This window comes from Thiocapsa rosea (assembly GCF_003634315.1).
Lineage (GTDB): Bacteria > Pseudomonadota > Gammaproteobacteria > Chromatiales > Chromatiaceae > Thiocapsa > Thiocapsa rosea.
The window spans coordinates 1,861,583-2,092,268 of the sequence record NZ_RBXL01000001.1 but is presented as its reverse complement, the minus strand read 5'-3'; the positions used below and the strand labels follow the sequence as shown (position 1 = coordinate 2,092,268).

Genomic DNA, 230,686 nt, shown 5'->3' with positions numbered 1-230,686 from the left:
CCGCCCGAGCGGCCGATTCAGGTCTGCTTCGAGGGCCGCGCGCACGACCCGGCCCGTCCGGTCCAGACGTATGCGAACTGTTTCGTCAAACGCGATCGTCCCTCGCGCACCTTGGCCGTGGACGGACCGGTCCCCGAGCCCGCACCCTCGGCGCTGCGCCTGCGCGAACTGCCCGAGGCGGATGCCGACACCCTGGAGGGCCGCTGATGTACCGCAAACACTTCGCCCTCACGGCCTTTCCCTTCGATCTGACCCCGCCGCCGGATGCGCTGTTCGCCGCCGCCAGCCTCACCGAGGCCGCCGCACGTCTGAAGCATCTGCTGGAGCTGCGTGCCATCGGCCTGATCACCGGCGAGGCCGGCTCGGGCAAGACCACGGTCTGCCGCAAGGTCGCCGCCGATCTGCATCCGGGACTCTATCGGGTGTTCTACATTCCGCTGTCCACCGGCAACGTGATGGACATGTACAAGACCATCGGCTGGGAGCTCGGCCTGCCGGTGGAGCGCAACCGCGCGGCGGCCTTCCGCACCATCCGCACCGAGATCACCCGCTTGAGTCTGGAGGCCAAGCAACGCCCCGTCCTGATCATCGACGAGGCCCATCATCTGCGCAACGAGGTGCTCGAGGATCTGCGTCTGCTCACCAACTATCAGATGGATTCGGAGAATCGCCTGTGTCTGCTGTTGGTGGGACTCACGGAGCTGCGCCGGCGCTTGAGCATGGCGGTGCACGAGTCGCTCGCCCAGCGCATCGTGGTACGCCATCACGTGACCGGGCTGACCCGCGAGGAGCTGCCCGACTACCTCGTCCACCGTCTGCGCCTGGCCGGCTGCGAGCTGCCGCTGTTCGAACCACCCGCCGTGGAGGCGCTGTTCCAGGCCACCCGCGGCATGCCCCGCAAGGTCAATCGTCTGGCCCACTACGCGCTCACCGGTGCGGCCCTGGAACAGGCCCGCCAGGTCACCGCCGAGCACGTGCAGACTGCCCGCGAGGAGGTCGCCCCATGAGCCGGCTCCCCGAACCCTTCACCATCCTCCTGCCCGAGGACTGGACGCCCGAGCAGGCTTGGGCCGTCCAGGATTGCTTGGATGAACTGCTCGTGCAGATCCAGGCGCGCTACGGAGCGGCCGTGCAGCAGTGGCTCTACGGCGAGGACACCGATCCGGATCCGGACCCGCCGCCCGACGCCGTCACCCAACTGGACCTCTTCGAGAACGACTTCGACGATCCGCTGCCCTTCTGAGCGACCCTTGCCCGGCGGGTCGCCACCCGCCGGGCACCCTCCCTACAGGCGCCCGACCCGGGCGCGTCGAACACCGCCGCGACGCACTCCACACACCGCCTTCGCGCTCCTCGGGCTCCTCGCACTCCTCCACCTGCCGACACTGCGCCACCGGGGTGATCAGTGCGGGAAAACCGCGAGCATTCCGCGCGAAACAATTCGGGAATCGGCCGGTGAAATAAAGCGAGCGACAACACCAGCCGCCCGGCTCGACCGGGCGCGCCCTCCCCACACCCGGTCCAGCCCGGACCATCAATGACTAACCTCGCTTATTCGAGGCGCCCTCCGCCTCCCCCTAGGATGTCGTTTAACGGCGGTTTTAATCCGCCGTGACACCAATCGACACCTTCAGGGGACCCCGATGAGCAAGCGATCCACACCAAGCCAATCTGCACACCAGCCCGTGGTCGAGCAGGTCGAGCGGCGCGCCAGCGCGCTCGCCGCTTTGACGGCGGCCCGAAGCGAGCGCGCCGAGGCGTCGATGCGGCTGACCACGCACCAGCGGCGACTGGCCGACGTGCGCAACGAGATCCGCGGCAAGGAGGCCCGTCCGGACTACGCCAACGACCTGACCCGGTTGCGCCGCGAGCAGGAGACATTGGCGCACGACGATACCGCCCTGCGGGAAGCCGTTGCGCGCTGTGACGCGGCGATTGCGTCGGCGGAGGAAACCATCCGCGAGGTCGATGCCGACTGCGGGGACGCCGAAGCGGCGGCCGCAGCCGAGCAGCGCACGCTCGAGGCCGCTCGGACGGAGGTCGCCCGCTTGTCGGGGATGATCGCGGAATCGCAGGACGCGCTCGGTGCGGATGATGCGCCCGATGCGGAGCTCGCCGGCTTGCGTCGTGAGCGTGAGGACGCCATGGCCGCAATCGCGGCCGGGTCCGGAGAGGCGACTGTTCTAGAGGAATTGAACCGGCGGATCGCGGAGCGCGAGGGGGTGATTGCCGACGCGCTCGCCGCCGCCGAGACCGACCTGGACGAGCGCTCGCAGACCCTGCGGGGACTTCGCCGCCGACTGGCGGAGGTTGAGAGCGTGGTTTCAGCCAGTGAAACACGGCTGCGGCTCCTGCTCGACCAGGTGTGGTGGCGTCGGGTGGCTGCAGCGCGTGAAGAGTACGCCGCCTCGGTCGCTGCGCTCGGCTCGGCGCTGGCGCGCCTGATGATCTATGACGGGCTGTTGTTTGCTCAGGGTCAACGACCCGCGCCGGTGGCTACGCCGCAGTTGCTCGGGCGGCTCCTGGTGCCGGGTCTGCGGGATCCGTCGCGGGTGTATACGGGCCTTGAGGCCGATCCTCATGCACTGGATCGCGCTGGGCTTGACGTGCTGCTCGAGCAGGCGCGCGAGGAGGTCCGCCGCGAGCTGGCCGAGGTCGGGCTGACGCTCTAACGATTGAAAGCCGTCGGACCCGTCGGGGGGTTCGGCGGCAGGGATCCCGCCGACGGTCCCCGGCCTTGTCGAGGGTCGCCCCCCGCCGGCACACCAATGAAAGCGCCTCCTTCGTCTCCGGAAGGTGGCGCAGGGATCCGCCGACGGTCCCCGGCCCTTTGAAGTGGGGGCAGCCCCCCGCCGGCACACGAATTCCAGAGAGGCGACGATGACCGACCCGCATGCGCGCCACGCACCGACCCCCGCCGAGTACGGAGCAGCGATGGATGAGTGGGGCTGGCCTCGTCAGTTTCACGGCCTCGTGGGCTATCTCGCCGACGAGTTGAGTCGGCCACCCGCCGCGTGCGCGCCGGAGGCGGCGCGGAGCTGGGCCTGTCGGCTGGCTGCGCGCCTGGCCTGCGAGTACAGAGGCGACCACCTGTATATCCCGAAGGGGGACGCACTCGACCGGTTGATCCGCGACGCTCGGGTCCACGCGGATTACCAGGTGGCGCCGTCGGCCGACACTGTAAAGGCCATTGCTCTTCGCGAGGGGCTGACCCCGATCCACACCTACCGAATCATTGCCGCGCAACGCAAGCTGGCGCGCCGGGGCGGGCCTGCCGTCGCAGGCGCCGGGGAGGCGAACGCATGAAGACGCCCAAGGAGGCCATCGCCGAGTTGTTGCGGCGCCCGGCTCGGGCCGCGGCGCTCGTCGAGACCCAGACCGAGGCCGACGAGGGCGATCGCGCGATGGTCGGCAACCTCAAGCGCGAGCTCGCCGAGCACCCGAGCCGCGGACTGACCCCGGCACGGCTGTATCAGGTCCTCGAGGCCGCGGAAGCCGGCGACCTGCGCCAACAGCACGCCCTGTTCGCGGATATGGAGGAAAAGGACATCGTCCTAGCGGCGGCGCTCATGCGCCGGAAGAACGCGACGGCCGGTCTGGAGTGGCAGATCGTGCCGCCGGACAACGCCACCCTCCATGAGCGCAAAGCGGCAGACCATGCGGCGGAGGTGTTTTCCGGGCTGGATGTCCAGAGTCTGGTCATGGACCTCGGCGATGCGATCGGGCATGGCTGGGTCCAGCTTGAGCTGCCGTGGACTCGGGACGGCGCGCATCGCGTGCCCGAACAGCCGACATGGCGAGAGCACGGCTGGTTTATGACCGCGCCGGAGCGGCCCCGCGAGATTCGTCTGCGCGACGGCACGGCCGAGGGCGAAGCGCTGTGGCCGCTTGGTTGGGTGAGTCACCGGCACCGGGCGCGCTCGGGCTACCCGGCGCGCGTCGGGCTGCACCGTGCATTGGTGTGGCCGTACCTCTTTCGGAACTACGCGCTCGGGGATCTGGCGGAGCTGCTCGAAATTCTCGGGATCCCGGCCCGGCTGGGCAAGTACCCGCGCGGGGCGACCGAGAAGGAAAAGGCCACGCTGCTGCGGGCGGTCACGTCGATTGGGCATTCGGCCGCGGGCATCATTCCCGAGTCGATGGCGATCGAGTACCTCGAGGCCGCCAAAGCGGACGGGGATGCACACATGGTGATGATCGACTGGTGCGATCGCTCCACGACCAAGGCGATCCTCGGTGGCACGCTGACAATCGGGACGGACGGCAGCGGCACCTATGCGCTCGGCCGGATCCATCAGGAAAGCCTGGATAGCCTGATCGCGAGCGATGCGCGTCAGTACGCCGAGACGATCCGCCGGGATGTGCTGTGGCCGATGGTGGCCCTGAACTTCGGCATCACGGATCCGCGCCGGGCGCCGAGGTGGTACCTGGATCTCGACCAGGTCGGAGATTTCAAGGCGCTCGCCGAGACCCTGCCGACCTTTGTCGAGACGGGGATGAAGATCCCGATGTGGTGGTTTTACGAGAAATCCGGGATCCCGCGCGCGGCGCCGGGTGAACCGATCTGCCAACCGGTGCGGTCGCGTGCACCGCAAGCGGTGCGCCAGGCGCCCGCGCCGGCACGGGCGGCGGCTTCGCGGTCGCCTGCTCCCGTCGTGGAGCGTGTCGCCGACCCGATGTCTGCGCACGCCTTCGGGTTGAGTCTGCTGCCCTACCCAATCGCGGTGCCCGCCGATGACGGCGCGCCGCAGCCATACAAAGGAAAACCATCATGAGCGTCGGGCAACTGAGTGTCGGCGTTGTTCTGAGCCTGATCGACCGATTTTCGCCGGGTATGCATCAGGTCGAGTCGCGCCTCTCGTCGATGTCGACCGGGCTGGCGAAGATCGGCACGGTTGCGACCGGCGCCGGGATGGCGCTCGGTGCCGTCGGCGATCGCGTGCTGGACCCGCTGAAGAAGGTGGCGGGGGCTGCGATGGCGTTCGAGTCGGCGATGGCCGACGTCAACAAGGTCGTGGATTTCGACGCCCCCGACGGGCTGGCGACGATGTCCGCACAGCTCGACCGCATGACGCATACGATCCCGCTGGCGGCGACGGGGCTGGCCTCGATCGCCGCCGAGGGTGGGCAGCTCGGGATCGCGGCCCCCGATCTGACGGGGTATGTCGAGGTTGTTGCGAAGATGGCGACGGCGTTCGACATGCTGCCGCAGCGGGCCGGCGAGTCGATGGCCAAACTCGCCAACGTCTACGATCTGCCGATTGCGCGGATCGGAAGCCTGGGCGATGCGATCAATCACCTCTCGAACAACAGCGCGGCCAAGGCGTCGGAGATCGTCAATGTGCTCGCCCGGGTCGGTGGCGTGGCAAAGGGTTTCGGGTTGACGGCCGTGCAGGCGTCCGCGCTCGGGAGCGCATTCATCGCGCTCGGGAAAACTCCGGAGGTGGCCGCGACGGGCATCAATGCGTTGCTGCTTAAGCTGCAGACCGCAACGCGGCAGAATAAGGAGTTCAAAGACGGCATTGTGGCGCTCGGCTTGACGCAGGAGGGGGTCGAGAGCGCGATCGCGCGCGACGCTCAGGGCACGTTGAGCGACTTTTTGTCGCGGCTCGCGGCCGTAAAGAGCGAGGCGCGTGCCGGCATCATGGTCGATCTATTCGGTTTGGAATACAGCGACGACATGTCCGCATTGGTCGGCGGCCTCGATCAGTACCATAAGGCCCTTAGCCTGGTCGGCGACGAGAGCGCCTATGCCGGGTCGATGCAAGCGGAGTTCGCGGCCCGCGCGGCGACGACCGAGAACGGCATGATTCTGTTGAGCAACCGGATGGCATCGGTCGGGCGCACGCTGGGGGCGGTTATGCTGCCGCCGCTTAGCGAGGCGGCGGACCGGATCGGGCTGGTTGTCACTCGGGTCGGGGACTGGCTCCAGGCGCACCCGCGGTTTACCGGAGGGCTCGTCATGGGCGCGGCCGGACTGGGAGTGTTTGCCGCGGCGCTGAGTCCGGTGCTGATGGGCGTGGGAGCGCTCGCGATCGGCGGGGCCGCGGCGCTGCGCGGGCTCACGATGCTGGGGCCGGCCGCGATGGCCGCGGGGCGAGGCCTGCAGGCGGGCCTGATGGGCGCGGTCGGAGCGGTTCGGGCGTTGTCGTTGGCTCTGTTCGCCAACCCGATCGGCCTCGCCGTGTTGGGTATCGCCGGGGCGGCGCTGGTAATCCGTAAGTACTGGGAGCCGCTGTCCGGCTTCTTCAGCGGGTTGTGGTCCGGCCTGAGTGACGGGTTGGCGCCCGTGGGTGCGGCGATCGGCTCCGCGCTCGCCCCGCTCGCGGAGATGACCCAGCGCTGGCTCGCGCCGCTGTCGGGCCTGTTGGCGCCGGTCGGCGCCTGGTTTACCGGCGCCTTCGCGCCCGTAGCCGGGGCGTTGGCGGCGCCGATTACGGCGCTGCAGAATCTGTGGACGTGGGTGACCAACATCCTCGCGCCGGTCCAGGGTGTTGGTGGAGCCGCCGAGTCGATGGGGCACCGCTGGGGGATGGCGATTGCAGGGATGATCGGCAAAGCCGCCGAGCTCGTCGGCGCGTTTGCTGGGCTGGCCGGACGGTTCGCCCAGATCGGCGCGGAGATTGTGCAGGGGTTGATTAACGGGTTCGTCGCGCGATGGGGCGCCTTGAAGGCGAAGGTCAGCGAGCTGGCGGGCGGGATGGTGGGGGCGGTGCAGGGCGTGCTGAAGATGCACTCACCGTCACGAGTGTTTGCCGAGATCGGGCGCTATGCCGTGCAGGGCATCGAGGTCGGCCTGGGCGAGCGCGAGCCGGCGCTGCTGGGCCGAATGCGTGAGACAGCCGCGCGCTTTGCTGCGGTGCCGCTGCTGGCGGGCGCTCTGGGTGCGGCGGCGATGCCGGCGCAGCCCCCGATGGCGTCCGCGGCGCTGCCTGCTGTTTCCGGCGCCAACCCCGCGCTGCGCATCGACGATCCGGCATCCGCCGCCCGCGATGCGCGCCGCGCTGCGTGGCTCGGCGATGCGCGGGCGCGGACGGCTCCGCAGGTGCCGCAATTCGGCCCGCTGTCGCTGTTGGCGCCGCAGATGCCGCAGCTTGGCCCTTTGGCGGCTCCGCAGATGCCGCAGCTACCACAGTTCGGTCCGCTGTTGGCGCCGCAGATGCCGCAGCTTGGCCCTTTGGCGGCTCCGCAGATGCCGCAGCTACCACAGTTCGGTCCGCTGTTGGCGCCGCAGATGCCGCAGCTTGGCCCTTTGGCGGCTCCGCAGATGCCGCAGCTACCGCAATTCGGCCCGCTGTCGCTACCGCAGCTACCACAGTTCGGTCCGCTGTTGGCGCCGCAGATGCCGCAGCTTGGCCCTTTGGCGGCTCCGCAGATGCCGCAGCTTGGCCCTTTGGCGGCTCCGCAGATGCCGCAGCTACCGCAATTCGGCCCGCTGTCGCTGCCGCAGCTACCACAGTTCGGTCCGCTGTTGGCGCCGCAGATGCCGCAGCTTGGCCCTTTGGCGGCTCCGCAGATGCCGCAGCTACCGCAATTCGGGCCGCTGTCGCTGTTGGCGCCGCAGATGCCGCAGCTTGGCCCTTTGGCGGCTCCGCAGATGCCGCAGCTACCGCAATTCGGCCCGCTGTCGCTGTTGCTGCCGCAGATGCCGCAGCTTGGCCCTTTGGCGGCTCCGCAGATGCCGCAGCTACCGCAATTCGGGCCGCTGTCGCTGTTGCTGCCGCAGATGCCGCAGCTTGGCCCTTTGGCGGCTCCGCAGATGCCGCAGCTACCGCAATTCGGCCCGCTGTCGCGCTCCTCGGCTGGGGCGGCTACGGATCGGCGGCCAGCCTCAGATGGTGGGGCGGCCGATCGCGGCCGAGCCGGAGCCGCCGCTGCTTCTGGAGGGGGTGGGGGTATCACGGTCAATATCGGCCCGATCACGGTCAACGGCGACGCGGACGGCGCGGAGGTTGCGCAGCGGATTCGCCGAGAGGTGGAGTTGGCCCTGCGTCAGCATCGCGAGCGTGACGAGCTGGCGCGGCGCGGGCGGATGTTTGACTGATGACAAAGTTCAAGCGCGAAGTCTGCCGAAACCTAGAGCTCGACGGGCCACCGACCGCCGAGAGCTGCGCCGCTGTCGGTAGCGCGCTGCTCAAGCTGGCCCGCGACACCGCCGGTGCGGTCGCCCTGTGCCGGAGCAACCCGGATCCGAGCCGCCCTTCATGGGCCCAAGTCATCGGCGCCGGTGCGGCGTTGGCCACTTTGCTCTCCGCCGCCAAGACCTGTAGCGCGGCCGGCATCCCGATCGGAGAGCCTTGGGTGGTGCAGTCGATCCAGGATCAATCCGGGAGGCTCGCAGTGGAGATGGAAACCCTCGCCGTCGCCTTCGAGACCGCCCGCGAAGACCTCCGCGCCGCCGGTACACCCCGCCCCGAATAACGTCATTGCGTGTTCGTGACGCGCCGCCTAGCGGTTCGGAGGTGGGGCGTTTCGCGCGGAGAGTGTCGGAGAGTGAAAGGCTGGTATCGCGGAGTGAGAAACTGGAAAATCAGTTTTCTCGCGTCGAGGGCAAAAGTTTTCTCGCGTCGCTACAGGACAGAACCAGATGTCGGAAATCACCCCACAACGCATCGTTTCGGAGCTCGACAAGCACATCGTCGGTCAGGACGAGGCGAAGCGCGCCGTCGCCATCGCCTTGCGCAACCGGTGGCGTCGCTCCCAGATCCCGGAGCCGATGCGCTCGGAGATCACACCGAAGAACATCTTAATGATCGGTCCGACCGGCGTGGGCAAGACCGAGATCGCGCGGCGACTGGCCCGCCTGGCCAATGCGCCGTTTCTAAAGGTGGAGGCGACCAAGTTCACCGAGGTCGGCTATGTCGGGCGCGACGTCGAGTCGATCATTCGCGATCTGGCCGACATCGGGATCAAGCTCGCGCGCGAGCAGGAGATGGCGAAGCTCGCGGGACAGGCCGAGGCCGCCGCCGAGGAGCGCATCCTCGACGCGCTCCTCCCGCCGCCGTCGAATTTCGAGGAAGAGAGCCGCTCGACCACCAGCTCGGCGACCCGCGAAAAATTTCGCGATCGTCTGCGCGCCGGCGAGCTCGACGAGCGCGAGATCGAGATCCAGGTCTCCGCCTCGCCGATGGGGGTCGAGATCATGGCCCCGCCCGGCATGGAGGAGATGACCAATCAGCTTCAAGGGCTTTTCCAGAACCTCGGCCAGGGTCGCATGAAGCGTCGCAAGCTGCGCATCCGCGACGCCCGGCAGCTGCTCAAAGACGAAGAGGCGGCCAAGCGGGTCAACGACGAGGAGCTGAAGCTGCGTGCGATCGAAAACGTCGAGCAGAACGGCATCGTGTTCCTCGACGAGCTCGACAAGGTCACCAAGCGCGGCGAAGGCATGGCGGGGGCCGATGTCTCGCGCGAGGGCGTGCAGCGCGACCTACTGCCGCTGGTGGAGGGCAGCACGGTGTCGACCAAGCACGGCTCGGTACGCACGGATCACATCCTCTTCATCGCCTCCGGTGCCTTCCACCTCTCCAAACCCTCGGATCTGATCCCGGAGCTGCAGGGCCGCCTGCCGATTCGCGTCGAGCTCAAGGCCCTGACCACGGAGGATTTCGTGCGAATTCTCACCGAGCCGGACGCATCTTTGACAGATCAGTACCGTGCACTGCTCGCCACGGAGGGCGTCGGCCTGGAGTTCACCGAGGACGGCATCCGTCGACTCGCCGAGATCGCCTGGCAGGTCAACGAGCGCACCGAGAACATCGGGGCGCGTCGTCTGCATACTGTTCTGGAGCGGCTGCTGGAGGACGTGTCCTACAACGCGTCTGATCTGGATCGCGTGACGGTGACCATCAACGCGGCCTATGTCGATCAAAACCTCGCGGGGCTCGCGGCTGACGAGGATCTCTCGCGTTATATCCTGTAAACCGCACCCGGTGCCGTATGCGCCGTTTGTTGGACTGGCTTGGCCCGCGCCGGCTCCGACGACTGTCGGAGTCGGCGCGGTTTAAAGCAACATCGTTCTTGATCCAATCAATCCTATTCAAAAACCTCCGCGGCAGCATCGCGGACGCCGGAGAACCCCATGCCGACACCCACCGAGCTGAACCTGCACCAACAATCACGGATCCTCGAGATCACCTTCGACGACGGCTCGCACTTCAACCTGCCGTGCGAGTACCTGCGCGTCTACTCCCCATCGGCCGAGGTCCAGGGTCACGGTCCGGGGCAGCGCGTCCTGCAGCTCGGCAAGGAAGATGTCGGGGTCGACAAGATCGAGCCCGTCGGCAACTACGCCATCTGTCTGCACTTCGACGACGAGCACAACACCGGCATCTACTCCTGGGAGTACCTCTACACCCTCGGGGTCGAGCAGGAGCACCGTTGGAAGGCGTATCTCGACGAGTTGGAAAAAGCCGGACAGAAACGAAAGGTCCTTGCCTCCTGATCCGCGACGCCGATCTTGTAGAGCCGATGTTGTAAACTGACGCCCGCACGGCACGACGCACGCCTTATGTTCGCGTCGACCGACCCGGATCACATGGTCGTCGCCGCACAACGGCCTCGACCTTCGAAACCATCATCGATCTGAACCGCGCCGCCGACGGCCCTTGTTCGCGTCAAGGCCGAGCAAACCCCGAAGCGGTGCAGATCCAATCAAGCGCGGTTCAGCAGAGACACAGCATGTCCGAAGACAAGACGACACATTTCGGTTATCAGCAGGTTCCGGTCGAGGAGAAGGCGTCGCGCGTGCGCGCGGTGTTCGACTCGGTCGCCTCGCGATACGACCTCATGAACGACCTCATGTCCTTGGGCATCCATCGGCTCTGGAAGCGTCACACCATCGAGCTTTCGGGCGTGCGGCGCGGACAACGTGTGCTGGATCTCGCTTCAGGGACGGGCGATCTCGCCGAGCGCTTCTCCGGCATCGTCGGCGCACAGGGACTGGTGGTCATGTCCGACATCAACGCCTCCATGCTCACCGAGGGGCGCGAGCGCATGCTCGACCGCGGACGCGTCGGCAACCTGCATTACGCCCTGATCAATGCAGAGAAACTGCCGTTCCCGTCGGATTACTTCGACTGCGTCACCATCGGTTTCGGTCTGCGCAACGTCACCGACAAGCAGGCCGCACTCGTGGAGATGCAGCGTGTGCTGCGGCCCGGCGGACGGGCACTGATCTTGGAGTTCTCGCACCCGGTCAGCCGCCCCTTGAGCAAGGCGTACGACCTCTACTCCTTCTCGGTCCTTCCCACACTCGGCCGCTTGGTCGTGAACGACCCCGAGAGCTATCGCTATCTGGCCGAATCCATCCGCATGCACCCGGACCAAGAGACGCTGCGCGCCATGATGGAGGCGGCCGGGTTCGAGCGTTGCGACTACTTCAACCACAGCGGCGGCATCGTCGCCATCCACCGAGGGTACAAGCTGTGACCGAAGGCATCCAGATCCCGGACGCGGCGCTGGCCGTCGTCGAGCAGGCACTGAACCGCTACATCGCACTGGACCCGGAGGGTGCGGCCGCATTCGCCGCACTCGAGGGGCGGATCATCGGCATCGAGCTCAAGGGGTTCGGCACGCGCGTGACCATCATCCCGAGTGAGCGGCGTCTCCAGCTCTTCGGCGGTTACGACGCCGAGCCGGACTGCCTGATCCGCGGCACGCCGCTCGCCCTCGCCCGCATGGGCATGGCCGAGCGCAAGGAAACACAGATCATCCAAGGCGAGGTCGAGATCCTCGGCGATACGTTACTGGCACAAGCCTTCAACCGTGCGATCGCCGGCCTCGACGTGGATTGGGAGGAGCAGCTCGCTCGCATCATCGGCGATCCCTTCGCCCACCAGGTCGGCAATCAGGCGCGCGCGGCGGCGCAATGGGCACGCAAGAGCTCCGATTCCCTGACCGCGAATCTTCAGGAATACCTTCAGGAAGAGGCCCGCCTGACGCCGACACGCTACGAGGTCGAGGCGTACCTGGCGCAGGTCGACATCCTGCGCGACGACGTCGAGCGCGCAGAGGCGCGTATCGAGCGCCTCGCTCGCACACATGCGGGGTCCGGCACTCCGTCATGATCGGACCCCGCGAGGCCCTGCGGCTCTTCCGCATCAATCGAATCCTACTGCGCCACGGACTCGACGAGGTCATCCTCGCGACCCACCTGTTTCGGCCGCTGCGTTGGATCACCTACATCTCGCCCTGGCACTGGTTTCGGCGCAACCTGCCCAGTTCCTACCCGGTCCGCGTGCGCCTCGCGCTGGAAGACCTGGGGCCGATCTTCGTCAAATTCGGGCAGATCCTCTCGACCCGGCGCGATCTGCTGCCCGACGAACTGGCCGTCGAGCTGGCCAAGCTTCAGGATCGGGTGCCGCCCTTCGACGGCGCGGAGGCACGCGCCATCATCGAAAAAGCCTGGGACTGCTCGGTCGACGACGTGCTCGACGAGTTCAACCCCATCCCGCTCGCCTCCGCCTCCATCGCGCAAGTCCACACCGGACGGCTGAAGAACGGGACCGAGATCGTGGTCAAGGTGCTGCGACCCGGCATCGAGCGGACCATCCGCGGCGATCTCGGGCTGATGTACACCGTCGCCCATCTCGCCGAGCGCTACTGGAAGGACGGGCGTCGGCTGCGCCCGGTCGACGTGGTCCGCGAGTACGAGAAGACCATCTACGACGAGCTGGATCTGCAACGCGAGGCCGCCAACGCATCCCTGCTGCGTCGCAACTGGATCCACAGCGAGATGCTCTACATCCCGGAGGTCTACTGGGACTGGACCCGCCCGGGCGTCATGGTGATGGAGCGCATCTACGGCACCCCGGTGAGCGATGTCGCGCGCCTGAAAGCCCAAGGCGTGAGCATGAAACAGCTCGGCGAGCGCGGGGTCGAGATCTTCTTCACCCAGGTCTTCCGCGACAACTTTTTTCACGCGGACATGCACCCGGGCAACATCTTCGTCGAGCCGTCAGGGCGTTATATCTCCATCGACTTCGGCATCGTCGGCACACTCACGACCGAGGACCAGCGCTATCTCGCCGAGAACCTGCTCGCCTTCTTCGAGCGTGACTATCGGCGCGTCGCCGAGCTGCACGTGGAATCGGGCTGGGTCCCGTCCGGGACGCGCGTCGACGAGTTCGAATCCGCCATCCGCACCGTCAGCGAGCCCATCTTCGAGAAGCCGCTGGCCGAGATCTCCTTCGGACACTTCCTGGTGCGGCTGTTTCAGACCGCGCGGCGCTTCGACATGGAGATCCAGCCGCAGTTGGTGCTACTGGAGAAGACGCTGCTCAACATCGAAGGCCTCGGCCGTCAGCTCTACCCGGAACTCGACCTCTGGACCACGGCAAAGCCTTACATGGAACGTTGGATGCAGGAGCAGATCGGGGTCGTTGGGCTGCTTGAACGGACCAAACGCAACTTCATCTCCGTCGCCGATCAGACACCCGAGATCCCCTTGATGGCCTACCGGATCCTCAGCACGTACGACAAGCGTCTACGCGCAGCCGAGGCCGGGGCGTTCGGCGACCACGGCCGCAACTCAGGGCACGACAAGGCCGCATCGACATCCCAGTCGGTCCGCGCACTCGGCGGCGCCACCGTCATCGTCTGCGGCACCCTCATCCTGCTGCTCGGACCCGGTCCTTGGTTGCCGGCGACGACCGGGGTTGCGCTCGTCGCAGGCTGTTACATGGTCGGTGCGTTGTTGTTTTTCTCTGCGGGTCGGCAGGTTTAGGTTGTTTTTGAGATTTGTTGAACCGCCGAAACCTTGGATGTAACCCCTGGAAACCAAGAATCGTCCAACAATGTTTCCAGAGAAATGCTGCATTCTTCCGGAATTTGGCTTGGCTCGATCTTTAGATGGCGCGCAGCGCCGGCGCGTGCCCTTCGGTAGGCAGGCCCGAGATAGCTCTCTGACGCCTCGACGAGTGTCGGGTCTGCCTCAATCATGAGCGCAATTTGGCGCCTGACCTGACCGATGAGATCGCGGCGAAGCTCCGACCTTTCGGACTCTCGGAGATGCCAAGTTAAAACCTGGAGTGATAGGTACGACAGTTGACTCTCGATCACCTCATGACTCTGATCGGCGATAGATTCCACCTCACGCACGAGTCGATCCAGATCGACAGCCTCCCAGCGGCCCGCCCGGAGCAGACAAGCCGTTTGATGCGCCCACTCGCGCAGGTCACTTGGAACCTCAGCGTCGGTTCCCAGTGATGACTGCGCTTCAGCGACGTCCTTCTCCTCATGTTTTTCAGCAAGGGTCATTATCGTATGCGCTAACGTGGATTGAGCAGCCGCCTCGCCACGCAATTCTCGATACTGCATCAAGACATTTTCTGTGGTGCCCGCGCCGATTACCCTGCCGTGCTCCATCAGTAACGCCTTGTTGCACATCCGCCTGATCAGGTCTTCGGAATGGGAAGACAGTACGATGATGGAAACCTGCTCCGTAAACAACTTCAGACGCTCGCTAGCCTTCTCCAGAAATGCAGCATCACCAGCACCGATTCCCTCGTCGATCAACAAAATATCCGGGGCCACGGATGTCGAAACCGCAAAGGCAAGGCGCATCTGCATTCCCGCCGAATAGGTACGAATTGGCAGATTGAGGAAATCACCAAGCTCCGTGAAATCAGCGATCTCGTCCATACGGGAACGAATCTGAGAACGCTTCAGCCCCAAGTAAAGACCGCGGAGTAGAATATTCTCATAGCCGGTACTTTCCGGATCCATTCCAAGACTGATATCGAACAAGGGCACTGTCGACCCCTTAACGTCCACGCAGCCCTCATTTGGCTCGTAAATCCCGGCGAGCACGCGCAACAACGTCGTTTTGCCTGCACCATTGTGCCCCACAAGTCCGATTCGATCTCCACTCTCAAGCTTGAGATTGATGTCTTGCAGGGCCTGTACAACCGAGATTCGGTCGGAGCCTGACTCGGAACGAATCTGTCCACCGGTCGCACTCTGCATCAAGCGATTCTTGATGGATCTTGTCGCCGAGCTGTAAACCGGAAAGGACACGGACACATTCTTGAGAATAACAGATGCCATCGTCCCTGCCCTCATACCCAATAGGCGATCCGCCAACGATAGGCGGAATAAAAGAAGAGCGTTATCGCCCACCCGAACACTGCTATAGCGATTACGGCAAGCCAGTTTTCCAACAGAGGGGCTTGTCCAAGCATGGGCGCACGGAGGATCTCGACCATGTGATAGAAAGGATTGAGCTGCAGGAACAAGGCCCGATCGGGCAACATCTCGGGTCGCCAGATCACAGGCGTGAGGAAGAATAGAACTTGAACCACGCTACCGACGATCAGAGGCACATCTCGAAACCGCGCACTAAGGAGCCCGAAAAAAAGCGCCATCCAGAAACCGTTGATCACAAGAATCAGGACAGCGGGGAGCACCCAGAGCACCTGCCAACTCAGACCCACGTCGTACCACCAAGCCACCGCCAGGAAAATCCAAATATTGTGGGCGAAAGCAATCAGTGCAGACCAAACCTCTCGGTAACCATAAATCGATACAGGCGCATTGAGTTGTTTTATCATTCCCTCTGCGGCTATAAAAGCCTGGCACCCGCCCAAAATCATGCTGGATACAAGTCCCCAGATCACAAAACCTGCGGCGAGAAATGGGAGGTATTCGTGTAGGTCTTGGCCGAAGATCTGCCCATAGAGAAGGCCCAGCGCGAAGACCATGACACCCATGGAGATGGTGATCCAAAAGGGTCCGAGCGTCGACCGCCGATAGCGTTGGCGTATATCATGCAGACCCAGCGTCGCCCAGAGCTCCCGACGCCGCCAACCGTCCAGGATGTCGTTCAAGGCACGGCGTAATTGCTCTGGCTTCAAACCGAAGCGAAACTGCTCAATCAAAGGTGACCGGACTTGTTCGGCGTTAGCAGACATCACAACAGATTTCCGCAGCAGCGATTCCAAACAATATTTTACATCGCAAAATCGAATTCATAAGGATCCAGAAAAGTTAAGCTGTGCGCATCAAGCCCACAAACCCCAAGCGACCGTAACGACAAGTGTAGCCGTGACCAAGATGCCAGACAATGCGTGCCATGCGCGCGTTGGCGCACGAATCTCAACCGACGCCGTCCTCGAACGACGCTTCGGTCCACTTAGCGAGCCGGCGCACTCAAGCTCGCGGGCATTCGCTTAGGTACGCACGGATTTCGAACGTCGCAGAAACAAAGGTAAGCTCTGCTGTCCGCGGATCATGATGACGCCGGAAGCGAGAGCCTGAGAGGTCAAGAGCGGTCATTTTGCCGCCGGTGACCTCCAAGCCTAGAGAGATCTTTCGCTGCCCCGCTGACTGCTGTAGCATCTTCGCTGGGCTCTCTTTAGCCTTATTTGTGGTCGAACACGAATCGCCCGCAAAGCTCTGCTGAGATCAAGCCCAACTGTACCCGCGATCGCTAATGTTGCGCGGCGAACGGTCACCGCCCCTCGGGTCACTGGTGATCAAGAAAGCGCGGGCTCCTTAAGTTTAGCTGTATCGGAGGCTCAGGATGAACTTCGCTTACCCGCTAACGCGTTTTATTTACAATGCTTTATCCATATGCTGCTTGACACTTGCGACCTTGACGGGAACAGCAAGCGCTGCAATATGGATTCCGGTGCATGGGGAGGTTCGCCTCGCCGACGGAACGCCTGTCTGCGCTATGGTCCTGGCAAATGGTCAATACGTGTTCTCATGTGGCGGTGATGGTTCGTTCCGATTGGCCGTCCCGCTAGATGATAACGGACACATAACCTTGTTTGCTTTTGCTGACGGATTCGCCCCGTTCAGCATGACTGCTCACCCCAGCAACCTTACCTCACGTGTGCAGCTAGATCGCGCGCGCCTTGATAGTCCGACGATCGACGTTGGATTAAGCTGTTCGCAGCAAGACTCGGGCTGGGTTCGGATGACCGGCCAAGTGACATCTGTCCAGGGTAGTCGATTGTGTAGCATGGTCTTAGCTAACGGACAACACACATTCTCATGTGACGGAAGTCTTGGGTTATATGATGTCACTGTACCTGTTGATGTCCAGGGCAATGTTACGCTGCTCGCTTTCGCTGACGGTTTCCAGCCTTTTCGCAATACTTTCAGCGGTGCCAACTGCCAATCTGATGCTAGGGCGCTCGTCGAACGCCTCGTCGGGACCTGGGATTTCAAATACCAGATCATCAGCGTCTGGGTAGATCGATATGCCCTGTCGGGTCCTGCTGTCGAGTCGCCTGAGGGCTCTGGAAAATACTTTCTGCTAGGTGAAGACGTGTGGGGGGATCCCGTAGCCGCCACTTGGGATGCAACCATGAAGACTTATGCACTTCTCGATCCCGGCATTTCTATCGACCAATTTTTTACGTTTGACCTCACCTCCCCGACGAATGTACAGGGATGCTACTACCAGATCTCGAAAAGTACTGGCACGTGGAGTCGGTGTTATGTGATGACGGGAGAGCAGATTTCACAATCCACTGGCTTCGTAGTTTCCGAAACGGTCGAGCCTGTGCGGAAAGACGAACAGATGCAGTACTATGCTGAGTGGGCGATGATCGAGGAAAGCAGCTTGATCGAATCCTGGTCCAGCATGGCTCTGACCAATAACCCCTACACCTCATTTTGGTCGTCTGACCCTTTGATCGAAAAGGAGTCTTACGAAACGCTCCTAGATGGCCTGGAGAGGGTGATTCAGCTTGGTCCTGACTGAGCAGCAGATTGAGAGTATAAGAAGCGCCAAGTCGATGACTTGGCGCACGAATACCTGAGGTTTCAAGCCAGCAAACGATTACTGGACTTGATCTACCATCACGTCTTCGGAAGCCTCGTGAATATTTGCTCCTCCTAAACATGAAGTTATTCACCTGGAGAGGCTCGCGATTTCGAGCCCTTCCCGCGTCATCTATAAATAGCAAACACTTGTCTCACTGATTAGGCTCCAAATGGTTGAGGTTGATACACGTTACGGCAAGCTCACGGTTCCGGACAAGGCGACGGATCTTATAGTGCGTTTCCTTGATCGGTACGGAGAATGGGCATGGGAAGAAGCCCGTTTCGTTGCCAATACGTTACCGGGAGATTCCGTCCGCGTTCTCGACGCAGGTGCATTCATTGGTACCTTTGGTCTCGGTATCGCGCTCCAAAGGTCGGTCGATTTTCTCTGCTTAATCGAGGCAAACAGCGCACTGATCCCGCTTCTCGAGGAGAATGTCGCACGCAACCATAGAGGCTCCTTCTGTGTCACCGAGGGAATTCTAGGTTGGCCCGCCTTCGCTTTCCACAATGGGCATTGTGACCCGCACAACCTTGGTGCGACGTCCTTCGTTGCTAGCGCTGATGAAACTCCGCCTTCTCCGGCGGCGCAAACCGTCTTTCAGCAACGTCTTGTCACTCTCGCGGAGCTTCGTGCGGAGCACGGAAACTTCGATCTCATAAAGCTCGACTTGGAAGGAATGGAGCTCGGCGTTCTCAAGAGTGACGCAGAGCACCTCGCACATGGCGAAACCAGCATTTGGGTCGAGTGCAGAGAAGATCCGATCTCACTTGACATAGCAGCTCTACTTTTATCCTGGGGATTGGATCTCTATTACTTTGCCTTTCCCGCTTACAACCCGGACAACTTTCGAGGCGACCCCACCCCAATTTTGCCGCTGGCTTACGAAGCTGGGTTACTTGCTGCACCCAAGGCGCCGCCTGAGCTGGATAAAGAGATGCTGCGTCATGGCTGTATTCTCCGGCGGGTTAGCCACTTGGACGATCTCAAGGACGCACTTTGGCGTACGCCCCGTTGGGGGGAAACTGCATGGATAAGGTCCGGCACTGCCGAGGTTGTGGCACTCGCCGTGCATAAGCTGCGGGGAGAGAACTATGAAACGTATCTCGGCCCCGACTGGAAGCCGAAGCCATTGCCGGACAAAGGCGTTTGGGCCCGCTTAGAAGAGACCGAGGCTGGACTCCGACGAGCCGAGGCGCTGGCCTACGAGCGCCTCGATTTGCTCGAAACCGAACAAGAGCGCGCGCGGAACGCCGAAGCCCGTATGGCTCGCGCGTGTGTCGAAGCACTTGACCGCCTTTCAGAACTTGGAGTGGAGCGAGACCGTGCATACGATTTCGAGAAACGCGCCTTAGCCGCAGAACGTCGAGCCATCGAGATTGAAACAAGCACGACATGGCGATTAACCTCTCCAATCCGTCGGATTCTCGACAATTGTCCCCGTCTACGCGCCGTTTTGCTCCGGACTCGTGGTGTGGCATCAAATCTGATCAGGCGTTGGCGTTAGCCGAGTCATGAACCAAAAGGCGATTGCTTGTGGTTAACTTAGATGCGAGATCTTCCGCCGTGTCTCACCGCCAAAGCGAAGACGAACGCCGGGCGATCGCTGCACATTTCGACTGCGGCTACTACCTTGCGACCAATAGTGACGTGCGCGACGCAGGCATCGATGCGCTTTCGCATTTCCTCGACTTTGGCTGGCGCGAGGGTCGTAACCCGAGCCGGTTCTTCGACACAAGCTACTACCTTGCAAAAAATCCCGACGTCGCCGCAGCTGGCATCAATCCACTCCTCCATTTCATCTGGGCAGGTTCTCAAGAAGGCCGACAACGTCGCCGGCCACTCGATGCGTTCCGGCGGCAGCTTGAGGACAGCGTATCGCTGCGAGTCAAGGCGAAGAGATGGGCAGAAGGCGCCGAGCACGCGCCAACGATCTCGACAAGCGCCCTCTCGGACGCCATTGCTATCACAGCTGGCCGGGGTTTGATCCTATCCCTTAGCCATGACGACTATGCCCGCAATTACGGGGGTGTTCAGTTGGTTATCGGCGACGAGCAGGCTGCGTTCAGCCGAGCCGGTTGGCGTTACCTCCATATCTCGCCCGCGATACCGCTTCCGATGCTTGCAAACCCCCAGCCCACCGATGATTTTGTTGTCAGCCTTCGCTTAGATTCCGAATGGATTGGGGTAGCCAGCTTCGTAGATTTGATTGCAGTGATTGCAGAGCAGCGTAGGCAGGGCATCGACGTGCGCTCCGTTATTCACCACCTGATGGGCTTTGCTCCTGAGCTCGTGTTTGAGCTTCTCTATGCGAGCCCTGATTCGCGCCCGATCGTATGGATACACGACTTTTTTACGATCTGCCCTAGTTACGCGCTCATGCGAAACGATGTCGACTACTGCGGCGCTCCACAACCGATGTCCGCTGCCTGCAGCATCTGCTCATACGGGGAAGAGCGTAAGCCTCATCTCAAGCGGGTCAGAGAGTTCTTCGAGGCAATGCAACCCTCGGTGCTGGCACCGTCCGAAATTGCTCTAACCCTTTGGCGCAGTAGCGGTTGTCTGCCTCATGCGCAGGGCTGCGTGCGTCCTATTGCTCGCATCGTCACCGCACCTTCCCAGCGACCCACCGAGACCAGCCCGTCGGGCAAGCCGCTTCGTGTAGCCCACCTTGGTGCTAGGGCATTTCTCAAAGGATGGTCGATTTTCGAGGACCTCGCATTGCGCCTGGCCAACGACGGTCGATACGAATTCCTGCAACTCGGCTCGCCGGACTCCGGCTCTCCTCTACCGAGCTTCATTCGCAACATTCCGGTCATTGTCGACACCAAACAACGCAATGCGATGATCGACGCGATCGCCGAGGCGCGCATCGACATCGTTGTGAGTTGGCAACTTTGGCCGGAGACCTTCTCGCTTTCTGTCCATGAAGCGTTAGCGGGCGGTGCATTCGTCGTTGCCAGAACCAGTGCTGGCAACGTCTGGCCAGCAGTCGAAGCGAACGCTCCCGATCAAGGCTGCGCTGTCCCTGACGAAACAGCGCTGTTCGATCTGTTCGAGGGCGATCGGCTGCGGGTACTCGTCGATTCCTCTCCAAAACTCCGAGGCGCGCTGCTCCCGGTAGAGGTCACCGCCAACTGGCTACGGACGCAGTCAACGAGGCGTCCGCAGCCGTCGCTCACGATTGCAGAAGACAACCAGACAGACTCATGAGCATCTATGTCTGAGACCCATTGTTTCACCAGTGCATCTTTTGCGTACCTCGACCGCGTGCGCGTGCTCGGCGAGACGCTGCGCCGCCATCACCCGGAATGGACGTTTTGGCTGTGCCTGTCCGACCGTGAGCCAGCGGGCTTCATTTTCGACATAGCGCGCGAGCCGATCGATCACGTGGTGCGTTTAGAGGACCTCGGCATTGCCGACATGAAGCGTTGGATTTTCGATCACGATGTCGTCGAATTGTGCACAGCCGTGAAGGGACCGATGCTCTGTCGACTACTTGAATTGGGCGCGGACAAGGTCGTCTATCTCGACCCCGACATCGCGCTCTTTGGAGATCTTCACGACGTTGAAGCGCTTCTCGACCGCCACGATGTCCTTCTTACGCCGCATCAGCTTGAGCCCGATAGCGAGCATCAAACCATTGTCGACAATGAAATCGGGTCGCTAAAACACGGTATCTACAACCTGGGATTCCTTGCTGTGGTCAACACCGCCGAAGGCTGTCGCTTCGCGGAGTGGTGGCGTGACCGACTTCTTGAGTTCTGTTTCGACGATATCCCGAATGGTGTATTTACCGACCAGCGCTGGTGTGATCTCGCACCGGCCTTCTTTGCGGGTACCTACGTGCTCCGCGACCCCGGTTACAATGTCGCAAGCTGGAACTTGAGTCGACGACCGATATCGATCGGAGAGGACGGAAAAATATACGCAGCAGACCAGCCGTTGCGTTTTTTTCATTTCACGAAGATCAACGGGGCTGGAGAAACCATGTTGGAACGCTACGCAGGCGGTCGAGTAGCGGTCTTCGAGTTGATGCATTGGTATCGATCCCGCTTGGCCGCCAACGCGCCTACTGGACTACCGTTGGGTTGGTGGGCTTACGGTTCTTATTCGGACGGCTCGCCAATCCAGCGCAAGCATCGACTCGCCTACCGTGCTAGGCCGGATCTTCGCGACCGCTACCCGGACCCCTTTACCGCTGGACCCAACTCGCTTGCCGCACATTTTGCGGCTGCTGAACCCTGACCAAGTTCTGCAGAGGGGTGGCGCGATATTAAAATATGTTTTGGATAGTAGACCCCTCCCCAACCTCGGAACACAGCGTTCACGATCAGACGGCATGCATAAACATAGGACCCCTGCCTTGCTTACTGCATCCAGGGGCTTGCTCATAAACTCGGCCACGTCGCTGATCGCAGGCGTAGGGTGGACAAACGCAGCGCAGTCCACCAGCGCCGGCGCCAGACTCGGGGGACTTCACTTTCGCTCGTCCACCCTACGGCACCGGGTGGCCGCGGGTGGTTTCCCACCCGCGGCTCCTACAGATCCGGACGTGCGGGACTACCGCATCCGGCTCCTCGATTGAGCAAACGCTACGCGACGTAGTTGCTGTGAACGACACGTGCGGGCGGCAGGGGATAGCGTTGGAGCAAGCGGTTGAAGGCATCCCAGTTGAGCGAAGGCCGATAAGAGCGGCGATTGAGCCACTTCAGCCAGACACGGCGGACAGCCTGACGAAACCGCACCAACGCACGCGCGTTGCCGGTGATTCCGTAGTAGGCGTCATGACCGCGAAGCTTGCGCCCGAGTGCCTCCCATTGCTCCGCCACCGAGAGATGGCGATGGCGGCGGCACCAGTGCCCGATCTGCCGCACCGCGCGGCTGAACCGGGTTTTAGCCGTCTTGCGTTGCACCACCCAGTGTCCGTTCCGGGAGCGTCCCCAATAATGCGTGAAGCCGAGCAGGTCGAAGCTGCGCCCGCGCTGCGAGCGCCGCGTTCCCCGCCGCCAGGGCGGACGGCGAAAGTCCACCAGGCGAGTCTTCTCGGGGTGAAGTGTCAGCCCGAAGCGCGCCAAGCGCTTGGCCAGCACCTCGAGCACCCGCCGTGCGTCCTCTTCCCGCTCGAAGGCCAGCAGCGCATCATCGGCAAATCGGACCATGAGGGCCCGTCCGTGCAGACGCGGTTTGACCTCCTGCTCGAACCACCGGTCGAGCACCTCGTGCAGGTAGACATTCGACACCAGCGGGCTGATCACACCCCCTTGCGGGCTGCCCCGCTCGGGATGGTGGATCACCCCCTCCTCCATGACCCCGGCTTGCATCCATTTGCCCAGCATGCGACGGATCACCCCGTCACGCACCCGTTGGTCGAGAAAGGCATGAAGATGGGTTCGTTCCATGCTGTCGAAGAAGGCTTGGATGTCGAGGTCGATCACCCAAGCACCCCGCAGGTCCATGATCCCGTCCCACAGCGCTTGCAGCGCCTGGTGGGGGCCACGGCCCGGGCGAAAGCCGTACGAGCAGTCCAGGAAGTCCTGCTCGTAGACCGGCTCCAGTACCATCAGCACCGCGCGCTGAAGGATTTTGTCCTCCAGCGTCGGAATACCGATCGGGCGGGTCTTCTTCGTTCCATCCTTGGGGATGTGCACGCGCCGCACCGGCGGCGCCCGGTAACGACCGCTCTTGAACCGATCGAGCAGATCGCTCAGGTTCTCCTGCAGCCGCTCTTCGTACGCCTCGGCAGTCACACCATCCACACCCACCGCGCCATCCTTGCGCGTGCGCCGGTACGCCTCTTCCAGCCACATCAGGTCGATGTGGTGCGCCAGCGTGGTCAGCACCATCTCCGGCGCCTGTCTCGCCAAATTCGCGATCGTCTCTTGTTTCGTTGTGATGGTCTCGCAACTCGATGTTTGCGCCATCTGTCCCTCCAGACGTTGTCTCAACCGGTCGGCCGCTTCCCTCCCGCGGGTCCTCCGGGTCGAGTTCCCCGCGCTCCTCGGTACTATCAGCCGACTCTGACTGCTCAGCCGTCATCACGCCGCACTTCGTTGCCTTCGCTTGGCGCTACCTTGCCGTCGGTCCTGTTCGCTCCCGTCGGCCGGACCAACGCCGACAGGCCGGGGCGGCTTCTTACGCGGTGCCCGCGCCGCGTCTCGGGCAAGGAACGATTGAGCGCTCCCAGGTTCCTGGACGACCCGTGCGTACATGCCCTGCTCTCAGACCCCGGCGGAGTCTCGACATCAGGCCGTTACGATGCCGAAACTGTTGCCTTCCGGTCTTCCGAATACGTCGGCTCCGCTGGATTCAGTGACGGGGCTCCATCACACGGCCTGCACGCCCCCTGTGTACGCTTCGCAGGCGGGATCGCTCCTGCACCACGCAACACTCGGTTCCGGTGGATGGCCACTCCTTACCGGCTCGGGACTTGCACCCGGTGGGTCGCAAAAAGGAGTTTCCGATTGGCTTATCCGTTCGCTATCTTCCTCTCCTTCCAGGCTTTGCCTGGCGCAACGGGATTATGAAAAACGCCGCATCCCGGTCAATGCGTGGGGAGTAAAGCTCAAGCGGGCAATCCCAACTCCGTCAACAGGTTTCTGACCAGATGCCTATTCGCCGCGACCGAAAAACGCTCAGTGACCGCTCGCAAACCAGCCAACGAAGAACGCTCCCACTCATCCGCAACCTCGTAGAGCCGCACAATCGCCGCAGCAAACGCCTCAGGCTCTGCGGCCACAAGAATGCCCTGGCCGTCATCCAACTCAAGCCCCTCGGCTGCCGTCGGAGTCACGACGCAGGGCACTCCGTACCCAAGACTCGTCACCACTTTGCCTTTAAGGCCAGCCCCGTAAAGCAGCGGCGCGACCGTTATCCGCACCCGAGCGAAGAGCGGCTCGATGTCCTCGACATAACCCAAAACCTCCACGCCGTTCCCCTCGAGTCCGAGAACCTCCGGAGTCGGATAGCTCCCCACAATCGAAAGCTCGATATCGGGCAATCGACGATGCACGATGGGCCAGACGCGCTCGCAGAACCACAGGATGCCATCCGCGTTTGGCGGATGCCGAAAGCCGCCAATAAATAGAATGCCTCGTCGCCCGTCGTAGCCCGCGCCGCGTCCGGGGATCTCGCGAAGCAGCGGGATGACACGCAGACGGGCCGCCGGCACCTCCTTGGCGACCAACTCGCGCTCGATCGGACTGATGACGATAGTCGTGTCGGCCCCGCGAACAACCTCGAGCTCCTGGTGTTTCATGCGGCGGACCACGGACTCGCTGGGAGCTCCGGTTTGCGTCGACGTCCGACGCTCTTCACGCAGATAGTGCAGATCGACCGTATTGAAAATGACCTTGGCGTGCGGACACAGCGCGCGAACGCGCTTTAGGTACCTTGAACCTTGCGCCAAGCGCATGAGCATGACGACATCGAATTCTTCGCCGCGAGCGCGGAGTAACTTCTCGACGGAATGCGAAAAAGGCAAATAGAGACACTCGACCCCCATATCCTGTAGATCATGGGTATAGGGTCCGGCATACAAGAGATCCGCCGGTATGAAGGTGACACGATAGTCGAGCGAGTCGAGGACCCGCAGATAATTAAGCAGATCGATCGAGCCCGAATCTCGGTCAGGCGTCGGAGTGCAGGCATCGATGATCAGCATTCGCGCCGCGGGGCGGCGATCGGCCTCGAGACGCTCGCTACGTGCGGCACTCCGGACGTGCGCCATGATCATCTCACGCCACTTTGCAGCAAAGTGATGATGATCCAGATCCTGACCTGCATTTGCTCTAACTGATACTTCGGAATCTGCGTGGCCCTCCGCGTGTTGAATGACCTGCGAGCGCGGCTGATAAATGACGCGATAGCCGCTCGCCCGCACGGCGAAACACAGATCCATTGCCGCAAAGTCGAGGCAGGTGTAACTCGGATCGAAACCGCCGACGTCTTCCATGAGCACGCGGCGAACCAGGATTGCAGCAAAGGAGAAGGCATCGGCATCGCGCATGAAACCGAGCTCTGGGGATCTGGAATCCTGCTGATGACCGTAGCGTCGAGTCCAACCGTCGTCACCGATGATACGGCCGGCTTCCTTTACGCGGCCATTCGGAAACAGGAGCTGACTCCCGACGAGCCCGGCCTCGGGGATTCGCGATGCGCTCGCCATCGACGCGTCCAACCACCCGTCGAGAACCCGGGTGTCTTGACTTAGAAAAAACATCAGATCACCGTGAGCCAGCGCGGCGCCCCGATTCGCGGCAGCCACAACGCCGAGATCGTGGGTCATCCGCAGATACCGAATGTCACTGCGCTCGGCTAAGGACGAGTCGACGTCGTTGCCTGGACGAACGTCGATCACGATGACCTCGATCGGAACGGCGGGCGGATGCGTTGCAATGGAATCGAGGCATGCAATGGGGTTACTGAGTCGCTGAAAGACCGGAACGATCACGGATACCACCGGGATATCCGATACCTCGGAGGCAATTCGCAAACGTACGGGACACGTACGACCGAAAGAGGTAGGTATACCCTCAATAGTGTTCTTCACACCGACGTCCATCCACTGCCGCTGCTCGACCCAATCGCGGTACGCGGAAGTGCCGCTGAACCATGGCCCGAGGGCGCGAAATGCAATGGATTTGGCGGCGAACCTGAGCCTCCCGCTCAGCGGCAGCCGATGCCAGAGGGTCTGCAGCACCCGATCGATCCCGAAGAGACGAGGCTTCATCTTGATTCTCTGCGAGATGCGCCGGTGCCGATCACGCTCGCGGCAATCCAAACAACATCCTGCGGATTCCCTCGGTCAGCGCGACCTGCGGACTCCACCCGAGCCGCTCGCGCGCAAGAGTAATATCGAGCACATTGCGGCTGGGCAACCAGACGGCATTCGGGTGCGCCTCCACGACACGCTCGATGGGCTTACCCCACGCCGCTTCGATCAAGTCGATGACCTCCCGAACACTGACGCCGAGACCATCGCCAATATTGAAGGTGCTGCAAGCCGTATCGAGCGAGAGCGCGCGGTAAACGGCATCGCTGATGTCGTCGATATGAACGTAATCCCTCACGTTCTCGGGGTTCCCGATCATGCGCACCGGCAGTCCCTCCAGCACGCGCGAGACGGCAGTGCCGATCAAGCCCTGCAATCGGGCGGGCGGCAAGGGAATCCCGTAAGCGTTGGCAATTCGCAGATTCACCACGGATAATTGCGAATGCTCCGACGCAAGCCTCAGATAGTGCTCGACTGTCAGCTTGAGCAGACCGTAAGAGTTGGCCGGCTCGCAGCGGTCGTCCTCCCTGAAAGGGCGCTCCTGGCCTCTGCCGTAGACGGCTCCGCCGCTGGACGGAAAAACGAACCTCGGACAGGTTCCGGCGATACGGATCGCGGCGATCAGATTCAGAGCGGGAACCAGGTTCGAATGAACCTCGCTGGCAAGATCGCCGTCGGAGGTCAGAGGTACCGCTGGCTGGGCGAGATGCACGATCGCATCCTGACCCTCCACAAGTTGCACGCATTCCTCCAGGCGTGTCAGGTCGGCCTGGACCCATCGGACCTGATCCTCTCCGTGAACCGGCTCGCGACTTGTAGCCGTCACCTCGATTTCGCGGCGCCGCTCGAGATCCTCGATGAGCCCGCGACCGATCAAGCCGCGCGCTCCTGTGACAAGGACCTTCACCGAGCGCGCTCTAGAGCCAGTTCAATCGCAGCGACCATGTTCGAGAACTCATGCTGCCCCGCGCGTGCCGCACCGCCTTCGGCAATCCTTGCCCGCGTCTCAGGTTCCGCGACGAGGCGCCGAACGCATTCGGCGAGTGCCGCAGCGTCGCCGCGCGGAAACTGCAATCCGGTTTGGCTGTCGGCGACAATTTCGATATTACCGCCTGCATCGGATGCGACCGTCGGTATGCCGGCATGAAGGCCTGAGATCAGGGTGAGCGAAAAAGGCTCGTACAGTGACGGAAAGAGGTAGATATCGTGCGCATCGAAAAGGGCCGACAGATCCGCAGCCGGAACGGGCGGGAGAAACTCGATCGCATCACGGCAACCTCCGTCTTCAGCCAACTCGCACAGCCGCTTGAGATAAGCATCATCCTGGCTGTCGCCGATAATACTGAGGCGGACCTCGAGATTCGGCAGGGCTGCTCGAATCGCCGGCAAGGCTTCGACAGCCGTATGCACCCCCTTGATCTCGACGACTCGCCCCGCGACCAATAGCCGCAACTGACCGGCCTGCCGCAGCCGATCACGTGCTCGAGCAACTCCCCCATGCGGGTGGAGGTGAACGCCATGATAGACGATGTCGCTGCCCTCGAACCCGAACCCAGCTTCCCGATAGAGCCGTTGCATAAAGCGGCTGGCAAAGATGGCATGCCCGGGCAAACGGAACGGGATTCGACCGAACGCGATGCGGAGCCGTTCAAGCAGCGCCGGAGACCCGTGCTGCGAATCTTTACCGAACACGCGATCCCGCATGTACTCTTCGATGAATTTCGGATTGAGAAACGCAATCAACCAGTTGTCGGTCAGAAGATACACTGGAACGATCCCGCTGGCCTTAATGGCATCAAGCAACGACGGATCGAAAAAATAGAGGTTCCACACGAAGATTCGTTCCGGACGAAATTCGGAGACGACCCGATGGAACTCCGCGACGTTCTGTGCCGACCACTCTGCACGTTGTTCAGCGGTGCAGGAAAACGGCCGATAGATATTTCGATCGTCCGCAAACAACTTGAGCGAGCGGTCGATCTGCTGCCCCGGGTACTCGGCCGTTTCTTCGCCGTAATTGCTCGTAAGTATACGAACCTCATGTCCACGCGCCACGAGCGCCTCCGCTATTTCGTAGCAAAGGCGCTCGTAACCGCCCACGACGTTCGGCGGATAGAGGTTACTGACGAAAAGGAGCTTCATCTGGAGGTGCCCCTGAAGAAGCGAGCAAAGTCATCGTGGCCGTACAAAGCGTTGCACGTTTGTTTCTCCCCCGGAAGCGATGAGAGAAATGCCATGGCAGGGATCAGCATTCGGGTCAGACCGTGTTTATCGCAGATCTCGGTGAGCTTTGCATACCAACTCCAATCAATCTTGCGACGCTGCATTAGACGCCAGACATAGGCAGCAGTCACCATCGCCCATTCCGCTTTCATGCTCAGCACATCCTCCGAAATCGTATTGGCATCGTGCCTTCGATAACGCAGCAATGGTGCGTCGTGAAGCTTCAACTCACCATCGTTTACCAACAAACTCAAAAACAGGTCGAGATCGTGCGCGTAGCGAAGGTTCGAAAATCCGCCGACATCCATTATCGCCGCCCGACGCGCAAACAGATTGGATGTCGTCATAATGAAATTACCGTTGATCAGGGCCAACGGAAGATCATGGCAAACATCGAAGAAACCTCGCGCTTCTCGATACCAGGCATCTGTAACGGAAGCACCGGTGCCATCGAAGAACTCGATAGCGGTTGCCACTGCGGCAGCGTCCCCGATCGCGTCGCTGCACTGGCGCAAACGATCAGGATGCCAAGCGTCGTCGGAATTCAGAATCGCGATGTATTCGCCGCGTGCGCGAGCGATTCCTGCGTTGAGGGCCGAGTGCGCACCTTGGTTGGGCTGAGACCATACCAAGATGGAATCCGGATACCTGCGTGCCATCGCTTCCGCCAAACTCGCGGAGTCATCGGTCGATCCGTCGTCGACAACAATGATCTCAAGGGCTGGTCTGGTTTGAGCCAAGGCCGATTCCAGCGCCTCTTCAATATAACGCCTGTGATTGTAGAGCGGGATAACAACGGAAACAGCATCGGGGATACAGTTCATGATAATCCGAGAAGTGGCTTTCGAGCGAGCAAGAGCATCTGCTCACCGCCAAGATAACCAAATTCACGACTCCAAAAGAGCCGTGCAGAAGCGTCGGTGAATCCGATGGCACGAAGATCGTCGAGCAGATTCCAACCGAAATGGTAGAAACACAGACAGCCGGCGTCGCTGAGTGGATCACCATGATACTCAGGCTCCATCAGGTGCTCGATCTCTCCGCTGCCCTTGATTCTTGCGCGAACGACATGGCCATCCTGATGTGTCGCGAAGGGGACACTGAAAAATAACCATCCGCCGGGCTTGAGCACGCGAAACAACTCGCTCAGGGCCGCTTGATAGTCCGGTACATGCTCCAGCACATCGAACGACAGGATGTGGTGAACCGACTCGTTGCCAAGGGTCAGGCGCGTGACATCTTCATTGCGAATACCACGCGAATCGGCTTCGCCGAGCGGGAGGGAGTTTCCGAGATGCTCGCTTCCGATAACGTTTTGGTAGTGACCGTCGAACCATGCGAAGAGGGGCGTCGTTTGTTCCGTCAGGTAGAGAATATCGTCATGTGCCGGCCTGCAAAGGTCGCCAAAGAGGTGGATTGCCGCTCTCATTCGGTTATTCAGTTGACAGCTTGGGCAAACCAAGCGCTCTCGCCAATTGACAAACCGATTGCCGGCACCGTCGGAGTGGCAATAGCTGTAATCACAAGCAAGATCCACATCCTGATCACAGACGATGCAATTTCCGCGCACCGTGAATACCTCGGCGGTGTAGCCAAGCGCCAACTCGATCGCCTCCCTCCTTCGCATCTCGCCTTGAATCCGATCTCTGTACTCTCGGTAGGCATGACCCGAAGTCACCTCGGCGCATTCAAGTCCTTGAGACGGAGGCACCTGCTCAAGCAGTCCGGCGAAGATGCGGCGACCCGCGGAATAGCTGTAGCGCTCCTCGAAGAAGGCCAGGCTGGCCGCCGACAATTTGGTCCACAGCGCTTCGTCTTCGTAGAGACGAACCACTCCGTCGGCAAACTCTCGATCGTTTACAGCAACGAGGATTTCCTCGCCGTGGGAGAGTCCGGATCCCTCGGCAGCCATCGGCGTCGCCACCACCGGCAGGCCGTAGCCAAGGCTTCGCCCGACCTTGCCTTTAAGCCCCGCACCGAAACGAAGTGGCGCCACCGACAGGCGGCAGTGATTGAAGTACCCCGACACGTCCGGTACGAAGCCGTGGACCAGCACATCATCCCCGGCAAGGTCAAGCACGGCCGGCGTTGGATTCGAGCCGACAACGTGCAGTCTTGCGCCGGGTATTCGCGCCTTTACCTGCGGCCAAATGCTGGTCACGAACCAAGAGACTGCGTCGACGTTGGGTAGATGACGAAAGCCCCCTATGAACAGCACATCGCGACGCTCCTCGAACGGCGTCGGAGAGCGATCCGATATCTCCATGATCAGGGGAACCTGGTACGTGCGGACGTCGGGTAACTCGCGCGCGATCAAATCCTGCTCGGTCGCACTGATCAGAATCGTGATATCGGCCTTGCGCATGACACCGAGCTCCCGCTCGCGGACCGCCATGGCAGTCTCTAGATCGGTGCCGTTGCCGCTGTGCTCGGCCTGACGCTGCTCGCGCAGGAAGTGCAGATCGACCGTATTGAAGATGATTCTGGCGCGCGGACAGGTCCGAAGGACAAGGTCAATGTAGCTCGCCGCCGTCGGCTCCCTGGAGATCATGACGTAGCGATATCGGCCGCCGTGCGTTCGCAGGTGATCTTCGAGCGAGGTGATCCAGGGTCGATGCCAACATTCGACCCCGATTCGCTCGAGATCACCAGTGTAGTGCCCCTCGCGCTTCAAGGTGAGCGACGGCAAGAAGCTCGGTTGATATCCCAGCTCATGCAGGATCTTCAGCTGACTATAAGCATCGACCGAGCCTGAATCCTGGTCGGGGGTCGGCGTGACCAGATCAATGACGAGAAAAGGGATCCGTTTGCGAGTCTGCGGCGGATCCGCCGCCCATATGTCGCTTAAGCTGACGGCATCGGCTGCCTCCGAGAGCGGGCGGGGCTCTAGGGCGGCGGTCATGCGAGCCAACGGCTGGCAGACGATGGCTCGCTCCTGGTCTCGGGCTACGATAGTGGATAGCTCCAATAGAGCACAGGGTCCGCCACACAACTCGGGCCAGCGAATACCTTTTAGCAAGGCTCGGTCAAGCAACAGAACAGAGCCCCCGACAACCTCAGTGCGGAACCCATATTCGACGTGTCCAGATGGTTCACCGGCGCCGCGTTGCCTCAGAACTCCATTTTCGTTGCTGACACAGCCGGCCTCGTAAATAGTATCGTCTGCGTTGAGCAGCATCGGAACGACACCTGCCAGAGCCGGATCCATGGCCGTGCGGAGAAGCTCGCCGACGCTTCCAGGGGCGGGCCGCCAGTAAGACGGTAAGAAGAGAATCCGGTCCGCTCGAGCGATTTCGGTCCCGGATTGCCAGACTTGGCGAAGGCCGGCTCGCGGCGGAAGCGGCATACGACGTGCTCCTTGAACCTGTAGTTCCAGATACGGTCGGATCCATCGTCGCCCTCGATCGGCCACAATCAGATCGATGCGGAGATCGGAGTCGGATTGACGCAACGCGACCAGCGTCGAGACCAAGGTGTCGGGTTCGGCATCGGTCACTACCACGCTGAGCTGCGGCTCGTCGCTCGCGAAATCCAACTCCAGGGCGCGAAGCCGACGATGCTCGGCTTGCCCCTCGGACCAGGCTCGCCAAACATTCGTACTACTCAAGAGCGGAGCGAACGCCCGAAAGAAGACGCTTTTGATCAAGATGCGCTGTCGAATCGTGATCGGCAGCCGGCGCCATCCGGCCTGTAAGTTGCGATCGAAAACCACCCGAGCAGCCCTGACGCGCAAGACCAACGCCCGAATAGGGGCCGTGACCCCCCAGGAGGTTGATTTATAGACCTCGGCGAGCTGAGCCTCCGTCTCGGCGAGCTGAGCCTCCGTGGTCGCCGCTTGAGCGGAAACGTGGCCGATTTCCCCATTCAACCCTGCGTTTTCCTCCCGCATTCGATGGACCTCCCCCTCCAACTCCAGAACCTGCTCGCGCCGAAGCGCAACTTCGGCTACAAGATCTTCGTGATCTTGTTCGATACGCTGCAGTTCGTTAACCAAGCTCGCGACATTCTGCTGGGAGAGCATCCACTGCCGTCTAGCTTCGACGAGCTCTTCTCTAGTGACGACCAAGTCAGCCGTGCTTCGCTCAAGTTCTACGGCTATACGCCTTAGCTCATCCTGCGCCCTCTCCCAATGATTGCGCGCCTGCACTAACTCTCGGGTCGTAGATTCCGCCGAGCGATAGGAAGCAGCAAGCTCTTCGTCCAGCGTCGTCGCCCAGTCACCGCGCCGGAACGCTTCGGACTCCCAATGCGCGACCTTCGCACGCAGATCTTTGAAGTCTTCGGCCATCTGCAAGCGATCGCTATCCAACTGGCGCAGACGATCCGCAAAGTCCACAAGCTCGTCATCGCTCCAGCGTGTCTGCCATTTGCGCAAGACAGTAGCGGTGACTTGCCTCGCTTCGATCTTGTCGAACCGAACCCCCCACCCTGACCCATGATGGATACGATAAGCCGCAGAAAGTCGATCAGTATGCCGGAATGAGCCGAAACGGGCGACTTGCAGCCAGAAATCCCAGTCCTCGAAAATATCGAGGGTCTCGTCGAAACGGCAACCCAGCTCCACCGCGCGCCGAGAGAACAGAACGGAATGAATCGGCAAGTAGTTGCCGGCGCGAAGTAGAATCGGATCCCATGCGTGATCGTATCGTTGAACCAGAACCTCGCGGTTGTTGTCGACGCATCGAACCGACGCATAGGCAGCGACATCATCGAGAGTCAACGCATCCCACACCGATGCAATGTGATCCGGATCCAACCAGTCGTCGTCGTCGAGAAACTGTAACCACTCTCCACGAGCCGCCAGAAGCAGATGATTCGCGACCACGGATCGCTGCAGGGGTTTCTCGCTATCCAAAAATTTGAGCGGAAAGCGCCCGCATAACTCCGAGAGTGGGCGGTGCCCAACACCACGGGCATTCGCAACGATGACCTCAATATTCGGGTAGGTTTGCAGAGCAATTGAATCAAGCGCCTCCATGATAGTATCTCGATCCATCGAGCGCATGAGCACCGACACCAGCGGCGAGTTATCCGGGGCGATCCCGAGGCTCATGCGATGACGGTTACGGTGCTCGGATGCATAGATGTCAAGGTAATCCTTCGCGATATAAGACGCGTCGAGTACCCGTTGTGCCTCGGCGTGGATCGCATGCGGTAGGGGCGTTTCGGCGTGCACACGATTCACCGAACCCACGTCCTCCGAAGTGTACGAAACTCGGGAAAGCTCCGAAAAACATGCCATCGCACGCTGCTTGTTCTGCTTCACCGCAGTGATGTCCACCATCCGATCGGGACGTTCGATTACAACATCGACCTCATACATGACGAGCCTCCCGCGACCCGAGCGCCGGATGGCTTCGACCGCAGCCATACCGAACTCCCGCCGAGCAGGATCCGACTCCTCCACCGATGGCGCATAGAGCACATCGGCACCGAAACGATGCAGCGCCGCCACGATTCGGCCGACCAGGGTTTCGCCGTAGAGCACAGCGTCGCGCGAAAGATCCCAGGTTTCGAGAACCTCGCAGCCCAAGACCGCGGCGGCCTGTTCGCCCGCGCGCTTTCGGGCAGCGGATTCGTCGCGGCAGGATCTTGGATCCGAGCTGCTGCAAAATGCAACAATGATACCGATCGGCGTCCCGCACGCAGCGTGACGGAGGATGGCTCCTCCGCAAGCAAACGCCACGTCAGCCGGATCGTTCGTCAACACCAAGATCCGAGAGGCATCGAGGCAATCCTTGTTTCCGTCGTGAATAACCTGGTTTTGAGACACGAAATCCTCGATACCTGAGCCAAGAGCGGGCGGTGACCAAAGCGGCGGCCCTCTTCCTTCGGGCCGCTAGCCGATATGATATACGACTCTAGGCTGCTCCACTTCCTCGCGCCTACTTCCTCGCGCGTTCCGGTCTGGTGCCTCTCCGTTCTCGATAAGCCTTTTCCGACGCCTAAGCCGCTTTTTGCCCCGCAGGATCATACCTAGCCGAGCCGAAGCAACCCCGCGACAGATGTAGCAGAGGACGCTCCACCCATCGATAGGCCATTAGGCCGACGCCGAGGCTCAGCGTGAAGACGATGCCTGCCACCAAAGCCGCGGGCAAGACGCTAAGCGTAGCCAGGCGTCCGTAGAGCAGATCGAACAGTAGGAAATGCGAAAGATAGATGGAATAGGAGGCGTTGCCGATGACGACCACCCATGCCGGAACCCGAAGCCCCTGCTGCCGTTCCAATTCGACGCATCCGTAAAGCAAAAGAGCAGAAGGGAAACCGAAGAGCAGGACTCGATACCAACTATTGTCGTCCAAGTTTACACCGCTGCGGATATAGATGACGAAGCTGCCGACAAGAAGGCATGATCCCAGTATGAAGATAAAGCGTGGGTGAAGACTGCGGCGATACAGATAAATCCCGGCTACCACCGCGCCGAAAAGAAACTCGAACGCAAGCGGATGCATAGTGAGAAACAGACTCTTGTGGCAGAGTACGTCCGGAGCATCGTAGCAAAACTGCTGTCCGATCAACATATATCCGGCCCAGACGAGAAGCAGCAGGATACGCCGACGGGCAGGCACTAAAATGACGAGTGAGAAGATCAGATAAAAATAGAGTTCATACTTTAGAGTCCAGGAGACCGGCACCAACTGCGGCGTCCACGTCGGGATCAGAAAGAAGGATTCGACAAGATGGGTGACCTGTCCCGCCTCGAATCTCAGCCATGCCGGCGCCGATAGATAAAAGGCGAGTGTCAACAGAAACCAGAACCAATAGGTTGGATAGATCCGCGCCCACCGATGGTAAAGAAAGCGTCCTGCGGCGCCCCTTGTAGCGGGATAAGCATGGCCGATCAGCACCATGATAAAGCCACTGATCACGAAGAAGAGATCGACGCCCGAGTGACCGATATCGGCCCAGCCCGGCAGAACGGCGTCAGCACGATAGACGCGCTCCAGGTCACGCAGATGCAGGAACATGACCAATAGAACCGCCAAGGCTCGCAGGCCCTGTACGTTGACGACCCGAGTCGGGTCATCCCGGCTATCCGGTATCGCTCGTTCACACACGTATTGGCTCAAGAGGAGTGATTGGTCCCTTAGCGGCGTGCCGAATACCTACTGCGCTCAGGCTTTGCCTGCAGATCGAGGATGCCGACGGCGCAGCATGTCCAGGAAGGCGTTTTGATAGCCTTCCGCCATTCGCGCAAGGGAAAGATCTTCGGCTCGCTCCATCCCCAGCGTACTCAGGCGTTCGCGACGCCCCGGGTCGGCAAGTAGACCCGCTATCCCGCTTGATAAAGCACCGGCATCGCTCGGTGCAACCAAGACGCCGAAACGGCCGGCACCGAGCACCTCGCGCGGCCCGGACGGGCAGTCCGTCGCCAGCACTGGAGTACCGCAGGCCATCGCCTCGAGCATCGTGTATCCAAATCCCTCGAACTGACAGGTGTGGACATAGATATCCGCCTTCCGCATATAGGGGAAAACGTTCTCGCGATGGCCGACAAACGCCACTCGATCGCCGAGATCCCAGTCCCGAATCCGCTGCTCGAGAATCGAGCGCTCAGGGCCGTCTCCGACGACCGCAAGTGTACAGGGGTGGGTGGGCTGCAAACGGCGAAATGCCTCGATCAGGAGATCGACGTCTTTCTCCCTAGAGAGCCTTGCCGCGACGCAGAGCATCGGCAGGTCCGGCGGAAGATGCTCCAATCCCACCACTGGCTCACGCGAGGCAACCTGTACCTCAACACCATCGATTCCGTTGGGGATCACAAGAGTTCGAGCTCGCGGACCTAAAAAGTGCCGACAGGTATCATCGGCCGTACCCTGCGATGGAACCAGAATGCGGTCGGCCGCGCGCGCGGCTAGGCCGATCACGAGGCGTAAGAACAGGAGCCGACCAAAGCCGCGCTCGTAGCGGCGGATGTACTCGGATATCGGACCGCGGAAACTCGCGGCCGTCCGAGGCCGATGATGCGCGCGCCTTGCGCCCAAGGCGATGACGGCACCGGAGTAGTGCATCATGCCGAGCGCTATGTCGGGGCGCACCTCGTCAATTAACATCGTGCCGGCCTCAATATCCGGCTTAAAGCTCTCCCGGGACCCGAACCAACCGTGCCGAATCAAAGGTGCGGTATCGACAAAGTCGTCGTAGACTTCCGGCATGAAGGCGCGCAGGGCCGCCGGCGCCGCCAGCGTGATATGGGTCACGATGCTGCGATTCAGATGGCTCAGAAGGTTAAGCGTCGTGCGCTCGGCACCGCCGAAGACGGTCGCTTGGTGCAGGATCAAAAGACGCATGTCTTGGTCTCGTTGAAGAACTCGAAGACTTGAGGGCGAGTTGCTGTGAAGAGACAAACAAAAGCACGAGCAGGCGGGAGATCACCCTGAGAGCCATCGCCCCAGCAGCGAGCCCTTCGATCTGTTGAAGCCTTAGCCGAAGCCCTAAGAACGATGCCGCGACTGCGGACGCCCAGAGTGGGCGCCGACAGTCGTCGGATCGGAGTTGATTGACCCTCAATACTCCGTGAACTTCAACTCTTGGGCCTCGCTCCGAAACTCACGGTACCAGCCATCGTCCACCCAAAGCCACACCTCGTCGACGGTGATTTCCTCCTCAGGCCGCGAGATCATCTCGCCGGTTTGAGCACGGAATGGCGGAATAGATGCACGAATAGTGGTCTTGACCTCGGCTTTTGGGCCATCGATCTTCACCTCGGCGACGTTGAAGCTTGAGTAGAGGATCTTTCCCATATTGCGTTCGTAGCTCAGCCAACTGTTGCGGGCACGGAAGAACGGATCCTGCATGGAGTAGGTGACTTCGAAGTTTTTGTCCACCAAAGCCTGCCAGAATCCGTTAATACGTGCACGCAATCCCGCCTCTGAGCGGACATCGGCCTCAGGGGCAGCTCCGGCACTATCCGGCTCGGCAGGCTCCCCTTTCTTATCTGCTGTTGCCAACGAAGCGAACTCATCCGCGGTGAAACCTAGCTGCACCAGGTGCTTGGAAGCTAACGCATCGTCCAATGCCTGCTCCGCGATCACATTGAAACGATCACCCTGATGATAGGCTGTGTTGCGCTTCGACGTCAGCCGCAAATTTGTCCCAGGACTGAATGGCAAACGCACATTGTCGACTTTCCAAGTCTCGCCGTAATCCGTAGACAAACTGGCATAAAGCCGAGAGCGAATCTCCCGCCAATCCTCCCAAACCACAAAGACTTGACCCGGTTTGTCACCGAAGGCGACCGAAGGATTCCGCGCCCGATACTCGTCCAGCGCACCCGGTGGACGGAGGGGTTGGACTGCGCTCCATGTGGTGCCCCGATCCGCAGATCGGAGGATATACACATTATGCTTCTTATCGTCTTCATCCGCGCGGGTGCGCGCCGTCACCGAAATGAGGATATGCCCTGAAGCATCGGCAACGGCCTCAAGGCTTCCCAGGTCAAAACCACGCAAGTCTTCGAATGCAAATGCAGTCCATGTCTTGCCTTCATCATCGGATCGGGCCCCTTCGAGTAAGAAATCGGTGCGATCCTCGCCGTACTGGGAGAGCCAGACGACAATCCATCGATTGCCACTGCGAAACGCCTGAAAGATTGGCGTGATGCCCGGAACCTCTGCAATCGTTACGGTATCCCCGAAGACATCGGCACCATCTGCCCGAAAACGCGACACGATCCGCTGAGGGGTGTCGGCCGCCAACCAGCTAAAGACCATCACGCCGCCGCGCTCATCTGTCGCCCACACCGGGTATACACCGGGCAGTACGCGCTCGACCGGCGAAGAAGTCCCATTGCTCGGATCGACCTGGCGATAAAAAAGGTGATAACGGTCGGAGCTACCTTCGATGGGCTGCTCGCCGTACCAAAGCACGTTTAGCCGGTCCCCGGCCATTGCAGCGTGAAACCGCACTAGGGGCTGACTCTCTCCGGCCAGCTCAAGCGGCACCTGATCGAGCCGTGCGGTATTGGCGAAGTAAAGGCCCTTTTGCGGCACCTTATCGCGCCACAGCAAGGCGGCCCCATCCTCCATAACCGCCATCGCTAACCCGGACGGCGCCTGCTCGCGCCCCTCCGGAACAACCGGCTGCTCTTCACCGTTCGGCTGGCGCACCCTGAGTATCCGCGATTCATCGTAGTAAGCGAGCCAAAGCCGGCCTTCGGCGTCCAGCCGATAATCCCAATCGCCCGACGCCTTCATCGGGACCTTGGTCAAAGGTTCGGGCACCGTCGCCGCACCGACCGTAAGGGTCATTGCGGCCAGGGCTGCGGCAAGCCCGGCGCGACTCGACCGCGTCCGCCGGCCTGCTCGGACATCAATCGTCATCAGGAAGCCCTCGCAATGCGTTGAAAAAGCAACTTCGAAAATTCAGTGCTGACTGAATCTCAACGAAAAAGAAAAGCCGCCCAAGGGCGGCTTCATCTGCACCCCGAGAGGGGTGCAGAGCATCATGAATCAAATCGATTAGGGACGGATCATGATGGCATTGTTGAAGACACCGATCATAGGATCGTCGTCGAAGACATCGACGCCGTATTCCAGCTTGATAACCACTGCGGCCGGCTCGGTGCCGGGGCGATAGTTGCGGAGGTAGCCCCAGCCGCCATCCGGAACTTCTTCGAGCGCGCCGTCGGTCAAGAGGGTATCCGCGTCGACGCGGCCGACACAGGTGACGGTACGTGGCACGGTACCGGAGACGATCGACTCGTCGCGATCAAACAGCACATAGCTGGTGCCCCCGAAGGAGTCGCCGAGCTGTACGGTGGCGAAGTAGTTGCCCAGAGTCATATCGGGGCCCACCGGGGTGACCATGAAGGCAGTCGCGAGCTGATCAAAGGGCATGATCGCGACCTGAGCCGGACTGCGGGAGGCCGAGTAGAGGTAGTCGAACTCAGGTGCTCCAACCGACTCTCCTGTCTGCGAATAGGCCTCGTACCCCCAAGCCGCGCCGTTGGCGAACTCGAACACGAATGCCTCGCCGGTAACGCTTGCCGCGCCGACTGAATTCGCGTTGTCAACAAGCAGGTATCCACGCATCGGGCTACGGTTCTCGCCGAGCGCGAAGCTCTGATTCGGCGCCATCCAGTTATTGTAAAAGCTGGGATCGTTGAAGAGGACGCCGAGGGTATCGCCGCCGAAGACTCCGCCCAAGTCGATGGTCTGGATGTCGTTGACGGAGGTCGAGCGGTAGACGTTGACCTCGTCGCATGCACCAGCCAGCGAAGACGGGTTTTTGTAGAAGAGCCGATAGTGCAGGCTAGCAGGCGTCCCAGTCACGACACCGCCGAACTGGTTGTAGTTCACGTCAGAGGTGTTGATGACACTGACGATCGTCGTGACCGTGGGACTTACCACCACATGGGGGAAGAAGACGCTGTCGGCACTGGCGGTCTGGATCGAGGCCATGCTCGCGACCGAGGCACCGAGAGCGATCGCGATCGCAGACGAGAGTTGTTTCTTTGCAAACATTGATGGAGTTCTCCTGTTGTTCACACGTTGGAACGGCTTTGCTGTGAGTTGCCCGAACTTTAAGAAATTGACCACCCGCGGAAAATCGAGGTCGTGGCACGTTAGCTGCTTTAACTTAACGATGCCATCAATCACCCGCATGCTAGCGGCTCAACACGGAGTCTACACTGCGAATTGTTGTTGTCAACCTACAGACCGCACTTGATTGCGATTCGGACCACCGACAATCGGCACCGAGAAACCCTCTCAGACCCTTGCGCCTACAGGACACGACCGAGTGCGCACCCCACTTGTTGCTATTCGGCAACAGGTGGCCAAAACGCAAATTCCGCCTGACCCACCTGAGATGCTGACACCCCTCTGCCGCAATCCCCGAAGGATATCTCATCTTGTCTCAGACCTGTATCCGCGATCCACCGCAGCAAACCCACCCATATGCCCACCGCACTCCGGTCAGCCCGTCTCGAAGGCCAGAAGCTCCGGGCGAAGGCCTTCCGCATGCCGCGCCCACATGCGCCCGTAAAGGTCCTCCAGCGAGTTGGTAAAACGCGCGGGATCGAACAAAGCCGCGACGGCTCGGGCAGCACTTAGGCGCATCCGGAACCCAGCGAGGATCTCCGGGGACCGGGCCAGACGAAGGGCGAGCGCCCGGTATTCGCCCGGGTCGGCAGTAATCAACTCCTTGACGCCTGCAGCCGAGAGAACGCTTGCCGCCACACGAGAGGGAAAGGTACCGCCCATGCAGGTTAGAACGGGTACCCCGGCCCAAAGAGCATCCGATGCCGTAGTGTGTGCGTTGTAGGGCCAGGTGTCCAAAAAGAGGTCCGCAAGGGCAACTCGGGCCATGTGCTCCGCTTGCGGCATTTTCCCTGCAAAGATCAGACGCTCGACGGACAAGCCTCGTGCCGCGACCTCCCGCGACAGATTTGCGCGCACGTCATCGTCGTCGGCGTAGAGCCACAGGACCGAGTTCGGCACATCACGGAGAAGCCCGCACCAAACGCCGAACACCTCGGGGTTAAGCTTGAACGGATTGTTGAAGCAACAGAAAACGAAACAATCGTCCGGCAGGCATGCCTCAGATCGGCTCACCGCAGGCGCGACCTTGCGACGCGGATCGGTCGGCTGGTACGAGTCCGGCAGATACGCCAACGCCTCCTCGTAGCATAACGCCTCCTCGGGCGGAACCACCACCGGGTCGACGATCAAGTAATCGACAAAGGGCACACCCATACTGCCCGGAAACCCGAGCCAGTTGACTTGAATCGGCGCCGGGCGCAACGCCAGTATCTCCGGCCGAGCGTCTCGCGTGTACCCCTTCAAGTCGACAAGGATGTCGATACCGTCCGCGGCAATCCGGCGTGCAGCGTCGAGATGACCGAGATTGCGGATGTCCTCGAAATGCTCGAAGGCGGCCATGAGGCGAAGACGCATTGCGCTTCGGTCGGCCGGACCGATGGAGTAGGCGAAGACTTCGAAACGATCTCGATCGTGCATCTCGAACACCGATGCCGTCAGGTATGCGGTCGCATGCTCGTGAAAGTCGCCCGAGAGATAGCCAATGCGCAAACGCCGGCCCCCGAGATCACGACCGGCCGTTGCTGAAGACAACGGTCCACGTTCCATCCATGACCGGAACCGCTCGCCATAGGCTCGGGCCACGGCGAGCAGATCGGCTGGGGCGAGACCCGGCAACGACAACGACTCGAAAGAACCAACCGCATCGGGGTCGGAGCCTCGTAAACGCTGCACCAAAGCCGGCACCCGATCCTCCCAACCGCGCCAATCGCAGAGTTGGCGCTGATTCTTCAGCATGGCTCCAGACCATTGGCGGGGACGCTCGCCAAAGCGCGCCCGGCTGCGCTCCAGCACATCCATCGCCTCGCGGCGTCGCCCGATCTCATGGAGCATCTCGGCAACGAGCAAGTAATGGACGGGCGTCTCGCCCCCGGCGGCAATCGACGCCATCGCCGCCTCCAGCGCGGCGGCATTATCGCCTTGACGCATCCGCAGCGCACACAAGGCAGCCAGCACCTCGTGGGACGTGGTATCGCCGGCGCGCTGAACCTGCATGATCAGATGCTCGGCACCCTCGAGATCCCGCTCCGCCAGAAGAACAAGCGCACGCGACAACTCTGCCCGCGAATGCCCGGGCTGGACACTCAGCAAGGCTTCGTACTGCTCGCGGGCCCGGTCGAGCTGTCCAGTCAGGCGATAAAGGTTGCCGAGATTCAGGCGAACCTCGTGCAGCTCCGGGTGATGCGCAAGAAGATCCGAGTAGAGTGACTCCGCCTCGGCATAAAACCCCTGCTCACGCAGGACATTGCCCAAATTGACACGCGCATCGACATAGTCCGGAGCAAGGGCTAGCGCCTTCCGGTACGCATCCTCCGCGCCTGAGAAACGGCCTTGTTCACGCAAGCAATTACCCAAATTGAAGTGCGGCATTGGGTTATTCGGCGCGAGTCGCGCAGCGTCGGCATAGCAGACTTGGGCATCGGCGTACCGGCGGCGTGCCATCAAGACATTACCCAGGTTGTTGTAGGCATGCATGTAACCGGGCGCAGCGGCAACACATCGCCGGAGCAACACCTCTGCCTCGTCGAATCGTTGCTCGCCAGCAGCTAAAAGACCGAGGATCAGCAAGGCATCCGGTGCATCAGGATCACTCTCGAGGACCTTGCGCATCAGCCGTTCCGCCTCATGCCTTCGCCCGGCCTGGAAAGCGGCAATGCCTCCGCGCAGCGCGGCGGAGGGAGCGACGGTCGGCGTCGCGGGCTTTGATCTGCGCGCGCCATGACGACTCACGATACCCCCTCCGCGATCGGGCGACTCGCGCTGCGCTGCTGGCCGAGCAGACCGCAAGGAACCCTTAGCAAGCCAGCGGGCGAGGCGCAACAACGAGATCGTACGCCTCGCACGCACGCCTCTAGGTCTTCAGCGAGACGCGGTTCGTCCAGCGGAAACCTGGCGTCGAGCCTTGAGCACCCGCAGATACGCAAGGCTGTCGGAGAAGGCATTGCATCGGCATGGGAGGCCGATTTGTCCAAGCAAACCCTATCCGGCTCACCTTTGCCCCGCACCTGGGTTACCCTATCGCCCATCACCAAACCCTCGCCGGACCTCGAAAACCATAGTGGATTGTACACTATAGGCACGTTTAGGAACGGGGATCGACCTGACTGAGATGGTCAAGCGAAGCAGAAAGGGCCTCGTATGCGGCCGAAACCGGACGTCGTGCTCGGCAATTAAGGCTGTGCATTCAATGGCTCGGTTGGCTTGCGCCGAGCTAGCGACCGCGACCTTGCGTGGTGCAAATGACGGGGTCGACGGGGAAATCGGAAACATCGGCTGGGATCGAGGACGGGCGTGATCACGGGAAAACACTCTGTCCAAGCAGTGCTCGCCGGACTCGGCGGGCTGCTCGTTCTGCTCGGCGGCCTTGTGCTCTACGAACAGATCACGGGGTCTCCAAGATGGCCGCCAATCGACTTGGCGGGCAACGAGTTCAGGCTAATGAATCGGTACGCGAAGACGTCCGAAGACGGCCTGGAGCCTCGCGATCCGGGGCAGGAGCACATCGTATTGGCGTCGCTACGCGGCGTGCCGGCGGAGCGTTACGGGCGCATCGGATTGGACATCAGTGGCCTCCTCGATCCCGAGCAATCCGTTACCTTGATCTGGAGTTCGACCGCACTGCCGGGAAAAGATCAGACGCGACCGTTGAGTGCCGCCGAGCGCAAGGCCGGTCTGGTTGATCTACGCGAGGATCAGGCATGGGTTGGAGGAATCCAGGCCCTCGGCCTTTCAATCGACGGTCCGTCGCACGAGACGCTAGCGGTAAAGCGCCTAACGCTGCGACCGGAGCCGCCGACCTGGCGCGAGACGCTGGAGTCAAGGTTTGCCCAGTGGCGGCAGCTCGGGCCTTGGCAAGACAGCTCGATCAATCTGTATCGCAGCAGCAGGGAATTTGCCGCCCCGTCCCCTGCAGCCACCGCCGCAATCTGGGTCACGCTGAGCGGCCTACTCTACCTGCTCATCTCACGCCGCTTTGCCATGCCTGCGTCGGCGAGCGCCTTGGCTGCGTTTGTGTTGCTCGGCTGGCTTGCTCTGGACGTACGTTGGCAACTCGAGCTCGGCGCGCGACTCGGTGCGACCTATGCACGTTTCGCGATTCTGGAGCCCAGCGAGCGTCTCGGAGTCGCTCCCGACAAGGATCTCAGAGACGCGGCAGACGGCTTTCGCGCGCAACTTCCCCCTGAGCCTGCGCGGATCTTCTTGATCAGCGCAGACCCTCAAGGCTATCGCGCCGCTCGACTCGGATATCACTTGATCCCGCACCGAGTCTACAGAGGCATGACAGAACTGCCATCGTCCGCCCAGGCGCGACCAGGCGACTTCATCCTGCTTCTGGGGCCGACGCAAGAGATGCGCTACGACCGGGAGCGCGCAATGCTCAGTGACCCAAGCCATACCCTCCCTGCGGAGTTGATCGCCGTCGCTCCGGGCGTCGGAGGTCTGTTCCGCGTGCAAGGAGAGACCGCATCATGACTCAGGGATTAAGCTGGTTGTCGGTCTGGGCCGCGCTCCTCCTCCCTTCGCTGGCTGCCATCCTGTGGCTGCGCGTATTCTGGCCCGAGCCGACCCCCGGACGTTGGCCGCTCATTTTGGGTTACGGTTATGTTTTGGGGCTAATCGGGGTCACCCTGCTCCTGCAACTTCAGGCATTCCTGCTCGGTTCGCTTGCCTTTGCACCTTCCGCCCTCGTTCTGACGCTGTTGGTCATGATCGCAATACGCGTGATCCGTCACCAAAGCCCCGTCGCACCATCGCACCGAGACGCCATCCCCGCATCGTTCTGGACCCGCCTCGCCTTCGGTATGCTCGCCCTTTGGCTCGCCGTGCGTTTCATCGGGCTAGCGCTCGAGGTCTGGTGGCAACCACTTTTTCCCTGGGATGCCTGGACAACCTGGGCCGCACGCGCACGGGTCTGGTCGGAGCTCCGCGCGCTGGTCCCGTTCGTCTCGCCGCAGGACTGGCTGAGCGACACCTCGGGCAACGCCTACACCGTCGACGCTTGGAACTACCCGGCCACGGTCTCGCTCATCGCCGCCTGGCCGGCATTGGCCCTGGGTAGCTGGAACGAAACCGCCGCCAATCTTCCCTGGCTGGGCTGCGCGCTTGCGCTCGCGCTCGGCTTCTATGGGCAGGCACGCCTTTGGGGCGTATCGGCACTGACCGCCCTGGTCTTTATGTGGCTTCTCATGTCCATGCCCTTGCTGAACACGCACATCGCCTTGGCGGGGTATGCCGATCTGTGGATGGCAACAGCGCTCGGGTTCGCCTTCATGGCGTTCTTGCAATGGACGCGGTCCGAGGATCGACGTCAGCTGGGCCTTGCACTCGCACTCATCCTCTGCAGTGCGCTGATCAAACAGGAGGGCGTCATGTGGGCGCTGCTGTTCATCCCCGCATGGACCGCCGCACGACTCCGCGGGGGTTGGCTGCTCGTCCTGCCTGGATTATTGCTGGGATTCGGCCTGCTGCTTTGGACCACCGGCGGAGTCAGCGTCGACCTGCCGGGGCTCGGACAGATTTGGTTAGGGCTCGAGCGGATCGAGCTGCCGTACCTAGGTCGGTTCGATCTGGCGTACCACGGAGTCTGGGCACCAGTGCTCAAACACTTCTTCCTGTACGACAACTGGCATCTTCTCGGATACCTTACAGTCCTCGCGGTGCTTTGGACACTGCCACGCGCTACACGGCAAGATACACAGCCGTGGGAACGCGCAGGGATCGTATGGGCACTTGCGAGTCTTATCGGTCTATACATTCTCTTTTTCTGGACCGATGCCTATCTCTGGGCTGTTCAAGGCACAAGCATCAACCGCGTTTTCATGCATTTCATGCCTGCGCTGGTCTTTTGGATGATGACGGTCTGGGTGGCGACCCGACAGACTTCCGCAGCTAACGCATCCACCGCCCGGCCAGCGGGAGCCAAGCCGACGGCGCCGGGCCAAACTGAAAACTGACGTCTGCCGTCCCGCCCGAAAGGCTGTTACGCAACCAGAATCGACCCGTCATCGGATCATAGAGCCCAACCGTGCTACGCCCGTCTCCATTCCAATCACCGCTGAGCGGCAGCAAACCTGATGACTGCGGTCCGAAGCGGAAGCTGTGATCGGCCATTCCACCCGCATGATCGTCGCGCAGAAAAAAGGTCCCGGTCGACGGATCGAATAACCCGACCGTGGTCCGACCGTCACCGCTCCAATCTCCGCTCAGCGGCAACCAGCGCGACTTACTCGGGCCGAAGCGAAAACTGTGATCGGCCATTCCTCCGGCATGGCTGTTGCGCAGGAAAAAGATTCCGGTCGACGGGCTATAGAGTCCAACCGTTGACTGACCATCCCCGTCCCAGTCACCGCTTAGCGGGAGCCAGTTCTGGGCAGCACTCGGACCAAAGCGAAAGCGCCGGTCAGCCTGGCCTCCTGAATGACTGTCCCGCAAATAGAAGGTCCCTGTAGATCGGTTGTATAGACCTGCCGTCGACTGCCCATTGCCGTTCCAATCGCCAGCCAACGGGCGCCATCCGGAATCCCTGGGACCGAAATCGTAGCGTAAATCGGCCGGCCCGCTGCTGTTCGTATCGCGCAGGAAAAAAGTACTGCCGACGGGGTTGTAGAGGCCGACAGTAGCGACCGAATCATCTGGTATGAATCCGGCGTAGCGGCCGAGCCAAAAGGCCAACAGATAATCGACCCCGGCATAGGCCATATTCAAGCCGCCCGCATCGACAAGCTTCCAGGGGTGCCGCTCCCAGATGAAGGTCGCCCCGGCCCGATCATTCACATCGGTAGCGACCGCCGAAAGCCCGGGACAGTTCGGATCAGCCGGATACTTGCCGCGCACGTCGAGCGGAAGCGCACGCTGCGGCGCATCGGGAAACAGCGCGAGCTGCGCCAAGCTCGCGGCGATCAGCTCCTCGGTAGAATCTCCCGGAGGCGCCAGCGAAGCATAGATATACGCAAAGAAAACATTTTTGTGCGACGCAACAGCGGACCAGAGTCGATTCCGAAGAACCTCGCGCTGGAGCCGCCCCTTTCGCAGTGGATCCGTTTCGAGGCTAACCCAGTTGAACAAGGGCATAAACGCAATGTTCAGACCATGGTAGCTATCACCACATTCATTGGTATTCTCCCAGCCTTTGGCGATATCGAACCATTTACCGAAGTTCGCATCGTAATGAGCACGCAACGCCTGATGGCGTGCTTCAAAGCCGGGAACCCCCTCCGTGACCTGCATCGCCACACGAAAAGTCGCCGCGAGTTGAATGGCTTGACTGGGTAGAAAGACATCCGGCAATGATCCAAGACCCGGGATCTGCCGCACGAATTCGCTCGGATTGGGCCAAAAAACGAGCATCCCCGACCCCTCCGCCGCAAAGGGGCTCGTCGAAACCCGGAGAATCGGCACCCCATCCGGAGTTTCGTCGTCCGTGTAGACAACATGCTGCAGCGTCAGCGTTGTCGAGAAATTACTGGAGTCGTTAATAATCACCTTGACCCGCTTGCGTTCACTGCGCATCAGCTGTTCGGCAAAACCAGTCACGTTTTCACGGATGATCCGACGGATCGCGGGATCCTGGGTCGCCTCATAGGCGAGCGACATTCCGAGCATCACGCCCTGATATTGATCCCGACTGACGCGGCCGCGCCAATGCCATGTCTGCCCCTCGAAGGAAACGTTGCGAATCACCTCGGGATCATCGGCCGACAAGGTCGCCAAGATTGCGGCCGCACTATCGGTCGGCGCCGCAAACCGCGCGAGATAACCCGGATCACCCGAGATCCGCCACCAACGATCGAGGACACGAACTGACTCCGCGAGCCGGCGCGCGGCTTCCTCGGATTCGGTATCCATGAGCCGCAGCGCCTGAGCGGCCAGATAGGCGCCCGTCCAAATTGCGGGGTCGCGGCGGCCACCATAGCTCTGAACCCTACTGTACGTCTGATCCGTGAACTGGGCGGACATCACTCCGCCCGCGGGCATCAAACTCTGTCGCATCCAGGAATCATGCCGCACTGCGCGATCGTGAAGTGACTCGGATCGCTCGCGAATATCGGCCGTGCGGGCAAAAGCGACCTCGTTACGGGTCTCGAGCGAGATCTCCGCGGAGTTGCCTTCCGCGCCCGCCAGACCTGAAGCACTCCCGCCCGGGGACGTTTGCCCACCGGCGAGCATGGAAATCATCACAAACGCCAGGCCAAGGGCTATTTTCGCTTTCATCGTGACATCCCATCAAACTGTTGAAGTCCGTCGCCAGGCCGTCCGGAGCGACCACATTCCTCCCGATTGCGACTTCATCGGAGTGTCTCGGTTCCGCTGCTCGACGAGCGCCAACATCAGTCTTACGAATGTTACTTCAGCCGGCGGAGTCACCGCACAACCGCAAGGCCGCTTTTCCCGTCACATCGGCGAACCCGCTCGCCGCCGTGACCTATCGCTCCAAAGCATCCGCGTTCAAGAAGATCGGGCGCACTTGCCGCTGTCCCGGGCGATCCGGAGGCTGGATATCCCAATTGAAGCGTCGGCCTCAATGTCAAAAAGTGCGGAAATCGCCTATGCTCAGCATTGATCCACAACAGGGCTTCGCGCACGCGCGGATTCATCCGTTCCGATAAGGAGGCAGCATGGCATCGCCAATGGCAGGTTTCGTCAGCCGTTTTATCGTTTTGTCGCTCTTTTGTCTTGTACCCGCAATCATCCAGGCCGGCCAGGAACCCACTGACCCGAGGTCGGACCTCGACACGCCCCCATCGGTCCTGACCGACCGCCTTGCGAGTAACGCCAAGCTGCTCGACTCATCGGCCGTGTTGGCCGACTTTCGGGCAGGCTTGCCCGAAACCCAGGTGATCGTGTCACTTCGCCCGACGGCGGCAGCCGAGGTCTTGGCCGCTCAGTCGTTGTTGTCCGCCGAGGTACCCGAGGGTCTAGACGGGGAGAGCGACGCCGTCTTCTACGACCTTCAGAACGAGTCCATCCGGGTTGATCTCTCGAATGCCGTGACCGAGGAGGTCGAGCGGGTGCTCGGCGAGATCGCGGGTCCGGGCGTTCAGGTGACCCAGCGCTTCTCGTACCAGTTCGGCTTCGCTGCGCGGGTTACTCCGGACGCTTTAGACGCGATTGCACGCCACCCCGATGTCGTCCGGATCGAGCATGACTGGCAGTTGGAGCCGCAGCTCCGACAGGGCTTGCCGCTGATGAATGCGGTCACGCCGCGCAGCACCTACAACGGCAGCGGGATCAGCATCGCCGTGACCGACACCGGCATCGACACCAGCCATCCCATGCTGGGCGGGGGCGGCCAACCGATCTTCAACGCCAAGGTCATCGGCGGGCGAGACACCGGAGACAACGACAACGATCCACGGCCGCACCCTACGCTCGGCAACGCACATGGAACCGCCGCCGCCGGTATTGCAGCCGGCAACCTGGGTACCGTCGGCGATTACATCGGGGGGGTCGCACCCGGGGCCAAGCTTTACGCGATCAAGATCTCTTCCGGGAACACCGGCTCCGCAACGACGTCGGCGATGATTGCCGGTTGGGAGTGGGCCATCACCAACAAGAACAGCGATCCCGCAAACCCGATCCTGGTGATCAATACCAGCTTCGGGGGAGGCTTTTTCTCCGGTCAGACCGCCTGCAACAGCGCCGTTCCGGCCATGACGACCGCTGCCGCAAACGCCGTCGCTGCAGGAATCACGATCTTCGTTTCCTCCGGAAACGATGGATTCTGCAATGGTACCGGTTGGCCGGCATGTATCTCCCATGTCAATTCGGTCGGTGCCGTCTATGACGCCAATGTCGGCTCTAAAGGCTGGTGTGTCGCGTCGACCTCTTGCGCCACGAAAGAGCAGAATCCCGGCTGTCCCACGGGCTGGGCAGCCTTCGAGAACGCCTTGTCCAATCGGGTGACGGCATACTCCAACTCGGCCTCTTTCTTGACCATGTTCGCCCCATCGAACGATGCCTACAGCCCGGATATCAGGGGAGCGGGCGGATACACTTCCGGAGACTACACACCCACCTTCGGCGGTACCTCGGCGGCTGCGCCTTACGCCGCGGGAGCGGCAGCGGTCCTGCAGAGTGCCGCCAAGGCGAGAACGGGCGCCTTTCTCACCCCGTCACAGGTCCGCCAGTATCTGACCACCAACGGCGATCCCGTGACCGACGGCAAGGTTGCCATCACCAAACCGCGCGTCAACCTGGCCCGAGCCGTGGACGCCTTGCCGTCCCCGCCCACGCTGCGCACCGTCACCGCGACGGCCGGGACGGGCGGGAGCGTAACGCCTTCCTTGCGAATCGTGAACCAGGGCTCGACGGCAAGCTTCACAGTTACCGCCAATACCGGGTACACGCGAAACAACGCGGTGGTTGGAACTTGCCCTCCAGGGGGCTGGAGCGGCAACGTCTATACGACCGGAGCGATCGCCAGCAACTGTGCCGTCAGCTTTAGTTTCACGCCGATCATCATCGTCACTCGCACCGTCACCGCAACCGCCGGACCCGGCGGTAGCGTCACACCAACCTCACGGCTCGTGCTGCTGGGCGCGACTGCCAGTTTCACAGTCACGGCCAATACCGGCTTCACGCGCAACACTGCAGTCGGCGGCACCTGCCCGGCAGGCGGCTGGAGCGGTAGCACCTATACGACAGGAGCCGTGACGGCAAACTGCGCGGTGAGCTTCAGCTTCACCGCCATCGCCGGATCGGGAATGAGCAACGGGCTCTTCAATCCCGCGACAAGTACATTCTATCTGCGCAATGCCAATAGTGCGGGACCGGCCAACACCGTCTTCGGCTTTGGTCCTCCCGGGCGGGGCTGGAGGCCGCTGACGGGGGACTGGAACGGGAACGGCCAGACGACGGTCGGCCTGTACAACCCGGTGACAAGCTCGTTTTACCTCCGCAACGCCAACAGCGGGGGAGCTGCGGAGGTGAGCTTCGGCTTCGGGCCTGCGGGGCGCGGGTGGACGCCCTTGACCGGTGATTGGAACGGCAATGGCCGGACCACGGTCGGTCTTTACAATCCGGCGGCGAGCACTTTCTATCTCCGCAATGCCAACAGCGGTGGAGCTGCGGACGTCAGCTTCAGCTTCGGACCTGGCGGGCGCGGCTGGCTGCCGTTGACCGGTGATTGGAATGGCAACGGTCTGACGACGATCGGTCTGTACAATCCGGGCACGAGCACCTTCTATCTCCGCAATGCCAACAGCGGGGGAGCTGCGGATATCAGCTTCGGCTTCGGGCCTGCCGGACGCGGTTGGTTGCCGTTGACCGGTGACTGGAACGGCAACGGCCAGACGACAGTCGGGCTTTTTAATCCTTCGACCAGTGCCTTCTATCTCCGCAATGCAAACAGTGGAGGTGCTGCCGATGTGGTCTTCGGCTTCGGCCCCGGAGGCGCGGGTTGGACACCCATCTCGGGAAAATGGACGCCTTAGAATCGCGCGGTCGAGCCTGAGGCATCGAGATCCCGCCGACCCTCAGGAACGTGCGTGACACAACGAGCCGGGCATCATGCCCGGCTCGCAAAGCTCGAACGCTTTTGTTACGAATCGCCCGGATCGACTATGGATCCGGGCGGCTCGCACGCGGCGGCGCAAGACCATGGCGCAGGGCATCCTGCCCGCCCGGCACGCCGCACCGGCGGGCGCTTCGGACCTCTCACGACACTGCTAAGCGCCGCCCGAGACCGGCTGCGATCGCCCGATCTCGAACCGGTGCCGCCCCCGACACCCACGAATCACAAGCACGAACAAGCGTTGCATGTCGCCCCCCTTGCTCCGAGAAGGGTCAATTCGTGCTGAACGGCGATCCTGCATCGCCGCCTGCCCTGGCCGACCCAATCAGGGCGGAATCCGTGGCGAGTGGTCATGGAACACGCAAATTGACTACAGCAACGGAACGAGACAGTGGTGTAGAATTCGCGCTTCGTACACGGGATACCCTCCCTGGCTGTATTCTGATGAATAGACAGAGAGTTATCCGGCATCTGCCTAAGTTACGCCAAACCGAAATTTCGCCATCTAGGCGGCCTTCTGAAATCAATTGATGGTTGACATTTTTCAGCAATCGCTCGTGCTTCGGTCTTAGCCTCGAACCAGGAGTCACCCTCAACATGAACGCGCTTCGCAGCAGACGTCCCAACACGCTCGGATCTCGGCTCGTCAACATCGCCGCTGTTCTCGCCATCTCGGCAGCCAGCCTTACGCTCTTGCCGACGACGGCACATGCGGCCACCTTTACGGTCACCAACCTAAACGACAGCGGTCTCGGCTCGCTCCGACAAGCCATCCGCGATGCCAACGCGAATGTTCAGACAGGGGCCGATACGATCCGATTTCAGGCCGGCCTCAGGGGCGACATCGTGCTCCTGACGCAGCTCCCATCGATTTCGCGCGATCTGAACATCGTCGGCCCGGGTGCCGACACGCTCACGATATTTCCCAATCGTCAGTCCGATGGCTTAGTGATCAGGTCGGATCGGACCGTCACGATATCGGGACTGCGAATCACGAACGCACGCATTGGCGTCAATAATGACGGCATCTTGACGGTCAACAACTGCGAGATTTCGGGGAATTTCAGTTCCGGCCTATCCAATCGCGGCTACAACGCCAGGCTCACCCTCAATCGCAGCCTAGTGTCCGAGAACCGGGGCAGGGGCATCAACAACGAGGTCGGCGGCAGCTTGATCGTCAACGAAAGCACCCTGGTCGACAATATAACGACAAGCAGCTTCGGCGGTGGCGGCATCTACAGCAGCAACTCTGCAACCATGCTGACCGTCATCAACAGCACACTTAACGGGAACTCGGCCCCCAATGGTCCCGGAGGTGGCGTGACGATGGGCTCGGCGAACAACGTCACTTTCTACAACAACACCTTGTCCGGAAATACCGCGGAGCGAGGCGGCGCCTTGTCCGTCTCCGGCGGACTGGCTGTTGCCAACTCGACCATCACCGGCAACCTCGCAACACGCGAGGGAGGAGGAATTTACGTAGACGGGGTCTTGTTCATCTCCAACTCCATCGTGGCCGGCAATCGCACCACGGCCATGGGCAACACGGGCATCGAGATCATCCGACCCTCGACGCGTGGTACCTTCACCTCCCGCGGGTACAACCTTTTCGGTCAGAACGGCGTCTCCGGGCTCACGAACGTCACGCCCAGCGCCGGCGATCTGATCCTCTCCGGCTCGATCGCGACCGCAGTAGTCGCCCTGAGCAACAACGGCGGCCCGACCAGAACGCATCTCCCGGTTTCCGGCGGCCCTGCCGTCAACGGCGGCAGCAACAGCCTAATTCCAGCCGGAGTCGGGAGAGACCAGCGGGGTGCGCCTCGAGTGACCGGGGGTAACGTCGATATCGGCTCGGTCGAGCTCGGCGTGCCCCCCCGAGCAGACCATGTCGGTCTGCACAATCCCGGCGCGGGGGCCTTCTTCCTACGCTACAGCCACAGTGGCGGCGCGGCGGACGCAAGCTTCAGATTCGGCCCGTCAGGATCGGATTGGCGCCCGCTGACGGGGGATTGGAACGGCAACGGACAGGATACCGTCGGGCTCTACGATCCGGCGCGGGGGGTGTTTTATCTCCGGAATACTATCGGGGGCGGCGTAGCCGATCTCAGCTTTGGGTTCGGTCCGTCGGGGCGCGCCTGGCGACCCTTGAGCGGTGACTGGAACGGCAACGGGCGAGCCGGCGTCGGTCTCTACGACCCGGCAACCGGGAGCTTTTTTCTCCGAAACACGCTTGGCGGCGGGGCAGCCGATTACGGCTTCAGGTTCGGTCCGGCGGGGCGCAACTGGATTCCCTTGAGCGGGGACTGGGACGGCGACGGACGAACCACCATCGGCCTGTACGATCCGCTTGACGGAACCTTCCATCTTCGCAACAGCCTCAGCGGCGGGGTTGCGTCCGTGAGCTTCCGGTTTGGTCCGGCCGGGCGCAACTGGGTCCCCTTGAGCGGAGATTGGAACGGCGACGGACAAACCACCATCGGGCTGTACGACCCGGTTTCAGGCAGCTACTACCTGCGCAACAGATTAAGCGGCGGGACCGCCGACCTGAGCTTCCGATTTGGCCCGGCACCATCGAGCTGGACACCGCTGAGCGGGACATGGCAGCTCCCGGGCACGGCGGGCAACGATATCGATTCGGCTTTGCTCGAGGCAGCCGACGCCTTGAACGAGGATGCGGCCCTGCCATTCTCCCGCGCGCTCGATCCTTCCGAGCTGCCGACCTCCTTGCAGACGCGATTGACCGAGGCACAAGCGGAAGCTCGGGACGCCTACTCCGGCGCCGACGGCGGTTGGATCGTCTTCGTGACCGACACGGCTCTGGTGGCGGAGGATACGAACGGCACGACGGATGTGTACGGATATGACCCGCTCGCCGACACCCTCGCCTTGGTCAGCCGCGGCACGGACGGGCGCGCCGGCAACGGAGCAAGCTTCGGGGCGCACCTCGACGGTGCCGGTATGCGGATGGTATTCGTCTCCGAGGCGAGCAACCTGGTAGCAGACGACATCAACGGTGCGGCCGATGTGTTCCTTTACGAGGCGGCGTTCGACCACATCCATCGCATCAGCCGGAACAGCTTCGGCGAGGCTGCCGACGGTGCCAGCCGTGCTGCGCGATTGAGTGCCGACGGCCGCCATGTCGCCTTCGTCTCTGCGGCGACCAACCTGGCGGAGGACAGCCTCGATGGAGGGGAGGCCCTGTTCGCGCACGAGCTGGCTAGCGGCTTGACCCAACGGATCGAGCTCGACTGACACGCCCAAGCAAAGGCCGCCGCCGGTCGGTGCGGAGTCGATCGCTCCGTTTACCGCCATGATCGGAACGCGCCGACCGGGGCGCGGCCAAACCATCGATCGGGCTGTACACGCTTGCACGAGCTGTAGGGGCGACTTAAGTCGCCCCTACATTGGTCGATGCTTTCACGCAAATCACCTTCAGACGAACCTCACTCCGGTGGCCCGCAGTCAACCACCAGGTCGCTCGAACCTGACTCCAGCACACTTGGCTCGGTTCCGAGCCGACGCATTGATTCCCGAGTAATTCATTGAGGAAGCTATCCTTCGACGGAGTTCAGCGCACTCGCCGCGGGCTACAGCTATGTCGAGCGATCGGTCGTCGTAGTGGCGCGAAGTTAGGCGAGCGCCAGTACAACCGTTCGTCGCTTTGCTGTTACGAATCAGGCCGAAGCCGTCCACTTTGGGTTGAAGAATAACTGTACGCGTCTTAGGCTAATTCTGCTCGGCGTCATACACGCCGAAGCCAAAGACGTGTCGGCCGTCCCCTGACGAGGTGTCGGCGTGACGACGAGAACGCTACCGGCACATCGGCCCGCGATCCTCATCCGACACAACAATAATCAGGTTAGGGAACGAGAGGATCGCTTGATGTCGACGCGCCCCCCCTTGCACCGAAGAACGCTTGGCCTGCTATTCCGATCGGCACCTGCCGGGCAATGCTACGCCGTATCCAATACGTGTCCCGCCCTCGCGGCCGCACGCGAGACCGCCGCACGGCGCAGCGCGCGCGCTTGGCTTGTGTCCAATCTGCTGCTGATGCTTGGACTTGTGTTAGCGGCGGTCCCGGTCGGCGCGGCCACGACTATATTCCAAGATGGCTTCGAGCTTGGATGGGGTGGTTGGTCCGCCGACAACGGTGTCTGGGAGTTGGGTACGCCCACGGCTGGGCCCGGGGGCTGTTATGAAGGCACCAAATGTGTCGGAACCGTGTTGAACGGCGACTATCCGAATACGAGCAGCCGGCTGATCTCGACCACCATCAATCTACCGCAGGTCTCGGGGAGCGAAGAGATACAGTTACGGGCTCGACATTGGTTTAGTTGGGGTCGCGGCGGCAGCAGTCGGATTCAAGTCTCCGCCTTCGATACCGGTACATCGACCTGGTCGCCCTGGCAGAACGCGAGCGAGAACTATACCGGACTCAGCGGAGTCTGGTCGCCGCTTCAGATCGACCTCACCGCCTATAGTGGCAAGCGCGTAAGACTCGGGCTGTTACTCGCCGTAGATTCGTTCTGGTACGTATCCGGCAATCCTGGCTGGTATGTCGACGACATCCGTGTCATTCGGACGGTGCCCGTGTTCTCCGGCGATTTCGAGGGCGGATGGGGCGACTGGTCTAGCGACAACGGCGTTTGGGAGATCGGAAGTCCGACCGCAGGACCGGGGAACTGTTACGAAGGGACACGCTGCGCTGCGACCATCCTGCACGGCGATTATCCGAACAACAGTAGCCGCCTCGTATCTCCGACCATTGCCTTGCCCGGGATCGCCGGCACCGAAGAGTTGACCCTTCGTGCCTGGCATTGGTTCAGTTGGGGTCGCGGCGGAAGCAGTCGAATCCAAGTCTCCGCCTTCGATACCGGCACCTCGACCTGGTCAGCCTGGCAAAACGCAAGCGGAAACTACACCGGATCTAGCGCGATATGGTCGCCGATTCAGATCGACCTCACGGCCTATAGTGGTAAGCGGATAAGACTCGGGCTCTTACTCGCCGTAGATTCGTTCTGGTATTTATCGGGCAGTCCTGGCTGGTACATCGACGACATCCGCATCACCGGACTGGAGCGGGCGACCCACATCGGTCTCTACAACCCCACGGCCAGTGGTTTCTATCTGCGTGACCGCCATCAAGGTGGCGCGGCAGACGCCAGCTTCTCGTTCGGTCCAGCCGGCGTGGGCTGGAAAGCGCTGACAGGGAATTGGAACGGCACGGGGCAGAGCACAGTCGCGCTCTATAACCAGGCGCGTGGTGCCTTCTTCCTCCGCTACGGACACGGCAGGGGCACCGCGGACAACACTTTCATCTTCGGTCCATCGGGTCGGAACTTGACCGCCTTGAGCGGTGATTGGAACGCCAACGGACGCAGCACCATCGGTCTGTACGACCCGGGCAGCGGCAGCTTCTATCTGCGCAACAGTCTCGCCGGTGGTCCGGCGGACGCGATCTTCCGCTTTGGTCCGGGGGGCCGCAACTTTGTACCTCTCACCGGTGACTGGAACAACAACGGACAAACCACCATCGGGCTCTACGACCCGGCTACCGGCACCTTTTATCTGCGCAACAGCCTCGGTGGCGGCGCGGCCGACGCCACCTTCCGCTTCGGTCCTGCCGGGCGCAGCTGGGTGCCCTTGAGCGGCGACTGGGACAGCGACGGTCGCACCACCGTCGGGCTCTACGACCCCGCCACCGGCACCTTCTATCTGCGCAACAGCCTGTCCGGCGGGGCTGCGGACCATGTCTTCCGCTTCGGCCCCAGCTCCGAAGGTTGGGCGCCCTTGACCGGCAAATGGCTCCTCTCGACCGGGACCAATGGCCTGATGACCGCGGAGCAGGCGATGCGCGAGATGACAGACGCGACAGCCGAGGCCGTGCCGGCCTCGCGTGCCACGGACTGGTCGGAGTTGCCGACGGGGCTGCGCAAGCTGATGGGCGAGGCGGAGGCCCGCAACCTGTCAGTGAGTGCCGACGGCGGGCGTATCGTCTTTGCAACTGCCGCAGCCTTGGTGGCGGAGGACACCAACGGCCTGATGGACGTCTACGGCTACGACGTCTTGACCGATGCGCTCTCTTTGATTAGCCACGGCCTGGGCGGACACCCCGCGGATGGATCAAGCAAAGGTCCGCATCTCGACGGAGCAGGCATGCGGGTGGTGTTCATCTCCGAGGCAAGCAACCTGGTGGCGGACGACACGAACGGTGTGGCCGACGTCTTCGTACACGACATGGCGAGCGGAAAAACCGCAAGGATCAGCGTGAGCAGCTTCGGCGAACCGGGAGATGCGGCGAGTCGCAGCGCACGCTTGAGTGCCGAGGGGGATTGGGCTGTCTTCGTCTCCGAGGCGAGCAACCTCGCGGCGGATGGCCTCGAGGAGGAGTTCGGGGTCTACAGGCACGAGATGGCCACCGGTCTAACCGAGCGCATCCGGCTGGACTGATTGCGCTGGTCCGGGCAAACGCTGACTGAATCAGCGGTTCCGTGGCACAAGGATGTGCCGACGTCCGTCAGTCCGCTAATGCGATTTCCGGGAATTGGCATCCCGTTTGCGCATGCCAGGAAGACCTGTAGGGACTGTAGGGGCGAATTCATTCGCCCCTACACGCCGGTAGATCCTTTCCCGGAAATCACCTAAGCCGCTGAAGATAGAGCCACTTCGCGCGTTGGTGACGGAACACGCGCGAGCCGATCTGGCGAAAACGACTCGTTCGACTAAGCTTAAGCTGATGCCGGATCTCCCAAGGCCATCCGACAGCGCGATGAGAAGGATTTCCAGTGGCGTTGTGACATGCTCAGGCTACGCGATCGCAGTCCCGCGCGGACTCTGCCTCAAGGATCTTACGAGCAGCTCCCGGTCTGCTTCCACGCCCTGTTGCTCCATCGCGAGACCAAATGCCCCGGCAATCCGCCGATTGCGGCAGTCTGCGTGGTCACTCGCACACACACGAGCGGCCCATCGGATAGCCGTCCCACCGCGCCGGTCAGCGCAGCGACCAGACTCGCGACCCATGTCGTGGAAAGCGGACGAGGCCAGCCCATTTCTGCACCGCGACACGCATCGATGCCCTCCCGCGCCGGCATAACGATGGGCCGTCGTCTCCACTGATGCGTATGGAGGCATCTAGACATCATGTCGATCATCAGCGTACGTGCCGGTCAATCAATACCGGCGCAGTTGGAGTCCGCTCCGGAGAAGTTCAGGCGATCTCTCGGCGTCCTGCTGACGTCGGCCTTCTTGGCCGGCGCATCTACCGCGAGCTCGGCGGACTTCCCTTACGTGCTTGGGGATATTCCACTCAGTCCAGAGGAGTATCGGAGCTATCTTCGCGCCGATCCGCCCGCCGCGCTGGAACAGATCGAGCAGGATCTGCCGAAAGATGATGATGCTCGGCGCGGCCTTGATCATCGTCTGGTCCAACTGCTTGCGGTTCCTGCGAAGTCAGGGCTTCCAGCCCTGATTCTGTCAGGCCAGGATGGCCTGACGACGCATTTGGTGGCCGATGTGGGCGAAGGGATGATCGAGGCCCTCGGCGCGACAAGACCCGATCGGAGCTGAACGTGAAGGAATCCATTCCTGTCATAGAGGTCCCTGCCGACAGCAAAATGTGACCGAAACGCATGCGTGGCGATGCTTTTTCAGTGATGCGGTATATCAAGGAGGCCAATACGATGTTCATTCTTAGTTCGACAAACCCTCATTCGCGATATTCGCGAATACGCTCGATATCGCCTTTCGCTCGGCAGCTGACCTGGTCATTTTTCTTCCGGGCCATACTGACCATCGCACTGACCGGGGTGCTGATCACAAGCCCGCTCGCCCAAGGAGCGCCTTATCCGTTAGGCGACATCCCGCTTGAGCCGGAAGAATATCGGGAGCTCCTCAAAGTCCTGCCGCAGGACGTTCTGGAGCGACTCGAGGAGACCCTTCCGAGCGCATACGATGCCCGGAGCTCCGGAATCGTGACAACGCCCAAGCACCAAGGCAATTGTGGTTCATGCTGGGCCTTCGCGGCAGCCGGCTCGATTGAGTCGCGGTTGCTCAAGATGGGCCGAGGTACCAGCGACTTATCCGAGCAACAACAGGTCTCCTGCAATACGGCAATGTCCGGATGCCGCGGCGGAAGCGCGACCTCATTACGTTATTGGGAAAATAAAGGCCCGCTCCCGGAAAGCGTGTTTCCATATACAGCCTCGGATACGACGGCTTGCCATGAGCCAAGCGCGTCTCAGATGAATTACCGTGTCACAGCTTTCCATACTGTTCAGCAAACGCCGACGGCCTTCAAGGCGTCGCTCTACAATGACGGTCCGAGCTACTGGCGCTATGTGGTTTATAGCGATTTCACCTCATATTGGTCGAATGCGAGCGCGGGATCCGTTTATCGGAATACAGGGGGGTCATTCGAAGGGGGGCACGCCGTCCTACTGATCGGTTGGGACGACTCCAAAGGCGCTTTTCTTTGTAAGAACAGCTGGGGCGCCACCAACGGACCCAACGGCGACGGCACCTTTTGGATCGCCTATAGCGGACACCAGAATGATCTTGGTTTCGGGATGGCAAATTTCAGCCTTGTCCCGGTCGGCGGCACCAATCCAACCTTGTCCGGTCGTGTGACGCGTTCGGATACGGGTGCGGGCTTGGCCGGTGTCACGGTGAGCTGTAACAACAGCGGCGGAACCGGCACGACAAATTCCTCGGGCGATTACAGTATCTCGGTCACTCAAGGCTGGAGCGGTACCTGTACGCCCGCCACAACAAGCGGCGGTACCTTCAGTCCTGCGAGCCGCAGTTACACGAACGTGACGGCAACCCAAAGCGGGCAAAATTACACTTGGGCCGGGACATCCGGCTGTCAGGTCATCGGCAACGGACAAGTGGTCTCGGCATTGAGCGGGGCGAGCGGGTCTGAACGACTCTACTGCATCGATGTACCGAGCGCTCAAAACAGCCTTAGCGTGCGGACCTGGGGCGGTACCGGCGACATGGATCTCTATGTTCGGCGAGGCACTGCACCGACAACCTCGACGTTTGATTGTCGCTCATGGGCGACCGGAAACGCGGAGACCTGTCAAATCCCCAGCCCTGTGGGCGGTCGCTTCCACATCCTGTTGCAGGGTTATAGTGCTTACTCGGGCGCAAGCCTACAAGCAAACTTCGCGGGCACAGCCAGCAACGGCTCGGGCCCCGGGCTCTATAACCCGGCTGTAGGTGCCTTCTTCCTGCGCAACAGCAACAGCGCCGGCAGTGCCGATGTGAGCTTCGGTTTCGGCCCGGCCGGTCGAGGGTGGCGAGCCTTGAGCGGGGATTGGAACAGCAACGGACAGAGTACGGTAGGGCTCTACGATCCGGGCGCAGGACGCTTCTACCTGCGCAACAGTCACGGCGGCGGCGCGGCGGACGTCAGCTTCGGTTTTGGCCCGGGCGGGCGCAATTGGCGTGCGCTGAGCGGTGACTGGGACGGCAACGGGAGCGACACGGTGGGTTTGTACGATCCCGCGACCGGAGGCTTCTACCTACGCAACAGCTTGAGTGGAGGCACCGCGCATCACAGCTTCCGGTTCGGCCCGGCGGGGCGCAACTGGCTGCCCTTGGCCGGAGATTGGAGCGGCGACGGGATAAGCACTGTTGGACTTTATGACCCCGCGACCGGCGCCTTCTATTTGCGCAACAGCCACGGGGGCGGCGCCGCGGACGCGAGCTTCCGCTTTGGCCCTGCTGGACGCGCATGGGTCCCGTTGGCCGGAGACTGGAATGGCAACGGACGCCACACGATTGGCCTATATGACCCGGCAACCGGCAGCTTCCATCTGCGCAACGGCCTATCCGGCGGCGCAGCGGACGTGACCTTCCGCTTTGGTCCGGCACCTTCGAGCTGGATGCCGCTGAGCGGGCGTTGGACGCGGACGACGATCGGCGCGGTGCCCACCTGGACCGACATGGATGTGGCCGTGGGCGCCGGCGTCACAGAAGAGTGGGTAAGCGTCATGCCCGCTCGGGTCACCAAAGCGTCGCAGCTTCCTGCTGGCCTAAGGAGTCGGCTGCTCGCAGCGGAGGCGACGATCCGAGATGTGTACACCGACACCGACGGCGTGACCGTCGTCTTCGCCACTGCGGCCACGCTGCTGAGCGAGGACGTCAACGGAGTGATGGACGTCTATGCCTACGCGCCGCGAACAGATCGGCTCAGTCTGCTCAGTTGGGGCGCCGACGGAAAGAGCGCCGACGGACCGAGCCACAGCCCGCATCTGGACGGGGCCGGCACGAGGGTGGTGTTCTTGTCTGCAGCCACAAACCTCGTGGCGGGCGATACCAATGGCGTGGTCGACGTGTTCGTGCATGAGCTGGAGAGCGGCTTGACCCTGCGGGTCAGCGAGAGCAGCTTCGGCGAGGCGGCGCACGCGACGAGCCAGACAGCCCGGCTGAGCGCGGATGGAGCCTGGGTGGTCTACGCCTCGGCGGCCGATACACTGGTGGAGGGGGATGCCAACGGGGTGACCGACGTGTTCGTGCACAAGCTGGAGAGCGGTCTAACGGACCGGGTGAGTCTTGATGAATCCGGGCACGAGAGCACCATGGCGGCGACACAGCCGACGTTGGCGCATCCGCCGCTGCGCATCGCCTACACGCGCACGGAAGGCGACAACGCCTCTCGCATCCATGTCTATGCCGCCGAGCATGGGGAGACCCGGGTCGTGGCGGCGACGCCGGAGGCAGTGCAGAGCGACCCCGCGCTCAGTGACGACGGCCGTTTTCTGGCCTATCTGGCGCGGCCGGCACTTGATGCCGCCCCGACGGCGATCTGGGTCGAGACGTTTGACGGTTCCGCGCGTGCACGGCTGGCCTGGCCGAGGACTTGGGATGGGTTGAGCCCTCGCCTGGACTTCTCTCCCGACGGGCGGACCTTGCGGCTTTGGGATGCAGCGGCCCTGCTCGACGCAACTGCAGCGGGCGCGGACGCGCATGTTCTGGCCAACCCGTTGGCACCGACTCTGCGTTGACCGGCAATGACACTCATGCGCGCCTACATCGGCGCGCATGAGGCAGCGCCACGCGCGCCACTCTTGGGCGCCGCGCCGCGGATCAAACGTCCTACGAGCGCGCAGCAACCAGGATTCGCTCAAACAATAGTCGTTCTGGTTGAAGGCGAGCACGATCGGTGATTGACCGAGATCATGGTGCATGCCTCGGGATTTCACATAGAGTGCTCGCGGCAAGGCCTGTTTTTATCTTCTGATCCCGCGGGCGCCTTGGCGGGACGACGACATCGTCGCGCTATCCACCCTGCTTCGGTCCAGTGCGCTGGATCGGATCGACGTGAGCCGCGGCCGAGATCAGTACTCGCCGTGCCTCACGGTTTCGAGCGCCGGCCGTTTGATCATCAGCGGCAGCCCAACGCTGCCGGGCGTTTCGGCCAACCCTGTTGGGCGCCGAGGGCGGAGGAGTGAGGGTGCCTCCGATTGCGACATCGACGCAGCAAGACGCCGACCCTCCACGCCTGCCACCGCTGAAACGCTTGAAGCTCTCGACAGACTGGAATGGATCGACTGCTCGACTCGGAGCGACGCATACCCTGTGTGATCCGATTCGACCTCCTCACATAGCTAAATGGAAGATCGTTATGACGCGATGGCTTTTCGGTTGGACAACCGCCCTCCTGCTCTGCACGGCACACCCCATCTCCGCCGGAGTCACAACCTTCCAAGACGGGCTGGCAACGCCGACCGGCATTGCCGTGCATCCCTGGAATCGGGAGCTCTATGTCAACAGCGGGGCGAGCGGGAAGGTCTGGTCGATCCCGATCCAAGCAAACGGAACGGCGGGCACAGTGGCAACGGTGACGGAGGCATTCAATCCGGATATGGACATTGTCTTTGACGCAGCGGGGAATCTTTATGCACCGATGGCGGCGAGCGACGATATCTTTCGGCTCGCCGCGGGTGGCGGGGTATCAGCAACTTATGGTTGGGTTTATAGCACGAACGCTATGGGCACAGGCATCACGGTCGAATCACCGGGCACCGGCTCAAGTCGGCTATTTTTCGGCAACCATAGCGGATTCAGGCGTCCGTATCTCGGCAAACTGACGATCAACAACTTCCGACCGAACACGCTTACTGATTATGACCACGCAGTCACCTGCAGTAGTTTCCGCTTTCTCGAATATCGCCCCGGCGTCGCCGGCATCGCCGGAACCTCCGGGAATTCTGTCTTCAACATCAACCCTTCGAATGGTTCCTGCTCCACCATCCTTTCCGGTTTCGTTCAACCCAATGGCCTTGCCGAGGATGAACTGAACAATCTCTATGTGGCGGACGGCGGGACAGGTCGGATAACGAAGATCACGCCGCTTGGTCAATCGGTCGTGGTCGCGACGGGTTTGGAATCACCGACGGGACTCGCTTATGACCGGGTCGGCAAGCGCCTCTTTGTGTCGGAACCATCCGCCAACCGAATTTCGGCCGTGACGCTGCTGTCCGGAGCGCCGTTCGACGGCGTCGGGCTGCATAATCCGCAGTCGGGAATCTTCTACCTGCGCAATCGGCACGGCGGCGGAGCCGCCGACATGTTCTTCCGATTCGGCCTAACCGGGTCGGCGTCGAGACCCATTTCCGGGGATTGGAACGGGAACGGGCAAAGCACGGTTGGCCTCTATCACACGACATTCGGGTGGTTTGACCTGCGCGACAGTCACGGCAGCGGAGCCTCCGATGCGAGCTTCCGGTTCGGTCCGACCGGGCGTAATCTAAGTCCACTGAGCGGGGACTGGAACGGCAACGGACGCAGCACCATCGGACTCTACGATGCGACTACGGGGAGCTTCATGCTGCGCAACGCGCTCGCTGGCGGGGCCGCGGATGCAAGCTTCCGGTTCGGTCCGGCGGGACGCAACTGGATCCCCTTGACCGGGGATTGGAACGGCAACGGGCGCACGACCGTCGGCCTCTATGACCCGGCGACGGGGAGCTTCCATCTGCACAACAGTCTCGGCGGCGGCGCGGCCGACATGAGCTTCCGCTTCGGTCCCGCGGGGCGCAACTGGATGCCCTTGAGCGGAGATTGGGACGGCGACGGGCGCAGCAGCGTTGGCCTCTACGACCCAAGCACGGGAACCTACTACCTGCGCAACGGTTTCTCCGGCGGCGCCGCGGACGTGCAATTCCGCTTCGGCCCGGCACCCTCGACTTGGACGCCGTTGAGCGGAATCTGGCAACCCACAGGCACCGCGAGCAGCGGCACCGTGCCGGCCCTGCTTGAGATAGCGGACTCCCTGACGAAGGATGCGACCCTGTCGCCCTCGCGCGGCCTTGAACGATCCGAGCTGCCGACCGCGCTGCAGGCGCTCTTGACCGAGGCACAGGCGGAGGTATGGGACGCGCACTCCGGCGCGGACGAGGGCTGGATCGTCTTCGCGACCGACTCGGCGTTGGTGGCGGAGGACAGAAACGGGGTAACCGATGTGTACGGCTATGACCCGCTCCTCGAGACCCTCGCCTTGATCAGCCGCGACTCGGAAGGTCGTGCAGGCAACGGCGCGAGCTTCGGACCGCATCTCGATGGGGCCGGCATGCGGATCGTGTTTGTCTCCGAGGCGAGCAATCTCGTCGCAGAGGACACGAACGGAGTCGCCGACGTATTTGTGCACGAACCGGCGCTCAGTCACACCCTGCGGGTCAGCACGAGCAGCTTCGGCGAGGCCGCCGACGGAGCAAGTCACCGCGCACGCCTGAGTGCCGACGGCGATTGGGTGGTCTTCTTCTCCGATGCCGGAAACCTGGCCGAAGGCGAGCCCGACGACGAGGCCGAAGGCGAGCCCGACGACGAGGCCGCCGTCTTCGTCCATGAGGTCGCGAGCGGCTTGACACGGCGGATACAAGACTTCGGGGAAGGATTGAAGAACAACGTAAAGAGGTAGGCCGGCGGGGAGAGGCACGAATACCGGCATCCCCGCCAGTGGCGCGTGATGGGGTTCGCAACCTCACCCCAGCCTTCCCACGAGGCTGTAGGGGCGAATTAATTCGCCCCTACGTCGAATTATTCGCCCCTAAAGACTTGCAGGCATGCATGCACAGTCGAGATGCTTAGTGACGATTCAGAAACAAGGTGAACACGTTGTTGAACGCGTAGGATGGGTAGAGCGTCGGCGAAACCCATCCTCCAAAACACCGCGCTGCCGGGTTCGATCCGATGCCTTGGCGCGGGCTGGATGGGTTTCGCTTCGCTCTACCCATCCTACGTGTTTTAGGTTGTTTTTGAATTGTTCCTTATTCCCGAAAATCGCCTCATAGGGATCAAGTCAGCACTGCTGTCGCCGGTATCTCGAAGCCGGCCGACGAGTGCATGCCGCCTACACGTGAAACGGTACTCACCCGCGTGCGACCTAGCGACGTCGTAGACCATTTTGAATCCGTTGCCGATTGCGCCTTTGATCCCTCGCGTCCTGGACCAGCCGGACTGCGGCTTTCCAAACCAAGCAGATTTCGCTCCGATCAACATGTCCCCACCGAAAACGACCTGCGACATCGTCATGCCCGTGTACAACGGGCTCACCTATGCCGCGGAGTGCATCGCTTCAGTCATCGACTTCACAGCAGAAGTCGCCTACCGCCTGATCATTGTCGACGACGCCAGCGACACCTTCACGTCGGCATTTCTCGAGCAGGTCGCACGGCAGCACGACCCCGTGAGCCTGATTCGCAACCCCGAGAACCTCGGCTTCGTCCAGTCCTGCATCCGGGGTTACGAGGCCGGCGACGCGCCTTACCTTCTCTTGTTGAACAGTGACGTCGTCGTCACTCCGGGATGGCTGGAGCGCCTTCTCGCGTGCGCCGCCGCAGACGAACGAATCGCCTCGGTCAACCCCCTTACCAATCACGCTGCACACCTCGCCTTGCCGATGTTTCCGGGTGCCAACTTCCTCGGGATGGACGCACTCCTGAGCGAGGGCGCGCCCCGTTGTGCGGACGTGGTCACGGGCGAGGGCTTCTGCATGTTGTTGCGTCGCAGCGTCTTGAAGAAGGAAGGCTTTCTTGACCCCGTATACGGACGCGGCTATTGCGAGGAATCGGATCTTTGCATGCGATTGACTACACGCGGATATCGTACCGTGGTCGCTGAGAACGTTTATGTCTACCACCGGGGCTCGGGCACCTTCGGTCGCGGACGCGAAGCGCGTTACCTGGCGAATCGGCGCATCTTCGACGCACGCTGGTCTCGTGAGTATCGCCGACAGTTTGCGGCGTTTCGGACTGCCGATCCGCTCCGACAGGTGCGTTCGCTGATCCCGCATCGAACGCGCGCAGTGATCAAACCCGTCATCTGGCAAACAGGCCGTGCCGTGCTGAGCGCAGTCCGCAGCCGTCAGCCCGTCGCCGCAGCACGTGCGGCGGTGCGGGGTCTGTTGGCCCTGCCTCGGGCGCGCATCCCTGTCCCCGAGGCCGACGCGATAGGTAGGGTAACGCGCCCCGGGCGCCTTCGGGTGACCTACATCCTGGACCGCTTGCTGGTCGCCGGTGGCGTGTTGTCGGTCATCCAACTCGTCAACGCGCTGATTCTCCAGGGTGTCGAGGCACGCATCGCCACCCTGTTCGAAGACCCGCTTGTGCACGACTGGAGTCAACTTTACACGCGGCCGATCGTCTATCGCGACGCACGCGAGATGATCGAGCAGTTCCCGCCGACGGATGTCGTGGTCGCGACCCTCTGGACGACCGCGCCTTGGGCGAAGGCCGTTCTGGATGCCGGACGAGCACAGGTCGCGGTCTATTTTCTTCAGGACTACGAGCCTTGGTTTTTCCCGGCGACCCGGCAGAGCAAGCGCGCAGAGGTCGAGGCGACCTTCGGGATGTTGCGGCAGCGGATCGTCATGTCCGACTGGTTGGCGCAGATGATGGCCGCACGCGGGTACGAAACGCACAAGATCTCGCTCGGAATGGACTTGCGGCGCTTCTATCCGCGCGACACGGTACCCGGACCTCCGACCGTCTCGGCCATGGCGCGCCCGCTGACGCCGCATCGCGGTTTCGAGGCAACGATCGAGGCACTTCGGCAGGTGAAGGCTTCGCGCCCCGACGTCGAGATTCGGCTGTTCGGCGACAGCACCCTGCGGCGCTACGCCGTTCCGTTTGAATACAAAGACGAGGGCGTCATTGCCGATCAGGATCGTCTGGCCCGGCTTTATTCGTCCTCGGATGTCTTCCTGGACGGCTCCGATTTTCAAGGCTTCGGTCGTTGCGGCCTGGAAGCCATGGCCTGCGGCGCCGCATGCGTGCTGACCGACGTGGGCGGCGTGAACGAATATGCGCGCCACGGCGAGAATGCCCTGTTGGCCCCGCCGCGCGAGCCGACGCGATTGACCGAGGCCATCCTCGCGTTGCTGAATGATCCCGATCGAAGAGCCGACATGACCCGGGCCGGCAGGGAGACCGCACAGAGATTCTGCCATCGGCGAGAAGCACTGGAAACGCTGGAGTACTTTCACGGCCTGATGAACATCCAGGGGCAGGCATGATCGGCGTCATCGTCATCAACTTCCGCCGAGCCGACCTGACACTGGAGTGTCTTGCATCGCTTTACGGAAACGCCGGAGCGCCCTTTCATCTGTTCCTCGTCGACAACGCGGCCGATGCCGGATCGCGCAAGGCCCTCGGCCGATTCGCAGGGGCACACGACAACGTAACCCTGATCGTGAACGACGACAACAGGGGATTCACCGGCGCAGTGAACCAGGCACTGGATCCGTTGCTTGCGGATCCAAGGTTCGACGCCGTTGCACTCCTCAACAACGATGCCGTCATCGAGGACGCTTGGCTCTCGCGAATGGAGCAACGCTTGGATCCGGCGCAGGGGATCGAGATGGTCGCTGCCCGAATGATGGACTTTCACGCTCCGGATCGCGTCGATAGCCTGGGTATCGTGCTCTACAAGTCCGGTATTGCATCCAACAGGAAGGATGCTTCCGAGCCTCTGCTGGGTCCATGCGGAGGTGCCGCCTTATATAGCACACGACTCCTCAAGAAGGTCACGGCGGTCTCCGGCTACTGCCTAGACCCTGATTTCTTCTGCTACGCAGAGGATACTGACTTAGCCCTGCGGGCCCGTGCACTGGGCTACTCATGCGCATTTGCCGAGGACGCGGTCGTGCGGCATCGCGGGAGCGCCTCGTCCGGCGGCGGATACAACGAGCTGGTTGCCTATTACGGCTTGCGCAACTCGCTTTTCACGATGGCGAAGAATCTACCGGCCGAGTTCTTCCTCCGTCATGCCCTATCCATCTTCACGATGCAAACTGCCGTCGTGCTCAAGTATCTTATCAAGGCAAAACCAAGACTGGTCTGGCGTGTGTACAGGGATTTTGGACTCGGCCTCGAACGGGTTCTTCGACAACGTGCCCGCATGCGTGCGCAACCGAATGCGAAACCCTGGAATTGGAAATGCATTGTGTCGCGCCGTTTCTACGACGGAGCCTATGTCAAACAAACCCTTCGGTCCCTGCATCGTCGGGATATTCGGCCGGCGAAGCCCTGAATCCGTCCGCCGCGGCCCGGACCATACACCCATCGGGCGCTGGATAGACGACCCGCCCAAGGGCCGAGGTGCTAAACTACCGGCCCTCTGAAGACACGCCATCGCCTCCAAGGTCGGACTATGCAATTGCTTGTGCTCGGCATGCACCGCTCGGGAACCTCCGTGGTGACTCGCCTCCTCAATATGATGGGCGCCTACTTCGGCCCGGAGGGCGTCTCGCTCGGCGCAAACGATGAGAATCCCAAAGGTTTCTGGGAGCGCCGGGATGTCCTGGAGCTTGACGAGTCGCTGCTGCGGGCCGGCGGGGCAGACTGGGATCGCGTCGCCGACTTCGCGCTCGATAAGATCCCGGAGGATGCCCGGGAAGCCTTCAGGCGACAGGCACAAGCGCTGATCTTGGAGCTGGACGCCCACCGTCCCTGGGTGGTCAAGGAGCCCCGACTCTCCCTCCTCGCTCCCCTATGGCGCGACCTCCTCGAAGTGCCCGTATGCGTCTACGTCCATCGTCACCCGATCCAGGTCGCACAGTCCTTAAATCGCCGCAACGGGTTCCCGATTGCGTTTGGATTGGCGCTATGGGAGCGGTACACGTTGGATGCGCTTCGTGCAGCATCGGACCTGCCGACCGTCAGCGTCATGCATCGGGACGTGATGCGAGATCCGGTCTGGACGACTCGGACGCTCTTCGAGCAACTGGAAAGTGTCGGTGTCCAGGGCCTGCGCCTTCCAAGCGAACGGGAGATTCTCGCCTTCGTGGATCCCAAGCTGTTTCGCCAGACCGGCGGGGCCGATCTCGAAGCGAAATACATCAGTGTTCACCAGAAGGCACTGGCGGATGCCATCGAGAACGACTTCCCGCGTCTCTTGGCAAATCGCGGCGAATTGACGATGTCCGATGGCGGCCAGGTCAATCTGCATGCATACGAGCACCATATCGAGCTGGAGCGCTCGCTCGGCGAGGAGATCGCGTCCAAGCAAGAGCTCCGGCATGAGCTTGTCGACCAGACCGAGCACCTGCACGCCGCCGAACAGGCGCTCGCGGAGCGCACCGACCAGCTGCACCGGCGCGAGCAGGACTTCGCCGAACAGTCCGAGCACCTGCGCGCCACCGAACAGGCGCTCGCGGAGCGCACCGACCAGCTGCACCGGCGCGAGCAGGATTTCGCCGAACAGTCCGAGCACCTGCGCGCCACCGAACAGGCGCTCGCGGAGCGCACCGACCAGCTGCACCGGCGCGAGCAGGACTTCGCCGAACAGTCCGAGCACCTGCGCGCCACCGAACAGGCGCTCGCGGAGCGCACCGACCAGCTGCACCGGCGCGAGCAGGACTTCGCCGAACAGTCCGAGCACCTGCGCGCCACCGAACAGGCGCTCGCGGAGCGCACCGACCAGCTGCAACGCCGCGAGCAGGACTTCGCCGACCAGCGCGAGCACCTGCGCGCCACCGAACAGGCGCTCGCGGAGCGCACCGACCAGCTGCAACGCCGCGAGCAGGACTTCGCCGACCAGACCGAGCACCTGCGCGCCGCCGAGCAAGCGCTCGCCGAGCGCACCGACCAGCTGCAACGCCGCGAGCAGGACTTCGCCGACCAGACCGAGCGCTTACATCACTATCGCGACGTCTGCGATCAGCTCGGCCGCGATTACACGGCGGTCAAGAGCTCCGCCCGGTGGAAGATCGGCAATCGTCTCGTCCGCGCGGTCGAGGTGCTGCTCCTGCGCGGCAAACCGCGGCTCGTGATGGACGAGATCGCAGACACCTTAAAGGCACTGAGGGATTGGGACGATGCGCAAACAGCCGCGTCCCGGCCCGGTGCTCAATTCGACAGCCCGGATGTGGCCTGCCTTCGCGAGTGGATCGGGCTCTTGGATGCCGACATTCGCGCAGTGCTGAAATCGAAACGCTGGACGATCGGAAACGCGCTCGTCCGAACCATCGAGATCGGAATCGGGCGCCGTAAGGTACCGCTGGCGTCCGAGCATCTTCGGTCGATGCTCGACCAAGCCGCAAGCTGGGTGCCGGTTGGCGACGAACATCAGGATCTACGGCAGCTCGATGCCTGGTTCAACGGAATCGATCAAGATCTTCGCGCCATGCTGGCCTCCAAGCGATGGCAGGTCGGGAATTCACTCATCGGTGCGCTCGACCGAATCCTGTTGCGCGGCCGACGCCGGCTCGTCGTCGACCACATGCGCGAGGTCTTGGACCAATACAAGACCTGGAAGGACCGACCTCCGAGTCTTCCGCGTCCAAGCCAACCCTCCCGGTTCGACGCACTCCTCGCGGACTCGCAGCTGGCAACAGGCGGTCGGCGTCAGGTCGACGTCATCATCCCTGTCTTCAATGCACTTGAAGACCTCAAGCGTTGTGTCGACTCCGTCATCAAGAACGACGACGGGACACTGGCGCGCCTCATTCTGGTCAACGACTGTTCCGGAGAAGACACCGCCGCTTGGCTGCGCGAGGTCGCGCACAGCCATGACTCCATCGACCTAATCGAGCACAGCGTCAACGCCGGCTTCACCAAGTCAGTCAACGACGGAATCGCCGTCAGCACGGCACCCTTCGTCATCTCGCTGAACAGCGACACCATCGTGACCCGCGGATGGATGTCCGGCCTGCTGAAATGCATGGCATCCGGTCGGAACGTCGGCATCGTCGGCCCGCTCTCCAACGCGGCCACTTGGCAAAACGTTCCGGATCTCTACGACGCGACGCATCACTTCGCGAACAATGCACTGCCGTCCGGCATGACTCCGGATGATATGGCATTGGTCGTCGCCCATGCCTCTGCCCACGACTATCCATCGACACCCTTCATCAACGGCTTCTGCTTCATGATCAAGCGCGAAGTCATCGATAGCATTGGCCTCATGGATGAGGATCGCTTTCCGGTAGGATACGGAGAGGAGAACGACTACTGTATTCGCGCCGCGGAGGCGGGATTCGAGCTCAGAATCGCGGACGATGTGTACGTCTTCCACGCCGAATCCAGAAGTTTCGGGCACGAACGACGCCAAGAGCTGTCCGAGCGCGGGTTCCATGCCCTGGAGAAAAAACACGGCATCGAGCATTTCCATTCGCTCGTCTCGCTCGTCAAGGACACGAGCGCAATGGACCGTGTTCGCGGCCGTATCGGGCAATCTCTAAGAAGTTTTCGAAGCTGGCAGCATCGCCGGGCAGTCGATCTGCCACAGAGCATCGCGTGCGCGGAATACAGTCCGACCCCACAGGTGTCCGGCCCGATACCTGCCGAGCAGATCGAAGCTCACATCATCCTGTACTCGGATCACCCGGGACCTGATCTCCGGTTGACGTTGGAAGCACTCGCGTCCGCTCCGCTTGCACCGACGCGCGTTTTGCATCTGGCAGCCGACTGGGCGCCGGGTGAGAATCGCTTCCAGTACGACGCCCAGTTCTCGGGCCGCGTGCATCACTTCGAAGACGGGCGCGGTTTCTACGCCGCGATAAAATCCGTGCTGGACGACATCGGATCTGCCCATGTCTGCATCATCCGGCAAGGAACCATCGTCGTGCCGAGCGTCGTGGACGCCCTCCTGACTATCTGCATGGCGACAAGCGGTTACGCCGCCGCGAGCCCCGTGACCAATCGACTGAGCGGGTTTGCCGTCCCCTTGTCGTCCGGCGGAAGCGCGCTAGTCACCGATACCAAGCTCTTCCAAACCAATGGCGAGCGCCTGGCCGCGGCAGCCCCGATGCTTGATTTGGATGTGTTCTTCCTGTCCAAGCAGGCACTGGACGCCGTGCCCTTTCCCGGTTTCGCAGAAGACAAAACGGATCAGTCGCTGGTACGCTTCTTCATCGCCCTAGGCAAGCGCGGCATGCGGCTCGGCATCCTGCTCGGACGTTATGCCTTCACGGTCTCCAACGGACCGTCTCTGCCGCCGCGTGCGATCGACGCCGTCGCCGAGCTCGCCGAGCGCGACGATCGAGAGGATCTGCGGCATCGTCTTCTCGCGTTTCGTCATACGATGCAACCCTGGGCAACGGCCCTGGAGCGACACCACCCGGTCATTATCGGGCAGCCGACCGTCTGTATCGTCGTGTCCACGTTGCACTTGTACGGCGGCGTGATCGTCCTCGTCAACTGGGCGAACCAGTTGATCCTGGCCGGACTCGACGTACGCGTTTACGTGTTGCACTATGATGGCGCACCAGCCCGCGGATTACGGGTGCTCTTCGATCCAAAGCCGTACTCCGACAGCGAAACCGTCGCACGCGAATTGCCGATCGGAGCCCACATCGTCGCGACGATCTGGTCGACGGTCGAGATGGTGGAAGACCTTGTCGAACGCGTTCCGGGGGCTTGTGGTTACTACTTTATTCAAGACTACGAGACGCTCTTCTATCGAGACGATCTGTCCGAACGCGCCCTGCGGCGAGCCGCAGAGGCGACTTACGGCACCCGCTTGACCAAGGTCGTCACATCCCGCTGGATCGCCGATCAACTGCCCGCGGCGGCAACATTGAAGGGCGGCCTGCTGCACCGCATCCCGGTCGGAATCGATCATTCAATCTACCCGCCGACGGACCGACCGGGCGTGAGCGACCGCCTGCCTGTCGTCGTGGCGATGGCCCGGCCCGAAACCCCCCGCAGGGGCTTTGATCTCCTGGTCGACTCCCTCGCGATCCTGAAGTCCCGGCACCCGGATCTCAGAATCCAACTGTTTGGCTCGACGGCGCTGGCCGAGCGGCGAATTCCGTTCGCGTTCGAGGATCTCGGGACCCTGGACTCAACCCGCCTTCGGAAAATCTACGCCGAGGCGGACATCTTCATCGATACGTCGGACTTCCAGGGCTTCGGGCTTTGCCCGCTCGAGGCAATGGCGTTGGGTTGTAGCTGCGTGCTCACGGATAGCGGCGGCGTCTCCGAGTATGCCGAGCACCAGGTCAACGCGTTGATCGTGCCGCACAGTGCCGACGCGGTTGCCGATGCCGTCAGCGAGTTGATTAACGATCGTGCCTTGCGTCTACGTCTGTCGTCGGCCGGTGTCGATACCGCTCGCGCCTTCGATTGCTCGCGGACGGCGCGGGAGTGGCTTCGGCTGTTCGCGGGCAACCAACCCTGAAGTGCCGGGTGCTTGTGGTGCATTCAAACGTGCAAGCAGCCCGGTGCAGCGGCGCGGGCGATGGGGCTCGCTGTTCGATGCACGCTAGCCGCCCCCCCCGATGGCCGGGGTTTTGCCGCTGGTTTGGCCGCTGTCTTGTGCAGGAGCGGCAAGGGGTCGTCCGCTGCGGTCGTGATCATATAGAACGGCCTTGACGACCGGCCATTGCGATCGCGGATATGGCTGCACTTATGCAAACCAAGGTCGGCATACATACAATAATCGGGGCCTGCTGTTATAGAAAGACTACTGTGACTCCCTGACTGGCTCTACAAACTTTAGCGTTAGTAATCGCTTGGTCGGCGAATGCACCAGTCCGGCTATCGGTATCCTCCCAGGGGATCGGACTCTGTGGACGACGCCAGCGCGGACCTGGAGATTTCCCAAGAAACTCTGAAATTTATCGTGAGGTGCTGATGACTCAACAACCGATGCCCCAAGACACCGACGGAGCGAGCCAATGCTCGGTTCAGCAGCGGTCTCGCCTGCCCAACTTCCTAGTGATCGGGGCGCAGAAGTCAGCGACCACTTGGCTCTGGTCCTTGTTGCAACAACATCCGGACATCTTCATGCCGGACCGAAAGGAGCTTAATTACTTTTGCTATTATCCGCTCCATCGCTGGGAGGGTTGGAAGGGTCCTCTGAGGTCGATGTCGCTTGGCCAGTACAGCGATGTGTATTTCTCGGCAGTGGCGGGGGAGAAGGCGATCGGAGAGGCGACGCCGGCATACCTGTGGGTCGCGGACAGCCATCCTGAGTGGCTCTGGGTCCGCCAGCAGGGGCATCGCTGGGATACACCAGCGGTAGTGCGCGACCTATTGGGTCCTGATGTCAAGCTGCTCGCGGTGCTGCGCAATCCGGTGGACCGCGCGGTTTCAGCGTTCCATCACCACCAACTGCATGGCACCGTCGCCAAGGAGGCGCGAATCATGGACGTCGCCGGCGAACATGGCATCGTGCACATCGGATTTTACTACGAGCACCTGCGCGCATGGATGAAGAACTTTGACCGCGCGAATTTTTTGATTCAGGTCATGGAGGAAGACTTGGCAGACCCTGCCGGCGCAATGCGAGCGGCATACCAATTTCTCGGCGTCGATGCCACGTTTTCCCCAATCGGAGCGGATACACCGATACATATCGGTACGCCGGGCGGTGTGGTCACGCGGGAGGACCGTCAGGCACTTTGGGAGATCTTCCGAGGCGATATCGAGCGGCTGGAAATTCTGCTCGACCGTGACCTATCCATTTGGAAGCCGAGGGAGTAGGGGTTTCAGCCAGATCCCGCGTAGCAAGGTCAGCGCAATTTAGAAGCACATATCTCGATGCTAAACCGCGTCCGGAGCGAGATGCTCATTTTCGAGTGAGCTCGACATTTAGAGCATCCACGACCCTTTGCTGGGACGCGGTTTAAAACGATATATTTTTTAATATCTTAAACCGCGCCGGCTCCAAAGGTCGTCAAGTCTGCCGGGGCCGACCCCTGAAGATCATCGAGCGGGCTCTTGATCCAGCCGCAGGTGCAATGCCGCTTCAGATCAACCTCGCGAAGGAAGCAACCGATCGAGTAGGCGGAGATCTCCGCGACGACGCCTCGCGCGCTCGCCTCGTCGGCGAGCGCGGCGTAGGTCCAATGCGTCATGGATGAATCCCGTCCCATCAAACATGAAACGGACGCACACCCCGCAACGCCGGGAGACGCACACCCCGCAACGCCGGGAAATGGCCTCCTGTCGGATGCCCACGGCGCGCTCTGTCAGGGATTCACCTCTCCCTCACGTCAGGCATTGCGCCGTCACCGCACCCAATCGCCGGTCAACGGCGTCCAGCCTCTGCCTGTTGGACCGAAGGCGAATGTGACGTCGGCTGAACCTCCGCGGTGGGCGTTGCGGAGGTAGAAGGTGCTGCTCCACGGGTTGTAAAGCCCTGTCGTCGTCCGCCCGTTACCGTTCCAGTCACCGGTGAGCGGCAGCCAACCGCGACCGGCGGGGCCGAATGCAAATGTCACATCGGCCGCACCCCCGGCGTGGGCGTTGCGAAGGTAGAAGGTCCCGGTCAGCGGGTTATAGAGCCCGACCGTCGTCCGACCGTCGGCGTCCCAATCCCCGGTCAGCGGCAGCCAACGACGACCGGCGGGACCGAAACGGAAGGTGACGTTCGCCGGGCCTGCAGTGTTTGCGTTGCGGAGGTAGAAGGTGCCGGTCGACGGGTTGTACAGCCCGACCGTGGTCCGCCCGTCGCCGTCCCAGTCCCCGGTCAATGCCTGCCAACCGCGACCGGCTGAGCCGAAGGCGAATGTCACATCGGCCGGACCTCCGCCGTGGGCATTACGGAGGTAGAAGATCCCGGTCAACGGGTTGTAGAACCCAATCGTCGTTTGCCCGTCGCCATTCCAGTCTCCGGTGAGCGGCAGCCAACCGCGACCGGCGGGGCCGAAACCGAAGGTGACGTTCGCCGGACCTCCCCTGTGGGCATTGCGCAGATAGAAACGGCCGCTTCCGGGGGCGTAGAGCCCCACATAATCGATGTTGGACGTAAAGTTGGCCGTCACACTCTTCCTCGAGGTCATCGATTGCAGCCTACAACTGGGCTGGGTGCCGCTGCAATCACCGGCCCACCTTGAAAAGGTATGTCCTGTACTGGCAGTCGCTGTGCAGGTGCTGTCACTGCCGTCGTTGACCGGGTTCGGCGTGCAGGTCACGGTGCCGGCACCCGCGGGGCTGACGCTCGTGGTGATCCGGTGCCGGTTCCCCCCCAGCCGCCAGAGGATGGACTGGGGATTGGTCAGAGAGGCTTGATCGTAAGAGAAGAGCTGGCCATAGTCGGCCGCTCTCTGAAGACCAATGGTGGCATCGGCGCCGTGATTCCGGCTCGTGTCGGCAAAATCGGTGTCCAGGTACTGGAAGAGAATCGAGCCGTCGGACTCGTCAAGGATGACCTGGAAGGAACCCGTGATTGATCCACCATAAAGGGTGATGTTGTGCCACTGGACCACCAATTGGCGATTGGGGTTGGTGCCGAACACCTGGTAATAGACACCCCCCGGAGATGGGTACAAATCATCCCATAAGGGGGCGATGAAGGTATTGGCGCCGTCGTTGTCGCCGGGGATGGTCTGATTGATGAAGTTAGCGGAGGGCGTGCCGAAGTAGAGGACGCCGTTCGAGCTGACATATAGGCCAGTGTAGTCGAGGCCGTAATAATTGAAATCAAAGGTGATAGGGCCGGCGACGCTGTCGTCCGTGAGACTCAACTCCGTGCCGGTGGTGCTGATGTCCTGCCAGTCGAAGACGGCTTCATCGTCGATGAAGTAGGTCATTGCCTCAATAATCTCTCCCGAGACCACCTCCACATAGGGCGTTCCCGCCTCGATAAGAGTAAAGGAGACATCGACGAACCCGGCCGCCTGAGGGGTCCAAATGGTCGTGTAAATGCCATCATTGGCCCGTAGGTCCGGGGCAAGGCCGTCATCCAGCAGCGTCAGGCCAGCGTCACCGTTGCTGAAGGCCGCAGTGGCTTGGGCGCCGGTGAGCGGCGTGCATGCACTGAAGGCAACGCTAAGCATCTTCTCCTGGCCCTGATACGAAGTGAAGCCATCCGTCAGTGAAGGCTTAACCATCGGCGTGCCGGGGTCACAGTTCAGAGCGCTCTTAAGATTGAGACGCCCACCGGTCACGGTTCGGCCGATGAAGGCTGCACCCGTGTCGACGGTGTTGAGCAGTGTCGACTTGACGTCGGCCAGGGAGAAACCGGGCTCGTAACCCCAGAGCAGCGCAGCGGCACCGGCCACATGCGGCGTGGCCATCGAAGTTCCGCTGTAGCTCGCATAGCTGTTGCCGGGAACGGTACTGTAGATGTCACTCCCCGGCGCGGCCAGGTGCACCGAAGTCGCGCCGTAGTTCGAGAACCAGGATAGGGCGTCCATATGGTCCGAGCTCGCGACGCTGATAACGTTGGGAATCTGAAACGACGATGGGTAATGGGGGTAGGTGTCGGTGTCGACAGAGCTGTTCCCGGCAGCCGCAACAAAGAGTATACCGGCTGCGTCGGAGGCGGTGATCGCGTCCGCCAGGCTCTGACTGTAGCCGCCGCCGCCCCAACTGTTGCTGGTGATCTTGATGTTGACGTTGTAGTCCGTCTTCATCCGCGTGGCGTATTCCAGCGCCTCGACGGCGTCAGAGGTGTAACCGTACCCGCCGGCGTCCAAGAACTTCAGTGCCATCAACTTCACGTTCCAGGCGACGCCGACAACACCCCGGCTGTTGTTGCCCACCGCGCCAATGGTGCCGGCACAGTGCGTGCCGTGGCTCTGGTCATCCATCGGATTGCCAGACCCGGTGATGGCGTTGATCCCATGGATGTCGTCGATATAGCCGTTGCCGTCGTCATCGATGCCGTTGCCGGGGATCTCGCCCGGGTTAACCCACATGTTCGCGGCCAGGTCCGGGTGGTTGTAGTCGATCCCCGTGTCGATCACGCCAACGACTACGGTCGCATCGCCGGTGAAGGTATCCCACGCCTCGGTGGCGTTGATATCCGCACCCGGGGTGCCGCCCGTCTGACCTGTATTCCGAAGCCCCCAAAGGCTGCTGAACATGGTGTCGTTCGGCAGCACGGCGGCATGCACCACGTAGTCGGGCTCGGCGTACTCAACCTCTGGCCAGGCCGCGATGGCCTTTACGATGATTGGGATATCCGTCTTTGCCGCGCTCACGCCGACCACCGTCGTGTCGAAGAAACGGGCCTTGCGCGTAAGGACGGCCGGGATCTTATGGGCTCGGGCAAGCGCATCCGTAACCTGAGCCGCGCTGAGTCCGGGCTTGAATTTGACCAGAACGCGGTCTTCGGCAAAGGCCGGCGGGCCTGCCGCACCGCCCGACGGGTGGATGTCGATCGCGGCAGATATGGCCTTGGACAGCATGCAAAGGGCGAATGCCAGAATGAACATCCATGCGCCTGGAGGCAAACGACATGAACAGGCTCTCCGTTCATTGGACGCGACTCTCAAAACCATCTTCAGTGCACTCGTTTCCATCGCTGCTCACTCCGTCGTTCGGCGGCTCATCGGAATCTAGACCTATGAGTCCGCAAAGACAAGTTGAACAATAGGTGCCATAATCCGACGGGCCTTGTTGATAACTCCGACCACATGGTCGGCTGCCTGCGTAGTCAGGCCATCCTGGCCTGACAGAACCCGAGCTGGAAGGCCTGACTACGCATAGCTCGCACACTGCCGGCCGGGATAACGATCGGCCTCGCTCGTTAGGCCGGCCACCCAAAAAACCACTCGCTCGTGACACCCGCTCTGCGGTGTCACGCATGCCCCTGGCGCTCTGTGCCACGATGGAACCGGGTGGCCGCGGGTGGTTTCCCACCCGCGGCTCCCACAGATCCGGACGTGCGGGACTACCGCATCCGGCTCCTCGATTGAGCGCTCGCTGCACGACAACTGTCGCACACCCGTTGGACCATTCAGCCCATGTCGCGATCTCCTGTCGTTCTGTTCAGATGGTCAGGTGACTCGATGTTCACGCCATCGTCCCTTCAGAAGGTGTCTCAACCGATCGGCCGCTTCCCTCCCATGGGTCCGCTCGGGTGCGTTCCCCACGCTCAACGGTACTATCAGCCGACTCTGACTGCTCAGTCGCCATCGCGCCGCACTTCGTTGCCTTCGTTTGGCGCTACCTTGCCGTCGGTCCTGTTCGCTCCCGTCGGCCGGACCAACGCCGACAGGCCGGGGCGGCTTCTTACGCGGTGCTGTTGTCGCTCGCTTTATTTCACCGGCCGATTCCCGAATTGTTTCGCGCGGAATGCTCGCGGTTTTCCCGCACTGATCACCCCGGTGGCGCAGTGTCGGCAGGTGGAGGAGTGCGAGGAGCCCGAGGAGCGCGAAGGCGGTGTGTGGAGTGCGTCGCGGCGGTGTTCGACGCGCCCGGGTCGGGCGCCTGTAGGGAGGGTGCCCGGCGGGTGGCGACCCGCCGGGCAAGGGTCGCTCAGAAGGGCAGCGGATCGTCGAAGTCGTTCTCGAAGAGGTCCAGTTGGGTGACGGCGTCGGGCGGCGGGTCCGGATCCGGATCGGTGTCCTCGCCGTAGAGCCACTGCTGCACGGCCGCTCCGTAGCGCGCCTGGATCTGCACGAGCAGTTCATCCAAGCAATCCTGGACGGCCCAAGCCTGCTCGGGCGTCCAGTCCTCGGGCAGGAGGATGGTGAAGGGTTCGGGGAGCCGGCTCATGGGGCGACCTCCTCGCGGGCAGTCTGCACGTGCTCGGCGGTGACCTGGCGGGCCTGTTCCAGGGCCGCACCGGTGAGCGCGTAGTGGGCCAGACGATTGACCTTGCGGGGCATGCCGCGGGTGGCCTGGAACAGCGCCTCCACGGCGGGTGGTTCGAACAGCGGCAGCTCGCAGCCGGCCAGGCGCAGACGGTGGACGAGGTAGTCGGGCAGCTCCTCGCGGGTCAGCCCGGTCACGTGATGGCGTACCACGATGCGCTGGGCGAGCGACTCGTGCACCGCCATGCTCAAGCGCCGGCGCAGCTCCGTGAGTCCCACCAACAGCAGACACAGGCGATTCTCCGAATCCATCTGATAGTTGGTGAGCAGACGCAGATCCTCGAGCACCTCGTTGCGCAGATGATGGGCCTCGTCGATGATCAGGACGGGGCGTTGCTTGGCCTCCAGACTCAAGCGGGTGATCTCGGTGCGGATGGTGCGGAAGGCCGCCGCGCGGTTGCGCTCCACCGGCAGGCCGAGCTCCCAGCCGATGGTCTTGTACATGTCCATCACGTTGCCGGTGGACAGCGGAATGTAGAACACCCGATAGAGTCCCGGATGCAGATCGGCGGCGACCTTGCGGCAGACCGTGGTCTTGCCCGAGCCGGCCTCGCCGGTGATCAGGCCGATGGCACGCAGCTCCAGCAGATGCTTCAGACGTGCGGCGGCCTCGGTGAGGCTGGCGGCGGCGAACAGCGCATCCGGCGGCGGGGTCAGATCGAAGGGAAAGGCCGTGAGGGCGAAGTGTTTGCGGTACATCAGCGGCCCTCCAGGGTGTCGGCATCCGCCTCGGGCAGTTCGCGCAGGCGCAGCGCCGAGGGTGCGGGCTCGGGGACCGGTCCGTCCACGGCCAAGGTGCGCGAGGGACGATCGCGTTTGACGAAACAGTTCGCATACGTCTGGACCGGACGGGCCGGGTCGTGCGCGCGGCCCTCGAAGCAGACCTGAATCGGCCGCTCGGGCGGTGCGTCCGGATCGTAGCGCAGGGTGATGTTCTCCCCGACCAAGGCGGCGTCGACCTCGTAGACCACCCCGTGGAGGCTGACCGTGCGGTCCTTCTGCACCTTGCGCACCGCCTCGTGCAGGAACAGATCCGCCAGGTCCAGGCCGGGCTCGGGAAAGCGCACCGCGGCCCCGGTGCGCGCCCACTGCTCGAGCGGCGTGGCGCCGTCCAGGCCGCGATGCGGGGTGTGGTGATACTCGCCCTCGATCCAGCCGGCGAGGCGGCGGTTGAGCGCCGCGAGGCTGGCGGTATCGGCATCGGTCAGCCGGGTCAACAGCTGCGCACGGACCGTTTTGAACCAGCGCTCGATCTTGCCCTTGCCTTGCGGTTGATAGGGCCGGGCATGGATCAGCGCGATGCCGAGCTTGGCGCAAACCAGGGCCAGCTGCTTGGAGCGATAATTGGCGCCGTTGTCGACATAGAGCTTCTGCGGCAAGCCACGGCGCAGGATCGCCTGCGCGAGCACCGGCAGAAAGGTCCGGGTGTTCTCCGAGAGGGCGAAACTCGCGTAGGGAATCACCCGGGTCGCATCGTCGATGAAGGCGATCAGGTAGGTCTTGCGTTTGACCCGCTCCCCGACCACCACGGCCGGACCGTGCATGACGTCGCTCATCCACAGCTCCCCGGCCTGCTCGAAGGCAAAGCGGCGCCGGTCCTGCGTCTGACTCGCCGTCTTGGCCGTGTCCATCAGGCCATGACGGGCGAGCAGGCGATGCACGGTGGAGGGCGGCAACGGCAGATCGGGCGGGACCTCGGGGCGCCGGCGCACCGCGCGGATCACCAACTGCACCGACAGCTGCGGGTTGGCCTCCTTGGCGGCGAGCAGCGCCTCGACCACGTTCGCGGGCAGGCGGCGCACCTGACCGCGATCGGCACGCGGCTTGGGCAGAAGGGCCTCGAAGCCGCCGCGCCGATAGGCCTTGAGCCAATCGCGGATGGTCTCGGCGGCGACCCGGGTGCGGGTGCTGCCCGGAATGGCGTAGTCGCGCTCGGCCTTGGTCTGGATCGCCTCGTAGAGGCCTTTCTCTTCCTTGGGCCACTGCACGAGTTCGGCAATCACCCCGTAGCGAAACAGGGCGATGTCGTGCTGAAGATCGGTCTGCGGATCGGTCATGGACGGGCGCTCCGGATCACGCAGGCGGTTTGCCTGCGCCGCCGACCCTACGCCGGGCAGCCCGGCGGGTCAGGCCCCGCACGGTGTTGGAGGCGGGGGAGCGCACTGCGGCCCCGGCGGCGCCGGGGCGCGAATCCGAGCGGCTTGGGCAGCACGTCAAGCCAGGCCGCGGCGATCCCGCGCAACGCCACCAGAACCGGCTCCACCTCCAGGTGGTCGGCGAACGCCGTCAGCGTCGGCGCCACGTTCGCGAACGTGTCCCCGAGAACACCCTTGATACGATGCAACGCGCCGTGCACGTCCTGCACACGCCGACGGACCCAGCGCAACGCCCCGGGCAGTTCGATGTCCAGACGTTGGTGCTTGCACAGCGCTTCCAGACTCGGCGCCTGCTCGGCCGCACGCACCACCGCCTCGACCTCGCTCAAGGTGCCCGAGAGGCGCGCCGCCAGACAGTCGGGGAGCAGACTGAAGGTGCGATGCCCCTCGGGACAGTACCAGCGCGCCACCCGCGTGCCGGGCGGGGAGACGCGCTCATAGGTGCCGTGACGCGCAAAGCCGCAATCGCCATGCGGATGCAGCGGACAGCACGGAAGCGTTGCGCTCAACCAGCCTTGTTGCGTAACGTAGTCCGCGCCGGTGAGATGACACTCGAAGCGTAGTTGCACCGGCCATCGGCCCGCACGGTTGCACCCGTGGCGGGCCTTCTCATGTGGAGGAGGGTGAGGCGATTGTGCCGGGACGACCGCGAGGATGCACGCCGGTGAAGCGTGCGGGACATCCGCGCTCCGCGCCTACCGCATTGCCTCACCGGAAAATGACATCACCGGTGGAATACTTCCTGCAAAAACTGCCGGTGGTTTGCGGATCAGGATGGGAAACAACAGGTGCCCGCGCCGCGTCTCGGGCAAGGAACGATTGAGCGCTCCCAGGTTCCTGGACGACCCGTGCGTACATGCCCTGCTCTCAGACCCCGGCGGAGTCTCGACATCAGGCCGTTACGATGCCGAAACTGTTGCCTTCCGGTCTTCCGAATACGTCGGCTCCGCTGGATTCAGTGACGGGGCTCCATCACACGGCCTGCACGCCCCCTGTGTACGCTTCGCAGGCGGGATCGCTCCCGCACCACGCAACACTCGGTTCCGGTGGATGGCCACTCCTTACCGGCTCGGGACTTGCACCCGGTGGGTCGCAAAAAGGAGTTTCCGATTGGCTTATCCGTTCGCTATCTTCCTCTCCTTCCAGGCTTTGCCTGGCGCAACGGAGTTACGAGCAAGGCCTAACGATCAAGGCCGACGAGCGCAGCATCGGAGACGTTGACACCGGCGGGGTTCGTGTCATCCCGAAGACGCAGGCTCATAACGATTAGCCCCCCATGAGATGATGTCTGCTCGTGACTAGGCTATTTAAACCTCACTCGCTCGATACGGAATCGACTGCCGATCGGATTACTCTCTTGTTACCCTCGACAAACTGACTCGATTTAGACCCCTCCAGCTGACCGGAACGTCCTTCTCTCGCGATGTTTTCGACAGTGCCCCCGACAGCAGTATTGATCTTTCCGCCAAACGAAGCCATTTTCCCAACGAACCCGTCGTTATTCTCTGAAAAATCGGTCATCACTTCCCCCGTCGCCTTTGTCATCGTACCGCTCAATTCAACGTACGAGCACGAAAACAACAGACCGGAAAGACAGATGATGATTGCAATCCTATTGTTCTTCTTCATTGCGATTCCTTTTCTTTGGACAGTAGCGAAATTTAGGGATCTTCTGACTATAGATCGAGATATCTTTTCATCGCCATAGCTTACCAGCATCTCAGAATGAAACATTCCAGGCACTCACGTATGAAACAGACGCATACCCAGCGACGCCGGGAAATGGCATCCGTGCCGGAAGCCCGCGGCCCGCTCCTTCAGGGATCCACCGAGCCCTGAATCCAGGCAATGCAACCTCACCGCACCCAATCGCCAGTCAAGGGCGTCCAACCTGCGCCTGCGGGGCCGAAGACGAATGTCACGTCGGCCGCACCTGCGCCGTGGGCGTTGCGGAGGTAGAAGGCGCTCGCCGCCGGGTTGTATAGCCCGATCGTGGTCCGACCGTTGCCGTTCCAGTCCCCGGTGAGCGGCAGCCAACCGCGACCGCGGGGGCCGAAACCGAAGGTGACGTTCGCCGGACCTCCCGCGTTTGCGTTGCGGAGGTAGAAGTTACCGGCCGACGGGTCGTACAGCCCGACCGTCGTCCGCCCGTCGCCGTCCCAGTCACCGGTGAGCGGCAGCCAACCGCGCCCGGCGGGGCCGAAACCGAAGGTGACGTTCGCCGGACCTCCTGCGTTTGCGTTCCGGAGATAGAAGGTGCCGGTCGACGGGTTGTATAGCCCGACCGTGGTCCGACCGTCCCCGTCCCAGTCCCCGGTCAATGCCCGCCAACCGCGACCGGCCGGACCGAAGGCGAATGTCGCATCGGCCGCACCTCCGCCGTGGGTGTTGCGCAGATAGAAGGTTCCGGCCGCCGGGTTGTACAGCCCGACCGTGGTCCGCCCGTCCCCGTTCCAGTCCCCGGTGAGCGGAAGCCAACCGCGACCGCCGGGGCCGAAGCCGAAGGTAACGTTCGCCGGACCTCCGCTGTGGGCGTTGCGGAGGAAGAAGGTGCCGGTGGTGGGCCGATAGAGTCCGATCGTGAAGACCCCCGACAGGGTCGGCGGGTTGAAGGTCGCCGTCGCATGGGTCGAGCCATTGATGTCAAGCGTGCAGGTCGCGGCGGTTCCGGTGCAGGCGCCGCCCCATCCGGCAAACCTGGAGCCCGCGACCGCGGTGGCCGTGAGGATCACCCGCGTCCCGGCTTGGTAGGCCTCTTCGCAGTCGAGGCCGCAGGCGATGCCCGGCGGGGTACTCGTCACCGTCCCCGATCCGCCGCCGTCCTTGGCGACGGTGACGGGATAGGTCGAAACCTGCCGACTCAGCTCCACCCCGGTCAGCTCGACGGAACTGGCGTTATTGCCGTAGCCGTCCAAGCGGAAGGCGATGCGATAGGTTCCGGCCGGCAGCTCGCCGACGAAGATCTCTTCCGGTTCCGCGGAGGCCAGCGGCAGATGACGCTGGTCGAGCTGGGTCACCAGATCTTCGTTGACGAACACCCGCAGCAGCCCTTCCCCGCCGCCGGTGAAGCGCCAACCGAAGCTCAGTGTGTTGACGGGGCCGGTCGTCGTCACGTTCGTCGTCAGCCAGGCGGGCTCGACCGTCGGCGCCGCGGCCGCTTCATCCAGTTCGAGCAAAGCGTCGGCGCTGCTGACGGTCGGGATCGACACCACGAACCGCAGGAGACCGAAAAGCTCGGAGCCGGCGCCGAAGACATAATTGACGGTTCCGGTCGTGGCATCCACGACCGTATCGCGGACCGCTCCGGGGAGGTAATACCAGGTGCCGGGGCTTGGAACCACGCACAATCCGTTATCGACAGTACACTCCGTATTCAGCGGGAAGAGGGAAGCAAGCTGCGACAAGGTTCTTCCGGACTCCAGAGACAACGGGTAGCCCATGACTCCCGTGCCGTTGACGGGATCGATGTCGTCGCCGGGGAAGTTCGGGTCCAGGCTCTTCCCGTAGAATCGGTAAGGCCTGCTGTGGCGACAGATCGGACCACAGCCGCGGTTGTCGGGCGACGGCGAGACATTAACGTTGTAGGCGTACCGCAGGTGCGAATCTGTTGTATCCAAGACATCGGCAATCCCTAGCGCACTGGGCATAATCAACGCAAGCGCGGCATCCCATGCCGGATCTCCGGTTCGAACGAGAGGGCGCGTGTCGACATAGTTGTCCGCCCAATACTTGCCGGGCACGTAGGCGCGTTGGCCGAGCAGGGACAGATGCCTTCCGTTGAATACGTTCGGCAGAACGCGGGCCATCGGATCGAAGGCATCCAGAAAGGTGAGATGGAGGGTGACCGCGTCGCCCCGCGCGGCTCTGATCCTGTATGCAGCCTCGGCGATGACGCGCGAGCCGGCGCTGTGGCCGATGAAGTGCAGGTGCTGGTAGGTGTGACGCTCCAGCAGCGTCGCCGCCGCACGCCCGATGTCGTCCGCGAATGTCCAGACGATCGACGGCACGAGATTCCCCGATGCGGATGCGCTGGTGCGCCAATCGACCGTCCAGACATCCCAGCCCCTCTCCGGGGCGGAGCAGATGTGGTTGAGACGATTCGACAAGGACACGGCGTGCCGGGTCGCACCGAGCTGGTTGCAGAAGGCCAAGGCCTTGGCGTGAACCCATGTGTCCGCATTCGAGTTGTATCCGTGCGTAATGACAACGGCCCTTGGTTGGGCGGGCGAGGGGCCGCCGTCGCTGCCGAGCGTGTTCTTGACCGGGTCACCGGTTTGCGGATTCCGGAGGGCGAAGTAGGCCGTGACCGGAACCGACGTCCTTAAATCGGCGAGGGTGCAGGTGGCGCCTTGTCCGATACAGGCACCACCCCAGCCGCTGAAGACGGATCCGGACGCCGCAACGGCCCTGAGCGTGACAGAGGTCCCCGCGGGGTAGTTCCGGCTGCAAGCGTTGCCGCAGGCGATACCCGCCGGCGTGCTGCTCACGGAGCCGTTGCCGGTGCGCGTGACGGTCAAGGTGACGATGTCGCTGGAGTCGATTTTGGTGATGAATGCGTCCTGGGTACCCCACAAACGGGGATAGCGGGCGTTGACCGTGGGGAAATCGGCGGATTCGGTCCACCCGTTCACATAGGCGTTGCCAGTCCCGTCGACGGTGATCGCCAGCCCCCGATCATCCGAACTCCCGCCGAGGTAGGTCGCGTAGACCGGCCCCTGGCCTCCGGCGTCCAGCTTGGTCACGAAGGCATCCTCGAAGCCCCGCAATTCGGTATAGCGAGCGTTGACGATGGGGAAATCGTCTGAGCGGGTTACGCCGGTGACATAGGCGTTGCCGGCCCCGTCGACGGCAATCCCAACCCCATCCTCAGCCGAACTCCCGCCCAAGTAGGTGGAGTAGACGGGCCCCCGGCCTCCGGCGTCGAGCTTGGTCACAAAGGCGTCCCAATCGCCCCTCAATCCGGGATAGCGGGCGTTGACCGTGGGGAAATCGGCGGATGCAGTCAGTCCGGTGACATAGGTGTTGCCGGCTCCGTCGACGGCGATCCCTCTCCCCACGTCATGCAAGCTGCCGCCGAGGTAGGTCGAGTAAACCGGCCCTTGGCCTCCCGCGTCTAGCTTGGTCACAAAGGCATCCAAGTTCCCACCCCATCGGGGATAGCGAGCGTTGACGATGGGGAAATCGTCTGAGCGGGTTACGCCGGTGACATAGGCATTGCCGGCCCCGTCGACGGCGATCCCGTAAGCTTCGTCAACCAAACTCCCGCCGAGGTAGGTCGAGTAAACCGGCCCCTGGCCTCCCGCGTCCAGCTTGGTCACAAAGGCGTCCGAGTTCCCACCCCATCGGGAATAGCGGGCGTTGACCGTGGGGAAATCGGCGGAGTAGGTTCTCCCCGTGACGTAAGCGTTGCCGGCCCCGTCGACGGCGATCCCGTAACCCCTCTCGACCGAACTCCCGCCCAAGTAGGTGGAGTAGACCGGCCCCTGGCCTGAGCGATCCAACTTCGTAACAAAGACGTCCCAGTCGCCCTTACTGGAATAGAGAGCATTCACCGCGGGGAAATCGGTGGAGATGGTCGAGCCGGTGACATAGGCGTTCCCGGCCCGGTCGACGGCGATATCCCCACAGCTTTCAACTAAGCTCCCGCCCAAATAAGTGGAGTAGACCGGACCTTGGTCTGCGGCCCCTAGCTTCGTCACGAAGATGTCCGTGTGGCCCCGCAATCGGGGATAGCGGGCGTTTACCGCGGGAAAGTCGGTAGAGGAGGTCTCACCGGTGACATAAGCGTAGCCGGCTCCGTCTACAGCAATCCCAACCCCATACTCAAACGAACTTCCGCCCAAATAGGTGGAGTAGACCACCACCGGATCGATGACCAAGGACTCGCCCGGATCGTAAGCCGCCAGCACGAACCCGACCGCCGACGCACTGCCGACGGCGGCCATCCCGGCCGCGCCGTCGGCGGGGTCGCCTTCGAGGAGGACATAGTGTCCCGCCACCGCGCGCTCCCGGCCGTCCACCCGCTGATAGATGCGCGGTGCCCGGTGCAGGATCTCCCCGCCCGCCACGGCGAGCACCAAATTACCCTCCGCGTCGATGCGCAGCGCGTCCGCGCCCTCGAAGGCGAGACGTATCTGGCTCGGGTCGGCCCCGGGGGCGACCACCAGGTCGTACTCCAATTCGCGGGGATTGCCGTAGAACACCAGATCGATGCCGGGGTAGACCTGGTCATATTGAACCTTGGCGTAGTGCGGGACGCCGCTGTGCCACTTGGCCGGATCCTTGCCCAGGTAGTAGTTGCTGATGCCGGGCCGGCGCTCGAGGCCGGTGATCCGAGGGGCGGGGTTGCGGGTGGCACCCTCCAGGCGCATCCGCACCGGGGTGGAGGCAGGCGGGTCGGCTTGGCGCTGCGCGTCCGTGGGATTTGCGTGCTCGGGCGGGACGCGACCCGCGCCGGACACTCCGACGTCGCGTCCGGGTTCGAACCGGCGGTGCGGCCAAGCCGGCCGATTCGAATCGGGGTGCGGGTGCGCAACCGGGGGTTCGGCGCCCGTGCCGGGAGAGGGGTGGGACGCGTTGTCGTCGGGGGGTTCATGCCCGTGCTCATCCGCCCGTGCCGCAGCGCGTCCCGGCTGCAGGACCAGCACCGCCTCGGTCTCCGTCAGAAAGAGGCTGTAGCCGGCCCCGCGGGCGAGGTAGCGGACCTCCTCGGCGCTCTGTCCGACATTCGGCTCGAAGTGTATCGGCAGCCGGCCGAAGTCCTGCTTGATCCGCGCCGTTGCGACAGGATCGGCGAGCACGGCGTCCGGCGGCTCGACCGACGCCGGGTCGGTCGACCGTGCTGGCGCGCTCAGGAGCCCCTCGACATCCTGCAGACTCGGCATCAATCCCGGCACCCCGGATGGCGGGGTGTGGGCGGCGGAATCAAGGGCCGCACTGCCGACGAGCAAGCCCAGGATCAAGGCCGGGAGGACGGGCCAACGGCGCCCGTGTTGCGGTTGGTTCGGCGAGCCCTGCATCGTCCATCCCTCTGCTGCGGTGATGATCCCGACGGGCGTTTCACTGCCCGCTCCCGGCGCAGCGGGTCCCGAGCATGCCGGGTCCCTCAGGTGCCGAGTCTCCTATCGGTCGCGGTGCCATGCCCGATCCAAGCGAGATCTCTTACGCGCTCGCGCATACAGGCACGCGCCGTGGAAGCATAGGAGGCTTCCGTCGCGGCGGTCAAATACGACCTTATTCGTGTAAGGGTTTTATGCGCAGAACCTGACGCGGGTCAACGCCCACAGCGGAACGGGGATTCCGAGACACAGGCATCGAGACGCGAGCCGGTGGAACCAGGGCTCGGCCTTGCTTGTCACCTCGGGCAGAGCCAATCGCTGAATCCGGGCATCGCGACGTCACCGCACCCAGTCGCCGGTCAACGGCGTCCAGCCTGCGCCTGCGGGGCCGAACCCGAAGGTAACGTTCGCCGAGCCTCCGGCGTTTGCGTTGCGGAGGTAGAAGGTGCCGGTCGACGGGTTGTACAGCCCGACCGTTGTCGGACCGTCGCCGTCCCAGTCGCCCGTCAAAGGCAACCAACCGCGACCGCGCGGGCCGAAGGCGAATGCCATATCGGCCGAACCTCCGGCGTTTGCGTTGCGGAGGTAGAAGGTACCGGCCGACGGGTCGTAGAGCCCGACCGTCGTCCGCCCGTCTCCGTCCCAGTCCCCGGTGAGCGGCAACCAACCGCGACCGGCGGGGCCGAAACCGAAGGTGACGTTCGCCGGACCTCCTGCGTTTGCGTTCCGGAGATAGAAGGTGCCGGTCGACGGGTTGTATAGCCCGACCGTGGTCCGCCCGTCCCCGTCCCAGTCGCCGGTAAGCGGCAGCCAACCGTGACCGCCGGAACCGAAGGCGAATGTCGCATCGGCTACACCTCCTCCGTGGGTGTTTCGGAGATAGAAGGTACCGGCGGCCGGGTTGTACAACCCGACCGTGGTCCGTCCGTCCCCGTTCCAGTCCCCGGTGAGCGGCAGCCAACCGCGACCGGCGGGACCGAAACGGAAGGTGACGTTCGCCGGACCGCCGCTGTGGGCGTAGAGCAGAAAGAAGGTGCTGCTGTCGGGCCGATACAGGCCGACCGAAAAGGCCCGCGAGAGGGTCGGCGGGTTGAAGGTCACTGTCACACGGGTCGAGCTGCTGAGGACAAGTGTGCAGGTCGCAGCGGTACCGGTACAGGCGTTGCCCCATCCGGCAAACCTGGAGCCCGCGGCCGCGGTGGCCGTGAGGATCACCCGCGTACCGGCCGGGTAAGCCTTCGCGCAGTCCCAGCCGCAGGCGATGCCCGACGGGGTGCTGTTCACAGTGCCGTTGCCGGTGCGCGTGACGGTCAAGTTGACGATGTCGCTGGAGTCGATTTTGGTGACGAAGGCGTCATCGCGGCCACTCAATTGGGGATAGCGAGCGTTGTCCGTGGGGAAGTCGCCGGCTTTTGTTCGCCCAGTGACATAGGCATTGCCGGCCCCGTCGACCGCAATCCCGTATCCAGATTCACCACTGATTTGTTCACCCTCACTCCCGCCGAGATAGGTCGAGTAGACAGGCCCCTGGCCTCCCGCGTCCAGCTTGGTCACGAAGGCGTCGGCGTAGCCTCGTAATTGCGAATAGCAGGCGTTGACTGCGGGGAAGTCGACCGAGTAGGTCACCCCGGTGACATAGGCGTTGCCAGCGCTGTCGACCGCAATCCCCTCCCCACGCTCACCCTGGCGGTCACCATAGAGCCAACGATCAGTCCCGCCGAGATAGGTCGAGTAGACCGGCCCCTGGCCTCCCGCGTCCAGCTTGGTCACGAAGGCGTCTGCCGCGCCACTCAACAGGGGATATAGGGCGTTGAAGACGGGGAAGTCGGCGGAGTAGGTCTGCCCCGTGACATAGGCGTTGCTGGCCCCGTCGACGGCGATCCCCCCACCCAAATCCATCAAACTCCCGCCAAGGTAGGTCGAGTAAACCGGCCCCTGACCTTCCGCGTCCAGCTTGGTTACGAAGGCGTCGGCGTAGCCTCGTAAGTGCGAATAGCAGGCGTTGACCGTGGGGAAGTCTGCGGATCCGGTCCAGCCGGTGACATAGGCGTTGCCGACGCTGTCGACGGCGATCCCATTCCCAGCATCAGCTCGACTCCCGCCCAGATAGGTCGAGTAGACCGGCCCCTGACCTCCGGCGTCCAGCTTGGTCACGAAGGCGTCCCCCTCGCCCCGCAATCCAGGATAGCGGGCGTTGACCACGGGGAAATCGGTGGCGTAGGTTGTCCCCGTGACATAAGCGTTGCTGGCCCCGTCGACGGCGATCCCGGTACCCCAATCGAACAAACTCCCGCCAAGGTAGGTCGAGTAAACCGGCCCCTGACCTTCCGCGTCCAGCTTGGTCACGAAGGCGTCTTCGACATGACTCAAGAGGGGATAGCGGGCGTTGACCGTGGGGAAGTCTGCGGATCTGGTCGCGCCGGTGACATAGGCGTTGCCGACGCTGTCGACGGCGATCCCGTACCCATTATCAATCTGACTCCCGCCCAGATAGGTCGAGTAGACCGGCCCCTGACCTCCGGCGTCCAGCTTGGTCACGAAGGCGTCCTGCTCGCCCCGCAACTCAGTATAGCGGGCGTTCACCACGGGGAAATCGGTGGAGTAGGTTGTCCCCGTGACATAAGCGTTGCTGGCCCCGTCGACGGCGATCCCGTAACCCAACTCGAACGAACTCCCGCCAAGGTAGGTCGAGTAGACCACCACCGGGTCGATCACCAAGGGCTCGGCCGGATCGTAGGCCGCCAGCACGAACCCGACCGCCGACACGGTGCCGGCGTCGGCCATCCCGACGACATCGGTCCCGGCCGCGCCGTCGGCGGGGTCGCCTTCGAGGAGGACATAGTGTCCCGCCACCGCGCGCTCCCGGCCGTCAACCCGCTGATAGATGCGCGGTGCCCGGTGCAGGATCTCCCCGCCCGCCACGGCGAGCACCAAATTACCCTCCGCGTCGATGCGCAACGCGTCCGCGCCCTCGAAGGCGAGACGAATCTGGCTCGGGTCGGCCCCGGGGGCGACCACCAGGTCGTACTCCAATTCGCGGGGATTGCCGTAGAACACCAGATCGATGCCGGGGTAGACCTGGTCATATTGAACCTTGGCGTAGTGCGGGACGCCGCTGTGCCATTTGGCCGGATCCTTGCCCAGGTAGTAGTTGCTGATGCCGGGCCGGCGCTCGAGGCCGGTGATCCGTGGGGCGGGGTTGCGGGTGGCACCCTCCAGGCGCATCCGCACCGGGGTGACTCCGGGCGGGTCGCCTTGGCCCTGCGCGTCCGTGCGGTTTGCGTGCTCAGGGTGGAGGCGACCCGCGCCCGATGCTCCGACGGCGCGTCCGGGTTCGAACCCGCGGTGCGGCCAAGGCGGCCGATTCGAATCGGGGTGCGGGTGCTCAACCGGGGGTTCGGCGCCTGTGCCGGAAGAGGGGTAGGACGCCTTGACGTCGGGGGGTTGATCCCCGGCGTGATCCGCCAGTGCCGTGGCGCGTCCCGGCTGCAGGACCAGGACCGCCTCGGTGTCCGTCAGAAAGAGGCTGTAGCCGGCCCCGCGGGCGAGGTAGCGGACCTCCTCGGCGCTCTGTCCGACATTCGGCTCGAAGTGCATCGGCAGCCGGCCGAAGTCCTGCTTGATCCGCGCCGTTGCGACAGGATCGGCGAGCGCTGCGCCCGGTGGCTCGGCCGACGCCGGGGCCAAGGCATCGGCCGGGTCGGTCGACCGTGCGGGCGCGCTCGGGAGCCCCTCGACATCCTGCAGACTCGGCAGCGATCCGGGTACCACGGAGGGCGGGGCGTGTGCGGCCGAATCAAGGGCCGCACCGCCGACGAGCAAGCCCAGGATCAGGGCCGGAAGAACGGGCCAACGGCGCCCGGGTTGCGGTTGGTTCGGCGAGCCCTGCATCGTCCATCCCTCTGCTGCGGTGATGATCCCGACGGGCGTCTCACTGCCCGCTCCCGGCACGGCCGGACCCGAGCATGCAGGATCCCTCAGGTGCCGAGTCTCCTATCGGTCGCGGTGCCATGCCCGATCCAAGCGAGAACTCTTACGCGCTCGCGCACACAGGCACGCACCGTGGAAGCATAGGAGGCTTCTGTCGCGGCGGTCAAATACGACCTTATTCGTGCAAGGGTTTTATGCGAAGAACCTGACGTGGGTCAACGCCTGCAGCGGAACCGGCATTCCGAGACACAGGCATCGAGCCGCGAGACGGTGCAACCAGGGCTCGGCCTTGCTTGGCACCTCGGGCAGAGCAAGGCTGCGCGCCGGCTGGTGGGTTTGGGGAGATGAGGGAGCGCGGATGATCGGCTCGATCGGGTAAAAAGGCGACCGAAGTGAAGACGCGTCTCGTCGACAACATCAGTTGCGATCTAAACCGCGTCCAGAACAAGATGCTCATTTTCGAGTGAGATCGACGTTTGGTGCATCCACAGCGCTTAGCGGCGACGCGGTTTAACATGATACATATTTTAACGCTTTTTGTAGCCGTGCTTTACGCTAGGTCGCATGATCTAAATTTACCCATAGGATACAGAATTTTTTGACTTCCCATTTAAACAACAGTTGCCGTATATAATTCGATATAGTAGACGTAACCTTAAATCGCGAATGAACAGCAAACGCCTATTAAATACGCCGTCCCCGGGCAGCCACTCATGGAGGGGTGCGGGGCGGAGCCGAGGAAAACAGGGTTCTTTGTCAAGCACTAGCTTATCGCGAAACCGGAACAGGGCGATCAAGGGACGTCCATGTCCCCAAAAACGCCTTTTGGGCGATATTTACGGGAGCCACTTCCCCGTCAACGCCGCCCAACCTGCACCTCCGGGACCGAAGCCGAACACCACATCGGCCGCACCGCCGCTGTTTGCATTGCGGAGATAGAAGGTGCTCGTCATCGGATTAAACAGACCGATCGTCGTCTGGCCGTTGCCGTTCCAGTCACCGGTCAACGGCAACCAACCGCGTCCGGCAGGCCCGAAGCCGAAGCTGATATCCGCAGCTCCCCCGCTGTTGGCATTGCGGAGATAGAAGGTGCTCGTGCCCGGATTGTACAGACCGATCGTCGTCAGACCGTTGCCATTCCAATCACCGGTCAACGGCAGCCAGCCGCGCCCGCCAGGTCCGAAGCTGAAGCTGACGTCCGCAGCTCCACCGCTGTTGGCATTGCGGAGATAGAAAGTGCTCGCCGCCGGATTGTAAAGACCGACCGTGGTCCGGCCATTGCCGTTCCAATCACCGGTCAAGGGCGTCCACCCGCGCCCCGCAGGCCCGAAGCCGAAGCTCACCTCCGCAGCTCCCCCGCTGTTGGCGTTGCGGAGGTAAAACGAGCTTGTCACCGGGTTGTACAGGCCGACCGTCGTCTGGCCGTTCCCGTTCCAGTCCCCCGTCAGCGGCCTCCAGCCCCGCCCGGGAGGACCAAAGCCGAAGACGGTGTTGGCCGGTCCGGAACTATTGGCATTCCGCAAATAGAACGTGCTCGTCGCAGGATTGAAGAGCCCAATGCTCATTCCGGATCCGACGATCGCGGTGAAGCTGAAGCTCACCGCGCAGTTTGCCGTCACGGCTCCGGTCGTGTAGGTGTTCCCGCTCCAGCCGCCTGCCGGGCAGGTGCCGCCGACCGCGTTGTTGCGCGTGTAGCCGGTGTTGGCCGTGACCGTGAAACTGGCCGTGCTGCCCTGATTCACGGTTCGCGAGGTCGGTGTCACGGTGCCGCCCGTACCTGCGGTTGCCGTGACCGTGCGCGTGAGCGGCGGACAATAGGCCGCTTGGTTTGCCAACCAGTTCTCGATAACTGCTCTATTCTGCGAAACCAAGCGGGGCCCGCCGTTATAGCCCGCGGTGGCGTTTCCGAATGAATGAACAGTGACGACCCGACGGTTTTCGCCTTGCAGCAGCCATACCGGGCTTCCGCTCTGACCTCCACTCGTGTCCGCCGTATAGCGAAGGATCCGATCGACAACCTGGACGTTCGTGCCGTCGAACGCACGCCACATGTCGAACGTACTGGCGCCCTGAGCAGTGCCGGGATACCCTGCGGTATTGATGGTCGTTGGGCTGACATCGAAGACGAGCGGCATAAAGGTACTGATGCCTTTCAGGCTCCAAGAGCTCCGAAAGAACATCGCCGCATAATCATACTGGACGTCTGCGGTGTCTATATACTGCGTATTTGTACGCCAGTGGCACGCACTCTCGTTTCCATACGGGCGAACGACTGCTGCTCCGGTCGATGCTTGAGACTGCGCCGGCGCGAGACTCATGGACGCGGCATAACCACCTCTGGCCGAATCGTAAACACAGTGGCCGTTGGTCATCGCCATTTGCGGTCCGACGACGAAACCGGTGCAGCGCCATGAAGAGCTGTCGGAAAAGGTATGACCCTGATAGCCGATCACCCACCAGGGGTACTGTGTCTTCGTCACGACGCGCACGCGATCATCAGTACCAATAACAACCTCCGGGACAACGTCATCCATATAAGCAAAGCTATATGGATTCGTGCCGTCGTCGTCGTTGTCGCCACGCGGCCAACCGGGGGGTCCATCGGTATCGATTCCGTCAGGCTCGGGCAGCGGACCGGTCGGAGCCGAGGGAGGAACTGCCGGAGGCACCGTCAAACCGGGATCGTCAGGCGAGAGGATCTCCATCGCATCGAAGCTCGGTTCTTGTTCGGTCCAACTGGCGGAACGCTCCAATAAATCAAGCGCATGCGAGATCGACAGGAGACGCTCGTCCGGCAGGACCTGCACGAGGCAAACGCGACCCTCGCCCAAATCATGCTCCTCCCATTTATGCAGCTCGCCGTCGATGATCTGCAAGACTACGCGCGCCGCGGCCGGTCTCGCTTCGGCGCTGAATGGGCAGTCGACGACCATCAGATCGGCATCGATGTTGCCCCAGCCCGGGGAGGATTCGTCCTGCTCGGCGGCCAGAACCGCCGACCCAGTCATGATTTGCCAAGCAACCAAACTCGCCAACAGGCCGAGTTTCCAGCCGATACTCGTCCATGCAGACCGTCTTTGAGCCGCACTCTCGCTTCCTGAGCTCATGTTAGTTCACCTCAGTGCGTTGAAACCAAAACACCCGCCAGGGACCACAAAAAGAGCTAACGCAGACTGCCGGCAGGCAACGGGGGCAGAGCCGCACGCCTCGCCGCTTTCTCGGCGCCGAAGCGGACCCGCGCGACTCACAAGTCTTCCCGTTCAGCGGCACGCGAGGTCAGCGGCGGAACGGAAATCCGCCATGGACTTGCATCATGAAGGACGGGCGCCCTCCCGAATAAGAAGGGTAGTCGATGACCCGGGACTATGCGAGGCCGAACCCGGAAATGACCGGGAGGCTCCGAACTGCCGTGAGCCGGGCTCGGCGGCGCCGATAAGGCATCATCCCCGCTCGACACACCAAGCGTTGCGAGCCAAGAATCCTGAAGCCTCTTTAAAAACATGCGCTTCAAGTGACATACGACATCGTGTCTCAATACCCGACAAACATCTGCGTCTGATCGAGCCTTATCCTCCGGGGCGACACAGCGGCATCATAGTGCCCGGATCGATGCGTCCGCGGTCAGGCGACGTCGACTGATCTCGTCGTGATAGGCATGCGTGACCTCGGCAACATCGCCGACGGCACGGGTCACGCCTTCTTCGATCCAAACGGCCCGATCGCAGAGCTCGCGGATGGTCCCCGGCATGTGAGACACGAGGATGATGGTCTTATCGGACCGGATCCGCTCGTGCATCGCCTGTGTCGATTTCACTTTGAACTCCTCATCACCCACGCCGAGCGTTTCGTCGATCAACAGGATGTCGGGTTCAACCTGATAGGCGACCGAGAATCCCAACCGTGCCCGCATCCCGGAGGAATAGGTCCCCAAGGGTTGATCGATGAAGTCGCCGAGCTCCGAGAAGTCGACGATCGCCTCCATTTTCGCTTCGACCTCGGAGCGCCTGAGGCCAAGTAGGATGCCGCTGAGAATCGCGTTTTCACGCCCCGTCAGATAGGGAACGAAGCCGGTTTGCAGCGACAGCAGCGCAACACTGTAGCCGTGGTTGATGAATGTGCCCCGGTCGTGCTTGATGATGCCGGCGATGAGTCTCAGGAGTGTACTTTTGCCGGCGGCGTTGCGCCCGATCACGCCAAGCGTCTCGCCCGGATAGACCTCGAAGCAGATATCCTTCAAGACCCAAAAGCGATGACGAGGCCCGATGCGCAAGCCGCCCTTGCGAAAGGCCAAGCCAACCCCGTCCAAGGACAGCAATGGTGACGCATTGACTGGATGCATACTCAAGTCACCACTCGCGGATAATCACGATCCAGGCGCCGAATCCATGCGATGGCGAAGGCGCCGGCCATGAGTGAAAAGAAGGCAATGAGTGCCAGACGACCCCAATGAGGCCAAGTATCGTGCAGAAGGATGCTGCGATAGTCCTGAATCAGGCTGGCCATCGGATTTAAATAGAACCACGCATGATACTCTTCGGGGATATCCTTCACGGAGAAAAAGACTCCGGAAAGAAAGAACTGCAGGTGCAGGAGGTTCTCGATCAGAAACCGAAGATCCGGGAGATAAGGCACGGCCGCCGCCAACAGAAATGCCAGGCAGCAGATCAACAGCAACTGAACCGCCAGTACGATCGGCAAGGCCAGATACGCCGTCCCGATGGCGTAACCTGAAAGCCAAAGAAAGAGCAGAAGCAAGGTGAAAACGACGACGAATTTGGAGAGATCCGTCAGCAAGGTCACGGTCGGAAAGACCAGCTTCGGCACATGCACCTGATTCATGAGACCTTTGCCCGTCATAATGGCATTTCCGGCGTGCGAGACCGTCTGCTTATACCAATTCCAGACCACCAGCCCGATCAACAGAAACGCAACGAAGCCCTCTCCGTCACGCTGAAACAGGAGACCGAACACCACATAGAACACCAACATCGAGAGGATGGGATCGATCACCCACCACAGATAATTGATGTAGGTCTTGGCCGCCTCCGCGCGAAGATCGGCATAGGTCTTGTAGACAACGAGGTCGATGATACGCGGATCGATAAAGCGCTGCATTCCGATGAGTACTCCATTGAATAGCCTGACGCGCGGGCTCTTCTCCGCCCCGCGTCCAGCGCTCGATCAGGTCACGAAGACGCGATCCGGCGGCACTGCCGAGATTGGGGCGGTGCTCGTAGCGCCGGCCACTGCGATGACTTTACGCTGTAGGGTGGACAAGCGTAGAGCAGTCCACCAGCGCCGGCGCGGGGTTCGGTGGACTTCGCTCTCGCTCGTCCACCCTACCGGCCAGTCTTATGAACGACGCCGAGATTGTCGACCGGGACCGCCTTCATAGCCCCGGCTAGTGGCTGGCGACTCGTGCGTAGCCAGGGCTAAGAACCCTGATGCTGTCAGGCCAGGATGGCCTGACTACGCAGTCAGACACCCATGTGATCGGAATCATGATCAAGGCCGGCGACAGAATACGCCTGCGGCAGTTTATTTCCCCGTATCCGAGAACAAGAACCAGGTTCCCGTCAGCGCCGTCCAGCTCGATGGCCGCGGGCCGAATCCGAAGGTGATATCGGCGGCACCGCCGTTGTGGCTATTGCGAAAATAGAAGGTCCCGCTCGCCCGATTATAAAGCCCGACCGTGGTGCGGCCGTCGCCGTTCCAGTCCCCTGCGAGCGGGGTCCAAGTCGAGGACGGCGGCCCGAAACCGAAGGTGAGATCCGCCGCCCCGCCCGCGTGCGCATTGCGAAGATGGAAGGTGCCGGTGCGCGGATTATACAGGCCCACCGTCGTGCGGCCATCGCCGTTCCAGTCCCCTGCGAGCGGGACCCACGTCGATACCTGCGGCCCGAAGCGGAACGTCAGATCCGCCGCCCCGCCGGCGAGCGCGTTGCGAAGGAAAAAGGTACCCGTGACCGCATTGTAAAGCCCGACCGTTGTTCGGCCGTCACCGTTCCAGTCTCCCGCGAGCGGCGTCCATGTCGACGACCGCGGCCCGAATCCGAAGACGACGTCGGAAGAGCCGCCGGCATGCATATTGCGCAAGTGAAAGCTGCCGGCGGCCCGATTGTACAATCCCACGGTGGTTCGACCGTCGCCGTCCCAATCCCCTGCCAGTGGGATCCAGGCAGAGGACTGCGGCCCGAATCCGAAGGCGATGTCCGCCGCCCCTCCGCTATGCGCCCCGCGCAGATAGAAGGCACCGGCGGCAGGACTGTAGAGCCCGGCGAAGGTCGCACCGGCCAATCGATTGAAGGACGCACCGACACTGCGGGCCGTCGACATCGTCAGCCGACACGTCGCTGCGCTGCCCGCGCAGGAACCGCTCCATCCACCGAATGCGTAACCCGGGTCGGGTGCCGCCGTCAGCAAGACCTCGCTGTCGCTGCCGAAGTCCGCGCTGCACCGCGTACCGCAGTCGATCCCGTTCGGCGCGCTGATCACCCGACCGCCGCCGGTCTTGGTGACCTCAAGGCGCACCGGCGCGGGCGCGACGACAGGGGGCAGTACGACATTGTCCAGCCAGGCAGCATCCAGACCGCCAGAGACGGATCCATCCTTCTCGTAGGACCAGGTCAAGGTGTGCGTCCCGGCCGGCAGCTGATGATTCACCGAGCGCCAGCAGCTCGCGCTCCAGTTCGCGCAGCCGGACAGGCGGCCGACCAAGACGCCGTCGACAAAAAAACTCACCCCATCACGGTCGGCCTCGCTGGAGACCGTCCAGTCGAAGGACACGCGGCCCTGCGTAAACGCACGGGTCACCTCGATGCTGCTGCGGCCGCCGTGAGCGACGGGGCCTGAGCGAAGACTGACGTGCCCCTCCGCCACGGGATAGGTGGCCAGTGTCCAATCCGCATCGGAATCCGGCGAGCCCGTCCATCCGTCCGGCCAAACACCACCGGGCGGGAAGACCTCGGTGGATCCGTAGGGGTCGACAAAGGTTGCGGTCGCCGTGCGATCCCCGTCCATCGTGAGCCGGCAGGATCCCGTGCCCGCGCACGCCCCGGACCAGCCGGAGAAGGTAAAGCCGACTCCCGCCGTTGCCGTGAGGTCGACGACGCTGCCGCGCTCGAAGGCCGCGCCGCAGGCCGCTCCGCAATCGATCCCGGCAGGAAGGCTCGAGACGCGGCCCAAGCCCAGCCGATTGACGCTGAGGGATGGCTCCCGATCCGTCGAAAAGGCCGTGAACAGCAACCGATTCGCAGAGCCGCTACCCGGGTCCCCGACCCTCCCTGCCGTCGCATTCTCGAGCAGCCGGGTCGCGACCGTTGCCGGTGTCGCACCGGGGTCTGTCTGCAGATAGTGCGCTGCGGCACCGGCCACATGCGGGGCTGCCATCGATGTCCCGTTCAAGGTCCGCGTGGCGGAGTCCGACCCGATGTATGCGGAGAGGATGGCCGACCCGGGGGCGAAGAGGTCCAGGCAGGCACCCCAGTTCGAGAAGCTCGATCGGAGATCCAGATTCGTCGTCGAGCCGACCGTAATCGCGTCCGGCGCCGAGGCGGGCGAGCGAAAGCACGCATCGCCGTTATCGTTTCCCGCCGCCACGACGACGGTGATCCCGGCATCGACGGCGTGGGCCACCGCCAGGTTGACCGACGCCGTGTTGGGCCCGACCACACTTAGATTGGCGACTGCGGGACGCTGCGCATGCGCGATCATCCACTCGATGCCCGAGATGATTCCCGAGGCCGAGCCTCCTCCGCCACAATCCAGCACCTTCACGGCGACGAGGCCGACCTGTTTCGCGACGCCGTAGGTCGCCCCTCCCAGGGTTGCGGCGACGTGGGTGCCGTGACCTTCGCAATCCGTATCGATGCCGTCGCCGACCACATTGATGCCCCAGACGGCACGCCCGGCGAACTCCGCGTGCGAGACGCGTATCCCGCTGTCGAGCACGTAGGCGGTCACGCTCTCGGCGCCGTTGGAATAGCGATAGGTGTTGTCCAGCGGAAGATCGCGCTGATCGATGCGATCCAACCCCCAAACAACGGGACTCTGAACAGAGGCGGCGAAGAATCGGGTGTCCTGCTCGACGAGCGCGACCCGGGGATCCTTGGCCAAGGCAGCGGCGGCCTGTGCGCTCATCCGTACCGACATGCCCTGCAAGGCATGACTCCAACGCGACTCCACCGCCGCACCATAGCCTTGCGCCAGCGATCGACCGATACGCTCGACCTCGTTCGCCAAGCGACCGCGCGCCCTTGCCGATGCGCTGAACGCGGCGTCCTCGAACACGACGATGTAGTGCCCGGGGATCGCATCGTGACCCGGACGCGCCGCCGTCTGCGAGGCCTGCTCGAGCACCGGCGAACTCCTCGTCGGCGCGTCCTGCGCAGCCCAGAGGGTGCCCGGCAAGGTGCCGACGGCGAGCAGCACGGCCATTAGAACGGATCGATTCACTGCGTCACCTGCTCCAACACCTCGAGAAAGGCTCGCCGTTCTTCGCCCAGCGAGTGTGTGTTCGCAACCGTCCTTGCACGGCTTAAGATGCGGTGGCGATCGGCGGACGACAACGTCATGGCCTTCTGAACGGCACCGAGCAGCGCATCTACAGTGTAGTTCGGCATCAGACAGGTCTCGTCCGGCACGCAAAAACCCCGGTTGCCCACGCAGTCCGGACAGATCGTCAGGGTCTCGAGCGCGAATCCTTCCAGGGCCGGCAGATAGAACCCCTCGGTGCGGTGCGGCAGCAAGACCGCGAGGCGCGCACGGGCGAGCATCTCAAGAAACAGCGACCGCGCAACCGGCTCGGTCAGCACCTGCACCCTCATCTCCGGCCTTGTGCGCCCCAGCCGATCGGCGATCTCGACGGCCAGGGTCGGCTGCTTGATCCCGACGACGAGGAGGTCCACCGTGCGGTGATCCTGCGGCACGGGCGGGGGCAGCTCGGCGCTCTCCAGGCCGTTGGGGATGGTGATCAGAGGGCCATTGACCCTGCCGGTCCTACGCAGGGCCTCGCTCACCGACACGCTGACGCAGATCCGAACCGCGGGGTGCTCAAGGTAACGGTACAGCGGCTGTGCGGGGTCGGCATGGCGGACATGCTGAATCAGATTGATCACGGGTTTCGGGGGAGAGCGGCGCTCGGCGGGGTCGAGCACTTCCCAATCCAGGCCGGCCAGAAACAGCACATCGGCATCGTCCGTCCGCCAGCTCGGCAACGCTTGGCCGCGCAGTGTCGACCAAGGATTGGTGGCGTCCCACGAGGTCTCGTCCGAGAAGACGATCCGCGCCCGGTGCCGCGGCGAGGAGCGAACATGCTCGAAATAGTGCCACACCTTGAGGTGCCCGCCGGTGAAGCGGCGAAAATCTCGATGGAAGAGGACGGTCTTGGGCATGAGGATACGCCGGGTTCACCGGTTTTTGGGTCATATGAGGCGATTTCCGGAGAATTTTATCCCCGACCAGAGTGACCTCGTGGCCTCGAACGACGCTCCCCGGCCAACTGTGGGTCGGACTTGAGTCCGACCCGGCGGTATCGCCATCGTGATGCGTCCTTGTCGGGCTGAAGCCCGACCCACAATGGGTATATGGTTTTCCGGAAATCGGCTAAACCGCGCCGGCTCCAGCGGTTCTGAAATCCGCCTGGGCCGATCCCATCCAAAAACATCGCATACCGTACTGGGCGCGGTTTAGGTCCAGTGGTCAAACATCCAGCCAGGCCGTCAGGTCTTGATCGAGCGCACGCGCGAGCGCCTGGATGCGCGCCTCATAGAGACCGCGCAGCACCGGCAAGAGCGACGGGCGAAGCGGATGCCCGGGGCCTTGGAAGACGGCGTTGCGGCAGCCGTTGCGCCGCAGGGTTTCGACATCGAGCGCCGGGGCGCCGACGTGACTGAAGCACCGCTGCAGGAGGGATTCGGGTTCGGATTGGATCTGCTCGAAGCGCAGCACCAAGAGTTGCTCCATGGGAAACACCGAGCCCCAGTTGCGCAGGCAAGCCCCGTAATCGCCGCGGCTCAGTGACCCGGCCGATCGAAAATGGTCGATGAACCAGTGATCGCTGGCCTCCTCGAGGGTCATCTCGGCGCGCCCCAAGGCCATCAAGGCCCCCGACCAGGCGCGCTCGATCGGGTTGCGAATCAGGTAGACGAGGCGAAGATGCGGCAGATGTTGCCGGATCACGCGAATCGTCTCCACCGGCAGCAGCGCATAGGCCGGGGTGATCTCGCCGGCCTTTGTCCCAACCGTCTCAAAGGATGCGAGATAGGCCGCAACGCCCGCGGCGTCGTGCGGGTTGTTCCAGAAATGCAGCTCTTTGCCCCGGGGAAAGGCGAGCCCCGGATGGGCCTTGAGCTGCTCGTAGAGCCACGTGGTCCCGGCCTTTTGGGCACCGATACCCAAAAAGCTCAGCATCTGCGGGGCGCCCGGCGGATCGGCATCGCGGCAGGGTCTTCAGGGTGTCGTCGTGAAGGCATCCAGCACGACCGTATCGACCTGCGCCGTCTCGGACGGCCAATAGGGCTGCTCGGCCTCCGCGAGACGGGTGCGGGTATAGCCGCGCAGAATGGAGGCCTCCAGCTCGGGCTGCACCTCGTCGAACGTCTTCATCCGCGCCGGGCGAGACGCGAGCCGGTGGATCAGGTGATACCCGAAGCGGCTCTCCACGACCCCGCTGATCTCCCCGTCCGACAGTGCCTTCAACGCCTCGGCAAAGGCCGGGTCCAGTGCGTCCGCGGTGACCCAGTCCGGGAGTTCGCCGCCGGCAGCGGCGCTGGAATCCTGCGAATGGGCACTGGCCAGCTCGGCGAAGTCGTCACCGGCGGCGAGACGAGCCTGCAGAGATTCAATCAGCGTGCGCTGAGGCTCGCGCTCGGCCTCGCAGGTGACTTTCAGGAGGATGTGTGAAACGCGAAACTCCTCGGGCGCTTGAAAATCAGCGGGGCGGGTCGCGTACTGCTCGCGCGCGAGCGCGGACGCATCCGGCGTCTCGAGTTGCGACTCGACATGGTCACGCAGTGCCAAGATCATGAGGTCGCGGCGGGCCTTGTAGAGGCGAGCCTCGACTGCGGGGCTGCGATCCAAATCCAGGGCCTCCGCCTCGGCGAGCATGCGTTTGTCGCGGTAGATGCGGCGCACCAAGGTGGTGAGCCTTGCTTGGTCCGCGAGCAGGGTCGCCTGCTCCGCTGGCGTGAGCACGCTGAGCTCACGCTCCAGATCAAGCGTAGTCACATCGATACCCCGATCGCTGAGCAGGATCGCGCCAACCCCGGGGGCGTCCTCGGCCCACGCTGGACCCATGACCACCAAGACGGCCACACAGAGGACGAGGCGCGTGACGCGCACGACGTTGAAGCGGGCAAAACCGGAAACAATACGAAGGGCCATAAAGCGACAACCATCATCGTCGGATTCGCCGACGCAAGGGCCTTACTCTCGGGGGCAAGGGATCCGCTGCGGAGCCGCACACGCCTCTGCAGACGAATCGGACGCGCCTCGAGACTGGATCCCGCGCAACGCTCGACAGTCAAAACCAAAAAAGGCCCGCACGGAGCGGGCCTTTAAACCGATGACCCCGGCCGGATCCTTAGCGGATCCGGCTTGGATCGAGGTCGGAAAACCCCTCCTGCGACTTAGTCCAGTTCAGGACGCGTGTAGGAATGCGGATACGCGACCGAGTCGCCGACACCCGGCAGGGTCCGGTTGACGATCGCGAAGCCGGTCACGGGGAGGGCGTCGTTTTCGAACGTCAGGCGCATCCAACCGTTCGGGCCGGGCAGATCGGCCACGTTGTACATCATCTCGGAGCCGAGAACCATCGATGTGTCGCCGGTCGCACCGAAGGAGATCACGTTCACCTCCTCGCAGATTGCAGGCCCATCAAGCGGCTGCGGGGTCGGAGACGGCGAGAAGACCGGGTCTTCGCTCGGCGGGGGCGGCGGGGGAGTGAACTCCTCACGATCCCAGATCGTCCAGCTGACCGGGTCGCAGGAAGCCCCCGGGATTGTTTCGCTAAAGTCTTCCGTAAAGGGCGCAAGACCGGCAGGCAGACCTGTTCTCTCTGCGAAACGGCCCGCATAGACGACGGTCGGGTCATTGTCGACATAGTAGCGCTTGGTCGGGAAGGTCACGACCCAGTCGGTCGCGGTATTCCAGGTGCTGCCGGTGCTGTCGAGACGTGTCCAGAGGTTGGCCAAGGTGTCACGCAGCATCGCGAAGCTCACCGCATCGGCCCCGGTCGCGTCCGTGGGGTCGATAACCTGGATGCCGTCGATGTCGACATAGGAACCGACGGTGTTGGCCGAAGACAGCGACGGCTGATGGTAGGAGTCGGCGAACGCAACCTCGGGGAACCCTGGTCTCGGACCCGGCGGTACCTGCAGGGTCATCATCGGGCTGACCGGCTGCAGCGTAGGATCGTAGAAATTGGCCAGGGTCGTCATCTCCCCGCCGGCGGTCACCACGCCAATGCCGCCGTTCACGAGCGACCAGACACCCTTGAGCGGGCTAGCCGTGTAGTTCGGAAAGCCATTCACTCCTCGAATGTCGGCGAGGCTGCCGCCGGTGAAATCCGCATTCCCGGGGCCGAAAGCCGTCCTGATTCGCGCACAGTTGCGAGGCACACCATTGATGTGCACGGCATCGGCCGCGAGAATCGACGTCGCGGGATCACCCGAGCCCATCATGAGGAACTCGACGTAGCCTTCCTTCAGGCGATTGACATCGGTCGGTCCGCCGTCTTCAGCATCGACACCCCCGGTAGCCGCGGTGTCGGTGTAGGCGATCACACCGTTGGACAGCGGCGCACCCGTCGCCGGGATTGCCGGCACGGTGCAGCTGTTGTCGCCGGTCATGAGCACCGGACCCGCAGCGCCGTCGGTCACATAACCCGTCCAGACATCCTCGGGGGAGAGGACGATGTTGAAGTCCAGGATGTCGCGCGAGTTATATGCCTCGTGGAACCGCACCTTGACCACGACCGACTCAGCGCTGGTGTTGGTGATGTTGAACAGGGTGTTGTAGCCGTCGCGGACCGTGTAGTAAGGCACGATCAACGCCTCGCCGAGTCCGTCCGTGGTCAGGTGCACGGCACTTGCCGTGGGCGCCATCGCCGCACCACCCATCAGCGCGCCGATCGCCAGCGCGAGCTTTGTCGTCTTCTGCCGTGTCATCTATGCATCTCCTGCAATGTTGTAAAAAAAACCGCGGCCACCAAAGAACTGAAACGTGATTGGAGGTTTGTTGGAACGGAAGGACGCGACGACGGTCTATTAGCCTCGGTCACCGGGCACGTACCACCAGTCGCCGTCGGCGAGGATCCAGGACTCGCGTACGAATGTCGAAGCCTCCAGGGTCTGCCCGCTCTCCACCTGATGATAGCTGAAGTGGATAGTGATTCCAACGCGGGCGGCGTCTTCGGACAATGGCTCGATCGGCCCGACATCCACCCTCTCCCAAAGCACTTGCCGCCCGAACCTGGAGGAAAACTGCTGCGGCGTGTAGAGCGCACGGTAGGCTGGCGACGCATAGAGATACGCCGCATTGAAATCACCTCGAATGAGTGCGTCCCAGCGTTCCGCCGCGCGTGCTTCGAGCGAGGACAAGACCTGCTCGGGTTCCTGCGACTGCCGCGCCTTCTCCTCGCAACCCGCCACCGCGAGAAGCAGGAGTATCATCGCGCCGAATCTGATCAAACCCTTCACACGCATCCCTCGATCCATCCCCAATCACCAAAGCAGCGCTTGGTTTCTCGCTGCCACCCGAAATCTAGTCGCCAACCTGCACCTTGTCAACAACGCCGTGCGATTTATGCGGCATCAGTCACATTAAGGCAACATGATCGGCATTCTTACATCTTGCGTTGCTAAAGCGCAACAGCGGCGAGAACGCATCGTGACGTTCACCGGCGATCCGCTCGACCAGCACCTGTGCGCCGGACTGAATCCCGGGATCTGCGGATGGCGAGTGGGTATGCGACCCGAACCGGGTTAAACTGCGCCACGGCCGTTGCCGATGTGGTGCGGCGCCTCCCTCGACCTGTTCGCGACTTATGGTACTGATCCCCGCTTACAATGAATCCGCGACCCTCGGCGCCATCGTCGAGCAGGTGCGGGCGCTCTCGGATCATCCGGTTGCCGTCATCGACGACTGCAGCACGGACTCGACGGCGGCCGTCGCCCGGGCGGCGGGCGCCATTGTCCTGCCGCTGAGCCTGCAGCTCGGGGCTTGGGGCGCGATCCAGACGGGGTTGCGATTTGCGTTGCGTGAAGGGTGTCGCATGGCGGTTACGCTCGACGCGGACGGGCAGCATGAACCCGAATACATGCAGGATCTGCTGAAACCCATCTTGGCGGATGAGGCGGACGTCGTGATCGGCGCCTATCCGGAGCGTGCCAGCCCTGCCCGACGATTGGCCTGGAGGTATTTTCGCGTGCTCACCGGCTTCGGCCTCGAGGATATCACCTCCGGTTTTCGGGCTTACAATCATGCGGCGATGTCGATCCTGGCCTCGCCCGAGGCGAGTCTTTTGGATTATCAGGATGTCGGCGTGCTCCTGATTCTGCGGCGCCGGGGGCTGCGGATCCTCGAGGTCCCGGTCCCGATGCGCCCCCGCACACAAGGGATCTCGCGGATCTTCAACTCTTGGTGGAAGGTGTCGGGCTATATGGCCCAAACCAGCCTCCTGTGTGTCGCGCGGGTCGGGCGAGGGCGACGTCCGAGCCCGACAGGCCGCCGTTAGGGCCGTCATGCTGACCTATCAAATCACCTCGACGGTGCTCGGCATCGCGCTTGCCGTGGTGATCCTTTGGCTGGTGAGGCGCGACCACCTTCACGGCCCCTATGCAATGTGGTGGGTCGGCGCGGCCTTGGCCGTGGCGGTTTTGGGATCCTTCCCGCGCGTGTTCGATGTCCTGGCCGGCTATCTCGGGGTCAGTTATCCGCCGATTCTGGCCCTGATCCTGGCCTTCGCCCTGCTCATGATCAAGATCCTGACGATGGACCTGGAGCGCTCTCGGCAAGAGCGGCACATCCGCCGGTTGGCGCAGCGCTTGGCGATGCTCGAGGCCCGGCATCCGCCGGCATGCGACGGCCGCCCGGCCCCCGATCCACGCGGCGAGGCGGATCCGGACGAGATCGGCTGACCGCGATGCGTGTTTTACATGTCGGCAAGTTCCACCCCCCGTTCGCGGGCGGCATGGAGAACTTCATCGCGGATCTGTTGCCGGCCCTCGAGGCGCAAGGGGTTTGCTCGGCGGTGCTGGTTCATGACGAGGGCCGCGCCGGGGGGCACTCCCCGGACGCCTCCCGCATCTATCGCGCGCGCAGCTATGGGCGGGTGCTCTACGCGCCCGTGAGTCCGTCGTTTCCGTTCCGGCTGCACCGGGCAATCCGGGACTTTCGGCCCGATCTGCTGCATCTGCATCTGCCCAATACCTCGGCGTTCTGGGCCATGTCGGTACCCTCCGCGCGCGCGCTGCCCTGGGTTGTGCATTGGCACGCCGATGTGGTGACGCGCGGAGGGGATCCGAGACTCGACCGCGCCTACCGGCTCTATCGACCCTTCGAGCAGGCGCTCTTGGCCCGGAGCCACTTGATCATTGCGACCTCGCCGCCCTATTTGGAGGCGAGCCGAGCGCTCGCGCCTTGGCAGGCGCGTTGTCGCGTGATCCCTCTGGGCCTGGATGCCGGTCGCTTGGCGGACCCGGACCCCGCCATGCGCGAGGACGCCGACAGGCGTTGGGGCAAGGGGGTGTTTCGTGTGCTTGCGGTCGGGCGGCTGGCTCGATACAAGGGCTTCGACCGGTTGATCGAGGCCGCTGCGGCGCTTCCTGGCTGTCGGATCCTGATCGTGGGCGCGGGCGATCAAGAACCTCGGCTGTCGGCCCGTCTTCAGGAGCTCGGGCTCGGCGCACGGGTAGAGCTGATGGGTTTTCGCTCGGACGCGGAGATGCATGGACTGCTCGCGACCTGCGATGTCCTCTGTCTGCCGTCCCTGGAACGCGCGGAGGCGTTCGGGCTGGTGCTGCTGGAAGCGATGCGTTTCGCCAAGCCGGTTGTGGCGAGCGACATCCCCGGATCGGGTGTCGGATGGGTGGTGCGCGAGGCAGGGCACGGGCTGACCACGGCCCCGGGGGATGCGGAACGGTTGGCGGCTGCGTTGAGGGCGTTGCAGCTGGACCCGGGAAGGCGCCGGCAACTCGGCGACGCGGGTGCCGCCGCGCTGCGGATACGGTTCGGTATTGCGTCGACTGCTCGAGCGATCGCGGAGCTCTATCGGTTGCCTGAGCTCGAGGCAGCGAGCCCGGCGGAGATCGGGGGCCGCTAGCCCCTGCGAGAGGCATCCGGCGGGGTACCCGTCTCCCCCTCAGCCTGTTCCGGGGGATTGAACGCCCCGCCCGTCAATGGTCCCAAGATGCTCCGAAACTGGAACATCCAGAGCATGATGGGCGCCACGGGGGGAAGGATCAGGTAGCCGAGCTGGTAGGCCAACGCGAGGGCGTTCTCGCCGAATCCATCGAGGGCCAGATACGCGCGGCCCTCTGCCCCCAAGCCGAAGGCGATCACCTTGAGGATTTCCGCCCCGATCCCGAACACCTGCACCAGGATCAGGACAAGGGCGCCGACCAGCCAGGCGAGGATTTTGTCGCGCTCGGTCTCGGGTGCGGCCAACACCAAGGCCGTGTAGAGCGGCAGGGAATAGCCGTACTTGAGCGGGTTGGTCTTGAACAGGATCTCGCCGACCTCGCCGGGGGAGGCACCGGCCTGTTGCGTCGCAATCAGGGTCTCGACCACGAGATGGTTGCCGGCTGCGCCCACGCCGGAGATCACGGACGGAAGCATGAGGGTCATGACGCCATCGAGCATCCAGGCGATGGGCATGACCAGGATGATGGATGAAAAATACCAGGCGCCGAAGCAGACGGGGAGCCATAGAAAGAGGCTCAACGAGAACCGGCCGATCGGCGTCATGCGCATCATGGCTCAAGCCGGGGCATGGACAGACGCACGAGATGACCGGACCGACAGCCATCTGAGCCAAAAGAGGAAGACCAGCAAGACATCAAGCATGATCAATGCCTGCCAGATGTAGAGGTGCGCCCACTCGAACAACACCTTGCTCCACTGGCCGATGTAGAAAAGACTGATGATGCGAACCAAATTCAACGCCTGGACCGTCAGTAAACCGACGCCGATACCGACCAGCCTTTGGCCCCAAGTCGCAGGATAGGCCAGCATGGCCGCAACCAAGATAATGCCTGCTTCGACACCGTTGCAGCCGGCCTCGATCGAGACGGCGAAACCCGACGCCTGGTCCCAGATGACCTTGCCGTGGGCACGCACGTTGTCGTCGAACAGCTGCATCAGCCAGGCGCTCACGGCGGCAATCCCGGATGTAAACGGAAGCACCACGAAGGTCTGGACCACCGGGAGGAGCTCGGCGGTAAAGAGCACCGCAACGATCAGCACGAAGACGACAAAAAAGCGAACCATCGCAGAGTCTCTATTGTTTTTGCATCGTTCCTTGGCACGCAAGGGGCTGCAATACGCGGCCGCTCGCTTCGAATCAGTCGGCCAGCGCCTCGACAGCCTCGCACAAAAAATGCCCGAGAATCAAATGAAGCTCCTGGATCCTCGGCGTCTCGCGCGACGGAACCGAGAGCAGGAGATCCGCCGGCGCGACGAGATCGGCATGTCGCGCACCGGTCAGGAGCACGCTGACGACCCGACACTCGGCGGCGGCTTCGAGGACCCGGACGATATTGGGCGACCGACCGCTGGTGGAGAGCGCCCAGAGCACGTCGCCTGGCCGGGCCAGCGCTGCGAGCGGGCGCGAGAAGATCTCGGCGAAGGAGAAATCGTTGGCGACGGCGGTCAAGGCGCTGGTGTCGAAGCCCAGCGCAACGGCCGGGATGGGGCGGCGTGTCTTGTTGAGGAAGGGGCCGATCAGCTCGCCGCTGAGGTGGGTGGCCTCGCCGGCGCTGCCGCCGTTGCCGCAGATGAAGAGCGTGCCGCCGTTGCGGATGGACTCGGCGGTGCGCACTGCAGCATCGACCGTGGCGGACAGCAGTTCGGCGTCGCCCCGGACGGCCTCGACGAGGGCTGCGGTGGCGCCGAGCCGGTCGGCGAGCATGGCGGAAAGGTCCTGATGTGAGCGCTGTTCGATGTCGTTCATGGGGGCTCAGTCGACGGCGTCGGCGGTGGACACCGGCATTTCGATGAAGGGCACCGACACAAAACAATGGATGACGATGTCTCGGGATGCGGACCTGCAATCCCGCTCAATGGGTTCGGATGCGTCCAACGCTGCGCCCCGGGGCGTCCGATTCCGAGCAGGCACGGGGGCGTGCCGCGTGACGCCGCCTCCCGCCTAAAGCAGTTTCACGAGGGCCGCGATCAAGGCCACCTGGCCGAGCATCAAGGGGACGATCCATTTGAGGAGATCGACCTTGGTGCGTGCCAGCTCGGTGCGCAAACGCTCGATATCGAGCTTTAGATCGGATCGAACCTGCTCGATTTCCTTTTGCAGACGAAGCTCCGACTGATGCAGCTCGGCACGGATCTGCTCGATGTCGGCCTTCAGTTCGGCACGGACCTGCTCGATCTCCCTCTGCAGACGCAGCTCCGACTCACGCACATGGCCTTGGGTGGCGAGATCCCGCAAGTGCGGATAGCGCTCTTCCAGACGCTCGAAAGCCTCGGCGATCACACGCGCACGTGTGCGATCATCCGGTGCGGTGGTCAAGGCTTCGTAAAGGGCGACGCTGGAACTCATGGGTGTAATGTGCCACCACGCGCGAACGCGAACAAGGTCCGCGTCGGACTAAAGTCCAACCCTGATTCGGGACTGGCTAAGGCGCACACAAAAAAACCGGACGCCTTGCGGCGTCCTGTCAATGGCGAGCCGACTCGGGGCACAAGGCCCGGTTGGCTTCGTTGTTTGAACACTTTGCTCTCGTCAACTCCCACGACGTGGGCCGCGTGAAGCAGGCCCAGGTCTTGGCCGTGGTCTTTTTGTCATAGACCGAGTCGACGACACATGTCCAGTTCTCCTCGTCTACAAACGTGTTGTCCATCCAGCATCTCGAAGGTCAGCATTTCGCTCCGGGGGCGGTTTCCTGGGCCGACATTCGGGATTCCGTCGACCGTTCCGCGCCCTTCGCCCCCACGATCGGGTAGTATCCTTTGGCGTCGTCTCGGCTGCTCGATGCGCTGAGATGAGGGTAGAGACTGCCCCCCTCGCGGTCAAAACAGAATTTTGGCCTGCTTTCATAAATTTGTCTTATCGGGCCGTTCTGATGACCCCTGAATCGGCAGCAAGAAGCATCGACAGAGCACAGCAGATGAATCGACCACCCGTTTGGTTGACGACCGGCGCGGCCTGCGGGTTCGTCACGGTCGCCTTGGGGGCCTTCGGGGCACACGGTCTGCGTGACCTCGTGAGCCCGGAGCGACTTGCGAACTGGGCCACCGCAACAGACTATTTGGGCCTTCACGCGCTTGCGATCCTGGCCTGTGGGCTGTGGCTGCTGCAGCGGCCCGATGATGGGCTCGTCCACCGGGCCGCCGCGGCCTTCCTGGTCGGCATCCTGCTCTTCAGCGGCAGTCTTTTTGCGCTCGTGCTGACGGATCAGCGTGCGATCGGGATGATCACCCCGATCGGCGGCGTGCTCCTCCTTGCAGGTTGGGCGCTGCTCGTCGCCGGCGCCTGGCGTGTCCGGGGACGCAGTCGCGCGGACTCCGGGTCCGGAGCGGATTGACGTCTCGCCGATGCGAATCCCGCGCGTTTATGTCGACCTGCCCTTGGAGCCCGGCGCGAGCCTGGAGCTGCCGTCGGAGCAATCCCGTCACCTCGTCCAAGTCCTGCGCCTGCCGCCCGACGCACCCTTAGTGTTGTTCAACGGCGACGGATCCGACTATCCGGCGCATCTGATCCGAACCGGCCGCGGCGGGTCGAGTGTCCGGGTCGGCACTCCCGGCGCGCCGGAGCCGATGGCACCGTTGGACATCCACCTCGCGCTCGGCGTCTCAAAAGGCGAGCGGATGGACTACGCGCTGCAGAAGTCCGTCGAGCTCGGTGTGGGCCGCGTCACGCCGCTGTTTACCGAGCGCAGCCAGGTCCACCTGAGCGGGCCGAGACTCGAACGTCGCATGGATCATTGGCGCGGTATCCTCATTGGCGCCTGCGAGCAGTCGGGGCGCCGACGGCTGCCGGATCTCGCCCCTGCGGCATCCTATTCGGATTGGTTGTGCAACCACGCGGGCGGCGGACTGCTGCTCGACCCCGAGGCGGCTAGGCCCTTGACCGCCTTGCCTGCGCCGGGAGCGACGGTCACCCTGCTGATCGGCCCGGAAGGCGGGCTCAGCCCGCGCGAACGTGCGAGTGTGCGCGACCGCGGTTTCGAGGGGGTGCGACTGGGGCCTCGGATCCTGCGGACCGAAACGGCCCCGCTCGCCGCCATCGCCGTCATCCAAGCGCTCTGGGGGGATCTGGGCGCCTAGGGCGGGCGCGACTTTTTAGGCGATTTGATTCGGTGCCCAACGTACTTCCAACGCGTGACTTAAACCGCGTCCCTACCACCATGCCGACGCACACCTCCGACGCTGCGATTCGCGACGCCGCACGACCGCGCCGCCGCGCGACGCAGAGCGTCGGGTCTACACTCCCACGCGGAGCGTGGGAGCGAGTTGCCGATTATGACAACGACAACGAGTAGAGCCTTCGACCACTTTTCATGGTTCCGGCTCGGCCGGTACTTCCTTTTCCGAAAATCACTTAAACCGCGCCAGCTCCAGCGGTCGTTACGTCTGCCGCGGCCGATCTCATCTAGAAACATCGCATATCGCCCCGGGCGCGGTTTAATCCGGCGATTCCAGATTCAGCTTGACCATGGCGTCCAAGACGCCCTCGAGGAGTTTGGCTTGTCGCGCCCGCGGCTCGGCCGACGCCTGTCGATCGGCGATCAATCCGCGCCTGACGCTCTCCAGATCATCGAGGATCTCGCCCACGCGACCGCAAAACGCGCGCTGCCCCAATGCCCCGTCCATGTCGTCCACGCCTTCTCGGCTCGGCCCTTTGCCGGGGTGTGGATCGCTCGCGAGACGATCGACAAGATCGCGTAGACGCGCCAACCCAAGATCGAGTGCGTCCAAGCCGGAGACCAGTTGTGCATGGGTGATGTCCAACTCGGCGCCACAGCGCGCGATCTCGACGATCTGCTCCAGCAAAGATACCGCCGCCGGGATCGGAGCCGCCTCGGGTGTCGACGGTGTCGACGGGGTGCGCGCAGGATCGGCCACTGGACCCTCCGAAGGCTCCGCCGACGGGTCGAGGAGCGCGGAGAACGCCTGGTCAAGCTCATCGCCGAGGGACTCCTCCGAGAGCGCGAGCAAATCGCCTGAATCTGTGGCGTGTGAGTCGTCGACATCGGGCAGCACCCATTCGCCCGGCGCGTGCGGAGCGGCCTCGAAGGTGTCGAGCAGATCCTCGATGGGGATCTGCGGGGCATCGCCCGCCGCCGTGAAACCGTCCAAGGGAACCAATGCCGACACGCCGTCGACCGCGAGGTGCATGTCCGTCACCGCCCCGGCGATCTGCCCGGCACGTGCCACCAGGGCCTTGACGACGTTGGCGCGATCCTCGGCCTCACCGTGCACCAGCGCGGGAAGCTGATCCAGCACCTCGGCGACAAAGCTTGTTGCCGCAGGATCGCGCGTCGGCTGTGCCGTCACCCGGACCAGGAGCCCTTCGACCGCGTCGGCGACCTCCGCAACCCACCGAACACCGACGAGCAAACCGCTGTTCTTGATGACGGAGAAATTGCGTTTGAGTCCGGTCACGGCCGAGGTGTCCCGACGGTCGAGCGACCATCGAGCCAGCCGTTCCCGAGCGGAGGCAATCTCTTCGTCGATCTCCTCGAGAAAGATCTCCATGAGCTCCGGTGCAATCCGCTCCTGCGCGGGGGTCGGGGCAAGCGTGGGACTCGGCACGTCCGCGGACATGCCTTTCGGCGGATCGGGCGGCATGGGCGGCGCCGACATCTGCTCGTTCACCCGCGTGAACGCGATCAGCGCCTGCTCGGCACACCCCGTCGGGACCGACACCGCACGATCTGCAGCCAAGCCGGCGCCGATCTCTCGTCCCAAGCAGGCCAGCGCCTCGGCCAGCGCCTCAGCCAGCGTCTCGCGACCGACATCGACCGAGCGCGCATCGCGGACCCTGTCGTGTCGACGCACCCGGTCCTCGCAGGCTGCCGCGAGATCCGCAGCCTCGGCCAGCCCGAGCAGGCGCAGAACGCCTGCGATGCGGGCGAGCATTGCCCCGACCGCATCCGAGCGCATCGACAGGTCCTCGATGTCCGGGCCGAACAGCAGCTCGGTCAGCCCGAGAAGCTCGCGCTCCAGCTCGCCCAAGGTGGCGCATGTCAACTCCGCCGGATCCATCCCGGGACCGAGCGAAGGCGCTGCGGCGACGACACCTTCATCCACCCACGCTTGCAGGATCGACTCCAAGGCGAGCAGGTCGGCGGCCAGGACCTCCAGGCGAATCGACTGCTCGGTCGCCTCCGCGGACACGAGCGCCTTCACCTGGTCGGCGATCGCGGCCAGACGCGGCGCAAGCCGACAGGCATCGGTCGGATCCAGAACACCGACGACCTCGTGGAGTGCCGCGTAGGCGGCATCGAGCGCCGCCGGATCGACGAAAGCGCCACGGTCGATCAGCTCGAGCAGCTCCTCGAGGGCGACGAATTCGGCAAGTCTCCCGCCGATGCGCTCGGCGTCATCCTCCGGGGATGGCGCAGGTCGATCGCGACGCGGGCGTTGCGCAAGCCGGATCGCTTCGGAGGAGCGGTAGACGGCAGCCAGCTCGACCACCCGGCGGTCTCCCGGCTCCAAGCCCCCCAGGACATCCAACAGCCGGTCGATCAGCGCTCGGGCCTCGACCTCCGGCCACACAGGCGGTTGCTGCGCAAGTGGCTTCAAGACCCGATCGAGCTGCCCCATCAAAGAGCGCATACCCGCATCGCAGGCCAATCGCCCGTCACGCAGCGCCGCCGCGAAGATCTCGGCCAGACCGAAGAGGTCGGCCAGAACGCCCGTACCCAGGCCGGCATTCAGCTTTCGAAACAGCACCTCGAGGCGCATCAATCCGCGCGGATCCGTCGCGTCTCGATACCAGTCGACCAGGCCGCGATGAAACCTCGGACGCACCCGCCGCATCACCTCGGCGAGCGTCTGCAGGTTCGGCGTCGCGCGAGGCGTCTCGGCGTCAAGCGCGACGGAGGCGCGCGGATCAGACATCGCAAAGTGCCCCGGCAACGGCGTTCAACAGCTCGTCGGCGGTGAAGGGCCTTGAGAGACAAGACCGCGCCCCGACCAAATGTGCCCGAACGCGGGCGTAAAGCCCGCCGCAATCCGAGAGGATGATGACGGGCAGGTCCGCAAACCCGGGGGCTCGCTTCACCAGAGCGCAGGTCTGGAAGCCGTCCAGCCGCGGCATCCCGCTATCGAGGAGCAGAAGGTCGGGATTCACCGCGAACACCATTCCGAGCGCATCGAAACCGTCGAGCGCAACCTCGACGCGGTAACCATGATCGCGCAGGAGCTTGGCGGCAAAGCGACGCGCCACCGGACTGTCGTCCGCAATGAGAATACCGGCATCACCTCGGGCGACGCGCCCGGGGCGCGACGCATCGGGCGAGGGATCTAGCAGCAGATCCGATACAGGCGAATCGGACGGAGCCGGAACGCTCGTCATCATCCCTGACAAGCCCCCGGCCACTGCAGTACACTCGCGCGCATGTACATTGATCTCGGCGTCGTGATGGATCCGATCGGGTCCATCAACATCAAGAAGGACAGTACCTTCGCCATGCTGTTGGCTGCGCAGAGGCGCGGCTGGCCGCTGTGGTACATGGAGGTCGCGGATCTGTCGTCGCGCGACGGGCTCACCTTGGCACGGATGCGTCCGCTCGAGGTCATGGACGATCCAGCGGGCTGGTATCGTCTCGGGGCCGAGATCGAGCGCCCGCTCGAGACGCTCGGCGCGGTGTTGATGCGCAAGGACCCGCCGTTCGACATCGAATATATCTTCACGACCTATCTCCTCGAGCAGGCCCACGCGGCCGGCTGTTTGGTCGTCAATCACCCGCGCAGCCTGCGCGACGCCAATGAAAAGGTCTTCACCGCGGCCTTTCCTCAGTGTACACCGCCCACCCTGATCACGCGCCGCGCCGGTGCGATTCGGGACTTCCATCGCGAGTACGGCGACATCATCCTCAAGCCGCTCGACGGCATGGGCGGAGCCTCGGTGTTTCGCGTACGCGAGGACGACCCGAACCTAAGCGTCATCATCGAGGCTTTGACACTGCACGGCCGACGTTTCTGCATGGCGCAGCGCTTCATCCAAGAGATCCGCGACGGCGATAAACGCATCCTGATGGTGGACGGCGAGCCCGCACCTTACAGTCTTGCGCGCATCCCGGCGCCGGGCGAGACCCGCGGTAACCTCGCGGCGGGAGCCTCCGCCGAGGCGCGCCCCTTGACCGAGCGGGATCGCTGGATCGCCGCACAGGTCGGCCCGGAATTACGGGCTCGCGAGATCCTCTTCGCCGGTCTGGACGTGATCGGGGATTACTTGACCGAGGTCAATGTGACCAGCCCGACCTGTATCCGCGAGATCGATGCCGCCTACGGCACCGACATCGCGGGTGATCTGATGGACGCGATTCAGGCCCGAGTCATGCTTCGCACCTAAACCGCGCCCGGTGCGGTATGCGTCATGTATCGGAATGGCTTGGCCGCGCCTGCTCCGACGACTGTCGGAGCCGGCGCGGCTTAAAGTGTTAAAAAGATTAAATTTCAAACCGCGCCTCACCGAGATAGAGGATATCCACAAAGCCAAACGCAACGTGAAAATGACGCATTTCGCTCTCGACGCGGTTTATTGCCCACCGGTCATCCGACTCGCTCGGCCTCGCGAGCGAACGCGACCGGCAACCCATTCCCGGAGGTGTCCGTGCTGTATTCATCCTCCCGCCTCGCCTCGCCTCGGCGCGCGCATCGATTGTGTGCAATCGCCGCTGCCCTCTTCGGACTCGCCGCCTGCGGACAAGAGACCCCGGTCACCACCATCCGTTTCGACGCCTTCGGAGGTCAGGTCGACCTGAGCCTGGTCAGCGTCGACCGGCATCAGGCCCAACAGGCGGCGTCCCTGGTCCAGCAGGACTTCGCCTTCCTGCAGGACGCATGGCATTCCTGGCAACCCGGTCCGATGGGACGGGTCAATCAGATGCTGGTGACCGAGGAGCCGTTCGTGGCCCCCCCGTCGACCATGCCGTTGGTCCGCCTGAGCAAGGACTTCGAGGAAAAAAGCGGCGGACTCTTCAATCCCGCCATCGGCTATTTGATGGATCTCTGGGGGTTCCATGCCGGCGCGGTACGCAGCCGCCCGCCGCCGCCCGAACAAATCAAGCGATTGGTCGCGGCAGCGCCCAGTATGCGCCAGATCGATATCGAGGGGCTTGAGCTGCACGGGCACAACCCGGCCATCAAGCTGGATTTCGACAGCATCGCCAAGAGCCATGCCATGGATCTCGCCATCGAGCACCTGCGCGAACTCGGGATCAAAAGTGCACTGATCAAGGCCGGCGGCGAGGTCCGCGTGATCGGCGATCGCAGCGGCCAGCCCTGGCGGATCACGATTGCCCGACCCAGCGGCTCGGGAGTGCTCGCCATCGTGCCGATGCGCGGCGACGAGAGCCTCGTCACCAAGGCCGACTACGACCGGAACTTCGTGTTCAAGGGCGAGATCTATCATGCGATCATCGATCCGCGAACCGGCTCGCCCGCGCGCGGCACCCGCTCGGTGACCGTCCTTCATCGGGATGCGACCACCGCGGCCGCGGCGGCCACCGCCATGTTCGTTGCTGGGCCGACCGACTGGGAGGCGGTGGCGCGCGCGATGGATATCCGCTATGTCCTTCTCGTCGATGCCGAAGGCACCCTGCACATGAACCAAGCGATGGCCGATCGGATCGAATTGGTCGACACCGGCGCTCGGGTCGCGCCGGGAATGCAGTCGAGCGAGGAGCAGGGTGCGACTGAACCTTGATGAGTGCGTAGGATGGGTCGAGCGTCAGCGAAACCCATCCTCCAAACCGCCGTGTTCTCGGGTTTCGGTCTGATGCCGTTGGCGCGGGCTGGATGGGTTTCGCTTCGCTTTACCCATCCTACGTGTTTCGGTTGATTGTGAACCGCTCCCGGGGGACGGACCGACGTGTCGCGGCGACTTAAACCGCGTCCCCGTTAAGGGTGGTTGATGCACCAGACGCCGAACTCACTCGAAAGTGAGCATCTCGCTCTGGACGCGGTTTAGCGTCAGCACAACGGGGATGGAATTTCCGGAGATCGATCCTCACTCATGCCCAGTTGGTCGCCAGAACCGCAGATTCCAAGCGCGCTCGTCGCAACGCCCGGTCACGACTCCTCGGGCTTGACCCTCACGATGGCCCTGTTGGCGGCCACGCTGCTTCATGTCGGTGCGATTACCCTCGTCTCCTTCGAGCCACCCCGGCGCGAGGCGAGCGGCGTCGCGGAATCGGCGCTGGAGATCTTGATCTTGCGTGACGCCGGTCGGGGTGCGGCAGCCCCGGACGCAGCCCTGTCGCAAATCGATCGGTCCGGCGCATCATCCAGCGGCAATGCGGTCTACGACGACCCGATCGCGATCGTCTCGGAAGACATCGAGGCGACCGAGCCTCCGACACCCATCCCCGAGACGCGAATCGAGTCGGTCCAGGAGTCGCCTGTCGAGGCGGAGGCAGAGCCCGACACATCGGCCGACCCAGACCCGGCCGTCACGGAACCACCCCCGAGCACGCTCGATGCAGGTGCCGTCGCTCCGCCTCTTGAGCCGATCGGTGTCGAGACCATTCCTCCGGACCCGACTGCGACAGCCGAGCCGCCTGCGCCGGACCTCGAAACGCTCGCACGCTTGGAGCCTGCGCCCGAACCTGCGCCCGAGGTTCAACCCGAGCCGCCCCCTCCTCCCGACCCGATGGCCGCCCGTGAGATGCCAGCCCGGGACACGCCGGTCGACGCGGCGGCGATCCTCGCCAGTCGCGGCGAGGAGATCGATCGCCTCACGGCCAACCTCCAGGCCAAGACCGCCGCCTACGCAAGCCGAGTCCGGCGCAAGTCGGTGAGCGCGAGCACGCGGGAGTTTCGCTATGCGAGCTATCTGGGCGCCTGGGCGCGCAAGGTGGAGCGCATCGGCAACCTCAACTACCCGCAAGCGGCTCGGGATCAACGCATGTTCGGCAGCCTGATCCTGCATGTCGCCGTGCGCGCGGACGGCAGCGTGGAGCAGATTCGGGTCGTGCGCTCGTCGGGTTACGACCTGCTCGACGAGGCCGCCGTGCGGATCGTGGAGCTTGCAGCGCCCTACTCCCCCTTCCCGCCCGACATCGCCGCGGAGACGGACGTGCTGGATATCGTGCGGACCTGGCAGTTTTTGCGCGGCGGGGGGTTGGGGTGGGAGCAGTAAGCAGCGGCAGCCGCTAAACCGCGTCCAGAGCGAGATGCTCGTTTTCGAGTGAGCTCGGCGTTTGGTGCATCCACCGCCCTTAGCGGGGACGCGGTTTAACATCGTCTCTTTTTTGATCGCTTAAACCGCGCCGGCTCCAGCGGTCGTCAACTCCGCCTGGGCCGATCCCATCCAAAAACATCGCATACCGCGTGGGGCGCGGTTTAAGGCGCCGGGGATCGAGATGACCGCCCGAGACCAGGCCAAAAAAACCGCCGGCCCCTTGCGGAACCGGCGGCGTGTCTACGGACGGAGAGGATCAGCCGCGCCGACGCCGTTGATGCCAACCCGCAAGCAGGCCGAGCAGACCGGTCATCGCCAAGAGGCCGTAGGCGCTCATGGTCGGGATGGCGGTTCCGACGGGCGGAGGCAGAGCGTCGAAGGTCACAACCACATCGCCTTCAATCGCGACAATGGCCGCCGGTGCGAACCCATTCGCCGGCGGGAGATCGGGGTCGGTATAGGCGACCGCGCTGTAGGTGACGCTTTCGACGACCGTGTTGGTGACGCTGAAGGTCGCAACACCGTTGATCAAGGAGGCCGTCGCGGAGGTGCCGGGCGCGGGCGTGAATAGCCCGATTGTTTTCGTAGCAACGAGCGGGGTAATCACGGTGGTCGCGCTGTCCGCGCTCAGGACAACCGAGCCGGAGAGCGGATTCTCGTCCCCGTCCACAACAGTGACCGCAATCGTCGCCGAGGATGTGCCGTCGGCAGGCACATTGACCGGGTCCTGCCCGCCGTCGACGGTGATGCCGGAGAGTGCCTGGTCGGGCTCGGAGACCGTGAAGGTCAAGGTGACCCGACCAGCGGCGCCCGCGCCGCCCGTTCGGGTACCCTCGCTTTGGGAAGTGCGGGATCCGCCGCCCGCGCCGCCGGGCGCGCTGCCTGCATTGCCGTTGGCGGTTCCACCGAGGTTGGTAATCGCGGCCCCGCCTGCCCCGCCGGTGGCATCGCCGCCTTTACCGCCGCTGCCCGAGCTGATGCCTGTACCGGTCGCACCCACTGCTCCATTCACCCCGGGCGCAGTGGAGTCACCGATGTTTGCTGATCCACCGGCGCCACCTGCTACCGGTGTTGGACCCCCACTGACGTTGCGGGTACCACCGGCCCCCCCTTTAGCCAGGATCTCACCCTCGTAACCCTCAATCGTCGAGTCACCGCCGTTCCCACCGTTCGCCGCAAGGGACCCTGCCCCGCCGGCCCCGACGATGACGTTCAAGGTCTCACCGGGCGTGACAGCAATTACAGACTGCGCATAACCGCCACCGCCGCCGCCGCCGCCGCCTCTTGCCTGAAGAGTTGGGGCGTTACCCGAGCCCCCGCCGGCACCGCCACCGCCCCAGGCATCGACCGTAACCTCAAACACATTGGCAGGAACCGTACAGGATCCGGCTGCGGCGACACCAACGGCGCAGTCGGCAGACAGCGCCACGCCGGGTAAGAAAAATGACGGCGCTAACAGCAGTCCGGTCAAAGGAAGGGCCAAACGAGTTCGCATGAGCAATGACTCCCTGTTTAATGTTGACGAGCGCGTGACGCTACCGAGATATCCGCACGAAAGCGGTCAAAAAACAGCGTCTTTATGGACTGGATCCGACGCGAATCCCCGGAATCGCCCGGAATATCGACTATCGCAACTTAACCCGGGCCACCCCGAGCCTGAATTTCTTTAATCAACCGATCTGGACACCCAAGCAGACCCCACATCCAAGCCAACGGTCCGCTAACAACGATTCGTCTGCGACAGCAACCCCGGCGGCAAACAGTCGCGTCGTCAAACGCGGATGTCGCAAACGCGCAACGTTGCACACTTGCCGCGAAGCCTAGCCGACGCGTGCCCGAATTTCAACTTCAGGGACGCAGAAAATACCGCATTTCAATCGATCGCGAGGCGGATAGATCTCGATGCCCTATGCACCTGCAGTATTACAGCAGCTTGCCTGCGGCGATGATCAGGGCGGCAATGGTGGTGATGAAGCCGATCAACCACAGAAAATGGCGGTCATTGCGCTTGATCATCTCGTCGAATCGACGGTCGACCTGCTCGAAACGTCGCTCGACTTGCTCAAAGCGTTTATCGATTTGCTCGAAGCGCTTGTCGGCCTGTTCAAAGCGTCTTTCGACCTGCTCGAACCCCTGGCGCATCAGCTCGCGCTGATGCTTGAGCTCTTCCTCAACCCTCACCATGCGCTCGCGCAGCTCGATCTCATACACCGCGGGCGGCTTGCCGAGCGAGACCTCGACGAGCCACTCGCCGAGATGCTCCTTGATGAAGGCGATATCTTCTTTGGCTAAGGCCATGAACCGAACCTCCTCGGGGCTTAAACCGCGCTCGGTGCGGTATGCGTAGTGTGTTGGATCGGCTTGACCGCGCCGGCCCCGACGACCGCCGGAGCTGACGCGACTTAAACTATTGAAAAAAATTAAATTTAAACCGCGTCTCGCCAAGATCAAGGAAGTCTCCGGCGCGAAACACACAATGAAAATGACGCATTTCGCTCTGGACGCGGTTTAACTCCCCATCGACGCACCGGCTCGATGCGTGCAGGCTCGCAGGAGAGCGCCGATGTTTCTTGGAACCCGCGGACTCCCGAGCCGATAAACACGGATTGTTGCGCAACCCTACCCCGGAGATCCGGTTGCCGCAAGCACACGCTTGGGCTTGCTTGAGATCTCCCTGACCGGGATACTAATGCTATGTCGTTCAGCACCTCGCTCACCAACCATTTCCTGATCGCGATGCCGGGTCTTCAGGATCCGAATTTCTCGCGAACGGTGACCTATGTCTGCGAGCACACCGATCAGGGCGCCATGGGCATCGTGATCAACCGCCCGCTCGATGTCCGGCTCGGGGAGCTTCTGGACCAGCTCGAGATCGTCGCGTTGCGCCCGAGCGTGGAGCAGATCCCGGTCTACCAGGGTGGACCTGTCCAGACCGACCGGGGTTTCGTGCTGCACACCTCCGGGCCGACCTTCGACTCGACCCTGAGCATCACATCGGATATCAGCGTCACCACGTCGCGCGACGTCCTCGAGGCCATCGCTTCGGGCGAAGGTCCGGAGCAGACCCTGGTCGCCTTGGGTTATGCCGGCTGGGGCAGCGGTCAGTTGGAGCAGGAGATGAGTGCCAACGCCTGGCTGAGCGGTCCGGCCAGTCACGAGATCATCTTTCGGATGGATCCGAGTGCCCGCTGGCTCGCCGCGGCACAACTGCTGGGGGTCGACCTCAACCTGCTCAGCGGCGAAGCCGGGCACGCGTAGATCGGGTCCGGACGGCCACCCATCGGATCGAGCACGTTCGAGCACCGCATGACCACCCTACTGGGCTTCGACTTCGGTCCGCGCAAGATCGGTATCGCGGTCGGCCAGACCATCACAGGCTCGGCCACGCCCCTCGCGACGCTGCGCAGCCGCAACGACAAGCCGGATTGGGACGGTATCGCTGCCTTGGTGCGCGAGTGGCAACCCGAGGCATTCGTCTTGGGGCTGCCCTTTACCATGGACGACAAGGAGGTCGATTGGTCCGCTCAGGTCCATCGGTTCGGGCGCCAGCTCGAAGGACGTTTCCGGCTCGCGGTGCATCTCATCGACGAGCGCTTGACCTCGATCGAGGCGCGACGGCAGCTCGCACAGACCCCGCGCGGACGCTCCGCGGACCGGGATGCGGTCGATGCCGTTGCCGCCGCCCTGATCCTGGAAACCTGGCTGTGCGAGCATGACGCTGGGTCGAGTAGAAACACGTAGGATGGGTAGAGCGAAGCGAAACCCATCCAGCCCGCGCCAAAGGCATCGGACCGAAACCGGAGAACACTGCGGTTTGGAGGATGGGTTTCGCTGACGCTCTACCCATCCTACGCCTCGACTCACCGGCTACTCACCACTTGAGCATCCTGACCATCAAGCACCCAACCCAGAGCATTCGTCAGTGATCAATTCCGAGATCTGGAAGGACAGCGCCGAGATCGACGGCATCATCGGCCGGATGGCCGATGAGCTGCGCTCTCTCATCGCCGAGCGCGCAATCCAAGCCCCGCTGATGATCGGCATCCACACCGGCGGGGTCTGGGTTGCGGATCGGCTGCACGAGGTGTTGGAGCTGACCGAGCCGCTTGGCCATCTGGACATCTCCTTCTACCGCGACGACTTTACCCGCATCGGGATGCATCCGCAGGTGCGCCCCTCGTATCTGCCGGTCGGGATCGACGATCGCCATCTGATCCTGGTGGACGATGTCCTGCAAAGCGGTCGCACCATTCGCGCCGCCCTGAATGTCCTGTTCGACTACGGCCGGCCGGCCTCGGTCATCCTGGTCACGCTCTCCGAGCGCGACGGGCGCGAGCTGCCGATCGAGCCGAATGTCGTCGGCCTGCATGCCAAGCTCGAGCCGGGCGAACAGATCAAGCTCAGCGGTCCGCACCCGCTCGTTCTCCTGCGCGGGCAGAGCGCGAAGACATCGTCGGCCAAGACCGACAAGACCTCGGCCGCCCCTCCTGCTGCAAGCGCCAAGGACGAGGCCCGTCGATGAAGACAGGCCACCAGCAGCTCGACGGCCAGGGCAACCTCAAACACTTTCTGACGATCGAAGGGCTGAGCCGAGCGCTCTTGGTCGAGATCCTGGACCGTGCCGAAGGCTTTCTCGGGGTGACGCAACAGGCGGTCAAGAAGGTCCCGCTGTGCCGCGGCAAGGTCGTCGCGAATCTCTTCTTCGAGACCAGCACCCGCACCCGCACCACCTTCGAGCTGGCCGCAAAACGGCTCTCCGCGGACGTGCTCAACCTCAACATCTCCACCTCGGCCACCGCCAAAGGCGAGACCCTGCTCGATACGCTGCGCAACCTCGAGGCGATGCAGGTTGACATGTTCGTGGTGCGCCACGCCTCGAGCGGTGCGGCCCATTTCATCGCCGCCCATGCGGCACCGCACGTGAGCGTCATCAATGCCGGGGACGGGCGCTATTCCCACCCCACTCAGGGGATGTTGGACATGTTCACCATCCGCCGCCACAAGGGGGATTTTGCGAAACTTCGGGTGGCCATCGTCGGCGATATCCTGCACTCGCGTGTCGCGCGCTCACAGATCCTCGCACTCAATACCTTGGGGGCGGCCGAGGTGCGCGTGATCGGCCCGCGCACCCTGATTCCGGCATTCGCCGAGGAGGCGCTCGGGGTGCGGGTTTTCCACGAGCTGCGCGAGGGGATCCGCGATGTCGACGTCATCATCATGCTGCGCCTGCAACGCGAGCGCATGACCAACGCGCTCCTGCCGAGCGAGCATGAGTACTTCCAGCTCTACGGCCTCACCGAAGAGCGCCTCGGCGTGGCCCATCCCGAGGCCATCGTGATGCATCCCGGGCCCATCAATCGCGGGGTCGAGATCGAGTCACAGGTCGCCGATGGACCCCGCTCCGTGATCCTCGAGCAGGTCACCAACGGGATCGCGATCCGCATGGCGGTCATGTCCATGTGCATCGGCACTCAAAACATCGCCATGCAGGCGGACGGCAAGACGGATGGTGAGCCCAATGGCTGAGGTCGGCCGAATCAGTATTCGCGGCGGGCGCCTGATCGACCCGGCCAACCGGCTCGACCGAGAGGTCGACGTGCACCTTGCCGACGGGCGCGTGCTCGCGATCGGCGAGGCGCCGCTAGGATTTGAACCGGAGCGCGTTATCGATGCGCGAGGACTGATCGTCTGCCCGGGTTTCGTAGACCTCAGCGCCCGGCTGCGCGAGCCCGGTCTCGAGCAGAAGGCGACGATCGCGAGCGAGACTCGGGCGGCGGCGGCGGCCGGGATCACGACGCTCTGTTGCCCGCCCGACACCTCCCCCGTCATCGATACCCCGGCCGTCGCGCAATTGATTCGGCAGACCGCGCAGCGACACGGCTTCGCGCGTGTCGTGCCGGCCGGCGCCATGACCCGAGACCTCGACGGCAAACAGATCACCGAGATGGCCGCGCTCAAGCTCGCCGGCTGCCCGGTGTTGAGCCAGGCCGATCGGCCGATTCGCAGCGCCCAGGTGCAGCGACGTGCGATGGAGTATGCCGCGACCTTCGGACTGACGCTCTTTCTGCATCCGCAAGACCCGGACCTGACCAGCGGCGGCTGTGCTCACGAAGGCCGCGTGAGCGCCCGGCTAGGGCTTCCCGGCATCCCGGAGGCCGCCGAGACGGTCGCCGTCGCCCGCGACCTCGCATTGGCCGGCCAGACCGGCGCACGCATCCATTTCCGTGGTCTCTCAACCGCACGGGCGACCGTCATGCTGGCTGCGGCACGCGGCCGAGGGGTGCAGGCGAGCGGTGACGTCGCCATCCACCAACTCTTTCTCACCGAAGAGGATCTGGACGGCTTCGACGCCAACTGTCATCTGGTACCGCCGCTGCGCACCCGAGCGGACCGCGATGCCCTGCGTCATGCGCTGGCGGCCGGGGAGATCGGCGCCATCTGCTCGGACCACCAGCCGCACGATGCCGATGCCAAGCTGCTCCCCTTCCCCGAGACCGCACCGGGCATCTCGGGGCTCGAGACCTTGCTGCCGCTCGCGCTGCGGCTGGTGACGGAAGGCGTACTCGATCTGCCGGGCGTTGTCGCCCGACTCACTGTCGGTCCCGCCGAAATCTTGGGTCTGGACCTGGGACATCTCTCGCCCGGGGCGACCGCGGATGTCTGTCTCTTCGATCCGAATGATTGCTGGATACCGACGCCGGAGACACTCCTAAGTCACGGCGAAAACAGCCCCTTTCTACACAAGCAGATGCACGGGCGCGTCATGGCCACGGTGCTGGATGGACACATCGTCTTCGAGCGGACGAGCGATCGCTGATCGAGGCAGGACCGGTTCCCAATCAACCGTTCAAGACAAGTGATCCATCTTAGCCCCTCTCCCCTCGCGGGAGAGGGGTTGGGGAGAGGGGGAGAATGATCCGCAACGGCTAAGTTGTTTCTGAACCGTTACCAAGCCGCCTCAACCGCCGGACTCAAGAGCCTCCGGGTTCATGACCTGCATGGTCTCCTCGCCCATCCCCATCACCAAGACGCCGCGGCCCGTGGCACGACGCACGACACTCGCGTCCGGATAGAGACTCGCCAGGATGCCGACGGCGCGACGATCGGCGTACTCCGGAAAGACGCGGGGGATCTCGGCAAGCCGTTCGAGAATCCCCTCGACATGCGCATCCGTCAGGCGTGACTTGGTCTCGTTGACCAAGACCACGTCGGGGCAGACCAGAAGCGCATCGTACTCGCGGGTCTCACTGCCGAAGCGGCGCACGACGCGGACCCCGAACAGATCCGCCACGGGACAAGAGAACAGCTCGGCCGCCACCCGCGGAAGATTGGGCGCCACGATGTCCTCGACCAGCGTGCCGAGGCGATTGGCGAGATCGCCCCATTGCTTGTTCATACGCTGACGTTCCCGTCTGTTTTCGTCTTTGAACGCGAGCATCTCCTCGGACAGGCGGGCAAGCGACATCTCCGTGCGCATCGCCTGGTAGCTCAGCTCCTTCATGTATTCCCGCAGCGTGTCGACCTCTTGTTTGAGTGCGGCTTGTCCCATAACGATGACCCTCCAACGCAATCCTGTTGAACGCGTGAAAGCATAAACCTAAAAGGAGGAGAGAGGAGTGAGGAGAGAGTGGTGAGTGGTGAGTGGTGAGTGGTGAGTCTCGAGGGGAAGACCTCGCGGCCTCCTCTCTCCTCTCTCCTCTCTCCTCTCTCCTCTCTCCTCTCTCCTCTCTCCTCTCTCCTCTCTCCTCTCTCCTCTCTCCTCTCTCCTCTCTCCTCTCTCCTCGCTCCTCTCTCCTCGCTCCTCGCTCCTCGCTCCTCGCTCCTCTCTCCTCTCTCCTCTCTCCTCGCTCCTCGCTCCTCGCTCCTCGCTCCTCGCTCCTCGCTCCTCGCTCCTCGCTCCTCGCTCCTCGCTCCTCTCTCCTCGCTCCTCGCTCCTCTCTCCTCGCTCCTCTCTCCTCGCTCCTCTCTCCTCGCTCCTCTCTCCTCGCTCCTCTCTCCTCTCTCCTCTCTCCTCTCTCCTCTCTCCTCTCTCCTCTCTCCTCTCTCCTCTCTCCTCTCTCCTCTCTCCTCTCTCCTCTCTCCTCGCTCCTCGCTCCTCGCTCCTCGCTCCTCGCTCCTCGCTCCTCGCTCCTCGCTCCTCGCTCCTCGCTCCTCGCTCCTCGCTCCTCGCTCCTCTCTCCTCGCTCCTCGCTCCTCTCTCCTCTCTCCTTGCTCCTCGCTCCTCGCTCCTCGCTCCTCGCTCCTCGCTCCTCGCTCCTCTCTCCTCTCTCCTCGCTCCTCGCTCCTCGCTCCTCGCTCCTCGCTCCTCGCTCCTCGAAAACTCCGTGCCTTCCGGCTAGACTCGTCGCGTCCTCTCGCCTGGAGCCCGTCGTGCCCCCGACCTCGACTCATTCTTTCCCGGATTTTTCCCGCGCCCGTATTCTGGTGGCCGGCGACCTGATGCTCGACCGCTATTGGAGCGGCGCGACCCGTCGGATCTCGCCCGAGGCCCCGGTGCCGGTGGTCCACGTCGCGCGGGTTGAAGACCGCCCGGGCGGTGCGGCGAACGTGGCGCTGAATCTGGCCGCGCTGGGCTGCCATGTCACCCTGACGGGCGTGACGGGCGACGACGAAGCGGCCGACGTGCTGACCGCACGACTCGATGCGCACGCCATCCACACCCGACTGCACAGACGCACGGATGTGCCCACCATTACCAAGCTGCGGGTCTTGAGCCAGCATCAACAACTGATCCGCTTGGATTTCGAGGCGCCCTTGACGCCGCTCGGCGACGACCCGCTGCCGGAACTGGTTTCCGAGGGGCTCGATGCCTGCGACCTCCTGGTGCTCTCGGACTACGCTAAAGGGACGCTGGCCGACCCGCAGCGTCTCATCGCGCTGGCCCTGGCAGACGGCAAACCCGTGCTCGTAGACCCCAAGGGACTCGATTTCACAGGCTACCGCGGCGCCACGCTCCTGACCCCGAACCGGGCCGAGCTGGAAGCGATCGTCGGTGTCTGCGCCGACGACATCGCGCTGATCGAGCGGGGCCAGCGGTTGCGTGCCGAGCTCGACCTGACGGCCATGCTGATCACGCTCGGCGAGCGCGGCATGCTGCTGCTGCGCCCGGAGAGCGAAGCACTGCACCTGCCGACGCGGGCTCGCGAGGTCTTCGACGTGACCGGTGCCGGCGACACCGTGATCGCGACCTTGGCCGCCGCACTTGGCGCGGGCGTCGCACTCGACGAGGCCTGCGCGCTGGCCAACTGTGCGGCCGGCCTCGCGGTCGGCAAATTGGGCACCGCGACGGTCGCCGCCCGCGAGTTGGAGCACGCCTATCGGGGCAGCGAATGGCATACGGTGCTGGACCAGGAGGCATTGGTCGACGCGGTCGAGGCGGCGCGCACGGCCGGCGAGCGGATCATCATGACCAACGGCTGCTTCGACATCCTGCACGAGGGCCATGTCGCCTATCTGCAGCAGGCCAAGCGGCTCGGCGATCGCCTGATCGTCGCCGTCAACGACGATGCCTCGGTGAGCCGGCTGAAGGGTCCGGAGCGACCGATCAACGGGGTCGAGCAACGCATGGCCGTGCTCGCCGGTCTGGCGTCGGTCGACTGGGTCTGCGCCTTCTCCGATGACACGCCCGAGGCACTCATCTGCCGGGTCAAACCGGACCTGCTGGTCAAGGGCGGGGACTACCGACCGGATGAGATCGCCGGAGCGGATTGTGTCCGCGCCAACGGCGGCGAGGTGCGCGTCCTCGATCTGCTACCCGGGCGCTCCACCACGCGGATCCTGAGCAACATCCGGGCTGCCGCGCCGCAGACCTGAACCCGTGCAGACGCGCCGCTCCGTACCGCACACCGAGACGACCCCCTCGCCGATGACCCGACCTCTCTACACGCTCCTGCTGCGCCTCCTGCTGCCACTCGCACTCCTTCGCCTCTATTGGCGCAGCCTCAAGTCCCCTGCGTATCGGCGGCGGGTGCGCGAGCGGCTCGCGCTCGGCCCCGCAGGGCCCGCAACGCAGGTCTGGATCCATGCCGTCTCGGTCGGCGAGGTCCAGGCCGCGGAGCCCCTGATCCGGCGCCTGCTCGAGCACGACCCGCCGCTGTCCGTCCTGGTGACGACCACGACACCCACAGGCGCCGAGCGTCTGCGCGAACGCCTCGGCGACAGCGTGGCGCACCGCTACACCCCCTACGATCTTCCGGGAATCCTCGACCGCTTCCTGGACCGAACAACCCCGGCGCTGCTGATCGTCATGGAGACAGAGATCTGGCCCAACACGCTGGATGCCTGCGCAACACGCGGCATCCCGGTGATCCTGGCGAACGCCCGGCTCTCGGAGCGCTCCGCTCAGGGCTATCGACGGTTCACACGCCTCACGCGCGAGACACTGCAAGACTTCGATCTGATCGCCGCCCAAGCCGAGCCGGACGCCCGGCGATTCATCGCACTGGGGGCCGATCCCGATCGGGTCCAGGTGACAGGGAGCATCAAGTTCGACCTACGACAGTCGGCGAGCCTGCTCGATCAGGCCGAGGCAATGCGGCGCGCGTGGGGCAGCCAACGTCCGGTGTGGGTCGCGGCCAGCACGCATGAAGGGGAGGATGGACCCGTCCTCGCGGCGCATCAACGCATTCGAACGGTCTTGCCCGAAGCCCTGCTGGTGCTGGTTCCGCGCCATCCGGAACGCTTCGATCGCGTTGCCGAAACGGTGACGCGACAGGGCATGGCACTCACCCGGCGCAGCCGACAGGAGCCCTGCACACCAAGCACGGCGGTGTTTCTCGGCGACACCATGGGAGAGCTCCCGATCTTTCTCGCCGCGGCCGACGCAGCCTTCATCGGCGGCAGCCTGGTGCCGACCGGCGGTCACAACCTCCTGGAGGCGTCAGCGGCGGGCGTTCCCGTCGCCATCGGCCCTCACCATTTCAACTTCGCGGCCATCACGCAGCTGCTGTGTGCTGAAGAAGGCGCGGTGGTGATCGACGACACCGAAGCGCTGGCGCGACTCATGACCTCCTGGCTGAGCGACGCCACCGAGCGGGCGCGCATCGGCGAGAACGGACGACGCGTCGTCGAGGCAAATCGCGGCGCACTCGATCGGCTCATGGCCCTGATCGAGGCCCGCTTGCCGTCGACGCGAGGCTAAACCGCGTCCAGAGCGAAATGCGTCGTTTTCATTTTGCGTTTGGCTTCGGAGATGTCCTCGATCCCCGTGAGACGCGGTTTAGAATTTAATATTTTTGAATACTTTAAACCGCGCCGGCTCCGACAATCGTCGAGTCTGCCGAGGCCGACCCCATCCAAAAACATCAAAGACCGCGCTGGGCGCGGTTTAACGTGGATCAACCAAGGGCGAGCGACGTTCGGGCCGATGGAAAGACCCGTCAGCGTCCGCCCCGGCACATCAATCCGCTGCCTTGAACAGCGACCAAACCTCGCGGAACTGGGCGTCGGTCGAGTCGCCGAGCCATTCGAATCCGACCGACTCGGTGCAGACGACTTGGGTCCCGGCATGGCGCATGCGATCCAGTACGTTCTGTTTGAATACGGATTTGCGCGAGATGATGGCATCGGCCGGAACGAACACCTGATACCCCCAACGCTGGAGCCCGGAGACGGTCTGAACGATACAGATGTGTGCCTCCATGCCCACGACGATCAACTGACGCCGGTCCGGATGGGCAGAGATGTTGCGCTCGAACCCGGGCGCGGTGCAGCAGGAAAAGGCGGTCTTCTCGGTCGCATCCGCGCCCTCGGGCATGTTTTCGCGGATGCTCGCCATGACCGGTCCGAGCCCTTTGGAGTTGTGCTGGGTCGCGATGACCGGGATGCCGAGGATCTTGGCGGCCGACACCAGCCGATTGATGTTCCCGACGACCAAGTCAAGCTCGTCGGCAGGCATTGCATGCGCCAAACGTTCTTGGGCATCGATGATCAGGAGCTGAGAAAAGGCTCTCTGACAGAGCGGCATCTGCGCTTGATGGGTACTCATGGCGTGTCCTCGCGATATTGTTATTGGATCGCCCGTGGCCGAAAACGCCCGTGGCGCAGAGGAGTGTGCGTCAGTTTCCCGACGGGAATCAAGGAAAAAGCGGCATCCCGTCCGAGCTGCACGAAGCCAGAGACCGGCTGCAGATCAGTAGACCGGCATCGCGGGATCCAGATCGCGCGCCCAGGCCGCAACGCCGCCGTCGAGATTGACCATGCGCGTAAAGCCCTGCTGCTCGAGGAACCGCGCGACCTGATAGCTGCGAATGCCGTGATGACAGATCACGACGATCTCTCGATTCGGATCCAACCGCGCCAATGCCCCTGGGATCTGCCCCATCGGGATGGATAAGGATCCCTCGATCCGACAGATCTGAAACTCCCACGGCTCGCGGACATCGAGCAAAACCGGCGGCTCGCCGTCCTCCGCCGCCAACAACTGCGCAACCTCTCCAGGCCCCATTCGACGCATCACCAACCCCCGTATTCAACCACGCCCGACGGGCATGCGTTTCCGAGGCTCGACCCGCCAACCCTCGGAAGGCGGCACCGGCACCCAGCCACTAGGACACGCGCCATCACTGATTCGATCGTCGCTTCACACTCTCCTGAACCGCGTCTGCTGCAACGCCCGTTGAATCGGACAACACCCAGCCCGGCCGAAAGCCCCGCATGACACACCGAACGCGGTTCAGCGCTGTTCAGAACTCAAAGGCATTCGCCTCGACGGCATTCTTCAAAGCAAGCGTCGAGGTCTCGAACAGCCCTTCTCGGGGAAAATCGCGCTCGCCGATACGGGTGATCAAGACAGCCTCCATCGCAGGCTCTACCCCGAAGATGCAGAACAAACGCCCGCCCGGGGCCAGTTGCCCTTGAAGGAGCGGCAAGGCAGCCTCGGTTGGCATCGATCCGGTCACGGCAATCACGTCGAACGGTCCACCCTCGACAGGCTCGCTCAGCGCATCGCCCGTGCGGATCTCGATCGAATCGAGGCCCAAGCCGGCCAATCGCGCGCGCGCTTCTTCGGCCAGATCCGCATCGATCTCGACCCCGATCACCCGCCCGCCGAGGCGATCCAGACAGGCGCTCACATAACCCGTCCCCGCACCGATCTCCAGCACCCGCTCGCCGGCCTGCACGTCGAGCGCCTGCAGCATGCGCCCGACAACCTTGGGCGCCAACATACAGACGCCCTCGCCGATCGGGATCTCGATATCCGCATAGGCGAGTCCCTGGTAGGCGTCGGGCACGAATGCCTCGCGCCGAATCTCCGCCATCGCCTCGAGGACCCGGTCGTCCAGGACGTTCCATGGGCGAATCTGCTGTTGAATCATGTTGAAACGCGCACGCTCGGCGGTGATGTCCATCGGAATCGAGTCCTCGTTTTCTTGTTCTGGGCGGCCCGGAAGCCTACTGAGTTTGGGCAGATCGAGCAACCGGGGATGGTGGTGAGCCTGTAGCCTGTAGTGGATGGGTAGAGCGAAGCGAAATCGATCCAGCCCGCGCCAAGGGCATCGGACCGAAACGGGGGATCGCGGCGGTTTGGAGGATGGGTTTCGCTGACGCTCTACCCATCCTACGCGTTCATCAAGGCGTTCAGCTTGTTTCTGAATCGCCACTTACTCGACCACCTGCGCATAGCCCTCGCTGCGCACGCCCTGCAGCAAGGAGTCGACCTCGCTCGTAGAGATGCCGAGCATCTGCAGGGCTTCCGCCCCGAGGCGCAGGCTGCTTTCGATCGCCTCGGGGTAAGCCAGCGTCGCACCGGCGCGGATGAGACTTCCGCAGGCTTCCAGATCCCGCGCGCGGGCGATCACGGGCACCTTCGGGTAGGCCGTGCGGATATGCGACACCGCCCGCAGGGCGGTCGGTCCGTGATCGATGGTCAGGATCACCAGGGCCGCCTTGTCCACTTGAGCGGCCTCCAGGAGTTCCACATCCCCGATATCGCCGAAATAGACCGCGCGGCCGTCCTGCTCCCCGCGCTCGACATGCACTGGGTTGGTGTCGAAGGCGATGAAGGGGATGTTGTTGGCCTCCAACAGGGTCGCGACCGTATGACCGACCCGCCCGTAGCCCGCAATGACGACCCGACCCACCTGCCCAGCCTGCCCCGCGGGAGTCGCCGGGTACTGGAAGGTCGTCGGAGCCACCGATCGGTGCTCGAGGCGCCGCGCAGAGAGGTCGCCGATCCGCACCAGCAAAGGCGTCAGCAACATACTGACCGAGATGACGCTCACGGCGATGACGAAGGTTGCGTCGTCGATGACCCCGAGCGCCTTAGCCGAGCCGAAGAGGACGAAGCCGAACTCCCCGCTCTGGGCCAACATGAAGGCGACGCGGGTCGCCGTCCCGCGCGGCAGCCCGAAGGCGATGCCGATCAACAGGAGCACGACCAACTTGATGGCGAGGATCACGACGACATGCTGGGCCAGCAGCAGCGGCTGAGCCGCGATCGCCTCCAGGTCGATCGACATCCCGACAGCGACGAAGAAGAGGCTCATCAATAACCCCTTGAAGGGCTCGATCTGGGCCTGGATCTGAAAGCTGAAGCGCGAGGTCGAGAGGAGCATCCCCATCATGAAGCCGCCGAGCGCCATCGAGAGCCCCGCCTCATGCATCGCCCCGGCCGCCAAAAAGACCGCCAGAAGCACGACCAGGGTAAAGGCTTCGCGGTTGTGCTGACGCAGCAGAGACCTGAGCGCGAAGGGCACCAGGTATCGACCGAAGCCGAAGACCAAGGCGACCATCCCGGCAACGACGAGGATCTGCTTCAAGAAGGGGACGTCCGAAGACAGGGTACCGACATCCGAGAGGATCGGCACAATTGCGAGCAGCGGCACCACGGCCAAGTCCTGCATCAAGAGGACAGCGAAGGCGGCGGTCCCGTGGCGGGTGGCGAGATCGCCGCGTTCGTGCAGCAGCTGCATGACCAGCGCGGTTGAGGAGAGCGCCAAGGTCAGCCCCATCAAGAGCGCTGCCTGCCAAGAGTAGTCGTAGAGCGCGATGTAGCCCGCCACCAAAAAGCCGGACGCCAGGATCTGCGCCGAGCCCATCCCGAAGACCTCGCGTCGGAGCGCCCAGAGTCGTCGCGGCTTCATCTCCAGACCGATCAGGAAGAGCAGCATCACCACGCCCAGCTCGGTGAAATTGCGCACGTCCTCGACATGCGCCGTCACCGATGGGCCGGGCGAGTGCGGTCCGACGACGATCCCCGCCACCAAGAGCCCCAAGATGGAGCCCAGCCCCAGATGCTTGAACAAGGCAACGGCCAGCGCCGCCACAGTGAGCAGCGAGATTGCCGAAAGGACAAAGCTGTTGAGCTCCATGTCGCGACTCTTAAACCGCGCCCAGCGCGGTATGCGAAGTTTTTGGATGGGATTGGCCGCGGCAGACGTGACGACCGCTGGAACCTGCGCGGTTTAAAGTATTAAAAAATATACAATTCTAAACCGCGCCCCCGCTAAGGGTCGTGGATGGACCAAACGTCGAACTCACTTGAAAGTGAGCATCTCGCTCTGGGCGCGGTTTATCCTATGGCGTTCGGTCGAGACATTCCCCGAGAGACAGGACGCCATGCCATCTACCCCACCCCGGCGACCGAGGGTCGCCGTCGCCGGTGCCAGCGGCTTTATCGGTACCGCGGTTTGCCGCGCCCTGACGGACGCCTTTTCGGTTCGGGCGCTGACACGATCGCCCGCCCGGGCACACACGCCCGACGCGGATCAGCGCGTGACCTGGCGCCATTGCGATCTCTTCTCCGCGTCCGACTTGGTCGAAGGGCTCACGGACTGCGATTATGCCGTTTATCTGGTGCATTCGCTGGCGCCCTCGTCGCGCCTGACGCAGGCCAAACCGCGCGACATGGACCTCATCCTGGCCGATAACTTCGCACAGGCCGCGGCGGCGAACGGGGTCAAGCAGATCATCGTGGTCGGCGGGTTGATCCCGGACAGCTTTCGGATCTCGCCTCTGCTCTGGAGTCGGCGCGAGGTGGAGCTGGTGCTGGCCTCGCGCGGGACCCCGGTGACGGCGCTGCGTGCCGGACTGGTCGTCGGCCCCGGTGGGTCGGCCCCGCGGCTGCTGGTGGATCTGGTCAGGCGCCTGCCGCTGCTCTTGCTGCCGCCGAGCGCCCGTTCGATGACGCGGCCGATCGCGCTGGTGGATCTGGTTCGGGCGGTGCGCCACTGCCTAGGGCAGCCGGAGACCTGTCGGGGCGCATACGATATCGGCGGTCCCGAGTGCTTGAGCTATGAAGAAATGCTGCGTCAAACGGCCGATGTGCTCGGGCTTCGAAGACGCATCCTGACCCTGCCTTGGATGCCGCTCTGGCTGGCCTCGGCGACCGCGCGGTTCTTCAGCGGCGCCCCTTCGGCCGTCGTCGGCCCAGCCCTGGAAAGCTTGCCTCAGGACACGGTGATTCGCGACAACCCGATTCAGCGCGCGATCGACCCGGCTGCAATCCCCTTTCGCGAGGCGTTGCGCGCGGCGCTCGCCCCGTCGGGTCGACGCCTGTTGCCGAGCCCGCGTCAGCCGATCGAGGGTCAGAGCCGCGAGCTGATGCGCCGTGCGCGGCTGGTGCGCTCCATCCAGCGGGTGATTTTGCCGCCCGGTCAGGATGCCGCCTGGGTCGCCGGCAATTACTTCCGCTGGCTCGGCGCCTGCTGTTGGCCCATGGTCTGCACCCACATCGACGAGACGGGTCGATGCAGCGTCTTCATCCGCTTCCCGCGCCTGCACCTGTTGACGCTCCAATGGCTCGCCGAGGAGAGCAGCCCGCAGCGTCAGGTCTACGCCATCGTCGGCGGTCTCCTGAGCCGGCCCGACGGGCAGGGGCGTGCCCGATTCGAGTTCCAGACCCTATTGGACGATCGCTACACCATGGCGGCCATCCACGACTTTGCACCCGCCCTTCCCTGGTACGTCTATCTCTGGACCCAGGCGGTCGCGCATCTTCTGGTCATGCGGCGGTATCAGAGGCGGCTCGCGCGCTTGGCGCGGTGAGGCGCCTGCCTCTTCAGCCTCCTGCCTCTTCAGCCTCCTGCCTCCTGCCTCCTGCCTCCTGCCTCCTGCCTCCTGCCTCCTGCCTCCTGCCTCCTGCCTCCTGCCTCCTGCCTCCTGCCTCCTGCCTCCTGCCTCCTGCCCCTGCCTCCTGCTGATAGCTGTCGGCTGGCGGCTGGCGGCTGGCGGCTGGAGGCTGGAGGCTGGCGGCTGACCTCAGAGATACGGCGTCAGCATCCCCCCGAGATCCACCCGCGCGCGCAGACGCCGACACAACATGAAAGCGCCCATGAACTTGCGGTGCAGGAACATCGTCTCGGATGCAGGCACGGTGCTGAAGGCGCCCGAGTAGAACATCTCGCGGCCACGTGCGTAAACGCGCTCGAAGAGGTCTGAGACGCCGAAATCGTAGCGCCCCGGGCTGCGCAGCGGCTCGCTGGAGATGCGCAAGAGGTCGATGAGCGCGTTCACCTGCTCGCTCGGGTCGTTTGCGCCGACATAGCCCAGATCGATCGAGGCCGCACGCATCGCAGCACGGTCGTCGGCGAATGCAGCACGAGCGAGCTGTCGATAGCGCTCCACGAGTTCCGACCCCACCGGCAACGCGGCGCCGAAATCGAGCAGCACGATCCGCCCGCTGTTGGCATCGTAGAGATAATTGCCGAAGTTCGGGTCGGATTGGACGAGACCGAACGCGAAGAGCTCGCGCATGGACAGGCGTGTCAACGCCGTTGCGGCGCGGTCGCGCTCCTCGCAGCTGTAGCCGCTGTCGGCCAAACGGTCGACCGGGACACCCTCGGCGAAATCCATCGCCAGCACGCGCGATGTGGAGAGGTCGCGATGCACGCGCGGGACGAGGAAGTCCGGGTCTGCGCCGACACCGGCCCCATACGCCTCGAGCGAATCCGCCTCGGCGCCGTAGTCGGCCTCCTGATGGAGTTGTCGGCGTGCGCCCTCCAAATAAGGCGTCAGGTCGATGCCCGTCGGGGCCATGCCGAGGGTCCGGGCCAGGAAGGCGAGGTTGTCGATGTCGCTGTCGATGCTCTCGCGCACACCCGGAAATTGGATCTTGAGCGCGAGCTGACGCCCGTCGCGCGTCTCGGCCCGGTGCACCTGCCCGATCGAGGCGGAGGCCACGGGCGTGAACTCGAACCGCTTGAACCTCTCGTTCCAGCCCGGTCCGTATTCGCGCTCCAGGACCCCGGCGAGCTGGCTCATCGGCATCGGCTCGGCACGCTCGCGCAAGGCGCTCATGATCTCCGCGGCCTCGGGCGTGAAGATGTCCGAGCCGTCCATGGACATGAGCTGCCCCATCTTCATGACGGCACCGCGCATCCTCGCGAGCCGATCGGTAAAGCGACGGGTGTGCTCGGGCGAGAGCCGGATTCTCGACGGCTCGGCGCTACGACGGGTCCGGGCAAGCTCCATCAGACCCTTCACGCCGATCCCGGCGGCGAGATCCCCGGTGGCACGTCCGAGGTGCCAAAGGCGACTCAGACGCGTGCTCGGGACGGCCATGCCGGGTCGGGTCGGTGTCGTGGGCATCAGGTTTCCTCGGAAAAGAATCGGCGGCGTCCGGATCCTGTCCAGACGAGAGGTTGGACATGGTAGCGAGTGATCCGCAGTGCAACGATGCGGAATCGCATTAAACCGCGCCTCCTCTACGGAGCCGTGAATGCACCAAACGTCTAAGTCACTCGAAAATGAGCATCTCGCTCTGGACGCGGTTTAGCGTCGCCAGAACCGCTTGGCCGGAACCGTTGCGCATACCGACCGCCGTTGCTAGCATTTTGCTTGCAACCCTGTTCAGCGAGAGCGCCGATGCACACACTGGTCCTGCGCAACGTCCCCGACGACATCTACCGGCAACTGAAGGAGTCCGCCGCGATCCACCGCCGCTCCATGACGCAGGAAGCGATCCTCTCTCTTCAAGCCGGGCTGGAAGGACAAGACGCCTCTCGGGCGAGAGCGTCGCCCGAGGAGACGTTGGACTGGCTGCGACGCGAGGTCTGGCCCCTGCCCGTACTCGACCGGCGCACGGACGACGAGATCCTCGGTTACAACACCGATGGCCACTTCGCCTAAACCGGCGCATCACTTGGTGATTGACCTGGCAGTCGACACCAGCGCGCTGACCGCGGTCCTCCTCGGCGAGCCCGAAGCCGCCGGCATCCTGCACCGGTTGGCCGAAGCAACCCGCCCCGGACTCTGCGCGCCCAATCGCACCGAGCTCTTTTTGGTGATCCAATCGCGCCTCGGCGATCCCGGAGTCGAGCGCGCCAAGCAATTCCTGCGCATGCAGCGAATCCGAACGATTCCGCTGGACGAAGCGCTGGCCGATGCCGCGGCCGACGCGTACCGACGATTCGGCAAGGGGCGGCACCCCGCAGGGCTCAATTTCGGCGACTGCTTTTCCTACGCCCTGGCGATCCGCGCGCAGGCCCCGCTTTTGTATAAAGGCGATGATTTCGCGCAGACGGACCTGCAGTCCGCAGCACTCCGAGCTGCGAATCAAACTTGATCCAGCGGCAAGCCGCGCAGATAATACTCTGTTAGTTTGCTGTTACTTCGCGAATCCCCCTGGATGGTCCGCCGGACTTCCCGCCGGACGCGCCATTCTTTCGAGGCCCCACGATGGACACCCCCGACACGAGTATCGGCTTCGGCCAGCTCGGCCTAGCCCCCGCAATTGCCAAAGCGGTCGAGGATCTCGGTTACGAGACACCGACACCCGTTCAACTCCAATGCATCCCTCACCTGCTCGCCGGACGCGACCTACTCGGCCAAGCCCAAACCGGTACCGGCAAGACCGCCGCCTTCGCCCTGCCCTTGCTCAGCCGCGTCGATCCCACGCAGCGCGGACCCCAGGTCCTGGTGCTCACGCCGACCCGCGAGCTTGCGTTGCAGGTCGCCGAAGCCTTCCAAGGCTACGCCCAGCATCTGAAGGGCTTTCTCGTGCTGCCGATCTACGGCGGACAAGCCTATGGCCTGCAGCTCAGCCAGCTCAAACGCAATCCGCAGGTCATCGTCGGTACGCCCGGGCGTGTGATGGACCATCTCAAGCGCGGCACCCTGGCGCTGGACATGCTCAAGACGTTCGTCCTGGACGAGGCCGACGAGATGCTCAACATGGGCTTCGCGGAGGATATCGACTGGATCTTCGAGCAGACCCCGCCCGGACGCCAGGTCGCGCTCTTCTCCGCGACCATGCCCGCGGGGATACGCCGGGTCGCCCAGACCCGACTGTCCGATCCGGTCGAGATTCGCGTCACGGCCGACTCGGAGACGGTCGACACCATCGATCAGCACCACTGCGTCGTCACCCGCTTCCACAAGCTGGATGTGCTCACCCGCATCCTGGAGCTCGAGCCGTTCGACGGCATGCTCGTCTTCGTCCGCACCAAACATGCGACCGTTGAGCTCTCCGACAAGCTCAAGGCGCACGGTTTCGCCGCCGAGCCTCTGAACGGCGACATGAGCCAAGAGATGCGCGAGCGCACCGTCGAGCGCCTCAAGCAGGGCCATTTGGATATCCTGGTCGCAACCGATGTGGCCGCGCGCGGACTCGACGTGGAGCGGCTCAGCCATGTCGTGAACTACGACATCCCGACCGATCCATCCGCCTATGTCCACCGCATCGGGCGGACCGGGCGCGCCGGGCGGGCCGGGCGGGCCATCCTGTTGGTGGAGCCGCGCGAGCGCGGGCTGCTGCGCGCGATCGAGCGCACCATCCGGCGCAGCGTTCCGGCCATGGAGCCGCCCTCGGCCTCTCAGCTCAGCGAGTCGCGCATCGACCGCTTCACCGCCGAGCTGCGTAAGACCCTGACCGAGCAGGATCTCGACTTCTTCTACCGTCTGGTCGCACGACTGAGCACGGAGCAGGAGCTGGAGATGATGGACATCGCCGCGGCGCTGGCCTATCTCACTCAGCGCGAGCGTCCGCTCGATGTCAAAGCGGATCTGCCGCGCCCGGCGGCGACGCGGCCCGAGCGTCCGGAACGCGGCCCGCGCAGCGAGGGGCGCGAGGAGGGGCGTCCGCGCCCGGCCCGCAACGGTGACCGCGGAGCACCTCGTCAAGAGGGAGGACGCGAGGACAGTCGCGACCGGCCGCGTCCGCAAGGGCGCGGATCCGAGGGCCTGACCAGCTATCGGATCGAGGTCGGCCACCAGCACGGCGCCACCCCGCGTGAGATCGTCGGCGCCATCGCCAACGAGTCCGGGCTGGAAGGCCGCTATATCGGTCGGATCGACATCCGGGACGATCACTCGCTGGTCGATCTGCCGGAAGGCATGCCCCGCGAGATCTTCAACCATCTCAAACGGGTCTACGTCCGTGGGCAGGCGCTGCGGATCTCGCTCGCGGATGGCTCGGCAGGTGGAACACGGCGCAGCGGGGGAGAAAACCCCGACGGTGCTCGCCCCGATCAACCGACGTACGAGCGCAAGCCTCGTGAGCCTGGATTCCATCAGGAGCGGCGGCGCAAACGCACGGACCCCGGCTGAACCGCGTTCGCGGCTCGGCGAGTGACTTGAGTCCGGTGCGGACGTTTGAGTACCGCATTGGACTTGGAGTCGACGCGGTTCAGGAGAATCGGGAACGTGTCGGGATTTAAACCGCGTCCAGAGCGACATGCGTAAGTTTTCATTTTGCATTTGGCTCCGGAGATGTCCTCGAGCCCGGTGAGACGCGGTTTAAAATTGAATACTTTTTAAGACTTTAAACCGCGCCAATTCCGACAGTCGTCGGTGCTGGCGCGGCTAAGCCATTCCAACAAATGACGCATACCGCACCGGTCGCGTTTTAGGGGGAAAGGGGAAACGCAATCGGATTGTCGGGAAAAGGACATAGGGGCGGGGGATCGGCAACATTCAGGACGCCGCACGTCCGCTACCTGGCTGTGATCTTGGGATGTTACGGGTGGCGTTGTTCTTGCTTGGCTACTCGGTGTTCTCTCTCGGTCGCAATAGGTTCCCACGATGCTTCAACGACTCGCCGCCGCGCTCACGCGTGATGATCTGATTCCCTATCTCGGTCCCGGCGCGCTCGCCGGCGTGGTGGATACCGCCACCGGCGAGCCCATGCCGGCGGACAGCGACAGCCTCATCATCGCGATGAACAACGGCAAGCCCATGTCGCGGCGGCTCATGTGGGAGTTTCCCCGTGCGGCGATGGATGTGGAGCTCAAACGCGGCCGCAGTGCCGTCAACCGCTTTCTGGATTCCACCTACGGCCAGCGCACTTGGACGCGCGCACCCCTGCACGACTGGCTGAAGGACCTGCAGCCGCGTTACGTTATCGACATCAATCGGGATACCCAGTTGCAGGATTCCTACCTCGGGGTCCCGCATACCCTGGTGCGCGGGATCGCGCGCATCGCCGGAACCGATTATCGCTTCCGGCTCGACCACTACGACGGGGCGGCCTATCGCCAGGTCGAATTGGACGAGGTCGATCAGCGCCTTCCCGTACTCTTCAAGCCGATGGGCAGCCCGCGACCGAACGCGACCTATATCGCCTCGGATGCGGACTTCGTGGATTACCTCACCGAGCTGATGGGCGGATTCGGGATCCCCGCGTTTCTCAAGACCTATCGGCAGGACCGTCAGTACCTGTTTCTGGGACTGCGGCTGCTGCGCGATACCGAGCGCATGGTGATGTCGGACCTGATCTACGGGGCAGGAACGCCGGCCGGTTGGGCGCTGATCCCGGATCCAACCGACAAGGAACGGCGGTTTTGCGAGAGCAAGGGGGTCGAGGTGGTCGAGGCGGATATTCCGGATTTGCTTGCTGCTGCGAGCCAAGGCGACACGGTCGCGGAGTTGATTCCGGCAACGCACGAGGTCGGTTGCTGAACTGAACCGCGTCCGGTGGACCCATGCGAGGTCTTCGGACTGGATCGCCGTGGTCTGTGCCCACAGACGTCGGTGGTGACGCGGTTCAGGATGTTAAACGCGGTAAAAAGAGAGTGAGGGTGAGATGACTTTACCCAACACGCGTCGATTCTGCTCCCCGGGATAGACGACTTGCAGTCGTCCTCGTCCACGGGCCTCGCTCGCACGACCGTCGCGTCAGGCAACGCCTGAAAGGAGAGGACGATCGGGATTGGATGAGCAAAACGGATACCGGTGCCAAAGCGCGTTCGGCGCGGTTCTCGAGTGCCTCGCGTTGACCGCGACCTCGCGGGCCGTCGGGCCGGCTGAAGAGGACGACTGCAAGTCGTCTATCCCAGGGGTGTCGCCGCTTCGCGACGACCGTCGGCGTCACTTCCGACCCATCGTCTGCGCAGTCGGGATGTTGATTCCCGGAAATCGCCTAAGTCACCGTTCAAGGATTCGTTTTCAGTCACTCACCACTGCAGTAGGGGACCATGGATCGCCTCATGCTGCGCCGCGGTACTGCGACACTACGCCTCAGATGTCGGCGTCGGGATCGATGCCGAGGGCACGTAGTCGTGCGGCGAGACGCTCTGCACGTTCGTGCTCTTGTTGTGCCAGTGTTGCTTGCTCCTGCGCCCGCGTGATCGCGTGATCGGCGCGCCGCGAGAACTCGATCGAGGTCAAAAAGGGACGACCGTTCGGACCAAAGATCTCCAGAGTCTCGGGCGTGAGCGCAAAACGGATCCCGAGCCGCGGGCTGGCCCAGCCGTTGATGTGACTGATCGGGCATAGCCGCTCGCCTTGACGGATCCACAACTCGAGACGGTTGGTGCCGGGGTCGTAGAGGTAATACTCCTCGACGCCGTAGAGCGCGTAGTAGGCCAGTTTATCGGCCATCTCCTTGAGGCTGTTGGCGGGCGACAGGATCTCGAAGACAACCTGCGGTGCCACTCCGCCCTCTTCCCATTGCTTGTAGCAGCCGCGTCGGCCCTTGGGCCGCCCGAAGACAACCATGACATCCGGTGCGACGGGGCCGGAGACACGCCGATCCGAAACCGGATACCAAAGCAGATCGCCGGCGACAAAGACGTCCGGCCGATCGGCGAAAAGGATCTCCAGGTTTTCCTTGATCTTGACGATCCAGTCGAACTGCTCCGTGTTCTCCGCCATCGGCTGTCCATCGCTCTCGGGGTAGGGATCGTCCGGATCGAAATAGGCCAGCGGGTTCACGTGGATTGCTCCATCGCCGCGACCTTCGCCATCACCATGGCTTCGAGATCCTGCTTGAAGAGGACGATCCGCTCGCGCACCTGGGCGTCCGAGGCGCCGATGATCTGGGCGGCGAGGATGCCCGCATTCTTGGCACCGTTGATGGCGACCGTGGCCACCGGCACGCCGGCCGGCATCTGCACGATCGAGAGCAAGGAGTCCTGCCCGGAAAGGCTGGAGGTCTTCACCGGCACGCCGATGACAGGTAGCGGCGTGATGGCCGCAGCCATGCCGGGCAGATGTGCCGCACCGCCCGCGCCCGCGATGATGACGCGCAGGCCGCGCTCGACCGCCGTCTCGGCATACTCGTAGAGCCGCTTGGGCGTGCGGTGCGCCGAGACGATGGTCATCTCGTAGGGAATGCCGAGCTCGCCGAGCACGGTCGCTGCATCCTGCATCACCGGCAGGTCGGAATCGCTCCCCATGATGATGCCGACGCGGGCCGGGCGATCCGCCGACGACGTGGATGGATTGGATGTGGTCATGGGTGATCCTCTCCCGAGATCTCGATCAGACGACGGACCCGCTCGGCCTTGGCGCGGGCCTGCTCGATATCCCGATCCAGGACCGTGACATGGCCCATCTTGCGATAAGGCGAGGTCGCCGCCTTGCCGTAAAGGTGCAAGCAGACGCCGGGAATCGCCAAGGCTTCGGCCATTCCCTTGATGACGGGTCGCCCCCGGTGACCGGGCGCGCCCAGCAGGTTGATCATGGCCGCCGGGCAGAGCTGCTCGGTCGACCCCAGCGGCAAACCTACGACGGCGCGCAGATGCTGCTCGAACTGGTCGGTCATGTTCGCTTCGATGGTGTGATGACCCGAGTTGTGGGTGCGCGGTGCAACCTCGTTCACCAGCAGATCGCCCGCCTCGGTCAGAAACATCTCGACCCCGAAGATGCCCACACCGCCCAAGGCATCGACGGTGCGCACCGCGAGCTGCTCCGCGGCGGCAGCCGTCTCGGCGGGGATCTGAGCCGGTGCGAGCAACATTTCAAGGACATTCTCGCCCGGGCGAAAACGCATCTCGACCGCGGGATAGCAGCGGTGATCCCCGTCGAGCCCGCGCGCCACCAGCACCGCCAGCTCTTTGGCCGCGGGGATGAAGCGCTCCACCAGGGAGGGCACCGGAAGATGTGCGTCGAAGTCATCGGGGCCGTCCAGGATCGAGACACCGCGGCCATCGTAACCGCCGCGACAAGCCTTCTGCACGAGCGGATAGCCGAAGGCTGAGAATGCCTCGGCCGAGGGCTCGGGCATCGGCTCGAAGGGCGCGGTCGGGATGCCGGCCGCACTCAGCGCCCGTTTTTGAGTGAGCTTGTCCTGGATCAAGGCCAGGACAGTCGGAGGCGGTTGGATGTTGTGCCCCTCGCGCCCGAGCTGGATGAGTGTCTCGGCATCGATGTCCTCGATGTCGAAGGTGACGACATCGCAGGACTCGGCCAGCTCGCGCAGCTTGGCGGGGTCGTGATAGGCACCGACGATCTGATGCCCCGCGACCTGACCGGCCGGGGAGCCCGGCGTCGGGTCCAACACCACGCAGGTGCAGCCGATCCGTTTTGCGGCCTTGGCCATCATGCGGCCGAGCTGACCGCCGCCGATGATGCCGATACGTGCTATGGGGAGGGGGAAGACGTCCATGCGGTGAATCATCGGCGCTCGGGAGGAAATTGGAAAGCCCCCAGTTCCGCTGCGCGTTCTTCGCCGAGCACCGAACTCGATGCATCTGCACCGATGCGTGGAAAGGTTTATCCTTGAAAACACTGAAACAAGCAAAATCTGATGCGACCGGCACGGTTCCATCGGAATGCGCCGGCCAGCCGAACACCAGGCATTGTATTGTCAATGCCCTGCACCTGATGCCTTCGGGCACGGCGGGGCAACCCGAGCCCTGGTCTCGCCCGACACGAAGGCGCAACACAAGATCGCCGGAGAAGCATGCGCGGTCGCGACACACCGAAAATCCCCTCATCTCGAAGGATCGCACTTGCGACCCTGCTCGGCGCCCTTGTGTTTTCAGCCGGCGTGGTCATCCACACGGAAAATCAGCGTGTACAGCTGATGCGTGCGGATATCACCCTCCTCGCCGAGGCGTACGCAAATACCATCGCGGACATCATCGATCGCGCCCTGTCGGCGACCCATGCCTTGGCCGTGCTCGTCATGCAGGGCCAAGGCCGGATCTCTGATTTCCAAGAGATCGGCAAGGCGATGCTCCCCCACTATCCCGGTGTGGACGCCCTCTTCTTAGCACCCGATGGCGTCATTCGGGACGGGTTCCCACTTGCCGGCAACGAGCCGGTGATCGGCCTGGATCTGCTGAACGACCCCGAGCGCGGTGCCGATGCTCGATTGGCGCGGGATACCGGCCGCTTGACCCTGTCCAGCCCCGATAAGACGGCACAGGGCGAGCCAGGCATCACCGGAAGCCTGTCCGTCTTCCTCGATGATGAACAGGGCAACCCAGCCTTCTGGGGCTTTACCATCGCCCGCATGCCGTTCCCCGATGCGATCGCACCCGGCAGCCTGTCGCAGCTCGTGGATCGCGGCATCGCCTACCGACTTTGGAGCATCAATGCTGCAACCGGCGAGCATCAGCTTATCGACGCCTCGCCCATGGAGCCCATCTCTCCGGTGGAGGCACAGCTGGAGGTACCGAACGCCACTTGGACCCTGAGCCTCAGCCCGATCGACGGCTGGGGTGATCCGCTCGGACTCGGTGTGCGGATTGGACTGGCTCTGCTCTTCAGCCTCCTGTTGGCGACGCTGGCAAAACTGCTGGCCGACGCACGCACTCAAAAGGCGCGGCTGGCGATGAAGGTCGCCGAACGCACGGCCGAGGTCCGTGCGCGTGAGGCTGACCTGGAGCGCGCGGAGGAGATCGCGCAGGTCGGGAGCTGGGATTTCGATATCCAGTCAAACCGGGCGACCGCGTCGGCCGTCGCCTGCCGAATCACCGGCGTGCAGCCCGATACGCCCTTCAGCATCGAGCGCTTCCTGGAACAGGTTCACCCACTGGACCGCGCGCAGGTCGAGGCGGCGTGGCAAGCAGCGCTGTGCGGCGAGCCCTACGACGTGGCGCACCGCACACGTGTCGACGGCAGGCTGCGGTGGCTGAGGCAACGCGCTACCCTGGAATTCGATCCGACCGGAAAACCGCTGCGCGCGCTCGGGTCCGTGGAGGACATCACCGATCGCACGACTGCCGAGCAGGCGCTGTCCGAGAGCGAGTCGATGCTCCGACGGATCGTCGAAACCGCGCGCGAGGGGATCTGGACGATCGACGACGAGACCCGAACAACCTTCGTCAACCCGCGCATGGCCGAGCTGCTGGGATGCACGGCCGAACAGATCATCGGCCGGTCGCCTTTCGACTTCATGGATTCCGAGATGCGCCGTCTCGTCGAGCGCAAGCTCATCGAACGTCGGCAGGGCAACACCGATCAATACGAGCTGCGTCTCACACGGCCCGACGGCTCGCAGATTTGGACACTGCTCTCCACCACGCCGCTCAAGGATGCCGAAGGTCGGTATATCGGTACGCTCGGCATGCTGACCGACATCTCGGCACGCAAGCAGGCCGAGGCGGTCTTGGAGCGGGAACGCCGTCTCCTCGAGCAGGCCGAGCGAATCGCACACATCGGCGCCTGGGAGTGGGATGTCGCCGAAGATCGCTGGACACACTCGGCGGGCTGGAAGGCGATCCACGGGATCGATGAGCAGGTACCTCAGTCCTCCGCGCAGATGATGACGCTCGTCCCAAGTGAGGAGCGCGACAAAGTGCAAGAGGCGTTCGCGGCAGCCTTGGACGGACGCTGTCCTTACGACATCGAGCATCGCATCGTCCGCCCGAGCGATCGTGTCGTGCGCCGGGTACACGCCGTGGGCGAGGTGATCCGCAACCAACGGGGCGAGGTCCTGACCATGCGCGGAATCGCGCGGGACATCACGCAGCGCAAGGAGGTCGAAGCGGAGCTGCGCATCGCCGCGATTGCCTTCGAGTCACAGGAAGGGATGCTCGTCACCGACGCCGAGGAACGCATCCTGCGGGTCAACGAGGCATTCACACGGTCCACCGGATACACGACCGAGGAGTCCGTCGGCAAGACCCCGAGGCTGCTGCGCTCGGGTCGGCACGACCCGAACTTCTTTGGGGAGATGTGGGCGCATATCGACCAGCAAGGGTACTGGGAGGGCGAGATCTGGAATCGGCGCAAGAACGGCGAGATCTTTCCGGAATGGCTGACCGTCACTGCGGTGCGCGACGACCTCGGGCAGGTGACCCACTACGTCGGCACCCTGACCGACATCAGTCAGCGCAAGGAGGACGAGGCGGCGATTCGCCGGCTCGCATTCTACGACCCGTTGACCGGTCTGGCGAATCGCCGGCTCCTGCTCGACCGGCTGAATCAGGCGCTGGCCGCCGCGGCACGCACCGGTCAGGACGGCGCCCTGATCTTCATCGACCTGGACAACTTCAAGCAGCTCAACGACACCCGCGGACACCAGATCGGCGATCTGCTGTTGGAGGAGGTCGCGCAGCGGCTGACCGAGACGGTGCGCAAGAGCGACAGTGTCGCGCGGCTCGGCGGGGACGAGTTCGTTGTCCTGCTTGCGGATCTGGGAGATGATCCGGCCCAGGCCGCCGCGCTGGCCGAAGGCGTCGGCGAGAAGATCATCGCCGCCTTGGGAAGGCCCTACCTGCTTGCAGGCATCGAGTACAACAGCACCCCCAGCCTCGGCATCGCCCTCTTCGATCGCGTGGCCCAAACCGCCGAGGAGATCCTGAAACACGCCGATCTGGCCATGTACCAGGCCAAGGCCGCCGGACGCAATCGGCTGCGGTTCTTCGACCCCAAGATGCAGGCGAGCGTGAACCAACGCACCGCGCTCGAGAGGGAGCTGCGTCATGCCATCGGGGAAGGCCAGCTCGTCCTCTACTACCAATCGCAGGTCGACACCTATGGCCGTGTCAAGGGGGCGGAGGCGCTGCTGCGTTGGCGCCATCCCGAGCGCGGCCTGATCCCCCCGGCGCAGTTCATCGGACTGGCCGAGTCGCTCGGACTCGCCCTGCCGTTGGGCCGTTGGGTGCTCGCGAGCGCCTGCGCACAGTTGGCCGAGTGGGCGAGGCGACCCGAAAGCGCAGAGCTCAACCTGGCGGTCAACATCAGCGGCGCGCATTTTCGCCGTCCCGAGCTCGTCGAGGACATCCGCCGGGCGCTTGCCGAGAGCGGGGCAAATCCGAAGCGACTGCGCCTGGAGTTGGCCGAGGCGACGTTGCTCGACGACCCCGAGGACGCGTTCGTCAAGATGATCGCGTTGAAGGAGACGGGCGTTGGCTTTACCCTTGACAACTTCGGGTCTGGCTATTGCTCCTTGTCGTACCTCAAACGTCTGCCGCTGGATCAGCTGAAGATCGCCCCGGCATTCGTGCACGAGGTTCTCGAGGATTCCGAGGATGACGCCATCGCCGACAGCTTCGTTGCACTCGCGCAAAGTCTCGGCTTGGCGATCATGGCCGAGGGCGTCGAGACCGAGGCGCAGCGCGATTACCTGCTCAATCATGGGTGCCGAACCTTTCAAGGGTTCCTCTTCGGGCAACCGGGTCCGGTCGATGCGCTTTTCCAGGCAGAAGCACACCCGCCGGCGCGCAGCGAAGGCGCGGCCGGGGATATCCCCTGAACGGGGAATGCTCGAACCAGCCCCCCTCATGGCCGGTTCGATCGAATCGGCGCGTCGCGAGACGCCCTGAAGGAACTGATTTTTGTCGGCGCTACGGCACGACACCGGCGACTTCCGCCGGAACATAAAAATAGACGACATCGCACAGTCGAACCGACACTCACAGACTCGCGCTCACGGGTATATTCAATGCCGATTGCCTCGTCTCCACGCCGAAGCAGCCGACGACGCCCTGCACCGGAGCCGGCAGATATGGAGCTCGACCGCGATGACTCATTCCCCCTTGCGAGCCCGACCCGGGGTGGTTGCGGCCGTGGTCTTCCTGGCGGCCGCCCTCCTTGCCGGGGCGGCGATCGCCTACTTCGAGCAGCAGCGCCTTGCGCTCGCTCGCGCGGATGCGGCGGCGGTCGCCGATGATTTTGCGGACATTCTCGAGATCCAGATCGATCGCGCCCTATCGGTGACCTACGCCTTGGCCGCACTGGTCCATCAGGGCGAAGGACGCATCGATGGATTCGAGACACTGGCCCGCGCGCTCTTGCCTTTTTACGACAATGTCGAGGCCGTTTATCTGGCACCCGACGGCATCGTCGGGCAGGTCTTCCCCTTGGAGACCAACGAGGCCGTGCTCGGCTTGAATCTGCTCGAGGATCCGCAGCAACGCATCGAAGCGCGTCTGGCGCGCGACACCGCCCGACTGACGCTGGCGGGTCCGTTCGAGTTGGTCCAGGGCGGCGAGGGTGTGGTCGGGCGCCTGCCCGTCTTCCTGGAGGATGCGCAGGGCAACCCGCTGTTCTGGGGCTTTACGATGGCGATGTTGCGCACCCCCTCGGCACTCGCGCCCGCCGGACTGTCGCAGTTGAACGAACGCGGTTTCGAGTTCGCACTCTGGCGTACCGACCCGCGCAGCGGCGTGGTGCAGATCATCGAGCAATCCTCGTCCGCGACACTCTCGGACCCGGTCAACCAAACCGTGCCGGTGCCCAACGCCACCTGGACATTGAGCGTCAGCCCGGTGTGGGGCTGGTCCGATCCGGCAGGATTGGCCGTGAAGGGTGCATCGGGGGTCTCGCTTGCGCTTCTGCTGGCTGCCCTCGCCGGTCTGCTGGTGCAATCCCGGGTCGACCGTGAACGACTCGAAGACCTGGTGCGCGAGCGCACGACGCAGATCCGCGCCCGCGAGTCGGAGCTTACACGCGCCCAAGAGGTCGCGAAGGTCGGCAGTTGGACGCTGGACCTGGCGAGCGGTCGCGTGCAACGCTCGGAGGAGACCGAGCGAATTCTGGGACCTTACGAGGGTAAACCCGGCACGGCCCAAGCACTGTTCGGTCCCGTTCACCCGGAGGACCGGGAGATCACGGATCAGGCTTGGCAGGCGGCGTGCGCGGGCGAGGCATTCGATCTGTGCTACCGCATCCGCAACGGCGAGCAGCTCTCCTGGCTTCGCGCGCGCATCGAGCCCGCGCCCGCTAAAGCCGGAGGGCGCCGCTGCAGCGTCGGCACGCTGCAGGACATCACGGAGCATAAGGCTGCCGATACGGCATTGCGCGAGAGCGAGACGTTTCTCAACTCCGTGATGGAGATCCTGCCGGTTGGGATCTGGTTCCTGAATGCGGAGGGCGAGATCCGATTCATCAACGAGGCCGGGAAACGCATCTGGGGCGGTGCTCGCTACGTCGGAATGGAGCAATTCAGCGAGTACAAGGCCTGGTGGCTCGACAGCGGCAAGCCGATCGAGCCGGCGGACTGGGCGGCGGCACGCGCCATTGACCGCGGCGAGACCTCGCTCGGGGAGCAGATCGAGATCGAGTGCTTCGACGGCACGCGCAAGATCGTGCTCAACTCGGCCGTCCCGTTGCGCGACGACAACGGGACCGTCACGGGGGTCGTCGTCCTCAACCAGGACATCACCCAGGATAAGGTCGCCGAGGAGGAGATCCGTCGTCTCGCCTTCTATGATCCACTGACGCGCCTGCCCAATCGTCGGCTCCTGCTCGAACATCTCGCGCACGCGCAGGCCACGAGTGCCCGCAGCATGAGCGAGGGGGCGCTCCTGTTCATCGATCTGGACAACTTCAAGACGCTCAACGACACCTACGGCCACGAGACCGGCGATTTGCTGCTCCGGCAGGTCGCCGAGCGGCTGAGCGCCTGCGTGCGCGAGGGCGACACCGTGGCCCGTCTCGGGGGCGACGAGTTCGTCGTGATGCTCGAGGACCTGGGTACGAACGCCGAAGAGGCGGCAGTGCATGCGGAGCGTGTCGCTGAAAAGATCCTTGCCCATCTCAACCCGCCCTATCGAATCGCGGAGCAGTCGCACCACAGCACCCCGAGCATCGGGATCACGCTCTTCTGCGGTCATCGAGAGAGCCTCGAAGACGTGCTCAAACGCGCCGACTTGGCGATGTACCAGGCCAAGGGCGCAGGCCGAAACACACTCTGCTTCTTCGACCCCGAGATGCATACCGTCCTGGCTCGGCGCGCCGCGCTCGAGATCGACCTGCGTCAGGGCCTGCTGGACGGGCAATTCTTCCTCCAATATCAGCCCCAGGTCGACGACGCGGGAACGGTGACGGGCGCCGAGGCCCTGCTGCGCTGGCGCCATCCCGCGCGCGGTCTGGTCTCGCCGGGCGAGTTCATCCCGGTGGCGGAGTCCTCGGGACTGATCTTGCCGCTCGGTCAGTGGGTGCTCGAGGCCGCCGCGCGTCAACTCGCCGTCTGGGCGGGGCAAAGCGAAACCAGTCATCTGTCCTTGGCCGTCAACATCAGTGCGCGTCAGTTCCGCGACCCGCGCTTCGTGGAGCAAGTCCTGCGGATCATCGAGCACACCGGGGCGAATCCGCAGCGACTCAAGCTCGAGATCACCGAGAGCCTGCTGCTCGACGACATCGGCGATGCCATCGACAAGATGTCGGCGCTGAAATCCCACGGGGTCGGATTCTCGCTGGACGACTTCGGCACCGGGTACTCCTCGCTGTCCTATCTCAAACGCCTCCCGCTCGATCAACTGAAGATCGACCAGTCGTTTGTCCGCGATGTGCTCACGGACCCCAACGACGCGGCCATCGCACGCACCATCGTGGCACTGGCGCAAACCCTCGGCCTCGGCGTGATTGCCGAAGGGGTCGAGACGGCGGAGCAGCGGAGCTTTCTCTCCGAGCACGGATGCCGGGCCTTCCAAGGCTATCTGTTCGGACGACCGGGCGCCGCCGAGGATCTGCTTGCGGGATCGCAAACAACGATGGCTTGATCCGAGGAGCCGAGTCCACGGCGGCGCGCCTGCGAACGGACGGTGGTATCCTTTGCGCGAGCGAGTCACCGTCCTCCCGTTCAGGCAGTCGCGCGCATGAATCTTCTCTTCGTTGTTCTCATTCCCTTCATCGGGGCCGGCTTGGCCGCCTGGGTGTCGCGCTTCGGCCGTCTGCAATCGGCCTGGGTGGCCGGAGGTGTGGCCCTGGCCGCGCTGATCGCGCTGGCACCGAGCGTCGCCGCTCCGTTTCTGGGCGAGACCCTGGTGCAACGCATCCCCTGGATACCCGCGCTGGGGCTCGACCTCGCGTTCCGGCTCGACGGGCTTGGCCTGCTGTTCGCCCTGATGATCTTGGGGATCGGTCTGCTGGTCATCCTCTACGCGCGCTACTACCTGGCCGAGCGCGACTGTATGGGCCGGTTCTATGGGTATCTGCTGCTCTTCATGGGCTCGATGCTCGGGATCGTCCTGTCCGAGAACCTGATCCTGCTGCTGATGTTTTGGGAGCTGACGAGCCTCTCGTCCTTCCTGCTCATCAGCTACTGGCAGCATCGCGAGGATGCCCGAACGGGTGCGCGCATGGCCCTTGCCGTCACGGGGCTGGGCGGACTCGCCATGCTCGGCGGCTTCGTGCTGCTGGGCGAGATGGTCGGAAGCTACGATCTGTCCGTGGTCCTCGCCAGCGGCGACCTGATCCGAGCCGACCCGCTCTACACGCCGATGCTGGTGTTGATCCTGCTGGGTGCCTTTACCAAATCGGCGCAGTTCCCGTTCCATTTTTGGCTGCCGCACGCGATGGCGGCACCCACGCCGGTATCGGCCTATCTGCACTCGGCAACCCTCGTCAAAGCGGGTGTCTTCCTGCTGGCGCGTCTGTTCCCGGCACTTTCAGGGACGATTGAGTGGTCGGTCTTGGTCATGGGCGCCGGGCTTTCGACCCTGTTGATCGGTGCCTATTTCGCCCTCTTCAAGCACGACCTCAAGGGCCTGCTCGCCTACTCGACCATCAGCCATCTGGGCCTGATCACGCTGCTGTTCGGCATCGGGACTCCGCTCGCCGCAGTGGCCGGGGTCTTCCACATCATCAACCACGCGACCTTCAAGGCATCGCTCTTCATGGCCGCGGGCATCATCGACCATGAGTGCGGGACGCGCGACATGCGCCGCATCAACGGTCTGTGGCGCTACATGCCCTACACGGGAACGCTGGCGATGGTGGCCGCAGCGGCCATGGCCGGTGTCCCGCTCTTCAACGGGTTCCTCTCCAAGGAGATGTTCTTCGGCGAGACGGTGACCTTCTCGGCAACCCATTCCTGGGAGTGGCTCTTGCCCGGCGCCGTCGTCGTCGCGGGGATCTTCGCCGTGGCCTATTCGCTGCGCTTCATCCACGACGTCTTCTTCAACGGCGATCCGGTGGATCTGCCCAAGACCCCGCATGAGCCGCCGCGCTGGATGAAGGTGCCGGTGGAGATCCTGGTCGCGATCTGTCTGTTGGTCGGGATCCTGCCGGCCTTTACCGTGGCACCGCTGCTCTACGTGGCCGCGACGGGCGTGCTTCAGAGCACCCCGCCGGCCTACGATCTGGCCATCTGGCACGGCGTCAACGCCGCGCTGATCATGAGCATCATCGCCCTGATCGGAGGCATCCTGATTTATGCCGGACGCCAGCCGCTGTTCAAGCTCGCGACCAGGCTCGAAGGGCTCCTCGATGCCAAGGCCGTCTTCGATTGGATCCTGAAGGGACTCCTCGCGCTGGCCGGGGCCGTCACCCGCACGCTGGATACCGGCTCGCTGCAGCGCATGCTGCTCGTCTTCATCCTCTGCGCGCTGACCCTGGGGACGATCGGTTTCCTCGGCGGCGGGGCACCGCTGAGCGGCGATCGCGCACTCTTACCCGCCGATGCGGTGAGCGTGCTGGTGACACTCGCACTCGTCATCGTCGCGCTCTGGACAGTCATCCTGCACCGCCGACGCCTGACCGCGCTGATCGTGATGGGTGCGCTGGGAGTGCTGGTCTCGCTCATCTTCGTGAAGTTCTCGGCGCCGGACCTTGCCTTGACCCAACTCTCGGTGGAGGTGGTGACCATCGTCCTGTTGCTGCTGGCGCTGTATTTTCTGCCGCAGTACAGCCCGGCCGAGTCAAGCTGGACGCGACGGATCCGCGACATCGGGGTTGCCGGCCTGGCCGGCGGCGGCGCGGCGGCACTCACCTGGTCGGTACTCACCCGGCCTTACGAGAGCATCGCGGACTACTTTCTGGAGAACAGCGTGCCGGGAGGCGGCGGCGGCAACGTCGTGAACGTCATCCTGGTGGATTTCCGGGGCTTCGATACCCTGGGCGAGATCTCGGTTCTGGCGCTGGCGGGATTGGGCATCTATGCCATGCTCAGGGATCTGCGTTTGCCCGGACCGGCCTGCGACGCACGCGGGCGGCCCTGGAACTGGGACATGCATCCGACCATCATGGCCGCACTGACGCGCCTCCTGCTGCCGCTCGCCCTGCTGGTCTCGGCCTTCATCTTCCTGCGCGGACACAACCTGCCGGGCGGCGGTTTCATTGCCGGTCTCATCACGGCGATCGCACTCATCATGCAGTATTTGGCGAACGGCGTGGAATGGACGCACAATCGCATGACATCCAACCTGCATCCGGTCATCGGCACCGGGCTGCTGATCGGGCTGCTCACCGGACTGGCAAGCCTGATCTTCGGCTATCCCTTCCTGACCTCCGCCTTCACGCATGTGCACCGGCCGGTCATCGGTGACTTCGAGCTGGCCTCGGCGATCGCCTTCGACCTCGGCGTCTATCTGGTGGTGGTCGGGGCGACGCTCCTGATCCTGGTGCATCTCGGCCTGATGCACAACGCCAGTCATCCGAACGAGCCGGCACCGTCCGGGCCGAATCATTCTTGAGGAGCTGTCGTCGATGGAAGCCCTGATCGCCGTGATCATCGGTGTCTTGACCGCCTGCGGGGTCTACCTTGCACTGCGGGCGCGCACCTTTCCCGTGGTCATCGGACTGACTCTCTTGTCCTACGCCGTGAATCTCTTCCTGTTCATCACCGGGCGCCTGAGCGTCGGTCTGCCCGCGGTGATCTCGGATCAGGCCGTCGGCTATGCGGATCCGCTGCCTCAAGCGCTGGTGTTGACCGCCATCGTCATCAGTTTCGCCATGACGGCCTTCATCATCATGCTGGCGCTCAAGGCGCGTGCCGAACTGGGAACGGATCAGGTAGATGGCCGGCTCGACGCCGAGGACGCTCGTGACGCCCCCGGTGGAGAGCGCGGATGAACCATCTGGTCATCGCCCCGGTCCTCTTCCCGCTCTTTGCGGCCACCCTGTTGCTGCTGTTGCGGCGCGTCATCCCCTTGCGCGTGCGACGCATCCTGAATCTTGTCGCACTCGTCATCCAGATCCTGCTGGTGTCGCTCCTGGTTCAGCGTGTCGCCGGGGGCGAGATTCTGGTGTATGCCCTCGGCAACTGGCCGGCGCCCTACGGGATCGTCATGGTCGCGGATCGTCTGAGCGTCTGGATGCTGCTCGTCACGAGCCTGCTCGCCTTCTTCGCCATGCTGTATGCCGTGCGCGGCACGGATGCCGGAAGCCGGCACTTCCATCCGCTCTTCCAGCTCCAGTTGTTCGGTCTAAGCGGTGCCTTTCTGACCGGCGATCTGTTCAACCTCTTCGTCTTCTTCGAGATCCTGCTGCTCGCCTCCTACGGGCTGCTGCTGCATCGCGGCGGGGCGAATCGGGTGCGGGCCGGGCTGCACTTCGTGGCCCTGAATCTCGCGGGTTCCACACTCTTTCTGTTCGCGGTCGGCACCCTCTACGCCATCCTCGGGACGCTCAACTTGGCGGACCTGGCGGTGAAGGCGGCAGCCACACCGCCGGAGAACCTCGGCGTGGTGCGCGCGGCCGGGCTCATGTTGTTCGCGGTCTTCGCGCTGAAGGCGGCCCTGATCCCGCTCTATCTGTGGCTGCCCGCGGCCTATTCGTCGACATCCGCACCGGTGGCTGCACTCTTCGCAATCATGACCAAGGTCGGCGCCTACAGCATCCTGCGGGTCTATACCCTGATTTTCGGTGCCGAGGCCGGTCCGGTCGCGAATCTGATCGGCCCCTGGCTGTTGCCGCTCGCGCTCGCAACGATGGCGATCGGCACCCTGGGCGTGCTGGCCGCACATGAGCTGCGCCGGCAGGTCGCCTATCTGGTCGTGGTCTCCGTGGGGTTTCTGCTGACGGCCTTCGCACTGGGGACGGAGGCCAGCATCGGTGCCGGTCTCTACTACTTGGCACATAGCACCTTCGCTGCGGCGGCCTTCTTCCTCTTGGCGGACATGATCGCCATGGGACGCGGCACGCTGGCGGATCGTCTGGATCCGGGGCCGGTCATCGCCAACGCCAACCTGATCGGTGCCTTCTTCTTCATCATCGCCATCTTGGTCTCCGGGCTGCCGCCGCTCTCGGGGTTCGTGGGCAAGTACATGGTCCTGAATGCCGCGGTGGACCTGCCGAGCATGCCTTGGGTGTTCGGCGTGATCCTGACCGCCGGGCTCTTCGGCGTCATCGCACTGGCGCGCAGCGGCAGCCTTTTGTTCTACCGCGCCGAGGGCGTGATCGAGCGGACAGGCACGGCCGGTCGCCACGCCATCGGTCCGAATTGGGGGCGCCTCTTGCCGATCATCGGCCTGCTGTTGCTCTGCGTCACGCTGGTCGTCTGGGCCGGCCCCTTGTCGGACTACACCCGTGCGACCGCCGAGCAACTCCTGGAGCCGGGTGTCTATATCCGGGCCGTACTGGGCGATCCCCGAAGTGTATGAGCGGAGTGCATAAGCGATGAAGCTCAGACTGCTGCCCCATCCGATCCTCACGCCGGTTCTGGCGATCATCTGGCTCCTGCTGGTCAACAGCCTGTCGCCCGGCCAGGTCCTCTTAGGCCTTCTCCTGGGCTGGGCGATCCCGGTCTTCACGCTGCGCTTCTGGCCGGAGCGGGTCAGGATCCACAAACCATTGACTTTAATGCGCTTTTTTGCGGTCGTCATGTATGACATTCTGATCGCCAACCTCGCGGTCGCCGCCCTGATCCTGGGCGGTCCGAAATACGTCAAGCCGGCCTTCGTGCGCGTGCCGCTCGCCTTGCGCACGGATCTCGGGATCAGCCTGCTCGCCAACACCGTCTCCCTCACGCCCGGCACCGTCTCGGCCTGGCTCAGCCCGGATCGCAGCCACCTGGTCGTGCACGGCTTGAAGGTCAAAGATCCCGACGCCCTGATCGCCGAGATCAAGCGCCGCTACGAGGCACCGATCAAAGAGGTCTTCGAGCCATGCTGAGCATCGCCGTCTCCATCGCCTTCGCACTGGTTTCCGCAGCGCTGCTGCTGAGCCTCTGGCGTCTGCTCCGGGGGCCGGACAAGCCCGACCGCATCCTGGCGCTCGACACCCTCTACATCAACACCATTGCCTTGTTGGTCCTGCTCGGGATCCATCTGAGCAGCTCGCTGTACTTCGAGGCCGCGCTGTTGATCGCCATGATGGGTTTTGTCGGGACGGTGGCACTCTGCAAGTATCTCCTGCGCGGCGATATCATCGAATAATGAAAGCGCGTTTCTTGGTGGTTTTTGGTGATGTTCGAGGGCTTGACGAGCGTTGCGCACATCTGTACACGTCGGAGTCGACGCGCTTTCATGAGGTTTAATTTTTTGATTTTCTTTCTTCAATCGCGTCGACTCCATGCTTTCGGGAATCCATGTGGACCTGATTCGGCACACCCTCTATTGATCACGGCGAGGACGCGATTGAATGCTTGAGATCATGTTGTCGGTTTTGATCGTCGTCGGTGCGCTCTTCACCTTTATCGGGTCATTGGGGCTCGCCCGGTTCGGCGATTTCTATACGCGCCTGCATGGCCCGACCAAGGCGACGACACTCGGTGTCGGGGCGTTGCTGATCGCCTCCGTGTTCTACTTCAGCACCCGCGGCGAGGGGCTCAGCCTGCATGAGATCCTGGTGACCCTCTTCCTCTTTATTACGGCCCCGGTCAGTGCGCACCTGCTCGCGAAGGCCGCGCTGCATCTGCGCGTGCGCTCGCTCGCACCGCCGCCGCACGAGGCAGAGGATCCGCTGGGCGGGACCCGAGCCGGCGACTAGATCCGACCAAATCTTGTCGGCCTCTGCGACCCCGGCGACCCTCGAGCGCGACCCTTATTCGTCATGATCATCGTCGGTATCGATACCGGAGGGACCTTCACCGACCTCGTGCTCTGGCGCGACGGCTCGGTACGCACGCATAAGGTCCTCTCCACCCCGGCCTCGCCGGAGCAGGCGATCCTGCGCGGAATCGCCGAGTTGGGCCTGGATCCGGTCGGTTTGCACGTCGTCCACGGGAGTACCGTGGCGACCAATGCGGTTCTGGAAGGCAAGGGCGTGCGGACGCTCTATGTTGCCAATCGCGGGCTCGGCGATCTCTTGACCATCGGCCGCCAAGCGCGACCCGATCTCTACGATCTGCAGCCGCCGGCACGCCTCCCGCCGGTTCCGCCCGAACTCTGCGTCGAGACCGGCGGACGTCTCGGCGCCGACGGCCACTGGGTCGAACCCCTGACCGCGGTCGACCTGGATGCGCTGAAGGCGACGGTCGTTCGGCTCGCCCCGGAGTCGGTCGCGATCAACCTGCTTTTCTCCTATCTGAACGACAGTGCCGAGCGGGCCTTGGAGGACGCGATGCCCGCGGGCCTGTTCGTCGCGCGCTCCTCCGAGGTCCTGCCGCTCGTCGGCGAGTACGAGCGCGGGATCGCCACCTGGATCAATGCCCGGATCGGTCCCATCGTCGCCCGCTATATCGGACGCCTTGCCGACGGCCTCTCGGGCGCGCGGGTCTCGGTCATGCAAAGCAGCGGGGAGGCGGTCACGGCGAGTCAGGCCGCGCGACACACCGCACGCCTGCTGCTCTCGGGTCCCGCAGGCGGACTCGCCGGAGCGGCCTTCGCCGCCGCGCATACCGGTGGTGCACGGTTGCTCACCTTCGACATGGGCGGGACCTCCACGGACGTCGCCGTGGTCGACGGCGAGCCGCGTCTCACCACCGACGGGCGGATCGCCGGCTTCCCCGTCGCACTGCCGATGGTCGACATGCACACCATCGGAGCCGGCGGGGGCTCGATCGCGCGACTCGATGCCGGCGGCATGCTCTTGGTCGGGCCAGAGTCCGCCGGAGCGGATCCGGGACCGGCCTGTTACGACCGCGGCGGACGCGAGGCGACCGTGACCGACGCCAACCTGGTGCTCGGACGGCTCGACCCGAACGGCTTCCTCGGCGGGCGGATGCGGTTGAACCCGGACGCCGCCCGTGCTGCACTCGCACGACTCGCCCACGCCATGGGGCTCTCGATCGAGGAGGCGGCGCTGGGCGTGATCCGTCTGGCCGACGAGCACATGGCCCGCGCCTTGCGGGTCATCTCGGTGCAGCGCGGCTTGGATCCGCGCGGGTTCATCCTGACCTCCTTCGGCGGTGCCGGCGGTCTTCATGTCTGTGCCTTGGCCGAGGCGTTGGGCATGACCCGCGCCTTGGTCCCGGTGCATGCCGGCGTCCTCTCCGCGCTCGGGATGGTGGTGACCCCGGCAGGGCGAACCCTTACCCGCACGCGCATTGGGCTGCTCGTCGAGACGTGCGATGCCGAGATCGAGGAAGCACTTGTCGCACTTGCCGAAACCGGGATCGCCGAGTTGGAACAGGAAGGCTTTGCCCGCGCGGATCTGCGTGTCGAGCGCTCGCTCGATCTGCGTTATCGCGGCCAGTCGCATACGCTCAACCTGCGCTGGGATGGCGTCGCGGACACCATTGCCGCGTTTCACGGTCAGCACCGAGAACGCTACGGCCACCGGCTCGATCTCCCCGTAGAGCTGGTCAATCTACGGGTGCGCGTTCGCGGCCCGACCCCGAATCTCGCGCTGCCGCCGATCGGCGCATCGCTCCGACGGAGTCCGACGGGAAGCGCCACCGCCTACGGCTGTCCGACGCCGGTAGCCTGCTGGACACGCGAGGACCTCGGGGCAGGGCACAGGCTCGTCGGCCCGGCGATCATCGCCGACGCACTGGCCACGACCTGGCTGGCCGCCGGCTGGCGGGCCGATCTGGACGCGGTCGGGAACCTGATGCTACAAAGAGCGGTCGGAATAAAACCCTAGCCGGACAAAGACAAAGGGCCAGATCGCCACCGGCCAAACCCGCATCGGCCCGCCACCACCACTCGCTCAGGACATCCATGACGCCCTACGGATTGCTCGACGTCGACATCTTGTCGGCCGTGCTCATCACTCTCGGCATGACCCACATCACCATCGTCGCCGTGACGGTCTATCTGCACCGTGCACAGGCCCATCGTGCGCTCGATCTGCATCCGGCGGTCTCGCACTTCTTTCGCTTCTGGCTCTGGCTCACGACCGGCATGGTCACTAAGGAGTGGGTCGGCGTCCATCGACGCCACCACGCCAAATGCGAGACCGCCGAGGACCCCCATAGCCCGCAGATCTTGGGTCTGCGCAAGGTGTTGGGCGAGGGTGCGGAGCTCTACGCACAAGCCGCGAGCAATCGCGCGGCCGTCGAACGTTACGGTCAAGGCACTCCGGACGACTGGATCGAGCGCCGCCTTTACAGCCGCTTTTCCTGGCAAGGGCTAGCGCTTATGCTGATCCTGGATGTCGTCCTCTTCGGCGTCTACGGCGTCGTCATGTGGGCCGTTCAGATGCTTTGGATCCCCATCTTCGCCGCCGGAGTGATCAACGGGGTTGGGCACTACTTCGGATACCGCAACTTCGAGCCGGCGGACGCCTCCACCAATATCGTCCCCTGGGGCATCCTGATCGGCGGAGAAGAGCTGCACAACAATCACCACGCCTTTCCCAGCTCGGCACGCCTCTCGTCGAAGCGCTGGGAATTCGACATCGGCTGGATGTATATCCGCATCCTCAAGGCACTGCGCCTGGCGAAGGTCCGCCGAGTCGCTCCGAATCCGCAGGTCGTCCCGGGCAAGTCGCAATTGGATCTCGAAACCCTGCGTGCCGTGATCACGAGCCGAATGCACGTCTTTGCGCGCTACGGGAAAGAGGTGATGGGTCCGGTCTCGCGCGAGGAGCTGTGCCGCGACGCGGAGCACTGCCGCCGTTTAGTCAGGCGTGCGCGCAGACTGCTTCTGACCGAGGGCCAACGTCTCGACGCCTCCGCGCGCAGCAGCTTGGAGCAGATCCTGGCCAAGAGCCAGACGCTCGCCACCGTCTATCAGTTTCGCGAGCGTCTGCAGGAGATCTGGGACCGCAAGGCGCCCAGCCAGGAGGCATTACTGAACGCGCTTCAGGAGTGGTGTCAGCAGGCCGAGGCGACCGGAATCCATGCGTTGGAACGCTTCTCCAAAAACCTGCGCGGATTTGCACTGACGCCGACGCTCGCTCGTTAATTAAACCGCGCCCTGCGTGGTATGCGAGGTTTTTCGATGGTATACGCCTCGGCAGATTTGTCAGCCGCTGGAGCCGGCGCGGCTTAAGACTCTGAATAATATTAAATTTTAAACCGCGCCAGCTCCGACAGTCGTTGGTGCTGGCGCGGCTAAGCCATTCCAACAAATGACGCACACCGCACCGGGCGCGGTTTAAAGCGCGTTCAGCACGGTTCTCGAGTGCATCGCGCTGACCGCGCCCTCTCGGGCCGTCGGGCCGGCTGAAGAGGACGACTGCAAGTCGTCTATCCCGGGTGGTGTCGCCGCTTCGCGACGACCGTTGGCGTCACTTCCGACCCATCGTCTGCGCAGTTGGGATGTCCATTCCCGGAAGGGGTACTACCGGCAGAGCCGCAACGACGAAAGGTGGTTGAAGTTTCTCCTCGTTGTCGTTGTCGTTGTCGATTACGACAACGACAACGACAACGACAACGAGTGTGACAAAGAGGTACTTTCGTCGAGTTGTCGGCGGATCAACGGCGGGTGTCGTTCCGTGTGGTCAATTCTTCCAGTAACCCGTCGATGCCGCGACGCTGCGCTACAGACGTGAACTGATTCCGATACGAGGCTAGCAGGCTGATCTCCTGAACCGCGACATCGTAGGCCCGCCAACGTCCGTCGCTGTAGGCCATCCGATAGTCCACCCGCACCGGCTGCCCGCCCGGCTGCTGGATCTCGGTGCGAACGAGCGTGCGCGTCGCGCCGGGCTCCAGCTGCATGGGGAGGAAGCGGATGTCCCAGGAACTCAACGCATCGAGCGCTGAGGCATAGGTCTGGATCAAGAGCCGCTGAAACTCCGCCTGAAAGACCCGGCGCTGCTCCGGCGTCGCATCCCGCCAGTAGGGTCCGAGCGCCAAGGCCGAGACACGCGGGACATCCACATGCGGTAAAAACAGCTCGTCGACCAGGCGATGGACATAGCCCGGGTCGGTCTTGAGCAGGTTCCGATCCTCGCGCAGCACGCGCATCAGGCCATCAGAGACCTGCTGGATGATCCGCTGCGGCTCATTGAGTCCACTGTATGCCGTCGCCGGGAAGAGCACGGCGCACTGAACCAAAAGCAGCGTCGCCCAAAGGGCGCGGTGTTTCATTGGGGTCATAGGTCACTATCCGATCGGGTTGCCCGGTTTCCTGTAAGGGTATACTTCGACACCTCGTCCGGCGAAGGGGTTTCATGACCATCCGCCGACATTCGAACCACAAGGTGTGCAGGAGAGACCCATGACGCCCCCCCAGCCGATCCCCGAGCCGAGCCCCCAGCCCACACAGGCCGATCTGAAGGACTTCTTTCTCAAGGACCGTTTCGCCGCACACGTCGGCATCGAGTTGTTGGAAATGGCGCCGGGCCGGGCCAAGGCCAAGCTCGAGATCCATGACCACCACCGCAACGCCGTCGGCGTCGTCCACGGCGCGGCCATCTTCAGCCTGGCGGATCTGGTCTTCGCCGTCGCCTCCAACTCGCACGGCACGGTGGCGCTCGGGATCAACGTCTCCATCTCCTACATGAGGGCCGCCCGCGGCGGAACACTCGTCGCCGAGGCCGAAGAGGTCTCGATCAACCCCAAGCTCGCCACCTATCTGATCCGCATCCTCGACGATGAGCAGACCCTGATCGCGCTCTTTCAGGGGACGGTGTATCGGAAACGCGAGGCATTGCCCGTGGCGGAGTGACGGCCCGCTAAACCGCGCCCAGCGCGGTATGCGATGTTTTTGGATGGTGTCGGCCCCGGCAGACTTGACGAGCGCTGGAGCCTGCGCGGTTTAAGAGATTAAAAAATAAATCATTTTAAACCGCGTCCCCACCAAGAGCCGTGGATGCACCGAACGTCGAGCTCACTCGAAAATGAGCATCTCGCTCCGGACGCGGTTTAATACTCACACCGTCAGGTATTGCTTGACCAGATCCTCCGTCAGATCGGGCATCGACCCGCTCGCCATCAGCCGTCCGCGGTCGAGGATGATGAAGCGATCGGCGACGCGGCGGGCGAAAGGGAGCTTCTGCTCGACCAGGATGACGGTGAGATTCAGGTCGCTCATGAGGCGGCGGATGATGTCGCCGATCTCGTGGACGATGTTGGGCTGGATGCCTTCGGTGGGCTCGTCGAGGATCAGGAGCTTGGGGTCGATGACCAGCGCCCGGCCGATGGCCAACTGTTGTTGCTGACCGCCCGAAAGATCGCCGCCGCGGCGCCCGAGCATCTCTTTGAGCACCGGGAATAGTTCGAAGATGTAACCGGGGATCTGTTTGGCGCGGTCGGGCCGTGCGGCGAGACCGATGCGCAGGTTCTCCTCGACGCTCAGCAGCGGGAAGATCTGGCGACCCTGCGGGACGTAGCCGATCCCGAGCGGTGCGCGACGCTCGGCGGTCAGACGCGCGAGATCCTGACCCTGATAGCTCAGGGAGCCGGACCGCAACGGGAGCAACCCCATGATGCATTGCATCAGTGTGGTCTTGCCGACCCCGTTGCGACCCATCACGCAGGTGCACTGACCCTGCGGGATCTCGACATCCAAATCCCAGAGCGTGTGGCTCTCGCCGTAGAACTGATTAAGGCCCGAAATCGTAAGCATATTGAATCGCGTCCGGGGTGATGATCAATGTCGTCGTGTGCCGCCGCGTCGATGGCTCAGGATGCCTTACAGTCGACGCGATTCAAGATAAAGAAAAAAATTCCTAAAACGCGTCTGCTGATGCGGTCGCTGGCTCATCGGCGGCTCGTCCCAAGCGATGACATCGCATATTGCACGAGACGCGTTTTAGCCGGGCAGGAAGGTGCCTCGGATTTGCATCTGGTCCCAGGGACAGCCATCCGGAAAGGCATCATAGTCCAGCGGCGTCTCGGCGACGGCGAGGTCGACCGCGTCCGGATAGGCGTCGCGGATGATCTCGTCCAATCGCGCGGCCAGGCTCGGGTTCTCGTCCAGCAGCTTGGCGATCGCGCGACGTTGTGTGTTGATGGTCGCGCGCCAGGATTTGCGGCTCGGATACTCGGGCTGGTACTGCCATTTGAGGAGATGGCCCAGCAAGACGGCGAGCCGACTTTCCAACGCACGCCGTTCCCGTTTCCCCAAGTCCTCGATCTCCTCGACGAGGTGCGTGACATCCAGTCGCCCGTATTGGCCGGAGCGCAGCAGGCTGGCCTGCTCTCGCGACCAGGCGTAGAAGTCTTGGTCGTAGTCGGTCGTCATCGCGTGGCCTCCGAGGGCGTCCGAGCGCGGGGCGCGCCGTCTCGAACAGGATACATGAGGCGTTCCCCATCGGGTTTATTCCCCCAGATAGACCTCGACCACGCGCGGGTCGTTCTGGACCTCGTCCATGCTGCCTTCGGCGAGGACCGCGCCCTGATGCAGCACGGTCACGCGCTTGGCGATGGAGCGGACGAAGTCCATGTCGTGCTCGACGACCACGACGGAGTGCTTCCCCTCCAGCGAGAGCAGAAGCTCCGCCGTGCGGTCCATCTCCTGATGGGTCATGCCGGCGACCGGCTCGTCGACCAGCAGCAGATGCGGGTCCTGCATCAGGAGCATGCCGATCTCGAGCCATTGCTTCTGGCCGTGAGAGAGTGCGCCGGCCTCGCGCTGGATCTGTTCCCGTAGTCCGATGATGCCCAAGACCTCGTGGATGCGGTCGCGTTGCTCCCCGCTGAGCCGCGCGAACAGGGTCGGAAAGACCCGCTTGTCTCCGGCCATCGCCAGCTCGAGGTTCTCGAAGACGCTGTGCGACTCGAAGACGGTCGGCTTCTGGAACTTGCGGCCGACGCCGAGCGCGGCGATCTCGGGCTCGGAGAGTCGCAGCAGATCGATGGTCCGCCCGAAATAGGCGCTGCCCGTATCCGGACGGGTCTTGCCGGTGATGATGTCCATCATGGTGGTCTTGCCGGCACCGTTCGGACCGATCACGCAGCGCAGCTCACCGGCGTTGACATAGAAGTTCAGGTTATTGATCGCCTTGAAGCCGTCGAAGCTGACGCTGACGTCTTCCAGATAGAGGATCACGCCCTGGCTCACATCCAGATCCAGGTCCAGCATGGAGTACATGAAGCTCCACTGCCGGTCCTTGCGCATGGATTCGCGCAGTTGCTCGACGGGCTTCATGGTGCCGCCTCCGCTGCGGACCCGGTCGGGGATCGCGATCGTCGCCAGGTCCTGATCATGCCGACCAGGCCCGCGATCCCCTTGGGCAGAAAGAGTGTGACGACGACGAAGAGCGCACCCAGGGCGAAGAGCCATGCCTCGGGGAAGGCGCCGGTGAAATAGGTCTTGCCGTAGTTGACCAGGATGGCGCCGATGACAGCGCCGTAGAGTGTGGCCCGACCGCCGATGGCCACCCAGATCACCAGCTCGATCGAGTTGAGCGGCGAGAACTCGCCCGGATTGATGATGCCGACCTGCGGGACATAGAGCGCCCCGGCCACGCCGGCGAGCATCGCCGAGAAGGTGAAGATGGCGAGCTTGACCCGATCGACCCGGTATCCGATGAAGCGGGTGCGCGCCTCGGCGTCGCGGATCGCGACCGCAACACGCCCAAGCCGCGAGGTGACGATCCAGCGGCAGGCCAGATAGCCCAGCGCCAAGGCACCCGCCGAGGCGAGGAAGAGTCCGATCCGGGTCGCATCGCTCTTCAGATCGAAGCCTAGGATGTCCTTGAAGTCGGTCAGACCGTTGTTGCCGCCGAAGCCCATCTCGTTGCGGAAGAAGGCCAGCATCAGGGCATAGGTGAGCGCCTGGGTCATGATGGAGAGATAGACGCCGGTGACCCGCGAGCGGAAGGCGAGATAGCCGAAGATGAAGGCCAAGGTTCCGGGGACCAGGATGGCCATGAGCGCGGCGAACCAGAAGAGGTCGAAGCCCTGCCAAAACCAGGGCAGCTCGGACCAGTTCAGGAAGACCATGAAATCCGGCAGCACCGGGTGACCGTAGACCCCGCGATCGCCGATCTGACGCATCAGATACATGCCCATCGCATAGCCGCCGAGACCGAAGAAGGCGGCATGTCCCAGGCTCAGGATGCCCAGATAACCCCACACCAGGTCGACCGCGACGGCGAGCAACGCATAGGTCAGATACTTGCCGAGCAAGGTCACCGTGTAGGTGGAGACATGCCAGGGGCTCGACTCGGGCACGACCAGATTCAGGATCGGCACCACGACCGCGACGACCAGCAGGACGGCCAGCATCGCCTGTCCGCCTTTGTCGCCTCGCATGACACTGATCACACCCATACTCGTCTCTCCGAAACCTCAATAAACTCAACCTATCGGTTCTCCTCGTCCCACCGACCCGCCTACCCGTCCGCGGCGCGTCCGCGTTGCGGGAAGAGCCCGCGCGGGCGCTTCTGGATAAAGAGGATGATAAAGACCAGCACCAGGATCTTGGCAAGCACCGCGCCGGCCCAGGGCTCCATCAGCTTGTTGGCGACGCCCAGGGTCAAGCCCGCGACCAGGGTTCCCCAGAGATTCCCGACCCCGCCGAAGACCACGACCATAAAGGAGTCGATGATGTAGGCCTGCCCCATGTTGGGGCCGACGTTGGTGAGCTGGGACAAGGCGACACCGGCCACCCCCGCCACACCGGCGCCCAGGCCGAATGTGAGTGCATCGACGCGCGCCGAGCGCACGCCCATGGAGCGCGCCATCGCCCGGTTCTGGGCGACCGCGCGCACTTGCAGCCCCAAAGCGGTGCGCTTGAGGATCAGCAGCAGCGCGACGAAGACCATTAATGCAAAGATCAGGATATAGAGCCGGTTGTAGGTGAGGGCGAGCGCCGGATTGATCTGAAGCGCACCGCTCATCCAGGACGGATTCTGCACGGCCACGTTTTGGGCCGAGATGGTCGTGCGCACCAGTTGCTGAAGGATCAGGCTGATGCCGAAGGTGGCAAGCAGTGTTTCGAGCGGTCGACCGTAGAGGAAGCGGATCACGGTGCGCTCGATCAGGATCCCCAGCAGCCCTGCGACCACGAAGGCCGCCGGGATGGCGACGAACAGCGAATAGTCCAGAAACCCCGGCATCGCCTGTTGGACCAGGTAGGTCGTATAGGCCCCGATCATGATCAGCTCGCCGTGGGCCATGTTGATGACGCCCATGACCCCGAAGGTGATCGCCAGACCGATGGCCGCAAGCACCAGGACCGAGCCGAGGCTGAGCCCGAAGAAGAGCGTCTCCGCCGCGGCGTTGAGCTTGAGCTTCTGCTCGATCGCGGCGAGTGAACGCTCCGCGGCGGCACGCACCTCCGGGGCCGGCTCCTCGCTCAGCAGTGTGGTCAGTGCGTTGCGTGCGGCCGGATAGAGACTCCCGGAAAGCGTGTTCACTGCGGCAAGCCGGGCTGCGGGGTCTTCGTCACGCAGACTGGCCAGTGCCAGGCTCAGATCGAGATAATCGCGAACGCGCGGATCGTCCTCGCGCTCGAGCTGCTCGCGGATTGCCTCCACGACGATCGGGTTGGCGTCGCCCAGCATCTGCTGTGCGGCTCTGAGACGAACCGCCGGATCGGGACTCGCCAGCGTCAGGGCGGCGATCGCCGTGCGCAGCTGGTTGCGCATACGGTTGTTGATCGTGATCTTCTTCACGGCGCCGCGTTCGACCATGCCGAGATCGCTGCCGTCGAGTGCGTCGGTCAGCCGATACCCGCCGGGAGCGGGCGCAACCAAAACCGGGCGTCGATCCGACTCGCGGGCATAGAGGTTGCCGCCCAATAGGGCTTCGAGGAGCGTCGCCGCACGCGGATCACCGCCGACGGCAATGACATCGACCGCGGCTTGCTTCACCTCGAAGGAGCGGTCGCTCAGATCGATCAAGGCCGCGTCGATCTCATCGGCCATGCTGCCGAGCGGCAACACCATCAAAATCAGAAAGGCAGAAACGAGACCAAGGCCCGCCAGGTGCGGGAAGCGTCGCAATCGGTCTGTCGGGCTCATGGGCATCTCGATACTCGCTGCGATCGGAGGCTGTCTGCGCACGCCCCATTGATTCATCCGCGAAATCCGAAGCGGAAGCGGCTTCGAGCCGGCTGGAAGCGGACTTACGGAACCGGATCATCGTTGAATAAGCGTCTCGACTGCGCGTGTCCGGAAGGCCCGGGGCGAATCAATTCGCCCCGACATGCCGGTCGACTGCTCACCGGGAATCACCCAAGACCATCCCGAAAAAATACTTGAACCGCGTCCTCCGCCGCGCTCGTGGACTCACACCAGGTCGAGCCCACCTCTCCGAGCGCGCAGACCCCGCCGGACGCGGTTCAACAGCCTATTGCGCCTGAGCCCCGAGACAAGTCTGGGTCACGGTATTGAAGTTGCCGCACATCACCGGCGGGGTCCAATCGGCGGTCAGATCCTTGGAGCCTTCAAGGAAGTCCGACCAGGCGTCGCCGGGGACCTCTTCTTCGGTCGCCCAAACGACGGCGAACTGTCCGTCTTCCTGAATCTCGCCGATCAGCACCGGTTTGGTGATGTGGTGGTTGGGCAGCATCTTCGCGGTCCCGCCCGTGAGGTTCTTGGTCTCCAGACCGATGATGGCGGCCTGCACCGCATCCGGATCCGTAGTGCCGGCCTTCTCGACCGCCTGAACCCAAAGATCGAAGCCGATCTTGTGCGCCTCCATCGGGTCGTTGGTCACGCGTTTGTCGTTCTTGGTGAAAGCGTGCCAGGTCTCGATGAAGGCGGCGTTGGCCGGGTCGTCGACGCTCATGAAATAGTTCCAGGCGGCGAGATGGCCGACCAGCGGCTTGGTGTCGATGCCCGAGAGCTCTTCCTCGCCGACCGAGAAGGCGATGACCGGGATGTCCTCGGCGGCGACGCCCTGGTTGCCCAGCTCTTTATAGAAGGGGACGTTGGCGTCGCCGTTGATGGTCGAGACCACGGCGGTCTTCTTGCCCGCGGAGCCGAAACGCTTGATGTCGGAGACGATGGACTGCCAATCGGAGTGACCGAAGGGCGTGTAGTTGATCATGATGTCCTCTGCGGCGACCCCATTCTGCTTGAGGTAGGCTTCGAGGATCCTGTTGGTGGTACGCGGATAGACATAGTCCGTGCCGGCGAGCACCCAACGCTCCACACCCAGCTCGTTCTTCAGATAATCAACCGCCGGGATCGCCTGCTGATTCGGCGCAGCACCGGTATAGAAGACGTTCTTGGAGGACTCTTCGCCCTCGTATTGGACGGGGTAGAAGAGGAGTCCGTTGAGTTCCTCGAAGACCGGCAGCACGGACTTGCGCGACACCGAGGTCCAGCATCCGAAGACCACGTCAACCTTGTCTTTGGTGAGCAGCTCGCGTGCCTTTTCGGCGAACAGCGGCCAATCCGAGGCGGGGTCCACCACGACGGCTTCGAGCTGCTTGCCGAGCAACCCGCCTTTCTTGTTTTGCTCGTCCACCAGCATCAACACCGTATCTTTCAGCGTCGTCTCGCTGATCGCCATCGTGCCGGAGAGAGAATGCAAGACCCCGACCTTGATGGTGTCGTCCGCGGCTTGGGCGATGGATCCGGCACTCAGACCCAGCATCAGGCCCGTGCCGAGCAAGATCGATTTGATCGGGTCGCGTCTAGACATGCGTTTTGGCTCCTGTTGGTCGTGGATCTGATCGTCAGGTCATCCCGGGAGCGGGACGCCCAATGCGAAAAAGCAGAAACCGCGCCAAAGCGAGCGAGCACGTGTTTGCGGCCCTTACGGACTGCAAAGATCGAAAGCCGCACCAAAACGGCGCAGCCAGGGGATGGACCGGGGCGCGAGGCTCCGCCACGCGCACCGCAATTGAACATCCTAGATGCTGCGAGCAGCTCGGACGCGGACTGGGTCGACGTCAGCTCGCCCTATCCGGGTTCCCGGTAGACCCGCGCCAAGACGAGCTTCGTCCTGACCGACAGCAAGGGTTTTTTCTGCGGAGTCGGCGCCTAGGATGGAGAGCCGACCGGGCAGGCCGCGCACTGCGGCATTTGCGCTTTACTCGGCGACGAAGTCGGACTGATCGGAGGCAACCTTCATGATCGTGTCCTTGCCTCGCTCGTCCGCTTGCCTGAAGTAATCCACCAATTGCCGCTCGGTCATGGAGAGCGGGTCCTTGTCGTCGAGACAGAGTAGATAGGTCGGGGTCACGGTTCCGAGTGCGACCGCCAACTCTTGGGCCTCTTCGAGCCCCATGCGGCGAATACCCTGCTCGTAGTTGCTGATGCGTGACTTGGACAGCGATTCGGTGCGGCCGGAGAGCTCGGACAGGCTCAGTTTCTGATCCTGGCGCGCCGCTCGAAGGCGTTGCCCGATGCGTTTTGTGAGATCCATAGTGATTGGGCTCTGGTGTTCTAATGTCAGTGGTATGGGTGCTGTTTCATTTGTGTACGAATCCCTTCCGAATCAAGCACATTTCGTCCGCGCGCAAGGCGTCGTTACAGTCGATGACTCTTTTGAGCACCCTTGGGTGCCGACGCGGCGGGGCAGGACGCCGGGGCATCATCCCAGAAAGGCGTCCTCCCACTCTGCGACATCGCCCACGGTTTGAGGTTGCGGCTCCACGACACGATCGGCAAATTCGCGATCGAGTGTCTTCATGAAGCACTTGGTCTGGGGCGACAGAAATTTCCCGCGCCTTTGTACGATACCGTAGCTGCGCTTCGGGAAATACTGAGAGAGCGGAATTCTACTCAAGTTTTCGTCACCGGTCAGACAGACATCGGTCACGATCGAGATCCCCAGGCCCAATTCGACATATTTCTTGATGACCTCCCAGCCGCCCGCCTCCAAGGTGACCCGGTAGGCCAGGTTGTGTTGCTTGAAGACCAGATCGACCATCCGCCAAGTGCTGAGATGCCGCGGCGGCAGAATCAGGCCATAGGGGGCGATCTCTTCGAGGGTCACCGATTCCTTACCCGCAAGCGGATGGTCCTTCGGCGTGATGAGTGTCGGCTGGTAGGTAACGAACGGGCGGTAGGTAATGTCGTCGGGCACATCCAACATCGAGCCCACGGCGAGGTCGACCTCGTCCGCACGCAACATGGCCAGCCCGTCGCGGCCGGTCACGTTGTGCATCTTCAGCTCGATCCCCGGATACTGGTCGACGAAGGCGCGCACCGGGTCGGGGAGGATATAGAGGATGGTCGACTCGCCGGCGGCAATGTTCAACACGCCCCGGTCGACGCGGCCGCATTGCGTCGCGAAGGCCTCGTGCAGCTTGTCCATACCCTCGACCAGAGGCTCGGCCATCTGGAAGAGCAAATCGCCTTCGGGTGTCAGCTTGATCTTGGGGCCGCGCCGCTCGAACAAGACGGTGCTGAACTCGCGCTCCAGCGCCTGGATCTGCAAAGACACGGTGGGCTGACTGAGAAAGATCTTCTCGGCTGCAGCGCTGACGCTCCCGGTGCGCGCCGCATGACAAAAGGCCCGTAATTGTTTGAGTCGATTCTGTTTATAGTGAATTTGGGATCCTGAGCCCATTGGGATTCCGATCTTCGAATGGTGGTAAAACCTATACTATCCCAGCAGACCCATTGAAAGAAGCAATTATTTCGGCGCGATGGTCGCCACAGTCGGCTCAGCGTCGTCCCGCTGGATACCGCCGGTAAGCGCCTCTGATTCACCAAGGCTGTCGGAGCCCTGCATGAAGCACGAAGCGTTTTAGACCGACGGGCTGGGGTGCCAAATCGAGCGAGGGCAATCCTGCGATGGCATGAGGAGCGTGCGGCGGAGCAATGCACGTCGTGCGTCACCCGATCAGCATCCCGACGGGCGGCAGGGTCGCGCTCCACGCGACGCTTTCGGAACCGCTCAAGCCTCGTCGAGCTGACTGAGGATGTTGCGTGCGACGCGCCGTTGGTCGGGATCGCCCTCCTCCAGCACCTCGTAGAGCACCGTGCGGGCGGCAAAGGTGCTGCCCAGCTCGCGCAATCGGTTCGCCCGCCGAATCTTCTCCTCGACCGAATTGATCGCGTGCGCCGCTTCCGTAGCCGTAGCTTGGAGCGTCGGAGCGGCATCCGACTCGGAGCTTCGAGGCGCCCCCGTGATCTCGTCCGCCTCGATCAGATCCAACTCGGCTTCCATCTCGGACTCGCTCAAAGGCTGCCAACGATCCGGATCGTCGAAGTGCGGATCGAGATCGCGCCCGACCTCCCGCATCTCGGACCGGGGCGTGACGCGGCCCGAGGTCGATCCGCCGACCGGACCCGCCGGGGCCGCGGGCGAAAACGCGTTGCCCGAGGCATCGGGATCCGGTTCTTCGTCGGTGTCGTTCGCGCGTTTGCGCACCAGGACCTTCGACAGGACAATCCCCAGCTCGAACAGCAGCCACATGGGCACGGCCAGCAAGGTCTGTGAGATGACGTCCGGCGGTGTCAGCAGCATCCCCACGACGAAGGCGCCGACGATCACGTAAGGACGCTTGGAGGCAAGGGCTTCCGGCGTCGTGATCCCGGCCGCCACCAGCAGGATGGTGGCGATCGGAATCTCGAAGGCGATCCCGAAAGCGAAGAAGAGCGCCAGCACAAAGTCGAGATACGCCGAGATGTCCGTCATCATCGCCACGCCGTCCGGCGTGGATGCCGAGAGAAACGCGAAGATCAACGGGAAGACGACGAAAAAGGCGAACGCGACCCCGACGTAAAACAGGATGATGCTCGAGATCAGCAGCGGCGTCGCCAGGCGTTTCTCGTGCTTGTAGAGCCCGGGCGCGACGAACCCCCAGAACTGGTAGAGCAGGAAAGGCATCGACAGAAAGATCGCGGCGATCAGGGCCAGCTTGAAGGGCGTCAAGAAGGGCGCGGCCACCTGGGTGGCGATCATGGTGTTGCCGTCCGGCAACTGCGCCATCAAGGGCGCTGCCACGAAGGTGTAGATCTCGTTGGCGAACGGGAAGAGCGCCAAGAACACCACGAGGATCGCGATCGACATACGGATCAGACGATCGCGCAGCTCGATTAAATGGGAGACGAAAGGCTGTTCGGCACCCGGATCGTCGGGCTGCTTCGCGGGGGACATGGGTGATGTTCTCGTCGCTGGTTGGATGACGGCTCGGCGAGCGGATCGGGCGAGCGATGCGTCGGCTTGCCCGACGGGCGAGATCAGGTCGCCGGATCGGCGCCGTCAGCTCGCGGAGGTGTCTCGCTCTTTCGGCCGGGCGGCCGAGGTCGACTCGTCGGGCGCGCCGGGTGGCTCGCCCCGTGCCGGCGCGCGCGCGGCCTCGGTGCCGGAGGCGGGCTTAGCGGTGCGCTTCGCCGGCTCTTCGAGAATACTCTCGAGCGGGCGGCTGCGTGCCTGCTTGTCGAGAATCTCCTTGAGCTCGTCGGCCTTGAGCTCGCGCCGGATCTCGTCCTGGACCGAGGCCAGTGTGCGACGCGCACGCCCCAGCCAGAGTCCCGCGATACGCGCAACCCGCGGCAAGCGCTCGGGTCCGATGACGACGAGCGCCACCACGCCGATCACCAAAAGCTCCCAGAAACCCATGTCGAACATGGCAACCTCGCGTGACCGCCTTACTAAGTGGACGCTTTGGGGGAGGACGCCTGCGGGTACGACACCTTAGGCGGACTTGTCCGTCGGCTTCGCAGGCTCGCGTTTGGCCGGCTCGCCGTCGGCGACACGCTTCTCTGCGGTCTGCTCGACCCGTTTTGCTTCGGCCTCTTCCTCGGCCTTCTCGCTCTCGGACATGGCGCTTCGGAAGCCCTTGATCGCGTTGCCCAGATCGGAACCGATGCCCTTGAGCCGTTTGGTCCCGAACAACAGCAGCACGATGACCAGGATGATCAGAAGTTGCCAGATACTGATGCCACCAGCGCCCATGTTTTCCTCCGTACCGTCGTTGCGAGACGGTCGACTCGATTCAGTGGGGAGGCCGACGAAACAGATTCCATCGGCTGGATTTTCGACGTCTTCGGCACCCTTGCATCAAGGGACCCGAAGCGCCCGGATCATACCGCAATCACAAAGACGCGGTTAGTCTTCGGTGACCCGAGGTCGGCGATTAAACCGCGCCCAGCGCGGTATACGATGTTTTTGGATGGGATCGGCCCCGGCGAATTTCAGAACTGCTGGAGCCGGCGCGGTTTAAAGTATTAAAAAATATAAAATTTTAAACCGCGCCCTCCGCTAAGGGTCGTGGATTCACCAAACTTCGAACTCACTCGAAAGTTAGCCTCTCGCTCTAGACGCGGTTTAAGCCGGGGATCAGGATCCACGACCGGCCTTCTCGTCCAACCCCGAGAGGCCAAAACGCCGGTCCAGCTCCGCCAAGACATCGGCCGGGCCGAGACCCTGCTGCGCGAGCAGAACCAGGGTGTGGAACCAGAGATCCGCAACCTCGTGCACGATCTTCTCGGGGACCCCGTCCTTGGCGGCCATGACGGTTTCGGTCGCTTCCTCGCCGATCTTTTTGAGGATGGCGTCGAGACCTTTGGAATACAGGCCCGCGACATAGGAGCTTCCCGGATCCGCCCCCTTTCGAGACTCCAGAACCTCGGACAACCGCTCGAGCAGGTCATTCATGATCGATCACGCCTTCCCGTAAATCGCGTCCGGATCCTTCAGAACGGGCGCGACCTCGACCCAATGCCCCTGCGCATCGAGCTCGCGAAAAAAACAGTTGTGACGCCCGGTATGGCAGGCAATCCCGCCCTTCTGCTCGACATCGAGGAGCACGACGTCGGCGTCGCAGTCGATTCGGATGGCATGCACCACCTGCTGATGGCCCGATTCCTCGCCCTTGTGCCAGAGCCGCCCGCGCGAGCGCGACCAGTAGACCGCATGCCCGGTCTCTCGCGTCAGCCGCAGAGACTCGGGATTCATCCAAGCCATCATCAAGATGGTGCCGGTCGCGTGCTCTTGCGCAATCGCCGGCACCAGTCCCTGAGCATCCCACTTGACGGCATCGAGCCAATCTTCAGACATCGTCGATCTCCTCGCGGCACTCCCGGTGTCGGCGACACCCGGCTGCGCGCACTTGCAATTGGCCCCGTCTCAACGCGGGCTCAGGCTATCCGCGAGGCGCTGCCCCTCGGCAAAGTCGAGCGTCCCTTCATAGATGGCACGCCCCGTAATGGCCCCGATGATGCCGCAGCTCGCCACCTCGGCCAGCGCGCGCACGTCGTCGATGACCGTGATGCCGCCCGAGGCGATCACCGGGATGCGGATCGCCCCGGCCAGCGCGCGGGTCGCTTCCACGTTGGGTCCGTTCATCATGCCGTCGCGACCGATGTCGGTGTAGATGATGGCCGCAACACCGGCGTCCTCGAACCGCTTCGCCAAATCTTCGGCCTGATGCTCGGTGATCTGTGCCCAGCCCTCGATGGCGACCTGCCCGTCCTTCGCATCGAGCCCGACCATGATCTGACCGGGAAAGGACCGACAGGCGCGCTCGACGAAGACCGGCTCCTTGACCGCCTGGGTCCCGATGATGCAGTAGGTCACCCCGGCGCTCAGATAGGCCGCGATGGTCGCTTCGTCGCGGATACCGCCACCGACCTGGATCGGCAGCTCGGGAAATGCCTCGGCGATACCGCGAATGGCCTCGCCGTTGACCGGCATGCCGGCAAAGGCGCCGTTGAGATCGACCAAATGCAGCCGGCGCGCACCCTCACCCACCCAGCGTGCGGCGGTGTCCACCGGGTCGTCGGAGAAGACCGTCGCCTCCTCCATCCGGCCTTGACGCAGGCGCACACAGCGGCCGTCCTTCAAATCGATTGCGGGAATCAGCAACATGGATCGGTCACTCGCTGTCGGATGTCGGATGTCGGATAGACCCCTCTCTGCCGAGAACTCGGGCAACGGAGGCGACGTGGGTCCAAGTCTCAAAGCGCGCCCTTGGTGGACGGGGTAATCCCCGCCATCCTTGGATCCGGCTCCACGGCCATGCGCAAGGCACGCCCGAACGCCTTGAAGACGGTTTCTGCTTGGTGATGGGCGTTGGTGCCGCGCAGATTGTCGATGTGCAGCGTCATGGCCGCGTGGTTCACCAAACCCTGGAAGAATTCATGAAAGAGATCGACGTCGAACCCGCCGATCATGGCGCGGGTGAAGTCGACGTTGAACTCCAGCCCGGGGCGGCCGGACAGATCCACCACGACACGCGACAGGGCCTCGTCCAGCGGGACATAGGCGTGACCGTAGCGACGCAGACCCTTCTTGTCCCCGAACGCCTGCGCGAGCGCTTGGCCAACCGTGATGCCGATGTCTTCGACCGTATGGTGAGCGTCGATATGCAGATCGCCCTCGGCCTGGATGTCGAGATCGATCAGACCATGTCGCGCGACCTGATCGAGCATGTGGTCCAGAAAGGGCACACCCGTGTGCAGATCCGAGCGCCCGGACCCGTCCAGATCCAGTGCCACGCGGATGCGGGTCTCCAGGGTGTTGCGCTCGACCCGGGCCTTACGATGTGTACTGTCGAGGGTCATGTTGAAGCAGTGTCGTTGGCTCGCAAGCCCGCATTAAACCATAGCCGATCCGGACGACATAAGGGCGAGGGCCGCAAACGCCGGAAACGACGGCGCAAATCGTCCCGGCGAGGCAGGCATTGAACCGCGCCCAGAGCAGTGTGCGATGTTTTTGGATGGCATCGGCCCCGACAGACCTGAAGACCGCTCAAGTCGGCGCGGCTCAAGATATTGAATACTATATATTATTCTAAACCTCGCCCCCGCTAAGGGCCGTGGATGTACCAAACGTAGAACTCACTCGAAAATCAGCATCTCGCTCCGGGCGCGGTTTAGCTCGACATCCCGCGCAGCAGCTCGCGCACGAACCCAGGTCCACGGTAGATGAGGCCACTGTAGATCTGCACGAGATCTGCGCCGGCTGCGAGCTTGGCCGACGCGCCCGCGGGGTCCATGACGCCCCCGACACCGACGAGCACCGGGGCCGGACCGACGGCCTGTCGGACCAAGCCCAGCAGGGCGGTGCTCCGCTCCAGGATCGGTCGACCCGAAAGCCCCCCGCTCATCCCCTCGGTGCTGCTGCGAAGCCCTTCAAAGCGGATGCTGGTGTTGGTCAAGATCAGGCCGGCACAGCCCGCATCCAGCGCCGCGCGGGCGCAGTCGATCGCGTCCTCGTCGGCGAGGTCCGGCGCGAGCTTGACCAAGAGAGGCTTGGGCCGGGCGAGACGCTGATTAGGCCCCTGGATCGCCTCGATGATGCGCGCCACCTCGTCGACCCGCTGCAGATCCCGCAGGCCGGGTGTGTTCGGACTCGAGATGTTCACGACCACATAGTCCGCGAGATGACCGACCCGCTCGAAGCTGCGCCGATAGTCGTCCGCCGCCTCCTCCGCCGGGGTGACCTTGGACTTGCCCAGGTTGACGCCGAGCGGAACCTGGAGGATATCGCGCGCACGCAGCCGCTCCAGCCGGATCGCCGCCGCATCCGCACCCGCGTTGTTGAAACCCATTCGATTGATCAGCGCCTCGTCCGCCGGCAGACGAAAAAGCCGCGGCTTCGGGTTGCCGGGCTGTGCCAGCGCCGTGATGGTCCCGACCTCGATGAAACCGAAACCCAGCGCCTGCCAGGCGGGCACGGCGACGGCATTCTTGTCCAGACCCGCCGCGAGTCCGATCGGGTTTGGGAAGTGCAAGCCCATCGCGTCGACCGCCCGTCCCTGCGCACGGGCAATATCCTCCGCACCCAAACGGCCCGAGAACCAACGCGCCCATGATCCGAGCAGCGCCAGCGTCGAATCGTGTGCGCGCTCGGCGTCCAGGCGGAAAAGAAACGGTCGTGCGAAGCGCCAAAACCGGCTCGCGTGTCCCACACTCGTCGTCATCGTCCGATTAGTCTCCAGTGAAGTCCGCGAGCCATCCGAGCGGAGAGGAAGCGGGCGCTTATAAGACGCGGATGCGTAGTATAGCAGTCTCGTGCGAGACTTCTGTTTTCGGCCGGAGATGCTCGATGTTCACCTCCCTCGCGACGGCATGGCGAAGACTCGTGGCCTTCGGAATGGTCGGGGCCATCGGCACGCTCGCGCATTACTTGGCCCTCGTTTCGCTGGTCGAGATCTGGGGGCTTCATCCTGCTGCGGCGACGACCGTCGGCTTCGCTCTCGGTGCAGTGATCAATTACCTGCTGAACTATCGCTATACCTTCAACAGCTCAAAATCCCATCAGGATGCCGGACCAAAGTTTGCCTTGATCGCAATCGTAACCGGCGTGCTCAATACCTGGATGGTCTATGCCGGCGTCGACGTCCTTGCGCTCGACTACATCCTCGTCCAGATCGCGGCCACCGCAGCCGTCTTTCTACTCAACTTCGTATTGAATAGCCTCTGGACCTTTCGGGAGAAGGATGCGACATGAGCCCCGAACAACCCGATGCGCTCTACACCCTGCTCGACCAGAACGGCGCGGCCCGGGTCACGGAGCCGCCGACGCTTTCCTTGATCGTCCCCGCCTACAACGAGGCCGAAGTGCTCGATGAACTCCACCGGCGTCTGACGGCCGTGATCGGCGGTTTGGGCGTCACCGCCGAGGTGATCTACGTCAACGACGGCAGCCGCGACGCGACCCTGGACATCCTCTATCGCCTGCGTGCCGCCGATCCGCGGGTGGCCGTCCTGAATCTCAGCCGCAACTTCGGCAAGGAGATCGCGATGACGGCCGGGCTGGATCACAGTCGTGGCGAGGCCACGGTTATCATCGACGCCGATCTGCAGGATCCGCCCGAGTTGATCCCCGAACTGATGGCACGCTGGAGCCAGGGCTACGACGTGGTCTACGCGACACGCCTGTCGCGTGAAGGCGAGAGTGTTCTCAAGAAGCTGAAGTTTCTCAGTTTCATACAGCCATATCATAATATAAGCAACCACGAATATGCGCGCATATTAGTGAAAGCTTATTGACGAAATCCAAGCTGCCACGATGACCAAACGCGTGTGAAAAACGCGGACGATTCGGTGAATAAACAAGCAGTTGAAGATGAATGCGGGCTCGCGCAAGCGTATAATGAAAGGTGCCTAAGCCAATGATTAGACGCCAAATACGAGCCGCATTCGATGTCGATCCTACCCGCACTCGCCATTCAATTCCAGGGCCTTTTTCCGAACTCCGACCACGGCCGAGAACGCGCCCGCTGGTTCATTCTCACGCTGCAGGCGATCCTGTTGCCGATCACCGCCTCGCGTACCTCCAACCTGCTGCGCACCATCGCCACGCTCTTCGGCGTGGTGATCGGCGAGGCCAGGTACTACACCTTCATGGCCTCGGTGAAGCTGCCGTGGACGCGGATCTGGGCGGTGCTCTGGCGGGCGATCCCCGACCCCCTCACCGACGGGCGCCTGCTGGTGGTGCTGGACGACTCGATCAATCCGAAGACCGGCACCAAGGTGTTTGCCTGCCAGCGCAGCTTCGACCATGCCGCCAAGACCAATCAGAGCTCGTTTCCGTGGGCGCAGACCATCGTCACGCTCGGACTGCTGAAGGTCATTCACGGGCGCTGGTGTTGCCTGCCGTTGGCCTTCGCCTTTTACCTGCGCAGGGCGACCCTGGCGCTGCGCAGCGTGCGCATCCGCGGTCGGGTGCTCACCTTCGAGACCAAGTTCACCCAAGCCGTGCGCCTGATCCAGAGCTTCGCCGGGGTCTTTCCGCGGGCGCCGATCCTGGTGGTCACCGACAGCTGGTTCGGCAACAACGGCTTGCTCAAACCGTTGCGCCGGGCGCTCGGCTCCCGTGCCCATCTGCTCTCGCGCCTGCGCGTGAACGCGGTGCTCCACGATCTGCCGGTGGCCGTGCCGGGACGCGCCGGACGACCCCGCAAGTACGGGGAGCGTCTGGGCAGTGTCAAGGCGATGCAGACCGCACTGCGGGCCACCGCGCGGACTTATTCCCTCAACCTCTACGGGCGGGTTCGCGACGTGGTGGCCGCCGAGCAGGTGGTGATGCTCAAGTCCCTGCGCTGCCAGGTGCGCGTGGTGTGGGTCTACCGGCGTACCCAATGGATCGCACTGGTGACCACCGACCTGACCCTATCCGTTGAACAAATGATTGAAATCTATGGCGCGCGCTGGAAAATAGAAGCCGGATTCAGGGAAATCAAGCAGGAGATCGGCAGTGCCCAGACGCAGACCCGCAATCCCGATGCGGTCACCAACCATCTGCACTTCTGTATGGTGGCCACCACCATTACCTGGATCTACGCGGCCAGCTTGGAGCAAGCCCCCGCACGGCGCTACGCCGCTGCGCGTCGGACCGAATATGCCTTCGCCGATGTGCGCCGAGCGCTTGCACATGATCTCGCCGACGTGGGTTTCGGGGTCGACTGCGACGATCCCGGCCAAGGCACCCGAAATCCCCTCATCGTTGCAGTCATGCGGCTGGTCGCCTGAGGAAGACGGGAAACTTCAGTTCTCAAGAAGCTGAGCGCTCGGTATTTCTACCGTGTCATCGGGGGCATGAGCCCGATCGAGATCCCCAAGGACACGGGCGACTTCCGTCTGCTCAGCCGCCGCGCGGTCGACGCCCTGTGCCGACTGCGCGAGCAGCATCGCTTCATGAAGGGCCTGTTCGCCTGGATCGGCTATCGACAAACCGCCGTGACCTACCATCGCGACCGTCGCAGCGCCGGGGCGACCAAGTGGAATTACCACAAGCTCTGGGGGTTCGCGATCGAGGGCATTACCTCCTTCAGCACGGCCCCGCTGAAGGCGGCCAGTTATGTCGGGCTAACCACGGCCGCAACGGCATTCCTCTACGCAAGCTGGATCATCTACAAGACCTTGCGTTACGGAGACCCCGTCGCCGGATATCCGTCCCTGATGGTTGTAGTCCTCTTTCTCGGCGGCGTCCAACTCGCCGCCATCGGCGTCTTGGGCGAGTATCTCGGACGGATGTTCAACGAGACCAAAGGCCGGCCGCTCTATCTTGTCGAGACCTACGAACGCCCGAGACAGTGCGAGCATGGCGTCCCGAGCGAGACCGGCCATCCATCCGCGACGGGGCCGGGTTAATGAGAAGACCCGACCGGTTAGGCCAAACCCCGCCTCTCGCGCCGCAAGCTGTACTCGTTTCCGACGAAGATCAACGTCGCCCCGCCGATGACCCAGGGGTCGAGGCCCTCGCCATAGAAAACCGCCCCGATTAGCGCGATGAGCGGCAGGCGCAGAAAATCCATCGGCAGCACGACCGTTGCATCGGCGTGCTGAAACGCCTTGGCAATGCCGAGATGTGCGCTGATCCCGGTGACCGCGGCCACGAGCAGCCAGGGCGCATCCGTCCAGTCGACCGGTTGCCAGACCAGCAGCGCGGGGACGAGACCGATCAGGAGCTGCATCACCAGCATCCAGAAGAGGATGGTGAAGACACCGTCATAGCGCGTGAGTCCCTTGGTCGCCGTCAGGCTCACGGCAAAACCGACCGCGGCGGCCAGCCCGATCAGGACACCGAGATCGAGTGGCTGCACACCGGGCCGCGTGATGACGAGCACGCCCGCCACGCCCAACACAAGCGCCACGACACGTCCTCGATTCAATCGCTCGCCGAGAAAGAACAGCGCCAACACGGCCGCCCAGACAGGCGTCGTGAATTCAAGCGCGAAGACCAACGCGAGCGGCAACATGCCGATGGCGGTGATCCAGCAGACCTGCCCGCCGTAGTGAAAAAGGTTGCGCAGCAGGTGCAGCGGAAGCCGTTCGGTGCGATGAAAGCCAGGGGCCAACCACAGCGCCAGCGGCACCAAGAGCGGCAGGCCAAGTGCAGTGCGCAGAAAGAGAAACTGCACCGGCTCCATGGTGTCCAGCAGCTCGCGCGCGGAGACGGCAAGCAGTGCGAAGGAGGTCAGCGCAACCCCCATCCAGGCGGCCGCGAGGGCAAGCGGCCGGGATGCCCGCGGCGGCGTCGCGTCTTGGGGCATGTGCTGCTCTACCCGAAGCCGATCGCCAAGGCCGCGGTCAGCGCCAGCAAGACCGCGGACTGGAGCCGATAGTCCGACCACCAGGCACCCGAGCGCGTCGGGCGCGCCAGCGCGGGACGCCAGACCATCTCGCCGCTCGCCATCGCACGCGCAGCCGAGGGACGCGGCTCAAGCAAACCGACGACGACGAAGATCAACGCGCTCAGGGCAAAGAGGATCCCCGCAACCAAGGTGAAGTGCAGATCCAGCACCCCTCCGACCGTCAGGGCGAAGAGCATGGCAGACACGGCGTGACCGCCGAGCAACGTCGCGAGCGCCGCCCTCGGACCCGGTCGCGCCCAAAGCGCGCCCAGCAGAAAGAGCGCCGCAACCGGCGGGACCAGATAGGAGAGCGCGGCCTGCAGATAGTGGAACAGCCCCTCGAAGCCGCCGATCCAGGGCGCGACAGCGGCCGAGATCAACATGAAGAACAGGATCGCGATGCGCCCGATCCAGGCCGTCTGGCGGGAGGTCAGGTTCGGGCGCAGCGGCTTGATGAAGTCGAGCGTGAGGAGTGTCGCGGCCGAGTTCAGCGTCGAGTCGACGCTCGACATTAGGGCCGCGACCAAGGCCGCGAGCACGAGCCCGCGCAATCCGACCGGCAGCAGCTCGGCGATCAGCGACGGGAAGACCTGATCCGCCTGTTCGAGGCCCGGAATGATCTGAATCGCGATGACGCCGGGGATGACCATGATGAAGATCACCGAGAGCTTCAGGAATCCGGCCAGCAGTGCCCCCCATCGGGCGTTCTCGATGTCCCGAGCACCCAGCACGCGCTGGACGACAAACTGATTGGTACACCAGAAGTAGAAACCCAAGACGGGCACGCCGACCACCACGCCGAGCCAAGGCAGGTTAGGGTCGCTCATCGGGAGAAACAGACTCAACTGCTGCGGGTCCGTCGCCTCGACCACCCGCCCCCAGTCGAAATCGATTGCCTGGAAACTGAAGTAGGTGACCAGCGACGCCCCGATGAGCAGGATCACCGCCTGGAGAACATCCGTATAGACCACTGCCGCCAGCCCGCCGGCAGCGGTGTAGATCCCCGCGACTGCGGCCAGGATCAGCGCAGCCGTGAACAGATCCAGGCCCGGGATGAAGGCGCTGAGAACGATCGCACCGGCGAAGAGCGTGCCTGAGGTATCGACCAGGATGTTCGAAACGAGAGTCAAGGCGGAGAAATAACGCCGCGCGCGTCCGTCGAACCGCCGCTCCAGATACTCAGGCACGGTTCCGACACGGGCGCGCAGATAAAGCGGAATCAAGATGATGACGAAGACGACCAGCAGCGGCGCGGCCATCCACTCGTAGTTGGCGACCGCGATCCCCCAGGTGTAGGCCGCGCCCATGAGCCCGATCAGGGTCGTTGAGGAGATGTTGGAGGCAAACAGCGACAGCCCGACCGGCAGCCAGCCGAGCCGGCGCCCGGCCAGGAAAAGATCGTCCGCATCGTGGGTTCGGCGCGCGAGATAGGCGCCGATCGCAAAAACGATCAGGAAATAGAGGCCGATGATCGCGAGATCGATCGGGGCAATTCGCGTGATGAAGGGATCCATAGCGAGGATATCGCTCCATCGAACCTGAAACCCGCGACTGACCGACCCCGTCGCCGGGGAGTCGGGATCAGTCGCTTGCGAGGACGCGCATCAGGATCTCGTTGACCTGCTGCGGATTGGCCTTGCCTTTGCTCTCCTTCATCACCTGACCGACGAAGAAGCCGAAGACCTTGTCCTTGCCGGCGCGGTATTGCTCGACCTGACCGGGGTTGGCCGCGACGATCGCCGCGATCATGGCCTCGAGCTCGCCGCTGTCGGTGATCTGTCGCAGCCCGCGTGCCTGAATGACGCTGTCGGCATCGCCCTCGCCGCCCCACATCGCCTCGAAGACCTGTTTGGCGAGCTTCCCGGACACTGTCCCGTCCTGGATACGATGGATGAGGCCGGCAAGCATGGCCGCGGAGACCGGGCTCTGTGCGATCTCGATCTCGGAGCGATTCAGCGCGGCGGCCAGCTCGCCGTTGACCCAGTTGGCGGCCAGCTTGGGCTCGGCGGTGGCCTGCACCACCGCCTCGAAATACTGGGCAAGCTCACGCCCGGCGGTCAGCAGGCTGGCGTCGTACTCGCCGAGTCCGTATTGGGTGTGGAAGCGCTCGCGCATGCTGTCCGGCAGCTCGGGGAGATCCGCGACCGCATCGACGATGAAGGCGACATCGATCTCGACCGGGAGCAAATCCGGATCCGGGAAGTAGCGGTAGTCGTTGGCCTCTTCCTTGGAGCGCATGGGACGGGTCTCGTCGCGCTCGGGATCATAGAGCCGGGTCTCCTGCACCACCGTCCCGCCGCCTTCGATCACGTCGATCTGGCGCTCGACCTCGAACTGGATCGCGCGCTCGATGAACCGAAAGGAGTTGAGATTCTTGATCTCGGTCCGGGTGCCGAAGCGCGTCTGACCGAGCGGGCGCACGGAGACATTGGCGTCGACCCGGAAGGAGCCTTCCTGCATGTTTCCGTCGCTGATGCCGATCCAGCGCACCAGTTGATGGATCTTGCGCGCGTAGGCCACGGCCTCCTGCGGGGTGCGCATGTCCGGATCGGAGACGATCTCGAGCAAGGGCGTGCCGGCCCGGTTGAGATCGATGCCCGTGTAGCCGCCGCCCGCGAGGGTCTCCTCGTGCAACGACTTGCCGGCGTCTTCTTCGAGATGCGCACGCGTCACCCCGATCGACTTCACCGCACCGTCGCCGAGCACGATCTCCACGCGTCCCTCGCCGACGATCGGCAGCTCGTACTGACTGATCTGGTAGCCCTTCGGAAGATCCGGATAGAAGTAATTCTTACGGGCGAACACCGAGCGCGGCGCCACCTCGGCACCGATCGCTTTGCCGAAACGCACGGCCAGACGTACCGCCTCGGCATTGAGCACCGGCAGCACGCCGGGCAAACCCAGATCAATGGCGCAGGCCTGCGTGTTGGGCGACGCGCCGAAGGCGGTCGATGCACCCGAGAAGATCTTCGATTGGGTCGCGAGCTGAGTGTGGATCTCGAGCCCGATCACGGTTTCCCATTGCATGTGTCTAACCTATGTCGCGTTCGTACTTTCGGCAAACCTGACGTCTCGTGTCGAACGTCCTAACCGAAATCGAGAAGCTAACCAAAATGCGCCTTCCGATGACAGTTTGGACATAAGGCAACGCTGTTGTCGACTGTGTCATCTCCGCCTTCGGCTAAAGGTATCCTGTGGTGAATCTCTAAATACGGCGACCCGTCGGAAGATCGATGAAACGGCGCCTTGCTCCGACACGATTCACAGTAGCCAGCGGCGTTTTGCAGAACTTCAGCGACTACGTCAGGATTCCGCCTGAATGCTTTCGATACGACTGTAACGACGGGAGGCGTCTTCGGCGCGGCTTCGAGTCGCAAGCGACGCTCGGCTTGACTGAGACTCAGCGACTGCGTCACCTCGTTGCCAAACTCCCTCGAATAGTCGCTCGCGGCAAGCAAGCTATGGCTGCTATTCCAAAACGAGACGATCAGCTGCTTATTCCTCTCGATCTGCTGAGCATCTCGGTCGGCAGCAACTCTTCGAAAATCCAGAATCCTCAGAGAAGCCGTCCTGTAACCACGCCAGATCTCGGTGTCGGAAATGATCTCTCCCAAGCGACTAACCGACGAAGAATGCATCCACGTCAACGGATGAGCGCTGCTTAACGTCGACCTTACAGGCGAGTAGTCGAAGCCCGGTTTTCCGCCGGGGCAAGAATCGACCAGCATCCATATGCCTAGATCGACTCCAGTCGAGACATAGGAGCAGAGATAAATATTACCTACAACAATACTAATGCTACTCTTGCTCGTCCCAAACCACGACTTATCTGGCCTCAATGTGTTCTCAAAGGCCCGCTCAAAAAACGCGATAAACTCATCGACCGAATCTCGGATTGGTCTTCGCGACTGGACCCATTGAGTGACTTCTTTTCGCCAGTCGAAGTGACCCACTTTATTAAGACTTTCAGGGCGCGCCAGGCGACGAGCTCGCCGATCACTCGAACCCGGAAGGCGCGCCCTGATGCCAATGCGTCACATGCTGAAAGCGATGCGCGACATTGAGCAGGCGTGCCTCCTGAAACGCGTTGCCGATGATCTGCAAGCCGACCGGCAGCCCATCGACCGGCTCGATCGGGATCGACATCCCGGGCAGGCCCGCGAGGTTGGTCGCAATGGTATAAATGTCGTTGAGATACATGGCCACCGGATCGTCCGTCTTGGCCCCGAGCGGGAAGGCGGTCGTCGGTGCGGTCGGACCCATGATGACGTCGACCTCCTCGAAGGCACGCGCGAAGTCGTCGGCGATGAGATGGCGGATCTTCTGTGCCTTCAGATAGTAGGCATCGTAATAGCCCGCCGACAGCACATAGGTCCCGATCATGATGCGTCGCTGCACCTCGTCACCGAAGCCCTCGGCGCGACTGCGCTTGTAGAGATCGTCGAGATCCTTTGGATTCTCGCAGCGATGGCCGTAGCGCACCCCGTCGAAACGCGCCAGGTTGGACGAGCATTCGGCCGGTGCAACCACGTAATAGACCGGCACCGAGAGCGGACTGTTCGGCAGGCTGATCTCCTTGACCTTGGCACCGAGCCGCTCGTATTCCTTGATCGCGTCCTGCACCGAGGCCGCCACGCGCGGATCGAGCCCCTCGCCGAAATACTCCTTCGGCAAACCGATGCGCAGACCCGCGATGTCGTCGTCGAGCGCATCGACATAGTCCGGCACGGCCACGTCGGCGCTGGTGGAATCGTGCGGGTCGAACCCGGCCATCTCGTCGAGCAAACAGGCCGCATCCGCCGCCGAGCGGGCCAGCACACCGGCCTGATCCAGCGAGGAGGCGAAGGCGATCATGCCCCAGCGCGAGCAGCGCCCGTAGGTCGGCTTGATGCCGGTGATGCCGCAGAGCGCCGCAGGCTGGCGGATCGATCCACCCGTATCCGTCCCGGTGGCCGCCGCGCAGAGCCGTGCCGCGACCGCCGCGGCGGATCCGCCGGAGGAGCCGCCCGGCACGCGATCCGCGTCCCAAGGGTTATGAACAGGCCCGTAATAGCTCGTCTCGTTCGAGGAGCCCATGGCGAACTCGTCCATGTTCGTCTTGCCCAAGACCACCGCCCCGGCTGCGGCCAGACGCTCGACGACCGTCGCATTGTACGGAGCGACGAAGTTGTCGAGCATCCGCGAGCCGCAACTGGTCTTGATCCCCGCCGTGCAGAAGATGTCCTTGTGCGCGATCGGGATGCCGGCGAGCGGCCCGGCATCGCCCGAGGCAATCGCGCGATCGGCACGCTCGGCCGCCGCCAAGGCGGATTCGCTTGCGACGCTGATGAAGCTGTTCAGGCGCGGATCCAGACGCGCGATACGCTCCAGATAGTGACGGGTGAGCTCTACGCTCGAGTAGGTGCGCAGCCTCAGCTCCGCGGCCATTTGGGCGATCGATTTGTTCTGCATGAGTACTCGCCGTCAGTCGATGACCTTGGGAACCAGATACAGCCCACCCTCTGTCAAGGGGGCGATCGCCTGGAACAGCTCGCGTTGATCCTGCTCCGACACGCGATCCGGACGCACACGTTGGCTCATGTGCAGCGGGTGCGCCATCGGCTCGACGTCCGTGGTGTCGACCGCGTCCATCTGCGCAACCAGGTCGAGGATGTTGGAGAGATCCGCGGCATAGCGCTCGATCGACTCGGGTGCGATCTCGAGCCGTGCCAGGTGGGCGATCTTCTCGATGTCCGAAGCATCCAATGACATGACCGATCCAGCTTGATTGACAAGCCGCGCAACATAGCACAGGCGCGCGAGACGAGGAACTTTCGGGAACGCCGCGCGGCACGGCGGGCTCCACCTTGGAGCCGGACTTGTTTGATCGCTCGATCGTAAGTCTTGACGACTTGCCGTCTTTCGGCTTTAATATGCGGCTTCGCTACCCGCAACGGGGGCGAAATTCAAAACGCCCAGGTAGCTCAGTTGGTAGAGCAGAGGACTGAAAATCCTCGTGTCGGTGGTTCGATTCCGCCCCTGGGCACCATATAAATCAGCCGCTAGAACAACCCTCAGAAATACTGTGCAGTGATGCGCTCAGCGTGGCTGCTCGGCATAGCGCCCCGGCCTTCCCTTTGGATCCCGGCCATAGAAAGCGTAGCCTAAGTTTAACACCCCATCCAAAGCGCCCTTGTCTTTCATTGGCTTACGCCAAACGAAGTGGGCGAGTGGCACTACAAACATGCCATTCTTCGGGATGAGGGTTCAGACAATCATTTTGTGCACACCTCCCGGGACGGGGTCGCTGCCGAGTGCCCGGATGATCGCCAGCTGCGCCGGTTCGGGCTGGGTGGCCTTGCGCACATGCAGGGCACGCCCGTCGGGACGGCGGAAGGTGGCGGTCACCCGGCATTGACCGGCGAGGATCGCGCGCAGGGTGGACCACCGGTCGGTGATGCCGTGCGCCTGCAGGCGCCGCCGGATGATCTGGACGAACTGGTAGGCGAGCACGGTGATGAACAGGTGTCCCTCGGCGCGCTCCGCCGTCCGGTGATAGACCGGGCGCAGACCCAGCTCCGATTTTAAGGAGCGGAACACCGCCTCCAGGTCGGTGAGCATGACGTAGGTCCGCCACAGCTGCTCCGAATCCCACGTCAGCTCGTTGGTGCGCAGGCAATAGACCCCGGGGTGCGTGACCAAGGTGCCGTCGACCGGCCGGCGCTCCCAGCGGATGGCTTGGGCGTTGACCCCGCCGGCATCCGGCTCGACGGTGATGCTGTAGTGCTGCCCGACGCCGTGACTCTTCTCCTTCAACCGCCCGATGCGCTCCCACAGCTTGGTGATGCGCTTGGTGGTGCGCGGGCGGGCCAGTCCCTCGTGCAGGGCCTGCAGGGCCGCCTCGAAGCGCGTGCAAAACCGCTCGGCGATGCCTTCTTCCTTGTGCGCCCGGCGCTCGGAATAGCAGTAGAGGCGAACCTCCTCGCCCTCGGCGTCGAGGACACGCTGCACGGCGACGGGATCCCCGCCGGCGGTCTGGATCGAGATCGCCGCGTCCGCATCGAATTGGCGCTGCCGCTCCCGGCTCACCACCAGATAGCGATACCCCTGCGCGCGCAGCCACACCACGTTCTCCTCGGTGGCGATGCCGCGATCCATCACCACCAGGGCGCCGGCGGGGGCGCCCAACCCGGCGAGCATGCCCTCCAAGGTCGTGCCCTCGACCACGTTGCCGTCGAAGACCTCGGAGCGGCGCACAAAGCCGCTGCTGTCGAGTACCAATCCCAGGGTCACCAGCGGGCAGTCGCTGCGTTTCTCCTTGGAATGGCCGTGCTTGGCCCGTGGATTGGCCGCCGCTTCGCCTTCGAAGAAGGTGTTGGTCAGATCGTAGAGCGTGACCGTCCAATCCAGCCCGAAGAATTCACTGACCCGGGCGAACAGCGTCTTCTCGATGGTGGCGCGGTGGCGCAGCAGGGCATCGGAAGCGCGGTAGAAGCGCATCAGGTTCATGGCCTCGAAGTCGACGTCCAGCAGTTCGCCCAACCCGCTGGTCTCGACCAACCAGCGCCGGGTGGCCCGCTCGGAGCCCGGCGCGGCCATCCGGGCGATGATCGCCCCGAGGATCGCCGTGCGATCGGGCGCGTTCAGGCCCAAGGTCTCCAGCAGGGTGGCGAACTCCAGCTGCGCCATCGCCCACAGCCCCACCGACTCCACCCCGACCGAGCGCGGACGGCTGAAGATCAGCGAGTCCACCTCGATGGTGTCGAGCTCGGGCGGTGCCGCCGGAGTCGGCGCCGCGTCCGGTGTCGGCGCTTCGGGTGTCGGGGACGGCGCGGGGGTCGTGACCGGCTGCCGCGCCAACAGTTGGGCGCCCAGGCGTTGCGCCGTGCGCTCCAATTCCGCCGAGATCTCGACCTTCAGCAGCACGCCCTGCCCGCCGAGCAACTCCTCCAGGCGCACGCACAGCGTCGGCCACTCGGCCGGCGGCACCGCGAAATGGCGCCCCAGGTTCAGCAGCGTGATCTGCCGGACCTTGCCGCCGACCCGCGTGGAGCGCACCAACCGGTGAGTGTGGTAGCGCTCGCCGGTGGCGCTGTTGCGGGTGTGGGTGCGACGGATGTACATGCCCGTACGCTAGCCCATGCGCTGCCGGGCGCCTAGGGGCAGGCCGAAATAATATGGCACTACTTTTCAGATTTGTGCGGCCGTGTACATATGAATCAATGGTATAGATCGCCTGCGGGCACGAAATCGGCCCCGACCGTGTTAAAGATGGGGTAGCGTCCGTCATGCACATACAGGCAGGTGCCGCAGTTGTGCGGTCTCGGCATCTTCGCGAACCCTCCCTCTTTCGCAGACCTTCGAAGGAGACGAAGCCACGGCCTGAAGGTTGACGCCTTTTCGGTTGGCCGAACTAGGCTTTCTCGGTTAAGTCAATCAAGCGTCGCGCAGGCCAAGACGGCGCCCGGCTCATCGGTAAACCTCGCGCCGATGCCCGATCTCCAAGACCAGGACCACACAACGGCCGTCTTCGATGCGACAGATCAGCCGGTAATCGCCGACGCGGTAGCGCCACAGCCCGACCAAGGGACCGCTCAATGGCCGACCGAGGTGTCGCGGGTCGGCTTCGGTCTCCAGGCGTTCGGACAGGAAGCGTCGAACTCGGGTGCGTGCCGCCCGGTCCAGCCCGACTAGTACCCCGTTCCACCCTATTTTGCGTGCTCAGCGAGGCGAGAAGCGTTCGGCGGCTAGGCGCGCGAGTGAAGGAAGAGTGGTCCTCTTTCAAGCTCGCGCAACAACGGCGCCGAACGCTTCTCGCCTCGCCCTTCGGGAGCCCCCCAAAGGCGCCAGGGCGGCGTTACAGCCCTTGGAAATAGGATCCACTATTCCCCGCGGCCTGTGCCTTGCCCTGGCGCCTTTGGGGGGCTCTGAGCATGCAAAATAGGGTGGAACGGGGTACTAGGGTGCGGACCGCTCGCGGGGCGACTTCAACGCGCCAGGTCACGATCGAGGTACGCGTCCAGCTCTTCCAATGTCAGCGGCTTGCCCCCGCTCTCGATCTCGCGCAGGGATTCCTCGGCCGCACGAATGTCCTCCACATCCTCCAGGTACGCCGCCACCGCTTCACGGAGAAGATCGGCTTCCGGGCGTCCGGTCAGCGTGGCCAGGGCGTGGAGGCGAGCGGTTGTGGTCGGGTCAAGACAAGTGTTGTGCACGGCGTGGCTCCTGGTTGATTGACGTGATTTCCAAGTCACGGCCCTCATGAGATCCCCTCGGTTTTTCGTCTTCCAAGGGCATCGCACGGGTTCATGCGACCAGCTTTCTCTCTTTCCAGGGTTAGTCCAGTCCTTCAGAAACTGCATCGAGGAAGTGTAACCGAGGGTGGAATGCCGACGCTTGCGGTTGCAGAACACCTCGATCTACTCGAAGGCGACGGAGTTCAATCTGACGGTTTTCAAGCACTTTTCGGTCCCGCGGTCCCGTGCCGGAGAAATGCCGCCTCGATTCGCACCTAAAGCTTGATCGTTAGCCGAGATGGTACACGGCACCGAAACGCATTCGTAGGTGCGAGTTTATTCGCACGAGCATGAGCGAGCGCGAACGTACCCGCAACACACAAAAAAGGGGCCTCACGGCCCCTTATTCAAACACCGAACCGGACGCGATCAGCCCAGCAGCGGTGCAATCGTCAGACTGACGATGGCCATGACGTTGATAAGGATGTTCATCGAGGGGCCGGAGGTGTCTTTGAAGGGATCGCCGACGGTGTCGCCCACAACGGTGGCCGAGTGCACGGTCGAGCCCTTGCCGCCGAGGTTACCCTTTTCGACGAACTTCTTGGCGTTGTCCCAAGCGCCGCCGGCGTTGGCCATCATGAGGGCGAGCAGAACACCTGCGAGCAAGGCGCCGCCGAGCATGCCGCCCAATGCCTCCGGACCGATGCCGAAGCCGACAACCGCTGGGGCGCTGACGGCGATGACGCCGGGCAGGATCATCTTCTTGATCGCCGCCGTGGTGGCGATGTCGACGCAGCGGGCCGTATCCGGCTTGGCCGTGCCTTCCAGAAGGCCCGGAATCTCGTGGAACTGCCGACGGATCTCGTTGATCATCTCGAAGGCGGCGTCGCCGACCGCGGTCATGGTGATCGCAGCGATCAGGAAGGGAATCGCACCGCCGATCAGCATGCCCATCAAGACGTCCGGATCACCCATGCTCAAGGCGAAGTCCGGAATCAGGACATGCAGCGTCTCGATGTAGGCGGCGATGATGGTCAAGGCGGCCAGTGCCGCGGCACCGATCGCGAAGCCCTTGCCGATAGCCGCCGTGGTGTTGCCCAGCTCGTCGAGCGAGTCGGTGATCTTGCGCGTCTCCGAGCCCAGACCGCCCATCTCGGCGATGCCGCCGGCGTTGTCGGCGACCGGACCGTAGGCGTCGATCGCCATGGTGATGCCCACCGTGGCCAGCATGCCGACCGCAGCGATACCCACACCATAGAGACCGGCCATATGGCTGGACACATAGATGATCAGGGCGATGGTCAGCACCGGGATGACGACCGACTGCATGCCGACGGCCAAGCCGGAGATCATAACGGTGGCGGGACCCGTCTCGCCCGACTTGGCGATGCGGCGCACCGGCGCGGCGGAGGTGTAGTACTCGGTCACCAGACCGATGATGATGCCGCCGACCGCACCGGCAAGAACCGACCACCAGATGTGGTTGGAGACATCGATCATCCAGACGACCAGGAAAGAGACCAGGATGAAGAGCAGCGTGGCCCCGATGGTGCCCGTGCGCAGCGCGGTGGCGGGCTTGTTGGCCGAGACGGACTTGACGAGAAAGATACCCGCGATGGAGCAGAGCAGACCGGCCGAGGCCAGAGCCAGGGGCAGGAACATCAGCGATGATTGCGTGCCCAGCACGGCCAGGGTCGTGGCCGACATGGTCGCGGCGATCGCGATAGTGGCGATCTGCGCGCCGCAATAGGACTCGAAGATATCCGAGCCCATACCGGCGACGTCGCCGACGTTGTCGCCGACATTGTCGGCGATGACGCCGGGGTTGCGTGGATCGTCTTCGGGGATGCCGGCCTCGATCTTGCCGACCAGGTCAGCGCCGACGTCCGCGCTCTTGGTGAAGATACCGCCGCCGACACGATAGAAGAGTGCGACCGAAGAGGCACCGACGCCGAAGCCGTGGATCGCATGGGATGCCTCAGGATTACCGCCGAAGAGCAAATAGAGGAAACCCAGGCCCAAGAGGCCCAGCGAAGCGACCAAGAGACCCATGACCGAGCCGCCGTAGAAGGCGACCGTCAGTGCCGCAGGCGCGCCGAGCGTGTGGGCAGCCGTAGTGGTGCGCACATTGGCCCGGGTTGCCGAAAACATCCCGAGAAAACCGGCACTTGCGGATGCAGCAGCGCCGATGACGAAGGCCAGCCCCGTCTTCCATCCCAAGAACCAGATCAGCAGCACGAGCACCACGACGCAGAAGATGCCCAACAGCGTCAGCTCGCGCTTCATGAACACCATGGCGCCGAGATGGATCTCGTCGGCGATCGCTTTGACCTTGTCTTCCCCTTCGGGATAGGCCAAGACCAGCTTGTAAATATAGTGGGCCGCCCATAGCCCGAAAATGCCGAGCAGCAGCGGGATCAACGCGTTGAAGGACATTGGATCTCCTCAGTTCATTCGGTCGTTTTGGTGATAAAACCGCAAGGTTTATAGCAAATATCGGCCGGAAAAGCGATTCGACCGTCATTGAGCTGTCACATACAAACCATTGATATCAATCGATCTCGTCACCCGACCCAAAACCGGGAGAGAGCGCGTCCGGAGACGATGCGGGTCCGGATGAGGCGCTCGAGGAGCCTCCATCCAGTTCCGACAGCCGGCGCTCCAAGCGATCGATCGTCTGTTGCTGGCGCTCGACCTGTTTGAGCAACGCGGGAAGGCGAATCAGTGCTGCGCTTTCGCGAAGGGCTTGTTTCACCGGACGCGCGGGGGTCCCGAAGACGGCCACCCCGGCGGGAATATCCTTGACGACCCCGGCTTGACCGCCGATGCGTGCGCCGTCGCCGACCGTCACATGGTCCGAGATCGCGACCTGCCCAGCCACCACGACGCCTTGTCCGAGCTTGGAGCTGCCCGCAACGCCGGATTGGCTGACCAGAATACTGTGCGGACCGATATCGACGTTGTGGCCGACCTGAACGAGGTTATCGATCTTGGTGCCACGCCCGATTCGCGTCATGCCCAGCGTGGCCCGGTCGACACAGCTGTTGCAGCCGATTTCAACGTCGTCCTCGATCACCACCCGCCCGAGCTGCGGCACCTTACGGTGTCCGGTCCCGTCCCAGCGGAAGCCGAACCCGTCGCCGCCGATGCGCACACCCGGATGCAGGATGCAGCGATCACCCAAGGTCGAGTCGCGCAGGATACTGACGTTGGGCCCGATCAAACAGTCGTTGCCGATCCGCACCCCGATGCCGAGATAAGACCCCGGACCGATGCGCGAGCCCGAGCCGACACAGGTCTCCCCATCGACGACCGCGCCGGCACCAACCTCCACATCCTCCCCGAGCTGTGCCGTGGGGTGCACCGATGCGCTCGGATGGATGCCCTGGCTCGCCGCAACCGGTGCAAACCAAACCGCGATCTCGAAGAAGAGATTGCGCGGCTCGGCCACGCGCAGCAGCCGCTTGCCGACGACCTCCGGAAACGCCTCGCCGACCAAGACGAGCGCCGCAGCACTGCTCGCCACGGCAGCCGCTTGGCTCGCGTCCTCGGCGAAACACAGATCCTGCGCTCCGGCCTGCTCCAGCGTATTGACGCCGTGGATCCAGGCATCGTCGGGGTCTGCAAGGACGAGTTGCAGCCGGTCGTAGAGGTCCTGAATGGAGAGCGTCATGGTGCGGGCCAGTAGAAGGATTCGGCCACGGCCCCGGTCGCCGCAATCGTCACGTTGCGGCTTTGTGCCTGTCCGGCATGCTCGACGGTCAGGACATAGTCGCCGGGCGCAAGATTGGCGTACAGCCAGGGGCCGATGGTCACGGTGCTGAGCAGGGTCGGCCCGGCGGTATCCTGGATTTGCACGCGGATGTTGGACAGATAGGCCCCGGAGCCGGCGACGGCGAACAAGAGCCGCAGGTTGTACTGAGACTTGACCTGCTCCATCGCTTCGCGCTCGGAGGAGCCGATCCCGCCGCTGATGTGCGGAACCCCGAGGGTCGACTGGCCGGGCAGACGTCGCTCCGGAGCGGGCTCGGGCGACGGCGCAGTCAGCGGCTCCTGCGCCGGCTCCTGCAATGGCTCCGGCACTGGCGCAGGCAACTGCTCGGGAGTCGGGACGGGAACGACAGGAGGGACCGGTGCCGTACTCGGCTCCGCAACAGCAGGCGCCGCCGGCAAAATCGCCCCGCCGGGAAGCACGGTCCCCGGAGGCAACACCATGCCCTCCTCGAGCACGATACCGCCGGGCAAAGTCCTGCCTTCCGGCGCAATCGCCCACTCGACGGTCGGTTGAGCGACAGGCGTCGGGGCCTGCGCCTCCTGCCCGACCGGCTCTTGCGCGAATGCAGCCCCCGAGCCGAGACAAGCCAAAATCACCGCAACCTCAAACCTCTTCTCGCGTTGCCGCATCACTCAGAGCCCTCCTCAAAATTGACACTTCTTTAGGCGATGACCGGGAATTAACGTCCCGAACGCGTATGGGTAGAATTTCTTTACGGGCGACTGAAGTCGCCCCTACCCTCGATAGACCCGTTTCCTGATCACCTTAAAACGCGTCTGCTCCAAACCGAGCGGACAGGGGTCAAGCGTGACCCACACCAAAACATCGCATGAACCATCGCGGGGCGCGTTTTAAGCAGCGCAGCCGCTCCAACGGCTCGGAAACAAACTCTCGATCACCCCGGAGCGATGCAGCACACCCACACCCAGCACATGACCACGATAGCTCAGGATGATCTGTCCCGTCGGCGTCGCGGCTCGCTGCTCGGGTGTCGGGTCGAAGGTCTCACGGCGCAGGTAACGATCGCGCTGCTGGGTATTCAACGAGACACCGAAGCGCGTGATATCGCGCCCGAAGAGCAACGCACCGCCGGTGCTGGGCTTGGGCGGTCGCACATTGGTGCGGTGGAAGAACAAACCGCTCGACTCGGCCAACGGCACCGCGGGCGGCGCATGGTCGGCGGCCATCAGGTGCAACCCACGTCGAGTCTGGCGGTTGGCGCGGTAACCGGTCCAGTAATCGCCGCTCAGGCCGTATTTGTCGTTGAGACCGGCGAGCCATTCGACGGAATCCGTGTCGTCCAGATGCGCCGGCTCAGGCGTCGGCTCGGCGGGGCAGCCGGCATCCTTCTCCAAGATCGCCATAAAAAAGCCGCCGGTGTCGCGATGATGGGGCCAGATCCTCAGACAGTGCGCCAGCTCGGGCGGAAGCTCCCGTCCGTTCCAATGGGTGACGCCCGGCATCGCGACGAAACCCGGAACCGCTGCCGGGACCAGGCGCAGCATTCCCGGATGCTCGGCGAGGATGTCGGCCACCACCAGCTCGTTCTCCTCCGGGGCGAAGGTGCAGGTGGAATAGAGGATGCGCCCGCCCGGGCGACAGCGCTGTACCGCCTTGCGCAGCAATGCCCGCTGGCGCGGTCCCAAGCGAAGCCCGCTGTCCGGATCGAGCCGGGGCAGCAAGGACGGCGTACGCCGCAGCGTGCCCTCGCTCGAGCAGGGTGCGTCGACCAGAATGCGGTCGAACTGACCGCTCGCACTCGGCCAGTTGGCGCCGTCGCTACAGGTCGTGGTGACGTTGACCACGCCGAGCCGGTCGAGATTGCCTTGGAGCGCCTTGATCCGCGCGTGAGCGATGTCGTTGGCGACGAGCGTCCCGCGATTGCCCAGGGCGAAGGCGATCTGCGCGGTCTTGCCGCCGGGTGCGGCGCAAAGATCCAACACCCGCTGACCGGGTGCCAGGTCCATCAACATCGCGGGCAGTTGCGAGACCTCCTCTTGTGCGTGGGCCAAGCCGGCGCAGTACCACCAGTTGCGGCCCGCCTTGGTCTCCTCGGGGAGTCGCAAGGCAGCGGGCAGGCCGGGCACCGGTTGCGCATCCAAACCCTGCTCGGCCAGCAGGTCCGCCAATTCGGCGACCGAGATCCGCGTCGGGTTGGCCCAGATGCAGGGCGGCAGCGGCCGACCGAGCGCCGCGGCGAAGGCGTCCCAATCGTCGACCAGGGTGCGATAACGGGCCAAGGGCGAGGCGGCGATCTGTTCGGGTGTAATGAGCGCGGTCGCCTGCGAGCGCGAGAGACGCACGCGCTGCGGGGGCGTTTCAGTGGATAGAGTCATCGTATTCCAGTCAGCGTTTGCCGGAGCGCCGGCGGTCGAGTCGTGCCACGAATTCGCCGATCAAGCGGGCATAAAGCTGGTCGCCGAGCACCAGGTCCTCGACCCCCGCGTCCAGGCTCGGGTTGTCGTTGACCTCGATCACGACCGGCCCGGCCGAGGTCTCTTTGAGATCGACCCCGTAGAGCCCGTCGCCGATCAGGTCGGCCGCCTTGAGCGCCGTCTTCATCACGGCAGGCGGGACCGCCTCGACCGGCAGGGTCTCGAACCCGCCCTGCTCGTGACGACCGTCGGTCTCGTGCTTGACGATCTGCCAATGATCGCGGCTCATCAGATATTTGCAGGCATAGAAGGGCTGGCGACCCAGGATGCCGATACGCCAGTCGAAGGCCGTGTAGAGATACTCCTGCGCCAGGATGAGATCGGACTCTTTAAAAAGCTTGCCGGCGATCCGCGTCAACCCGGCGCGATCCTCCGCCCGGAAGACGCCGCGCGAGAAGGACCCCTCCGGGATCTTGAGCACGATCGGATAGCCGATCAGCTGCTCGGCCTCCATCAGATTCTCCTTGCGCAGCACCAGTGTCTTGGGCCGCGGGATGCGATGCGCCGCGAGCAGCTCGGCGAGATAGACCTTGTTGGTGCAGCGCAGGATGGAGTCCGGGTCGTCGATCACGACCATGCCCTCGCTGTCGGCCTTCTTGGCGAAGCGGAAGGTATGGTGACCGATACGCGTGGTCTCGCGGATGAACAGGGCGTCGTACTCGGCAAGCCGGCTGTAGTCCTTGCGCTGGATCAGCTCGACGTTGACGCCGAGCGACTTGCCGGCCTTCACGAAGCGTTGCAGGGCCTTGCCGTCGGAGGGCGGCAACTCCTCGGCCGGGTCGTGCAGCACGGCGAGGTCGTAGCGATAGGACAGGCGGGCGCGCGGCTGGCGCCAACGCTGCGAGAGATAACCCTCCAGCGCCGCAAACAAAGGCCCCTCCCCGTCCGCCGTGACGGCGGCCAGCGGCAGGGCCTTGATGGCCCCGATGCGCCAGGTGCCTTGGCGGCGAAACTCCACGCGCAGGATCGGGCAGCGGAAGGTCTCGAAGATCTCGCGCGCGAGCGGCTGCAGCTCCTTCACGTCGCACTGGCCGAAACAGATGGTCAGCTCGTAGGCGGTCGGGGCAAGTGCCGAGGTCTTGCGACGCCCGAGCAGACGCTGCACCAGCCCGTCGAGCTCTTCGGTGGCCAGGCTGTAGAGCTCGCGGCTGGAGAGCTCCTGGATGGTCCGAACGCTCGGGATGACCTTGTGCCCGCGCGCCTCGGCAAGCAGGGAGCAATAATAGCCCACCGAGAGATAGCGATAGCTGCGGCACAGGTTGATCACGCGCAGGTCGCGCTTGGACGCCAGCTCGCCGCCCGCGAGATAGTCGCGCGCGGTCACGACGGGCAGACGCGGAAAACCCGGCTTCCAGTCGCCTTGCTGCTCCACCAACAACAAATGCTCAGCCATTTAAATCGCGCTCGTTCGTGGGGTCTATGTCGCGTTGCATTTTGATTCCGGGTTGATCCATACCAACGCGCCTCGGCACAGGCGCGATTTAAAGCATAAAAAATAAAAATCCTGAATCGCGTCAGTGACGACGGTGGTCGCTGCCGGGTCGTTCCGATCCATACGTGAACGATGCATGTCGCGCCTGACGCGATTCAGCAGGAGACGAGGACCACCGCTTGCAACCCAACCCGACCATACCGGGCCATCCGGCTGAACTCGTCGCGGCGAATCGGCATATCGATCGAGTCCAGCGTGGTCTCTCCGTTGGCATAGTCGACGTAGGGGTCGTGGACATAGATGAAGTGCTCGTCGAAGCCGGTGATCACGACCCAATGCGGGAATTTCTCGCGGTAGATGCGGTAGGAACTGATCAACACCAGGGGCACCGAGCCCGCGTCCCAGCGTTGCTGGAGATCGTCGACGCTGAGCGTGCCCTGGTGGACCGGGATGCCCAAGCGCTGCGCCTCGGCCAGCATGTCCTCGTGGACGAGGCGCATGACCTCCTTCTTCTCCGGGCTGCGCACCGAGTCGACCAGCGGCACGCCCGGATCGTTCACGAAGACCTCCACGGCGAAGCCGCGGGCCTGCGCGGACAGCGCCAGACCCAGGGGCCCGCAGCCCCCGTGCCCGGAGGTCATGAAGATGGTGGTGGACTCGCGCCAGATCCGCAGCTCCAAGGTTCGATTGAGCTCGAGACTCGGGCGCAGCGCCTGCATCGCCATCATCAGCGACGACGAGCCGCAGGTGAAATCGAGGGTCTGCTCGTAAAAGGGCACGCGCGTGAGCTCAGGCTTGAGACCTGGAGAGAGTGTCTTCTCGTAGCGCAGCGCCTCCATGTGGTCTTCGTAATAGTCCGAGAGTACGCCGAAGCGCCGATAACCCGCGTTCTCGAACAGCGCCTGCGAGGCAAGATTGTCGCGCCGGATCTCAAGGCGCATGTAGGCGCGCTCCTGCTCCCAGGCCGCCTCCTCCGCCGCGTTGACGAGGGCGCGGCCGACCCCTCGGCCACGCGTCTGTGCCGCGACCGCGATCGAATAGAGCCGCGCGACCGAGGTGGCCCGGCTGAAGAGCACCATGACGTACCCCAGCAAGGCACCCTCGGCATCCTCGGCGACCAGCGTGCGCGCCTGCGCACGGGTCAGCATGTAGCGGAACTGGCGACGGGTCAGCCGGTCACTCTGGAAGCTCGCACCCTCGAGTCGAAGAAGGGCACCCATATCCGCAAGCGCAGCAGGGCGCAGGCGCGGGGGCGGGTGAGCGATGTCGCTGGGCGAATGGGTGGGCACTGAGCTCGGTATCGGCGCGGGGACTGGCAGGAGCCGGAAAGGCGGGATAGAGTCGGCGAAATCTACAGGTCACGCAGGAAAATGCAAGGCGTCCGAGGCCGGCGCCATCGGATCGAATCAACATCCTCCTCGGGCGGCGGACCCGAGCCTCAGTCTCAATACAGCGGAGCACGCCATGCCCAGCCAGGCCCCGACCCTGACCACCATGCTCGAAGGCCTGATCGGCACCCTGTCGGTCAGCAGCGTCACGCCCGCCTTCGATCACAGCAACCGGGCGGTGATCGATCTGTTGGCCTCCTGGTTGGAGTCGGCCGGCTTCCGGGTCGAGATCCTCGCGCTTCCCGGACAACCGGACAAGGCCAATCTGCTGGCCACGCTCGGCAGCGGCCCCGGCGGTCTGGTGCTGTCGGGACATACCGATACGGTTCCGTTCGATGCCCATCTCTGGACCCACGACCCACTCAAGCTGACCGAAGCCCAGGGGCGCCTCTACGGGCTCGGCACCTCGGACATGAAGTCCTTCCTGGCGCTGGCGATCGAGGCCGCACGCGGCTTGACCGCGACCGATCTCGCGCAGCCTCTGATGATCCTGGCGACCGCGGACGAGGAGTCCGCGATGCACGGCGCACGCGCCCTGGTCGAGGCCGGACGGCCGCTCGGGCGCTATGCGGTGATCGGCGAGCCGACCGGCCTGCGGCCGGTGCGCCTGCACAAAGGCGTGATGGGCGAATCGATTCGATTGGTCGGCCGCAGCGGCCATGCGAGCGACCCGGCCCTCGGCAACAACGCCTTGGACGGCATGTACGAGGTCATGGGCGCCCTGATGGCCTGGCGCTCCGAGCTCGCCGACAGCCATCGACACCCGGACTTCAAGATCCCGCATCCAACGCTGAACCTCGGCCACATCCACGGCGGCGACAACCCGAATCGGATCTGCGGGGAATGCGAGCTGCATGTCGACATGCGTCTGCTGCCCGGCCTGAGTGCGACCGACGTGCGCGCCGAGCTCAGCCGCCGGGTCGCGACCGTCGCCGACCGACGCGGCCTAGCCTGGTTCGTCGAGCCCCTGTTCGAGGCCATCCCGCCGGCCGAGACACCCGCCGGCTCGGCAATCGTGCGCGTGGCCGAAGGACTGACCGGCCACACCGCCGAGGCCGTGAATTTCGGCACCGAGGCGCCCTTCCTCAACCAGCTCGGGATGGAGACGATCGTGCTCGGGCCGGGTGATATCGCTCAAGCCCATCAACCGGACGAGTATCTTGAGCTGGATCGGATCAGACCGACGCTCGACCTGTTGCGGGCCTTGATCCAGCGTTTCTGTCTACGTTAAACCGCGCCCAGAGCGAGATGCTCACTTTCGAGTGAGTTCGGCGTTTGGTGCATCCACGGCCCTTAGCGGGGACGCGGTTCAACACCGATGATTGCCGGCCCGAGGTCCTTGCGCCGGGACCGGCCGCGGTGCCGGTCAGTCCTCCGGCGGTGCAAGACGCTCGACCAGTGCATCCCAAGCGATCACCACGCCCGGGAGGATGCCGACCGGGGTCTCACCCGCCAGCTCCGTCACCTCGGCCCCGCCGAACCGGCCCTGCTCCAACCGGTAGGTGGTGAGGGTGCGGTCGATCGGATGGACCAACCAGTATTCACGCACGCCGGCGCGCTCGTAGACCCGGCGCTTGCGCACATGGTCATGGCTCGCGGTGCCGGGCGAGAGCACTTCCACGACGAAATCCGGACCGCCGCGCACCCCGCGACGGTCGGTCTTCTCGCGATCGCAGATCACCAGCACGTCCGGCTGAACGACGGTGTCGATGTCCGCGTCGTCCTCGTCGGTGCGGGGAACCCGCACGTCCACCGGGGAGACGTAGGCGCGGCAGGGTTGGTCCCCGAGTGCCTGCCGAAGCTGGTAGTAGATCTCGCCGACCACATCCTGATGATCGAGCGTCGGTGCGGGCGATATCAGGAATGCAACGCCGTCGATCAGCTCATAGCGCACGTCATCGGGCCAGGTCGAATAGTCCGCGTAGGTGTAGTGCCGATGATCGGGTTGGAGGAGAGGCATGGCGGATACCGATTGGAAGACGTCCGAGAAAGTATAGAATGCGCGTGTCGCACTGGCTGCGGTTTAGGTTAGTCGTCCCATTCATCCCCGTATTGCGCCGGTGCCTCGCCATAGCTTTCCAGGATGAGCGGTGCCGGGCGGACGGGCCCGGCCTCGGGGCGCTCGACAAGGATCCCGAATGTCCAAGCGTCGCCGAGGCCGAACAGGAACTCGATGCGCTGACCCTCGGACAGAGAGAGATCGCCGATAAGCACCTCGTCGGCCACCGCGTTGTCCGTCTCTCCCACCAGAGCGAAGTGGTCGATTTCGATCATCTGGCCATAACGGTTCTGGTAGCTGAAGCGATAGAGATGGTCGTGATCGAAATCGAAGGCGTCGAGAATCGTCGAGGCCAGCACGGCGAAGCTGGTCTCGACCCCGCAGCGGATCCGGCGCCAGCAGCGCGCCCCGAGCGATACCTTGAACTGGTGCGCTCCCGGCTGAACGTCTGCTTCCGGGGGATCCAAATCCTTTTGCCATTCCGGCAACACGGAACGGATGGAGCGGCTCCAATCCTCGAAAGCCGCGATGGGATCGAGCAGCCAATCGAGGGTCAGCGCCGCCTCCAGGGCCGCGACCTCCGTCGTGCGCGCCTGATTTCGGGCTTCCAAGACCGTACTCAGCAGGGGCGGGCCCCAAGGCGTCAGGGCGATCGCGTCGCGGCGCCATCCTTGTCCCTCCTCCGGGGCATGAGCGGTACGTCTGTTGGTCTTGTCGAACCCGATTGCCTTGTCGCTATTCCGGCCAATAGTCGTCATCCAACAGCTCCGCCTCGCTGAAAGGACAGACAGTGGGAAGCATGCTCGCGTCGCGCCATGGATCTAGGGTCGCGCAACGCGCGGAAGCTCGAAACTTCGCGTAGCGTGACCCCTTGCGCGTCTCGACCGCAGGCCGACGGGGGCTAGGCCCGCAGCGCTGGAGGAGTTTAGCGTGCGCCAGCAACTCCTCCCGTACATCATCCGGCAACAGCAGACGCTCAGTTTCAAACGCGCCATCACACAGAACCGTCCCGTCTTCCATCCTCGTCTCCATACTCGCTCGCCCGACGCGCGTCCCCGCGTACCTTGTCGGCCGGATAACGCGCCGCGTTGATGGCGATCTTCTCGTCGGCAGCGGCCAGCAGGTCGATGTCCAGCCGCTCGGCCAGGCGGACCAGATAGTTGAGGATGTCGGCGAGTTCGTGTGCGACCTGCCGTTTCTTCTCGGCACTCAGCTCGGCACTCTGTTGCTCGGTGAGCCATTGGAAGTGCTCGAGCAGCTCGCCGGCCTCACCCGCCAAGGCCATAGCGAGGTTCTTGGGCGAGTGGAACTGCTCCCAGTCGCGCTCGCGGGCGAAGGCGAGTAGACGGGCGTTGAGCTGATCAAGGCTATCCGGCATCGCTTGTGCCCACATCGGCCAAGCGCCCACGTGCCCTGACGATCGCAGCGCGCACTTGGGCCGGGGCCGTGCCGCCGAGGTGATCACGTGCGGCAACCGAGCCATCCAGCGTCAGCACGGCAAAGACATCGGCCTGAATCGCGTCCGAGAATCCGCGCAGCTCCTCCAACGTCAGCTCGGCAAGATCCCGACCTTCGCGCACACCGAGCCCGACCGCCTTGCCGACGATCTCGTGCGCATCGCGGAAAGCGATGCCTTTGCGCACCAGATAATCCGCGAGATCGGTGGCGGTGCTGAAGCCTTGCGCGGCGGCGGAACGCATCCGCTCACGATTGCAGGTGACCTCGCGCATCATCTCGGCATAGACCTTGAGCGAGCCCTTCAGATTATCGACCGTGTCGAACAGCGGCTCCTTGTCCTCTTGGTTGTCCTTGTTGTAAGCCAGGGGCTGGGCCTTCATCAGGGTCAAGAGGCCCATCAGATGACCGAAGATGCGCCCGCTCTTGCCGCGCACCAGCTCGGGCACGTCCGGGTTCTTCTTCTGCGGCATGATCGAGGAGCCGGTGCAGAAGCTGTCGGAGAGCTCGATGAAGCCGAACTGACTCGACGACCAGAGGATCAGCTCTTCGGAGAAGCGCGACAGGTGCATCATGAGGATGGCCGCGCCCGCCGTGAATTCGATCGCGAAATCGCGGTCCGAGACGGCATCGAGCGAATTCTCCGCCGGCCGATCGAAACCGAGCAGCTCCGCTGTGTAGGCCCGATCGATCGGATAGGTGGTGCCGGCCAGCGCGGCGGCCCCGAGCGGCATCACGTTCATGCGCCGCCGACAATCGGCCAGGCGCTCGCGATCGCGATCCAGCATCTCGAACCAGGCCAGCATGTGATGGCCGAAGGTGACGGGTTGGGCGACCTGCAGGTGGGTGAAGCCGGGCATGATGGTCTCGGCCTCGCGCTCGGCGAGATCCAGCAAGGCGGCTTGAAGGCGTGCGATGGCCTTGCGGATCAGATCGATCTCGTCGCGCAACCACAGCCGCACATCGGTCGCGACCTGATCGTTGCGCGAGCGCCCTGTGTGCAGCTTTTTGCCGGCATCGCCGATCAGCTCGGTCAGGGCGGACTCCACGTTCATATGGACATCCTCGAGCGGGATCGACCACTCGAAGGCGCCGGCATCGATCCGCTCCCGCACGCTCTCCAGTCCGGAGACGATGGCGTCGCGCTCTGCATCGCTGAGGATGCCTTGACGGGCCAGCATCGTGGCGTGGGCGATCGAGCCCCGGATGTCGTAGCGATAGAGGCGGCGGTCGAAGTCGACCGAGGCGGTGAATGCCTCGACGAAGGCGTCGGTGGGCGCGTTGAAGCGCCCGGCCCAGGGTTTGGCGGAAGGGCTTGGCTGGTGCATCTGCGGGATCCGAAGTGGTGCGATCCGAGGATTCTAAACCGCGCCCGGTGCGGTATGCGTAATTCGTTGGAATGGCTTGGCCGCGCCGGCTCCGACGACTGCCGGAGCCGGCGCGGTTTAAGTTATTAATAAAATTAAATTTTAAACCGCGTCTCGGCAAGATCGAGGAGGCCCCCGACGCTGAACACAACATGAAAACTACGCATGTCGCTCTGGACGCGGTTTAACCTGAGTAAAATGATCGTGAGCTATCTTTGACGCGAAGAGTCCGCGGCGGTGGAAGGACAGCCTGAACATGCGCTTCGCCAGGCTTGGCATGCCCATCAGGGCACACTTTCCGTTCGACCGACGAAGCACCATTGTCAGCCCGGCCCAGACCTGATCCATGGAAAAGGTTATGAACATCCTGGTCGTCGACGATGAAGCACAGGCACGCGAACGGCTTCGGAGGCTGCTGGCCGACGCCGACGGGCGGTACGCCCTGGCCGGCGAGGCGACCGACGGACGTCAGGCGATCGAGATCTGCAGGTCGCAGCGGATCGATCTGGTGTTGCTGGATGTGCAGATTCCCGGCATGAACGGGCTGGAGGCGGCGCGAGCACTGGCCGCGCTGGACCCCGCCCCGGCGGTCATCCTGGTGACGGCCTTCGAGCACGAGACCGTATTTGCATTCGCAAACCGACTCGCCGGTTATTTGGTGAAGCCGGTGTGTCGCGAGCGCCTCTTCGAGGCCCTGTTGCGCGTGCAGAATCCGACGTCGATTCAGTGCGTCGGGCGGGCCGGATCCCCCGATTCAGATCCACCTCGAATCGCCCCCCGGCGCCAGATCAGTGCCCATTACCGTGGCGGGCTGCGCACCGTGCAGATCGAGGACGTCATCTATCTGCGCGCCGAGCACAAATACGTCACGGTGCGTCACCTCGATGGCGAGCTTTTGATCGACGAGTCGCTGCGTGTCTTGGAGCAGGAGTTCACCGAGATGTTCCTGCGCATTCACCGGAATGCGCTGGTCGCGCGCGGGCAGGTCTGCGGATTGGAGAAAAGCGCGGACGGAGGTGCCTACATCCGGCTGCGCGATTGTGCGGAGCGGCTCCAGGTGAGCCGCAGGCACCTGCCCGAGGTTCGCCGGTGGGTCCAGGGAGACAATGCCGATCGGCGGATGCCCGGCTGATCCCTTGCCGCCCCATGACCCACATACTCGACTCACGCACCCTCGGATCGCGAGCGGCGCGTCCATCCCCAAAACAGAAACGCCAGCAGGCCGATCCATGCCGCAGCCAGCCAGCCGATGACGCCGTCGTAGCTGCCGACCAGAAAGGCGGCCGGGGCCTCGGGGTTGCCGTCGGTCATCCGCCGCGTCACCTGAATCACGAAGACCCAGCCCGCGTGCAACCCGATGCCCCATGCAATGTGGCCGGTGTGCTCGCGCACCAGGGCCAGAAAGACACCGACCATGAAGAGCGCCGCCATCGAGCTCAGATGTTTCCACTGAAAGACGTCGATGAAGACGGCGCCGAACATCTGCAACGCGCCCGCCCAATCGAAAAGCACACCCTCCGGCAAGGCGCTCGGCTTCATGAAGTGGACCAGCATGTACAGAAACGCGGTCCAGACCACGGCCGAGGCCGCGCCGTTGCGCCGACGGATCGCCGTGTAGAGCGCACCGCGGAAGAAGGTCTCCTCGAGCACCCCGATCAAGAGCCCGCCGATCAGGGCCTGGAGTGCCTTCTTTGCCAGGTAGGGCCAGAGTTCCAGATCCGCGTCGGGCAGCCGAATCTCCAACGCGACGAGCATCGCCGCGAGCACGGCGAGGATCGCCACCCCTTCGACCCAACCTAGAGCGAGCGCACGTCGGAAGACCGGCTTTGGAATGCCGTAACCCAACGCGGTCCGATCCGCGAGTTGCAGGCGCTTGAGAAAGGGCCAGAGCCCAAGCAGGATGAAGATCTGCGCCAACCGACCCATGACCCGCTGCGGGTCCTCGTCGAGCCAGCCGGTCGCCATCACGGGATAGGTCAGAAGCGCCCCCAGCAGGAGGCAGACGAAGAGATAGGCGAAAAAGAGTGCGGTAATGCGCATCGATTGGGATCTGTGCTTTCAGAGGGACGAATCAGTCACGCCAGGCCCCCGCCTTGCGGGCAACCACCAGCGAGCGGGTGAAGCCCGAGGGACGGGATGTTCCGGGGTCAGGAATTGAGCCGACGCAAAGCCGGCACCCAGCAGGCGTCCCAGGAAGTCGTCGCCATCATCGCGGAACGCCAGCACTGCGGCGTCCTGCTTTGCCGGGTCCACTGATACTGCGCCGGCAGCATATCCCGAGAAACGAATCGGCGAGCACCTCAGGCGCCCCCGCACATTGTGCCGCAAAGTGCCAAAGTGCAGTGCTTGCAATTTCTTTGCTGATCGGGCGGGATGATCGTGCAACCGCTCCATCAATCCGCACCCGAGGACAGAATGTATCGGGCTCGCTGACGCACCCGGCTTGTCATAGTCGATCGAGTCGGTCGACAATGCCTCGACACGCCGCGGAGATCGCACCCCGCACCTGCCCCCGGGCCATGATTCAGGCCCCATTGAGCCATCCGATGCCGCCGATCGCGACGCGAGACCAAGACCAGAGGTGGATCCGCTGATGTGCGGGATCGCAGGCTTCATGCTGCGCGAGGGGTCGCGCCCCAACCCTGAAGAGCTGGGAAGGATGGCCGCGGCCCTGGCTCACCGCGGCCCGGACGATCACGGCATCCATTGCAACGGCCCGGTCGGGCTAGCGCAGACGCGGCTGTCGATCATCGGACTCGCCACCGGGCATCAGCCGATGGTCTCGGCAGACGGACAGCTCGCGCTGGCGGCCAACGGCGAGGTCTACAACTATATCGAGCTGAATGCAGCGTTGCGCACGCAGGGTCGCGAGCCGCGGACCGACTCGGACTCCGAGACCATCCTGCACGCCTATGCCGTGCACGGCCTGGATTTCCCCGTCGAGCTACGCGGCATGTTCGGCTTCGCGCTCCACGATGCGCAGGCCGAGCGGCTGATCCTCGGACGCGACCGGCTCGGGATCAAGCCGCTCTTCTACGTGCGTCTGCCGGACCGCATCGCCTTCGCCTCCGAGATCAAGGCGCTCCTGCCGATCCTGCCGGGGCAGCCCCGCGTGAATCCGGTCGCCTTGCGGCAATTCCTGCAGAATCAGTTCGCGAGCGGCGAGGAGACGATCCTGGAGGGCATCCGACGGGTGCCGCCCGGCGAGATCCTGATCATCGATCGGGATCTGCGCATCGAGCAACGGCGCTACTGGTCGGCGCTCGACATCGCGCCTCGCGCAATCGGCCTCGAGGAGGCGCAAGCCGAGCTGAACGCGCTCATGCACGCGTCTATGCGCGAGCACATGCGCTCGGACGTCCCCTTCGGGCTCTTCCTCTCGGGCGGGGTGGACTCCGCCGTGCTGGCCGCGCTTCTGCACACCCACGGGGCCGGTCGCATCAAGAGCTTCTCGGTCGGCTATCGCGGCACCGCGATGGCGCACGAGCTGGACGAGGCGGCACGGGTCGCCGCGCATTTCGGACTGGATCACCGTCCCCTGGCACTCGAGCTCGATCAGGTCTTCGCACGTATCCCGCATACCGTCTGGGCGGCCGACGAGCTGATGCGCGACTATGCCAACCTGCCGACCTCGATCCTGGCCGAGACCGCTGCGGCCGATCTCAAGGTGGTCTTCTCGGGCGAGGGCGGCGACGAGGTCTTCGCCGGCTACGGCCGGTATCGCCCGCCGCCGGCCGAGCGCTGGATCAAGGGTTTGCTGAGTCCGGGTAGCGGCGGTTTCCGGACCCGCGGTCAGTGGTCGGGGCACTGGTCGCGACGGCTGCTCGGGTCGGCGCTCGGGTCGATCAAGGAGCCGGATCGCGCGCCCTTTCTTCAGGCCTGGCGGTCGACGCCCAAGCGCTGGTCCGACCTGCAGCGGCGCCAATACACCGACCTGGTCACCGCCCTCCCGGACAACCTGCTGGTGAAAACCGACCGCATGCTGATGGGCTTCGGGTTGGAGGGACGGGTGCCCTTCCTCGACCATCGCCTCGTCGAATTCGGCTTGTCGCTGCCCGATGCGCTCAAGGTCAAGGGTCATCAGGGCAAATGGCTGCTCAAGCGCTGGGCCGAGCCTATGTTGCCGCCGGGACACCTGGCGCGTCCCAAGCGTGGTTTCCATGTCCCGGTCGGCGACTGGCTGACCGGCGAGGTCGCGGCTCGTGTCGGCGAGCGCCTGGCACGGAGCCGTGGCATCCGCGAGTGGTTCCGCGTCGAGTCCATCCCCGATCTGGTCGCCGCCCGTCAGGCCGCCAAGGGCGGCAGTCGCGAGCTGTTCGGTCTCATGCAGTTCGCGATCTGGCATCGGCTCTTCATCGAGCAGCCCGGGCTCGCACCCTCGCCCGACGAAGATCCCTTGGATTGGATCGCGAGCCGCACCTGACCATGGCGACGACCGCCCCGCGGATTGCTTGCTTCTTCTCGACCTCCGGTCACAGCGGGGTCGACCGCGCGGCCAAGCACCTGATCCCGGCCCTGGCGCGTCGGGGCTATCGGGTGGATCTGCTCAAGGTCCGTCGGCATGGGCCGCACCTGGACGCGATCCCGGACGGGGTCTCGGTGGTCGATTTGGGCTCGCGGCATACCTACGCCTGCGTGCCGGCGCTGGTGCGCTATCTGCGCCGGGAGCGCCCGGCCGTGATGCTCTCGGACAAGGATCGGGTGAATCGCACCGCACTGCTTGCCGGCTGGCTCGCCCGCGTACCCACGCGCCTGGTCTTCAGCTCGGGGACGACCATCTCGATCGATCTGGCGACCCGCGGCGCGCTCGAGCGCTGGGTCCAGCGCACCTCCATGGGCCGACTCTATCCCTTCGCCGATCAGGTGATCGTAACCAGTGCCGGCGTGGCCGAAGACATGGCGCGCTACACCGGCTTGGCGCGCGAGCGCATCCGTGTGGTGCCCTCGCCCGTGGTGCCGGCGTCGCTCTTCACGGATGCCTTGGCGCGCCCGGATCACCCCTGGCTCGGCCGGTCCGACATTCCTCTCATCCTGGGCGCGGGCGAGCTGTGCGGACGGAAGGACTTCGAGACCTTGCTGCGTGCCTTCGCGCGCGTGCGGGCAGAGCGCCCCTGCCGCCTCATGATCCTGGGCGAGGGCCGCGCACGCGAGCGCCTGCTCGCGCTCGCCGCCGAGCTGGGCGTGGCCGAAGATGTCGCCCTCCCCGGCTTCGTCCCCGAGCCCTACGCCTTCATGGCCCATGCCGATCTCTTCGCCTTCACCTCGCGCTGGGAGGGACTCGGCTTCGTCATCATCGAGGCACTCGCGGTCGGCACACCCGTGGTGGCCACCGATTGCCCGAGCGGCCCGCGCGAGATCCTGCAGGACGGACGCATCGGCCCCTTGGTGCCGGTCGGCGACGCTGTCGCCTTGGCTGCGGCCATGATGCAGACCCTGGACGCACCGCCACCCGAGGCGCTCCTTCGGGACGCCGCCAGCCCCTACGAGATCGAGGCGAGCACCGATGCCTATTTGGATGCCATGCGACTGCCGCGGTGGGCGAGGTAGTAACGACGGTTTCTTTCCGAATGCCGATCAACCCTCGGCAATCAAACCAAAGGCCGCGAAGTAGGGCTGTGCGCTGATCTCCATCCGATATTCCTGTACCGCGTTCCTCAAGTCTGCCGGGGCCGACCCCATCCAAAAACATCGCATACCGCACCGGGCGCGGTTTAACTTAAAAAACAGTAGTTTTTGGATGCATTAGGGATACGTCGACCTAACCCCAATTGTCGGCCGAGAGAGGACGAACACATGACCGGAAGAAAATCCACGCAACAACCAAGACCCGCAACCTCAAGAAACGAGATTGTCATGAACGCCATCGAGTTGGACATCGAAATCACGGCAGACCGCTCAATCCACCTTAATCTCCCAAGCGAGGCGCGCACAGGCCGCGCGCGTGTCATCGTCCTGTACGAAACCGAGGAGAGTACGCAGGCCGACATCGCAGCCGTGCGAGGGAATCTCGACGCTTTCCTCGAGACACTTCCCAAAAACTCACCCGGGCGAGATCACCGATCGATTGCTGCCCAAGTCGAAGCCGAGCGTGCGAGTTGGAAATGACGATGACTCGCATCTTCCTCGACACCTGTATCGTGATCGATTTGGTCGAAGGCACCCCGGAGCAGCAGGACAAACTCAAGGCGCTGATCGCCGGCAAGGAAGTCTTCGGCAGCGAGCTCGTTCGCATGGAATCCAGGCTACAAGCGGTTCGTGATCAACGAGACGACTTGCTCAACATCTACGACAGCTATTTTGACAGCTGCCTGCTCGTCCCTTTCGAACGTTCGCTGTTCGATCTCGCGAGTCGCCTCCGTATCGATCACGGGATCAAGACACCTGATGCACTCCACCTGGCCGCGGCACTGACATCCGAATGCGAGCAGTTTTTTACCAACGACAAACATCTCGCCAAGGCTGCTGGACATCAACTCGAGGTCTGGGATTGGACACGCATCGGAGAGGCATCAGGCCAACGGGCACGCCCATAATTGCAGGAAGAGCACTGGACCTTGGTCGCGAATCAGCGATACTCGCCGAGAATCCCGGACAGATCATAGATCGGCTCGCTTGGGAACTGCTCCGGATCCAACCCGGTCTCGCGAATTGCCCAATCGCGGCCATCGTCCCATGCCGATTCCAGCGCCTCGGCCAGGATGGCCGGATTGCGAAGCCCCGGATTCTTTCCGAGGAGACGCTCAATTTGGCGACGTTGGGTTGCAACGGAGTTGCGCCAACTTTTCTCGTTGGTCGACGTTCGCTCGGTTTGCACCTCCAACTTCAGGAGGTGCGCGACGATGACCGCCATGCGTGCAGCCAGCGCGCGTTGCTCGGAGCGTCCCATCTCTTCGATCTCTCCGGCTAGATGCTCGCGATCCATACGCCCGAGATTCCCTTCGCGCACCGCCGCGGCCTGCTCCCGGGTCCAAGAGAAGAAATCTTGCTCATACGCATTGCTCATACGCGGTGCCTACGCTAGCCAACCATGGAGTGATGATAACCGAATGGTGTGAGTCCGAAGGCCGGGATGAGCCGCGCGAACCGGCTTGACCGCGGCGCCGAAGATGCCGGGGTTCGTTCCTCACTTCAGCCTGCGGTCCTGGAGGCAAAAGGAAAGACCCGACCCCGGAACCCCACCCTTGCGTGTCGAACCCCACCCTTGCGTGTCGGGCACAGCACGTTTAGACTATGTATAAACATTTGCCGGAGCCGAGCCGTGACCTCAATCGTTCTCGACATCAAACACTGGGGCAATAACCTCGGTGTGCGCTTGCCCGCCACCATTGCCCGGGCGGCCCATCTGCACGCCGACCAGCGTGTCAACATCACCGTGGAGGGCGAACGGGTCATCATCACGCCGATCCGCGACGAACGACTGACTCTGGAACAACGCTTGGCCCGCTTCGATCCCGAACGCCACGGCAGCGAAGCGATGCCCGCCGAGAAGACTCTTGGCGCCGAACAATGGTGAAAGCAGTCAAAGCCTGGGCGCCGAACCGGCAGGACGTCATCTGGATCGACTGCAATCCCCAGCGCGGGCAAGAAATGCGGGATGTTCATCCCTTTCTGGTGCTCTCGCCCAAAGTCTTCAACGAACGGACCTCGCTGGTCATCGGCCTGCCCATGACCACCGCAGCCTATAACGCCGACAACCCCTTTGCCGTAGCGGTCGGTGCGGCCGGGGGGCGCAAGGCCGGGCAAACCAGCTACGTTCTCTGCCACCAGCCCAAATCCTTCGACTGGCGTCTGCGCAGCGGCACACCACATCCGATGAAACGCATCCCCGATGCCCGCTTTGCCGAGGTGCTGGACGTTCTCAACCAGATCTTACAACTCGCCTGAAGGCAGCCGTTTCCGGTGAGGAGGTCATCATCGCGAGCCATGGCCAGGCCCAGGTCCGGCTGGTTCCATGCGTGGCCTCGCCCGGTTTGCGCCATTGGGGGGCCTTGTCCGGGAAATTCGCGGACGTGGATGCAGCTTTTGGCGAGCAGGCGGACGCCGACGTCGGCAAGCTCTTCGACGACGCATGAAACTGCTGCTCGACACCCAGATCATGCCGTGATGACTGCTGGGCGATTCGCGGTTGCGACAGCAGACGCGCGAGTTCATGACGACAACGGCTTGCCTGGTTTCCGTGGCCAGCGTTTGGGAAGTGGCGATCAAACACCGCTTGGGGAAGCTCTCGGTTGACCCCGCCACCTTCCGCGATCAAAGTCTTGACGCCGGTGCTTCGTTGTTGATGATCAACGATGCGCATGTCATCGAGACGGGAAGCCTCCCCGGCTTTCACGAAGACCCCTTCGACCGATTGATCATTGCTCAGGCACGCACCGAGGGTTAGATGGCGGTCTCCGCCGATGCCATCTGGAGCGAATACAGCGTCGACCTCAGGCGACCTTAGCCCCGCGGTTGGCTCGCCGCGTCGAGATCCCCATTCCATGCTGCGCGCCTTCCTCAAGACCCGGACAGGCGAGAAAGGGCTCCGACCCTGAGGTATCCCCACGAACTCATGCCCCGCCGGCACCGTCGGCGAGCAGCCCGTCATGGTCGCCCTCTCCAGGATCGCTTTCGCCCAGCAACGCCGAGATATCGCGTCGACCATGCAAGACGCGCCAAATGTCAATCTGTCCGGCGTCGTCGACGTAGAAGATCAGATACGCCGACTGTTTGATCGGCCAACTGCGCAGGCCCGGGATCCCCAGCAGATCCGCGTAGCGGCCAGAGCCAATGGCCGAATGCGTGGCGAGGGTACGCAGCGTATGTTCAAGTCGGTCGGCAAACTGCGTTGCCAGGCTTGCTCCGCCTTCGGCGCGGCAGTAAGCCACGATCGCATCGATGTCCGCTTGTGCGAGCGGTCGGAGAAGCAGACGCTTGCCGATCACTCGGCGATCTCGCCGGCGGCCCGTGCCCGCAACCTGGCGAGCCAGGCGTCGTCGATCGGCTCCGCCGGTCCGGAGTCGCGCCCCGCCAGCAACCGCTCGCGCAGCATCTCGATATCGCGCTCGCGCCGAATCAGCTCGCGCAGATATTCGCTCGTGCTGGAGTAGCTCTGCGCGGCGACCTTTCGATTCACGAAGTCGCGCAAGTCTTCGGGCAGGGAGATGTTCATCGTGGCCATGGTCGGCGCTCCGCAGTTTGGCAGCCTTTGCCAAAGCTAGCACGGATCGACGCCGACTGGCACTGCTCTCTCTTGGCCGGGCCGGAAACGGCCCGCGACGGGTACCGACCGGCTTATACGATCAACCCTCGGCCATCAACCCGAAGGCCGCGAGATAACGCCGTGCGCTGATGTCCATCCGATACTCCTGCACCGCTTGCTTCAAGACATCGGGCGACGGCGGATTGCGCAGGGTCTCTTCCATGGCGGCGGCCAATGCCGCGACATCGCCGACCGGCACCAAGGCGCCGAACGCGCCGTCGCGGGTGATCTCCCGCGGTCCGCTGCGACAATCGGTCGAGACCACGGGTGTCCCCAGCGCGAGCGCCTCGGTCAGGACATTGGGCGAGCCTTCCCAGAGCGAGGAGAGGGCGAAGAGCTTGGCGCGCGCCAGAAAGCGGTAGGGATTGGGCTCGAAACCGGGCAGGGCGACGTCCTCTGCAACGCCCAGATCCCCTGCGAGGCGCTGGAGGCGCCCCTGCTGGCGGCCCTGCCCGAGGATCATTAGCCGACAGGGCAAACGCGCATGGAGCAGGGCAAACGCCTTGATCAGGGTCGCGAAGTCCTTTTGGGTGCGCAGGCCGCCGACGCCCATGATGACCGGGGGCTGGTCGGTGCCGAACCAGGGATGATCGAGCGGCTCCCGGGCCTGCGCGTAAAACTCGGGCGTGATGTTGGGGTTGCGCACTACGCGGATGCGGCTCGGGGGGATGCCCGTGACCTCGGCGATGTCGGCCGCGACCCCGTCGGACACGGTGACGACCCCGTCGGCCCGCTGAAAAAGGCTCCGCAGCTCGCGCTGCTCCCACCAGCGTTTGAGCCGATTCTTCCCGCGCGCACGCCAGCGCTCGGACATGGTGGTGCCGGGGCGCAGGAAGTAGCGCGTGTCGGTGGAAGAGCGCGCTTTGACGGCGAGCGCGATGCGGTCATCCTCGGTCTTGGCCGACAGCACGACGGCCGGACGGCTGCGCTCGACATACTCGGCGAGGAAGCACTGTCGCTCTCGCGGCCGAACGTGCCCGAGTGCATGGATGGTCACGGTAGCAGGCAGACTGTCCAGAAAGGGCGCCTCGCGACGGCCGACCACGAAGTCGACCGGCACACCCTGATCGGCAATCCCGCGGGCGATGTTGACCATCATGCGCTCCACCCCGCCATCGCCGAAGCTCGGGATGAAGAGGCAGACCGGGCGCGATGCCGAATTCGGCACGGTTTCGGCGATGGGTTGATCCGGCGGGGGGATGACGGGCATTGATCGTCCTCGACACGGCGGTCGCACCGTGCCGAGTCTTGTGGTGGATATCGAATTTTTCAGGCGTTGCAGCCGGAGCACCGAGCGCAGATCGATGCTTCCGAGCTTCCGTGCTTCCGAGCTTCCGAGATTCCGGGTGCGAACGGACCGAAACATCCATCGAGGCCCGCGCCTCGGTGCACCCGGGTCCGCGATCGCGCGTATCATACCTGTCCCGAGCCGACATCCTCACCCGAGAACCCTTCGAGACGCAGCCCTTGCCCGAGACGCCCCGCCTTATGCCGAGCATCGTGCCCACCGACGGTTGGTCACGCGCCGGTCTCGTCGGACTCTATGTCTTTGCCTTCTTCGGGCTGCTCGGGATCACGCCGGCCACCGTCGGTCTGGTCCTGCTGACGCTCGCCTTCCTGATCCGATTCGACGCCTGGCGGCGGCTCGCACGGGATCCGGTCGCCCTGACGGCCCTGGCCTTCGGCCTCTATGTCGCCGTGCACAGCGCCATTGCCTATGTCCTACAGCCGACCCCGGCGCTCGCACAAGCGGTTGTCGAGAACGGATCGGACTGGCTGAAGCTGCTGCTCTTCATCCCGCTCGCCTACTGGGTCGCAGGACGCCCGGACCGGGTGCGTCTGGTCCTGCTGCTCGGGCTCGCGGGCTTCACCCTCGCGACCTTTCGCAAGATCGACTGGGCGAGCCTCGACGCCGCCTTCTTCTCGACTCGGTTCGAGTCCTACCTGCCGGCGATCGCATTCGGGATGTTCGCCGGGCTCGGCGCACTTGGGCTCCTCGCGACGCGGCGCGCCTTCTGGGCGGTGCGGGATCGGCCCTGGCAGCGTTGGCTCGCGATCACGCTCTGGGCCGTCTGGCTGCTGATCCTGTTGGAGGGCCTGCTCCTGTCGCAGTCGCGCGGCTCCTGGCTCGGCTTTCTCGGCGGTCTGACGGTCTTGATGCTGCTGGAATGGCGGGCGCGACAGGTGACGACGGCAACACCGACACGCCGACGTTGGGCGGCGATCCTGCTGGTCGTCGCCGTCCTCGGGGTCATCCTGTCGACCCAGTATCAGACCATCGGGATGCGGCTTACGGACCAGACCGAAACCTTGCAACAGGTGATGAGCGGCGATGTGACCGAGGTGACCTCCGATCCGGTCGGCCTGCGCGTGAACGCCCTGCTCTTCACCGTTGAGAAATGGCGCGAACGCCCTTGGTTCGGCTGGGGTGCGGGCACCAGCCGCGAGTGGATCGCAACAAGCGGGCGCACGGACACCCTCCTGGACAACGTCAATTGGCTGCCGCATCTGCACAACGCCTATGCCGAGACCTTGTTTCAATTCGGCTCAATCGGTCTGCTGCTGGCGGTGGCGCTGGTCTGGGCGCTGGTGCGTGCGACCGGCGACGAATGTCGCGCCGGACGCCTCCCCGCCGACCTCTGCCGACTTTTCCTGATGACGCTCGTGTTCGTGCTCATCTGGAATCTGTTCAACTATCGCGTGGTGCGCAGCGACTGGATGGTCTTCTGGATCCTGCTCGCAGGGTCCGCCTACAGCTTCCGTCTCGCGCGGCTGACGGAGCCGCCGGGAGACGGCCGCGGATGAAGATCCTCATCGTCAGGCTCTCCGCGATCGGCGACATCGTCTTCGCCTCGCCCCTGATCGCGGCCCTGCGACGCGCCCATCCGCAGGCGCACATCGCCTGGCTGGTACAGCCCGAGTATCGCTCGCTGCTGGACCGACACCCGGATCTGGACGAGGTCATCGTCTGTCCGCTCCGTCACTGGCGACGCCTGTGGCGCGAGCGGCGTCTGCGCGAGCTGATGTCTGGGATTGCGGCGCTGCGGACGACTCTGCGCGAGCGTCGCTTCGACCTCGCCATCGATCTGCAGGGATTGCTGAAAAGCGGCGCCTTGACCCGGCTCTCGGGTGCTCGCGAGCGGATCGGTCTGGGCTCGCGCGAGGGCAGCCAATGGCTGATGACCCGCACCGTTCAGCGCGGCGGAGATCCCCGGCGTATCGGCTCGGAGTATCTCTATCTGGCACAGACCTTGGGTCTGCCGGCGGATGACTTCGCGATGGCCGTGTATTACGGCGAGGCGGAGGCGGACTTCGCAGAGCGGGTCATCGCCGAGCATGATCTGAGCGACGGCTATGCGGTGCTCTGCCCCTTCACGACGCGTCCGCAAAAACACTGGATCGAGGAGCGTTGGGCACCGCTGGCGGCGCGCATCCAGGCGGATCTCGGCCTGACGCCGGTCCTGCTCGGCGGTCCGGCGGACCGCGAGGCGGCGACACGGATCGCCGATGCCGCCGACACCCCCTTGGTCGACCTAACGGGCCGCACCAGCCTCATCGAGGCCGCGGCCCTGATCGAGCGCGCCTCGCTCCTGATCGGTGTGGATACCGGTCTGGGCCATATGGGCATCGCCTTCGCCACACCGAGCCTGCTCCTCTTCGGCTCGACCTGTCCTTATCGCGACACCACGCGCGGAAACGCCCGGGTGCTGTATCACAGGCTCGATTGCTCGCCCTGCAAACGGCGCCCGACCTGCGACGGTGCCTTCACCTGCATGCGCCTGATCACGGTCGAGGAGATCCTGGACGCAGCCCGCGGCGTGCTCGGGGCTGCGCCGTGAGGATCCTCCATGTCGAAGGCGGACGCCATCTCTACGGCGGGGCCTATCAGGTGCTGCACCTGTTGCGTGGACTCGACGCGCGCAGTCATGAGAATCTGCTCGCCTGCCCCGCCGGATGTGCCCTGGCCGAGGCCGCTGCGCCCGTTGCGCAGGTCTATGGCCTTCGGATGCGCGGCGATCTGGACCTGCCGATGGTCATGCGTCTGCGACGCCTGATCCGTGCGAGCCGACCGGATCTGGTACACCTGCACAGTCGCATCGGCGCCGACGTCATGGGCGGCATCGCGGCGCGCCTGAGCGGTGTGCCGGTCATCCACACCCGCCGGGTCGACAACCCCGAGCCGCGCTGGCTGGTCGCGCTCAAGTACCGCCTCTTCGACCGCGTGGTGGCCATCTCCGAGGGGATTGGCGATGTGCTGCTTGCCGAGGACCTCCCCGCCGCGAAGCTGCGGGTCGTGCGCAGCGCGGTCGACTATGCCGCCTACGCCCGGCCCTGCGCGCGCGACTCGATCGCCGCCCGGCTCGGGGTGCCCGAGGACGCGCTTCTGATCGGCGTCGTCGCCCAACTGATTCAGCGCAAGGGGCACGCCGATCTGGTCGAGGCACTGCCCCCGTTGATGGATCGCTACCCCGGCCTGCAGGTGCGCTTCTTCGGGAAGGGGCCGCTCGCGGATGCGCTCGAAGCACGGATCAACCGGAAGGGCCTGACCGGGCGTGTTCGGCTCCTCGGCTTCCGGGACGATCTCGCCGAGATCATGCCCTGCCTGGATCTGCTTGTTCACCCGGCGCGCATGGAAGGGCTCGGCGTCTCCTTGCTCCAAGCCGCCAGCGCGGGCGTGCCGATCGTCGCGAGCCGCGTCGGCGGCATCCCGGAGGCGGTGCGCGACGGCGAGAACGGGCTTCTGGTGCCTCCCGGCGACATCGCGGCGCTGAGGGCCGCACTCGAGGCCCTGCTCTCCGACCCCGAGCGTCGCCGACGACTCGGCGCAGGCGGACAGGCCCTGATGGCGCGGGAGTTCTCCATCGATGCGATGGTGGAGGGCAACCTCGCGGTCTATCGCGAGCTATTGGGTGAAGCGGCACCGCGCTCCGAGCCGGGGTGACGGATTTCGACTTGACCAACGACTCCAGCTATCTATGTCAGATCCATCTAGTCTCCAAATGGTCGCCAGCAAGGCCCTCGGCGGTGCCGAGCGCTGGGCGATCCGCTTCAGTCTTGCGCTTGCCGAGCGCGGAGCCCCGGTCGACTTGGCGATCCGCCGCGGCAGCGGGCTCGACGCCCTCGCCTACGGATCTCTCCAGGTCCATCGCCTGCCCTTTCTCACCACCTGGGATCCGCTCTCGCGCGATGCCGTCTCGCGCACCATCGGCCGGGTTCAACCGGACATCGTCCAGACCTATATGGGGCGGGCTACACGGCTCACGCACCTGAGCCTACCGAAAGGACCGATTCATCTCGCACGGCTGGGCGGCTATTACACACTCGGGCCTTTTCGCCACGCCCACGGCTGGATCGGCAACACCAAGCAGCTCTGCGATTGGATGATCCAAAACGGCCTGCCGGCCGATCGGGTCCATCACATCTACAACTTCGCCGAGCCGGTGCATCCGGTGGCGCCTGAGCAGGTGGCCGAGCTACGCGCTCGGCATGGCGTTCCGGACGAGGCGTGGGTGATGGTCACCTTGGGGAGGCTGGTCGGCTTCAAGGGACACCGGCACCTCGTCGATGCCATGGCCCGGCTCCCGGAGACGATCGATGGACGACCGTTGCGTCTGATCATCGTCGGCGACGGACCCTTGGGGCCGGCGCTGCATCGTCAGACGATCGAGGTCGGGCAGGAGAAGCGTATCCTCTGGACCGGCTGGCAGAAGGATCCCTCGCCCTATCTGCAGATGGCGGATCTCGTCGTCTTCCCGTCCTTGGACGAGGAGCCGATGGGCAATGTCATCCTGGAGGCTTGGGCGTGGCGCAAGCCCTTGGTAACCGCCAACTTTCGGGGGGCGCGGGAGATCGTGCGGCATGGCGAGGACGGGTGGACCGTGCCTTGCGCGGATGCGGCCGGGCTCGCCGAGGGGATTCGCGAGGTCGTGTCCGACCCGACACTCATGTCGGGCCTCGCCGAGCGAGGCCATATCCGGGTACAGCGCGACTTCAGTCGCGATGCGATCCTGGATCAATATCTGGCCCTGTATCGGGAGCTTGCAGGCTGAGGGCAACCTCGCCGCACCGAGCCGCCTACGGGCACCCGGCAATCCGCGTACTTACGCGGCAAGCTCGGGACGCAATCGCGGCAGATCGATCCGCAGGAGACGGGCGTGCGGGGAATAGAGATCGTAGCGCTCGAGCTCGCTCAGCGGCACCAGCCGGGCGCTCGTCACCTCGGGGGAGCGTGCAACAAAGGCACCCGAATCGATCTGCCGACGCAGCGCCTCGAAGCCCATCGCGGGCTGGCAGACGAAATAGAAATCGAGCCGATTCGACCCCGGCTCCTCCTCGATGAACGGCATCGCATCGACCCGCAGCAAGTGGATCCCGGTCACATCGATGCCGAGCTCCTCGACGACCTCGCGCTCCATGGTACGCTCGAGCACATCGTCCGGCAGCCCGGTGTCCTTGGCGTCGCGCGGACGCTGCGGCATGGCTTCCAGTGACCCGCCCGGCAGGCCCCAGGCACCACGCCGGCGATAACTGTGCTCGATCAGGAGAACCTCGGGCGGCGACCGGCTCGTATCCAGCACAACGCCGACCGCGCCGACGATCCAGTCGCGGGCCATGAAACGCTTGAGCAGGCCAGCCAGTCTCGGCGGAAAGAGGCGCCACAGACGGAGTGCGACGCGATGCAGCGCCGGTCGCCGTTCGATCCAGTGTGTCAGCCCAGACAGCATCGCGCGTCTCTGCGTTGAACCCATTCTGCCGGCCGAAGGTGGCGGCGGACGGGGTAAGAAACCTGCACACGATGCTACGAGAAGGCGGATACCGAATCAAACGGGCCACCTCGAGCCGCCTGCACGATCAGTGTTTAAACCGCGCCGGGCGCGGTTTAGTCGGCATCGCCCTCGCCGACCTGGTCGCGTCGCTCGACGGTCTCCGGGTCGGCCGTAATCGGCCGGTAGATCTCCACCCGATCACCATCGCTCAGACGGGTCTCGAGCTTGATCAACCGCCCGAAGATGCCGACCTTGTTTTCCGCCAGATCGATCTCGGGAAACTGGTCGAGCAGGCCCGAGCGCTCGATCGCATCGCGCGCGGTGCTTCCGTCCGGGACATCGAGCTTCAGCCAGGTCTGCTTGAACTTATCCGCGTAGGCAACTCCGACATGCATGGATCAGACCCTCAAAACGTCAGACGAGGTTCGGTGAAACGACTCAGGCGGTCGCAGCGGCAGGTGTTGCGCGCTGCTTGATTGCGGCGACTCGGGCGTCGATCAGACGCTTGCCGGCGAGCATGAAACCGAGCGCCAGGAATCCGCCGGGCGGCAAGATCGCAAGCAGGAAACCGCGGTATTCCGGAATCAGGGTCAGCTCCAGAAAGGCCATCCCTTCCCCGAGCAGCAGCTCGGCGTTGGCGAACAGCGTCCCGCTGCCGATGATCTCGCGGATCGCACCGAGCACGACCAGGACGAAGGTAAAGCCCACGCCCATCATCAGCCCGTCGAAGGCCGCCGGCATCGCTGGATTGCGCGAGGCGAAGGACTCGGCCCGGCCCAGGATCGCGCAGTTGGTCACGATCAAGGGGATAAAGAGACCCAGGACCTTGTGCAGATCGTGCAGCCAGGCGTTGAGCCCCAGGTCCACCAGGGTGACCAGGACGGCAATGATCAGCACGAAGACCGGGATCCGCACCTCGGGCGTGATCAGGCCGCGCAACGTGGAGATGATCAGCCCGGAGGCCACCATCACCGCGGTGGTCGCGAGCCCCATCCCGAGCCCGTTGGTCGCCGTACCCGTCACGGCGAGCAGCGGGCAAAGGGCGAGCGACTGGGCGAAGACCACGTTGTTGTCCCAGAATCCGTCGCGCGCGATCCGGCCCCATCGGGTTCGGTTCTTCTCGCCTGTGGGTGCGGCTTTCGCCGTGGCTGTCGCTGTGCTCATATCGCCTCGATGCAATCTGTCCCGAAAAGATCTCTACGGCGCGACGCCCGACTCAGGGCTGCCGCACAGGGGCTTGGGTGCGCGCCGCGTCCGGCGTGTCGACCTGAACGACCGCGGAGGCGGTTAGGGTGTCGCGGTGTTTGGCGAAAAACTCCAGTCCGCCGCGCAGTGCCCCGAGGATCGCGCGCGGCGTGATGGTGGCCCCGGTGAACTGGTCGAAGTCGCCGCCGTCCTTCTTCACCGCCCAGCGCTCCGCCGGCGGATTGCCGAGACTCAGCCCGTCGAAGGCCAAGATCCAGTCGCCTTTGGCGACTTCCATCTTGTCCCCGAGACCGGGCGTCTCCGCATGCGAGAGGACCCGTGTCCCCAAGACGGTCCCGGCGGCGTCGAGCCCGAGCAGCAGCTCGATCGTTCCGGCATAGCCGACACCGGTGACCCGATAGGCGACACCCGTCACCTGGAGGCCTTCTCGCGCGCGATACACGGTCAGGGGTGCGCCGTCAGGACCTTCCAGCGTGAGCGGATCGGCCAGCAGGTCGTTGTCGTGGATTGCGGGCGGGATCACCTGCGCGAGTGAAGCCTTGAGATCCTCGGCCTTGCGTAGTGCGATGGTGTCGCGCGTGGCGATATCGCCCATCACCAGAAGAGCCGCGGCGATCAGGGTGAAGCCCCCGAGCAGACCCGCCTGGTAGCCGATGCGTTTTCGATAGCTGGGTTGGGCGACGGTCGTCATTTGCGCATCTCGGCGTTGTCGGCGTATTCGATCGGCGTGCCGCGGCGATCGCGGCCGTAGATACGCGGCCGAATATAATGGTCGATCATCGGCGTGCAGGCGTTCATGAGGAGAATGGCGAAGGCCACACCCTCCGGGTAGCCGGCCCAGGTCCGGATGACATAGACGAGAACCCCGCAGCCGGCCCCGAAGAGGATCTGGCCCATCTTGGAGACGGGCGAGGTGACCGGGTCGGTCGCGATAAAGAAGGCCACCAGCAGCGTCGCACCCGAGACGATGTGATAGAGGGCGCCGGCGTATTGCTCGGGGTCGTAGAGATTCATCAGGGTGGCGAGGATCGCGAGGCTGCCGATCATGGCCACCGGCGTGTGCCAGGTGATGACGCGCTTGGCGAGCAGGAAAAGCCCGCCGAGCAGGATGAGCAGGGCCGAGGTCTCGCCCATGCTGCCGGCGATGGTCCCGACGGCGCCCGAGACCAGGTGGGCGATGCCGGGGATGATCTCGGACAGACTCATGCCCTGACTCAGCTCGGTGCGGACATGGCTGAGAAGGGTCGCGCCCGAGACGGCATCGAAGCCCGGTTGACCGAGACTGATCCCTACACTCTGCATCAATCCCGGTGCATCGGCGGAAAACAGCGGCATGGGCTGGACATAGTTGGTCATCTCCAGGGGAAAGGAGATCAACAGGGCCACCCGCGCCACCATCGCCGGATTAAAGAGGTTTTGACCCAGTCCGCCGAAGACGTGCTTGGCGACCACAATCGCGATCACCGCACCGATCGCGCCGATCCACCAGGGTGCCCAGGGCGGCAGACTCACCGCAAGCAGCCAGGCTGCGAGCAGTGCCGAGCCGTCGAGCAGGTAAAGGCGCTGGGGCTTGCCGGCGAGCTTCAGACAAGCCGACTCGGCAAGAAGCGCGGTCCCGATCGTGGCGAAGAAGAGAAAGATCGCCGGCCAGCCGAACTGCCAGAAGCCGAAGAGGGTCGCCGGCAAGAGCGCCAGCATCACCAGGGCCATGGTGCGCTGAATGCTGCTGCGTTCGTGGGCGAAGGGGCCGGCGCTCGAGGCCGGTGTCTCGATCTGCATCTCAGGCCTCCGCCGTCGTAGCCGGCGGCTCGGCTGCCGCACCGGGTGTCATGACCGCGGCATCGGCTGCCGCACCGGGTGCCATGACCGCGGCATCGGCTGCCGCTGTCTCGGCAGCCTTTTTGGCCGCCGCCTCGCGCTTGCGCTTGGCCATCGCCTCGCGCTTGGCCTGCTTGATCGCCTCCATCCGGGCGGTGCGCTGCGCGGCCAGCCGCTTGGTCTCGGTCATCTTCTGCTTGGCCCGCCCCCGCGCGGCCATCTCGCCCTTGGCATAGTTGAAGTACTGCACCAGCGGGATATGGGCCGGGCAGACATAGGCGCAGGATCCGCAGCCGATGCAGTCCATCAGGCCGAGGCTCACGGCACCGTCCAGATCGCCTGCCCGCGTGTGGGCGGCCATGTCGAGCGGGACCAGTCCGCAGGGACAGGCCTGTACGCAGGTCGCGCAGCGGATACAGGGCATGGGCTCGTGCCGCGCCACCTCGGCCGTCGTGAGCGCCAACACGCCGTTGCTGCCCTTCACCATGGGGACGCGCGTGCTCGGCAGCGGTTGGCCCATCATGGGTCCGCCGCTGATCAGCTGTGCCGGCTGCTGGGCGAATCCACCGCAATGCTCGAGCAGATCCTGCACACGCGCTCCGAGAGGCACGCGCAGGTTACCCGGGCGCGAGACAGCACCGCCGCTGACGGTCACCACGCGCGAGACCAGCGGCCGACCCAAGCGCAGCGCCTCGTGGACCGCGAAGGCGGTGGCGCCGTTGTGCACGACCACGCCGATGTCGGCGGTCAGTCCGCGCGCCGGGGTCTCGCGACCGGTCAGGGCCTGCACCAGATGTTTCTCGGACCCCATCGGATACCGCGTCGGCAGACGGGCGATGCGGATCCGCGGATCCATCGAGGCGGCCAGCGCCATCGCGGCCTGCGCCTCCGGCTTGTTGTTCTCGATGGCGACGATGATCCGGTCGACCCCCAAGGCGTGCGCCATGATGCGGATCCCGTCGATGACCTCCTCGGCTTGCTCGCGCATGAGCCGATCGTCGCAGGTCAGATAGGGCTCGCATTCAGCCCCGTTGATCACCAGGGTGTGCAGACGGTAGCGGGTACGCAGATTGAGTTTCACCGCGGACGGGAAGGTCGCCCCGCCCATCCCGACGATGCCGGCCGCCGCGACCCGCGCAGCGATCTCCTCGGGCGCGAGTGCAAAGGGATCGGGAACACCTTGAATCTCGTCGGACCAACGATCCTCGCCGTCGGGCTTCAGGGTCACGGTCCGTACCGAGAGCCCCGAGGCATGATGCGCCGGGTAGCTGCCGACCCCCATCACCCGACCCGAGGTCGGCGCGTGAACCGGCGCCGAGATGGCGCCCTGGCTGAGTGCAAGCAACTCGCCCTTGGCCACCTGCTGACCACGCTGCACGGCCGGCTTGGCAGGCGCGCCGATGTGCTGTTGCAGTGGAATATGCAACAGCGCCGGCATCGGCAGATTCTCGATCGCCTGACCGGCCGCGAGGTGCTTGTTGTCATGCGGATGCACGCCGCCGCGGATCTTGAAGAGTTTCATAGTCGGGCCTTTCTTACCTCTGCGTCACGATCTTTAGGGCGTTGCGCGGGAGTGCTTCCTGCCTCCGGCCTCCTGCCTCCTGCCTCCTGCCTCCTGCCTTCGACTAAACCGAAGCTGGCGGCTGGCGGCTGGCGGCTGGCAGTCGAACGGCTCACCCGGCCAGCCTCATGCCGCCAGCGCGCTCGGCTTCGTCCAATACCAGGTCTGTAGGGTCGGCGTGACCGGACGCATCTCGATGCATTCGGTCGGGCAGACGTCGAAGCACAGCTCGCAGCCGGTACAGGCATCGGCGAAGACGCTGTGGATCATGTTGTTGGCCCCCATGATCGCGTCGGTCGGGCAGCGCTTGAAGCACTTGCAGCAGCCGATGCAGAGGTTCTCGTGGATGTGCGCGATCGCCGGCGCCTTGTCGGCAACGCCGGACAGGTCGACACTGACCCCGAGCACACCCGCGAGCTCCTCCGCCAGCGCGCGTCCGCCAGGCGGACAGATGGTTACGGGGGCTGCACCCGAGGCGATCGCGTCCGCCGCCGGCGTACATCCGGGGTAACCGCATTGACCGCACTGGGAGCCGGGCAGCAGCTCGACGACCCGCTCGGCGAGTGGATTGCCCTCGACCTTCAGGTAGCGCGCGGCGAGGCCAAGGAGCCAGCCCAAGATCAAACCGAGAGTCGTAAGGCTGAAGATCGCGGCAATCATCGTAGTGTGTCTCGATTAAGAATCCGTCATGCCGATGGCGGCCGGCTACGCGGCCAGGGAGCTGCCGGTCCGATGCCTTCCGAAACCCGACCCGAACCCTGTGGGCATCCGTCTCGAACAGCGTCGTGGCCGAGCAGCGAGCCGCATCCATCGATTTTTCATCCTCCGGAACGCGTCCTGCGACGGCCATTGACCGCACAAAAGATCAAGCGCGTCTTCGATCCTTGCCTGTCGCGCCGGTCGCGTTCCGGAGTTTCACGCCAGCCCGGCAAAGCCCATGAAGGCCAGCGACAAGAGCCCGGCAGCGATAAACGCGATCGGCGTTCCGCTGAAGGCCGCCGGGACCTGGGCCAGCGCCAGTCGCTCGCGCATGCCGGCGAAGAGCAACATCACCAAGGTGAACCCGAGCGCCGAGCCGAATCCGTAGAGAACGCTTTGGAGGAATCCGTGCTCCTCTTGAACATTCAACAGGGCCACGCCCAGTACGGCGCAGTTGGTGGTGATCAGCGGGAGGAAGATCCCCAGCACCTGATAGAGCGCGGGCGAGAGCTTGCGCACGGCCATCTCGGTAAACTGCACGACCGCAGCGATCACCAGGATGAAGGTCAGGATGCGCAGGAAGCCGATATCCAGCGGCTGGAGCACAAACCATTCGAGCAGCCAGCTCGCGACCGCGGCCAAGGTCAGCACGAAGGTGGTGGCCAATCCCATCCCCAAGGCGGAGTCGAGCTTGTTCGACACGCCCATGAAGGGGCAGAGCCCCAGGAACTTGACCAGCACGACGTTGTTGACCAACGCGGTGCCGAGAATCAGCATCACATACTCGCCCATACGGTGAACGCCCTTGCGTCGCGACCTTGATGTCACGGCATCAGCAAATGCGGTGCCAGCTGCCGAATGGGACGCGCGTACCGGGCCGATCCACGATCGCTCCAGGAGCTGCCGGACACTGAAATATCGTCTCATCATCAATGGATTGACGTCCCCGGGAAGGCGGGTGGAACGGAACAGTCGACATCCCGCAGGCGCGGCCGGCGTCCTCCCGGGCGTGATACCTTCGAAGCCGGGCTGTCGCGGTGACAACAGAAATCCCGGTTGCAGTCGCATGGAAATGTCGTAAAACTGACAGGGGTATCGACAGAGGCGAAGGCGCGGCACCGCCGAGAATGCTGCGCCGTCCGAGCAGACCCGGGATCGTCCCTCTAGAGCGGCCCGCATCTGTCGGCGATGGCATCGCAATTGCTGTAGAATTTCCTTACGAACAGGATTCAGGAGAGCGCCGTGCCGGTCCGAGAAGCCCCGGGCACCGTCCAGCAGGTCGTCATCAACGCGCTCGGCGAGTTTTTAGCCTCGCCGCCCGACGGGACCCCGATCGAGGTTGTCGAGGCG

At 63.7% G+C, this 230,686-nt stretch carries 177 protein-coding genes, 1 tRNA gene and 1 pseudogene (2 of these 179 cut by a window edge); 79 read left to right on the top strand and 100 right to left on the bottom strand.

All coding sequences use genetic code 11. The features are described from left to right. From BDD21_RS09315 to ubiB, 13 genes are all read left to right on the top strand, one after another. A protein-coding gene (locus tag BDD21_RS09315) for a DDE-type integrase/transposase/recombinase (protein ID WP_120796896.1) crosses the window boundary here: on the top strand, window positions 1-207 show its final stretch. 1,152 nt of this gene lie to the left of the window's left edge; 207 of the gene's 1,359 nt are visible here — the last part of the coding sequence; its start codon lies off the left edge, out of view; its stop codon occupies window positions 205-207. Continuing rightward, a complete protein-coding gene (locus tag BDD21_RS09310) occupies window positions 207-1,007 on the top strand; it encodes an ExeA family protein (RefSeq protein ID WP_120796897.1) in 801 nt (266 codons plus the stop codon). The genes BDD21_RS09315 and BDD21_RS09310 overlap by 1 nt, the downstream gene beginning before the upstream one ends. Further along, on the top strand, window positions 1,004-1,243 hold the full coding sequence (locus BDD21_RS09305) for a hypothetical protein (RefSeq protein WP_120796898.1): 240 nt from the start codon (window positions 1,004-1,006) through the stop codon (window positions 1,241-1,243). The genes BDD21_RS09310 and BDD21_RS09305 overlap by 4 nt, the downstream gene beginning before the upstream one ends. A 400-nt stretch (window positions 1,244-1,643) precedes the next feature. Continuing rightward, window positions 1,644-2,672, top strand: a complete 1,029-nt coding sequence (locus BDD21_RS09300) for a coiled-coil domain-containing protein (RefSeq protein ID WP_147431033.1) — start codon at window positions 1,644-1,646, stop codon at window positions 2,670-2,672. 208 nt (window positions 2,673-2,880) lie between these two features. Further along, complete coding sequence (locus BDD21_RS09295; protein ID WP_120796938.1) at window positions 2,881-3,306, top strand: Mor transcription activator family protein; 426 nt, start codon at window positions 2,881-2,883, stop codon at window positions 3,304-3,306. Then, window positions 3,303-4,775 carry a DUF935 domain-containing protein gene (locus BDD21_RS09290; RefSeq protein WP_120796937.1) on the top strand — a complete coding sequence of 491 codons (1,473 nt, stop codon included), beginning with the start codon at window positions 3,303-3,305 and terminating at the stop codon, window positions 4,773-4,775. The genes BDD21_RS09295 and BDD21_RS09290 overlap by 4 nt, the downstream gene beginning before the upstream one ends. Continuing rightward, on the top strand, window positions 4,772-8,044 hold the full coding sequence (locus BDD21_RS09285; protein WP_120796936.1) for a phage tail tape measure protein: 3,273 nt from the start codon (window positions 4,772-4,774) through the stop codon (window positions 8,042-8,044). Before BDD21_RS09290 ends, BDD21_RS09285 begins: the two co-directional genes overlap by 4 nt. Continuing rightward, entirely contained in the window at window positions 8,044-8,421 is a 378-nt protein-coding gene (locus tag BDD21_RS09280; RefSeq protein ID WP_120796935.1) for a hypothetical protein, read from the top strand. The genes BDD21_RS09285 and BDD21_RS09280 overlap by 1 nt, the downstream gene beginning before the upstream one ends. Before the next feature lie 166 nt (window positions 8,422-8,587). After that, complete coding sequence (gene hslU, locus BDD21_RS09275) at window positions 8,588-9,919, top strand: ATP-dependent protease ATPase subunit HslU (protein WP_120796934.1); 1,332 nt, start codon at window positions 8,588-8,590, stop codon at window positions 9,917-9,919. A gap of 159 nt (window positions 9,920-10,078) precedes the next feature. After that, window positions 10,079-10,441: a gamma-butyrobetaine hydroxylase family protein gene (locus tag BDD21_RS09270; protein WP_120796933.1), complete on the top strand. Its 363-nt coding sequence runs from the start codon at window positions 10,079-10,081 to the stop codon at window positions 10,439-10,441. 236 nt (window positions 10,442-10,677) lie between these two features. Further along, a complete protein-coding gene (ubiE, locus tag BDD21_RS09265) occupies window positions 10,678-11,427 on the top strand; it encodes a bifunctional demethylmenaquinone methyltransferase/2-methoxy-6-polyprenyl-1,4-benzoquinol methylase UbiE (RefSeq protein WP_093030043.1) in 750 nt (249 codons plus the stop codon). Next, window positions 11,424-12,065 (top strand): ubiquinone biosynthesis accessory factor UbiJ, encoded by a 642-nt coding sequence (locus BDD21_RS09260; RefSeq protein WP_120796932.1) that lies wholly within the window; start codon window positions 11,424-11,426, stop codon window positions 12,063-12,065. The genes ubiE and BDD21_RS09260 overlap by 4 nt, the downstream gene beginning before the upstream one ends. Next, window positions 12,062-13,723, top strand: a complete 1,662-nt coding sequence (gene ubiB, locus BDD21_RS09255) for a ubiquinone biosynthesis regulatory protein kinase UbiB (protein WP_120796931.1) — start codon at window positions 12,062-12,064, stop codon at window positions 13,721-13,723. Before BDD21_RS09260 ends, ubiB begins: the two co-directional genes overlap by 4 nt. On the opposite strand, the gene BDD21_RS27775 is transcribed toward ubiB, so the two are convergent. Together BDD21_RS27775 and BDD21_RS09245 are read right to left on the bottom strand one after the other, a co-directional pair. Then, window positions 13,720-15,045 carry a DUF29 family protein gene (locus tag BDD21_RS27775; RefSeq protein ID WP_170164721.1) on the bottom strand — a complete coding sequence of 442 codons (1,326 nt, stop codon included), beginning with the start codon at window positions 15,043-15,045 and terminating at the stop codon, window positions 13,720-13,722. The two genes, ubiB and BDD21_RS27775, sit on opposite strands and share 4 nt — an antisense overlap. 11 nt (window positions 15,046-15,056) lie before the next feature. After that, a complete protein-coding gene (locus BDD21_RS09245; protein WP_120796930.1) occupies window positions 15,057-15,908 on the bottom strand; it encodes an ABC transporter permease in 852 nt (283 codons plus the stop codon). A 611-nt stretch (window positions 15,909-16,519) separates the two neighbouring features. On the opposite strand from BDD21_RS09245, the gene BDD21_RS27395 reads away from it, so the two are divergent. From BDD21_RS27395 to BDD21_RS09225, 4 genes are all read left to right on the top strand, one after another. Continuing rightward, window positions 16,520-17,710: a hypothetical protein gene (locus tag BDD21_RS27395; RefSeq protein WP_147431032.1), complete on the top strand. Its 1,191-nt coding sequence runs from the start codon at window positions 16,520-16,522 to the stop codon at window positions 17,708-17,710. 232 nt (window positions 17,711-17,942) lie between these two features. After that, window positions 17,943-19,280 carry an FkbM family methyltransferase gene (locus tag BDD21_RS09235; protein ID WP_120796928.1) on the top strand — a complete coding sequence of 446 codons (1,338 nt, stop codon included), beginning with the start codon at window positions 17,943-17,945 and terminating at the stop codon, window positions 19,278-19,280. A gap of 59 nt (window positions 19,281-19,339) precedes the next feature. Continuing rightward, on the top strand, window positions 19,340-20,986 hold the full coding sequence (locus BDD21_RS09230) for a glycosyltransferase family protein (protein WP_120796927.1): 1,647 nt from the start codon (window positions 19,340-19,342) through the stop codon (window positions 20,984-20,986). 6 nt (window positions 20,987-20,992) lie between these two features. Further along, complete coding sequence (locus BDD21_RS09225) at window positions 20,993-22,021, top strand: hypothetical protein (protein ID WP_120796926.1); 1,029 nt, start codon at window positions 20,993-20,995, stop codon at window positions 22,019-22,021. Between the two features lie 347 nt (window positions 22,022-22,368). On the opposite strand, the gene ltrA is transcribed toward BDD21_RS09225, so the two are convergent. The 11 genes from ltrA to BDD21_RS09165 all read right to left on the bottom strand — a co-directional run bounded on the left by ltrA (window position 22,369) and on the right by BDD21_RS09165 (window position 43,042). Further along, on the bottom strand, window positions 22,369-23,697 hold the full coding sequence (ltrA, locus tag BDD21_RS09215) for a group II intron reverse transcriptase/maturase (RefSeq protein WP_120796924.1): 1,329 nt from the start codon (window positions 23,695-23,697) through the stop codon (window positions 22,369-22,371). 641 nt (window positions 23,698-24,338) lie between these two features. Beyond that, complete coding sequence (locus BDD21_RS09210; RefSeq protein WP_147431030.1) at window positions 24,339-26,504, bottom strand: glycosyltransferase; 2,166 nt, start codon at window positions 26,502-26,504, stop codon at window positions 24,339-24,341. A gap of 31 nt (window positions 26,505-26,535) precedes the next feature. Continuing rightward, complete coding sequence (locus BDD21_RS09205) at window positions 26,536-27,453, bottom strand: NAD-dependent epimerase/dehydratase family protein (protein ID WP_120796922.1); 918 nt, start codon at window positions 27,451-27,453, stop codon at window positions 26,536-26,538. Continuing rightward, on the bottom strand, window positions 27,450-28,688 hold the full coding sequence (locus tag BDD21_RS09200; protein WP_120796921.1) for a glycosyltransferase family 4 protein: 1,239 nt from the start codon (window positions 28,686-28,688) through the stop codon (window positions 27,450-27,452). The genes BDD21_RS09205 and BDD21_RS09200 overlap by 4 nt, the downstream gene beginning before the upstream one ends. Further along, window positions 28,685-29,593, bottom strand: a complete 909-nt coding sequence (locus BDD21_RS09195; protein WP_120796920.1) for a glycosyltransferase family 2 protein — start codon at window positions 29,591-29,593, stop codon at window positions 28,685-28,687. The genes BDD21_RS09200 and BDD21_RS09195 overlap by 4 nt, the downstream gene beginning before the upstream one ends. Beyond that, window positions 29,590-34,542, bottom strand: a complete 4,953-nt coding sequence (locus tag BDD21_RS09190; RefSeq protein WP_120796919.1) for a glycosyltransferase — start codon at window positions 34,540-34,542, stop codon at window positions 29,590-29,592. The genes BDD21_RS09195 and BDD21_RS09190 overlap by 4 nt, the downstream gene beginning before the upstream one ends. A 172-nt stretch (window positions 34,543-34,714) precedes the next feature. Continuing rightward, complete coding sequence (locus BDD21_RS09185) at window positions 34,715-35,827, bottom strand: acyltransferase family protein (RefSeq protein WP_281269175.1); 1,113 nt, start codon at window positions 35,825-35,827, stop codon at window positions 34,715-34,717. Window positions 35,828-35,884: 57 nt separating this feature from the next. Continuing rightward, window positions 35,885-36,970 carry a glycosyltransferase gene (locus BDD21_RS09180; RefSeq protein ID WP_245969493.1) on the bottom strand — a complete coding sequence of 362 codons (1,086 nt, stop codon included), beginning with the start codon at window positions 36,968-36,970 and terminating at the stop codon, window positions 35,885-35,887. A 306-nt stretch (window positions 36,971-37,276) separates the two neighbouring features. Beyond that, window positions 37,277-39,091, bottom strand: coding sequence for a sialidase family protein (locus BDD21_RS09175; protein WP_120796916.1), 1,815 nt, complete (start codon window positions 39,089-39,091; stop codon window positions 37,277-37,279). 138 nt (window positions 39,092-39,229) lie between these two features. Continuing rightward, window positions 39,230-40,234 (bottom strand): hypothetical protein, encoded by a 1,005-nt coding sequence (locus BDD21_RS09170; RefSeq protein WP_120796915.1) that lies wholly within the window; start codon window positions 40,232-40,234, stop codon window positions 39,230-39,232. A 453-nt stretch (window positions 40,235-40,687) separates the two neighbouring features. Then, a complete protein-coding gene (locus BDD21_RS09165) occupies window positions 40,688-43,042 on the bottom strand; it encodes an O-linked N-acetylglucosamine transferase family protein (protein WP_170164720.1) in 2,355 nt (784 codons plus the stop codon). A gap of 561 nt (window positions 43,043-43,603) precedes the next feature. Here BDD21_RS09165 and BDD21_RS09160 point away from each other — a divergent pair. Together BDD21_RS09160 and BDD21_RS09155 are read left to right on the top strand one after the other, a co-directional pair. Then, the gene (locus tag BDD21_RS09160) at window positions 43,604-44,785 is read left to right on the top strand and encodes a hypothetical protein (protein WP_147431028.1); all 1,182 of its coding nucleotides are present in this window, start codon (window positions 43,604-43,606) and stop codon (window positions 44,783-44,785) included. Beyond that, window positions 44,782-46,266 carry a hypothetical protein gene (locus BDD21_RS09155; RefSeq protein ID WP_120796912.1) on the top strand — a complete coding sequence of 495 codons (1,485 nt, stop codon included), beginning with the start codon at window positions 44,782-44,784 and terminating at the stop codon, window positions 46,264-46,266. The genes BDD21_RS09160 and BDD21_RS09155 overlap by 4 nt, the downstream gene beginning before the upstream one ends. Here BDD21_RS09155 and BDD21_RS09150 read toward each other — a convergent pair. Next, entirely contained in the window at window positions 46,202-48,523 is a 2,322-nt protein-coding gene (locus BDD21_RS09150) for a hypothetical protein (protein ID WP_147431027.1), read from the bottom strand. The two genes, BDD21_RS09155 and BDD21_RS09150, sit on opposite strands and share 65 nt — an antisense overlap. Before the next feature lie 404 nt (window positions 48,524-48,927). On the opposite strand from BDD21_RS09150, the gene BDD21_RS09145 reads away from it, so the two are divergent. From BDD21_RS09145 to BDD21_RS09100, 11 genes and pseudogenes are all read left to right on the top strand, one after another. Beyond that, window positions 48,928-51,744: a S8 family serine peptidase gene (locus tag BDD21_RS09145; RefSeq protein ID WP_120796910.1), complete on the top strand. Its 2,817-nt coding sequence runs from the start codon at window positions 48,928-48,930 to the stop codon at window positions 51,742-51,744. Window positions 51,745-52,421: 677 nt separating this feature from the next. Continuing rightward, window positions 52,422-55,076: a choice-of-anchor Q domain-containing protein gene (locus tag BDD21_RS09140; protein ID WP_120796909.1), complete on the top strand. Its 2,655-nt coding sequence runs from the start codon at window positions 52,422-52,424 to the stop codon at window positions 55,074-55,076. A gap of 972 nt (window positions 55,077-56,048) precedes the next feature. Further along, window positions 56,049-58,274 carry a hypothetical protein gene (locus BDD21_RS09135; protein WP_120796908.1) on the top strand — a complete coding sequence of 742 codons (2,226 nt, stop codon included), beginning with the start codon at window positions 56,049-56,051 and terminating at the stop codon, window positions 58,272-58,274. 690 nt (window positions 58,275-58,964) lie between these two features. Then, complete coding sequence (locus tag BDD21_RS09130; RefSeq protein ID WP_120796907.1) at window positions 58,965-59,390, top strand: hypothetical protein; 426 nt, start codon at window positions 58,965-58,967, stop codon at window positions 59,388-59,390. 62 nt (window positions 59,391-59,452) lie between these two features. Further along, window positions 59,453-60,322: pseudogene (locus BDD21_RS29175) on the top strand (C1 family peptidase); the annotation flags it as partial. 66 nt (window positions 60,323-60,388) lie between these two features. Next, on the top strand, window positions 60,389-62,833 hold the full coding sequence (locus tag BDD21_RS09125; protein ID WP_245969488.1) for a pre-peptidase C-terminal domain-containing protein: 2,445 nt from the start codon (window positions 60,389-60,391) through the stop codon (window positions 62,831-62,833). 620 nt (window positions 62,834-63,453) lie between these two features. Beyond that, window positions 63,454-65,748, top strand: coding sequence for a hypothetical protein (locus BDD21_RS09120; RefSeq protein ID WP_120796905.1), 2,295 nt, complete (start codon window positions 63,454-63,456; stop codon window positions 65,746-65,748). Between the two features lie 579 nt (window positions 65,749-66,327). Further along, window positions 66,328-68,343, top strand: a complete 2,016-nt coding sequence (locus BDD21_RS09115; RefSeq protein ID WP_147431025.1) for a glycosyltransferase — start codon at window positions 66,328-66,330, stop codon at window positions 68,341-68,343. Beyond that, complete coding sequence (locus tag BDD21_RS09110) at window positions 68,340-69,359, top strand: glycosyltransferase family 2 protein (protein WP_120796903.1); 1,020 nt, start codon at window positions 68,340-68,342, stop codon at window positions 69,357-69,359. The genes BDD21_RS09115 and BDD21_RS09110 overlap by 4 nt, the downstream gene beginning before the upstream one ends. Window positions 69,360-69,479: 120 nt before the next feature. Continuing rightward, on the top strand, window positions 69,480-74,450 hold the full coding sequence (locus tag BDD21_RS09105) for a glycosyltransferase (protein ID WP_120796902.1): 4,971 nt from the start codon (window positions 69,480-69,482) through the stop codon (window positions 74,448-74,450). A 455-nt stretch (window positions 74,451-74,905) separates the two neighbouring features. Further along, window positions 74,906-75,757: a sulfotransferase domain-containing protein gene (locus tag BDD21_RS09100; protein ID WP_147431024.1), complete on the top strand. Its 852-nt coding sequence runs from the start codon at window positions 74,906-74,908 to the stop codon at window positions 75,755-75,757. 167 nt (window positions 75,758-75,924) lie between these two features. Here the strand turns inward: BDD21_RS09100 and BDD21_RS09095 are convergent, their stop codons facing one another. The 18 genes from BDD21_RS09095 to BDD21_RS09005 all read right to left on the bottom strand — a co-directional run bounded on the left by BDD21_RS09095 (window position 75,925) and on the right by BDD21_RS09005 (window position 107,634). Further along, window positions 75,925-76,131, bottom strand: coding sequence for a hypothetical protein (locus tag BDD21_RS09095; RefSeq protein ID WP_120796900.1), 207 nt, complete (start codon window positions 76,129-76,131; stop codon window positions 75,925-75,927). A 153-nt stretch (window positions 76,132-76,284) separates the two neighbouring features. Beyond that, window positions 76,285-79,437: a S8 family serine peptidase gene (locus tag BDD21_RS09090; protein WP_120796899.1), complete on the bottom strand. Its 3,153-nt coding sequence runs from the start codon at window positions 79,435-79,437 to the stop codon at window positions 76,285-76,287. Between the two features lie 1,045 nt (window positions 79,438-80,482). Next, window positions 80,483-80,722, bottom strand: a complete 240-nt coding sequence (locus BDD21_RS09085) for a hypothetical protein (RefSeq protein WP_120796898.1) — start codon at window positions 80,720-80,722, stop codon at window positions 80,483-80,485. Further along, window positions 80,719-81,519 (bottom strand): ExeA family protein, encoded by an 801-nt coding sequence (locus tag BDD21_RS09080; protein ID WP_120796897.1) that lies wholly within the window; start codon window positions 81,517-81,519, stop codon window positions 80,719-80,721. The genes BDD21_RS09085 and BDD21_RS09080 overlap by 4 nt, the downstream gene beginning before the upstream one ends. Then, on the bottom strand, window positions 81,519-82,877 hold the full coding sequence (locus tag BDD21_RS09075; RefSeq protein WP_120796896.1) for a DDE-type integrase/transposase/recombinase: 1,359 nt from the start codon (window positions 82,875-82,877) through the stop codon (window positions 81,519-81,521). Before BDD21_RS09075 ends, BDD21_RS09080 begins: the two co-directional genes overlap by 1 nt. Before the next feature lie 47 nt (window positions 82,878-82,924). Next, window positions 82,925-83,545, bottom strand: a complete 621-nt coding sequence (locus BDD21_RS09070) for a hypothetical protein (protein ID WP_120796895.1) — start codon at window positions 83,543-83,545, stop codon at window positions 82,925-82,927. 745 nt (window positions 83,546-84,290) lie between these two features. Next, on the bottom strand, window positions 84,291-84,605 hold the full coding sequence (locus BDD21_RS09065) for a hypothetical protein (RefSeq protein WP_120796894.1): 315 nt from the start codon (window positions 84,603-84,605) through the stop codon (window positions 84,291-84,293). Window positions 84,606-84,832: 227 nt separating this feature from the next. Beyond that, the gene (locus BDD21_RS09060) at window positions 84,833-89,995 is read right to left on the bottom strand and encodes an alpha/beta fold hydrolase (protein WP_120796893.1); all 5,163 of its coding nucleotides are present in this window, start codon (window positions 89,993-89,995) and stop codon (window positions 84,833-84,835) included. 378 nt (window positions 89,996-90,373) lie between these two features. Then, window positions 90,374-93,925: an SBBP repeat-containing protein gene (locus BDD21_RS09055; protein ID WP_120796892.1), complete on the bottom strand. Its 3,552-nt coding sequence runs from the start codon at window positions 93,923-93,925 to the stop codon at window positions 90,374-90,376. 875 nt (window positions 93,926-94,800) lie between these two features. Continuing rightward, complete coding sequence (locus BDD21_RS09050; RefSeq protein WP_120796891.1) at window positions 94,801-97,071, bottom strand: trypsin-like peptidase domain-containing protein; 2,271 nt, start codon at window positions 97,069-97,071, stop codon at window positions 94,801-94,803. A 485-nt stretch (window positions 97,072-97,556) separates the two neighbouring features. Beyond that, a complete protein-coding gene (locus BDD21_RS09045; RefSeq protein ID WP_120796890.1) occupies window positions 97,557-98,303 on the bottom strand; it encodes an ABC transporter ATP-binding protein in 747 nt (248 codons plus the stop codon). A gap of 2 nt (window positions 98,304-98,305) precedes the next feature. After that, complete coding sequence (locus BDD21_RS09040; protein WP_120796889.1) at window positions 98,306-99,079, bottom strand: ABC transporter permease; 774 nt, start codon at window positions 99,077-99,079, stop codon at window positions 98,306-98,308. A 423-nt stretch (window positions 99,080-99,502) separates the two neighbouring features. Further along, window positions 99,503-102,418 carry a S8 family serine peptidase gene (locus BDD21_RS09030; protein ID WP_147431022.1) on the bottom strand — a complete coding sequence of 972 codons (2,916 nt, stop codon included), beginning with the start codon at window positions 102,416-102,418 and terminating at the stop codon, window positions 99,503-99,505. Continuing rightward, complete coding sequence (locus BDD21_RS09025; protein WP_120796886.1) at window positions 102,415-103,356, bottom strand: glycosyltransferase family protein; 942 nt, start codon at window positions 103,354-103,356, stop codon at window positions 102,415-102,417. The genes BDD21_RS09030 and BDD21_RS09025 overlap by 4 nt, the downstream gene beginning before the upstream one ends. Before the next feature lie 307 nt (window positions 103,357-103,663). Then, window positions 103,664-104,374, bottom strand: a complete 711-nt coding sequence (locus tag BDD21_RS09020; RefSeq protein WP_120796885.1) for a sulfotransferase — start codon at window positions 104,372-104,374, stop codon at window positions 103,664-103,666. Window positions 104,375-104,413: 39 nt separating this feature from the next. Then, window positions 104,414-105,346, bottom strand: coding sequence for a peptidylprolyl isomerase (locus tag BDD21_RS09015; protein ID WP_120796884.1), 933 nt, complete (start codon window positions 105,344-105,346; stop codon window positions 104,414-104,416). Between the two features lie 245 nt (window positions 105,347-105,591). After that, a complete protein-coding gene (locus tag BDD21_RS09010) occupies window positions 105,592-107,130 on the bottom strand; it encodes a hypothetical protein (RefSeq protein WP_120796883.1) in 1,539 nt (512 codons plus the stop codon). Window positions 107,131-107,229: 99 nt separating this feature from the next. Beyond that, window positions 107,230-107,634 carry a hypothetical protein gene (locus tag BDD21_RS09005; RefSeq protein WP_147431020.1) on the bottom strand — a complete coding sequence of 135 codons (405 nt, stop codon included), beginning with the start codon at window positions 107,632-107,634 and terminating at the stop codon, window positions 107,230-107,232. A gap of 374 nt (window positions 107,635-108,008) precedes the next feature. Between BDD21_RS09005 and BDD21_RS09000 the strand changes: the two genes are divergently transcribed. The 3 genes from BDD21_RS09000 to BDD21_RS08990 are packed head-to-tail and all read left to right on the top strand — an operon-like array spanning window position 108,009 to window position 110,285. Then, on the top strand, window positions 108,009-108,698 hold the full coding sequence (locus tag BDD21_RS09000) for a glycosyltransferase family 2 protein (protein ID WP_120796881.1): 690 nt from the start codon (window positions 108,009-108,011) through the stop codon (window positions 108,696-108,698). A gap of 7 nt (window positions 108,699-108,705) precedes the next feature. Then, window positions 108,706-109,101 (top strand): DUF2304 domain-containing protein, encoded by a 396-nt coding sequence (locus tag BDD21_RS08995; RefSeq protein ID WP_120796880.1) that lies wholly within the window; start codon window positions 108,706-108,708, stop codon window positions 109,099-109,101. Window positions 109,102-109,106: 5 nt separating this feature from the next. Next, a complete protein-coding gene (locus tag BDD21_RS08990) occupies window positions 109,107-110,285 on the top strand; it encodes a glycosyltransferase (protein WP_120796879.1) in 1,179 nt (392 codons plus the stop codon). Here BDD21_RS08990 and BDD21_RS08985 read toward each other — a convergent pair. From BDD21_RS08985 to BDD21_RS08965, 4 genes are all read right to left on the bottom strand, one after another. Further along, on the bottom strand, window positions 110,282-110,938 hold the full coding sequence (locus tag BDD21_RS08985) for an exosortase H-associated membrane protein (protein ID WP_211335015.1): 657 nt from the start codon (window positions 110,936-110,938) through the stop codon (window positions 110,282-110,284). The genes BDD21_RS08990 and BDD21_RS08985 overlap by 4 nt on opposite strands. A gap of 3 nt (window positions 110,939-110,941) precedes the next feature. Continuing rightward, on the bottom strand, window positions 110,942-111,451 hold the full coding sequence (gene xrtH, locus BDD21_RS08980; RefSeq protein WP_120796878.1) for an exosortase H: 510 nt from the start codon (window positions 111,449-111,451) through the stop codon (window positions 110,942-110,944). Between the two features lie 73 nt (window positions 111,452-111,524). Next, complete coding sequence (locus tag BDD21_RS08975; RefSeq protein ID WP_120796877.1) at window positions 111,525-112,133, bottom strand: D-sedoheptulose-7-phosphate isomerase; 609 nt, start codon at window positions 112,131-112,133, stop codon at window positions 111,525-111,527. 195 nt (window positions 112,134-112,328) lie between these two features. Next, window positions 112,329-112,733: a coiled-coil domain-containing protein gene (locus BDD21_RS08965; RefSeq protein ID WP_120796875.1), complete on the bottom strand. Its 405-nt coding sequence runs from the start codon at window positions 112,731-112,733 to the stop codon at window positions 112,329-112,331. 568 nt (window positions 112,734-113,301) lie between these two features. Here BDD21_RS08965 and BDD21_RS08955 point away from each other — a divergent pair. Beyond that, entirely contained in the window at window positions 113,302-113,718 is a 417-nt protein-coding gene (locus BDD21_RS08955) for a DUF423 domain-containing protein (RefSeq protein WP_120796873.1), read from the top strand. Between the two features lie 10 nt (window positions 113,719-113,728). Next, window positions 113,729-114,460, top strand: a complete 732-nt coding sequence (locus tag BDD21_RS08950; RefSeq protein ID WP_120796872.1) for a 16S rRNA (uracil(1498)-N(3))-methyltransferase — start codon at window positions 113,729-113,731, stop codon at window positions 114,458-114,460. A 357-nt stretch (window positions 114,461-114,817) separates the two neighbouring features. Here the strand turns inward: BDD21_RS08950 and BDD21_RS08945 are convergent, their stop codons facing one another. Next, window positions 114,818-117,259 carry a FimL-related protein gene (locus tag BDD21_RS08945; protein ID WP_120796871.1) on the bottom strand — a complete coding sequence of 814 codons (2,442 nt, stop codon included), beginning with the start codon at window positions 117,257-117,259 and terminating at the stop codon, window positions 114,818-114,820. Next, window positions 117,252-117,719 (bottom strand): response regulator, encoded by a 468-nt coding sequence (locus BDD21_RS08940; RefSeq protein WP_245969487.1) that lies wholly within the window; start codon window positions 117,717-117,719, stop codon window positions 117,252-117,254. The genes BDD21_RS08945 and BDD21_RS08940 overlap by 8 nt, the downstream gene beginning before the upstream one ends. A gap of 39 nt (window positions 117,720-117,758) precedes the next feature. On the opposite strand from BDD21_RS08940, the gene gshB reads away from it, so the two are divergent. From gshB to BDD21_RS08925, 3 genes are all read left to right on the top strand, one after another. After that, entirely contained in the window at window positions 117,759-118,715 is a 957-nt protein-coding gene (gene gshB / locus BDD21_RS08935) for a glutathione synthase (RefSeq protein ID WP_120796870.1), read from the top strand. 261 nt (window positions 118,716-118,976) lie between these two features. Beyond that, window positions 118,977-120,071 (top strand): FAD:protein FMN transferase, encoded by a 1,095-nt coding sequence (locus BDD21_RS08930; RefSeq protein ID WP_120799832.1) that lies wholly within the window; start codon window positions 118,977-118,979, stop codon window positions 120,069-120,071. 309 nt (window positions 120,072-120,380) lie between these two features. Beyond that, the gene (locus tag BDD21_RS08925; protein WP_245969484.1) at window positions 120,381-121,505 is read left to right on the top strand and encodes an energy transducer TonB; all 1,125 of its coding nucleotides are present in this window, start codon (window positions 120,381-120,383) and stop codon (window positions 121,503-121,505) included. A gap of 298 nt (window positions 121,506-121,803) precedes the next feature. Here the strand turns inward: BDD21_RS08925 and BDD21_RS29370 are convergent, their stop codons facing one another. Both BDD21_RS29370 and BDD21_RS08910 read right to left on the bottom strand, forming a co-directional pair. Beyond that, window positions 121,804-123,042: an IPTL-CTERM sorting domain-containing protein gene (locus tag BDD21_RS29370; protein ID WP_484421902.1), complete on the bottom strand. Its 1,239-nt coding sequence runs from the start codon at window positions 123,040-123,042 to the stop codon at window positions 121,804-121,806. A 428-nt stretch (window positions 123,043-123,470) separates the two neighbouring features. Then, window positions 123,471-123,845, bottom strand: coding sequence for a hypothetical protein (locus tag BDD21_RS08910; protein WP_120796867.1), 375 nt, complete (start codon window positions 123,843-123,845; stop codon window positions 123,471-123,473). Between the two features lie 396 nt (window positions 123,846-124,241). Between BDD21_RS08910 and BDD21_RS08905 the strand changes: the two genes are divergently transcribed. The 5 genes from BDD21_RS08905 to BDD21_RS08885 all read left to right on the top strand — a co-directional run bounded on the left by BDD21_RS08905 (window position 124,242) and on the right by BDD21_RS08885 (window position 128,364). After that, window positions 124,242-124,805, top strand: coding sequence for a YqgE/AlgH family protein (locus BDD21_RS08905; protein ID WP_120796866.1), 564 nt, complete (start codon window positions 124,242-124,244; stop codon window positions 124,803-124,805). Between the two features lie 48 nt (window positions 124,806-124,853). Beyond that, on the top strand, window positions 124,854-125,288 hold the full coding sequence (gene ruvX / locus BDD21_RS08900) for a Holliday junction resolvase RuvX (protein WP_120796865.1): 435 nt from the start codon (window positions 124,854-124,856) through the stop codon (window positions 125,286-125,288). 181 nt (window positions 125,289-125,469) lie between these two features. Then, the gene (gene pyrR, locus BDD21_RS08895) at window positions 125,470-126,069 is read left to right on the top strand and encodes a bifunctional pyr operon transcriptional regulator/uracil phosphoribosyltransferase PyrR (protein WP_120796864.1); all 600 of its coding nucleotides are present in this window, start codon (window positions 125,470-125,472) and stop codon (window positions 126,067-126,069) included. After that, entirely contained in the window at window positions 126,066-127,073 is a 1,008-nt protein-coding gene (locus BDD21_RS08890) for an aspartate carbamoyltransferase catalytic subunit (RefSeq protein WP_120796863.1), read from the top strand. Before pyrR ends, BDD21_RS08890 begins: the two co-directional genes overlap by 4 nt. Then, window positions 127,066-128,364: a dihydroorotase gene (locus BDD21_RS08885; RefSeq protein WP_170164717.1), complete on the top strand. Its 1,299-nt coding sequence runs from the start codon at window positions 127,066-127,068 to the stop codon at window positions 128,362-128,364. Before BDD21_RS08890 ends, BDD21_RS08885 begins: the two co-directional genes overlap by 8 nt. Window positions 128,365-128,505: 141 nt before the next feature. On the opposite strand, the gene BDD21_RS08880 is transcribed toward BDD21_RS08885, so the two are convergent. After that, complete coding sequence (locus BDD21_RS08880) at window positions 128,506-129,096, bottom strand: hypothetical protein (RefSeq protein ID WP_120796861.1); 591 nt, start codon at window positions 129,094-129,096, stop codon at window positions 128,506-128,508. After that, window positions 129,045-129,938, bottom strand: a complete 894-nt coding sequence (locus BDD21_RS27390) for a hypothetical protein (RefSeq protein WP_147431017.1) — start codon at window positions 129,936-129,938, stop codon at window positions 129,045-129,047. The genes BDD21_RS08880 and BDD21_RS27390 overlap by 52 nt, the downstream gene beginning before the upstream one ends. On the opposite strand from BDD21_RS27390, the gene hldE reads away from it, so the two are divergent. Further along, window positions 129,918-131,360, top strand: coding sequence for a bifunctional D-glycero-beta-D-manno-heptose-7-phosphate kinase/D-glycero-beta-D-manno-heptose 1-phosphate adenylyltransferase HldE (hldE, locus tag BDD21_RS08875; protein WP_120796860.1), 1,443 nt, complete (start codon window positions 129,918-129,920; stop codon window positions 131,358-131,360). The genes BDD21_RS27390 and hldE overlap by 21 nt on opposite strands. Window positions 131,361-131,412: 52 nt before the next feature. Beyond that, window positions 131,413-132,687, top strand: coding sequence for a lipid IV(A) 3-deoxy-D-manno-octulosonic acid transferase (waaA, locus tag BDD21_RS08870; RefSeq protein WP_120796859.1), 1,275 nt, complete (start codon window positions 131,413-131,415; stop codon window positions 132,685-132,687). A 258-nt stretch (window positions 132,688-132,945) separates the two neighbouring features. Here waaA and BDD21_RS08865 read toward each other — a convergent pair whose 3' ends face one another. The 4 genes from BDD21_RS08865 to BDD21_RS08850 form a co-directional block, all read right to left on the bottom strand. Beyond that, window positions 132,946-133,533 carry an isochorismatase family protein gene (locus BDD21_RS08865; RefSeq protein WP_120796858.1) on the bottom strand — a complete coding sequence of 196 codons (588 nt, stop codon included), beginning with the start codon at window positions 133,531-133,533 and terminating at the stop codon, window positions 132,946-132,948. A 144-nt stretch (window positions 133,534-133,677) separates the two neighbouring features. Further along, window positions 133,678-134,001 (bottom strand): rhodanese-like domain-containing protein, encoded by a 324-nt coding sequence (locus tag BDD21_RS08860; protein WP_120799830.1) that lies wholly within the window; start codon window positions 133,999-134,001, stop codon window positions 133,678-133,680. A 229-nt stretch (window positions 134,002-134,230) separates the two neighbouring features. Next, on the bottom strand, window positions 134,231-134,896 hold the full coding sequence (locus tag BDD21_RS08855) for a protein-L-isoaspartate O-methyltransferase family protein (RefSeq protein ID WP_120796857.1): 666 nt from the start codon (window positions 134,894-134,896) through the stop codon (window positions 134,231-134,233). 252 nt (window positions 134,897-135,148) lie between these two features. Beyond that, the gene (locus tag BDD21_RS08850) at window positions 135,149-136,858 is read right to left on the bottom strand and encodes a cation:proton antiporter domain-containing protein (protein WP_120796856.1); all 1,710 of its coding nucleotides are present in this window, start codon (window positions 136,856-136,858) and stop codon (window positions 135,149-135,151) included. 247 nt (window positions 136,859-137,105) lie between these two features. Here BDD21_RS08850 and BDD21_RS08845 point away from each other — a divergent pair, with 247 nt between their 5' ends. Beyond that, on the top strand, window positions 137,106-138,533 hold the full coding sequence (locus BDD21_RS08845) for an NAD(P)H-binding protein (RefSeq protein WP_120796855.1): 1,428 nt from the start codon (window positions 137,106-137,108) through the stop codon (window positions 138,531-138,533). A 213-nt stretch (window positions 138,534-138,746) separates the two neighbouring features. Here the strand turns inward: BDD21_RS08845 and BDD21_RS08840 are convergent, their stop codons facing one another. Beyond that, a complete protein-coding gene (locus BDD21_RS08840; protein ID WP_120796854.1) occupies window positions 138,747-140,075 on the bottom strand; it encodes an ABC1 kinase family protein in 1,329 nt (442 codons plus the stop codon). Window positions 140,076-140,351: 276 nt separating this feature from the next. Here BDD21_RS08840 and BDD21_RS08835 point away from each other — a divergent pair, with 276 nt between their 5' ends. The 4 genes from BDD21_RS08835 to BDD21_RS08820 all read left to right on the top strand — a co-directional run bounded on the left by BDD21_RS08835 (window position 140,352) and on the right by BDD21_RS08820 (window position 144,383). Then, the gene (locus BDD21_RS08835) at window positions 140,352-140,615 is read left to right on the top strand and encodes a FitA-like ribbon-helix-helix domain-containing protein (protein ID WP_120796853.1); all 264 of its coding nucleotides are present in this window, start codon (window positions 140,352-140,354) and stop codon (window positions 140,613-140,615) included. 16 nt (window positions 140,616-140,631) lie between these two features. Continuing rightward, window positions 140,632-141,051: a type II toxin-antitoxin system VapC family toxin gene (locus BDD21_RS08830; RefSeq protein WP_245969482.1), complete on the top strand. Its 420-nt coding sequence runs from the start codon at window positions 140,632-140,634 to the stop codon at window positions 141,049-141,051. A 113-nt stretch (window positions 141,052-141,164) separates the two neighbouring features. Beyond that, the gene (locus tag BDD21_RS08825) at window positions 141,165-143,033 is read left to right on the top strand and encodes a DEAD/DEAH box helicase (RefSeq protein WP_120796852.1); all 1,869 of its coding nucleotides are present in this window, start codon (window positions 141,165-141,167) and stop codon (window positions 143,031-143,033) included. 474 nt (window positions 143,034-143,507) lie between these two features. Next, window positions 143,508-144,383: an SIR2 family protein gene (locus BDD21_RS08820; RefSeq protein ID WP_120796851.1), complete on the top strand. Its 876-nt coding sequence runs from the start codon at window positions 143,508-143,510 to the stop codon at window positions 144,381-144,383. 558 nt (window positions 144,384-144,941) lie between these two features. On the opposite strand, the gene BDD21_RS08815 is transcribed toward BDD21_RS08820, so the two are convergent. The 3 genes from BDD21_RS08815 to purK are packed head-to-tail and all read right to left on the bottom strand — an operon-like array spanning window position 144,942 to window position 147,312. Further along, window positions 144,942-145,637 (bottom strand): Uma2 family endonuclease, encoded by a 696-nt coding sequence (locus BDD21_RS08815; protein WP_120796850.1) that lies wholly within the window; start codon window positions 145,635-145,637, stop codon window positions 144,942-144,944. Beyond that, window positions 145,634-146,161 (bottom strand): 5-(carboxyamino)imidazole ribonucleotide mutase, encoded by a 528-nt coding sequence (gene purE / locus BDD21_RS08810; RefSeq protein WP_120796849.1) that lies wholly within the window; start codon window positions 146,159-146,161, stop codon window positions 145,634-145,636. Before purE ends, BDD21_RS08815 begins: the two co-directional genes overlap by 4 nt. Then, window positions 146,158-147,312 (bottom strand): 5-(carboxyamino)imidazole ribonucleotide synthase, encoded by a 1,155-nt coding sequence (gene purK, locus BDD21_RS08805; protein ID WP_120799828.1) that lies wholly within the window; start codon window positions 147,310-147,312, stop codon window positions 146,158-146,160. The genes purE and purK overlap by 4 nt, the downstream gene beginning before the upstream one ends. Window positions 147,313-147,732: 420 nt before the next feature. Here purK and BDD21_RS08800 point away from each other — a divergent pair, with 420 nt between their 5' ends. The 10 genes from BDD21_RS08800 to BDD21_RS08755 all read left to right on the top strand — a co-directional run bounded on the left by BDD21_RS08800 (window position 147,733) and on the right by BDD21_RS08755 (window position 164,053). Next, window positions 147,733-151,353 carry an EAL domain-containing protein gene (locus BDD21_RS08800; RefSeq protein ID WP_170164716.1) on the top strand — a complete coding sequence of 1,207 codons (3,621 nt, stop codon included), beginning with the start codon at window positions 147,733-147,735 and terminating at the stop codon, window positions 151,351-151,353. Between the two features lie 268 nt (window positions 151,354-151,621). Continuing rightward, window positions 151,622-154,603 carry a bifunctional diguanylate cyclase/phosphodiesterase gene (locus tag BDD21_RS08795; RefSeq protein WP_245969481.1) on the top strand — a complete coding sequence of 994 codons (2,982 nt, stop codon included), beginning with the start codon at window positions 151,622-151,624 and terminating at the stop codon, window positions 154,601-154,603. Window positions 154,604-154,699: 96 nt separating this feature from the next. Further along, entirely contained in the window at window positions 154,700-157,516 is a 2,817-nt protein-coding gene (locus BDD21_RS08790) for a monovalent cation/H+ antiporter subunit A (protein WP_120796847.1), read from the top strand. A 13-nt stretch (window positions 157,517-157,529) separates the two neighbouring features. Continuing rightward, the gene (locus BDD21_RS08785; protein ID WP_120796846.1) at window positions 157,530-157,895 is read left to right on the top strand and encodes a Na+/H+ antiporter subunit C; all 366 of its coding nucleotides are present in this window, start codon (window positions 157,530-157,532) and stop codon (window positions 157,893-157,895) included. Next, complete coding sequence (locus tag BDD21_RS08780) at window positions 157,892-159,424, top strand: monovalent cation/H+ antiporter subunit D (protein WP_120796845.1); 1,533 nt, start codon at window positions 157,892-157,894, stop codon at window positions 159,422-159,424. Before BDD21_RS08785 ends, BDD21_RS08780 begins: the two co-directional genes overlap by 4 nt. 16 nt (window positions 159,425-159,440) lie before the next feature. Further along, complete coding sequence (locus BDD21_RS08775; protein WP_120796844.1) at window positions 159,441-159,935, top strand: Na+/H+ antiporter subunit E; 495 nt, start codon at window positions 159,441-159,443, stop codon at window positions 159,933-159,935. Further along, on the top strand, window positions 159,929-160,198 hold the full coding sequence (locus BDD21_RS08770) for a K+/H+ antiporter subunit F (protein ID WP_120796843.1): 270 nt from the start codon (window positions 159,929-159,931) through the stop codon (window positions 160,196-160,198). Before BDD21_RS08775 ends, BDD21_RS08770 begins: the two co-directional genes overlap by 7 nt. Before the next feature lie 205 nt (window positions 160,199-160,403). Then, window positions 160,404-160,751: a Na+/H+ antiporter subunit G gene (locus tag BDD21_RS08765; protein ID WP_120796842.1), complete on the top strand. Its 348-nt coding sequence runs from the start codon at window positions 160,404-160,406 to the stop codon at window positions 160,749-160,751. A 63-nt stretch (window positions 160,752-160,814) separates the two neighbouring features. Further along, window positions 160,815-162,788 carry a hydantoinase/oxoprolinase family protein gene (locus BDD21_RS08760; protein WP_120796841.1) on the top strand — a complete coding sequence of 658 codons (1,974 nt, stop codon included), beginning with the start codon at window positions 160,815-160,817 and terminating at the stop codon, window positions 162,786-162,788. 77 nt (window positions 162,789-162,865) lie between these two features. Beyond that, entirely contained in the window at window positions 162,866-164,053 is a 1,188-nt protein-coding gene (locus BDD21_RS08755) for a DesA family fatty acid desaturase (RefSeq protein WP_120796840.1), read from the top strand. Between the two features lie 512 nt (window positions 164,054-164,565). On the opposite strand, the gene BDD21_RS08750 is transcribed toward BDD21_RS08755, so the two are convergent. Next, window positions 164,566-165,192 carry an MlaC/ttg2D family ABC transporter substrate-binding protein gene (locus BDD21_RS08750; RefSeq protein ID WP_120796839.1) on the bottom strand — a complete coding sequence of 209 codons (627 nt, stop codon included), beginning with the start codon at window positions 165,190-165,192 and terminating at the stop codon, window positions 164,566-164,568. A gap of 121 nt (window positions 165,193-165,313) precedes the next feature. Here BDD21_RS08750 and BDD21_RS08745 point away from each other — a divergent pair, with 121 nt between their 5' ends. Continuing rightward, the gene (locus tag BDD21_RS08745; RefSeq protein WP_120796838.1) at window positions 165,314-165,763 is read left to right on the top strand and encodes a PaaI family thioesterase; all 450 of its coding nucleotides are present in this window, start codon (window positions 165,314-165,316) and stop codon (window positions 165,761-165,763) included. 204 nt (window positions 165,764-165,967) lie between these two features. Here BDD21_RS08745 and urtE read toward each other — a convergent pair whose 3' ends face one another. From urtE to BDD21_RS08665, 16 genes are all read right to left on the bottom strand, one after another. Further along, entirely contained in the window at window positions 165,968-166,663 is a 696-nt protein-coding gene (gene urtE / locus BDD21_RS08740) for an urea ABC transporter ATP-binding subunit UrtE (RefSeq protein WP_120796837.1), read from the bottom strand. Between the two features lie 186 nt (window positions 166,664-166,849). Further along, window positions 166,850-167,281 carry a DUF29 domain-containing protein gene (locus BDD21_RS08735; protein WP_120796836.1) on the bottom strand — a complete coding sequence of 144 codons (432 nt, stop codon included), beginning with the start codon at window positions 167,279-167,281 and terminating at the stop codon, window positions 166,850-166,852. A 75-nt stretch (window positions 167,282-167,356) separates the two neighbouring features. Beyond that, window positions 167,357-168,187, bottom strand: coding sequence for an urea ABC transporter ATP-binding protein UrtD (urtD, locus tag BDD21_RS08730; protein WP_120796835.1), 831 nt, complete (start codon window positions 168,185-168,187; stop codon window positions 167,357-167,359). Beyond that, on the bottom strand, window positions 168,184-169,314 hold the full coding sequence (gene urtC / locus BDD21_RS08725; protein WP_211335014.1) for an urea ABC transporter permease subunit UrtC: 1,131 nt from the start codon (window positions 169,312-169,314) through the stop codon (window positions 168,184-168,186). Before urtC ends, urtD begins: the two co-directional genes overlap by 4 nt. A gap of 62 nt (window positions 169,315-169,376) precedes the next feature. After that, complete coding sequence (urtB, locus tag BDD21_RS08720) at window positions 169,377-171,008, bottom strand: urea ABC transporter permease subunit UrtB (protein WP_245969479.1); 1,632 nt, start codon at window positions 171,006-171,008, stop codon at window positions 169,377-169,379. A gap of 328 nt (window positions 171,009-171,336) precedes the next feature. Further along, a complete protein-coding gene (gene urtA / locus BDD21_RS08715; protein WP_120796834.1) occupies window positions 171,337-172,638 on the bottom strand; it encodes an urea ABC transporter substrate-binding protein in 1,302 nt (433 codons plus the stop codon). A gap of 390 nt (window positions 172,639-173,028) precedes the next feature. Then, window positions 173,029-173,364, bottom strand: coding sequence for a helix-turn-helix domain-containing protein (locus tag BDD21_RS08710; protein WP_120796833.1), 336 nt, complete (start codon window positions 173,362-173,364; stop codon window positions 173,029-173,031). A gap of 168 nt (window positions 173,365-173,532) precedes the next feature. Beyond that, window positions 173,533-174,513, bottom strand: coding sequence for a LysR family transcriptional regulator (locus tag BDD21_RS08705; RefSeq protein WP_120796832.1), 981 nt, complete (start codon window positions 174,511-174,513; stop codon window positions 173,533-173,535). Between the two features lie 330 nt (window positions 174,514-174,843). Next, window positions 174,844-176,049 carry a twin-arginine translocase subunit TatC gene (tatC, locus tag BDD21_RS08700; RefSeq protein ID WP_120796831.1) on the bottom strand — a complete coding sequence of 402 codons (1,206 nt, stop codon included), beginning with the start codon at window positions 176,047-176,049 and terminating at the stop codon, window positions 174,844-174,846. Window positions 176,050-176,154: 105 nt separating this feature from the next. Continuing rightward, complete coding sequence (gene tatB, locus BDD21_RS08695; RefSeq protein ID WP_120796830.1) at window positions 176,155-176,523, bottom strand: Sec-independent protein translocase protein TatB; 369 nt, start codon at window positions 176,521-176,523, stop codon at window positions 176,155-176,157. Between the two features lie 66 nt (window positions 176,524-176,589). Continuing rightward, window positions 176,590-176,850, bottom strand: coding sequence for a twin-arginine translocase TatA/TatE family subunit (gene tatA, locus BDD21_RS08690; RefSeq protein ID WP_120796829.1), 261 nt, complete (start codon window positions 176,848-176,850; stop codon window positions 176,590-176,592). Window positions 176,851-177,234: 384 nt separating this feature from the next. Continuing rightward, complete coding sequence (locus tag BDD21_RS08685; protein ID WP_120796828.1) at window positions 177,235-177,552, bottom strand: phosphoribosyl-ATP diphosphatase; 318 nt, start codon at window positions 177,550-177,552, stop codon at window positions 177,235-177,237. 6 nt (window positions 177,553-177,558) lie between these two features. Next, window positions 177,559-177,954, bottom strand: a complete 396-nt coding sequence (gene hisI / locus BDD21_RS08680) for a phosphoribosyl-AMP cyclohydrolase (RefSeq protein ID WP_120796827.1) — start codon at window positions 177,952-177,954, stop codon at window positions 177,559-177,561. A 69-nt stretch (window positions 177,955-178,023) separates the two neighbouring features. Beyond that, window positions 178,024-178,764, bottom strand: a complete 741-nt coding sequence (hisA, locus tag BDD21_RS08675) for a 1-(5-phosphoribosyl)-5-[(5-phosphoribosylamino)methylideneamino]imidazole-4-carboxamide isomerase (RefSeq protein ID WP_120796826.1) — start codon at window positions 178,762-178,764, stop codon at window positions 178,024-178,026. A gap of 89 nt (window positions 178,765-178,853) precedes the next feature. Further along, a complete protein-coding gene (gene hisB / locus BDD21_RS08670; protein WP_120796825.1) occupies window positions 178,854-179,459 on the bottom strand; it encodes an imidazoleglycerol-phosphate dehydratase HisB in 606 nt (201 codons plus the stop codon). A gap of 311 nt (window positions 179,460-179,770) precedes the next feature. Continuing rightward, complete coding sequence (locus tag BDD21_RS08665) at window positions 179,771-180,820, bottom strand: quinone-dependent dihydroorotate dehydrogenase (protein ID WP_120796824.1); 1,050 nt, start codon at window positions 180,818-180,820, stop codon at window positions 179,771-179,773. Window positions 180,821-180,945: 125 nt separating this feature from the next. Between BDD21_RS08665 and BDD21_RS08660 the strand changes: the two genes are divergently transcribed. From BDD21_RS08660 to BDD21_RS08645, 4 genes are all read left to right on the top strand, one after another. Continuing rightward, window positions 180,946-181,350, top strand: coding sequence for a GtrA family protein (locus BDD21_RS08660; RefSeq protein WP_170164715.1), 405 nt, complete (start codon window positions 180,946-180,948; stop codon window positions 181,348-181,350). Further along, the gene (locus tag BDD21_RS08655; protein WP_245969477.1) at window positions 181,347-181,892 is read left to right on the top strand and encodes a glycosyltransferase family 2 protein; all 546 of its coding nucleotides are present in this window, start codon (window positions 181,347-181,349) and stop codon (window positions 181,890-181,892) included. The genes BDD21_RS08660 and BDD21_RS08655 overlap by 4 nt, the downstream gene beginning before the upstream one ends. Window positions 181,893-182,045: 153 nt before the next feature. Next, entirely contained in the window at window positions 182,046-183,374 is a 1,329-nt protein-coding gene (locus BDD21_RS08650; RefSeq protein ID WP_120796822.1) for an IS701 family transposase, read from the top strand. A gap of 66 nt (window positions 183,375-183,440) precedes the next feature. Beyond that, window positions 183,441-183,995 (top strand): hypothetical protein, encoded by a 555-nt coding sequence (locus tag BDD21_RS08645; protein WP_211335013.1) that lies wholly within the window; start codon window positions 183,441-183,443, stop codon window positions 183,993-183,995. Window positions 183,996-184,012: 17 nt separating this feature from the next. On the opposite strand, the gene BDD21_RS08640 is transcribed toward BDD21_RS08645, so the two are convergent. From BDD21_RS08640 to gatC, 6 genes are all read right to left on the bottom strand, one after another. Beyond that, the gene (locus tag BDD21_RS08640) at window positions 184,013-184,897 is read right to left on the bottom strand and encodes a DMT family transporter (protein WP_120796821.1); all 885 of its coding nucleotides are present in this window, start codon (window positions 184,895-184,897) and stop codon (window positions 184,013-184,015) included. Between the two features lie 8 nt (window positions 184,898-184,905). Beyond that, window positions 184,906-186,492, bottom strand: coding sequence for a sodium:solute symporter family transporter (locus BDD21_RS08635; protein WP_120796820.1), 1,587 nt, complete (start codon window positions 186,490-186,492; stop codon window positions 184,906-184,908). A gap of 67 nt (window positions 186,493-186,559) precedes the next feature. Beyond that, on the bottom strand, window positions 186,560-188,005 hold the full coding sequence (gatB, locus tag BDD21_RS08630) for an Asp-tRNA(Asn)/Glu-tRNA(Gln) amidotransferase subunit GatB (protein WP_120796819.1): 1,446 nt from the start codon (window positions 188,003-188,005) through the stop codon (window positions 186,560-186,562). Between the two features lie 77 nt (window positions 188,006-188,082). Further along, the gene (locus BDD21_RS29170; protein ID WP_425470279.1) at window positions 188,083-188,616 is read right to left on the bottom strand and encodes an HNH endonuclease; all 534 of its coding nucleotides are present in this window, start codon (window positions 188,614-188,616) and stop codon (window positions 188,083-188,085) included. Between the two features lie 358 nt (window positions 188,617-188,974). Beyond that, the gene (gatA, locus tag BDD21_RS08620; RefSeq protein WP_120796817.1) at window positions 188,975-190,429 is read right to left on the bottom strand and encodes an Asp-tRNA(Asn)/Glu-tRNA(Gln) amidotransferase subunit GatA; all 1,455 of its coding nucleotides are present in this window, start codon (window positions 190,427-190,429) and stop codon (window positions 188,975-188,977) included. 12 nt (window positions 190,430-190,441) lie between these two features. Beyond that, window positions 190,442-190,729 carry an Asp-tRNA(Asn)/Glu-tRNA(Gln) amidotransferase subunit GatC gene (gene gatC, locus BDD21_RS08615; RefSeq protein WP_120796816.1) on the bottom strand — a complete coding sequence of 96 codons (288 nt, stop codon included), beginning with the start codon at window positions 190,727-190,729 and terminating at the stop codon, window positions 190,442-190,444. A 201-nt stretch (window positions 190,730-190,930) separates the two neighbouring features. On the opposite strand from gatC, the gene BDD21_RS08610 reads away from it, so the two are divergent. Beyond that, window positions 190,931-191,006, top strand: a tRNA-Phe gene (locus BDD21_RS08610). 218 nt (window positions 191,007-191,224) lie between these two features. Here BDD21_RS08610 and BDD21_RS08605 read toward each other — a convergent pair. The 9 genes from BDD21_RS08605 to BDD21_RS08565 all read right to left on the bottom strand — a co-directional run bounded on the left by BDD21_RS08605 (window position 191,225) and on the right by BDD21_RS08565 (window position 203,055). Then, window positions 191,225-193,081, bottom strand: a complete 1,857-nt coding sequence (locus tag BDD21_RS08605; RefSeq protein ID WP_120796815.1) for an IS1634 family transposase — start codon at window positions 193,079-193,081, stop codon at window positions 191,225-191,227. 345 nt (window positions 193,082-193,426) lie between these two features. Beyond that, a complete protein-coding gene (locus BDD21_RS08600; protein ID WP_120796814.1) occupies window positions 193,427-193,669 on the bottom strand; it encodes a type II toxin-antitoxin system RelE family toxin in 243 nt (80 codons plus the stop codon). 275 nt (window positions 193,670-193,944) lie between these two features. Further along, window positions 193,945-194,172, bottom strand: a complete 228-nt coding sequence (gene relB, locus BDD21_RS08595) for a type II toxin-antitoxin system RelB family antitoxin (protein ID WP_120796813.1) — start codon at window positions 194,170-194,172, stop codon at window positions 193,945-193,947. Window positions 194,173-194,622: 450 nt separating this feature from the next. Beyond that, window positions 194,623-196,629 (bottom strand): sodium-translocating pyrophosphatase, encoded by a 2,007-nt coding sequence (locus BDD21_RS08590; RefSeq protein ID WP_120796812.1) that lies wholly within the window; start codon window positions 196,627-196,629, stop codon window positions 194,623-194,625. Between the two features lie 115 nt (window positions 196,630-196,744). Continuing rightward, window positions 196,745-197,866 (bottom strand): UDP-3-O-(3-hydroxymyristoyl)glucosamine N-acyltransferase, encoded by a 1,122-nt coding sequence (lpxD, locus tag BDD21_RS08585; RefSeq protein ID WP_120796811.1) that lies wholly within the window; start codon window positions 197,864-197,866, stop codon window positions 196,745-196,747. Then, window positions 197,863-198,597: a carboxypeptidase-like regulatory domain-containing protein gene (locus BDD21_RS08580; RefSeq protein ID WP_120796810.1), complete on the bottom strand. Its 735-nt coding sequence runs from the start codon at window positions 198,595-198,597 to the stop codon at window positions 197,863-197,865. Before BDD21_RS08580 ends, lpxD begins: the two co-directional genes overlap by 4 nt. A 222-nt stretch (window positions 198,598-198,819) precedes the next feature. Further along, entirely contained in the window at window positions 198,820-200,304 is a 1,485-nt protein-coding gene (locus tag BDD21_RS08575) for an RsmB/NOP family class I SAM-dependent RNA methyltransferase (RefSeq protein ID WP_120796809.1), read from the bottom strand. A 10-nt stretch (window positions 200,305-200,314) separates the two neighbouring features. After that, the gene (locus tag BDD21_RS08570; protein WP_120796808.1) at window positions 200,315-201,796 is read right to left on the bottom strand and encodes a RimK family protein; all 1,482 of its coding nucleotides are present in this window, start codon (window positions 201,794-201,796) and stop codon (window positions 200,315-200,317) included. 194 nt (window positions 201,797-201,990) lie between these two features. Continuing rightward, window positions 201,991-203,055 carry a peptidase C39 family protein gene (locus BDD21_RS08565; protein ID WP_120796807.1) on the bottom strand — a complete coding sequence of 355 codons (1,065 nt, stop codon included), beginning with the start codon at window positions 203,053-203,055 and terminating at the stop codon, window positions 201,991-201,993. Between the two features lie 244 nt (window positions 203,056-203,299). Between BDD21_RS08565 and argE the strand changes: the two genes are divergently transcribed. Further along, window positions 203,300-204,454, top strand: coding sequence for an acetylornithine deacetylase (gene argE, locus BDD21_RS08560; RefSeq protein WP_120796806.1), 1,155 nt, complete (start codon window positions 203,300-203,302; stop codon window positions 204,452-204,454). 135 nt (window positions 204,455-204,589) lie between these two features. Here argE and BDD21_RS08555 read toward each other — a convergent pair whose 3' ends face one another. The 4 genes from BDD21_RS08555 to argH all read right to left on the bottom strand — a co-directional run bounded on the left by BDD21_RS08555 (window position 204,590) and on the right by argH (window position 208,005). Beyond that, the gene (locus BDD21_RS08555; protein ID WP_120796805.1) at window positions 204,590-205,183 is read right to left on the bottom strand and encodes a Uma2 family endonuclease; all 594 of its coding nucleotides are present in this window, start codon (window positions 205,181-205,183) and stop codon (window positions 204,590-204,592) included. 68 nt (window positions 205,184-205,251) lie between these two features. Then, window positions 205,252-205,980, bottom strand: coding sequence for an IS1096 element passenger TnpR family protein (locus BDD21_RS08550; protein WP_120796804.1), 729 nt, complete (start codon window positions 205,978-205,980; stop codon window positions 205,252-205,254). Between the two features lie 236 nt (window positions 205,981-206,216). Then, window positions 206,217-206,600 (bottom strand): nucleotide pyrophosphohydrolase, encoded by a 384-nt coding sequence (locus BDD21_RS08545; RefSeq protein WP_120796803.1) that lies wholly within the window; start codon window positions 206,598-206,600, stop codon window positions 206,217-206,219. After that, window positions 206,590-208,005, bottom strand: a complete 1,416-nt coding sequence (gene argH / locus BDD21_RS08540) for an argininosuccinate lyase (RefSeq protein WP_120796802.1) — start codon at window positions 208,003-208,005, stop codon at window positions 206,590-206,592. The genes BDD21_RS08545 and argH overlap by 11 nt, the downstream gene beginning before the upstream one ends. A gap of 397 nt (window positions 208,006-208,402) precedes the next feature. Here argH and BDD21_RS08535 point away from each other — a divergent pair, with 397 nt between their 5' ends. Next, on the top strand, window positions 208,403-209,176 hold the full coding sequence (locus tag BDD21_RS08535) for a LytR/AlgR family response regulator transcription factor (protein WP_120796801.1): 774 nt from the start codon (window positions 208,403-208,405) through the stop codon (window positions 209,174-209,176). A gap of 32 nt (window positions 209,177-209,208) precedes the next feature. On the opposite strand, the gene BDD21_RS08530 is transcribed toward BDD21_RS08535, so the two are convergent. Next, window positions 209,209-210,084 (bottom strand): CPBP family intramembrane glutamic endopeptidase, encoded by an 876-nt coding sequence (locus BDD21_RS08530; RefSeq protein WP_120796800.1) that lies wholly within the window; start codon window positions 210,082-210,084, stop codon window positions 209,209-209,211. 553 nt (window positions 210,085-210,637) lie between these two features. Here BDD21_RS08530 and asnB point away from each other — a divergent pair. The 4 genes from asnB to BDD21_RS08510 all read left to right on the top strand — a co-directional run bounded on the left by asnB (window position 210,638) and on the right by BDD21_RS08510 (window position 214,577). Beyond that, window positions 210,638-212,467: an asparagine synthase (glutamine-hydrolyzing) gene (asnB, locus tag BDD21_RS08525; RefSeq protein WP_120796799.1), complete on the top strand. Its 1,830-nt coding sequence runs from the start codon at window positions 210,638-210,640 to the stop codon at window positions 212,465-212,467. 2 nt (window positions 212,468-212,469) lie between these two features. After that, a complete protein-coding gene (locus tag BDD21_RS08520) occupies window positions 212,470-213,591 on the top strand; it encodes a glycosyltransferase (protein ID WP_120799824.1) in 1,122 nt (373 codons plus the stop codon). A gap of 306 nt (window positions 213,592-213,897) precedes the next feature. Further along, the gene (locus BDD21_RS08515) at window positions 213,898-214,149 is read left to right on the top strand and encodes a hypothetical protein (RefSeq protein WP_120796798.1); all 252 of its coding nucleotides are present in this window, start codon (window positions 213,898-213,900) and stop codon (window positions 214,147-214,149) included. A 2-nt stretch (window positions 214,150-214,151) separates the two neighbouring features. After that, on the top strand, window positions 214,152-214,577 hold the full coding sequence (locus BDD21_RS08510; RefSeq protein WP_170164714.1) for a type II toxin-antitoxin system VapC family toxin: 426 nt from the start codon (window positions 214,152-214,154) through the stop codon (window positions 214,575-214,577). Between the two features lie 32 nt (window positions 214,578-214,609). Here the strand turns inward: BDD21_RS08510 and BDD21_RS08505 are convergent, their stop codons facing one another. After that, window positions 214,610-215,047 carry a DUF29 domain-containing protein gene (locus tag BDD21_RS08505; RefSeq protein ID WP_120796796.1) on the bottom strand — a complete coding sequence of 146 codons (438 nt, stop codon included), beginning with the start codon at window positions 215,045-215,047 and terminating at the stop codon, window positions 214,610-214,612. A 255-nt stretch (window positions 215,048-215,302) separates the two neighbouring features. Between BDD21_RS08505 and BDD21_RS28560 the strand changes: the two genes are divergently transcribed. Together BDD21_RS28560 and BDD21_RS08495 are read left to right on the top strand one after the other, a co-directional pair. Next, window positions 215,303-215,557, top strand: a complete 255-nt coding sequence (locus BDD21_RS28560; protein WP_120796795.1) for an AbrB/MazE/SpoVT family DNA-binding domain-containing protein — start codon at window positions 215,303-215,305, stop codon at window positions 215,555-215,557. Next, complete coding sequence (locus BDD21_RS08495) at window positions 215,551-215,928, top strand: type II toxin-antitoxin system PemK/MazF family toxin (protein WP_120796794.1); 378 nt, start codon at window positions 215,551-215,553, stop codon at window positions 215,926-215,928. Before BDD21_RS28560 ends, BDD21_RS08495 begins: the two co-directional genes overlap by 7 nt. Here the strand turns inward: BDD21_RS08495 and BDD21_RS28245 are convergent. The 4 genes from BDD21_RS28245 to BDD21_RS08470 all read right to left on the bottom strand — a co-directional run bounded on the left by BDD21_RS28245 (window position 215,903) and on the right by BDD21_RS08470 (window position 218,495). After that, window positions 215,903-216,526 (bottom strand): hypothetical protein, encoded by a 624-nt coding sequence (locus BDD21_RS28245; protein ID WP_211335006.1) that lies wholly within the window; start codon window positions 216,524-216,526, stop codon window positions 215,903-215,905. The two genes, BDD21_RS08495 and BDD21_RS28245, sit on opposite strands and share 26 nt — an antisense overlap. 67 nt (window positions 216,527-216,593) lie before the next feature. Next, on the bottom strand, window positions 216,594-216,968 hold the full coding sequence (locus BDD21_RS08480) for a type II toxin-antitoxin system RelE/ParE family toxin (RefSeq protein WP_120796792.1): 375 nt from the start codon (window positions 216,966-216,968) through the stop codon (window positions 216,594-216,596). Beyond that, window positions 216,965-217,204 carry a type II toxin-antitoxin system ParD family antitoxin gene (locus tag BDD21_RS08475; protein ID WP_120796791.1) on the bottom strand — a complete coding sequence of 80 codons (240 nt, stop codon included), beginning with the start codon at window positions 217,202-217,204 and terminating at the stop codon, window positions 216,965-216,967. The genes BDD21_RS08480 and BDD21_RS08475 overlap by 4 nt, the downstream gene beginning before the upstream one ends. Window positions 217,205-217,325: 121 nt before the next feature. Further along, complete coding sequence (locus tag BDD21_RS08470) at window positions 217,326-218,495, bottom strand: glycosyltransferase (RefSeq protein ID WP_120796790.1); 1,170 nt, start codon at window positions 218,493-218,495, stop codon at window positions 217,326-217,328. Between the two features lie 257 nt (window positions 218,496-218,752). Here BDD21_RS08470 and BDD21_RS08465 point away from each other — a divergent pair, with 257 nt between their 5' ends. The 4 genes from BDD21_RS08465 to BDD21_RS08450 are packed head-to-tail and all read left to right on the top strand — an operon-like array spanning window position 218,753 to window position 223,335. Further along, complete coding sequence (locus BDD21_RS08465; protein WP_245969475.1) at window positions 218,753-220,090, top strand: O-antigen ligase family protein; 1,338 nt, start codon at window positions 218,753-218,755, stop codon at window positions 220,088-220,090. Beyond that, window positions 220,087-221,124 carry a glycosyltransferase family 9 protein gene (locus BDD21_RS08460; protein ID WP_120796788.1) on the top strand — a complete coding sequence of 346 codons (1,038 nt, stop codon included), beginning with the start codon at window positions 220,087-220,089 and terminating at the stop codon, window positions 221,122-221,124. The genes BDD21_RS08465 and BDD21_RS08460 overlap by 4 nt, the downstream gene beginning before the upstream one ends. Next, entirely contained in the window at window positions 221,121-222,227 is a 1,107-nt protein-coding gene (locus tag BDD21_RS08455; RefSeq protein ID WP_120796787.1) for a glycosyltransferase, read from the top strand. Before BDD21_RS08460 ends, BDD21_RS08455 begins: the two co-directional genes overlap by 4 nt. Window positions 222,228-222,261: 34 nt before the next feature. Beyond that, window positions 222,262-223,335: a glycosyltransferase gene (locus BDD21_RS08450; protein WP_120796786.1), complete on the top strand. Its 1,074-nt coding sequence runs from the start codon at window positions 222,262-222,264 to the stop codon at window positions 223,333-223,335. A 51-nt stretch (window positions 223,336-223,386) separates the two neighbouring features. Here the strand turns inward: BDD21_RS08450 and BDD21_RS08445 are convergent, their stop codons facing one another. The 8 genes from BDD21_RS08445 to rsxA form a co-directional block, all read right to left on the bottom strand. Beyond that, window positions 223,387-224,010 carry an NUDIX hydrolase gene (locus tag BDD21_RS08445; protein WP_120796785.1) on the bottom strand — a complete coding sequence of 208 codons (624 nt, stop codon included), beginning with the start codon at window positions 224,008-224,010 and terminating at the stop codon, window positions 223,387-223,389. Window positions 224,011-224,165: 155 nt separating this feature from the next. Then, window positions 224,166-224,447 carry an RnfH family protein gene (locus BDD21_RS08440; RefSeq protein ID WP_120796784.1) on the bottom strand — a complete coding sequence of 94 codons (282 nt, stop codon included), beginning with the start codon at window positions 224,445-224,447 and terminating at the stop codon, window positions 224,166-224,168. Between the two features lie 43 nt (window positions 224,448-224,490). Further along, entirely contained in the window at window positions 224,491-225,216 is a 726-nt protein-coding gene (locus tag BDD21_RS08435; protein WP_120796783.1) for an electron transport complex subunit E, read from the bottom strand. A 52-nt stretch (window positions 225,217-225,268) separates the two neighbouring features. Further along, the gene (rsxG, locus tag BDD21_RS08430; RefSeq protein WP_120796782.1) at window positions 225,269-225,949 is read right to left on the bottom strand and encodes an electron transport complex subunit RsxG; all 681 of its coding nucleotides are present in this window, start codon (window positions 225,947-225,949) and stop codon (window positions 225,269-225,271) included. Next, complete coding sequence (locus BDD21_RS08425) at window positions 225,946-227,037, bottom strand: RnfABCDGE type electron transport complex subunit D (protein WP_120796781.1); 1,092 nt, start codon at window positions 227,035-227,037, stop codon at window positions 225,946-225,948. Before BDD21_RS08425 ends, rsxG begins: the two co-directional genes overlap by 4 nt. A 1-nt stretch (window position 227,038) precedes the next feature. After that, complete coding sequence (gene rsxC / locus BDD21_RS08420) at window positions 227,039-228,598, bottom strand: electron transport complex subunit RsxC (protein ID WP_120796780.1); 1,560 nt, start codon at window positions 228,596-228,598, stop codon at window positions 227,039-227,041. Window positions 228,599-228,763: 165 nt separating this feature from the next. After that, window positions 228,764-229,297 carry an electron transport complex subunit RsxB gene (rsxB, locus tag BDD21_RS08415; protein ID WP_120796779.1) on the bottom strand — a complete coding sequence of 178 codons (534 nt, stop codon included), beginning with the start codon at window positions 229,295-229,297 and terminating at the stop codon, window positions 228,764-228,766. 255 nt (window positions 229,298-229,552) lie between these two features. Beyond that, on the bottom strand, window positions 229,553-230,128 hold the full coding sequence (rsxA, locus tag BDD21_RS08410; protein WP_120796778.1) for an electron transport complex subunit RsxA: 576 nt from the start codon (window positions 230,126-230,128) through the stop codon (window positions 229,553-229,555). A 450-nt stretch (window positions 230,129-230,578) separates the two neighbouring features. On the opposite strand from rsxA, the gene nifL reads away from it, so the two are divergent. Further along, window positions 230,579-230,686: the beginning of a nitrogen fixation negative regulator NifL gene (nifL, locus tag BDD21_RS08405; protein ID WP_120796777.1), read on the top strand. Its footprint extends 1,533 nt past the window's final position; the window shows 108 of its 1,641 coding nt (coding positions 1-108); it begins with the start codon at window positions 230,579-230,581; the stop codon falls past the right edge of the window.

Excerpts from the sequence above, each read along its gene's own strand:
- BDD21_RS09310 (WP_120796897.1), top strand. The coding sequence starts at position 207 with ATGTACCGCAAACACTTCGCCCTCACGGCCTTTCCCTTCGATCTGACC.
- BDD21_RS09305 (WP_120796898.1), top strand. The coding sequence starts at position 1,004 with ATGAGCCGGCTCCCCGAACCCTTCACCATCCTCCTGCCCGAGGACTGG.
- BDD21_RS09300 (WP_147431033.1), top strand. The coding sequence starts at position 1,644 with ATGAGCAAGCGATCCACACCAAGCCAATCTGCACACCAGCCCGTGGTC.
- BDD21_RS09295 (WP_120796938.1), top strand. The coding sequence starts at position 2,881 with ATGACCGACCCGCATGCGCGCCACGCACCGACCCCCGCCGAGTACGGA.
- BDD21_RS09290 (WP_120796937.1), top strand. The coding sequence starts at position 3,303 with ATGAAGACGCCCAAGGAGGCCATCGCCGAGTTGTTGCGGCGCCCGGCT.
- BDD21_RS09285 (WP_120796936.1), top strand. The coding sequence starts at position 4,772 with ATGAGCGTCGGGCAACTGAGTGTCGGCGTTGTTCTGAGCCTGATCGAC.
- BDD21_RS09280 (WP_120796935.1), top strand. The coding sequence starts at position 8,044 with ATGACAAAGTTCAAGCGCGAAGTCTGCCGAAACCTAGAGCTCGACGGG.
- hslU (WP_120796934.1), top strand. The coding sequence starts at position 8,588 with ATGTCGGAAATCACCCCACAACGCATCGTTTCGGAGCTCGACAAGCAC.
- BDD21_RS09270 (WP_120796933.1), top strand. The coding sequence starts at position 10,079 with ATGCCGACACCCACCGAGCTGAACCTGCACCAACAATCACGGATCCTC.
- ubiE (WP_093030043.1), top strand. The coding sequence starts at position 10,678 with ATGTCCGAAGACAAGACGACACATTTCGGTTATCAGCAGGTTCCGGTC.
- ubiB (WP_120796931.1), top strand. The coding sequence starts at position 12,062 with ATGATCGGACCCCGCGAGGCCCTGCGGCTCTTCCGCATCAATCGAATC.
- BDD21_RS27775 (WP_170164721.1), bottom strand. The coding sequence starts at position 15,045 with ATGGCATCTGTTATTCTCAAGAATGTGTCCGTGTCCTTTCCGGTTTAC.
- BDD21_RS09245 (WP_120796930.1), bottom strand. The coding sequence starts at position 15,908 with ATGTCTGCTAACGCCGAACAAGTCCGGTCACCTTTGATTGAGCAGTTT.
- BDD21_RS27395 (WP_147431032.1), top strand. The coding sequence starts at position 16,520 with ATGAACTTCGCTTACCCGCTAACGCGTTTTATTTACAATGCTTTATCC.
- BDD21_RS09235 (WP_120796928.1), top strand. The coding sequence starts at position 17,943 with ATGGTTGAGGTTGATACACGTTACGGCAAGCTCACGGTTCCGGACAAG.
- BDD21_RS09225 (WP_120796926.1), top strand. The coding sequence starts at position 20,993 with ATGTCTGAGACCCATTGTTTCACCAGTGCATCTTTTGCGTACCTCGAC.
- ltrA (WP_120796924.1), bottom strand. The coding sequence starts at position 23,697 with ATGGCGCAAACATCGAGTTGCGAGACCATCACAACGAAACAAGAGACG.
- BDD21_RS09210 (WP_147431030.1), bottom strand. The coding sequence starts at position 26,504 with ATGAAGCCTCGTCTCTTCGGGATCGATCGGGTGCTGCAGACCCTCTGG.
- BDD21_RS09200 (WP_120796921.1), bottom strand. The coding sequence starts at position 28,688 with ATGAAGCTCCTTTTCGTCAGTAACCTCTATCCGCCGAACGTCGTGGGC.
- BDD21_RS09195 (WP_120796920.1), bottom strand. The coding sequence starts at position 29,593 with ATGAACTGTATCCCCGATGCTGTTTCCGTTGTTATCCCGCTCTACAAT.
- BDD21_RS09175 (WP_120796916.1), bottom strand. The coding sequence starts at position 39,091 with ATGACGATTGATGTCCGAGCAGGCCGGCGGACGCGGTCGAGTCGCGCC.
- BDD21_RS09170 (WP_120796915.1), bottom strand. The coding sequence starts at position 40,234 with ATGTTTGCAAAGAAACAACTCTCGTCTGCGATCGCGATCGCTCTCGGT.
- BDD21_RS09155 (WP_120796912.1), top strand. The coding sequence starts at position 44,782 with ATGACTCAGGGATTAAGCTGGTTGTCGGTCTGGGCCGCGCTCCTCCTC.
- BDD21_RS09150 (WP_147431027.1), bottom strand. The coding sequence starts at position 48,523 with ATGAAAGCGAAAATAGCCCTTGGCCTGGCGTTTGTGATGATTTCCATG.
- BDD21_RS09145 (WP_120796910.1), top strand. The coding sequence starts at position 48,928 with ATGGCATCGCCAATGGCAGGTTTCGTCAGCCGTTTTATCGTTTTGTCG.
- BDD21_RS09140 (WP_120796909.1), top strand. The coding sequence starts at position 52,422 with ATGAACGCGCTTCGCAGCAGACGTCCCAACACGCTCGGATCTCGGCTC.
- BDD21_RS09130 (WP_120796907.1), top strand. The coding sequence starts at position 58,965 with ATGTCGATCATCAGCGTACGTGCCGGTCAATCAATACCGGCGCAGTTG.
- BDD21_RS09125 (WP_245969488.1), top strand. The coding sequence starts at position 60,389 with ATGGCAAATTTCAGCCTTGTCCCGGTCGGCGGCACCAATCCAACCTTG.
- BDD21_RS09120 (WP_120796905.1), top strand. The coding sequence starts at position 63,454 with ATGACGCGATGGCTTTTCGGTTGGACAACCGCCCTCCTGCTCTGCACG.
- BDD21_RS09115 (WP_147431025.1), top strand. The coding sequence starts at position 66,328 with ATGTCCCCACCGAAAACGACCTGCGACATCGTCATGCCCGTGTACAAC.
- BDD21_RS09110 (WP_120796903.1), top strand. The coding sequence starts at position 68,340 with ATGATCGGCGTCATCGTCATCAACTTCCGCCGAGCCGACCTGACACTG.
- BDD21_RS09105 (WP_120796902.1), top strand. The coding sequence starts at position 69,480 with ATGCAATTGCTTGTGCTCGGCATGCACCGCTCGGGAACCTCCGTGGTG.
- BDD21_RS09100 (WP_147431024.1), top strand. The coding sequence starts at position 74,906 with ATGACTCAACAACCGATGCCCCAAGACACCGACGGAGCGAGCCAATGC.
- BDD21_RS09095 (WP_120796900.1), bottom strand. The coding sequence starts at position 76,131 with ATGACGCATTGGACCTACGCCGCGCTCGCCGACGAGGCGAGCGCGCGA.
- BDD21_RS09090 (WP_120796899.1), bottom strand. The coding sequence starts at position 79,437 with ATGTTCATTCTGGCATTCGCCCTTTGCATGCTGTCCAAGGCCATATCT.
- BDD21_RS09085 (WP_120796898.1), bottom strand. The coding sequence starts at position 80,722 with ATGAGCCGGCTCCCCGAACCCTTCACCATCCTCCTGCCCGAGGACTGG.
- BDD21_RS09080 (WP_120796897.1), bottom strand. The coding sequence starts at position 81,519 with ATGTACCGCAAACACTTCGCCCTCACGGCCTTTCCCTTCGATCTGACC.
- BDD21_RS09075 (WP_120796896.1), bottom strand. The coding sequence starts at position 82,877 with ATGACCGATCCGCAGACCGATCTTCAGCACGACATCGCCCTGTTTCGC.
- BDD21_RS09065 (WP_120796894.1), bottom strand. The coding sequence starts at position 84,605 with ATGAAGAAGAACAATAGGATTGCAATCATCATCTGTCTTTCCGGTCTG.
- BDD21_RS09060 (WP_120796893.1), bottom strand. The coding sequence starts at position 89,995 with ATGCAGGGCTCGCCGAACCAACCGCAACACGGGCGCCGTTGGCCCGTC.
- BDD21_RS09055 (WP_120796892.1), bottom strand. The coding sequence starts at position 93,925 with ATGCAGGGCTCGCCGAACCAACCGCAACCCGGGCGCCGTTGGCCCGTT.
- BDD21_RS09050 (WP_120796891.1), bottom strand. The coding sequence starts at position 97,071 with ATGAGCTCAGGAAGCGAGAGTGCGGCTCAAAGACGGTCTGCATGGACG.
- BDD21_RS09045 (WP_120796890.1), bottom strand. The coding sequence starts at position 98,303 with ATGCATCCAGTCAATGCGTCACCATTGCTGTCCTTGGACGGGGTTGGC.
- BDD21_RS09040 (WP_120796889.1), bottom strand. The coding sequence starts at position 99,079 with ATGCAGCGCTTTATCGATCCGCGTATCATCGACCTCGTTGTCTACAAG.
- BDD21_RS09025 (WP_120796886.1), bottom strand. The coding sequence starts at position 103,356 with ATGCCCAAGACCGTCCTCTTCCATCGAGATTTTCGCCGCTTCACCGGC.
- BDD21_RS09020 (WP_120796885.1), bottom strand. The coding sequence starts at position 104,374 with ATGCTGAGCTTTTTGGGTATCGGTGCCCAAAAGGCCGGGACCACGTGG.
- BDD21_RS09015 (WP_120796884.1), bottom strand. The coding sequence starts at position 105,346 with ATGGCCCTTCGTATTGTTTCCGGTTTTGCCCGCTTCAACGTCGTGCGC.
- BDD21_RS09010 (WP_120796883.1), bottom strand. The coding sequence starts at position 107,130 with ATGACACGGCAGAAGACGACAAAGCTCGCGCTGGCGATCGGCGCGCTG.
- BDD21_RS09005 (WP_147431020.1), bottom strand. The coding sequence starts at position 107,634 with ATGATACTCCTGCTTCTCGCGGTGGCGGGTTGCGAGGAGAAGGCGCGG.
- BDD21_RS09000 (WP_120796881.1), top strand. The coding sequence starts at position 108,009 with ATGGTACTGATCCCCGCTTACAATGAATCCGCGACCCTCGGCGCCATC.
- BDD21_RS08995 (WP_120796880.1), top strand. The coding sequence starts at position 108,706 with ATGCTGACCTATCAAATCACCTCGACGGTGCTCGGCATCGCGCTTGCC.
- BDD21_RS08990 (WP_120796879.1), top strand. The coding sequence starts at position 109,107 with ATGCGTGTTTTACATGTCGGCAAGTTCCACCCCCCGTTCGCGGGCGGC.
- BDD21_RS08985 (WP_211335015.1), bottom strand. The coding sequence starts at position 110,938 with ATGATGCGCATGACGCCGATCGGCCGGTTCTCGTTGAGCCTCTTTCTA.
- xrtH (WP_120796878.1), bottom strand. The coding sequence starts at position 111,451 with ATGGTTCGCTTTTTTGTCGTCTTCGTGCTGATCGTTGCGGTGCTCTTT.
- BDD21_RS08975 (WP_120796877.1), bottom strand. The coding sequence starts at position 112,133 with ATGAACGACATCGAACAGCGCTCACATCAGGACCTTTCCGCCATGCTC.
- BDD21_RS08965 (WP_120796875.1), bottom strand. The coding sequence starts at position 112,733 with ATGAGTTCCAGCGTCGCCCTTTACGAAGCCTTGACCACCGCACCGGAT.
- BDD21_RS08955 (WP_120796873.1), top strand. The coding sequence starts at position 113,302 with ATGAATCGACCACCCGTTTGGTTGACGACCGGCGCGGCCTGCGGGTTC.
- BDD21_RS08950 (WP_120796872.1), top strand. The coding sequence starts at position 113,729 with ATGCGAATCCCGCGCGTTTATGTCGACCTGCCCTTGGAGCCCGGCGCG.
- BDD21_RS08945 (WP_120796871.1), bottom strand. The coding sequence starts at position 117,259 with ATGTCTGATCCGCGCGCCTCCGTCGCGCTTGACGCCGAGACGCCTCGC.
- BDD21_RS08940 (WP_245969487.1), bottom strand. The coding sequence starts at position 117,719 with ATGATGACGAGCGTTCCGGCTCCGTCCGATTCGCCTGTATCGGATCTG.
- gshB (WP_120796870.1), top strand. The coding sequence starts at position 117,759 with ATGTACATTGATCTCGGCGTCGTGATGGATCCGATCGGGTCCATCAAC.
- BDD21_RS08925 (WP_245969484.1), top strand. The coding sequence starts at position 120,381 with ATGCCCAGTTGGTCGCCAGAACCGCAGATTCCAAGCGCGCTCGTCGCA.
- BDD21_RS29370 (WP_484421902.1), bottom strand. The coding sequence starts at position 123,042 with ATGCGAACTCGTTTGGCCCTTCCTTTGACCGGACTGCTGTTAGCGCCG.
- BDD21_RS08910 (WP_120796867.1), bottom strand. The coding sequence starts at position 123,845 with ATGGCCTTAGCCAAAGAAGATATCGCCTTCATCAAGGAGCATCTCGGC.
- BDD21_RS08905 (WP_120796866.1), top strand. The coding sequence starts at position 124,242 with ATGTCGTTCAGCACCTCGCTCACCAACCATTTCCTGATCGCGATGCCG.
- ruvX (WP_120796865.1), top strand. The coding sequence starts at position 124,854 with ATGACCACCCTACTGGGCTTCGACTTCGGTCCGCGCAAGATCGGTATC.
- BDD21_RS08890 (WP_120796863.1), top strand. The coding sequence starts at position 126,066 with ATGAAGACAGGCCACCAGCAGCTCGACGGCCAGGGCAACCTCAAACAC.
- BDD21_RS08885 (WP_170164717.1), top strand. The coding sequence starts at position 127,066 with ATGGCTGAGGTCGGCCGAATCAGTATTCGCGGCGGGCGCCTGATCGAC.
- BDD21_RS08880 (WP_120796861.1), bottom strand. The coding sequence starts at position 129,096 with ATGGGACAAGCCGCACTCAAACAAGAGGTCGACACGCTGCGGGAATAC.
- BDD21_RS27390 (WP_147431017.1), bottom strand. The coding sequence starts at position 129,938 with ATGAGTCGAGGTCGGGGGCACGACGGGCTCCAGGCGAGAGGACGCGAC.
- waaA (WP_120796859.1), top strand. The coding sequence starts at position 131,413 with ATGACCCGACCTCTCTACACGCTCCTGCTGCGCCTCCTGCTGCCACTC.
- BDD21_RS08865 (WP_120796858.1), bottom strand. The coding sequence starts at position 133,533 with ATGAGTACCCATCAAGCGCAGATGCCGCTCTGTCAGAGAGCCTTTTCT.
- BDD21_RS08860 (WP_120799830.1), bottom strand. The coding sequence starts at position 134,001 with ATGCGTCGAATGGGGCCTGGAGAGGTTGCGCAGTTGTTGGCGGCGGAG.
- BDD21_RS08855 (WP_120796857.1), bottom strand. The coding sequence starts at position 134,896 with ATGGACATCACCGCCGAGCGTGCGCGTTTCAACATGATTCAACAGCAG.
- BDD21_RS08850 (WP_120796856.1), bottom strand. The coding sequence starts at position 136,858 with ATGGAGCTCAACAGCTTTGTCCTTTCGGCAATCTCGCTGCTCACTGTG.
- BDD21_RS08845 (WP_120796855.1), top strand. The coding sequence starts at position 137,106 with ATGCCATCTACCCCACCCCGGCGACCGAGGGTCGCCGTCGCCGGTGCC.
- BDD21_RS08840 (WP_120796854.1), bottom strand. The coding sequence starts at position 140,075 with ATGCCCACGACACCGACCCGACCCGGCATGGCCGTCCCGAGCACGCGT.
- BDD21_RS08835 (WP_120796853.1), top strand. The coding sequence starts at position 140,352 with ATGCACACACTGGTCCTGCGCAACGTCCCCGACGACATCTACCGGCAA.
- BDD21_RS08825 (WP_120796852.1), top strand. The coding sequence starts at position 141,165 with ATGGACACCCCCGACACGAGTATCGGCTTCGGCCAGCTCGGCCTAGCC.
- BDD21_RS08820 (WP_120796851.1), top strand. The coding sequence starts at position 143,508 with ATGCTTCAACGACTCGCCGCCGCGCTCACGCGTGATGATCTGATTCCC.
- purE (WP_120796849.1), bottom strand. The coding sequence starts at position 146,161 with ATGACCACATCCAATCCATCCACGTCGTCGGCGGATCGCCCGGCCCGC.
- purK (WP_120799828.1), bottom strand. The coding sequence starts at position 147,312 with ATGGACGTCTTCCCCCTCCCCATAGCACGTATCGGCATCATCGGCGGC.
- BDD21_RS08800 (WP_170164716.1), top strand. The coding sequence starts at position 147,733 with ATGCGTGCGGATATCACCCTCCTCGCCGAGGCGTACGCAAATACCATC.
- BDD21_RS08795 (WP_245969481.1), top strand. The coding sequence starts at position 151,622 with ATGACTCATTCCCCCTTGCGAGCCCGACCCGGGGTGGTTGCGGCCGTG.
- BDD21_RS08790 (WP_120796847.1), top strand. The coding sequence starts at position 154,700 with ATGAATCTTCTCTTCGTTGTTCTCATTCCCTTCATCGGGGCCGGCTTG.
- BDD21_RS08785 (WP_120796846.1), top strand. The coding sequence starts at position 157,530 with ATGGAAGCCCTGATCGCCGTGATCATCGGTGTCTTGACCGCCTGCGGG.
- BDD21_RS08780 (WP_120796845.1), top strand. The coding sequence starts at position 157,892 with ATGAACCATCTGGTCATCGCCCCGGTCCTCTTCCCGCTCTTTGCGGCC.
- BDD21_RS08775 (WP_120796844.1), top strand. The coding sequence starts at position 159,441 with ATGAAGCTCAGACTGCTGCCCCATCCGATCCTCACGCCGGTTCTGGCG.
- BDD21_RS08770 (WP_120796843.1), top strand. The coding sequence starts at position 159,929 with ATGCTGAGCATCGCCGTCTCCATCGCCTTCGCACTGGTTTCCGCAGCG.
- BDD21_RS08765 (WP_120796842.1), top strand. The coding sequence starts at position 160,404 with ATGCTTGAGATCATGTTGTCGGTTTTGATCGTCGTCGGTGCGCTCTTC.
- BDD21_RS08760 (WP_120796841.1), top strand. The coding sequence starts at position 160,815 with ATGATCATCGTCGGTATCGATACCGGAGGGACCTTCACCGACCTCGTG.
- BDD21_RS08755 (WP_120796840.1), top strand. The coding sequence starts at position 162,866 with ATGACGCCCTACGGATTGCTCGACGTCGACATCTTGTCGGCCGTGCTC.
- BDD21_RS08750 (WP_120796839.1), bottom strand. The coding sequence starts at position 165,192 with ATGACCCCAATGAAACACCGCGCCCTTTGGGCGACGCTGCTTTTGGTT.
- BDD21_RS08745 (WP_120796838.1), top strand. The coding sequence starts at position 165,314 with ATGACGCCCCCCCAGCCGATCCCCGAGCCGAGCCCCCAGCCCACACAG.
- urtE (WP_120796837.1), bottom strand. The coding sequence starts at position 166,663 with ATGCTTACGATTTCGGGCCTTAATCAGTTCTACGGCGAGAGCCACACG.
- BDD21_RS08735 (WP_120796836.1), bottom strand. The coding sequence starts at position 167,281 with ATGACGACCGACTACGACCAAGACTTCTACGCCTGGTCGCGAGAGCAG.
- urtD (WP_120796835.1), bottom strand. The coding sequence starts at position 168,187 with ATGAAGCCCGTCGAGCAACTGCGCGAATCCATGCGCAAGGACCGGCAG.
- urtC (WP_211335014.1), bottom strand. The coding sequence starts at position 169,314 with ATGGGTGTGATCAGTGTCATGCGAGGCGACAAAGGCGGACAGGCGATG.
- urtB (WP_245969479.1), bottom strand. The coding sequence starts at position 171,008 with ATGAGCCCGACAGACCGATTGCGACGCTTCCCGCACCTGGCGGGCCTT.
- urtA (WP_120796834.1), bottom strand. The coding sequence starts at position 172,638 with ATGTCTAGACGCGACCCGATCAAATCGATCTTGCTCGGCACGGGCCTG.
- BDD21_RS08710 (WP_120796833.1), bottom strand. The coding sequence starts at position 173,364 with ATGGATCTCACAAAACGCATCGGGCAACGCCTTCGAGCGGCGCGCCAG.
- BDD21_RS08705 (WP_120796832.1), bottom strand. The coding sequence starts at position 174,513 with ATGGGCTCAGGATCCCAAATTCACTATAAACAGAATCGACTCAAACAA.
- tatC (WP_120796831.1), bottom strand. The coding sequence starts at position 176,049 with ATGTCCCCCGCGAAGCAGCCCGACGATCCGGGTGCCGAACAGCCTTTC.
- tatB (WP_120796830.1), bottom strand. The coding sequence starts at position 176,523 with ATGTTCGACATGGGTTTCTGGGAGCTTTTGGTGATCGGCGTGGTGGCG.
- tatA (WP_120796829.1), bottom strand. The coding sequence starts at position 176,850 with ATGGGCGCTGGTGGCATCAGTATCTGGCAACTTCTGATCATCCTGGTC.
- BDD21_RS08685 (WP_120796828.1), bottom strand. The coding sequence starts at position 177,552 with ATGAATGACCTGCTCGAGCGGTTGTCCGAGGTTCTGGAGTCTCGAAAG.
- hisI (WP_120796827.1), bottom strand. The coding sequence starts at position 177,954 with ATGTCTGAAGATTGGCTCGATGCCGTCAAGTGGGATGCTCAGGGACTG.
- hisA (WP_120796826.1), bottom strand. The coding sequence starts at position 178,764 with ATGTTGCTGATTCCCGCAATCGATTTGAAGGACGGCCGCTGTGTGCGC.
- hisB (WP_120796825.1), bottom strand. The coding sequence starts at position 179,459 with ATGACCCTCGACAGTACACATCGTAAGGCCCGGGTCGAGCGCAACACC.
- BDD21_RS08665 (WP_120796824.1), bottom strand. The coding sequence starts at position 180,820 with ATGACGACGAGTGTGGGACACGCGAGCCGGTTTTGGCGCTTCGCACGA.
- BDD21_RS08660 (WP_170164715.1), top strand. The coding sequence starts at position 180,946 with ATGTTCACCTCCCTCGCGACGGCATGGCGAAGACTCGTGGCCTTCGGA.
- BDD21_RS08655 (WP_245969477.1), top strand. The coding sequence starts at position 181,347 with ATGAGCCCCGAACAACCCGATGCGCTCTACACCCTGCTCGACCAGAAC.
- BDD21_RS08650 (WP_120796822.1), top strand. The coding sequence starts at position 182,046 with ATGTCGATCCTACCCGCACTCGCCATTCAATTCCAGGGCCTTTTTCCG.
- BDD21_RS08645 (WP_211335013.1), top strand. The coding sequence starts at position 183,441 with ATGAGCCCGATCGAGATCCCCAAGGACACGGGCGACTTCCGTCTGCTC.
- BDD21_RS08640 (WP_120796821.1), bottom strand. The coding sequence starts at position 184,897 with ATGCCCCAAGACGCGACGCCGCCGCGGGCATCCCGGCCGCTTGCCCTC.
- BDD21_RS08635 (WP_120796820.1), bottom strand. The coding sequence starts at position 186,492 with ATGGATCCCTTCATCACGCGAATTGCCCCGATCGATCTCGCGATCATC.
- gatB (WP_120796819.1), bottom strand. The coding sequence starts at position 188,005 with ATGCAATGGGAAACCGTGATCGGGCTCGAGATCCACACTCAGCTCGCG.
- BDD21_RS29170 (WP_425470279.1), bottom strand. The coding sequence starts at position 188,616 with ATGCATTCTTCGTCGGTTAGTCGCTTGGGAGAGATCATTTCCGACACC.
- gatA (WP_120796817.1), bottom strand. The coding sequence starts at position 190,429 with ATGCAGAACAAATCGATCGCCCAAATGGCCGCGGAGCTGAGGCTGCGC.
- gatC (WP_120796816.1), bottom strand. The coding sequence starts at position 190,729 with ATGTCATTGGATGCTTCGGACATCGAGAAGATCGCCCACCTGGCACGG.
- BDD21_RS08605 (WP_120796815.1), bottom strand. The coding sequence starts at position 193,081 with ATGTACATCCGTCGCACCCACACCCGCAACAGCGCCACCGGCGAGCGC.
- BDD21_RS08590 (WP_120796812.1), bottom strand. The coding sequence starts at position 196,629 with ATGTCCTTCAACGCGTTGATCCCGCTGCTGCTCGGCATTTTCGGGCTA.
- lpxD (WP_120796811.1), bottom strand. The coding sequence starts at position 197,866 with ATGACGCTCTCCATTCAGGACCTCTACGACCGGCTGCAACTCGTCCTT.
- BDD21_RS08580 (WP_120796810.1), bottom strand. The coding sequence starts at position 198,597 with ATGCGGCAACGCGAGAAGAGGTTTGAGGTTGCGGTGATTTTGGCTTGT.
- BDD21_RS08575 (WP_120796809.1), bottom strand. The coding sequence starts at position 200,304 with ATGACTCTATCCACTGAAACGCCCCCGCAGCGCGTGCGTCTCTCGCGC.
- BDD21_RS08570 (WP_120796808.1), bottom strand. The coding sequence starts at position 201,796 with ATGGCTGAGCATTTGTTGTTGGTGGAGCAGCAAGGCGACTGGAAGCCG.
- BDD21_RS08565 (WP_120796807.1), bottom strand. The coding sequence starts at position 203,055 with ATGGGTGCCCTTCTTCGACTCGAGGGTGCGAGCTTCCAGAGTGACCGG.
- argE (WP_120796806.1), top strand. The coding sequence starts at position 203,300 with ATGCCCAGCCAGGCCCCGACCCTGACCACCATGCTCGAAGGCCTGATC.
- BDD21_RS08555 (WP_120796805.1), bottom strand. The coding sequence starts at position 205,183 with ATGCCTCTCCTCCAACCCGATCATCGGCACTACACCTACGCGGACTAT.
- BDD21_RS08550 (WP_120796804.1), bottom strand. The coding sequence starts at position 205,980 with ATGACGACTATTGGCCGGAATAGCGACAAGGCAATCGGGTTCGACAAG.
- BDD21_RS08545 (WP_120796803.1), bottom strand. The coding sequence starts at position 206,600 with ATGCCGGATAGCCTTGATCAGCTCAACGCCCGTCTACTCGCCTTCGCC.
- argH (WP_120796802.1), bottom strand. The coding sequence starts at position 208,005 with ATGCACCAGCCAAGCCCTTCCGCCAAACCCTGGGCCGGGCGCTTCAAC.
- BDD21_RS08535 (WP_120796801.1), top strand. The coding sequence starts at position 208,403 with ATGAACATCCTGGTCGTCGACGATGAAGCACAGGCACGCGAACGGCTT.
- BDD21_RS08530 (WP_120796800.1), bottom strand. The coding sequence starts at position 210,084 with ATGCGCATTACCGCACTCTTTTTCGCCTATCTCTTCGTCTGCCTCCTG.
- asnB (WP_120796799.1), top strand. The coding sequence starts at position 210,638 with ATGTGCGGGATCGCAGGCTTCATGCTGCGCGAGGGGTCGCGCCCCAAC.
- BDD21_RS08520 (WP_120799824.1), top strand. The coding sequence starts at position 212,470 with ATGGCGACGACCGCCCCGCGGATTGCTTGCTTCTTCTCGACCTCCGGT.
- BDD21_RS08515 (WP_120796798.1), top strand. The coding sequence starts at position 213,898 with ATGAACGCCATCGAGTTGGACATCGAAATCACGGCAGACCGCTCAATC.
- BDD21_RS08510 (WP_170164714.1), top strand. The coding sequence starts at position 214,152 with ATGACTCGCATCTTCCTCGACACCTGTATCGTGATCGATTTGGTCGAA.
- BDD21_RS08505 (WP_120796796.1), bottom strand. The coding sequence starts at position 215,047 with ATGAGCAATGCGTATGAGCAAGATTTCTTCTCTTGGACCCGGGAGCAG.
- BDD21_RS08495 (WP_120796794.1), top strand. The coding sequence starts at position 215,551 with ATGGTGAAAGCAGTCAAAGCCTGGGCGCCGAACCGGCAGGACGTCATC.
- BDD21_RS28245 (WP_211335006.1), bottom strand. The coding sequence starts at position 216,526 with ATGGAATGGGGATCTCGACGCGGCGAGCCAACCGCGGGGCTAAGGTCG.
- BDD21_RS08475 (WP_120796791.1), bottom strand. The coding sequence starts at position 217,204 with ATGGCCACGATGAACATCTCCCTGCCCGAAGACTTGCGCGACTTCGTG.
- BDD21_RS08470 (WP_120796790.1), bottom strand. The coding sequence starts at position 218,495 with ATGCCCGTCATCCCCCCGCCGGATCAACCCATCGCCGAAACCGTGCCG.
- BDD21_RS08460 (WP_120796788.1), top strand. The coding sequence starts at position 220,087 with ATGAAGATCCTCATCGTCAGGCTCTCCGCGATCGGCGACATCGTCTTC.
- BDD21_RS08450 (WP_120796786.1), top strand. The coding sequence starts at position 222,262 with ATGTCAGATCCATCTAGTCTCCAAATGGTCGCCAGCAAGGCCCTCGGC.
- BDD21_RS08445 (WP_120796785.1), bottom strand. The coding sequence starts at position 224,010 with ATGCTGTCTGGGCTGACACACTGGATCGAACGGCGACCGGCGCTGCAT.
- BDD21_RS08440 (WP_120796784.1), bottom strand. The coding sequence starts at position 224,447 with ATGCATGTCGGAGTTGCCTACGCGGATAAGTTCAAGCAGACCTGGCTG.
- BDD21_RS08435 (WP_120796783.1), bottom strand. The coding sequence starts at position 225,216 with ATGAGCACAGCGACAGCCACGGCGAAAGCCGCACCCACAGGCGAGAAG.
- rsxG (WP_120796782.1), bottom strand. The coding sequence starts at position 225,949 with ATGACGACCGTCGCCCAACCCAGCTATCGAAAACGCATCGGCTACCAG.
- BDD21_RS08425 (WP_120796781.1), bottom strand. The coding sequence starts at position 227,037 with ATGCAGATCGAGACACCGGCCTCGAGCGCCGGCCCCTTCGCCCACGAA.
- rsxC (WP_120796780.1), bottom strand. The coding sequence starts at position 228,598 with ATGAAACTCTTCAAGATCCGCGGCGGCGTGCATCCGCATGACAACAAG.
- rsxB (WP_120796779.1), bottom strand. The coding sequence starts at position 229,297 with ATGATTGCCGCGATCTTCAGCCTTACGACTCTCGGTTTGATCTTGGGC.
- rsxA (WP_120796778.1), bottom strand. The coding sequence starts at position 230,128 with ATGGGCGAGTATGTGATGCTGATTCTCGGCACCGCGTTGGTCAACAAC.